The 221,837-nt window shown below is 62.5% G+C and carries 218 protein-coding genes and 3 pseudogenes (1 of these 221 running past the window's edge); 121 read left to right on the forward strand and 100 right to left on the reverse strand.

Translation table 11 applies throughout. From position 1 onward, the window contains the following. Positions 1–111: 111 nt before the first annotated feature. The 3 genes from ACODR6_RS06195 to asnB are packed head-to-tail and all read right to left on the reverse strand — an operon-like array spanning position 112 to position 3,790. Positions 112–1,704, reverse strand: coding sequence for a hypothetical protein (locus ACODR6_RS06195; protein ID WP_489021556.1), 1,593 nt, complete (start codon positions 1,702–1,704; stop codon positions 112–114). A gap of 17 nt (positions 1,705–1,721) precedes the next feature. Next, positions 1,722–1,922, reverse strand: a complete 201-nt coding sequence (locus tag ACODR6_RS06200) for a hypothetical protein (RefSeq protein ID WP_489021558.1) — start codon at positions 1,920–1,922, stop codon at positions 1,722–1,724. Beyond that, positions 1,922–3,790: an asparagine synthase (glutamine-hydrolyzing) gene (gene asnB / locus ACODR6_RS06205; RefSeq protein WP_489021560.1), complete on the reverse strand. Its 1,869-nt coding sequence runs from the start codon at positions 3,788–3,790 to the stop codon at positions 1,922–1,924. The genes ACODR6_RS06200 and asnB overlap by 1 nt, the downstream gene beginning before the upstream one ends. Here asnB and ACODR6_RS06210 point away from each other — a divergent pair. The 10 genes and pseudogenes from ACODR6_RS06210 to ACODR6_RS06255 all read left to right on the forward strand — a co-directional run bounded on the left by ACODR6_RS06210 (position 3,783) and on the right by ACODR6_RS06255 (position 15,189). Continuing rightward, a complete protein-coding gene (locus tag ACODR6_RS06210; RefSeq protein ID WP_489021562.1) occupies positions 3,783–4,853 on the forward strand; it encodes a hypothetical protein in 1,071 nt (356 codons plus the stop codon). The two genes, asnB and ACODR6_RS06210, sit on opposite strands and share 8 nt — an antisense overlap. A gap of 693 nt (positions 4,854–5,546) precedes the next feature. Next, a complete protein-coding gene (locus ACODR6_RS06215) occupies positions 5,547–6,539 on the forward strand; it encodes an MsnO8 family LLM class oxidoreductase (protein WP_489021564.1) in 993 nt (330 codons plus the stop codon). Between the two features lie 21 nt (positions 6,540–6,560). Further along, entirely contained in the window at positions 6,561–7,910 is a 1,350-nt protein-coding gene (locus tag ACODR6_RS06220) for an LLM class flavin-dependent oxidoreductase (protein ID WP_489021566.1), read from the forward strand. Between the two features lie 17 nt (positions 7,911–7,927). After that, on the forward strand, positions 7,928–9,127 hold the full coding sequence (locus ACODR6_RS06225; RefSeq protein WP_489021568.1) for a M20 aminoacylase family protein: 1,200 nt from the start codon (positions 7,928–7,930) through the stop codon (positions 9,125–9,127). A 7-nt stretch (positions 9,128–9,134) separates the two neighbouring features. Further along, positions 9,135–9,680: a GNAT family N-acetyltransferase gene (locus tag ACODR6_RS06230; RefSeq protein ID WP_112711304.1), complete on the forward strand. Its 546-nt coding sequence runs from the start codon at positions 9,135–9,137 to the stop codon at positions 9,678–9,680. 19 nt (positions 9,681–9,699) lie between these two features. Next, positions 9,700–11,471, forward strand: a pseudogene (locus ACODR6_RS06235) (amino acid ABC transporter permease/ATP-binding protein). An 89-nt stretch (positions 11,472–11,560) separates the two neighbouring features. Beyond that, entirely contained in the window at positions 11,561–12,505 is a 945-nt protein-coding gene (locus ACODR6_RS06240) for an ABC transporter substrate-binding protein (protein WP_489021571.1), read from the forward strand. Positions 12,506–12,616: 111 nt separating this feature from the next. Then, positions 12,617–13,507: an ABC transporter substrate-binding protein gene (locus ACODR6_RS06245; RefSeq protein WP_489022203.1), complete on the forward strand. Its 891-nt coding sequence runs from the start codon at positions 12,617–12,619 to the stop codon at positions 13,505–13,507. A gap of 9 nt (positions 13,508–13,516) precedes the next feature. Continuing rightward, entirely contained in the window at positions 13,517–14,590 is a 1,074-nt protein-coding gene (locus tag ACODR6_RS06250) for an LLM class flavin-dependent oxidoreductase (RefSeq protein WP_489021573.1), read from the forward strand. A 2-nt stretch (positions 14,591–14,592) separates the two neighbouring features. After that, on the forward strand, positions 14,593–15,189 hold the full coding sequence (locus tag ACODR6_RS06255; RefSeq protein WP_489021575.1) for a 2-hydroxychromene-2-carboxylate isomerase: 597 nt from the start codon (positions 14,593–14,595) through the stop codon (positions 15,187–15,189). Between the two features lie 109 nt (positions 15,190–15,298). Here ACODR6_RS06255 and ACODR6_RS06260 read toward each other — a convergent pair whose 3' ends face one another. The 3 genes from ACODR6_RS06260 to ACODR6_RS06270 are packed head-to-tail and all read right to left on the reverse strand — an operon-like array spanning position 15,299 to position 17,754. After that, positions 15,299–15,790, reverse strand: coding sequence for an Lrp/AsnC family transcriptional regulator (locus tag ACODR6_RS06260; protein ID WP_489021577.1), 492 nt, complete (start codon positions 15,788–15,790; stop codon positions 15,299–15,301). Positions 15,791–15,793: 3 nt separating this feature from the next. After that, entirely contained in the window at positions 15,794–16,864 is a 1,071-nt protein-coding gene (locus ACODR6_RS06265; RefSeq protein WP_489021579.1) for an LLM class flavin-dependent oxidoreductase, read from the reverse strand. A 44-nt stretch (positions 16,865–16,908) separates the two neighbouring features. Then, the gene (locus tag ACODR6_RS06270; protein WP_489021581.1) at positions 16,909–17,754 is read right to left on the reverse strand and encodes an NADPH-dependent oxidoreductase; all 846 of its coding nucleotides are present in this window, start codon (positions 17,752–17,754) and stop codon (positions 16,909–16,911) included. Positions 17,755–17,926: 172 nt separating this feature from the next. Here ACODR6_RS06270 and ACODR6_RS06275 point away from each other — a divergent pair, with 172 nt between their 5' ends. From ACODR6_RS06275 to ACODR6_RS06295, 5 genes are read left to right on the forward strand one after another with little or no spacing between them, the layout of a single operon-like run. Then, positions 17,927–19,279 (forward strand): LLM class flavin-dependent oxidoreductase, encoded by a 1,353-nt coding sequence (locus tag ACODR6_RS06275; RefSeq protein WP_489021583.1) that lies wholly within the window; start codon positions 17,927–17,929, stop codon positions 19,277–19,279. Positions 19,280–19,286: 7 nt separating this feature from the next. Further along, a complete protein-coding gene (locus tag ACODR6_RS06280) occupies positions 19,287–20,123 on the forward strand; it encodes an ABC transporter ATP-binding protein (RefSeq protein ID WP_489021585.1) in 837 nt (278 codons plus the stop codon). A gap of 18 nt (positions 20,124–20,141) precedes the next feature. After that, positions 20,142–21,218 (forward strand): ABC transporter substrate-binding protein, encoded by a 1,077-nt coding sequence (locus ACODR6_RS06285; RefSeq protein ID WP_489021587.1) that lies wholly within the window; start codon positions 20,142–20,144, stop codon positions 21,216–21,218. A 36-nt stretch (positions 21,219–21,254) separates the two neighbouring features. After that, the gene (locus tag ACODR6_RS06290; RefSeq protein WP_489021589.1) at positions 21,255–22,079 is read left to right on the forward strand and encodes an ABC transporter permease; all 825 of its coding nucleotides are present in this window, start codon (positions 21,255–21,257) and stop codon (positions 22,077–22,079) included. Positions 22,080–22,082: 3 nt separating this feature from the next. Continuing rightward, complete coding sequence (locus tag ACODR6_RS06295) at positions 22,083–22,847, forward strand: ABC transporter permease (RefSeq protein ID WP_203430488.1); 765 nt, start codon at positions 22,083–22,085, stop codon at positions 22,845–22,847. A gap of 59 nt (positions 22,848–22,906) precedes the next feature. Here ACODR6_RS06295 and ACODR6_RS06300 read toward each other — a convergent pair whose 3' ends face one another. Next, entirely contained in the window at positions 22,907–23,470 is a 564-nt protein-coding gene (locus ACODR6_RS06300) for a TetR/AcrR family transcriptional regulator (protein WP_489021591.1), read from the reverse strand. Positions 23,471–23,582: 112 nt separating this feature from the next. Between ACODR6_RS06300 and ACODR6_RS06305 the strand changes: the two genes are divergently transcribed. Next, on the forward strand, positions 23,583–24,989 hold the full coding sequence (locus tag ACODR6_RS06305; protein ID WP_489021593.1) for an amidase: 1,407 nt from the start codon (positions 23,583–23,585) through the stop codon (positions 24,987–24,989). Positions 24,990–25,226: 237 nt separating this feature from the next. Next, a complete protein-coding gene (locus ACODR6_RS06310; protein ID WP_489021595.1) occupies positions 25,227–26,234 on the forward strand; it encodes an alpha/beta fold hydrolase in 1,008 nt (335 codons plus the stop codon). A gap of 108 nt (positions 26,235–26,342) precedes the next feature. Here ACODR6_RS06310 and ACODR6_RS06315 read toward each other — a convergent pair whose 3' ends face one another. The 12 genes from ACODR6_RS06315 to ACODR6_RS06370 all read right to left on the reverse strand — a co-directional run bounded on the left by ACODR6_RS06315 (position 26,343) and on the right by ACODR6_RS06370 (position 36,153). After that, positions 26,343–26,510 carry a tautomerase family protein gene (locus tag ACODR6_RS06315; protein WP_489022205.1) on the reverse strand — a complete coding sequence of 56 codons (168 nt, stop codon included), beginning with the start codon at positions 26,508–26,510 and terminating at the stop codon, positions 26,343–26,345. Then, positions 26,500–26,829 (reverse strand): DUF4381 domain-containing protein, encoded by a 330-nt coding sequence (locus tag ACODR6_RS06320; RefSeq protein ID WP_489021597.1) that lies wholly within the window; start codon positions 26,827–26,829, stop codon positions 26,500–26,502. Before ACODR6_RS06320 ends, ACODR6_RS06315 begins: the two co-directional genes overlap by 11 nt. Then, positions 26,829–27,782 (reverse strand): DUF58 domain-containing protein, encoded by a 954-nt coding sequence (locus ACODR6_RS06325; protein ID WP_489021599.1) that lies wholly within the window; start codon positions 27,780–27,782, stop codon positions 26,829–26,831. The genes ACODR6_RS06320 and ACODR6_RS06325 overlap by 1 nt, the downstream gene beginning before the upstream one ends. Beyond that, positions 27,779–28,756, reverse strand: a complete 978-nt coding sequence (locus ACODR6_RS06330; protein WP_489021601.1) for an AAA family ATPase — start codon at positions 28,754–28,756, stop codon at positions 27,779–27,781. Before ACODR6_RS06330 ends, ACODR6_RS06325 begins: the two co-directional genes overlap by 4 nt. 65 nt (positions 28,757–28,821) lie before the next feature. Then, on the reverse strand, positions 28,822–30,456 hold the full coding sequence (locus ACODR6_RS06335; RefSeq protein WP_489021603.1) for an arylsulfatase: 1,635 nt from the start codon (positions 30,454–30,456) through the stop codon (positions 28,822–28,824). Positions 30,457–30,727: 271 nt separating this feature from the next. Beyond that, a complete protein-coding gene (locus ACODR6_RS06340; RefSeq protein WP_489021605.1) occupies positions 30,728–31,555 on the reverse strand; it encodes a shikimate dehydrogenase family protein in 828 nt (275 codons plus the stop codon). Beyond that, the gene (locus ACODR6_RS06345; protein ID WP_489021607.1) at positions 31,552–32,634 is read right to left on the reverse strand and encodes a Gfo/Idh/MocA family protein; all 1,083 of its coding nucleotides are present in this window, start codon (positions 32,632–32,634) and stop codon (positions 31,552–31,554) included. Before ACODR6_RS06345 ends, ACODR6_RS06340 begins: the two co-directional genes overlap by 4 nt. A 15-nt stretch (positions 32,635–32,649) precedes the next feature. Continuing rightward, positions 32,650–33,426: an amino acid ABC transporter ATP-binding protein gene (locus ACODR6_RS06350; protein WP_489021609.1), complete on the reverse strand. Its 777-nt coding sequence runs from the start codon at positions 33,424–33,426 to the stop codon at positions 32,650–32,652. Between the two features lie 31 nt (positions 33,427–33,457). Beyond that, positions 33,458–34,102: an amino acid ABC transporter permease gene (locus ACODR6_RS06355; RefSeq protein ID WP_489021611.1), complete on the reverse strand. Its 645-nt coding sequence runs from the start codon at positions 34,100–34,102 to the stop codon at positions 33,458–33,460. A gap of 10 nt (positions 34,103–34,112) precedes the next feature. Beyond that, positions 34,113–34,781: an amino acid ABC transporter permease gene (locus ACODR6_RS06360; protein ID WP_489021613.1), complete on the reverse strand. Its 669-nt coding sequence runs from the start codon at positions 34,779–34,781 to the stop codon at positions 34,113–34,115. After that, complete coding sequence (gene aroQ / locus ACODR6_RS06365; RefSeq protein WP_489021615.1) at positions 34,778–35,227, reverse strand: type II 3-dehydroquinate dehydratase; 450 nt, start codon at positions 35,225–35,227, stop codon at positions 34,778–34,780. The genes ACODR6_RS06360 and aroQ overlap by 4 nt, the downstream gene beginning before the upstream one ends. 95 nt (positions 35,228–35,322) lie before the next feature. Further along, positions 35,323–36,153: a transporter substrate-binding domain-containing protein gene (locus tag ACODR6_RS06370; RefSeq protein ID WP_489021617.1), complete on the reverse strand. Its 831-nt coding sequence runs from the start codon at positions 36,151–36,153 to the stop codon at positions 35,323–35,325. A 239-nt stretch (positions 36,154–36,392) separates the two neighbouring features. Here ACODR6_RS06370 and ACODR6_RS06375 point away from each other — a divergent pair, with 239 nt between their 5' ends. Next, positions 36,393–38,279, forward strand: a complete 1,887-nt coding sequence (locus tag ACODR6_RS06375; RefSeq protein ID WP_489021619.1) for a bifunctional sugar phosphate isomerase/epimerase/4-hydroxyphenylpyruvate dioxygenase family protein — start codon at positions 36,393–36,395, stop codon at positions 38,277–38,279. Here the strand turns inward: ACODR6_RS06375 and ACODR6_RS06380 are convergent. The 3 genes from ACODR6_RS06380 to ACODR6_RS06390 form a co-directional block, all read right to left on the reverse strand. Then, on the reverse strand, positions 38,276–38,950 hold the full coding sequence (locus ACODR6_RS06380; protein WP_489021621.1) for a GntR family transcriptional regulator: 675 nt from the start codon (positions 38,948–38,950) through the stop codon (positions 38,276–38,278). The genes ACODR6_RS06375 and ACODR6_RS06380 overlap by 4 nt on opposite strands. A 46-nt stretch (positions 38,951–38,996) precedes the next feature. After that, entirely contained in the window at positions 38,997–39,692 is a 696-nt protein-coding gene (locus tag ACODR6_RS06385) for a GntR family transcriptional regulator (RefSeq protein WP_489021623.1), read from the reverse strand. Between the two features lie 288 nt (positions 39,693–39,980). Next, a complete protein-coding gene (locus ACODR6_RS06390; protein WP_489021625.1) occupies positions 39,981–41,000 on the reverse strand; it encodes a LacI family DNA-binding transcriptional regulator in 1,020 nt (339 codons plus the stop codon). Between the two features lie 133 nt (positions 41,001–41,133). Between ACODR6_RS06390 and ACODR6_RS06395 the strand changes: the two genes are divergently transcribed. The 6 genes from ACODR6_RS06395 (at position 41,134) to ACODR6_RS06420 (ending at position 48,812) form a co-directional block, all read left to right on the forward strand. Then, the gene (locus tag ACODR6_RS06395) at positions 41,134–43,455 is read left to right on the forward strand and encodes a family 78 glycoside hydrolase catalytic domain (protein ID WP_489021627.1); all 2,322 of its coding nucleotides are present in this window, start codon (positions 41,134–41,136) and stop codon (positions 43,453–43,455) included. A 67-nt stretch (positions 43,456–43,522) separates the two neighbouring features. Then, positions 43,523–44,797: an ABC transporter substrate-binding protein gene (locus tag ACODR6_RS06400; protein ID WP_489021629.1), complete on the forward strand. Its 1,275-nt coding sequence runs from the start codon at positions 43,523–43,525 to the stop codon at positions 44,795–44,797. Positions 44,798–44,863: 66 nt separating this feature from the next. Continuing rightward, on the forward strand, positions 44,864–45,727 hold the full coding sequence (locus tag ACODR6_RS06405) for a carbohydrate ABC transporter permease (RefSeq protein WP_112719968.1): 864 nt from the start codon (positions 44,864–44,866) through the stop codon (positions 45,725–45,727). A 32-nt stretch (positions 45,728–45,759) separates the two neighbouring features. After that, positions 45,760–46,548, forward strand: a complete 789-nt coding sequence (locus ACODR6_RS06410; RefSeq protein ID WP_489022207.1) for a carbohydrate ABC transporter permease — start codon at positions 45,760–45,762, stop codon at positions 46,546–46,548. A gap of 3 nt (positions 46,549–46,551) precedes the next feature. Continuing rightward, entirely contained in the window at positions 46,552–47,532 is a 981-nt protein-coding gene (locus ACODR6_RS06415) for an ABC transporter ATP-binding protein (protein WP_489021632.1), read from the forward strand. A 311-nt stretch (positions 47,533–47,843) separates the two neighbouring features. Continuing rightward, complete coding sequence (locus ACODR6_RS06420; protein WP_413710160.1) at positions 47,844–48,812, forward strand: MBL fold metallo-hydrolase; 969 nt, start codon at positions 47,844–47,846, stop codon at positions 48,810–48,812. A 57-nt stretch (positions 48,813–48,869) separates the two neighbouring features. Here ACODR6_RS06420 and ACODR6_RS06425 read toward each other — a convergent pair whose 3' ends face one another. The 5 genes and pseudogenes from ACODR6_RS06425 to ACODR6_RS06445 all read right to left on the reverse strand — a co-directional run bounded on the left by ACODR6_RS06425 (position 48,870) and on the right by ACODR6_RS06445 (position 53,197). Continuing rightward, a complete protein-coding gene (locus ACODR6_RS06425; RefSeq protein WP_489021635.1) occupies positions 48,870–49,502 on the reverse strand; it encodes a CatB-related O-acetyltransferase in 633 nt (210 codons plus the stop codon). Positions 49,503–49,546: 44 nt separating this feature from the next. Beyond that, positions 49,547–51,391, reverse strand: coding sequence for a PAS domain-containing protein (locus ACODR6_RS06430; protein WP_489022209.1), 1,845 nt, complete (start codon positions 51,389–51,391; stop codon positions 49,547–49,549). Between the two features lie 150 nt (positions 51,392–51,541). Then, positions 51,542–52,150, reverse strand: a pseudogene (locus ACODR6_RS06435) (PAS domain-containing protein); the annotation flags it as partial. A gap of 186 nt (positions 52,151–52,336) precedes the next feature. Further along, a complete protein-coding gene (locus tag ACODR6_RS06440; RefSeq protein WP_489021637.1) occupies positions 52,337–52,600 on the reverse strand; it encodes a hypothetical protein in 264 nt (87 codons plus the stop codon). A gap of 153 nt (positions 52,601–52,753) precedes the next feature. Then, on the reverse strand, positions 52,754–53,197 hold the full coding sequence (locus ACODR6_RS06445) for an EF-hand domain-containing protein (protein ID WP_489021639.1): 444 nt from the start codon (positions 53,195–53,197) through the stop codon (positions 52,754–52,756). A 232-nt stretch (positions 53,198–53,429) separates the two neighbouring features. Between ACODR6_RS06445 and ACODR6_RS06450 the strand changes: the two genes are divergently transcribed. Together ACODR6_RS06450 and ACODR6_RS06455 are read left to right on the forward strand one after the other, a co-directional pair. After that, complete coding sequence (locus ACODR6_RS06450; RefSeq protein WP_112719975.1) at positions 53,430–54,173, forward strand: SDR family oxidoreductase; 744 nt, start codon at positions 53,430–53,432, stop codon at positions 54,171–54,173. Positions 54,174–54,263: 90 nt separating this feature from the next. Continuing rightward, on the forward strand, positions 54,264–54,704 hold the full coding sequence (locus ACODR6_RS06455; RefSeq protein ID WP_112719976.1) for a hypothetical protein: 441 nt from the start codon (positions 54,264–54,266) through the stop codon (positions 54,702–54,704). Between the two features lie 53 nt (positions 54,705–54,757). On the opposite strand, the gene ACODR6_RS06460 is transcribed toward ACODR6_RS06455, so the two are convergent. Then, on the reverse strand, positions 54,758–55,513 hold the full coding sequence (locus ACODR6_RS06460) for an SDR family oxidoreductase (protein ID WP_489021642.1): 756 nt from the start codon (positions 55,511–55,513) through the stop codon (positions 54,758–54,760). A 230-nt stretch (positions 55,514–55,743) separates the two neighbouring features. Between ACODR6_RS06460 and ACODR6_RS06465 the strand changes: the two genes are divergently transcribed. Next, positions 55,744–56,382 carry a response regulator transcription factor gene (locus tag ACODR6_RS06465; RefSeq protein ID WP_489021644.1) on the forward strand — a complete coding sequence of 213 codons (639 nt, stop codon included), beginning with the start codon at positions 55,744–55,746 and terminating at the stop codon, positions 56,380–56,382. A gap of 373 nt (positions 56,383–56,755) precedes the next feature. Beyond that, a complete protein-coding gene (locus tag ACODR6_RS06470; RefSeq protein WP_489021646.1) occupies positions 56,756–57,520 on the forward strand; it encodes an SDR family oxidoreductase in 765 nt (254 codons plus the stop codon). 145 nt (positions 57,521–57,665) lie between these two features. Here the strand turns inward: ACODR6_RS06470 and ACODR6_RS06475 are convergent, their stop codons facing one another. Beyond that, the gene (locus ACODR6_RS06475; protein ID WP_489021648.1) at positions 57,666–58,634 is read right to left on the reverse strand and encodes an alpha/beta fold hydrolase; all 969 of its coding nucleotides are present in this window, start codon (positions 58,632–58,634) and stop codon (positions 57,666–57,668) included. Positions 58,635–58,950: 316 nt separating this feature from the next. Between ACODR6_RS06475 and ACODR6_RS06480 the strand changes: the two genes are divergently transcribed. Further along, a complete protein-coding gene (locus tag ACODR6_RS06480) occupies positions 58,951–59,667 on the forward strand; it encodes a winged helix-turn-helix domain-containing protein (protein WP_489021650.1) in 717 nt (238 codons plus the stop codon). Positions 59,668–59,690: 23 nt separating this feature from the next. Here the strand turns inward: ACODR6_RS06480 and ACODR6_RS06485 are convergent, their stop codons facing one another. From ACODR6_RS06485 to ACODR6_RS06495, 3 genes are all read right to left on the reverse strand, one after another. Further along, positions 59,691–60,068, reverse strand: coding sequence for a cupin domain-containing protein (locus tag ACODR6_RS06485; RefSeq protein WP_165402766.1), 378 nt, complete (start codon positions 60,066–60,068; stop codon positions 59,691–59,693). 168 nt (positions 60,069–60,236) lie between these two features. Next, positions 60,237–60,608, reverse strand: a complete 372-nt coding sequence (locus tag ACODR6_RS06490; RefSeq protein WP_489021652.1) for a response regulator transcription factor — start codon at positions 60,606–60,608, stop codon at positions 60,237–60,239. 46 nt (positions 60,609–60,654) lie between these two features. Next, positions 60,655–61,293: a response regulator gene (locus tag ACODR6_RS06495; protein WP_112719984.1), complete on the reverse strand. Its 639-nt coding sequence runs from the start codon at positions 61,291–61,293 to the stop codon at positions 60,655–60,657. 492 nt (positions 61,294–61,785) lie between these two features. Between ACODR6_RS06495 and ACODR6_RS06500 the strand changes: the two genes are divergently transcribed. Both ACODR6_RS06500 and ACODR6_RS06505 read left to right on the forward strand, forming a co-directional pair. Next, a complete protein-coding gene (locus tag ACODR6_RS06500) occupies positions 61,786–63,252 on the forward strand; it encodes a cyclic nucleotide-binding domain-containing protein (RefSeq protein ID WP_489021655.1) in 1,467 nt (488 codons plus the stop codon). Positions 63,253–63,287: 35 nt separating this feature from the next. Continuing rightward, entirely contained in the window at positions 63,288–64,175 is an 888-nt protein-coding gene (locus tag ACODR6_RS06505; protein ID WP_489021657.1) for a LysR family transcriptional regulator, read from the forward strand. Between the two features lie 52 nt (positions 64,176–64,227). On the opposite strand, the gene ACODR6_RS06510 is transcribed toward ACODR6_RS06505, so the two are convergent. Next, positions 64,228–64,866: a hypothetical protein gene (locus tag ACODR6_RS06510; protein WP_489021659.1), complete on the reverse strand. Its 639-nt coding sequence runs from the start codon at positions 64,864–64,866 to the stop codon at positions 64,228–64,230. 129 nt (positions 64,867–64,995) lie between these two features. Then, the gene (locus tag ACODR6_RS06515) at positions 64,996–65,178 is read right to left on the reverse strand and encodes a hypothetical protein (RefSeq protein WP_489021661.1); all 183 of its coding nucleotides are present in this window, start codon (positions 65,176–65,178) and stop codon (positions 64,996–64,998) included. Positions 65,179–65,373: 195 nt separating this feature from the next. Here ACODR6_RS06515 and ACODR6_RS06520 point away from each other — a divergent pair, with 195 nt between their 5' ends. The 8 genes from ACODR6_RS06520 to ACODR6_RS06555 all read left to right on the forward strand — a co-directional run bounded on the left by ACODR6_RS06520 (position 65,374) and on the right by ACODR6_RS06555 (position 74,836). Beyond that, positions 65,374–65,853, forward strand: coding sequence for a carboxymuconolactone decarboxylase family protein (locus ACODR6_RS06520; RefSeq protein WP_130284112.1), 480 nt, complete (start codon positions 65,374–65,376; stop codon positions 65,851–65,853). A 259-nt stretch (positions 65,854–66,112) separates the two neighbouring features. Next, positions 66,113–67,246 (forward strand): hypothetical protein, encoded by a 1,134-nt coding sequence (locus ACODR6_RS06525; RefSeq protein WP_489021663.1) that lies wholly within the window; start codon positions 66,113–66,115, stop codon positions 67,244–67,246. 429 nt (positions 67,247–67,675) lie between these two features. Continuing rightward, positions 67,676–68,803, forward strand: coding sequence for an ABC transporter substrate-binding protein (locus ACODR6_RS06530; RefSeq protein ID WP_130281755.1), 1,128 nt, complete (start codon positions 67,676–67,678; stop codon positions 68,801–68,803). A 74-nt stretch (positions 68,804–68,877) separates the two neighbouring features. Next, positions 68,878–70,623 carry an ABC transporter permease gene (locus ACODR6_RS06535; protein ID WP_489021666.1) on the forward strand — a complete coding sequence of 582 codons (1,746 nt, stop codon included), beginning with the start codon at positions 68,878–68,880 and terminating at the stop codon, positions 70,621–70,623. A 1-nt stretch (position 70,624) separates the two neighbouring features. Further along, positions 70,625–71,719 (forward strand): ABC transporter ATP-binding protein, encoded by a 1,095-nt coding sequence (locus ACODR6_RS06540; RefSeq protein WP_130281753.1) that lies wholly within the window; start codon positions 70,625–70,627, stop codon positions 71,717–71,719. 91 nt (positions 71,720–71,810) lie between these two features. Continuing rightward, a complete protein-coding gene (locus ACODR6_RS06545) occupies positions 71,811–72,965 on the forward strand; it encodes a mandelate racemase/muconate lactonizing enzyme family protein (RefSeq protein ID WP_203430500.1) in 1,155 nt (384 codons plus the stop codon). A 138-nt stretch (positions 72,966–73,103) separates the two neighbouring features. Then, on the forward strand, positions 73,104–73,982 hold the full coding sequence (locus tag ACODR6_RS06550; protein ID WP_489021669.1) for an alpha/beta hydrolase: 879 nt from the start codon (positions 73,104–73,106) through the stop codon (positions 73,980–73,982). Positions 73,983–73,987: 5 nt separating this feature from the next. Continuing rightward, positions 73,988–74,836 (forward strand): IclR family transcriptional regulator, encoded by an 849-nt coding sequence (locus ACODR6_RS06555; RefSeq protein WP_489022212.1) that lies wholly within the window; start codon positions 73,988–73,990, stop codon positions 74,834–74,836. A 9-nt stretch (positions 74,837–74,845) separates the two neighbouring features. On the opposite strand, the gene ACODR6_RS06560 is transcribed toward ACODR6_RS06555, so the two are convergent. Beyond that, positions 74,846–77,029 carry a DUF1217 domain-containing protein gene (locus ACODR6_RS06560; RefSeq protein WP_489022214.1) on the reverse strand — a complete coding sequence of 728 codons (2,184 nt, stop codon included), beginning with the start codon at positions 77,027–77,029 and terminating at the stop codon, positions 74,846–74,848. Between the two features lie 197 nt (positions 77,030–77,226). Next, positions 77,227–77,874: a TetR/AcrR family transcriptional regulator gene (locus ACODR6_RS06565; protein ID WP_489021671.1), complete on the reverse strand. Its 648-nt coding sequence runs from the start codon at positions 77,872–77,874 to the stop codon at positions 77,227–77,229. Positions 77,875–78,396: 522 nt separating this feature from the next. On the opposite strand from ACODR6_RS06565, the gene ACODR6_RS06570 reads away from it, so the two are divergent. The 8 genes from ACODR6_RS06570 to ACODR6_RS06605 all read left to right on the forward strand — a co-directional run bounded on the left by ACODR6_RS06570 (position 78,397) and on the right by ACODR6_RS06605 (position 85,628). Next, positions 78,397–79,689, forward strand: coding sequence for a flagellar hook protein FlgE (locus ACODR6_RS06570; RefSeq protein ID WP_112711286.1), 1,293 nt, complete (start codon positions 78,397–78,399; stop codon positions 79,687–79,689). A gap of 12 nt (positions 79,690–79,701) precedes the next feature. Then, positions 79,702–81,162 carry a flagellar hook-associated protein FlgK gene (gene flgK, locus ACODR6_RS06575; protein WP_489021674.1) on the forward strand — a complete coding sequence of 487 codons (1,461 nt, stop codon included), beginning with the start codon at positions 79,702–79,704 and terminating at the stop codon, positions 81,160–81,162. A gap of 5 nt (positions 81,163–81,167) precedes the next feature. After that, positions 81,168–82,214, forward strand: a complete 1,047-nt coding sequence (locus ACODR6_RS06580) for a flagellar hook-associated family protein (RefSeq protein ID WP_489021676.1) — start codon at positions 81,168–81,170, stop codon at positions 82,212–82,214. 9 nt (positions 82,215–82,223) lie between these two features. After that, complete coding sequence (locus tag ACODR6_RS06585; protein ID WP_489021678.1) at positions 82,224–82,607, forward strand: hypothetical protein; 384 nt, start codon at positions 82,224–82,226, stop codon at positions 82,605–82,607. Positions 82,608–82,841: 234 nt separating this feature from the next. Next, positions 82,842–83,696 carry a DUF6502 family protein gene (locus tag ACODR6_RS06590; RefSeq protein WP_489021680.1) on the forward strand — a complete coding sequence of 285 codons (855 nt, stop codon included), beginning with the start codon at positions 82,842–82,844 and terminating at the stop codon, positions 83,694–83,696. Continuing rightward, complete coding sequence (locus ACODR6_RS06595; protein ID WP_489021681.1) at positions 83,693–84,868, forward strand: DUF5666 domain-containing protein; 1,176 nt, start codon at positions 83,693–83,695, stop codon at positions 84,866–84,868. The genes ACODR6_RS06590 and ACODR6_RS06595 overlap by 4 nt, the downstream gene beginning before the upstream one ends. A gap of 191 nt (positions 84,869–85,059) precedes the next feature. Then, positions 85,060–85,371: an ArsR/SmtB family transcription factor gene (locus ACODR6_RS06600; RefSeq protein ID WP_489021683.1), complete on the forward strand. Its 312-nt coding sequence runs from the start codon at positions 85,060–85,062 to the stop codon at positions 85,369–85,371. Between the two features lie 8 nt (positions 85,372–85,379). Beyond that, positions 85,380–85,628 (forward strand): hypothetical protein, encoded by a 249-nt coding sequence (locus ACODR6_RS06605; RefSeq protein ID WP_112711280.1) that lies wholly within the window; start codon positions 85,380–85,382, stop codon positions 85,626–85,628. A gap of 49 nt (positions 85,629–85,677) precedes the next feature. Here ACODR6_RS06605 and ACODR6_RS06610 read toward each other — a convergent pair whose 3' ends face one another. Then, complete coding sequence (locus tag ACODR6_RS06610; RefSeq protein WP_489021686.1) at positions 85,678–86,595, reverse strand: aldo/keto reductase; 918 nt, start codon at positions 86,593–86,595, stop codon at positions 85,678–85,680. A gap of 382 nt (positions 86,596–86,977) precedes the next feature. Between ACODR6_RS06610 and ACODR6_RS06615 the strand changes: the two genes are divergently transcribed. Further along, positions 86,978–87,355 (forward strand): RT0821/Lpp0805 family surface protein, encoded by a 378-nt coding sequence (locus tag ACODR6_RS06615; protein ID WP_130281731.1) that lies wholly within the window; start codon positions 86,978–86,980, stop codon positions 87,353–87,355. Between the two features lie 27 nt (positions 87,356–87,382). Here the strand turns inward: ACODR6_RS06615 and ACODR6_RS06620 are convergent, their stop codons facing one another. Beyond that, on the reverse strand, positions 87,383–88,690 hold the full coding sequence (locus tag ACODR6_RS06620) for an MFS transporter (RefSeq protein WP_489022216.1): 1,308 nt from the start codon (positions 88,688–88,690) through the stop codon (positions 87,383–87,385). A 192-nt stretch (positions 88,691–88,882) separates the two neighbouring features. On the opposite strand from ACODR6_RS06620, the gene ACODR6_RS06625 reads away from it, so the two are divergent. Further along, on the forward strand, positions 88,883–89,782 hold the full coding sequence (locus ACODR6_RS06625; protein ID WP_489021688.1) for a LysR family transcriptional regulator: 900 nt from the start codon (positions 88,883–88,885) through the stop codon (positions 89,780–89,782). An 8-nt stretch (positions 89,783–89,790) separates the two neighbouring features. Here ACODR6_RS06625 and ACODR6_RS06630 read toward each other — a convergent pair whose 3' ends face one another. Then, the gene (locus tag ACODR6_RS06630; protein ID WP_489021690.1) at positions 89,791–90,639 is read right to left on the reverse strand and encodes an alpha/beta fold hydrolase; all 849 of its coding nucleotides are present in this window, start codon (positions 90,637–90,639) and stop codon (positions 89,791–89,793) included. Positions 90,640–90,841: 202 nt separating this feature from the next. Between ACODR6_RS06630 and ACODR6_RS06635 the strand changes: the two genes are divergently transcribed. Then, on the forward strand, positions 90,842–91,738 hold the full coding sequence (locus tag ACODR6_RS06635) for a LysR substrate-binding domain-containing protein (protein WP_130281726.1): 897 nt from the start codon (positions 90,842–90,844) through the stop codon (positions 91,736–91,738). Positions 91,739–91,883: 145 nt separating this feature from the next. Further along, a complete protein-coding gene (locus tag ACODR6_RS06640; protein ID WP_489021692.1) occupies positions 91,884–92,081 on the forward strand; it encodes a hypothetical protein in 198 nt (65 codons plus the stop codon). Positions 92,082–92,262: 181 nt separating this feature from the next. Here the strand turns inward: ACODR6_RS06640 and ACODR6_RS06645 are convergent, their stop codons facing one another. From ACODR6_RS06645 to ACODR6_RS06655, 3 genes are read right to left on the reverse strand one after another with little or no spacing between them, the layout of a single operon-like run. Beyond that, the gene (locus tag ACODR6_RS06645; protein ID WP_489021694.1) at positions 92,263–93,039 is read right to left on the reverse strand and encodes a MetQ/NlpA family ABC transporter substrate-binding protein; all 777 of its coding nucleotides are present in this window, start codon (positions 93,037–93,039) and stop codon (positions 92,263–92,265) included. A 38-nt stretch (positions 93,040–93,077) separates the two neighbouring features. Beyond that, positions 93,078–93,746 carry a methionine ABC transporter permease gene (locus ACODR6_RS06650; protein ID WP_489021696.1) on the reverse strand — a complete coding sequence of 223 codons (669 nt, stop codon included), beginning with the start codon at positions 93,744–93,746 and terminating at the stop codon, positions 93,078–93,080. Continuing rightward, complete coding sequence (locus ACODR6_RS06655) at positions 93,736–94,767, reverse strand: methionine ABC transporter ATP-binding protein (RefSeq protein ID WP_489022218.1); 1,032 nt, start codon at positions 94,765–94,767, stop codon at positions 93,736–93,738. The genes ACODR6_RS06650 and ACODR6_RS06655 overlap by 11 nt, the downstream gene beginning before the upstream one ends. A 402-nt stretch (positions 94,768–95,169) precedes the next feature. Here ACODR6_RS06655 and ACODR6_RS06660 point away from each other — a divergent pair, with 402 nt between their 5' ends. The 5 genes from ACODR6_RS06660 (at position 95,170) to ssuD (ending at position 99,613) form a co-directional block, all read left to right on the forward strand. Further along, on the forward strand, positions 95,170–95,523 hold the full coding sequence (locus ACODR6_RS06660) for a RidA family protein (RefSeq protein WP_489021698.1): 354 nt from the start codon (positions 95,170–95,172) through the stop codon (positions 95,521–95,523). A 198-nt stretch (positions 95,524–95,721) separates the two neighbouring features. After that, positions 95,722–96,729, forward strand: a complete 1,008-nt coding sequence (locus tag ACODR6_RS06665; RefSeq protein WP_489021700.1) for a taurine ABC transporter substrate-binding protein — start codon at positions 95,722–95,724, stop codon at positions 96,727–96,729. A 59-nt stretch (positions 96,730–96,788) separates the two neighbouring features. After that, on the forward strand, positions 96,789–97,577 hold the full coding sequence (locus ACODR6_RS06670; protein WP_489021702.1) for a taurine ABC transporter ATP-binding protein: 789 nt from the start codon (positions 96,789–96,791) through the stop codon (positions 97,575–97,577). Positions 97,578–97,604: 27 nt separating this feature from the next. Beyond that, complete coding sequence (locus ACODR6_RS06675; RefSeq protein WP_489021704.1) at positions 97,605–98,444, forward strand: ABC transporter permease subunit; 840 nt, start codon at positions 97,605–97,607, stop codon at positions 98,442–98,444. Between the two features lie 17 nt (positions 98,445–98,461). Further along, positions 98,462–99,613 carry an FMNH2-dependent alkanesulfonate monooxygenase gene (gene ssuD, locus ACODR6_RS06680; RefSeq protein ID WP_489021706.1) on the forward strand — a complete coding sequence of 384 codons (1,152 nt, stop codon included), beginning with the start codon at positions 98,462–98,464 and terminating at the stop codon, positions 99,611–99,613. 16 nt (positions 99,614–99,629) lie between these two features. Here ssuD and ACODR6_RS06685 read toward each other — a convergent pair whose 3' ends face one another. From ACODR6_RS06685 to ACODR6_RS06700, 4 genes are all read right to left on the reverse strand, one after another. Then, positions 99,630–100,868 carry an amidohydrolase family protein gene (locus ACODR6_RS06685; RefSeq protein WP_489021708.1) on the reverse strand — a complete coding sequence of 413 codons (1,239 nt, stop codon included), beginning with the start codon at positions 100,866–100,868 and terminating at the stop codon, positions 99,630–99,632. Positions 100,869–100,870: 2 nt separating this feature from the next. Continuing rightward, entirely contained in the window at positions 100,871–102,442 is a 1,572-nt protein-coding gene (locus ACODR6_RS06690; RefSeq protein ID WP_489021710.1) for a gamma-glutamyltransferase family protein, read from the reverse strand. Continuing rightward, positions 102,439–103,641: an amidohydrolase family protein gene (locus ACODR6_RS06695; protein ID WP_489021712.1), complete on the reverse strand. Its 1,203-nt coding sequence runs from the start codon at positions 103,639–103,641 to the stop codon at positions 102,439–102,441. Before ACODR6_RS06695 ends, ACODR6_RS06690 begins: the two co-directional genes overlap by 4 nt. A gap of 218 nt (positions 103,642–103,859) precedes the next feature. Further along, on the reverse strand, positions 103,860–104,552 hold the full coding sequence (locus ACODR6_RS06700) for a GntR family transcriptional regulator (protein ID WP_489021714.1): 693 nt from the start codon (positions 104,550–104,552) through the stop codon (positions 103,860–103,862). A 148-nt stretch (positions 104,553–104,700) separates the two neighbouring features. On the opposite strand from ACODR6_RS06700, the gene ACODR6_RS06705 reads away from it, so the two are divergent. Further along, the gene (locus ACODR6_RS06705; protein ID WP_112711261.1) at positions 104,701–105,150 is read left to right on the forward strand and encodes an SRPBCC family protein; all 450 of its coding nucleotides are present in this window, start codon (positions 104,701–104,703) and stop codon (positions 105,148–105,150) included. Positions 105,151–105,192: 42 nt separating this feature from the next. Next, complete coding sequence (locus ACODR6_RS06710; RefSeq protein WP_489021716.1) at positions 105,193–106,245, forward strand: adenylate/guanylate cyclase domain-containing protein; 1,053 nt, start codon at positions 105,193–105,195, stop codon at positions 106,243–106,245. A 58-nt stretch (positions 106,246–106,303) separates the two neighbouring features. On the opposite strand, the gene ACODR6_RS06715 is transcribed toward ACODR6_RS06710, so the two are convergent. After that, positions 106,304–108,865: a GcvT family protein gene (locus tag ACODR6_RS06715; protein ID WP_489021718.1), complete on the reverse strand. Its 2,562-nt coding sequence runs from the start codon at positions 108,863–108,865 to the stop codon at positions 106,304–106,306. Positions 108,866–109,111: 246 nt separating this feature from the next. Here ACODR6_RS06715 and ACODR6_RS06720 point away from each other — a divergent pair, with 246 nt between their 5' ends. From ACODR6_RS06720 to ACODR6_RS06735, 4 genes are all read left to right on the forward strand, one after another. Next, positions 109,112–110,299, forward strand: coding sequence for an acetyl-CoA C-acyltransferase (locus ACODR6_RS06720; protein WP_489021720.1), 1,188 nt, complete (start codon positions 109,112–109,114; stop codon positions 110,297–110,299). 11 nt (positions 110,300–110,310) lie between these two features. Then, a complete protein-coding gene (locus tag ACODR6_RS06725) occupies positions 110,311–111,438 on the forward strand; it encodes an acyl-CoA dehydrogenase family protein (RefSeq protein ID WP_489021722.1) in 1,128 nt (375 codons plus the stop codon). A 100-nt stretch (positions 111,439–111,538) separates the two neighbouring features. After that, positions 111,539–112,228 (forward strand): FCD domain-containing protein, encoded by a 690-nt coding sequence (locus ACODR6_RS06730; protein WP_130281696.1) that lies wholly within the window; start codon positions 111,539–111,541, stop codon positions 112,226–112,228. A gap of 96 nt (positions 112,229–112,324) precedes the next feature. Continuing rightward, positions 112,325–113,395: an isocitrate/isopropylmalate dehydrogenase family protein gene (locus tag ACODR6_RS06735; protein WP_489021725.1), complete on the forward strand. Its 1,071-nt coding sequence runs from the start codon at positions 112,325–112,327 to the stop codon at positions 113,393–113,395. A gap of 3 nt (positions 113,396–113,398) precedes the next feature. Here ACODR6_RS06735 and ACODR6_RS06740 read toward each other — a convergent pair whose 3' ends face one another. From ACODR6_RS06740 to ACODR6_RS06785, 10 genes are all read right to left on the reverse strand, one after another. Beyond that, the gene (locus tag ACODR6_RS06740) at positions 113,399–113,950 is read right to left on the reverse strand and encodes a chromate transporter (protein ID WP_203430526.1); all 552 of its coding nucleotides are present in this window, start codon (positions 113,948–113,950) and stop codon (positions 113,399–113,401) included. Beyond that, positions 113,951–114,511: a chromate transporter gene (locus ACODR6_RS06745; protein ID WP_203430527.1), complete on the reverse strand. Its 561-nt coding sequence runs from the start codon at positions 114,509–114,511 to the stop codon at positions 113,951–113,953. It abuts the gene before it with no gap. Positions 114,512–114,598: 87 nt separating this feature from the next. Beyond that, the gene (locus tag ACODR6_RS06750; RefSeq protein WP_199628321.1) at positions 114,599–115,354 is read right to left on the reverse strand and encodes a 3-oxoacyl-ACP reductase FabG; all 756 of its coding nucleotides are present in this window, start codon (positions 115,352–115,354) and stop codon (positions 114,599–114,601) included. A gap of 12 nt (positions 115,355–115,366) precedes the next feature. After that, on the reverse strand, positions 115,367–116,737 hold the full coding sequence (locus ACODR6_RS06755) for an MmgE/PrpD family protein (RefSeq protein WP_489021728.1): 1,371 nt from the start codon (positions 116,735–116,737) through the stop codon (positions 115,367–115,369). Further along, positions 116,734–118,230 carry a tripartite tricarboxylate transporter permease gene (locus tag ACODR6_RS06760; RefSeq protein ID WP_203430530.1) on the reverse strand — a complete coding sequence of 499 codons (1,497 nt, stop codon included), beginning with the start codon at positions 118,228–118,230 and terminating at the stop codon, positions 116,734–116,736. Before ACODR6_RS06760 ends, ACODR6_RS06755 begins: the two co-directional genes overlap by 4 nt. Further along, entirely contained in the window at positions 118,230–118,727 is a 498-nt protein-coding gene (locus tag ACODR6_RS06765; RefSeq protein ID WP_203430531.1) for a tripartite tricarboxylate transporter TctB family protein, read from the reverse strand. Before ACODR6_RS06765 ends, ACODR6_RS06760 begins: the two co-directional genes overlap by 1 nt. A 71-nt stretch (positions 118,728–118,798) precedes the next feature. Continuing rightward, positions 118,799–119,767, reverse strand: coding sequence for a tripartite tricarboxylate transporter substrate binding protein (locus ACODR6_RS06770; RefSeq protein ID WP_489021731.1), 969 nt, complete (start codon positions 119,765–119,767; stop codon positions 118,799–118,801). Positions 119,768–119,825: 58 nt separating this feature from the next. Next, a complete protein-coding gene (locus ACODR6_RS06775; RefSeq protein WP_489021733.1) occupies positions 119,826–121,259 on the reverse strand; it encodes an MmgE/PrpD family protein in 1,434 nt (477 codons plus the stop codon). 18 nt (positions 121,260–121,277) lie between these two features. After that, the gene (locus tag ACODR6_RS06780) at positions 121,278–121,949 is read right to left on the reverse strand and encodes an FCD domain-containing protein (protein ID WP_449098305.1); all 672 of its coding nucleotides are present in this window, start codon (positions 121,947–121,949) and stop codon (positions 121,278–121,280) included. Positions 121,950–122,099: 150 nt separating this feature from the next. Then, positions 122,100–122,738: an IMPACT family protein gene (locus ACODR6_RS06785; protein WP_489021735.1), complete on the reverse strand. Its 639-nt coding sequence runs from the start codon at positions 122,736–122,738 to the stop codon at positions 122,100–122,102. Positions 122,739–122,831: 93 nt separating this feature from the next. On the opposite strand from ACODR6_RS06785, the gene ACODR6_RS06790 reads away from it, so the two are divergent. From ACODR6_RS06790 to nadC, 4 genes are all read left to right on the forward strand, one after another. Continuing rightward, positions 122,832–123,728: an NUDIX hydrolase gene (locus tag ACODR6_RS06790; protein ID WP_489021737.1), complete on the forward strand. Its 897-nt coding sequence runs from the start codon at positions 122,832–122,834 to the stop codon at positions 123,726–123,728. Positions 123,729–123,795: 67 nt separating this feature from the next. Further along, positions 123,796–124,767: a quinolinate synthase NadA gene (gene nadA, locus ACODR6_RS06795; RefSeq protein WP_489021739.1), complete on the forward strand. Its 972-nt coding sequence runs from the start codon at positions 123,796–123,798 to the stop codon at positions 124,765–124,767. After that, positions 124,764–126,302: an L-aspartate oxidase gene (locus ACODR6_RS06800; protein ID WP_489021741.1), complete on the forward strand. Its 1,539-nt coding sequence runs from the start codon at positions 124,764–124,766 to the stop codon at positions 126,300–126,302. The genes nadA and ACODR6_RS06800 overlap by 4 nt, the downstream gene beginning before the upstream one ends. 1 nt (position 126,303) lies before the next feature. Next, on the forward strand, positions 126,304–127,161 hold the full coding sequence (gene nadC / locus ACODR6_RS06805) for a carboxylating nicotinate-nucleotide diphosphorylase (protein ID WP_489021743.1): 858 nt from the start codon (positions 126,304–126,306) through the stop codon (positions 127,159–127,161). 1 nt (position 127,162) lies between these two features. On the opposite strand, the gene ACODR6_RS06810 is transcribed toward nadC, so the two are convergent. Genes ACODR6_RS06810 through ACODR6_RS06820 form a run of 3 tightly spaced genes read right to left on the reverse strand, consistent with a single transcriptional unit; the run spans position 127,163 to position 130,419 of the window. Then, positions 127,163–127,801 (reverse strand): Isoquinoline 1-oxidoreductase subunit, encoded by a 639-nt coding sequence (locus ACODR6_RS06810; RefSeq protein WP_489021745.1) that lies wholly within the window; start codon positions 127,799–127,801, stop codon positions 127,163–127,165. 1 nt (position 127,802) lies between these two features. Beyond that, on the reverse strand, positions 127,803–129,959 hold the full coding sequence (locus ACODR6_RS06815; protein WP_489021747.1) for a xanthine dehydrogenase family protein molybdopterin-binding subunit: 2,157 nt from the start codon (positions 129,957–129,959) through the stop codon (positions 127,803–127,805). A gap of 4 nt (positions 129,960–129,963) precedes the next feature. Then, positions 129,964–130,419, reverse strand: coding sequence for a (2Fe-2S)-binding protein (locus tag ACODR6_RS06820; RefSeq protein ID WP_489021749.1), 456 nt, complete (start codon positions 130,417–130,419; stop codon positions 129,964–129,966). Positions 130,420–130,701: 282 nt separating this feature from the next. Between ACODR6_RS06820 and ACODR6_RS06825 the strand changes: the two genes are divergently transcribed. The 8 genes from ACODR6_RS06825 (at position 130,702) to ACODR6_RS06860 (ending at position 136,125) form a co-directional block, all read left to right on the forward strand. Then, on the forward strand, positions 130,702–131,544 hold the full coding sequence (locus ACODR6_RS06825; RefSeq protein ID WP_489021751.1) for an alpha/beta fold hydrolase: 843 nt from the start codon (positions 130,702–130,704) through the stop codon (positions 131,542–131,544). 202 nt (positions 131,545–131,746) lie between these two features. Continuing rightward, complete coding sequence (locus ACODR6_RS06830; protein ID WP_489021753.1) at positions 131,747–131,899, forward strand: hypothetical protein; 153 nt, start codon at positions 131,747–131,749, stop codon at positions 131,897–131,899. Positions 131,900–131,930: 31 nt separating this feature from the next. Then, positions 131,931–132,164, forward strand: coding sequence for a 30S ribosomal protein S21 (gene rpsU / locus ACODR6_RS06835; RefSeq protein ID WP_112711239.1), 234 nt, complete (start codon positions 131,931–131,933; stop codon positions 132,162–132,164). Positions 132,165–132,220: 56 nt separating this feature from the next. Further along, positions 132,221–132,415, forward strand: coding sequence for a hypothetical protein (locus ACODR6_RS06840; protein ID WP_112711238.1), 195 nt, complete (start codon positions 132,221–132,223; stop codon positions 132,413–132,415). Between the two features lie 158 nt (positions 132,416–132,573). Further along, positions 132,574–132,720 (forward strand): DUF1127 domain-containing protein, encoded by a 147-nt coding sequence (locus ACODR6_RS06845; RefSeq protein ID WP_112711237.1) that lies wholly within the window; start codon positions 132,574–132,576, stop codon positions 132,718–132,720. A gap of 229 nt (positions 132,721–132,949) precedes the next feature. Next, positions 132,950–133,972, forward strand: coding sequence for an LLM class flavin-dependent oxidoreductase (locus ACODR6_RS06850; RefSeq protein ID WP_489021757.1), 1,023 nt, complete (start codon positions 132,950–132,952; stop codon positions 133,970–133,972). Between the two features lie 117 nt (positions 133,973–134,089). Beyond that, entirely contained in the window at positions 134,090–135,493 is a 1,404-nt protein-coding gene (locus tag ACODR6_RS06855) for an aminotransferase-like domain-containing protein (RefSeq protein WP_489022220.1), read from the forward strand. 239 nt (positions 135,494–135,732) lie between these two features. After that, the gene (locus ACODR6_RS06860; RefSeq protein WP_203430548.1) at positions 135,733–136,125 is read left to right on the forward strand and encodes a DUF983 domain-containing protein; all 393 of its coding nucleotides are present in this window, start codon (positions 135,733–135,735) and stop codon (positions 136,123–136,125) included. A 77-nt stretch (positions 136,126–136,202) separates the two neighbouring features. Here ACODR6_RS06860 and ACODR6_RS06865 read toward each other — a convergent pair whose 3' ends face one another. Both ACODR6_RS06865 and ACODR6_RS06870 read right to left on the reverse strand, forming a co-directional pair. Next, positions 136,203–137,348, reverse strand: a complete 1,146-nt coding sequence (locus ACODR6_RS06865) for a M24 family metallopeptidase (protein WP_246777616.1) — start codon at positions 137,346–137,348, stop codon at positions 136,203–136,205. Between the two features lie 127 nt (positions 137,349–137,475). Next, the gene (locus ACODR6_RS06870; protein WP_489021760.1) at positions 137,476–138,003 is read right to left on the reverse strand and encodes a PAS domain-containing protein; all 528 of its coding nucleotides are present in this window, start codon (positions 138,001–138,003) and stop codon (positions 137,476–137,478) included. 187 nt (positions 138,004–138,190) lie between these two features. Between ACODR6_RS06870 and ACODR6_RS06875 the strand changes: the two genes are divergently transcribed. The 5 genes from ACODR6_RS06875 to ACODR6_RS06895 all read left to right on the forward strand — a co-directional run bounded on the left by ACODR6_RS06875 (position 138,191) and on the right by ACODR6_RS06895 (position 143,182). Further along, the gene (locus ACODR6_RS06875) at positions 138,191–138,595 is read left to right on the forward strand and encodes a carboxymuconolactone decarboxylase family protein (RefSeq protein WP_489021762.1); all 405 of its coding nucleotides are present in this window, start codon (positions 138,191–138,193) and stop codon (positions 138,593–138,595) included. Positions 138,596–138,758: 163 nt separating this feature from the next. Continuing rightward, positions 138,759–139,910, forward strand: a complete 1,152-nt coding sequence (locus ACODR6_RS06880; RefSeq protein ID WP_199628296.1) for a vWA domain-containing protein — start codon at positions 138,759–138,761, stop codon at positions 139,908–139,910. A gap of 177 nt (positions 139,911–140,087) precedes the next feature. Continuing rightward, positions 140,088–140,984: a fructose bisphosphate aldolase gene (locus ACODR6_RS06885; RefSeq protein ID WP_112711225.1), complete on the forward strand. Its 897-nt coding sequence runs from the start codon at positions 140,088–140,090 to the stop codon at positions 140,982–140,984. 124 nt (positions 140,985–141,108) lie between these two features. After that, positions 141,109–141,777 carry a response regulator gene (locus tag ACODR6_RS06890; RefSeq protein ID WP_203430551.1) on the forward strand — a complete coding sequence of 223 codons (669 nt, stop codon included), beginning with the start codon at positions 141,109–141,111 and terminating at the stop codon, positions 141,775–141,777. 1 nt (position 141,778) lies between these two features. Beyond that, positions 141,779–143,182: a sensor histidine kinase gene (locus tag ACODR6_RS06895; RefSeq protein ID WP_489021765.1), complete on the forward strand. Its 1,404-nt coding sequence runs from the start codon at positions 141,779–141,781 to the stop codon at positions 143,180–143,182. A gap of 60 nt (positions 143,183–143,242) precedes the next feature. On the opposite strand, the gene ACODR6_RS06900 is transcribed toward ACODR6_RS06895, so the two are convergent. The 3 genes from ACODR6_RS06900 to ACODR6_RS06910 all read right to left on the reverse strand — a co-directional run bounded on the left by ACODR6_RS06900 (position 143,243) and on the right by ACODR6_RS06910 (position 146,059). Then, positions 143,243–144,124, reverse strand: coding sequence for an ABC transporter permease (locus ACODR6_RS06900; RefSeq protein WP_112711222.1), 882 nt, complete (start codon positions 144,122–144,124; stop codon positions 143,243–143,245). 11 nt (positions 144,125–144,135) lie between these two features. Beyond that, a complete protein-coding gene (locus ACODR6_RS06905; protein ID WP_112711221.1) occupies positions 144,136–144,954 on the reverse strand; it encodes an ABC transporter ATP-binding protein in 819 nt (272 codons plus the stop codon). A 91-nt stretch (positions 144,955–145,045) separates the two neighbouring features. Beyond that, positions 145,046–146,059 carry an ABC transporter substrate-binding protein gene (locus tag ACODR6_RS06910; RefSeq protein WP_112711220.1) on the reverse strand — a complete coding sequence of 338 codons (1,014 nt, stop codon included), beginning with the start codon at positions 146,057–146,059 and terminating at the stop codon, positions 145,046–145,048. A gap of 303 nt (positions 146,060–146,362) precedes the next feature. On the opposite strand from ACODR6_RS06910, the gene ACODR6_RS06915 reads away from it, so the two are divergent. Genes ACODR6_RS06915 through ACODR6_RS06935 form a run of 5 tightly spaced genes read left to right on the forward strand, consistent with a single transcriptional unit; the run spans position 146,363 to position 151,422 of the window. Continuing rightward, positions 146,363–147,943, forward strand: a complete 1,581-nt coding sequence (locus ACODR6_RS06915; RefSeq protein WP_112711219.1) for an ABC transporter substrate-binding protein — start codon at positions 146,363–146,365, stop codon at positions 147,941–147,943. Further along, the gene (locus tag ACODR6_RS06920) at positions 147,944–149,026 is read left to right on the forward strand and encodes an ABC transporter permease (protein WP_489021769.1); all 1,083 of its coding nucleotides are present in this window, start codon (positions 147,944–147,946) and stop codon (positions 149,024–149,026) included. Beyond that, positions 149,023–149,880, forward strand: a complete 858-nt coding sequence (locus ACODR6_RS06925) for an ABC transporter permease (RefSeq protein WP_489021771.1) — start codon at positions 149,023–149,025, stop codon at positions 149,878–149,880. Before ACODR6_RS06920 ends, ACODR6_RS06925 begins: the two co-directional genes overlap by 4 nt. Continuing rightward, positions 149,873–150,697 carry an ATP-binding cassette domain-containing protein gene (locus ACODR6_RS06930; protein WP_489021773.1) on the forward strand — a complete coding sequence of 275 codons (825 nt, stop codon included), beginning with the start codon at positions 149,873–149,875 and terminating at the stop codon, positions 150,695–150,697. The genes ACODR6_RS06925 and ACODR6_RS06930 overlap by 8 nt, the downstream gene beginning before the upstream one ends. After that, positions 150,694–151,422, forward strand: a complete 729-nt coding sequence (locus tag ACODR6_RS06935; protein WP_489021775.1) for an ABC transporter ATP-binding protein — start codon at positions 150,694–150,696, stop codon at positions 151,420–151,422. Before ACODR6_RS06930 ends, ACODR6_RS06935 begins: the two co-directional genes overlap by 4 nt. Before the next feature lie 57 nt (positions 151,423–151,479). Here ACODR6_RS06935 and putA read toward each other — a convergent pair whose 3' ends face one another. Next, positions 151,480–155,181 (reverse strand): trifunctional transcriptional regulator/proline dehydrogenase/L-glutamate gamma-semialdehyde dehydrogenase, encoded by a 3,702-nt coding sequence (gene putA / locus ACODR6_RS06940; RefSeq protein WP_489021777.1) that lies wholly within the window; start codon positions 155,179–155,181, stop codon positions 151,480–151,482. A gap of 175 nt (positions 155,182–155,356) precedes the next feature. Here putA and ACODR6_RS06945 point away from each other — a divergent pair, with 175 nt between their 5' ends. Continuing rightward, positions 155,357–155,842, forward strand: a complete 486-nt coding sequence (locus tag ACODR6_RS06945; protein ID WP_112711213.1) for an Lrp/AsnC family transcriptional regulator — start codon at positions 155,357–155,359, stop codon at positions 155,840–155,842. 58 nt (positions 155,843–155,900) lie between these two features. Here the strand turns inward: ACODR6_RS06945 and ACODR6_RS06950 are convergent, their stop codons facing one another. Next, entirely contained in the window at positions 155,901–156,818 is a 918-nt protein-coding gene (locus tag ACODR6_RS06950) for a bestrophin family protein (protein ID WP_489021780.1), read from the reverse strand. 289 nt (positions 156,819–157,107) lie between these two features. Between ACODR6_RS06950 and msrB the strand changes: the two genes are divergently transcribed. The 3 genes from msrB (at position 157,108) to ACODR6_RS06965 (ending at position 161,508) form a co-directional block, all read left to right on the forward strand. After that, positions 157,108–157,596 carry a peptide-methionine (R)-S-oxide reductase MsrB gene (gene msrB, locus ACODR6_RS06955; protein WP_489021782.1) on the forward strand — a complete coding sequence of 163 codons (489 nt, stop codon included), beginning with the start codon at positions 157,108–157,110 and terminating at the stop codon, positions 157,594–157,596. A gap of 18 nt (positions 157,597–157,614) precedes the next feature. Next, positions 157,615–159,441 (forward strand): cytochrome c biogenesis protein DipZ, encoded by a 1,827-nt coding sequence (locus ACODR6_RS06960; protein WP_489021784.1) that lies wholly within the window; start codon positions 157,615–157,617, stop codon positions 159,439–159,441. Positions 159,442–159,528: 87 nt separating this feature from the next. Beyond that, positions 159,529–161,508, forward strand: coding sequence for an ABC transporter ATP-binding protein/permease (locus ACODR6_RS06965; protein ID WP_489021786.1), 1,980 nt, complete (start codon positions 159,529–159,531; stop codon positions 161,506–161,508). Between the two features lie 18 nt (positions 161,509–161,526). On the opposite strand, the gene ACODR6_RS06970 is transcribed toward ACODR6_RS06965, so the two are convergent. Beyond that, positions 161,527–161,997 carry a hypothetical protein gene (locus tag ACODR6_RS06970; RefSeq protein ID WP_199628267.1) on the reverse strand — a complete coding sequence of 157 codons (471 nt, stop codon included), beginning with the start codon at positions 161,995–161,997 and terminating at the stop codon, positions 161,527–161,529. A 124-nt stretch (positions 161,998–162,121) separates the two neighbouring features. Between ACODR6_RS06970 and ACODR6_RS06975 the strand changes: the two genes are divergently transcribed. Next, entirely contained in the window at positions 162,122–163,303 is a 1,182-nt protein-coding gene (locus tag ACODR6_RS06975; RefSeq protein WP_489021789.1) for an adenylate/guanylate cyclase domain-containing protein, read from the forward strand. 115 nt (positions 163,304–163,418) lie between these two features. Then, positions 163,419–163,799: a response regulator gene (locus tag ACODR6_RS06980; RefSeq protein ID WP_112711193.1), complete on the forward strand. Its 381-nt coding sequence runs from the start codon at positions 163,419–163,421 to the stop codon at positions 163,797–163,799. Between the two features lie 3 nt (positions 163,800–163,802). Here ACODR6_RS06980 and ACODR6_RS06985 read toward each other — a convergent pair whose 3' ends face one another. Further along, a complete protein-coding gene (locus ACODR6_RS06985; RefSeq protein WP_489021792.1) occupies positions 163,803–164,684 on the reverse strand; it encodes a LysR family transcriptional regulator in 882 nt (293 codons plus the stop codon). 109 nt (positions 164,685–164,793) lie between these two features. Between ACODR6_RS06985 and ACODR6_RS06990 the strand changes: the two genes are divergently transcribed. Further along, entirely contained in the window at positions 164,794–165,015 is a 222-nt protein-coding gene (locus ACODR6_RS06990) for a hypothetical protein (RefSeq protein ID WP_489021794.1), read from the forward strand. Positions 165,016–165,044: 29 nt separating this feature from the next. Here the strand turns inward: ACODR6_RS06990 and ACODR6_RS06995 are convergent, their stop codons facing one another. From ACODR6_RS06995 to ACODR6_RS07015, 5 genes are all read right to left on the reverse strand, one after another. Beyond that, positions 165,045–165,602, reverse strand: a complete 558-nt coding sequence (locus tag ACODR6_RS06995; RefSeq protein WP_130281580.1) for a DUF2076 domain-containing protein — start codon at positions 165,600–165,602, stop codon at positions 165,045–165,047. Between the two features lie 291 nt (positions 165,603–165,893). Next, positions 165,894–166,457, reverse strand: coding sequence for a hypothetical protein (locus ACODR6_RS07000; RefSeq protein WP_489021796.1), 564 nt, complete (start codon positions 166,455–166,457; stop codon positions 165,894–165,896). 109 nt (positions 166,458–166,566) lie between these two features. Next, positions 166,567–166,887 carry a hypothetical protein gene (locus ACODR6_RS07005; RefSeq protein ID WP_489021798.1) on the reverse strand — a complete coding sequence of 107 codons (321 nt, stop codon included), beginning with the start codon at positions 166,885–166,887 and terminating at the stop codon, positions 166,567–166,569. Then, positions 166,884–167,315, reverse strand: a complete 432-nt coding sequence (locus ACODR6_RS07010) for a hypothetical protein (protein ID WP_489021800.1) — start codon at positions 167,313–167,315, stop codon at positions 166,884–166,886. Before ACODR6_RS07010 ends, ACODR6_RS07005 begins: the two co-directional genes overlap by 4 nt. An 88-nt stretch (positions 167,316–167,403) precedes the next feature. Further along, positions 167,404–168,399 (reverse strand): type I glyceraldehyde-3-phosphate dehydrogenase, encoded by a 996-nt coding sequence (locus tag ACODR6_RS07015; protein WP_489021802.1) that lies wholly within the window; start codon positions 168,397–168,399, stop codon positions 167,404–167,406. A gap of 251 nt (positions 168,400–168,650) precedes the next feature. Between ACODR6_RS07015 and ACODR6_RS07020 the strand changes: the two genes are divergently transcribed. Continuing rightward, on the forward strand, positions 168,651–169,115 hold the full coding sequence (locus tag ACODR6_RS07020; RefSeq protein WP_203430584.1) for a hypothetical protein: 465 nt from the start codon (positions 168,651–168,653) through the stop codon (positions 169,113–169,115). 8 nt (positions 169,116–169,123) lie between these two features. Here ACODR6_RS07020 and ACODR6_RS07025 read toward each other — a convergent pair whose 3' ends face one another. From ACODR6_RS07025 to ACODR6_RS07035, 3 genes are all read right to left on the reverse strand, one after another. Next, positions 169,124–169,747 carry a response regulator gene (locus ACODR6_RS07025; protein WP_112711184.1) on the reverse strand — a complete coding sequence of 208 codons (624 nt, stop codon included), beginning with the start codon at positions 169,745–169,747 and terminating at the stop codon, positions 169,124–169,126. Next, entirely contained in the window at positions 169,744–171,138 is a 1,395-nt protein-coding gene (locus ACODR6_RS07030) for a sensor histidine kinase (RefSeq protein WP_489022222.1), read from the reverse strand. Before ACODR6_RS07030 ends, ACODR6_RS07025 begins: the two co-directional genes overlap by 4 nt. Positions 171,139–171,221: 83 nt before the next feature. Beyond that, positions 171,222–171,401: a hypothetical protein gene (locus ACODR6_RS07035; RefSeq protein ID WP_203430586.1), complete on the reverse strand. Its 180-nt coding sequence runs from the start codon at positions 171,399–171,401 to the stop codon at positions 171,222–171,224. 172 nt (positions 171,402–171,573) lie between these two features. Between ACODR6_RS07035 and ACODR6_RS07040 the strand changes: the two genes are divergently transcribed. From ACODR6_RS07040 to ACODR6_RS07065, 6 genes are all read left to right on the forward strand, one after another. Continuing rightward, a complete protein-coding gene (locus ACODR6_RS07040; RefSeq protein WP_489021805.1) occupies positions 171,574–171,972 on the forward strand; it encodes a DUF1236 domain-containing protein in 399 nt (132 codons plus the stop codon). Positions 171,973–172,083: 111 nt separating this feature from the next. Next, a complete protein-coding gene (locus ACODR6_RS07045; protein WP_489021807.1) occupies positions 172,084–172,947 on the forward strand; it encodes a DUF1236 domain-containing protein in 864 nt (287 codons plus the stop codon). Positions 172,948–172,998: 51 nt separating this feature from the next. Further along, positions 172,999–173,163, forward strand: a complete 165-nt coding sequence (locus tag ACODR6_RS07050) for a hypothetical protein (protein WP_165402705.1) — start codon at positions 172,999–173,001, stop codon at positions 173,161–173,163. Further along, positions 173,160–173,765 carry a BA14K family protein gene (locus ACODR6_RS07055; protein WP_489021810.1) on the forward strand — a complete coding sequence of 202 codons (606 nt, stop codon included), beginning with the start codon at positions 173,160–173,162 and terminating at the stop codon, positions 173,763–173,765. The genes ACODR6_RS07050 and ACODR6_RS07055 overlap by 4 nt, the downstream gene beginning before the upstream one ends. Before the next feature lie 75 nt (positions 173,766–173,840). Continuing rightward, positions 173,841–174,164, forward strand: a complete 324-nt coding sequence (locus ACODR6_RS07060) for a hypothetical protein (protein WP_489021812.1) — start codon at positions 173,841–173,843, stop codon at positions 174,162–174,164. Between the two features lie 489 nt (positions 174,165–174,653). Continuing rightward, a complete protein-coding gene (locus ACODR6_RS07065; RefSeq protein ID WP_489021814.1) occupies positions 174,654–175,055 on the forward strand; it encodes a YbaN family protein in 402 nt (133 codons plus the stop codon). On the opposite strand, the gene ACODR6_RS07070 is transcribed toward ACODR6_RS07065, so the two are convergent. Then, entirely contained in the window at positions 175,056–175,364 is a 309-nt protein-coding gene (locus tag ACODR6_RS07070; RefSeq protein WP_489021816.1) for a BA14K family protein, read from the reverse strand. Between the two features lie 145 nt (positions 175,365–175,509). Between ACODR6_RS07070 and ACODR6_RS07075 the strand changes: the two genes are divergently transcribed. After that, the gene (locus ACODR6_RS07075) at positions 175,510–176,469 is read left to right on the forward strand and encodes a GGDEF domain-containing protein (RefSeq protein WP_489021818.1); all 960 of its coding nucleotides are present in this window, start codon (positions 175,510–175,512) and stop codon (positions 176,467–176,469) included. A gap of 56 nt (positions 176,470–176,525) precedes the next feature. On the opposite strand, the gene ACODR6_RS07080 is transcribed toward ACODR6_RS07075, so the two are convergent. The 3 genes from ACODR6_RS07080 to ACODR6_RS07090 form a co-directional block, all read right to left on the reverse strand. Then, complete coding sequence (locus tag ACODR6_RS07080; protein ID WP_199628252.1) at positions 176,526–176,759, reverse strand: hypothetical protein; 234 nt, start codon at positions 176,757–176,759, stop codon at positions 176,526–176,528. Between the two features lie 179 nt (positions 176,760–176,938). After that, positions 176,939–177,115, reverse strand: coding sequence for a hypothetical protein (locus ACODR6_RS07085; RefSeq protein WP_162708575.1), 177 nt, complete (start codon positions 177,113–177,115; stop codon positions 176,939–176,941). Between the two features lie 118 nt (positions 177,116–177,233). Next, entirely contained in the window at positions 177,234–177,398 is a 165-nt protein-coding gene (locus ACODR6_RS07090) for a hypothetical protein (protein WP_489021821.1), read from the reverse strand. Positions 177,399–177,438: 40 nt separating this feature from the next. Between ACODR6_RS07090 and ACODR6_RS07095 the strand changes: the two genes are divergently transcribed. The 3 genes from ACODR6_RS07095 to ACODR6_RS07105 all read left to right on the forward strand — a co-directional run bounded on the left by ACODR6_RS07095 (position 177,439) and on the right by ACODR6_RS07105 (position 179,920). Continuing rightward, positions 177,439–177,606 carry a hypothetical protein gene (locus ACODR6_RS07095; RefSeq protein WP_199628391.1) on the forward strand — a complete coding sequence of 56 codons (168 nt, stop codon included), beginning with the start codon at positions 177,439–177,441 and terminating at the stop codon, positions 177,604–177,606. 376 nt (positions 177,607–177,982) lie between these two features. Further along, on the forward strand, positions 177,983–178,333 hold the full coding sequence (locus ACODR6_RS07100) for a hypothetical protein (protein WP_413712342.1): 351 nt from the start codon (positions 177,983–177,985) through the stop codon (positions 178,331–178,333). Further along, positions 178,334–179,920: a methyl-accepting chemotaxis protein gene (locus ACODR6_RS07105; protein WP_489021824.1), complete on the forward strand. Its 1,587-nt coding sequence runs from the start codon at positions 178,334–178,336 to the stop codon at positions 179,918–179,920. 66 nt (positions 179,921–179,986) lie between these two features. Here the strand turns inward: ACODR6_RS07105 and ACODR6_RS07110 are convergent, their stop codons facing one another. After that, complete coding sequence (locus ACODR6_RS07110) at positions 179,987–180,334, reverse strand: hypothetical protein (RefSeq protein ID WP_489021826.1); 348 nt, start codon at positions 180,332–180,334, stop codon at positions 179,987–179,989. A gap of 38 nt (positions 180,335–180,372) precedes the next feature. After that, positions 180,373–181,008 carry a helix-turn-helix domain-containing protein gene (locus ACODR6_RS07115; protein WP_130281548.1) on the reverse strand — a complete coding sequence of 212 codons (636 nt, stop codon included), beginning with the start codon at positions 181,006–181,008 and terminating at the stop codon, positions 180,373–180,375. A 158-nt stretch (positions 181,009–181,166) separates the two neighbouring features. On the opposite strand from ACODR6_RS07115, the gene ACODR6_RS07120 reads away from it, so the two are divergent. After that, positions 181,167–182,114: a hypothetical protein gene (locus ACODR6_RS07120; protein WP_489021828.1), complete on the forward strand. Its 948-nt coding sequence runs from the start codon at positions 181,167–181,169 to the stop codon at positions 182,112–182,114. 3 nt (positions 182,115–182,117) lie between these two features. Here ACODR6_RS07120 and ACODR6_RS07125 read toward each other — a convergent pair whose 3' ends face one another. The 3 genes from ACODR6_RS07125 to ACODR6_RS07135 all read right to left on the reverse strand — a co-directional run bounded on the left by ACODR6_RS07125 (position 182,118) and on the right by ACODR6_RS07135 (position 185,812). Next, positions 182,118–183,863 (reverse strand): hypothetical protein, encoded by a 1,746-nt coding sequence (locus ACODR6_RS07125; protein WP_489021830.1) that lies wholly within the window; start codon positions 183,861–183,863, stop codon positions 182,118–182,120. Between the two features lie 103 nt (positions 183,864–183,966). Then, positions 183,967–184,626, reverse strand: coding sequence for a response regulator transcription factor (locus ACODR6_RS07130; protein ID WP_489021832.1), 660 nt, complete (start codon positions 184,624–184,626; stop codon positions 183,967–183,969). Then, the gene (locus tag ACODR6_RS07135) at positions 184,592–185,812 is read right to left on the reverse strand and encodes a PAS domain-containing sensor histidine kinase (protein ID WP_489021834.1); all 1,221 of its coding nucleotides are present in this window, start codon (positions 185,810–185,812) and stop codon (positions 184,592–184,594) included. Before ACODR6_RS07135 ends, ACODR6_RS07130 begins: the two co-directional genes overlap by 35 nt. Positions 185,813–186,066: 254 nt before the next feature. Between ACODR6_RS07135 and ACODR6_RS07140 the strand changes: the two genes are divergently transcribed. The 5 genes from ACODR6_RS07140 to arcC all read left to right on the forward strand — a co-directional run bounded on the left by ACODR6_RS07140 (position 186,067) and on the right by arcC (position 190,061). Continuing rightward, entirely contained in the window at positions 186,067–186,429 is a 363-nt protein-coding gene (locus ACODR6_RS07140; RefSeq protein ID WP_489021836.1) for a hypothetical protein, read from the forward strand. A gap of 82 nt (positions 186,430–186,511) precedes the next feature. Continuing rightward, positions 186,512–186,718 (forward strand): hypothetical protein, encoded by a 207-nt coding sequence (locus ACODR6_RS07145; protein WP_112711167.1) that lies wholly within the window; start codon positions 186,512–186,514, stop codon positions 186,716–186,718. A 130-nt stretch (positions 186,719–186,848) separates the two neighbouring features. After that, positions 186,849–188,075 carry an arginine deiminase gene (arcA, locus tag ACODR6_RS07150; protein ID WP_112711166.1) on the forward strand — a complete coding sequence of 409 codons (1,227 nt, stop codon included), beginning with the start codon at positions 186,849–186,851 and terminating at the stop codon, positions 188,073–188,075. A 40-nt stretch (positions 188,076–188,115) separates the two neighbouring features. Next, positions 188,116–189,120, forward strand: a complete 1,005-nt coding sequence (locus ACODR6_RS07155; protein ID WP_112711165.1) for an ornithine carbamoyltransferase — start codon at positions 188,116–188,118, stop codon at positions 189,118–189,120. Positions 189,121–189,122: 2 nt separating this feature from the next. Next, positions 189,123–190,061 carry a carbamate kinase gene (arcC, locus tag ACODR6_RS07160; RefSeq protein ID WP_489021839.1) on the forward strand — a complete coding sequence of 313 codons (939 nt, stop codon included), beginning with the start codon at positions 189,123–189,125 and terminating at the stop codon, positions 190,059–190,061. Between the two features lie 16 nt (positions 190,062–190,077). Here the strand turns inward: arcC and ACODR6_RS07165 are convergent. Further along, positions 190,078–191,438: pseudogene (locus ACODR6_RS07165) on the reverse strand (amino acid permease). A 171-nt stretch (positions 191,439–191,609) separates the two neighbouring features. On the opposite strand from ACODR6_RS07165, the gene ACODR6_RS07170 reads away from it, so the two are divergent. The 6 genes from ACODR6_RS07170 (at position 191,610) to ACODR6_RS07195 (ending at position 199,954) form a co-directional block, all read left to right on the forward strand. After that, a complete protein-coding gene (locus ACODR6_RS07170) occupies positions 191,610–192,533 on the forward strand; it encodes a cation diffusion facilitator family transporter (RefSeq protein WP_112711162.1) in 924 nt (307 codons plus the stop codon). 116 nt (positions 192,534–192,649) lie between these two features. Continuing rightward, complete coding sequence (locus ACODR6_RS07175; protein ID WP_489021841.1) at positions 192,650–194,911, forward strand: Orn/Lys/Arg family decarboxylase; 2,262 nt, start codon at positions 192,650–192,652, stop codon at positions 194,909–194,911. Next, positions 194,908–197,271, forward strand: a complete 2,364-nt coding sequence (speC, locus tag ACODR6_RS07180; protein WP_489021843.1) for an ornithine decarboxylase — start codon at positions 194,908–194,910, stop codon at positions 197,269–197,271. Before ACODR6_RS07175 ends, speC begins: the two co-directional genes overlap by 4 nt. Before the next feature lie 21 nt (positions 197,272–197,292). Then, positions 197,293–198,654 (forward strand): putrescine-ornithine antiporter, encoded by a 1,362-nt coding sequence (potE, locus tag ACODR6_RS07185; protein ID WP_489021845.1) that lies wholly within the window; start codon positions 197,293–197,295, stop codon positions 198,652–198,654. A 14-nt stretch (positions 198,655–198,668) separates the two neighbouring features. Next, complete coding sequence (locus ACODR6_RS07190; RefSeq protein ID WP_489021847.1) at positions 198,669–199,595, forward strand: amino acid ABC transporter substrate-binding protein; 927 nt, start codon at positions 198,669–198,671, stop codon at positions 199,593–199,595. Positions 199,596–199,717: 122 nt separating this feature from the next. After that, positions 199,718–199,954 carry a hypothetical protein gene (locus ACODR6_RS07195; protein ID WP_112711157.1) on the forward strand — a complete coding sequence of 79 codons (237 nt, stop codon included), beginning with the start codon at positions 199,718–199,720 and terminating at the stop codon, positions 199,952–199,954. A gap of 2 nt (positions 199,955–199,956) precedes the next feature. On the opposite strand, the gene ACODR6_RS07200 is transcribed toward ACODR6_RS07195, so the two are convergent. The 5 genes from ACODR6_RS07200 to ACODR6_RS07220 form a co-directional block, all read right to left on the reverse strand. Then, a complete protein-coding gene (locus ACODR6_RS07200; RefSeq protein WP_413712354.1) occupies positions 199,957–201,105 on the reverse strand; it encodes an AI-2E family transporter in 1,149 nt (382 codons plus the stop codon). A 30-nt stretch (positions 201,106–201,135) separates the two neighbouring features. Beyond that, positions 201,136–201,978, reverse strand: coding sequence for a polyphosphate kinase 2 (ppk2, locus tag ACODR6_RS07205; RefSeq protein ID WP_489021850.1), 843 nt, complete (start codon positions 201,976–201,978; stop codon positions 201,136–201,138). 20 nt (positions 201,979–201,998) lie between these two features. Continuing rightward, entirely contained in the window at positions 201,999–203,717 is a 1,719-nt protein-coding gene (locus ACODR6_RS07210; protein WP_489021852.1) for a SulP family inorganic anion transporter, read from the reverse strand. 69 nt (positions 203,718–203,786) lie between these two features. Continuing rightward, positions 203,787–204,944, reverse strand: a complete 1,158-nt coding sequence (locus ACODR6_RS07215; RefSeq protein ID WP_130281516.1) for an HlyD family secretion protein — start codon at positions 204,942–204,944, stop codon at positions 203,787–203,789. After that, a complete protein-coding gene (locus ACODR6_RS07220) occupies positions 204,944–205,285 on the reverse strand; it encodes a DUF3302 domain-containing protein (RefSeq protein ID WP_112711152.1) in 342 nt (113 codons plus the stop codon). The genes ACODR6_RS07215 and ACODR6_RS07220 overlap by 1 nt, the downstream gene beginning before the upstream one ends. Before the next feature lie 309 nt (positions 205,286–205,594). On the opposite strand from ACODR6_RS07220, the gene ACODR6_RS07225 reads away from it, so the two are divergent. Genes ACODR6_RS07225 through ACODR6_RS07235 form a run of 3 tightly spaced genes read left to right on the forward strand, consistent with a single transcriptional unit; the run spans position 205,595 to position 208,287 of the window. Continuing rightward, positions 205,595–205,909: a hypothetical protein gene (locus tag ACODR6_RS07225; protein ID WP_489021855.1), complete on the forward strand. Its 315-nt coding sequence runs from the start codon at positions 205,595–205,597 to the stop codon at positions 205,907–205,909. 42 nt (positions 205,910–205,951) lie between these two features. Continuing rightward, a complete protein-coding gene (locus ACODR6_RS07230) occupies positions 205,952–207,322 on the forward strand; it encodes a DUF3300 domain-containing protein (protein WP_489021857.1) in 1,371 nt (456 codons plus the stop codon). A gap of 26 nt (positions 207,323–207,348) precedes the next feature. Continuing rightward, on the forward strand, positions 207,349–208,287 hold the full coding sequence (locus tag ACODR6_RS07235) for a DUF2950 family protein (protein WP_489021859.1): 939 nt from the start codon (positions 207,349–207,351) through the stop codon (positions 208,285–208,287). Here ACODR6_RS07235 and ACODR6_RS07240 read toward each other — a convergent pair. Then, positions 208,277–208,783: a CYTH domain-containing protein gene (locus ACODR6_RS07240; protein WP_489021861.1), complete on the reverse strand. Its 507-nt coding sequence runs from the start codon at positions 208,781–208,783 to the stop codon at positions 208,277–208,279. The genes ACODR6_RS07235 and ACODR6_RS07240 overlap by 11 nt on opposite strands. 27 nt (positions 208,784–208,810) lie before the next feature. Further along, positions 208,811–209,281, reverse strand: a complete 471-nt coding sequence (locus tag ACODR6_RS07245; protein ID WP_199628230.1) for a hypothetical protein — start codon at positions 209,279–209,281, stop codon at positions 208,811–208,813. A gap of 229 nt (positions 209,282–209,510) precedes the next feature. Between ACODR6_RS07245 and ACODR6_RS07250 the strand changes: the two genes are divergently transcribed. Further along, positions 209,511–211,292: a hypothetical protein gene (locus ACODR6_RS07250; protein WP_489021864.1), complete on the forward strand. Its 1,782-nt coding sequence runs from the start codon at positions 209,511–209,513 to the stop codon at positions 211,290–211,292. Positions 211,293–211,310: 18 nt separating this feature from the next. Here the strand turns inward: ACODR6_RS07250 and ACODR6_RS07255 are convergent, their stop codons facing one another. The 4 genes from ACODR6_RS07255 to ACODR6_RS07270 form a co-directional block, all read right to left on the reverse strand. Beyond that, positions 211,311–211,892 (reverse strand): OmpA family protein, encoded by a 582-nt coding sequence (locus ACODR6_RS07255; protein WP_199628228.1) that lies wholly within the window; start codon positions 211,890–211,892, stop codon positions 211,311–211,313. A 4-nt stretch (positions 211,893–211,896) separates the two neighbouring features. Further along, positions 211,897–212,319, reverse strand: a complete 423-nt coding sequence (locus ACODR6_RS07260) for a cysteine rich repeat-containing protein (protein WP_203430611.1) — start codon at positions 212,317–212,319, stop codon at positions 211,897–211,899. 100 nt (positions 212,320–212,419) lie between these two features. Further along, a complete protein-coding gene (locus ACODR6_RS07265; protein WP_489021867.1) occupies positions 212,420–214,363 on the reverse strand; it encodes a mechanosensitive ion channel family protein in 1,944 nt (647 codons plus the stop codon). A gap of 10 nt (positions 214,364–214,373) precedes the next feature. Beyond that, positions 214,374–215,588, reverse strand: coding sequence for an alpha/beta hydrolase (locus tag ACODR6_RS07270; RefSeq protein WP_449098219.1), 1,215 nt, complete (start codon positions 215,586–215,588; stop codon positions 214,374–214,376). A 405-nt stretch (positions 215,589–215,993) separates the two neighbouring features. On the opposite strand from ACODR6_RS07270, the gene ACODR6_RS07275 reads away from it, so the two are divergent. From ACODR6_RS07275 to ACODR6_RS07285, 3 genes are all read left to right on the forward strand, one after another. Further along, on the forward strand, positions 215,994–216,794 hold the full coding sequence (locus tag ACODR6_RS07275) for a cysteine rich repeat-containing protein (RefSeq protein WP_489021870.1): 801 nt from the start codon (positions 215,994–215,996) through the stop codon (positions 216,792–216,794). Between the two features lie 207 nt (positions 216,795–217,001). Then, entirely contained in the window at positions 217,002–217,790 is a 789-nt protein-coding gene (locus ACODR6_RS07280) for a DUF2092 domain-containing protein (RefSeq protein ID WP_489021872.1), read from the forward strand. After that, a complete protein-coding gene (locus ACODR6_RS07285) occupies positions 217,787–218,116 on the forward strand; it encodes a hypothetical protein (protein ID WP_112711140.1) in 330 nt (109 codons plus the stop codon). The genes ACODR6_RS07280 and ACODR6_RS07285 overlap by 4 nt, the downstream gene beginning before the upstream one ends. Positions 218,117–218,125: 9 nt before the next feature. Here ACODR6_RS07285 and ACODR6_RS07290 read toward each other — a convergent pair whose 3' ends face one another. Both ACODR6_RS07290 and ACODR6_RS07295 read right to left on the reverse strand, forming a co-directional pair. Continuing rightward, positions 218,126–221,278, reverse strand: a complete 3,153-nt coding sequence (locus tag ACODR6_RS07290) for an efflux RND transporter permease subunit (RefSeq protein ID WP_489021874.1) — start codon at positions 221,276–221,278, stop codon at positions 218,126–218,128. Positions 221,279–221,318: 40 nt separating this feature from the next. Further along, positions 221,319–221,837, reverse strand: partial view of an efflux RND transporter periplasmic adaptor subunit gene (locus tag ACODR6_RS07295; RefSeq protein WP_489021876.1) — the 3' end only. Its footprint extends 684 nt past the window's final position; 519 of the gene's 1,203 nt are visible here — the last part of the coding sequence; its start codon lies beyond the right edge, outside the window; its stop codon occupies positions 221,319–221,321.

Consider the following 221,837-nt stretch of genomic DNA (forward strand, 5'->3'; position numbering starts at 1 on the left):
CTCTCGATGGGCCAGAGCTTACTTCAAAATGGATTATTTCAACGGGGCAAGGTCACGATCACCGCGATTTCGATGAGCCGGTCGCCCGCGTTGCTGGATTACCTGAGGTGTTCACACCTGAGCGTAATCTTCCCTTTCAGTTAGAACATCTGAGGAAATCGCGACTTGCCAGAGACGCTTGCTCGCTTCAGTCAGTTCTAAGAATTGAAGCCCTAAGGTAGCAAGATCCTTGTCGAGCAAGCCTCCTGTCTTATCGAAGCGTTTGCGCCTGTTTTCGTTCGCCTGAAGACCAACGATGGCGTCGGCGCAGACGGACGCGGACAGTTCCAACAGGAAAGCGAGTTGTAAGGGCCGCCTCGCACTTTCGCGAAGAAAATTGCGAATAGCCAATATTCCGGGCGCTGGAATATTGGCATTGCTTGGATGAGTGCTGTGCTCGAACGCTTGAACGAAGTCGCCAAGAACGAGAGCTTCATCCTGTGAGACAGCATTAGCCAAACCACGCGTTGTCAATTGAAGCAAGAAGTCGGGGGTGAAGGCCTCAACAAGCGCCTCTCTGATTCGAGCCAGCCGGTCTGAGGATTCGCCGAGTATCCGCACCAATCGTTCGATGACACTCGCTGAACTACCGGGCTGCGCTAATCCTTGCAGATTGCTGCCGCCACCCATCATCATCGAACTCATCGATGCACTTGCAGTGAGCGCCGGCGGCGCACGATAAGTCGCAATGTCAGTGGTTTGGTCCAATTCCAAGAGTTCATCCAGTGAGCCTATCAGAAATGCGACGGTCGTGGCGCCGAGCGTCAAGCTTGAGATCAGTGCGTCACGAGTTACTGTCTCGTCGCCCGCGAAGAGATCCTCAAAATCATCTGCATGAGTCTGGTCGACGTCGTAGCCAATATGATCCTTCCATCCTTTAAAGAATCCATCGAGGCCATAATGCTCTTCGAGTCTGTCATATAGTGCGAAAGCATTCTCGCGAAACGAGGCGGTATACTCTTGAAAATATGCTGAGATCGCGTGCGCCAGCCAGTTGTCTTCCGCGATCGTTGCCATGTGCTGATCGAAAGCGGTGCCGGATGGCAACGGAAGTAGATCCTTTATCCAGGCGGCTTTAACGCCAAAACGGGGATGGTCTGGGAAATAGTAGATTTCGCAATGCGAATACTCTTCTAGAGCGCTCTTGAGAAACGTCTCCCGAATGTGAGGACTTGGACTGTAAACGGCACCCCGCGCTGCTGTTGGCCCAGCAGACCTTGAGAGGTGATAGGTTCGGAGCGCCCATCCAAAAACCTGCAATAGCGAGAGTTCGCAATTGCGTAGCCTTTCCCAGAACTGGTGCGCGTAATAGACCCCGTACCAATGCGCGGCAGCAGCCCCCACAATATGGCGGACCTCAGTCAACGTGTAGCATTCGCGACTTCCGTCGAATGTCACGCCGCCTTGAAGAAGAAGGAGTTGAGCAAGTTTTCTGCTCGTCGCGGCGGTGAAATCAGCCTGCTGAAGTTGGGCCTTTCCAGCAAGGAATGCGAGGAAATGCGGATCGCTGTCAATCTCTTGTTTGGGCACCTCAATTTCCCAGATTGAGTGCCGCAGCTTAACGTGCTGATCATTCCTCAGGATCTGAACCGAAGGCCGCAGAAAACCGCCGCTGCCCGTCCAGAATCCGGCGGGCAAGCCAATTGAAGCCGAATGGAGTTCCATGGATGGGTCTCCATATATTAACGCACGATGACATCGCTTGCTGAGTAGACGATCCGGGCGTTGGTTCCTTCGGGGAGCTCGAGCAGTTCCATGAGTTTCATGATTCTTTCCGGCCTGTTCACATGGTCTGCGGCGAGACCGGTGATCGTCACGGTGGGCGTGTCCTTTGCTATGCCAGGGCCTTCGAAAGATATCTGGACCTTCTTCTCGTCGCTCATTAGGGCCTCCCTACGCCGGGTTGAGTTTCTGCGTCCGACAACCATAATTGCGCGAAACGGTGAAGGCTGGCAAGTACAATTGCAATCTGTGGCGAGTTTTTTATTATCCAGAGCGCATCGTTCGAAGAAAGTGCCGAATTTATTAGTGTACCTACGATCTCACTTCTTCGGATTTCTGACCAATTGTCCAGGACATATGCGCAGAATTCGCGTCCGATGTCTGCGGCAGGTGCTGGAAATGACTGCTTCGCCCGGGTGACCATTGTTGGTCCGAGGAAACGCTTGGCACCTGCGCGGAAGGCTGCCTTTTCGACGGGGTCGTCATCGGTTTTTCCCGTAGCGTGGTGAGCTAATGCGATGTCAATGAGCCGGCTGGAAAGCAGTGGGACGCGCGACTCGACGCCATGGGCCATCCCCAATCGATCTTCCTGATCCAAATGTCGGCGGAGTGCGCTATTCATTGCAAGCTGTGTCGCGGAGCGACTGTGCGACGTCGATGCGTTACATCTGATCTGATCGGCGATATAGATTACATCCTTCTCACGTGTTAAGAAGTCAGTCAGTACGTCGCCGCCCCAGAGCGGGGTGACAGTGTATTCACCGTTGGCAATATGGCCGACTCCTGTCCTGAGCAGTTTGTTACGGAACGCACTCGCCACGCGCTGCGGTGAACGTTTCCAAATGTTGAAACTGAGAGCTTCCTCGTTCCTGTATCCGCACCAAAGCTCGTCGTTGCCTTGACCCGTCAAGACCACTCTGAAACCATCGGACGCAACTCTTTCGTAGAGTGCCCAGACCGGTAAATAAACAAGATCCAGCGGCGGCTCCTCGAGCGCCATAACAATCTTGTCCCAGGTTCGCAAAGAAGCGTCGGAGGCGGATAATTCTACAAGCTTCAGATCGATCCCGAGGCTATCGCATGTTGATTGGGCTTGAGTGGCTTCGTCCACTCCCGAGCCTCCGGCATAGCGAATTGAATAGGCAACCACCTGACTCGCCGAATTGGCGGTGGCTATCGCCGCTACAGTAGAACTGTCGATCCCACCTGACAGGAACACCGCAATCGGCAGCGTTCCGATGACACGTTCGCGAATAGACGTTTCAAGGGCATGCGCGAGCATGTCGGGAAGGCATTCGACACGGTTGTCGTCTGGCGACCAGTAGCTCGTTACACGCAGATTGCCCGGTGTGGCGGTTAGGTAATGAGCAGGCGGTAAAACGCTGATTTCCTCGAAGAGTGTTTCATCCCGTGGTCCCCAAGGCCCGAATACAAGATCGAAGCAAAGGCGGTCGAAATTTAGCTTGAGGAGATGCGGGAGTGCACGTCGTAATCCCTTTATCTCCGATGATAGGTATAGGTTGCCTGTATGCCGCTGGTAATACATAGGTTTGGCACCGACCCTGTCACGCGCGACCGTTAATCTGCAATGGGCCTTGTCGTATATGGCGATCGCAAACTCCCCATCGAGCTTGGGCCACAGATCGTTTCCGAGACGACAATAGGCGGGGCCAATGACATCGCCGTCGAATAGAATTCGATCGGTAAGGCCGAATTCATTGGCTATGGCTCGCGCGTTATAAATCTCGCCATTGAAGGCAATAATCAGGTTCCCATAATGCAGTGGCTGGTTGGAGCGGTCGCTAAAGTCTTGGATGGAGAGCTTCGTGTGGGAAACTGCGCAATGCTGATCCGACCATGTTCCTACCGCATCGGGACCGCGATGCCCAATTGCCTCGGCCATGAGTTTGTGGGCGTGATCTATTCGTCCGCCCTGAGAAAAGATTACGTTCAGTCCGCACATGTAACCGACAGTAGTTAGGTCCTTCGCCTTATGGTAGAAGAAAGATGGAGGGCTGAAAATGAGCATCTTTCAGGAAGCGATTGGGGAATTACACGGTTTTGAATCCGGGTCACCCTTTGACGCGGCATGCTTGTATCGCTTTCAAAGTCAACGCGCGGCCGAGACCGGCTCTTTGTCGGGGGCAATCCTTAATGGCGCGGGCACCATCTCTTCAGCAGATGTTAATGCGATCTTGCGTTATCAAGCGCTTTGGCACGGCCAAGCGGAAGTGAAGCTCACCCCGATCGCCGTCTCAGCTCGCAACGGGGTCTTTTCGCGTCACGACGATGCGCTTTACTATAAGCGCAATTTCAGGGACGTGAGAGGCGTTCTGCCGGATAGCGATCTTCTCGATGTAACAAAGCTCCGGCAGTTATTCGATGAGCGGCTACCCATCCTCGCCTCTGTTTTCGTGCCCAACGCCCTATCGTGGCTGATCTCGTGTCTCGGTCGAATGGAAGTCGCTGCAATCAACGAATACATGTGCCATGAAGCCGGACATTGCATCGGTGTGCCGATTGGCGACAAACATCAAGGTGGATTTTTTCGGGCCGCCGGGAGATTGCTTTGGCCACTAATCTTTGCGGAGGAGTATCGCGCCGACATCAACGCATGGGGGCTCGCGGTCTCCGGATTGGATAGGCGTGTTGCCGGGGGCGTCGTAGCCTATACTCTGCTGCACCGATTTGGCTTGGCTGCTCTAAATTTGACGCGAGGGCGCCCCGGTGTTGGTTTCGTCCCTTTCCTACATTTTGCCGGCTTGGTTGATGCTGGTTTCATGAAGATGGTTCGCTACTCGGATGAGATGCGATTTGACTTTGTGTCATACGATCTAGACCAACTGCTCAACGTGGCGATGAAATCGGTAGAGATTGTCGACAACGAGATTAATTCCCAAGAGCGAGTCGACGATCCCGACGTTGGACGAGAGACAATGCTTGAGTTCTCCATTGCACGCCTTGGCAGATCCGACTTGGCGAGCGTTTTCGCTGAGGTTCTAGGAACAAAGCGCCCCGCCAAAGCGGACGAAAGCGAATGCGGCAGCGCGTTCGAATCCTGCTCTAAACCACCCACAAATCATTCATGTTGATCGTTTCGATATTTCGGACTGGACCAATCGCAGGAATCGCTGGTTGCGTGCCCCCGCAACCAAATCACCCCAGAATCCTATCGATGGCGCAAAAGCTTCGCTTTCCCCGGCGATGACACCGAAACCAACGATCCCGACACACATGAAAGCCCGCCATCAGGCGGGTTTTTGCGTTTCTGGGCTGGAGATAAACCGCACCCTCACTCCTCCCGAAACGCACGGCTCAACTGATCCGTCAATGGCTTCGTCAAAAACGACAGCGCCGTCCGCAGACTGTTTGCCGGCATTGTGCTGGTGTGCCTTGGCATCAGACTTTTGCTATCGGAGCGGCCCTTCACCATCCCTATCAAGATAGAGCCCAGTTCTTCGGCTGCCGCTAGAGGTCCGTGATCAGTTGACGGCGGATGACGTGAAGTGCCCCATGGGCGTCTACGCTATCTACAGCCACGCAGTGGATTGCGCGGAGCCTCGGTAGAGGTTCGCCGGTGACCGGCCCCGACTTCGGTCGATCCCTATGGCCCACATCTCGATGACCCGTCGCGAGCTGTTCGTCCTGCTGAACGGTATCGTCATCCAACCCCCGCAGCACGGTGGTTTTTTCCCCTTGTTCGACTCCAAAGAGAAAGCGGTTCCTTACTGTGTAATTTGTCTACTGATTTTATAGACAATATAGAAATATGGCGAGGCACCGTGATGACCTATCTTCTCAGCTTGCTCGACAAGGCCCCGATCGAAGCGGGCGTGAGCGTGACGGAAGCGCTTGCTGCGGCCGTGAAGCTCGCCATCGCGGCGGAGGAGCTCGGCTACCACCGATTCTGGGTCGCCGAACATCATAGCATGACTAACCTCGCAAGTTCCGCACCAGAGGTGCTGATCTCCTATCTTCTGGCGCGTACGCGCTCGATCCGTATCGGCTCGGGCGGGGTAATGCTGCAGCACTATAGCGCCTACAAGGTCGCCGAGACTTTCAACGTCCTGTCGTCGCTCGCGCCGGGCAGGGTCGATCTTGGCGTCGGCAAGGCGCCGGGCGGCTTTCCCTATTCGACGCGCGCCTTGCAGGTCGCGGTCGATCCTGCGTTGAAGCCGGGCTTTGCCGAACAGCTCTCCGAGCTGAATGCCTACCTTTCGTTCGAACCGCGCGACGACCAGGCGGTAGCAACGCCTATCCCACCGGTCAAGCCCGAGCGCTTCCTGCTCGGTGCCAGCGTCGATAGCGCTCTGCTTGCCGCGGAGAAGGGGTGGCGGCTGGTCTTTGCCGGACACCTGAATGGCGATCCCGAAAATCTCCGCAAGACCTTCGATGCCTACGCGCAGGCGACCGGCGGCGATGTTCCGATCCTGGCGCTTGCAGCTTTCGCCGCCGAAAGCGCGGAACAGGCGAGAGCCCGCGTCGGCGATCTGCGCATCGTGAAGGTGTTCCTGCCGAACGGCCAGACGGTGAATGTCGGCAATGAAGAGCAGGCGGCCGAATATGCCCGGCAGGCCGGTGTTGCCGACTATCGCGCAGAGGAAAAGATCCCGAGCGTTCTCCATGGCACCGCGCGTCAGGTGCGGGATGCGCTCGACGACCTTCACGCGCGCTACGGCGTCCAGGAATTCGTGCTCGACACGCCGGCCCTGACGCCGGGCGAGCGCCTCGCCTCCATCGAGCTGCTGGCAAAAGAACGCCTTTCACTCGCTGCCTAATTCCCACTCCGGAGACAGATCATGGCTCAGAAACACGTTACTTTCGGCATCATGCTGCAGGGCCCGGGCGGCCACATGAACGCCTGGAAGCATCCGAGCGGTCCTGCGGACGCCTCGACCAACCTCCAGTTCTTCGTTGATACCGCCCGCAAGGCCGAGGATGTCGGCATCGCTTTCGCGTTCGTTGCCGACGGCCTCTACATCAACGAGCAATCGATTCCGCATTTTCTCAACCGCTTCGAGCCGCTGACGATCCTCTCGGCACTGGCCGCCTCGACATCGAAGATCGGTCTGGTGGGCACGGTATCGACTTCCTACAGCGACCCCTTCACCATCGCCCGGCAGTTCGCGTCGCTCGACCTGATCAGTGGCGGTCGCGCCGGCTGGAACGCCGTCACCTCGCCTCTGGAGGGATCCGGGCGCAACTACGGGCGCGAGCATCCCGAACATGAGCTGCGATACGAGATCGCCGAGGAATATATCGACGCGGCCAAGGGTCTCTGGGATTCCTGGGATGACGACGCCTTCATCCGAGATCGCGACAGCGGGCAATATGCCGACTTCGACAAGATGCACCGGCTCGATCACAAGGGGCGGTTCTTCCGGATCGAAGGGCCGCTCAATATCCGCCGTTCGAAACAGGGCCAGCCCGTGGTCTTCCAGGCGGGCGCCTCGGATTCCGGCATCAAGCTCGCCGGCAAGCATGCCGATGCCGTCTTCACCAATGGCGGTCCGATCGAGGATGCGAAGACCTTCTACAAGCAACTGAAGCAGAGCGCGGTCGCCCAGGGCCGCAGTGCCAGAGACATCGGCGTCTATCCAGGCATCGGCCCGATCGTCGGTGCGACGGGGGAGGAGGCGGAAGCCAAGTATCAGGCGATCCGCGGCCTCGTTACCATCGAGGAGGCCTTGCGCTATCTCGGCCGCTTCTTCGATCACCATGATTTCAGCATCTATCCGCTGGATGAGCAATTTCCCGAACTCGGCGATATCGGCCGCAACAATTTCCGCGCCACGACCGACCGGATCAAGAAGACGGCGCGCGAGAAGGGGCTGACCTTGCGCGAAGTTGCGCTCGATGCAGCCACGCCGCGCACAGCGTTCATCGGCACGGCCGATCAAATCGCGGACGAGATCATCCGCTGGATCGATGGCGAAGCCGCCGACGGCTTCATTCTCGGTTTTCCGGTGATTGCCGAAGGCTTCGACGACTTCGCGCATCACGTTCTGCCCATCCTGCAGCGCCGCGGCTATTTCGATCCCAAGCTGAAAGGCGAAACGCTTCGCGATCATCTGGGGCTGCCCTTCCGCACCAGCCGCTACGCCGAACGCGCCGACGATTCCGACCAGCGAAAGGCCGCCAGCGCCTGAGCGCTGGGGGATGCCCGATGAACGCAAGAGTTAAAACACCCCTAGGCCATGACCGCGTCGAGCAGGGGATTGCCTCATTCCTCGACGAATTCATCGCTCTGCGCCACGATCTTCACCAATATCCGGAGCTTGCGTTTCGCGAGCATCGCACCAGCAAGCTCATCGCCTCGCGTCTCGCCTCGTGGGGCTATCAGGTCGAGCACGGCATTGCCGGGACCGGCATCGTCGCGACCTTGACGAAGGGAAACGGCAACAAGAGAGTCGCCATTCGCGCCGACATGGATGCGCTGCCGATCGAGGAGGCGACCGGCCTTGCCTATTCCAGCAGCAACCCCGGCGTCATGCATGCCTGCGGACATGACGGGCACACGACCATCCTGCTTGCAGCGGCGCGCTATCTCGCCGAGAGCGGACGTTTCGATGGAACGCTTCGGCTGATCTTCCAGCCGGCCGAGGAGATCGGCGCAGGCGCGCGCAAGATGATTGCGGAGGGGCTGTTCGATCGCTTTCCTGTCGACGCAGTCTTCGGGCTCCACAATTGGCCCGGCGTGCCCTCCGGGCATTTCGGCTTCGTCGCGAGTGCGGCCATGGCCTCGGTCGACCAGGCGGTGATCAGGATCGTCGGCAAGGGCGGCCATGGTGCCGAGCCGCATCGCGGGGTCGATCCGGTGCTGGCATCCGCCTCATTCATCACCGCGCTGCAGAGCGTCGTCTCCCGCAATGTCGATCCGCAGGAGATGGCCGTTGTCACCGTGGGCTCGATCCACGGCGGGTCCGCCTCGAATGTCATCCCCGAAAGCGTCGAGCTGAAACTCACCATGCGTGCCTATAGCGAGAGAGTTCGCGAAAAGCTTGAGACCCGCATTCCGGCCTTGGCCCGCGCACAGGCCGAAAGCTTCGGCGCGGTGGCCGAGGTCGACTACCGGCGCGGGTTTCCGGCACTGATCAACCATGCCGACGAAACGGCATTTGCGAAAAGTGTAGCGATCAATGCATTCGATCGCAGCGTCACCGAAGACGATTTCCGTCCGCGGACGGCGAGTGAAGACTTCGCCTTCATGCTGCAGGAGACGCCGGGAAGCTATCTCTTCGTCGGCAACGGCGACAGCGCGCCGCTGCACAGCGCTCACTACGATTTCAATGACGCCATCATAGCGCCTGCGGCCCGCTACTGGGTGCAGCTCGCCGAAACCTTCCTCTCCGAAGACAACGGGTAACGACGACATGAGCGATACGTTTCTCTACACATCACCGCTTGATCCGCAGGCAAAGCCGCTGATCGACGAACTCATTCATGAGTATGACAGCCGCTACGGCAGCTATTTCGATGAGAAGGGCGCGGCAGCCGAGCTCAACCGCTATCCCCCCGAAGCCTTCGCCGCGCCGGACGGCAACTTCGTGCTGTTGATCCGCGATGGCGTGACGATCGGCGGTGGCGCCTTCAAGCGCTATGACGAGAGGACCGCCGAGTTCAAGCGCATCTGGACCCGCTCCGACCTGCGACGTCAGGGACTGGCGCGAAAGGTTCTCGTCGAGCTTGAGGCGCAAGCGGCCCGCCAGGGCTATCAGCGCGTCTATCTGACGACCGGGTTCCGGCAGCCGGAGGCCGTCGGCCTCTATCTGAGCAACGGATACACCGCGCTCTTCGACATCAATGTCGACCCTGAATTCTACAAGACGCTGCCGTTCGAAAAGACCATCGCGGCCGGTGCTTTCGCGCCGGCGGCAGACATCGACGCAACGCCGCTTCGAGCGGTCGCCAATCTTTGATTTGGGAAGGAACAGGGGCATGGCGCTGACCAGCGAATTTGCGGCTATCGCAAAACACGAGCACAGAGCGGCGGAGACCTCCGATTTCACGCGCTACAAGATTGTTCCGGCACGCCACCCGGCGCGCCTTGCGGGCACGATCTTTGCCGCCGCGGTCATTGCGAGCATCATCTATTCGACGTCCACGAACCCGCGCTGGGGCTGGAATGTGTTTGCCGAGTGGTTCTTCGCGGAGCCGGTGCTGGCCGGCCTTGGGCGAACCCTGCTTCTGACAGCACTCGCCACCGTCTCCGGCTCGATCCTCGGAACCGCGCTGGCACTTGCCCGTGTTTCCCGCTCACCGCTGCTGTCGGGTCTCTCCTGGGGCTATATCTGGCTGCTCCGTTCGATCCCGGTCATCGTGCTGCTGCTCGTTCTCAACAATCTCGGCTATCTCTATGAAACGATCACGATCGGCATCCCCTTCACCGATACGGTCTTTGCTAGCTATCCGACGACGCAGCTTCTGACGCCGTTTGCGGCAGCCTTTCTTGGTCTGACGCTCAATCAGTCGGCCTTCTTCGCCGAGATCGTTCGCGGCGGTATCCTCTCCGTGGACCAGGGGCAGCTTGAGGCGGCCGCCTCGCTCGGCCTCTCGCATCGCCGCCAGGCGTTCCGCATCATCCTGCCGCAGGCCATGCGCTCGATCCTGCCGACAGGGTTCAACGAGGTGATCGGTCTCGCGAAGGCGACCTCGATGGTCTACGTTCTGGCCCTGCCGGAGCTCTTCTACACCGTGCAGGTCATCTATCGCCGCAATCTGGAAGTCATTCCGCTGCTGATGGTCGCGACCGCCTGGTATCTCGTCATCATGACCGTGCTGTCGATCGCGCAGCACTATATCGAGCGGCATTATTCGAAGGGTGCCTTGCGCAATCCGAAACCCTTGCCGTTCCAGGCCTTCTTCGCACGCTTTGCCCGCCAGCCTGCCGCGACTGAGTTTGCGCCTGAAACCGCGGTCGCGCATAGGGGATTCGCCGATGCCGCGGTTCTGCGCGCCGGTGGAGCCATCAGCATCCAAGGAATTTCGAAAAGCTTTGGCTCGCTGAAGGTGCTCGATGGCATCGATCTCAATCTGCCCGCCGGCAGCGTGACCGCCATCCTCGGCCCCTCGGGTTCCGGCAAGTCGACGCTGCTGCGCTCAATCAATCATCTGGAGCGCGTCGACGCATCGCCGTCGATGGCGAGCTCGTCGGCTACGAGCAGAAGGGCAATCTGCTCTATGAGCTCAAGGAGAACGAAATCCTGAAGCGGCGCGCCGATATCGGCATGGTGTTCCAGAGCTTCAATCTCTTTCCGCATCTGACCGTGCTCGAAAACCTGATCGAGGCGCCGATCCAGGTGCGCGGCGCAAAACGCGAGGAAGCGGTCCAGCTGGCGCAGGAGCTGCTCGCCAGGGTCGGGCTCGGCGACAAGATCAATGCCTATCCCCGCCAGCTTTCCGGCGGCCAGCAGCAGCGCGTGGCAATTGCCCGGGCGCTGGCACTCCGTCCCAAGGTTCTCCTGTTCGACGAGCCGACATCGGCGCTTGATCCCGAGCTCGTCGGCGAAGTGCTCGATGTCATCAAGGAACTCGCGCTGACAGGGACGACGCTTGTCGTCGTCACCCACGAGATCGGCTTTGCCCGCGAGATCGCCGATACTGTGGTCTTCATGGACGGCGGCAAGATCCTGGAGTCCGGCCCGCCATCGAAGATCTTCACCCGGGCCGACCATTCCCGCACCAGAGAGTTTCTCGCCAAGGTGCTCTGAACTTTCCGCAGAAAACGAAATTCCGGCCGCGACGGGCGTCCGGATCGCATGCCAGCAGCCACAATTTAAAGAAGAAATGGAGTAGGGCAATGACATTCAGAAATAGCGCAATCCAGCTGCTCGCCAGCGCCGTAGCGGTGGCAACCATTGGGATCGGCTCCGCGCAGGCTGCCGAGAAGTTCAACTTGAGCCCGGATACCTCGAACCGGATCCGCGCCGAGAAGGATGAAGCGGCGATCAAGGCAATCTCTCCGTCCTTCAAGTTCGTCCAGAAGGGCAAGTTCACCGTCGCCATCAACCCCTGGGATCCGCCGGTCGCCACCTACGCAACGGATGCAAAGACCGTTGTCGGTACCGATCCCGAGATCGCGCAGCTGCTCGCCGACTCTTTCGGCCTCGAGCTCGATCTCGTTCCGGTCGCCTGGGAAGACTGGCCGCTCGGTGTCTCCTCCGGCAAGTACGATGCGGTCATTTCCAACGTCACCGTGACGGAGGAGCGCAAGGAGAAGTTCGATTTCTCCACCTATCGCAATGACGTGCTCGGCTTCTACGTGAAGGCCGACAGCAAGATCACCGCGATCAAGGAGCCGAAGGACGTCGCCGGGCTGACGGTCATCACGGGCGCCGGTACCAATCAGGAAAAGATCATCCTCGAATGGGACCGCGAGAATGTCGCCGCCGGTCTGAAGCCGATCGAGGTGCAGTATTACGATGACCGGGCCGCGGCCGATCTGGCAATCCAGTCCGGCCGTGCCGATGTCGAATTCAATCCGAATGCCACGCTCGCCTACAGCGCCTCGATCAAGGGCTCGACCAAGCTCGTCGGCACCGTCAGCGGCGGCTGGCCGATTGCGGCCGAGATCGCAGTCACGACCAAAAAGGGCGCCGGACTTGCCGACGCGGTCACTCTCGCTCTCAACGACCTCATCAAGAATGGCAAGTATGGCGAAGTGCTGAAGCGCTGGAACCTGACGTCCGAGGCGACGGCAGAATCGAAGACCAACCCGCCGGGACTGCCGAAGAGCGGTTCCTAAGGCTGGCCGTGCGGGCCGGCGCGAGGGATGCGAGCCGGTCCGCACCGTTCATTTCAGGAGATTAAAATGATGTCTTTTGCTTCCTGGCGTCCGGCGCTGTTCTTGAGCGCGATGATGCTGGCTGCCTCCGGCACTGCGCATGCCGTCGATGAGTTCGATCTGAGCCCCGAGCAACCCGCTCGTGTCCATGCGGTGAAGAACGAAGCGGCGATCGCCTCGATCCCGAAGAGCTTTGCCTTCGTCACGCCGGGCAAGTTTACCGTGGCGATCAGCCCCGGCGGGCCACCGCTTGCAACCTATGCTACCGACGCGAAGACGGTCGTCGGCGCCGATCCCGAATATGCCAATGCGATTGCAGAGAGCCTCGGGCTGGAGCTGGAGATCGTGCCGGTCGCCTGGATCGACTGGCCGCTCGGTCTCGTCTCGGGCAAGTATGACGCCGTCATCTCCAATGTCGGCGTCACCGAGGAGCGCAAGCAGAAGTTCGACTTCTCGACCTATCGCAAGGGCCTGCATGGCTTCTTCGTGAAGGGTGACAGCGCGATCGCCTCCGTCAAGGAACCGAAGGATGCGGCGGGTCTGCGCATCATCGTCGGTGCGGGGACCAACCAGGAGCGGATCCTGCTGAAATGGAGCGATGAGGACGTTGCCGCCGGCCTGAAGCCGATCGAGCTTCAATATTTCGACGACGAGGCAGCGAGCCTGCTGGCGCTGCAATCCGGCCGAGCCGACGTCATTGTTCAGCCGCATGCGCAGCTCGTCTTCATCGCCGCCCGCGACAAGAACATCAAGCGCGTGGGAACGCTGAGCGCCGGCTGGCCAGATCGCTCCGACGTCGCAATCACCACGCGCAAGGGCAGCGGCATTGCCGACACGCTGACGATCGCCACCAACGGCCTGATCAGGGACGGCACCTACGCCAAAATCCTCGATCACTGGCATCTGTCGGAGGAAGCCTTGCCAGCTTCGGAGACGAATCCGCCCGGCCTGCCGAAATTTTGAGTTCCAGAGATGACCAGTCATTCCATTGCGATCAAACATGTCGGGTTCCTGACGCCCGGAAACTATCCCGAAGACGATCCTCATCGCGGGCTCGAAGAAACGCTCCAGCTCCTGAAACATGGCGAAGCGCTTGGCTTCAACAGTGCCTGGGTCAGGCAGCGGCATCTGGAACCGGGCATTTCCTCGGCCACCGCCTTTCTGGCGGCCGCCACCCAGCGGACCGAGAGGATCGAGCTCGGCACGGCGGTCATTCCGATCGGCTACGAAAGCCCCTATCGGCTGGCCGAGGATCTCTCGACAGTCGACGTGCTCTCCCAGGGGCGGCTCAATGTCGGGCTGAGCGCGGGACGGCCGCTCCATGCCGATCTGATCGGGCCGCTCGCTTTTGATAGCGACTGGGAGAGCCATGACTTCTCGCATGCTCGCGTTATCAGGTTCGCCGACAATCTGAAGGGACACTATCTCGGCGACGAGGAGACGCGGATCAAGACGCCCTTCGGCCCGCAGCGTCCGCGGCTCAATCCCCATGCCAAGGGCCTGATCGACCGCATCTGGTATGGAGGAGGCTCCCTGCGCTCTGCAGCTTGGGCCGGACAGAACGGCTTCAATCTCCTGATCGGCAACGTGACGACGGGGGAGGAGACAGACGAGTTCTTCGTCGCCCAGGGACGCCAGCTCGAGCGCTACAGAAATTCCGGTGGCGCCGGGCGCCGGGTGGCGCTCGGAAGGGTCATCGTTCCCTTCGACAGTGCCAGCCTGGCAACGCGCAAGCGCTACGCTGCCTATGCCGCCGGCCGTCACGAACGCACACTTGCGCCGCAGGGCGAGCGCCGCACCCTCTTTGCTCGCGACCTCGTTGGAACCGCTGACGAAATCCTGGAGACGCTATACGCCGATCCGATCCTGCCCCATGTCGAGGAATTCCGTCTGGAGCTTCCCTATGAATTCATCGACGAGGATTACCGCCAGATTCTACACGACTTCGTGACGCTGATCGGTCCCGAACTCGGTTGGCGCCCCGCTACGCTTCAGCCATTATCGCCGCGCGTCGGCGACGTGAGATCTTTGAAATCAGGATATTAGCAATGACGAAGTCCCTCGAATATTTCTTCTCTATCGGTTCTCCCTGGTCCTATATCGGCCTCGACGCCTTCGTCGATCTCGCCAAGCGGCACGAAGTGGAAATAGAGCCTTTCCTGACCACCGTGATCGAGGAGAACGGTGGCATCTTCTCGCGCAATCGGCCGGAAATCCGCCGGGCCTACTGGATGAGAGACCTGAAACGCTGGGCGAAGGTGCGCGGCAAGGAAATCTGGCTCGACAAGCGCCCGGAACTCGGTGACCCGACGCCCGCCTCCTTTCTGGTGATCGCAGCCTATCTCGACGGCAAGGACTGGGTTGGTATCACTCGCGCGTTGCAGACCGCCTATTGGGCGGACGCACGTGATATCGGCAAACCCGAGGTGCGGGCCGAGGTCGTAACCCGAGCCGGTTTCGACGGCGAGGCACTTCTCAAGCGCCAGGGCGACGACGACGTTCAGAAGAAGTGGAGCCGTGACCGCGAACGCGCCCGCAACAGCGGCGTCTTCGGTTTCCCGACATTCATCTATGACGGGGAAACCTATTGGGGTCAGGACAATCTCCCCTTCCTTGAGCGGCACTTCGATGGTGACCGGCCCTGAGGCTCATGTGAAAGGGCACGCAGCGTCTCGCTCCTTCCTTACCCCGAGGCAAGGCCGTCATTGCGCCGGTGGCGGCCGCCGAACGTCACAATGTCGCGTCCAATCTCGGCTAGCTTGCGCGTGCCGCCTTGGGATTGTTGATCGGCAGATAGGATAAGGGAAGCTCGGTCGTGAACTTCAGCTCCTGCATGGCAAAGCGCGAGTTGACGTCGCCGATCTCGATCTTCGCCACCAACCGCTTGTAGAACGCGTCATATGCTGCCACGTCGGGCACCACGACCCGCATCAGATAGTCGACGTCGCCGCTCATGCGGTAGAACTCGACCACTTCGGCAAAGCTTGTCACTACCTCGGAAAACCGGCGCAGCCATTCCGGCGAATGCGCCTTGACCCGGATGGACACGAAGACGGTGACGGCGGCGTTGATTTTCGCCGCGTCGAGCAGGGCGACCCGCCGGCGGATGACCTTTTCTTCCTCCAGCTTCTGAACCCTTCGCCAGCAGGGCGTGTTCGAAATGCCGACTGTCTTGGCAAGCTCCGGACCGGGGATGTCGGCGTCGCTCTGCAGCTGCGCCAGGATTTTGCGATCGACCCGATCCATCTCTCAACCCCTCAGGAGCGGCAGAAGCTTGTCTCCCTGCCGTTTGATCTCGGCAAGGTAGGGCGTATCCGAGAGCACGAAATGCGTGATGCCGAGGTCGCGGTATTTGCGCAGCGACGAGGCGACATCTTCGGCCGAGCCGACCAGCCATGTCGTTCCCGCGCCGCCGCCGCCGAATTTTCCGGGAGCGGTATAGAGGTTGTCGTCGAGCACATCGCCGCGCTCGTGCAGTTCCAGGAGGCGGCGTTGGCCGACGGCGACAGAGCCACGGTGGTCCTGCCAGCTGCCACCGTGATTTGCCGCCATGGCGGCAACCTTCTTTTCGGCATCCGCCCAGGCTTCCTCGCGCGTATCCCGCACGAGCGTGGTGATCCTCAGGCCAAACTCCAGCGGTGCAAGATCGCGGTCGAGATCGCGGCTCAGCCGCTTCAGCCTGTCGATGCGTTCCCTGACGCCATCGAGCGGTTCGCCCCAGAAGAGCTGCACATCCGCTTCGGTCGCGGCGACCTTTTCGGCCGCCTCCGAGGCGCCGCCGAAATAGAGCTTGGGGTGGCGGCGGTTGCCATTTCCGGCGATGCGCGGCTGGACGGTCGAGCCCTCCAGCCGGAAATGCTCGCCCGCCGAGGTCACGTTTTCTTCCGTCCAGAGGCGGCGCACGAGGCGCATGAATTCCTTCGTGCGCGCATAGCGATGAGCCTGATCGCCCTCGCTGTCGCCATAGGCGGCAAGATTGTCCTGCCCGGAGACGATATTGACGCGGACGCGGCCGCCGCTCAGGTGATCGAGCGTCGCCGCGGCAGAGGCGAAGTTCGCCGGGCGCCAATAGCCGGGACGGATGGCGATCAATGGCTCGAAGGTCTTGGTGCGCGCTGTCAGCGCCGTGGCAACGGTGAATGTATCCGGCCGTCCCCAGCCGGTCCCGATCAGGGCGCCCTTCCAGCCGTGATCCTCGAGCGCCTGCGCATGTTCCGTCAGCGTCTCCAGGCTGTTGTGATCGATGGTGGTGCTGTCGCCGCGGTGACCGGCCTTGATGTCGTTCGGGATGTGCCAGAGAAATTCGGAGCTGTTGGTCATGCCTGTGCCTGCTGATCGATTTGCTGAATGAAAGGGCAGGGCGCTTACTTGAGCGCGAAGCCGAGCTTTCGGATGACGCCCTTCAGAACGTGACGGCCTTTCAGGGCTGCGACGGTGCCGATGCGGTTGCTGACCTGTTCGGTCCAGTCGATCCGCGGCATTGCCTGTTCCGCCTGGAAGGTTCCAAGCGCACGGTTATAGGCGTCGAGAGCAGGCCGGTGTGCACCGGGATCGTAGCGATCGCGATGGAGGATCGCTGCCTGGCCAAGCCGCGGCTTCACATCTGCGGGCCTGCCCTGATCGGGATAACCCACCGTCAGGCCGAAGACAGGGAACACGCCTTCGGGCAGCCCGAGCTCGCGCGCCACGGTTTCCGGGTCGTTGCGGATGGCGCCGATATAGCAGGTGCCGAGGCCTAGGGATTCGAGCGCCACGACGGCATTCTGCGCAGCAAGAGCGGCATCGATGACACCGAGCAGGAAACTCTCGATATAATCGAGACCTTCGGCCGTACCGCCCCGCGTCTCAGCGATGTCACGCGGGCGGGCGAGATCGGCGAGCCAGACCAGAAGAAGCGGCGCCCCGGCAATCTGGCGCTGGTTGCCGGCAACGGCATTCAGGCGATCCCTGATCTCCCTGTCTTCGACGGCGATCACGCTCCAGGCCTGGAGGTTCGATGAACTCGGCGCCGATTGAGCCGCGGCGACGGCAAGTTCGATCACATGCGCGGGCACGGATTGCGGGAGATAATCGCGGACGCTGCGGTGCAACAGGATTGCCTCGAGCGCCTCGTTCCATTGTCCGGACAGCGCCCTATTGCTGCGATACCGGCTCTTTACGAGCGCGGCCAGTCTGTCTTCCTGTGGCGCGATGGGCGCTGACAACGTCATTCATGTCTCCTTGGGCGCGATGCGGACCGCACCGGTGAGCCGAAAACATGCCTGCTCGCGCGCAGCCTTTCCAATTACAAAAGTTCCTTCAGCGGCTTCGAAATAGAATATAATTTCTATAGATATTATTTTTTTAATCCTAGCCTGACTGCTCCTTCGAACGGAGCTCGAAATGGCTGAACGATCGCAACTCAGGCTCGGGGCCTTTCTCTACCCGACCGGACATCACATCGCCGCCTGGCGTCATCCGGATGCGCAGGCCGATGCCGGCTCCAACTTCGCCCATTACGTGGAATTGGCGCAGCTCGCCGAGCGCGGCAAGTTCGACCTGATCTTCATGGCCGATGGCGTCGGGACGCGGGGCACCGATATCGAGGCCTTGAGCCGCACCGCGACGCGCTATGTCGCGCAGTTCGAGCCGATCACCCTGCTGTCAGCGCTGGCGGCGGTCACCCGCAATATCGGCTTCGTCGCGACCGCCTCGACATCCTATAACGAGCCCTATCATATCGCCCGCAAATTCGCCTCGCTCGACCATATCAGCGGCGGCCGGGCAGGGTGGAACCTCGTCACCTCGTCCAGCGAGCACGAAGCGCACAATTTCGGCCGCGACGAGCATTATGCCCATGGCGAGCGCTACGAGCGCGCCGAGGAATTCGCCGATGTCGTGACCGGGCTGTGGGATACCTGGGAAGAGGGCGCCTTCCCGCGCGACAAGCAGAGCGGTCTCTATTTCGATCCTGACAAGCAGCATGTCCTCAATCACAAGGGCAAGTTCTTCAAGGTTCGCGGGCCGCTGAACGTTGCCCGTTCGCCCCAGGGACATCCTGTGCTCGTTCAGGCGGGCTCTTCGGAGCCCGGCAAGGAGCTTGCGGCGCGCACCGCAGAAGTGGTCTTTACCGCCCACCAGACATTCGAGGATGCCCGCACCTTCTACGCCGATCTCAAGGGGCGCCTGCGCAAATACGGCCGCCACGCCGATGATCTGAAGGTCATGCCCGGCATCTTTCCCGTCGTCGGCCGTACGATCGCCGAGGCGGAAGAGAAGTTCGAACAGATCCAGGAGCTGATCCATCCGGTCGTCGGCCTGGCTTTGCTGAGCGGCATGACCGGCGGCGTCGATCTCTCCGCCTATCCTCTCGACGGGCCGGTTCCTGCGCTGCCGGAGACCAATGCCAGCAAGAGCCGCCAGCGCCTGCTGCTCGATCTCGCCCATCGTGAGAACCTGACGATCCGCCAGCTTTATCTCAGGATCGCCGGGGCGCGCGGTCACCGGCAGATCGTCGGCACGCCGGCGCAGATCGCCGACGAGATGCAGCACTGGTTTACGGGCGGAGCCGCCGATGGCTTCAACATCATGCCCCCGCATCTGCCCGTCGGTCTTCGCGATTTCGTCGATCTCGTGCTGCCTGAGCTGCGCCACCGCGGCCTGTTCCGCAACGAATATGAAGGCACGACGCTGCGCCAGAATCTGGGGCTGCGCACACCGCAGCATCCGGCATCCGCCCCTCTTGCCGCCGAGTAGGATCACCATGAGCATCGCCCATCTCCAGGCCGACCACATCACCCGCCGCTTCAAGATCGGCAACGATACGCTGACTGCCCTCGACGATGTCAGCGTCGATGTCGCCAAGGGCGAATTCGTCACCATCGTCGGTGCCAGCGGCTGCGGAAAATCGACCCTGCTGCGGCTGCTTGCCGGTCTCGATGTCACCACCGCCGGGCGCATCCGCCACGGTGGCGCCGAGGTGCACGAGCCGAGCCTCGACCGCGGCATCGTCTTCCAGGAGCCGCGGCTGTTCCCCTGGCTGACGGTCGAGCAGAATGTCGCCCTCGGTCTCCTGAACACCAGGCTGCCGAAGGCCCGCAAGGCCGAGCTGGTGCGCGAGCATCTCGAGCTCGTCGGTCTTGGCGGCTTTGCCACGGTCTATCCGCATCAGCTTTCCGGCGGCATGGCGCAGCGCGCCGGCATCGCGCGCGGGCTGGTCAGCCGTCCGAATGTGCTGCTGCTCGACGAACCCTTCGGCGCGCTCGACGCGATCACCAAGGCGCGCCTGCAGGACGAGCTTCAGGACATCTGGGCCAAGGAAGGCATCACCATGGTGCTCGTTACCCACGATGTCGAAGAGGCGGTCTATCTCGGCGACAGGGTGGTGGTGATGTCGCCACGCCCCGGCCGGGTGCGCGAGATCATTCCGGTTACGATCGACCGCCCGCGCCGGCGCACGTCGGCGGAGATCGCCGCAGTGCGCGACCGCGTTCTCAACAGCCTGCATGCCACCGGCGAAGTTGCCGCTCCTGCAGCCCCGCGCCCGCTGCGCGCGCCCGAACAGGATCGCCCGCGGCCGGCGATCGCCATTGCACGATAAGCATCAACGGAGACCATCATGAAACGCATCACCTTTACCCGCCTGGCCGCCGGCCTCGCCATTCTGCTTGCGGCGACGGCAACATCGGCACGCGCCGAGGATCAGCTCGTCATCCATGTCGGCTATGCCGCCATCGGCATCGACAACCGGCCCTATTCGGAAGGCACCTCGGCCGCGACCGCGAGGGCCGGTGAATTCCTGGAGAAGGAATTTGCCAATGATCCCAACATCAGGATCGAGTGGACCTTTTTCAAGGGCGCCGGTCCAGCCGTCAACGAGGGCTTCGCCAACGATCAGCTCGACTTCGCCTATCAGGGCGACCTGCCGGCGCTGATTGGCCGCGCCACCGGGCTGAAGACCAAGTACCTGCTGGCAAGCGGCGCCCGCAAGCCGCTCTATCTCGCCGTTGCCAAGGATTCCGGCATCAAGTCGATCGAGGATCTGAAGGGACGCAAGATCGCCCTGCAGCGCGGTACCAACGGCCACCTGGCGGCGATCAAGATCCTGGAAGCGCATGGCCTGACCGAACGCGACGTCCAGGTCGTCAATCTCGATAGTGCCGGCACCGTTGCAGCTTTGACCAGCAAGGATATCGATGCCGCCTTTGGCGATACGCAGCTGATCAATCTCGCCGCCAAGGGTGCGGCCGACGTCATCTACACGACCAAGGGCGACGATCCGCGCTTCGGCCGCAACGCTGGCATCATCGGCCGCGAAGCCTTCATCGATGCCCATCCCGAAATCACCCAGCGTGTCGTCGACGCCTTCGTCAAGGCCGCAAAGTGGTCGTCCGACGAGCCCAACCGCGCGGCGCTCTTCGAGCTCTGGCACAAGTCCGGCACGGCAATCCCGATCCTCGAGGAGTACTTCAAGGGCGATACGCTGGCCTACCGCAATTCGCCGCTGATCGATGATCTCCTAGTGTCGCAGTACACGGAGCAGGCGGCCAAGAGCAAGGAATTCGGGCTGATCCGCCGCGATGTCGATCTCAAGGGCTGGTTCGAACCGAAATATCTCGACAACGCGATCGCGCGTCTCGGCTTCAAGAACTTCTGGCAGGCCTATGGCGCCGACGGCAAGCCCGTCGCGTCGTGATCTCGCTGACCGAACAGCCTGAGTGAAAGACCTGGCATGGCAATCGATATCGAGTTCGAAGGACAGGCGCGGCGGCGCAACTGGTTGCAGCATCCGGCCATTCGCCGGATCCGCCGGGGAGAGGCATTCCTCTTCCCGGTCGGTCTGATCGCCCTCTGGTGGATCGCTTCGGCGCGCGGCTGGCTGCCGGAACAGATCCTGCCCGCGCCCGCCTATGTCGTCGCGACCGGGCGGGACATGATCTCGACCGGCGAATTGTTCTACCATGCCGGCGTCAGCCTGCGCCGCGTCGTCTTCGGATTCGCGATAGGGGCCTCTCTGGGCATGGTGCTTGGAATTGCCATGGGCCTCTCCCGGCGCTTCGAGGATTATGTCAAACCGGTCTTCCTTGCTTTTGCACAGATCCCGACGCTCGGCTGGATCCCGCTTCTGATGCTGCTCGTCGGTATCGAGGAAACGCTGAAGATCATCATCATCGCCAAGGGCGCTCTGGTGCCGGTAACACTGAACACCTTCTCGGGCATTCGCAGCGTTCCGGCCAAATATCTTGAGGTCGGGCGGGCACTGCGCTTCAGCCGCTGGCAGACGCTGCGGCTGATCATCCTCCCAAGCGCCGTGCCGTCGATCTTTACCGGTATCCGCTACGGCCTGACGCATGCCTGGACGTCGCTTGTCGGCGTCGAGCTCCTGGCCTCGTCGGAGGGGCTCGGATACCTGCTTGTCTGGGGCCGCCAGATGTTCTGGCTGGATACCGTCATCATCGCCATGGTCGTCATCGGCATTATCGGTTTCGCCATGGATCGCGGACTGGAAGCATCCGAGGTGCTGATCCGGCGCTGGAAGCGGCAGGCGGAGGACTGAGAGATGGAAGAGACTTCAAACTTCGTCCGCATCCGCCGGGGATTGACGCTGCCGCTTCTGCTTCTTCTCGCATGGGAGGCCTCGAGCCGCTTCGGTCTGGTCGATATCCGCTTCCTGCCGCCGATCGAGGACGTCATCCTGACGGCCAAGCAGGAGATCATCGACAACGGCCTGGTGGGCCAACTCGGCTCGAGCCTGCTGCGCAATGTCGCCGGCTTCCTGATCGGCGCCGTCCTCGGCATCAGCTTCGGCACGCTTCTCGCCGTCGTCAACATCGCCGACCGGCTGATCATGCCGACCTTCAACGGCATCAAGCAAATCTCGCTGCTTGCTTGGATCCCGCTGATCTCCGTCTGGTTCGGCTTCGGCGAGCAGGCGAAGATCGTCTTCGTGGCACTCGCCGCCTTCATCCCGATTGCGCTCAACACGCATGACGGCATCAAGGATGCGCCGCGCGAACTGGTCGAGGTTGGCCGTGCGCTGCGCTTCAATTCCTGGCAGCGCATCAGCCGAATCTATCTCCCGGTCGCCCTGCCGTCGATCGCGACCGGCATTCATCTCGGCCTGATCTATTCCTGGCTCGCAACCGTCGGCGCCGAATACTTCCTCGCTGTCGGCCCCGGTATCGGCGGCCTCGTCATCGCCGGCCGCGAACGCTTCGACATGGCCCTCGTCATGGTCGGCGTCATCATCCTCGGTATCGTCGGCTTTGCGTTCAATCGGCTGGCGGGGGCTGCAGAACGGCGTCTGCTGCGGTGGCGGGAGTGATGAAAGCAGCCGGTTGAAAGCGGCGTTGATCGCTACGGTCGGCCGCGGCCCGCGCCTATTCAGACCGGCAGAAGGCCCGCGGCCCGGTAGCTGTCGATCAGCGTGTCGTAAAGGGAGATATCGGCGCGGCTTCTCGCCATGAGCTGTGCGCCCGCCACTGCCGCAAACACCGCTTTGGCGCGCGCCTCACTTGCTTCTTCATCGACGGCACCAGACGCGAGCAGTGCCTTTTTCAGCCAGGCGACGTTGACGTCTGCGAAGACCTGCACCTCTTCCTTCACCTGGTCCGGCAGGTCATCGTATTCTGCTCCCATGAAACTGCACAGACACATGCGGTTTTCGTTTTCGAGGGCTCGCCGGAAAGTCACCGGGAAAAAGCGCAGGCGCTCGGCCGGGTCGGGATTTTCATCCCAGATCTTTTCGAGATCGGCAGCCGCATCTTCCCAATATCGTTTGGCGACTGCGGTGGCGAGTTCGGCCTTGCTTGGAAAATGATAATAGAGGCTGGCGGCCTTGATGCCGACTTCGGCGGCCAGATCGCGCATGCTGAGGCCGCCGTATCCATGGGCCTGAGCCGCCTTCTTGGCCGCCTCCATGATGTCTTCACGCGCATTCGTACCCATTTTCACGGCCTTTCTGGTCACGCCCAGTTAATCGAAAAAAGGGGGTTGACCAAGGAAAACTTTGCTTCTATCCGTATCTAACTAACGTTAGTTAGTCAAATGGAGCAGGAAGATGCAACAGGAAAAACTCTATTATACCGACGCCACCAAACTGGCCGACTTGATCCGCACCAAGCAAGTCTCGCCTGTCGAAGTCGTCAAGGCGCATCTCGATCGCATCGAGGCCGTCAATCCCAAGATCAATGCCATCGTCACGATGGCCGACGGTGCGCTCGAGGCTGCAAAGAAGGCTGAGGCCGCGGTCATGTCAGGCGAAAAGCTCGGCGCGCTGCATGGCGTGCCGTTCACCGTCAAGGACAGCATCGATACCGCTGGCGTTCTGACGCAGCGCGGTTCGCCGATCTTCAAGGGACGTGTGCCCGACACCGACGCTACCGCCGTTGCCCGCGTCAAGGCTGCCGGAGGTATCCTGATCGCCAAGACCAATCCGCCCGAGTTCGCCACCTCGATCGAGACCGACAACCTTCTGACCGGCCAGACCAACAACCCCTGGAATCTCGACTACACGCCCGGTGGTTCGAGTGGCGGCGAGTCGGCCGCGGTCGCAGCCGGCATGTCCCCGCTCGGTATCGGCAGCGATCTGTCGATCTCGACCCGTGGCCCGGCTGCCCACACAGGCATTGTCGGCCTTAAGGCAACGCATGGCCGCGTGCCTTTGACCGGGCACTGGCCGCGTGCCCCGCGCCGCCTCTGGCACATTGGCCCGATGGCACGCAGCGTGCGCGACGTGGCGCTGGCCTATTCGATCATCGCCGGTCCTGATGGTGCCGACGGCTTCTCCACCGTCCCGCCGACTGTCGATCTCGGCGCGCTGCAGATCCGTCCGCTGCGCGTAGGCTGGATCGCCGACAACGGCTTCTTCGGGCCGATCGACCCCGAGGTCGCCGCAACGGTAAAGGCCGCGGCGCTGGCGCTGGCTGCCGCCGGGGCCGAGGTCGAGGAGGTCGATCTGCCGCTTCTGCGCGACACCGATACCGTCACCGTCCTGTGGCAGCTTCATCAGATGGAAGCCGCTCCCGGCTTTGCTGAAGCCGTTGCCGGTCACGAGGATCTGGTGTTCCGCCATGCCAAGCTGGTCCTCGATGGCGCCGACACGCCGATCAAGGACTTCGTCGCCCATGAGCAGACGGTAGAGCGCCTGCGCGACGAATTCGCTGGCTACTTCCAGCGCCATGACGTGCTGCTTGCGCCTGTCACGCCGTTCCCGGCGACAAAACACGGCCTGGACGATGTGACCGTGGACGGAAAGGCCTGGTCGCCATTCCAGGTCATGAACGGAACCTCACCCTTCAGCCTGACCGGTCTGCCGGCGATGACCCTGCGGTTTGGTACCAGCAGCAGTGGCCTGCCGATCGGCGTTCAGCTGTCGTCCGCCTGGTACGCAGAGTCGACAATGTTCGATGCGGCCGCGCGCCTGGAGGCGGTAAGCCAGGTTCGCAACCTCTATCCGTCTCTCTGACATCAAGGCACCCGGGAGCCTGCTTCCGGGTGCTTCACGTCTCGCGCGGCCCTGCGCGAAGAACAAGAACAACATCTCCCTCGTGCTTCCGGCCCGAGCTGTTGTCCAGGAAACCTGGCAGCTTCAGGCGCGGCAACCGGCACCTCCCGAGCGGTGCGGCCATTCAATGCACCGCCGTCTCTTCATGAAAGCCAGAATCCAAATTCACCCTGCTATCCCCCTCAGGAGATCCGACAGATGACTGGAAAGACAGACCTCGACCGCCGCACCGTACTGCGCGCCATTACCGCTGCCTCGGGCATCGCGCTCACCGCGGCAGTATCGGCAAAGCCGGCCTCGGCGCAGACGGCTACGACGCAAGGCGCAACCGGTCCCTCCGACTTCGAGCCGGTCGAGGTCGAAACCAAGGACAACACCACTTTCTTGAGGCGCTACGGCAGTGGATCGCCCGTGCTTCTGGTCCATGGTTTCCCGCGATCCAGCCTGATGTGGCGCTTCGTGGCGCCGCTGCTTGCCAAAAATCACACCGTTATCGCCGTCGATCTTCGCGGCTATGGGCAAAGCGGCATTCCGGCATCGACAGACGATCATTTCGCCTATTCGAAGCGGGCGATGGCAGGCGAACTCGTGGAAGTCATGGACAAGCTCGGCTTCTCGAAATTCGACGTCGTCGGCCATGATCGCGGTGCGCGCGTCTCCTATCGCATGGCGCTCGATCATCCCGAAAAGGTCCAGCGCCTGGCCGTGCTCGACGCGATCCCGATTTCGGAGGGATGGGGTCATGCCGACGCAAGATTTGCGCTCGCATACTGGCCCTGGACCCTTCTTGCCCAGAAGGCGCCTCTGCCGGAGCGATATCTCGCAGGTGATCCCGACGCGATCTTCGACAACACGTTCGGCGCCGGCTCGTTCGGTTCGGACGTCAGAGCAGAATATACCGCGACCTATCACGATAAGGCACGCATCCATGCCGTATGCGAGGAATTCCGTGCCGCTGCCTCGATCGATATCGAGCATGACAAAAAGGATCAGGCGGCGTCTCACCGTATTTCCTGTCCGGTTCTGCACCTGTGGGGCTCCGGTGGGCCTCTCGATAGCTTCTATGCAAAGGACGGAGGCCCTCTCGCCATCTGGCGCAAGTGGGCGGACAGCGTCGAAGGTCAGGCAATGAAGGGCGGCCATTTCTTCCCGGAGGAAAATCCCGATGAGACGGCGCAGCTGCTGATCAAATTCCTCGCTGCCTGATCAAAGCGGGTGGGCCGGCTGTGTCGCAGCTGGCTCTCGAATGTTGGCTAAACATTCAGCCCGGCTGGCGGCGGGGCCGGCGTCGATCGATTTTCGGGCGGCCATCGTTCAGGCGTATTGGGCAATCCCGTTGCCGAAGGACCAGTTTTCCTTCCTGACCTCGACAAGGTTGATCACGAGGTCTTCACGGCGAAGGCCGACGCGCGCGTTGAGGCCGTCGGCGAGCGCCTTGTAGAAGGCCTGCTTGGCTTCGACAGTGCGGCCTTCATTCAACATGTGCACGGGGCCAAGCTGCCAGCGCCGTGCGCTTCAAAACCTCCGCAAGCTGATGGAGAGCCTCAGCGTGTTTTTCCGGCGTCTGCAAAAGCCGCTCGATGTCGCCGAGCATTCGCAACGCCTCCCGGCGATAGGCATTGCGCCGATATCTCCGCCACGTCTTGAGCGCCCAGACCAAGAGCGCCAACCCCAACAATCCGGCAAGCACCGCCCAGCCCCAGGTCTGCGGCATCCACGAAACCGGCGGCGGCACGGCGATATCGTGGAGCGAGCGCAGCGCCGTTTCGGTCATCGGATCGAGTTTTGCCGCGGGCTCCATCAGCGCCTCCGCTGCCGCCAGGCCGATTGTTCCAGCAGGCGGCGAAGCTGCGGTGCCGTCTCCTCTGCCGCCGAGACCGGCAGCATCGGCAGGCCGAGCTCCTTCTGCCAGGCGCGCAATTCCCGGCCGCGCCTGCGGGCAAAGCTGTCGATGGCGCTGCGGGTGGGGCCGCGGCCAAGCGCAAGTTCGGCCTGCAGCGCCCCGCCGCTGACGACGATCTCACCGCCTTTGGGAAGCTCAAGAAGGAAGGGATCGTAGATGAGCAGGCAGATGACATCATTGTTGGCGGAGAGCCGCAGCAGCAGCTCCCGCGTCGTCTCGTCGTGTCCATTCAGGTCGCTGGCGATGATGATGAGATGATCGTGATGCGCGATGCTGGCCGTCCGTGAGAGCACATCGTTCAGCGCGGCGGGCGAGACCGGACCGGCATAGGCGGCCGAGAGTGCTGCATTCTTTTCGGCAATCCGGTCGGCCAGCGCGATGACGGCATTGCGGCTGCGATGCGGGCGGATCTCGCTGATGCCGGTATCATCAAACACGTAACCGCCGACGCGGTCGCCGGAGCCGAGGATGCGCCAGGCGCAGAGCATCGCCGCTTCGGCTGCGGTCACCGATTTCATCGAGAGGCGGCTGCCGAAGAACATGTTGATGCGCTGATCGACGAGGAGCAAAGCCGGACGCTCCTTTTCCTCGCCGTAGATGCGCACCACCGGCCGGCTGGTTCTGGCCGTCACTCGCCAGTCGATCGAGCGGATGTCGTCGCCCGGCAAATATTCGCGGAGCTCCTCGAAGATCAGTCCGCGACCGCGCAGCGATGACTGCATGCGTCCCGCAAGCTGCTGATGGCTTCTGGCTTTCTGCACGAATGAGAGATCGCGGGCGCGGGCTTCGAGCGCCACCAGATGTTCGGTCGTGGCATAGATGCCATCGCTATCCGCGCTCGTGGTTTTCATGAGACCGCGACCAATTCAGTGATCCGGTCGATCACCTGATCGGCGCCGGTATTCGAAGCGTGTGCGTCATAGGAGAGGATGAGGCGATGCCGGAAGACGTCGTTGACGACGGCCTTGACGTCATCGGGCGTCACATAATTTCGGCCCTTCAGCCAGGCGTAGGAGCGGGAGACCTTGTCGAGGCCGATCACGCCGCGCGGGCTGACGCCGACCTGCAGCAGCTTGGCGAGATCCTTGTCGTAGCGGTCAGGATAGCGGGTCGCGAAAACCAGCGCGACGATGTATTTCTCGACCGGCTCGGACACAGTGACGGCGCCGATCGCCTTGCGGGCATCGAAGATCGCCTGCGGGTCGAGCCGCTCAGCTGCCGGATGCTGCGCATTGCCATGCGCTGCGTTCTCCTCGTCGCGATTGAGACGCATGATCGCTGCTTCCGATTTCTCGTCGGGATAACCGACCTCGACATGCATCAGGAAGCGGTCGAGCTGGGCTTCGGGCAGCGGGTAGGTGCCTTCCTGTTCGATCGGGTTCTGCGTTGCCATCACCATGAAGAGATCGGGCAGCCGATAGCTCTTGCCGCCGACAGTCACCTGCCGCTCTTCCATCGCCTCCAGCAGCGCCGATTGCACCTTGGCCGGGGCGCGGTTGATTTCGTCGGCGAGGATAAGATTGGCGAAGATCGGCCCCTGCTGGAACTTGAACTCCCCCTTGCCGCCCTCGGAGAAGTAGACTTCCGAGCCGGTAATATCGGCAGGCAGAAGATCGGGCGTGAACTGAACGCGCGACAGTTCGGAATCGAGGTTCTTCGCGAGGCTCTTGATGGCGCGTGTCTTGGCGAGGCCGGGCAACCCCTCGACAAGCAGATGTCCGTTGGCCAGCAGCCCGAGCAGCAGCCTTTCGACCATGGCGTCCTGGCCGATGATGGATTGGCCGATGCGCTGGCCGAGCGCGAGAATACCGTCACGTGCCGTCATGTCCGCTCCGCGATCTCACGGGGTGCCGGGCGCGATAGCCGCGCCCGGTCATCTTGTGCCGGTGACTACTTGGCTCCCGGCTGGTCGAGCGAGCTCATCAGCGCGGCGATCATCTGGTCGACGCTGAAGCTTGCCGGCCGTTGGCTCGGTGGGTAATCGCGGAACGTCTGCAGGAACGGAGCGACCTTGTAGACGCCATACTGGACGATATAGGCGTTCTTCGTCATCCAGTCGTAATACTGATCCGACACGACATCTGCGCGTTCGTAGGGGTCCATCCGCAGGTTGAAGATCTTCGGCACGCGCAGGCAGGTGAACGGGTTCGCCCAGACGACGAAGCCGCCCGGCTGGCGCTGTTCGCAGAAGACGATCTTCCAGTTGTCGTAGCGATAGGCGACGAGTTCGCCGTCGTCGTTGAAGTAGAAGAACTCGTCACGCGCCGACTTCGGCTGTTGTCCCGTCAGGTAGGGGAGCTGGTTGTACCCGTCGAGGTGCACCTTGAACTGGTTGCCGCTGATCGAGGTGCCTTTCGCAAGCTTATCCTTGATGTCGCCGTCGCCCGCGGCAGCGAGCAGGGTCGGGAACCAGTCGAGCCCGGACATCATCTCGTTCGAGACTTCGCCGGCCTTGATCTTGCCTGGCCAGCGGATAATGGCGGGAACGCGGAATGCGCCTTCCCAGTTCGTATCCTTCTCGCTGCGGAAAGCGGTCGTCGCCGCGTCGGGCCATGAGAACTGGTTGGGGCCGTTATCGGTCGTGTAGACGACGATCGTGTTGTCGGCGACATTGAGATCATCAAGCGCCTTCAACAGCTTGCCGACGTCGCCGTCATGCTCGACCATGCCGTCGGCATAGTCGTTGCCCGGCATGCCGCTTTGCCCCTTCATCGATTCCCGCACGTGGGTGAAGACATGCATGCGGGTGGTGTTCAGCCAGGTGAAGAAGGGCTTGCCGGCCTTGACCTGCCTGTCCATGAAATCGATCGCCGCCGAGGTCGTCTCGTCGTCGATGGTTTCCATGCGCTTGGTGTTGAGCGCGCCGGTATCCTCGATCTTGCCGTCGGCGGAGGCCTTAAGCACGCCGCGCGGCGAGTTGGTGCGCACGAATTCCTGGTCGTCCTTCGGATAGTAGGGCCGCTCCGGCTCTTCCTCGGCATTCAGGTGGTAGAGGTTGCCGTAGAATTCGTCGAAGCCGTGCTTGGTCGGCAGATATTCGTCGCGGTCGCCGAGATGGTTCTTGCCGAACTGCCCGGTCGCATAGCCGAGCGGCTTCAGCGCCTGGGCGATGGTGATGTCGCGGGCCTGCAGCCCGACGGTCGCGCCGGGGATGCCGACCTTGCAAAGGCCGGTGCGCAGGCAGACCTGACCGGTGATGAAGGTCGAACGCCCCGCCGTGCACGAGTTCTCGGCATAATAATCCGTGAACATCATGCCTTCCTTGGCGATGCGGTCGATATTAGGCGTGCGGTAGCCCACCAGGCCGAAGGAATAGGCGCTGATATTGGTCTGGCCGATATCGTCGCCGAAGATGACGAGAATATTGGGTTTCGACGTGTCCTGAGAGGCGGCCGGTTCAGTGGCCGCGGGTGCGGCCGGGGCGGCCTGCTGGGCTCTCGCCGGCGACAGGAAGGTCGTCGATGTCAGCGTCATCGCGACAGCGACCGTCGCCGAGAACAGCTTCTTGGGAAAGGAGTTCGTCATGACGCTCTCCCCACGGATGGATCGTTCAGCATTGCGGTCTCCCTTGTGCCGGCAGGCGCTCCCGCCAGTTCTCGATCGTCGTCAGCCGACGCGGTTGGGAGCCTTGTTCTTTATGCAGGCGGGCGGAAGTACGTAACGGTAAATGCCGCCGTAACCGGAGCGTAAACAGGCGTGTAAGCTACGGTTGCGGAGTCAAAAGGGCTGGCTTGGTGCGTGGGCTTCAGTCTCTTGCAATACGGCAGGAGCAGCTGCCATTCTGATGGTCCAGACCTCAAATCCTCGCCACCGCGCGCAATTCTTCGGCCGTCGTGGAGGGAAAGCCGAAGAATTCCAGGTAGGCCGGGATCTGCTCGAAGAGCATGTCGGTGCCGACCTGGAAGGCGCAGCCCCGGTCGCGTGCAGCGGCGAGAAAGGGCGTGATCTCGGTCTTCATGACGACTTCGCCGACGAAGGTCTTGGCCGACAGGCGGGAGACGTCGACGGGGAGGGGATCTCCCTTGCGCATCCCGAGCGGCGTCGCGTTGACGACGATGCCGAAACCCTCGGGGTCGGCGGAACCCGATGTCACGACGGTCTGCGGATAGTGCGTGTTTAGGCGGCTGCGCAAGCCAGCCAGCACCGTCTCATTGGCGTCGTGGAGCGCGATATGGCGCACGCCTGCAGCCGCAAGCGAGGCGGCGATCGCCGAGCCGACGCCGCCGGCGCCGATGATCAGCACGTCGGCTCCCCTGACGGTCTGTCCCTTGCGCAGCAGTCCGCGAACGAAGCCCTCGCCATCGAACATGTCGCCGATCAGCTGCCCGTCCGCGCCGAGCTTCACCGCGTTACAGGATCCGGCGACCTTTGCATTCGTCGAGATCTTGTCGAGCAGGCCCATCGTGGTGATCTTGTGCGGCATGGTGACGAGCGCGCCGTGGGTATTGGAGAGCCGGAAGACGAGCTTCAGGAAGGCCGGGTAGTCCTCAGCCTTGCAGCCCATCGGCACGACGACGGCGTCGATGCCGTGCTTTTCGAAATAGGGATTGTAGATCAGCGGCGCCTTGAAGGTTTCCGTCGGGTAGCCGAGATGGGCAATCAATCGGGTCGTGCCGCTGATCATGACAGTCGCTCCACGTGCTGCGCCTCGGCCCTGAGGTGGACGGTCTTGCCTGAACGGGCGGATGACTTGATCGCCTCGATGACGCGCAGCGTTTCGAGACCCTCCCGTCCGCTGACAAGTGGGCTCGCATTGCCGCAGATGACATCGCAGAAATGATTGAGCTGCAGGGCGAGCGGCTCGGCCGTATCGAAGGGCAGGCGCTCCTTGACAAGGCGCTCCAGCCAATTGGGTGCCGAAGGGCTGGTCCAGAGCGTCAGCTGCGGGGCGGACAGCGAACCAGCGGTGCCGCCGATCTGGTAGCAGAGCTGGTCCTGGCGGGGGTAGGACGGGTTTTCGCCCGATGTCATTTCCCAGCTCCAGGGCGATGCCGCGGCATCGCAGGCGTTGAGCGTGGCGAGCACGCCGCTCCTGAAGCGCATCAGAACGACGGCCGTATCCTCGACAGAAAAGTTTCGTGCGGCGCTGGATTGCATCGCATGCACGCTTTCGACTTCTCCGAGGAGGTATCTGAAGAGATCGACGTCGTGGATGAGGTTGATGAGGACAGGGCCGCCGCCGGCCTCGCGGCGCCATTGAATGCCGAAATAATGGTCGGGCTTGGCGACCCAGAAGGTGCCCTGCGCGGTCAGAATCTTGCCCAGCCGGCCGGCCTCCAGCGCGGCTTTCGCAGCTTGGATCATCGGGTTGTGGCGGCGGTGATGGCCGATGAGGAGCGGCACGCCCGCGGCTTCGGCAGAGGTGACCAGGATCTCTGCCTCGGCCGCGTTGTCGGCGATGGGCTTTTCCACCAGGGCAGGGAGGCCCGCGCGCACAGCTTCAAGGGCGTTTACGACATGCAGCTGGTTCGGCGTTGCGATGATGACACCGTCGAGCGGGCAGCTGGCTAGGGCCGCAGCCAGCGAGGAAAACCAGGGTACCTTCTTTTCAGCCGCGAGCTCCCGGGCGGCATCCGACGGGTCGATGATCGCCGCAAGCGCCGTGCGCTGTTCTGCCGATATCGCCTCGATGTGACGCTTGCCGATCAGGCCCGCGCCCATGACGGCGATCTTCAAGCTGGCTGTCTGCTGATGCGTCGCCATTCGACTTGCCCGGACCTAGTTCCGCAGGATTTCGCCGAGGAACTTGCGGGTTCGCTCGTGGCGCGGATTGGTGAAGAATTCGGCCGGATGCGCTTCCTCGACGATCTCACCGCTCGCCATGAAGATCACCCGGTCGGCGACCTGGCGGGCGAAGCCCATTTCATGGGTGACGCAGATCATCGTCATCCCCTCTTCAGCGAGGCTGATCATCGTATCGAGCACTTCCTTGACCATCTCGGGGTCTAGTGCCGAGGTCGGCTCGTCGAACAGCATGATCCTCGGTCGCATGCAGAGCGCCCGGGCAATCGCCACGCGCTGCTGCTGGCCGCCTGACAGCTGGATCGGATATTTCTCGGCCTGCTCGAGGATCTTCACCCGGGCGAGCAGCGAGCGGGCCCGTTCCGCCGCCTCGGTCTTGCTGATGCCAAGCGCGCGCATCGGTGCCAGCATGCAGTTTTCGAGCACGGTCAGATGCGGGAACAGATTGAACTGCTGGAAAACCATGCCGACTTCGCGGCGGATCGCATCGATCGCCTTGGCCTGATTGCCGAGAAGGATGCCGCCGACGCGGATTTCGCCCTTCTCGTAGCTTTCCAGGTAATTGATGCAGCGGATCAGCGTGGATTTGCCGCTGCCCGACGGGCCGCAGAGCACGATCCGCTCGCCCTTGCGAACCGACATGTTGATATCGTGCAGCGCCTGGAAGGCACCGTACCACTTCTCGACATGGCTCATCGTGATGACGGCTTCGCCGGTGATCGGGCTCTGGACGGAGGCGGTTGCTGTGGTCATCTTATCGTTTCCATCGATCTCTGTGGCTGCCTCACCGCGCATGGGCGGCGTTGAAGCGCCGCTCCAGGTGCGCGCCGATGATCGTCAGCGGGCAGCACATCAGGAAATAAAGGGCGCCGACGATGCCGAAGACCGTCAGCGGCTGGAAGATCTGGTTGGAGATGATGTTGCCGGCGCGCGTCAGCTCGGTGAAGCCGACGATCGAGGCGAGCGATGTGCCCTTGATGAGCTGGACGAGGAAGCCGATCGTCGCCGGCAACGAGATGCGGATTGCTTGCGGCAGGATCACATCCTTCATGCGCGACACATATTTGAGGCTGAGCGCTTTCGCCGCCTCGGTCTGGCCGCGCGGAACGGCCTCGATGGAGCCGCGCCAGATCTCACCGAGATAGGCGCTGGCATGCAGTGTCAGGCCGATCGCGACGGCAACCCAGGCGTCGAGCTTCAGCCCGATCAGCGCCAGTCCGTAATAGGTGACGAAGAGCTGCATCAAGAGCGGCGTGCCCTGGAAAATGCCGATATAGATGGCCGTGATCCGCTCCAGGAGCGGAATGCCGGACGTTCGCGCCAGCGCCACGCCGAGCCCGGCGAGGCAGCCGCAGACGAAACCGACCGCCGACAGAAGCACCGTCCATTTCAGGCCGATCAGAAGGAAGACGAATTCTTCGCTGCCCATGATTGCCTCCTCACTTGATCGGATAGGTGAAATAGCGGGCCGAGAAGAGCGCGAAGAGGCGCATCATCAGCCAGGATATGACGAGGTAGAAGATCGTCACCGTGAAATAGACCTCGAAGCTGCGGAAGCTTTCGGATTCAATGCGCTGCGACACCGATGTCAGCTCGTAGGCGGAGATCGCCGAGGCGATGCTCGTCGACAACGTCAGAAGCACGAACTGGCTGGTCAGCGATGGATAGATCGCTCTGAGCGCCGGCTTCAGGATGATCAGCCGGAAGACCTGCACCTTGTGGAGGCCGAGCGCCAGGCCCGCTTCCATCTGCCCCTTCGGAATGGACTGGACGCCGCCCCGGATGATCTCGATCGCATAGGCGCCGCCATTGATGCCGAGCGCGATGATCGCTGTCGGCGTCGGGTTGAGCCGGATGCCGATCAGCGGCAGGGCGAAGAACAGGAAGAAGATCTGCACCAGGAAGGGCGTATTGCGGATCAGCTCGACGAAACAGATTATCAGCCAGCGCACCGCCTTGATCGGTGAGTCGCGCAGGGCAACGCCGCCGATACCGATGACGATCGCCAGCAGCATGCCGCAGATCGCCAGGAGGAATGTTCCGAGCACGCCCATGAGAAGGCTCGGGAGCCCATCGATCACAGGCGTGAAATCCAGCTGATAGTTCATGCTTTCGTTGCCCCCACCATGCCCGCCATCGCCTCGATGGCGAGTTCGTAGCCGCGCGCACCGAAGCCGATCATGATGGCCGTGGCGATGCGCGAGACGAGGGATTTATGATAGATCTCCTCGCGGGCGTGGACATTGGAAATGTGCAGCTCGATCTTCGGCGGATCGAAGGTCTTGAGGGCGTCGAGAAGCGCAATCGAGGTGAAGGTATAGGCGGCGGGGTTGATGATGATGCCGCAGGCCTCTTTGCGGGCCTGATGAATGCTCTCTACCAGCTCGCCCTCGAAATTCGTCTGACGGAAATCGATCTCGAAGCCGAGGCTTCTGGCCTTGGAGAGACACATCTGCCGGATGTCGGCGAGCGTCGTCGAACCGTAGATGCTGGGCTCGCGCTCGCCGAGCAGGTTGAGGTTCGGTCCGTTGAGGACGAAGATGGTCTTGGTCATGGCGCGCATCTCAAACGGGGTCAATTTCGGGCACGGGGCCGGGTGGACGGGCATCGCGATGCCCGCCTTGGATTTGGATTTCTGTGAGCGACTGCTCAGCCCGCGGTGAACGGGATGCCGTCGAGCTTTTCCGGGAATTCCGGAACCGGTACCTTCATCCACTTGTCGTAGATGGTCTTCAGCTCGCCATTGCCCTTGATCTTGTCGATGAAGGTGTTGAGCGCGGCGTTCAGTTCCTTCTCGCCGAGACGGGTGCAGGCGCCGTTATAAAGCTTCTGGAACTCGAGCTTGTTTTCGAATTCGCCGGGACGGGCCTTCTCGACACGGTCCATGTAGAAGATGTTGCCGCCGAGCGCATCGACCTGACCGGAAACGAGAGCCTGGACGCTGGCCGCGTCGCCGTCGAAGCGGCGGATGGTGGCGGTGGACGGCGCGTTCTTGGTGACCTGCGTATCCTGCGCGGCGCCCTTGGCGACGGAGATGGTCAGGTTGGCCATGTCCTCATTGGTCTTGATCGACTTGTTCTTCGGCCCGATGAGCACGATGGCATTGGCATTGTAGGGCTTCGAGAACTGCACGGCCTTGGCGCGATCCGGCAGCATGGCCATGGTCGCGAACAAAACATCGACGCGGCCGGTCGTCAGCGCCGGAATGCGGTTGTTGACTTCGAGCGGCACGAACTCGACTTCGACGCCCAGTTCCTTGGCGAAAAGCGCGCCCATATCGGCGTCGAAACCATCCTGCTTGCCGGCCGAGGTGACGAAGCCCCATGGCGGGTTGTCGCCCTGGATGCCGACGATCAGCTTGCCGCGGGCCTTGATTTCCTCGGGCGTAACAGCAGCGGCGGGCTGCGCGAGCCCGATGGCGGCAACGACAGCCACAGCGCCGAGCATCGCATTGCGACGGGTCAGCATCGATTTGAACATTGTTTTCCTCCTCCGTTGGGCGGCCGGTCCGGCCTCCACAGTCATCCTCTCCCGACCGTGTGCCAGCATAATTGCCAGAGAGCCGTTCTTAGATCAACATATTTTTCTCAAAATCTATGATGAAAACGAATTTCCCAATTGAATTGAAATTCTACCGGTATTCTGCATAATGCCCGCAGCGAGAATGCCGAGGCCGTGGCTTTGCCATCAGCGTCAGGCGAAATCGGGAGGAGCCGGACATGAAGACTTCGATTGCGACCGTCAGCATCAGCGGAGAACTGCCGGAGAAGCTCGAGGCGATCGCGAGAGCAGGGTTTGACGGGGTGGAGATCTTCGAGAATGACTTCCTGGCCTTCGACCGAAGCCCGGCCGAGGTTGGAAAGATGGCACGGGACCTCGGGCTGGCGATCACGCTGTTCCAGCCGTTCCGCGATTTCGAGGGGATGCCGGAGCCGCTGCGCGGCCGCACCTTCGATCGTGCCGAGCGGAAATTCGACGTCATGCAGGAGCTTGGGACAGATCTCGTTCTCGTCTGTTCGAATGTCTCGTCGGTGGCGCTCGGCGGGATCGATCGCGCTGCCGCCGACTTCCACGAACTTGGCGAGCGCGCCGCGCGCCGGGGGCTGCGGGTCGGCTATGAGGCCCTGGCATGGGGGTGCTTCATCAATGATCATCGCGATGCCTGGGAAATCGTGCGCCGCGCCAATCATCCGAATGTCGGCCTGATCCTCGACAGTTTTCATTCGCTGTCGCGCAAGATCGACGTCAATTCGATCCGCTCCATCCCGCCGGAGAAGATCTTTATCGTCCAGCTCGCCGATGCACCGCTGATCGATATGGACCTGCTCTATTGGAGCAGGCATTTCCGCAATATGCCGGGCGAGGGCGATCTGCCGGTTGCCGAGTTTACCGAGGCCGTGGCTTCGACCGGCTATGACGGCTATTACTCGCTGGAGATCTTCAACGACCAGTTCCGGGGCGGCTCGACACGCGAGATTGCCGCCGATGGCCATCGCTCGCTGATCTATCTCGGCGACCAGGTGGGCCGCAGGACGAAGACGGGCATCGGGCTCGACATGCCGCCGCGGGCTGCCGCCCAAGGTGTCGGCTTCGTGGAGTTCGCCACCGACGAGGATGAAGCCGTCGAGCTTGAGGGTCTGCTCAAGACGCTCGGCTTTCGCAAGGCGGCCGTCCACAAATCCAAGAATGTCAGCCTCTATCAGCAGGGCGACATTCGCATTCTCGTCAATGCCGATCCGGCAGGCTTTGCGAGCGCCGCTTATGCGGTTCACGGCACCTTTGCCTATGCGATGGCACTTGCCGTCGACGATGCGGCGGAAGCCTACAAGCGGGCATTGGCGCTGGATGCAGAGCCGTTCCAGCAGGCGGTGGCCGAGGGCGAGCTTGAAATTCCCGCCATCCGCGGCGTCGGCGGCGGCGTGATCTACCTGATCGACCACAAGAGCCCGCTCGGCCACTTCTCGGAGATCGATTTCGAGCCTGTGCAAGCCGATAAAGCCTCTGACGCAGGCCTGCTGCGCATCGATCATATTGCCCAGACCGTCGGCTATGACGAAATGCTGACCTGGCTGCTGTTCTACACCTCGATCTTCGAGACCAGGAAGACGCCCGTCGTCGATATCATCGATCCCGGCGGCGTCGTGCGCAGCCAGGTTATCGAGAATGCCGACGGTTCGCTTCGCATCACCATGAACGGTGCCGAAAACCGCCGGACGCTCGCCGGTCACTTCATCGCCGAGAAATTCGGAGCCGGAATCCAGCATCTGGCCTTTTCGACGAGCGATATATTCGCCACCGCGAAGGCGTTGCGCGAAAAAGGCTTCAAGGCGCTTCACATCTCACCGAACTACTATGACGACGCCGAAGCGCGGTTCGGCCTCGATCCTGATCTCAGCGAGAGGCTCAAGGCAGAAAACATTCTCTATGACCGCGACGAGGAGGGCGAGTATTTCCAGCTCTATAGCGGCACATACGGCGAAGGCTTCTTCTTCGAGATCGTCGAGCGGCGCGGTTATCGCGGCTACGGCGCGCCGAATGCCATCTTCCGGATCGCGGCTCTGAAGAAGCAGATGCGGCCCGATGGTATCCCGAAGGATGCGCTCTAGGCGAGCCGGCCGCTTTTCAGGACGTGATCGACGCCGCTCTGGACGTGGCTGACGACGACAGCCTGAGCACCGGTGACATCGCGCTTCAGCGCCAGCTGGAAGAGCAGCTTGTGATCATCGACCACCGCCTGGCCGCGGAAGCTGCGGGCCAGCATATGATAGCGCAGGAAGCGGTCGAAAACTGAGGACAGCATGGCCATCAGCGTCACGGAATCGCAGGCCGAGACGATCGCCTGGTGGAACTCCCAGTCGTAGCGCACCCAGTCGACGGTTCGTGAGGCATCTCCTGACAGCAGCTTCTTCTCGGCTGCCGCCAGCTTGTGATGCGCCGCGACGATCCGGCCTTCCCATTCCAGATTGCCCGCCGCAAACGAAAGCGCGATCGCGTGTGTCTCCAGCACGCTGCGCAAATCCGCAAGCTCCGCCAGTTCCTTGCGCGAGGCAGGGCTGACCTCGAAGCCGCGCTGCCCCTCTGCCAGTACCAGATTTTCCGTTGTCAGCCGGCTGAGGATTTCGCGCAGCGAGGAGACGCTGATCGAATAGCGCTCCTTGGCCTGCTCCAGCTTGATTTTCGCGCCGGGCGCCAATGTGCCCGAGATGATGTCTTCTCGGATTTTTCGGAAGACGACATCGCTGACGGTCTCGGATGTCTCGTTGGTCGGCTTCAGCATGGCATGTCCTGATCGGCTCTGAAGGGCAGGTGATCGCGGGTGTTGATCAAAGCCGTCGTTTCGCCAGTGCGTGTTCGACGCCACCCTGGATATGGCGCTGCAGGATTGCCTTGGCCGTCGCGCTGTCGCGGGCAAGTGCTGCCTCCAGAAGCTGCCGGTGCTCCGTCTCCGCCACGTTGCCGCGATAGGAAAGGGCGACCATCTGATAGCGAAGATATTTGTCGAAAACCGCCGAATGCATGTCCATCAGCAGACGCGAGCCGCAGGCCGAGATCAGCGCCTGATGAAATTCCCAGTCATAGCGCTTCCAGTCTTCGGCCTTGCTGGTATCGCCGGTGGCCATGACCTCTTCCATGCGGGCGAGCTTGTAGTGGGCGGCCATCAGCGTCGCTTCCCACTCCACATCGCCGCGCTCAAAGGACTGTTCGAGCGCGTGCTCCTCGAGCAGCAGCCGGAGTGCCGCGATCTCCCGCAAGTCAGCCTCCGAAACCGGCGCCACATCGAAACCGCGCTGCCCCTCGGCGATCACCAGCCCCTCGGAGGTCAGCCGGTTCAGGATTTCGCGCAGCGTGCTGACGCTGGTGTCGTAGGCGGCTTTGAGATTTTCGAGTTTCAGCTTCTGCCCGGGAGCCAGGCGCCCGAAGATGATATCGGCCTTGATCTGCCGATAGCTGCTCTCCGCAACGGTTTCGCTAGACGGCGTCTGCAGCAAGGTGATCTCCGATATTTCGTGTTTTGTCATAGGCATATCGACGAGTGGAGCCGATGGCAATACGGAGGTGCACCTGAGCACTAGTTGTGACCAATGGCTCTCGGAGGTTTTTCGAGCATCAATAGTCGCGTTGAAGCCTTGCGCTAACAATTATTTGGACATGGAGAACGTGCTGGGTTCGAGTCCTGAAGCGAAGGCAATATTTGCAGGTCGCTACGCGATTATGTGCCCGCAGCCAGAGTTCACGGAAAGACAGATCACGAGCCGCTAGGGGACTTCGCTCCGTATGGGCGGCACGGCGACGGACTTACATTCAAGCTAAAGGCTGCCGCGTGTCGTAACGCGGGGCTCAATAAGGCGATGTTCTGCAACATTCCGGCCATTGATCCGGCTGAGCAGCATTTCCGCTGCTGTGCGGCCGAGCTCGGCAGGGTTCTGGTCGATGCTGTCGAGGCCGACGAGGGGGATCGCTGCGACGGGGGAATTGTCGTAGCCGATGATCGCAAGATCTTCCGGCACCCGAATACCGCGCATGCGCGCCATGTTGACGAGCGGTACCGCATCGAGATCCGACCAGACGAAAACGGCGCGTGGCCGGTCCGGCATATTCAGGAATGCTTCCATTTCCGCATTACGGTCGGAGGAAACTGGAGGCAGGCGGATAATACGATCCTGCAGCTCGAGGCGCCTTGCTGCTTCAAGATAGCCGCGTTCGCGCTGTATGGCGACGACCGTCGGTGGCGAATCCATGAGCTCGTAGCCGAGCATGGCGATATCGCGGTATCCCTTCGCAAAGGCCGCCTCCACAGCGATGAATGCCCCCCTGCGGTCATCCGAATTGACGGAATCGTATGTCTGCGCCTCGCTTTCATGGTGCGCGATGACGACGATGGGGATCTGCCTGGCGTAGCGATCCAGGACTTTCCCCGATATCCGTGGCGCAATGATCAGGACGCCATCCATCCGGTTGTCGATCATCGACTCGATCATGGAAGTCTCGATGGAACTGGCGGAATGCCCGATCCCGATCATTGATTTGTAACCGCCTCCAAGCAGTGCGGCGTTGGCACTCTCCACCACGCCGGCCAGGAAGGGGTTGCTGAGCTCGATCACCAGAACGCCCACCGTACTGGTCTGGCCGCGCATCGCGCGTGCGGCGACGGACGGGCGGTAATTCAGTTTCTCGATCGATGTCTCGACCTTCTGCCGCAAGCTTTCGCTGACGCCATAGGCGTTACGCAAAACCTTGGAGACCGCGGCCACCGAAACCCCGGCATCAACCGCCACATCACGGATGGTGATGCGATCCTTCGGTTTGTTAACGTCCTGAAAATCCATGCAGAAATGCTCTCTCTCCGGTGTCGCCGGCGATTATAGGGAAAAAGCCCTTGCCACGCAATTCGATTTGTAGAATGATATACATAGAACGATATACGCACCGTGTGGGAGCGCGGTTGGAGGAGAGGTATCAATGAATATCGTGACGCAAGGCACTGCCGTGTCCGCTTCAAACCACGTCTGGTCCGGCGCATCGATGATTGCGCCATCCTGCGACGCCGGTCAGGGAAAGGCGGGCAGCTTCGTCTCCGCAACCTTCAGTATCGCCACCCTTCCGCGTACTGCTACGCTGCGCATATCGGCGCTCGGCCTCTACCGTGCCTTCATCAACGGCAAGCGGGTCGGTATCGACCTGCTCACGCCCGGCTGGACCTGCTATGACGACCGTATCGCTTACCAGACCTATGAAGTGTCCGATCTTTTGGTCGTCGGCGAAAACCGGATCGAGATCTGGCTTGGCGATGGCTGGTACCGCAGCCAGCTGATGTGGGCCTCCAACCCGATCGTCAATTGCTGGGGAGACCGGGTAGGGGCGCTTGCAGACCTTCGAAGTGGCGACGCCCTCCTTCTGCAGACGGACGCCAGCTGGCAAAGCGGCTTCACGCCTGTCCTTCGCAATGGCATCTATTTCGGTGAGGACTACGATGCGCGGATCGAGCTACGCGATATTGGCGGCGTCGAAATCCTGCCGGTCGACGAGACAAAACTTGTTCCGCACGAAACGGATGCGGTCCGTGAGCTCGCCGCCCGCCCGCCGCTTGACAGCTGGGTGGAGGCCGATGGCCGGACAGTCTATGACTTCGGCCAGAATGCCGGAGCCTATATCCGCATACGCGTGCAAGGCGAAGCCGGTGCGCAGATCCGTGTCGAGCATTCAGAAGTGCTCGGTCCCGACCGTCACTTCGACAATCGGAACTATCGCAGCGCCCGCGCCGAGCTTGTCTATACATTGAGCGGTGACGGAGAAGAATCCTATGCGCCGCTGTTCACCTTCATGGGCTTCCGCTACGCGCGCCTCAGCCTGACGGGACGCGTCGAGGTGCTGGCGATCGAGATGGTGCCGATTTCCTCGGTGCCTGTGGCAGCCGGCGGCTTCACCTGCGGGGTCGATGCGGTCAATCGGCTGGTCGAGAACACGATCTGGTCGCAGCGTTCCAATTTCATCGAGATTCCTACCGATTGCCCTCAACGCGATGAACGGCTTGGCTGGACTGGCGATGCACAGGTGTTCGCCGGAACCGCCTGCTGGCTTGCCGACAGCCAGTCCTTCCTGCGCAAGTATCTTCGCGATGTGATGCATGATCAGCGTCCAAATGGCGCCGTTCCGCACTTCTCCCCCGATCCGACGCGTCTTCACCCGATCACGGATCGCGGCGACTGGGCCGGCTCCACCGGCTGGGGGGATGCGATCGTCATCATTCCGTGGCAGCTCTATCTGCACTACGGCGACAAGGCTGCCCTGGAGGAATGCTTCCCGGCGATGCTGCGGTGGCTCGACTATCTCTGGAATATTTCTGACGGACCGGTCATTCGTCCACCTGCTGTGTGGGGCGAGCATGGATTTACCTTCGGCGACTGGCTGCAGCCGGTTGGCGATAACCGCAAGCCGCGGCCGACCGTCGCCGACGATTGCGCAGCGACGCTCTATCACTTCATCTCGACCGAGATCGCGGCGCGGATTGCCCGTGTCATCGGCGAGAATAGTGAAGCGGAGCGGCTGGCGTCGCGGGCTGCCGAGATCAGGCAAGCTTTCAAGCACGAATTCTTCTCGCCATCGGGACGGATCGCCCACAATGATCAGACGTCGTGGGCGTTGGCGTTTCTCTATGGCCTGGTGCCGGCCGAATATGAGGGGGCTGGTCGCGCCTACTTCCGCAAGGTCGCTGAAGAGACCGATGGTGTCATCGGTACTGGCTTCATCGGCACGCCGGCGCTGCTGCCCGCGCTTACACGCCTCGGTATGCTCGACCTTGCTGAAAAGATGTTTCTCAATCGCAACGTTCCGGGCTGGCTCTACCAGGTCGAGCGCGGCGCGACGACGATCTGGGAGCGCTGGGACGCGCTTGCCGAGGACGGCACGATCTATGATCCCGATATGAACAGCTACAATCACTATGCCTATGGCGCCGTATGCCAGTGGTTGTTCGAGGATGTCGCCGGCATCAAGCCGAGGGAAGAGAACCCGGCATTTCACGAGATACTGTTCGATCCGGCGATTTTGCCGGCGCTGTCACCGGTCTCGGCCTGGCACGACACGGCCCTTGGCCGGGTGGAGGTGCAGTGGAGCCTCGAGGCAGGGCAGGTGACCTGCAACCTCGCTCTACCGGCCGGCATGACCGCGCGAATGGATGCGACAGCGAAGCGCCGCGCACTGCGCATTGACGGACAGGCCGTCGCCCAGGGAACCTCGGCAACCATCGCCGCCGGCCGGCACGTCATCGAGTTTGCGATCTGACATCGGGTTTGGCCTTGCCACAACCAAAAGCGGAAATCATCCTGGTCTTCAAGAGGAGGAATTGACCATGAGAATGACGAGATACGGCATTGTTGCCGCAAGCATGCTGGGCTTGTCCGCCGGCGCCGCATGGGCCGACGTCACGCTCGGCATTATGATCGACACAAATCCCGAGTCGATCGCTTCCTTCGACGCCGTCTCAAAGGCCTATAGTGAAAAGCACCCGGAGGTCACCTTCGACGTCGAGCAGAGAGCCGGCGGATCGGAAGGTGACAATATCGTCAAGACGCGGCTGGCAACCGGCGAGATGCCCGATATTTTTCAATACAATAGCGGCTCGCTGTTCCAGGCGTTGAAGCCGGAGCAGACGATCGCCGACCTATCGGATCTTCCTTCCGCAGCCGGCATATTGGATACGTTCAAGAAGGTCGTCAGCGCCTCCGATGGTCATGTTCGCGGCATTCCGTTCGGGCCGGCCATGGGCGGCGGCATCTTCTACAACAGGAAAATCTATGCCGAGCTTGGCCTTCAGCCGCCGAAGACCTGGGCCGATTTCATCGCCAACAATCAGAAGATCAAGGCGGCCGGCAAGGTTGCGCTGGCGCAGACTTACGGCACGACGTGGACGTCGCAGATCTTCGTGCTGGCAGATTTCTTCAATGTTCAATCCGAGGTTCCGAATTTCGCGACGGACTATACGGCGAACAAGGTGAAGTACGCGACCACGCCGGCCGCACTGCGTGGCTTTGAGCATGTAGAAGAAGTCGCCAAGGCCGGCTTCTTTAATGAGGACTTCGGCGCTGCGACCTTCGACGACGGCATGCGTATGGTATCGACCGGCGAAGCCGCACATTACCCGAGCCTCACCTTCGGCATCGGCAATATCCAGCAGAATTTCCCCGACAACCTGCAGGATGTCGGCTTCTTCGCCGTGCCGGGCAACGATGCAGCCAAGAACGGACTGACCATCTGGATGCCGGCGGCGCTCTATCTCTCGGCAAAGGCAGAACATCTCGAAGAGGCAAAGAAGTTTCTCGATTTCGTCGCCTCGAAGGAAGGCTGCGAGCTGATGGCCAAGGCCGTGCCGTCCGGTCCCTATCTGATCAAGGGCTGCGAACTGCCGAAGGACGTGCCGCAGGCAGTCAGCGATATGCTGCCCTATTTCGAAACCGAGGGCCGCGCGGGTCCGGCGCTCGAGTTCCTTTCGCCGGTAAAGGGCCCGGCGCTCGAACAGATCGCGGTCGAGGTCGGTACCGGAATTCGCTCGGCCAAGGATGCCGCCGCGCTTTATGACCAGGACGTGGAAAAGCAGGCAAAGCAACTCGGCCTGCCGAACTGGTAACGGCTGTAGCCCGCATCCCGCATGGCTTTCGCCGCGGGATGCGGGCCAGATGTTCAAGGAGCCGCCATGGTCGCGCGAAAATCCCCTTATCCGTACTGGTTCGTTCTGCCTGCGGCGGTTGTGTTCACCACGCTCTTTCTGGCGCCCACGATCGCATCCTTCTGGTTCAGCCTGACGCGCTGGGATCTCTTCACCACGCAGTTCATCGGCCTGGAGAATTACAAGCAGTTCTTCCGCGAGCCTTTCCTGATCAAGGGACTGATCAACACGGTCATCTATGCCGTGACGACATCCGCGGCCAAGACCGTGCTCGGCCTGTTGCTTGCCGTGCTGCTGACGTCGGGAATTTGGGCGCAGGGCGCGCTGCGGACGATCATCTTCTTTCCCGTTCTCGTCTCGACCATTGGCGTCGGCATCACCTTTTCCGTTCTGATGCATCCGACCCGCGGCCTGATCAATGTCGCGCTGGCGACGCTCGGCATCCACGGCCCAGGCTGGCTGACGGATCCGGCGCTTGCGCTCTATTCCATCGTCGTCGTCGACGTCTGGAAGGGAGTGGGCCTCGCGACGGTCATCTACATCGCCGGTCTGGCATCTATAAGCCCCGATTATTACGAGGCGGCGCGGATTGACGGCGCGACACGCCGGCAGATGTTCTTCCGTGTCACCGTCCCTCTCTCCAAACCTGCAACAGTGACGGTAGTGACCCTTTCGCTGATCGGCGGTCTGCGCAGTTTCGATTTGATATGGGCGATGACCAAGGGTGGCCCCGGCTTTTCTTCCGACGTTCTGGCAAGCGTCATCTACAAACAGTATCAGGCCGGCTTCTACGGACTCTCGACCGCGGGCAATGTCATCCTTTTCCTCCTGATCGGCCTGATCGTCCTGCCGCTCACTGCCTGGTTCAACCGTAAGGAGATCGACCTGTGACGCGGCGCCAGCTCTATACCGGGATAGTGGCGATGCTCGCCTGCGGCGTGATCTTCGTCATGCCTTTCCTCTTCGTCTTCCTTACCGCCGCCAAGACGCGGCAGGAGGCCCAGGCGCTGACCTTCACGTGGCCCAGCGAATGGCAGCTGTGGCAAAACTTCATGGATGTGATCGAAGCCCGGAACTACATGCTCTTCCTGGCCTATTTCAACTCCACGGTGATCACCGTGGTCGCGGTGACGCTGCTCGTTCTTTTCGGAGCCATGGTCGGTTATGTCGTCCAGCGGCGTCCCTCGCGCTGGAACACGCTGATCTATGGCTTCGTTCTGGCAGGTCTGATGATCCCGCCCGCCGTCGTTCCGACGATCTGGGTGCTGCAGTCGCTCGGTCTCTTCAAGACCATATCCGGCATGATCCTCATCCAGATCGCCTACGGGCTATCGTTCACGATCCTGCTGTTTCGAAGCTTTATCGCCGCCATTCCGCGCGATCTCGATGAAGTGGCAATCGTTGATGGTGCCAAGCCGCTGCAGATTTTCTTCCGTGTTGTTCTGCCGCTGCTGAAGCCGGTCACGGTCACGGTCATCGTTGTCCAGTCGATTGCGATCTTCAACGATTTCACCAACCCGCTCTATTATCTTCCCGGCCGCGAAAACGTCACCGTGCAGCTCACCCTCTATAATTTTCAGGGGCAGTTTCAGACACAGTTCAATCTGCTGTTCATGAACATCCTGCTGGTGACCATTCCGCCACTCATCGTCTTCATCTTCTTCAACCGGCAGATCGTGGCAGGCATGACGGCCGGCGCCGTGAAAGGGTAATTCATGACAAGTGTCGTCCTTCAGGATGTCCGCAAGAGCTTCGGCAGCCTTGATGTCATCAAGGGCATCGATCTCACGATCGAGGCCGGTGAGTTCTGCGTCTTTGTCGGGCCGTCCGGCTGCGGAAAGTCGACGCTGCTGCGCATGATCTCCGGCCTGGAGACCTCGACGTCGGGAAAGATGTTCATCGACGGCAAGGATGTGACTGCGGCCGAACCATCCGAGCGCGGCATCGCGATGGTGTTTCAGTCCTATGCGCTCTATCCGCATCTTACCGTGGCCGAGAACATCGGCTTTGGCCTGTCGCTTGCCCGGCGCCCCAAGGCGGAAATCGCGGAGAAGGTCAAGCAGACGGCGGAGACGCTGCAGCTGGCACATCTGCTCGATCGCAAGCCGAAGGCGCTTTCCGGCGGGCAGCGTCAGCGCGTCGCCATCGGGCGTGCGATCATTCGCAACCCGAAGGTTTTCCTGTTCGACGAACCGCTGTCGAACCTTGATGCATCGTTGCGCTCGCAGATGCGCATCGAGCTGACCGAACTTCACGCCAAGCTCGGCGCCACCATGATCTACGTCACCCACGATCAGGTCGAGGCGATGACCATGGCCGACAAGATCGTCGTCCTCAATGGCGGAAAGATCGAACAGGTCGGCTCGCCGATGACCCTCTACAACCAACCGGCCACGCCCTTCGTCGCCGGCTTCATCGGCTCTCCTAAGACGAACCTCTTCGAAGGCGAGACCGCTGCGCAGGAGGGATGTACGATCTACGGCATCCGCCCTGAGCATCTGACGTTGTCGGCGACCGACGGCAAATGGAAAGGCGCGGTTCGCTATGTCGAACGGCTCGGCGCCGACGCGATCGTCTACCTCGATGTCCCCGGCTTGCCGTCACTGGTGGTTCGCACGGATGGGGATCGCAGGCTGGAAATCGGCGAGAAGCTCTTCGCATCACCGGTCGCTGGTAAAGAGGTCAGATTTCAGTAGCGGTCGACGCCTGCCTGAAAGCAGGATCTTTCCATCGCTGAATTTTCGCGCGCAGTCCGTCTGAAGCAGTCACGCACTAGAAGGCGGCATGGATTTGCATGGGCGGCGCCCCTCTGCACAGGCCGCCGCCGCATCCCGCACCCCCAAACCTACGTTTGGATTACCGGCGCCCCGGGCCACCGGTAGAACTGTTGCGGGCCGTCACCCGAGCGCCGTTGCGCACAAGCGCTGGTGCAAACTCAAAATTCCGTTGTGGCATAGGTCATATGGAGAGGTGGCCGGCTGGTGTCCAAACAACATAGGAGTGCGTCATGCCGCAGTCAGATACGAAAACCCGTCCGCCGGGTGCCAAGCAGCTGAAAGTTCCCTCGGAAAACGCCTTTCATCCCGGCCGCAATGGTGCCGGTGAGCTGGTGCCGTCGCGTTATGCGGTGAAGGTCGGCGATATCGATGTGATGGTCATCAGCGATGGGGTGCTGCCGCTGCCGACCTCGATGCTGGGTCACAATATCGATCCGGCGGTACGGGCGGATTGGATGGTAAACCAGTTCCTGCCGACGGATGCGTTCGACTGGCCGCTCAATGCGGTGGTCGTGCGCAGCGGCGAGCAGACTATTCTTCTCGATGCCGGACTGGGCCTTGATCCCGACCTGCATCTACCGCGCGCCGGCCAGCTGGTGAAGCGGCTGGAGGCGGCCGGGATCGATCTCGGGTCGGTGACCGATATCGTGCTCACCCATCTGCATATGGACCATATCGGCGGGCTCGTCGTTGAAGGCGTCAAGGAGCGGCTTCGTCCCGACCTGCGCATTCATGCTGCCGCCGCCGAGGCGAAATTCTGGGAGGCGCCGGACTTCTCCCACACCCATATGCCCGACGGCTTCCCGGATGCGCTGAGGGCGACCGCCAAGAAGTTCCTGGCGGAATATGCCGATCATCTGCGTCTTTTCGACGAAGAGCACGAGGTCGCTCCCGGCGTCGTTGCCCGCCGCACCGGTGGCCATACGCCGGGCCATAGCGTCATCCGTATCGCCTCCGGCGACGAGCGGCTGACATTTGCCGGCGATGCCGTCTTCACCGTCGGCTTCGACCAGCCGGACTGGTTCAACGGCTTCGAGCATGATCCGGAAGAGGCGGCGCGCGTGCGCGTCGAGCTATTGAAGGAGCTTGCGGCAACCGGCGAGTTGCTGGTCGCGACGCACCTGCCGTTCCCGTCCGTTGGCCGCGTGGCTGTCGCGGGAGACGCTTTCCGCTGGGTACCTGTGATCTGGGATTACTGATCGCCGGAACGGATGCTGCGAGGTCTGGCGTGTTGCCAGACCTCGCGTTGCGTCAAGCTAAGCCTTTTTGAGCGCTGCCAGATCGCCGCTTTCGAGTGCGGGCAGGTTGGCTTCGATCTTCTCTATCGGCCAGTCCCACCAGGCAAGATCCAGCAAATCACGAATCGTCTCGTCGTTGTAGCGCATGCGGATGATCGCTGCCGGATTGCCGCCAACCACCGCATAGGCCGGGACATTGCGCGTGACCACGGATGAGGCGGCGATGATGGCGCCCGGGCCGATCTGAACGCCCGGCATGATCACCGCGTCATGGCCGATCCAGACGTCGTTTCCGACGATGGTGTCCTTCACGGGAAGATCCGGATAGCCAAAGGTTTCCGGCTTGAAGATGCGGAACGGGTAGGTCGTGATGCCCGCCATCGGATGATTGGCGGAGCTCGTCATGAAATAGCTGCCGCGGGCGATCTGCACGAACTTGCCGATGACAAGACGTTCTCGGCTTTCGGCGAAGAGATAGGGCGCAAGGATCTCGGCGGTTTCCGCCAGTTTCCCGTAATGCGTGAAGTAGCTGTAATCGCCGATCTCGATGCGCGGATGGTCGATGACATTCTTCAGATAGATCGTGGTTCGCGACACTCTTCCATCGGGATGAGTGACCGGGAAGATCAGCGTAGGGTCGAGAAGAGGCATGAGCGGTGTTTTCCGAACGAGCGAAATTTCAAAAGCCGGCCGGTTCATGTCTCGGCGGGCAGCGTGAAGATGAACGTGGCGCCGAGCGGTTCGTTGTTCTCGACCCAGAGCTGGCCGGTATGGGATTCGACGATCGAGCGGCAGATCGAGAGCCCCATGCCCATTCCCCGTTCCTTCGTGGTGAAGAACGGCTCGAAGATCTTGTCGGGGAACTGGATGCCGTAGCCCCGATCGTCCACCTCGATGCGGACCATGTCCTGCGTTGAGCTGACGCGAATGCGCAGCACCTTTTCGGAATAGGCAGAGGCCATCGCATCGATGCCGTTGCGCATGAGATTGAAGAGAACCTGCTGGATCTGGATCCGGTCGAAAGGTGCCGGCCGCAATCCGGGCTCACACTGGATGTCGATCCGGACGCCGCGCCGTCTCGCCTCTTCGGCGATGAGATTGCGCGCCTCGAAGACGACATCGGCAATCGCCGTATAGTTCCGCTGGTCGGTGGATTGCCTGAACAGAGCACGGATGCGGCTGACGACATCGGCCGCCGAGTTCGCGCTTTGAATGATGCGTTCCAGCGATTTCTGGGCGCGCTCGAGATTGGGCGGATCGGCGTTCAGCCAGCGCTGGCAGGCCGCCGAAGAGTTGATCGCGGCCGACAGTGGCTGGTTGACCTCATGGGCGATCGAGGCCGAGAGCTCGGCAAGGCTGGCGGCCTGGCTAGCATGAGCGAGGTGACGCTGGGCAAGGAGAAGGTTTTCCTGGGCGCGGACCTCAGCATCGATATCGAGGCAGATGACATTCCACTGGATGATCTGTCCTTCGGTATTGCGCATCGGCGCCGCGCGGGTCTCGACCCAGCGGTATTCACCATCGAACCGGCGAAGCCGGTGCCTGTTCGCGTAGGGGGCGCCGGTTGCCAGAGAATGCCCATAGCGCTCCTTGACGCTTGCCAGATCCTCGCGGTGAACGCCGGCATCCAGCGTTTCGGCCAATCGGGACTTGTCCTTGCCGTCGAGTTCCTCGAGATCATAGCCAAGGAATTCCCGCAATTGCCGGCTGCGGAACATCGGCTCGCCGTCGGGAGCCGCGCAGTCGATCATCGCCGGCAGGGTTTCGACGAGCTGCCAGAGGAAGCGCTCCCGTTCCTGCAAAGCCTCCTGCGCCATGATCAGGTCATGGATGTCCGAGCTTACGCCGTACCACTGGATGATGCCGCCGCTCTCGTCCCGCAGGGGTTCGGCTCTCGTCTCCGTCCAGCGGTAGCTGCCGTCGGCGCGCAGCTGGCGGTATCGCTGCCGGTAGGGCGCGCCGGTCTCGAATGATATCTGGATCGCCTGGCGGGCGGTTTCGCGATCGTCGGGATGGATGACGCTCAGCGATGGTGATCCGTCGGTTGCGGTAATGTCCTCCAGCGTCGCGCCCGTTACTTCGGTAAAGCGCCGGTTCACATAGGTCGGCGTGCCATCGGGCATCGTGCTCCAGATGAGCGCGGGAACGGTATCGATCAATTGCTGCAGCAGGCGCTCGCGTTCGAGAAGCGCGGCCTCCGTCTTCTTGTAGACGTCTATATCCAATGTCGTGCCGTACCAGCCGGTAATCCGGCCCTGGCTGTCGCGTGTCGGGCGCGCCGCTGCCCGGTGCCAGACATAGGCGCCGGTGGCGCGCAGGATCCGGTATTCGAAATTCCAATGTTCGCCGGTTCGCAAGGCGTGGCGCAGGGAATCTCCGACGCGCTTTCGATCGTCCGGATGGGTGCCGCGCTGCCAGCCCTGTTCTCCGCCCTCCAGGAAGGCTTTGCCATCCAGCAACAGGTTCAGGTCCTCGAGAACCATCGCGATCGAGGTCTGCGCCGTCGGCGTGGCATAGGTGAACTGCCCCGAGGCATCCATCGCCCAAGCGCCGCCGTAGAGGCTCTCGATGGTGCGCGCGGCCTTGACGGCTTCGGTGGTCTCGCCGAGAAAATCCGCCGTCGTCCAGTGTTCTCCCTGCCGGGCGATGGCGGGTTCGACCGTGATGCTGGCGCCATTCTCCGGTTCGACCCGAAAATCGACCCAGCGATAGCTGCCGTCCGGCTGAAGCTGACGGTAACTGCTGACCTGGGGAACGCCATGGAAGAATGCCCTTGCGGTCGCCTGCTCGACCGTCGGGCGATCGTGGGGATGGACCGTCGCCATGTCGGAGAAAGCTTCTGGCTGGTTGAGTTCGGTGGGGGGCAGCTCCGCCATCGACGGCCGGGGTTCGGCGATCGGGATGATCTCGGCATCGATCACCGTGCCATACCAGCCTGTGATCGCTCCGGCGCTGTCAAAGAGCGGCTGCCCGGTGCTGCGCGCCCATCCATAGCCTCCGGTCGCCCGCAGCATCCGGTGCAGGACGCTGTATTGCTCCCCGGTCTGCAGGCAACGCCGCCACATCGCGGCCGCTTCGTCATAGTCCTCCGGATGGATGGCGCGCTTCCAGCCGAAGCTGTCTTCGTTCGAGGCGGCGTTGATATCGTCAAGGGTCAGGCCGAGGAATGTCAGCGCGGCCGGTGTCACGTAGATGAAGGCGCCGTCGGCGTCCGTCGCCCAGGCGTTGCCGACGATGCGCTCGACGGCTTTTGCCGCCTGCAGGGCATCAAGGTCGATCAGAACAGTCGTACCCATCATGCGGGCGGTACCAGACAAACCTGCGGGAATTGCCGAAGAACTGGCATCATCATAATTGACCGCCCCAACCGAGCAATGAGGCGGGCGATCTGCCGCCGGCCCCCGGCTAAATCTCTCTGCTATTCGTCGTCAAATTAGCATGGCTTGGCTCGAAACGGCGACATCCAATCTGAGCTGCATCGCGTATCAGCCGGGCGAACGGATCAGGCTGATGTAGGCGCTCATCATGTCTTCCGCTTCAGTGTCGCCCCAGAGGACGTCGATGACCTTGAACAGGCCGGACCCGTCTGCTGATGGGAACATGACGCGCTGACCGATATCGGGAACCGCAGACCAGATCCGCGTCAGAAACAGCTTGCCATCCAGGAGGAACTGCAGTCTGAACTGCGGCATCCGGTGCGGACCGGCAGCTTGCTCTCGCCTGTAGGTTTCGGAAGACGCGAGGGCCACCGTTGCTTGCCTCTGTACAGCCTGAGGTTTCTGGCCGCGGAACTCGACCTGCGCTCACTTTGCAGCACGAAGCCACCATGCGCATCCTATACAAGGGTTTCATGCGCAGGAGAGGCTGCTCAAGAAAGCAGCCCCTTTTTGCGGCTGCGCAGATCAAGCGCGGGTCGGCGGTCTGAAGCGAATGGCGTCAGCTTGCGCCTGGTCGAGGTGACCGATGCCAAGCGGCAGTACCTTTTTCAGCCCTTCGATGACCTCGGATTTGTCGAGCGTCCCTTTGCCGGTCGGGTCGAATTTCGCCCAGCGTTCCTCGGTCGAAACCGGATCGAATATTCTCTTGTCCATGTCGGCAAGGCGCTTCTGCGCCGCCATGTATTCATCCTTGCTGACCATTCCGTCGTCGTTGACGTCGGCATCGTCGATCAGCTGCTGCGCGGTCCGGTCGTAGAGATCGGCCAGCAGTTCCTCGTCGGATTTGACGGCGGGTGCTTTCGGAGGATTGACGGGTTTGAAGTCGATCTTCTCGTCAGCGATCGAGGGGGCCTTGTGCCCCTTCGGCATAAAGAGGCTGAAGATAAGGCTTTCGGAGCCTACGCGCATTGTGTCGATCCTTGGTTGGCGTGGTGGGACGCGGCACAACCTGAAAAGCGCGGCTTGCTTCAACCTTGCTGAAAACGTGTATTCAGGCCTTGCGTTACAACTGTAACGCAATTGCTCCGGAGGGCGTTGCAGACCCATTCCGCATTGCCGGGAACACCTCTTGTTCCCGGCAATGGGCTAATCCGCTGGCGCTTCGGCATCTATCTCTGGCCCGATATCAAGGAGATAGACGATGAAAATGCTTCAGGACAAAGTGGCGGTCATTACCGGCGGAAACAGCGGTATCGGCAAGGAAACGGCAAAGCTCTTCGCCCGCCAGGGCGCAAAGGTGGTGATCACCGGCCGGCGGCAGGATGTCGTCGATGCGGCGATCGAAGAGATCGGAAACGGTGCTATCGGCATTTGCGGCGATGTCGCCAGCATCGAGCACCATCGCCGGCTGGCGAACGAGGTTAGCGAACGGTTCGGGGCTGTCGATATCTATATGGCGAATGCCGGTGTCATCAATCTCTCCTCGTCCTCGGTGGTGACGGAAGAGGAGTATGACCGCCATTTCGCGGTCAACACGCGCGGCGTCTTCTTCGGCGTGCAGACCATGGCGCCGATCATCCGGGATGGCGGCAGCATCATCGTCACCAGCTCGCTCGCGGCGACGAAGGTTCTGCCGCAGCATACCGTCTATGCCGGATCGAAGGCGGCGCTGGCGGCATTCGCCAAGAACTGGGCTCTCGAATTCAGGGAGCGTAAGATCCGCGTGAATATCCTGACACCCGGGCCGGTCGAAACGGAGATCCTCGGCAAACTCGGCGTCAGCGAGGCGGACCGTCCGGGCTTCGAGCGCCAGATGGCGGGTCTCATTCCGGCCGGACGAATGGGGGCACCGGGAGAGCTGGCGCATGCGGCGCTGTTTCTGGCGACCGGATCCTTCGTCAACGGGTTGGAACTCTTCGTCGATGGCGGGATGTCGCTCACCTGACCAGAGGCCGAAATCCCAAACCTTCGTTTGGGCAGTCTCTACGGTCGCCCGGTGTTAGCCTTCTGCTTTATCGAAAGCAGGAGGCAAGAAATGAAAGCGCTCAAATACGCCGTCTTCGTCATGGTCTGGTTCAATGTTCTCCTGGCCGGGTGGCTGGCGGTCTACATGCTCTATGATCCCGAGGGATGGTACTATTTCGTGCCCGGCGTCACGGATACGGGCTTCTTCAACCAGCATTTCATCCGCGACATCGGCATTATCCAGGGCTTTATCGCCCTTGCTTTCGCGGTCGGCTGGTTTCGCGAGGAGCGGCGTATCGAGCTCTGGGCGGCGGCGACGCTGTGGCTGATGGCGCATGCCTTCTTCCACCTCTGGGAAGTCGCGGCCGGCATATGCTCGTCCTCGGTCCTTCTTCGCGACTTTCCGGCCGTCAGCATGCCGGCGCTGTTCGGGATCGCCGCAACGGTATGGGCCTGCAGGCAAAGATTTCGCACCGGCTATGCCGATGGCGAGGCCCGAGTTTCGATCTAGTCCCTGAAACAGCAAGGCGGCGCCCCAAGCGCCGCCTTCATTGCGTCACGCTGTCAGGCTGCAGCCATGCTTCTCGAGAGCCAGTCGTGAAACGACAGTTTGCCCGATAGCATCTGGTTGACCGGCAGCATGCCATCCCGCGACAGCTCCACACCGAAATACAGAGGTGTGGGCGCCAGGCTGACAGGCCGCGCATCTTCCGTCGCCGTTAGCAATTCCCGAGCCAGATCAGCAAGATCGATTGCTTCCGGCCCGCCAAGCTCGACGATGCCGTTGTGAGGCTCGCCGCCGGCGAGCTTGGCGATCCAGCTTGCGGCCTCATCGGCGGAAACCGGGCGGACGACGAGTGAAGGCAATGCCAGTACACCGTCGACCGCATAGTCGTTGACGATCCCGCTAAAGAACTCGAAGAACTGCGTCGATCGGACGATCGTGTAGGGTAGCCCCGATGAGCGGATCAGGTTTTCCTGCACCAGCTTTGCGCGGAAATAGTCGTTCTCTACAAGCCTGTCAGTGCCGACGGCCGAGAGAGCCATGTAGTGCCTGATGCCTGAGGAGCGCGCCGCAGCGAGGATGTTTCTGCTGGCCTGCCGGAAGAAGTCGAGGGCGTTTCCCTGGCCGAAAGAACCGGAATTGGTGACGTCGATCACGATATCGGCGCCAGCGAGCGCCGCTGTCAGGCCTTCGCCGGTATAGGCATTGCCGCCGGTTTTCGTCGATGCGGCCACGACATCGAACCCGTCGCGCTCCAGGCCGCGGACGATCTTGGAGCCCATGGCGCCGCTGGCGCCAATCACCGTTGCTCTCATTTCCATCTCCATCCATCTGATATCGATGGATGATAGGCATTTGGTGCCGGTGTTCGACTAAACGAAGTGTTGGGTTGACCTGATCTTGCTGCCCGCCAACCTAAACCAAGGTTTACCCTCACGGCGCATCGCTTCAGTGGTACAAAACCGGCGGCGACATTCGACGCCACCCTGGGCCAGCAAAACCCGGTGCGGAGGATGTTTCCGAACCAGGCAACCGGGGTCGTGTCATGCAAAACGTCCAATCCAGCGCAGAGCTCTCCGCCGAGCCGATCGTCTATGTCGTCGACGATGACGAAGACATGCGGGAATCCCTTCTCGATCTTTTCCTGGTCACCAAGAAGCGGGCCAGCGCCTTTTCGAACGGTCCGGAATTCCTGGAGATGGCCGATATCAGTGCGCCGGGCTGCCTCGTCGTCGATCTCAGGATGCCCGGCGGAACCGGCCTCGATCTGCAGCAGCATCTCTCGCTGGCGGGAAGCCGTTTGCCGGTGATCTTTCTGACAGGGCATGCCGATGTCGCGGCGAGCGTGAAGGCAATGAAGGCGGGCGCCACGGATTTCATCACCAAGCCTTTCGCCTCCCAGGACCTGCTCGATGCGGTGGATCATGCGATCCGCCTGGATTCCGAACGGCGCAAGATGGATGCGGAATACGGGCGCATCCGGGCACTCGCCGACACCCTGACCCCGCGCGAGAAGGAAGTGATGTCGGCGGTGGTCAGCGGTCTGATGAACAAGCAGGTCGCCTATGAGCTCGGCATCAGCGAGATGACGGTGAAGCTTCATCGCATGAGCCTGATGCGCAAGATGCAGAGCCGTTCGCTTGCGGATCTCGTTCGAAAGGCCGAACAGCTTCAGCGCGGCTGAAGCCTGCGGCATCCCGAAAGGGAACCGCCCCCGGGAGGGGAAGGGGCGGTTCCAGAGGGGATGGCTGGGGGGTGGGGAAGGGTACCCCAGGTCGAGGACTGCCATCCACGAGCAGGGCGGGAGGGAACGGCCACCCTGGATCAGCAGCGGCTTGCTGATCCATTTCAGAATATGTGAATGGACCGGTTCACGTAAGTAAACCTTGGTTGGGGCGGGGCCGATGCCGGGTGGCGCTGCGCCCAACCAACGTTTGTCTATGCCGCCACCGGCAATTCCATAGGCTTGTCCGAGGTCAGGAAAGGACCTCACGCGGGCCGGCCGGCGCAGCTGCGCCGTCGCGCCTTTCTCAAGAATTCTTCAAAAGGAGCGAGTCATGAAGATCGTCGTTATTGGCGGAACCGGGCTGATCGGTTCGAAATTGGTCAAGCGGCTTCAGGCCAAGGGGCACGAAGTCATCGCGGCTTCGCCGTCGTCGGGCGTCAATACCATCACCGGTGAGGGGCTTGCTGAGGCGTTTGCGGGTGCGCAGGTCGTCGTCGACCTCGCCAACTCGCCGTCTTTCGAGGACAAGGCGGTCATGGAGTTCTTCCAGACATCGGGGCGCAACCTCATGGCGGCCGAGACGGCAGCCGGCGTCAAGCATCACCTGGCGCTGTCCGTGGTCGGCACCGACCGGCTTCCCGAAAGCGGCTATCTGCGCGCAAAGCTGGCGCAGGAGAAGATCATCAAGGAATCCGGCATTCCCTACACCCTGGTCCATTCGACGCAGTTTTTCGAGTTCATGTTCGGCATTGCCCAGTCTGGTGCGCAGGGCGATAAAGTCCATCTTTCGCCGGCCATGATGCAGCCGATCTTCTCGGAAGACGTCGCCGACGCGCTCGTCGATTTCGTTCTCGGCGTGCCGCTCAACAAGACGGTGGAGATTGCCGGCCCCGAGAAGATCCGCATGGCCGATGCCGTCGGCAAATATCTTCGTCAGATCGGTGATGCCCGCGAGATCGTCGTCGACCGCCAGACGCGCTATTTCGGCGCGATGCTTGACGACAGCAGCCTGGTGCCCGCCTCCGCCGCCTGGCTCGGCAAGGTTTCGTATTCCGAATGGGTGAAGACCGCGACGCCGCCGCCGCGGGCGCACTGAGCATCCTCCGGAGGCTCGCGCCTCCGGCATTTCCCGCATTCAACGAAAAGCATCCGGTTCAGCGCCTTGCCGAGCCGGATGCTTTTTCATTGGCGATGTATGCACTTGCGGAAGGAGGGGCGCCGGCGGCAGCGCCCCCTGCCGATCATCCGTTGATGAAGCTCAGGATGTCGGCATTGACGATATCGGCATGGGTCGTCGCCATGCCGTGTGGCAGGCCCTTGTAGATCTTCAGCGTCGCCCTCTTCAGAAGCTTCGAAGACAGGACGGCGGAATCCGCCACCGGTACGATCTGGTCGTCTTCGCCGTGGAGCACAAGTGCCGGTACGTCGATGACCTTAAGGTCCTCGGTGAAGTCGGTCTCGGAAAAGGCCTTGATCCCGAGATAGTGGGCGTTGATGCCGCCCGCCATGCCCTGGCGCCACCAGTTGCGAACGGTCGATTCCTGCAACGTCGCGCCCGGGCGATTAAAGCCGTAGAACGGGCCGCTCGGGAAGTCGGTGTAGAACTGGCTTCTGTTGGCCGCCAGCGTCGCCCGCAGCCCGTCGAAGACCTCGATCGGAATGCCGCCGGGATTGGCGGGGGTCTTCAGCATGAGCGGCGGAACCGCACCGATGAGCACGAGCTTGGAGACGCGGCCCTTGCCGTGGCGGGCGACATAGCGCGTCGCCTCGCCGCCGCCGGTCGAGTGGCCGACGTGAACGGCGTTGCGCAGATCGAGATGGTTTGCGACGGCTGCGGCATCGGCCGCATAATGGTCCATGTCATGGCCGCCGCTGACCTGCGCCGAGCGGCCGTGGCCGCGGCGATCATGGGCGACGACGCGGAAGCCCTTGTCGAGGAAGAAGATCATCTGCGCGTCCCAGTCGTCGCTGCTCAGCGGCCAACCGTGATGGAAGACGATCGGCTGCGCATCCTTTGGACCCCAGTCCTTGTAGAAGATCTCGGTCTCGTCGGCCGATGTCACGTAGTTGCCGCCCGAGCGCTCGGCTGCAACCTTGCCCTTCTTCGCGGCCTCAGCGGGTTGTGCCGTCAGGGTTGCCGCTGCCGCGGCGAGCCCCAACGTGCCCGTCATGATATTCCGGCGCGTCGATGTGATGGAATGAGCATCCATGCTTGTCTCCTAATCAATGAATCGTTGAGATCAAGCCGGTCGACAATAATAATTGCTATTACGATCAGTAATCCGGCAATTTTATTTACGATCTATATTATTGCTTATGAACTATACATTGGTTTTGTTGCCGGCAGTTTGTAGCGCATGCGGCGGCGGAGTGGCGCGGCGACGGGCTTTCCGGATGGTAACGGCATGCCGCTCTTGCGAAAACCTATACTGAAGTTAGTGCCGAATACTCGGAAAAACTGGCGGTTATTATTGGCCCAACTTGGCCACCCGCCTATACCTCCGTTGCAACCCGACGGAGAATGCGATGAAGCACGTTGTAGTGCTTGATACCGATGCCACCGCACGCCTTGGCCTCAGCGGCTATCTGGTTGAGGCCGCTTTTCAAGTGAGCGAAGCCGCGTCGTTCCAGGAGCTGCAGCGACTCCTGCCAGGCATCGAACCCGATCTCCTCGTCATCGACGTCAAAGCCGATGACGACTTCGAGATGGTGAGACGGCTGGCGGCCCGCGTGGCAGCGCCGATCGTTATCCTCAGCGGCAGCCGCATAGAGGAAGACGACAAGGTGCGCGGGCTGGAGGCGGGGGCGGCGGATTACATCACCAAGCCGCTCGCGCATCGGGAGTTCGTGGCCCGTCTCCGGGCCGCGATGCGCGAGAAGCCGCTGCCGCGCATGGATCGCGATATGCGATCCTACTCCTTCGCGGGATGCACGCTTTGGGTACGCCAGAGGAACCTCTGCCGGCCCGGCGCCGCCGATGTGAAATTGACGGTGGCGGAGTTCAATCTGCTTGTGGCTTTTCTGCGGGCGCCCCGGAAGGTGCTTTCGCGAGAGCAGTTGCTGGCAGCCAGCCGGGTCAACTCGGAGGAAATCTTCGACAGAAGCCTGGATGCATTGATCCTGCGGCTGAGGCGGAAAGTCGAGCTCGATCCCGCGAACCCGCAGCTGATCAAGACCGCGCGCGGAGCGGGCTACAGGTTCGAGAGCGACGTGATCTTGGACGATCGGCCGCGCCGCCGCTAGCGCGGCAGCGCAGCCCATCGTTGCTATTGCTTGATGTCGGTAACCAGCTGCGTCTCGTCCGTATCGACGACGAAGACAGCCAGCAGCTGCGCCGGCTCGGTATCGCTCGCATTGGCGCTGACACCATGTTTGTCGCCCGGCAGCTCCGAGAAGTTCTCACCCTTGTGATAGACCTTCTCAGGGTCGTCATTCACCTTGCTGCGGATCGCGCCTTCGAGCACGGTCGCATAGATGAAGGCGGAATGGGGGTGGATGTGGGCCGCCGAAGAGCCGCCGGGGCCATATTCCACCAGCACGCCGCGCATGCTCTTGCCGGGTACGTTGGGAAGCGGATGGTCGAAGACAACGGAGATCTTTGCCTTTTTCGTCGTGTCGGCAGCGTTGGTGATCTGCGCTGGCATGATGGCAGCGGCCAAGATCAAGAGGGCTCGGGTGAACATGCTGAACTCCTTTCAGGGTGTAGCGAAGCGCGGCACGCCGATGGCGGCCGCGTTACTCCCGGGATTTAGGCATGAGGTGCTGCGTTGAGCATCTATACGTGCGTTCGGCTTGACGGGCCGGTTGGCGGTTCAGCCGCAATTCGACTTCGAGATGAATTCGAGCAGGCTGGCGGAATCGATCGGCTTTTCAATAAAGCCCGCTGCTCCGCAGGATTGAGCCATTCTCCGCGTATAGCTGTCGGCAAAGGAAGTCATGATGCAGACCGGCGGCCCACCCATGGCGACGATCTTGCGCAGCAGATCCATGCCGTTCGTGCCCGGCATTTTCAGATCCGCGAGAACGCATTGTACGCGCGCGATGTCGCCGGAGGCGAGGAACGCATCAGCCGATCCGTGGACGACGCTGTCGATACCCATCGCATCGAAGAAGTCGCGCAACGATTCCCGAAGGAAATGGTCGTCATCGACGATAGCGACTGTGGTGTGGGGTTTGGGCTGCATCGAACCTCAGATCAGGTGATACAAGGGCTTCATGGGAACGCTCAGGTCAGTGAAGAAGTTCGAACTGGCGGACAAGTTCGGCGAGTGACCCGGCCTTCATCTTTCTCATCATGCTGCCTCTGTGGAGTTTGACCATGATCTCGCTTATCCCGAGCTCGAAAGCGATCTGCTTGTTCATAAGCCCGCTTGTGACAAGTCCCATGACCTGCGTCTCACGCGGGGTGAGGCTCGATGCCCGGTCGCGCACGGTCTGGCGTTTCAGCCGCGCTTGCTGCCGACCGGCGTCGATCGCGAAGGCCGATTGGATGGCTTCCAGCAGTTCCTCGGTCCTCAGCGGCTTTTGAAGGAAGTCTATGGCGCCAGCCTTCATCGCGTGAACGCTGGTGGCAACGTCGCCATGCGCCGTCATGAAGACGATGGGGACCTGGTATCCCTTGGCCTCGAGCTCGCTCTGGAACTCGATGCCGTTGGCGCCGGGCAGCCTGACGTCCAGAAGAATGCAGCCGCCAAGGTCTTGCGGCGCGCGGGCGAAGAAGTCCGCGCCGCTCTCGAAGGCATCGGCCGGCATGTCCAGCGATTGAAACAGGTCCAGCAAGGAAAGCCGCAATTGTTCATCGTCCTCGACGATGTGAACGATCTGCCGAGGCGGCAACACAGGCTCGGCACTTCTGGCAGCGGCTGCCATTGTCAGGTCCTCCAACCGAATAAGGTGGCCAGTTCACCATTCATCCTAATAGGTTCCGCGCCCCAGACAAGTAAACTAACGTTTGCTATCTCATTGCAATTCAACAGGGAAATGCGTCTTTCACAGGCGAACGCACGGGCCTTCCGGCGCGCCACCGCAGGCAACGGCAATCGACCGGCATGACAGAAACCTTACTGCGGCCTTTCGGCAAAGGCGCTGCCGGGCTTCATCAGAATTTCCCGAAGTTATAACGCCTTCGATGCCCCGGACACAGCGGGAAATCCTCCATCAGGCCCGCAAAGACGTTGCATTTGTCATTCTCGGGCATAAGGGCGCGCGTCGAAATCGATGATGATGGACGGCAGCGCTGCTCATGGAAACCTACCAACAGGTTTAGTAGGCGCCCGTAAACTCCACTGATATTTTCGCGGGCGCCCGCCTGATGTCTGCAGGCTTGCGAGCGGGCAATCCCAATTCTGCAGCGAGAACCTAATGCCGCAACAGACATTCTTGATGTTCGTTCTGATCAATCTTCTGGGTGTGGCGGGGATCGTCATATGGCATCTCCAGGGACGTTCGAGGCCGACGGCGCGCCTCATCGTGCAGATCATCTTCTTCCTGGCGATGACCGCTGCCGTGACGTTTGCCGGATTGAATCCTTTCCGCTTCGATGCCCCGCATCTCGATGGTCTCGGCAGTCTGGTCGTCGCCGCAAAGATCCTCTGGTGGACGCACCTCTCCTGGGCGACGATCGGATTTGTGCGCATCTACATCGTGCTCGACGGCCGCCCGCGCGAGGCGCGCCTGCTGCAGGATCTGATCGTCGCGATCGTCTATCTCGGCGTGCTGCTGTCGATCATGGCCTTTGTCTTCGGTGTCCCGATCGGAACGCTGCTGGCAACCTCCGGCCTCATTGCCGTCATCCTCGGTCTGGCGTTGCAGAATACGCTCGGTGACGTCTTCTCGGGCATCGCGCTCACGCTCGGACGGCCCTACGCCATCGGCGACTGGATCGTGCTTGGCGATGGCACCGAGGGCCGGGTCGTCGCCAGCAACTGGCGCTCGACCTATCTGCTGACCTTCGCCCACAATCTGGTCGTCCTGCCGAACAGCGTGCTCGCCAGGCAGTCGCTGACCAATGTCAGCAAGCCGGATGAAAATCATCAGCTCATGGTGGCGGTCCGGGTTCTGCCGACGCGCCGGCCGCGATTTGTCGCCGATGTGATGCGCGATGTTCTCGGAAGCTGCAATTGCATTCTCCACGAGCCCGCACCGGCCGCCATCGTCGGCAGCATCAGTGCCGCGGCGATCGAGGTGGAGCTTTATTTCCAGGTTGCCGGACCGATGCAGCGAGGTGCTGCACGCAGCGAGGTGATCGATCTGATCTACCGCCATTGCGCCGCCAACGGCCTCTCCCTGGCAGCACCCTTGGGGACGGCATTGCTGGGTGGAGAGCAGATTGCCGCGCTGCCGGAAACCTCCTTCGACATCCTGCTCAGTTCCAATCCCCAGTTCTCCGAATTGAATGCCGAGGAGCGCGAGGCCCTGGCGGCGCTGGCGGTCAGAAGGAGTTTTGCGGCCGGCGAGATCGTCGTGGAACAGGGCGGCATCGCCACCGGGCTGATGGTGGTCCGCACCGGCATCCTCGCCTTCACGCATCACGGCGAGGATGCCCTGCGCCTTGCGCCCGGCGATTGTTTTGGCGCGTTGGATGTCATCACCAGCAGGCCGGAAGCCTGTGCCGTCAAGGCACTGACGCGGGCGAGCGTCTACGAAATCCCGAAAGCTGCCTTCGAAGCCCTGATGGGCGAGCGGCCGGAACTGGCGATGAGCCTTTCAAAACGTCTGGCGCAGAAATCTCCGGCAGCGGCCGAACACAAGGATGCGCCCGCAGCGAAAGCACATGGCAGGACAGACCTCGTCCATGCCATAAGGGCGATGTTCCACACCGCACAGTGAGCCGCATAGCGCGGTCATGAGAGTCACAGCTGAAGATGCAAAGCCTGCTGAATGAAACCGCCGGACTGGTAGCCTTTGTTCGAACGGTGAGGGCAGGGTCCTTCAGCGCTGCCGCAAAAAGCCTGGGCACCACGCCGTCCTCGGTTTCGAAGAGCGTGTCCCGGCTGGAACAGCTGCTTGGTGCCAGCCTCTTCAGGCGCTCGACGCGGCTATTGGCGATGACGCCGGAAGGCGAGGCTTTCTACGAAAGGATCTCGCCACTTCTCGAGGGCATCGACGCTGCCGCCGACGCCACACGATCGCACCTGGAGCCGGCCGGGCATCTGCGTGTCAGCCTGCCGAGTGAACTCGGCCGGATGATCCTGCAGCGCGTCGTCGAGGAGTTCATGCCGCGATATCCGGAAATCTCGCTGGAAGTCGGGATGACCGACAGGGCCGTCGATCTTCTGCGCGAAAATTACGACGTAGCCTTCCGGGTTGGCGGTACCGCTCAATCCGGCCTGATGTGCCGGACGCTGGCGCATCTCGACATGGCGATCGTCGCATCGCCTGCCTTTCTCGCCCGTCATCGGAAGATGAGCGCGCCGGGCGATCTGCGCGAGCTGCCATTCGTGCGCTACGTCATTGCTGGCGTGCCCTATCCGATCCCGCTGCCTGACGGGAGCGAGCTTGTGCCGCAGGGGAGATTGGATCTCGATTCTGCAACCGCCATTCGCGATGCCGCGGTTTCAGGGGTAGGCGCCGCCTATTTGATCAAACGCATCGTCCAGGACGATATCGATCGCGGCCTGCTTGTCGAACCCTTGCCCGGTATACCGCTCGGCACCGTTCCGCTTCAGGCGATCCATGCGTCGGGCAAGATGCCCAGCCTTCGCCTGCAGGTCTTTACCGATTTCATTGCGTCGATCATGGCCGGATCCTGAACAGGGTGGCCGCGAAAGAGGGGAAATTCCGCCCCTCTTTCGATCCCCTGTCTCAGACATCGGCGGACATTTTGCCCGGCCAGGTGAAGTAGTAGTAATCGCCGCCGACCTTCTCGAAATAGGCATTCCCGCCCGTCTTGGCGTCGATATAGGAACCGTCAGCCGACTTGGCGAAGCTGCCGTCGCTCTCGCGCTTCAGGTGATCCTGAAGAAACGTGTTCCAGGCCTCGCTATCGCCAGTCTCGATCTTCCCTGCGGATTTGCCGCCGGCGGGGTCGTAGGCGGTGACGGTTTCGCCGGTCGCCGGATTGGTCACCTTCAGCGTTCCGTCCTTCATCGCCTGCATCATCCCCTGGAGATTGACGTAGCTCATCGGGTTGCCGGCTGCGCCATCGAGCTTGTCCTTCAAGGCGTTCATGAAGGTCTTCGAGCCTATGAAGCCATCAGGCACGCGCACGGCGCCGTCCTGCCCGTCAGCGTTGCTCAGATTGTGCAAAGCCTGCAGCAGCACCGAAAGCGACCCGCCATCCAGCCCCGTCGAACTGTGGTCGAGATCGATGCCGCCGAGCAGGCGCGAGATAGGGCTTGCCATGGATGAGGCGTTCGAGCTGCTGTTGCCATCTTTGAGAATGCCGAGCGCCAGGTTTGCGCTGTAGCTGCGTGCGAGTGAGAGTGAGAGTGCTGAGATCATCGGAATCTTCCTGTCTGACGTTGCTCGTAGCCGATGCGTTTTTTCAGCATCGCCACGACGATCGAAATGGATTTGCCGGCGGCATAAAATGACGGCCACAACCAGCTCTCATGGCTGAAGCGGCGGTCCTCAAAACCGGCCGCGCAAGCCGAAGAGAATTGCCTGCGCAACCCAAGCGCTAGGCATGGCGGCTTGCTTGAGGCTTGCGATAAACGATGTCCTGAACGGTCTGGCTGCGCCCGAACGGGCTAAAAATATGATAACTATTTCAATGAAATGGATATCGAATTCTGCGGCATTCTGCTGCGGCATACATGGGCTCTCGTTACAACTTCAATACGATTAAGCTGCCGGACGGTGGGGTGCGGTGGATGCCATCAAGTCCTTCGGCCCCTAACAGATGTATAGCTGGTCACGCCTCGCCCGCTCGATCACCATCGATCCGTTCCACGAGGCGGATTTCGCATCCGCCCGGCGATTTCAATCCTCAGAAACGGATGAAAACTCATGACACAGCGACTGAATTTCGCTCAACTCTCCCCCGAGCTCTTCAAGGGCCTGATGACGCTCAGCAACGATGCCAAGAAGGGTGCGATCGAACAGTCCATCCTCGATCTGGTCGACATTCGCGCCTCCCAGATCAACGGCTGCGCCTTCTGCCTCGACATGCATTCGAAGGAAGCGACGATCCACGGCGAGCGCCCGCTGCGCCTCTACCACATCGCCGCCTGGCGAGAATCGACGCTGTTCAGCCCGCGCGAGCGCGCCGCTCTCGCCTGGACCGAAGCCGTCACCAAGCTCCCCGAAGGCGGCGTCCCTGACGAACTCTACGAAAAGGTGCGAGGTCAGCTCTCCGAAAAGGAAATCTCCGACCTGACCTTCCAGATCATGGCCATCAATGCCTGGAACCGCGCCAGCATCGCCTTCAAGGCCGTCCCCGGCTCCGCCGACAAGGCCTTCGGTCTCGACAAGGCCGGATTGGAGTAAGGCGTGATGCGGCGGGCGATGCAGTAGGGGCATCGCCCGCTGAATCTGTGTAGATCATTCATGCCTTTGCCGGGCCCAATCTCTCCAGTTCCACACTGCCCGTAGATGTATTATCCAAGGCGAATATTTTTCTCGCATTCCCGTAATTCTAGAATTTCATTGGCATGCCGTCATTTCGGCTTCGCCGTCCTCAGCGGGGCGTGGCCTTTCAATTTCATTTCAAGTCGGGGGTTTGAAGGTGTTTGCAGGCTTTCCTCTTTTGCTCAGTCGAATGCTGCCGGCGGCCGGTGCTGCCGGTTTGCTGGTCTTTGCGTCGGTTCCGGCGCAGGCGCATGTGAAATGGTTCGCGCCCTATATCGTCGGAGCGCCGCCCGAGCCGGTCATGTCGACGCTTGCCAATACGTGGTTCTGGGTCGGGATCGGCCTCGTGCTGGTGTTTTTCGGGCTGGCGCGGGCGGTCGAGCGCAGTGCCTGTGGAGACCGGGCGCTCGATATGCTCGACTGGGCCGCGGCGCCGCTCTGGCGCAGGCTGGATGATTATATCCGGGCGATCGTCGGGGCGTTTTTCGTGGCGATCTTCGCGGTCGGTGGCGTCTATCTGACGCCCGATCTGAAGACGCCGACGGAATGGGTGTCCTGGCTTCAGCTGGTGATCGCTGGCATGATCTTTTCGCGCCGGACGATGCCGGTCGCCGGTATCGGGATCATCGCCCTCTGGATCCTGGCGTTGCGCGACTACGACCTCTTCCACCTTTTCGACTATCTGGCGCTCGGCCTCGGCGTCGCCGTCTATCTGATCCTGGAGCCATCAAAGCGCGAGAACTGGCGCGCGCATCGCCTTGAAGCGCTTCGCTGGGGGCTGGCGATTGCGCTGATGTGGTCGAGCCTGGAGAAATTCGCCTATCCGAGCTGGTTCTATCCGCTGGTCGTCGAGAAACCGTTCCTGACATTCGGCCTGCCGCGCGATGTCTTCATCCCGATGGCCGGTGTCACGGAATTCACGCTCGGCCTCGGTCTGGTCTGGACGCCGCTGATCCGCCGGCTTTCGGCGATCGCGCTGTTCGTCATTTTCACATCCGCGGTATGGCCCTTCGGCCGCGTCGATCTGATCGGCCACGGACTGATCATGGCGATCCTGCTGGCCGTTGCCGCCGACCGCAGCCGCGAGACGCATTTCCTGCCGGTCTTCAAGCAGACGTTCCGCAGCATTCCAGCCGGCATCCTCGCCGCCTTCGTGCTCTACGGCTCGGCCTATTGGGGCCCGCATGTGGCCTTCTACGGCCCGGAAGGCTATGTCGGCGCGGATATCACCGAGAAGGCGACGCATTCTCACAGCCCCGAATATCAGCACGGTCCGCAAAGCGGCGATATCGGCGCGCCGCCGGACAAGTGATGCGGGCCACTTTGAACGCTCCTCAATCCCTTGCATAGGCGTTCCCTCAGAAGCTCTCCGGCCAGCCCGCCGGGGAGCTTTTTGCGTTCGTTCCGGCGTGAAAGTGCGGTGGTGCGTGCCGCCAATCCGGACTGCGGCGATCGGGCGCAAGGCCTGATGACCCGCTGCACATAAAAATTTCCGTCTTTGCCGCTCACAAAAAAGCCAATGGCATCATTGGCTTCGATCGTTTTAGTGTAATTTGTCATCTAGTGATAAATTATTTTGTTTATTGACAAATTAAAACGCCAGGAGCTTTATCCCGTCAGGCTCTGAGGACTGGAGCATGGGCGCTGCCTTCTGGCGTTCCTGTGCAAGTTCATCAGCCTTTCTCAGGGAGATGGATCCACGGCAGTGGGTCCCGAGGTTCATTCATCGGGAGGTGAGACAGTGCTACTCAGAAATATTCTGTTCGGAATTTCAGTTTCGGCGGCTTCGGTCGCGATCGGCCTGACGGCCGCGCAGGCGCAGACCCTGCCGGACTACTATCCGAGCTCCTACAACCAGATCGTCGAGGCTTCGAAGGCTGAAGGTTCGCTGCTGGTGCAGTCGAATGTCGGGCAGCCGAACTGGAAGCCGATCCTCGAAGCCTTCGCCAAGGAATATCCGTGGATCAAGGTGCAGACGCTGGATCTCAGCGGCACCGAAGTGTTCGAGCGCTATTATGCCGAACAGGCCGCCGGCTCCAGCGAAGCCGATATCATTCTCGCAGCATCGGGCGCCGCCTGGGCCGATTTCATCGCCAAGGGTAATGTCGTGCCCTACGAGTCGCCGGAAGCCTCGAAGGTTCCGGACTGGTCGAAGCCGGTTCCCGGCGTCTACACGATCTCGGTCGATCCCTCGGTCATCGTCTATAACAAGCGTGTCCTGAAGGAATCCGAATATCCGACGTCGATCAGCGATCTGGCCAAGCTGGTCCAGGCCAATCCCGGCAAGTTCACCAAGCGCCTGGCAACGATCGAGCCCTTCGGCTCCTCGGCCAAAGAATCGCAGGAAACGCACTACCTGCACCATGTCGGCCTCGACAAGGCGCTTGCCAACTTCTCGATCCTCGGTCCAGTTGCCGATCTTCAGCGTTCGGGCGGCCCGGTCTTCGAAAAGATCCTGACGGGTGAATATGTCGCCGGCTGGGACCTGTCGGCCGTCCAGCTCGTGCCCTTCCTGCGCGATCCGGCGCGCGCCAGCATCATCGGCTTTGCCCTTCCGAAGGACGGTCTGGTGATGTCGACCCGCTACTACTCGATCGCCAAGACGACGAAGCATCCGAATGCCGCCAAGCTGCTGGTTGACTTCATCATCTCCAAGAAGGGCCAGGAAGCCGTCAGCGCCGGCGGTCTGATCCCCTACCGCTCCGGCATCGACATCCCGGCAGGCGTCTACGACTTCACCTATGACAAGATCGTCAAGGAAGTCGGCGAGCAGAACATCGTCCAGACCTCGCTCGACAAGAACCTCATCACCGCACCGCCGGAATATCTCGAAAAGGTCAACGCCGCTTTCGGGATCAAGAAGAAGTAACTCGGCAAAGCGCCGACTGCATCTCCAATATGGAGGCCGGCTCCGCCCGGCCTCCTGTTTGAAGGAATGAGGAAGTGACCTTAGCCACTGAACACGATGCGGCAGCCGGCCCGGCCATTGGCGGCGGTTCGCGTCTCCTGCGAAGAATACTGAACGAGCGATCGCTGATCATAAAGATCATCTGGGCAGCCCTGCTGTTCGTGCTCTTGGTCTCGCCGATGATCCCGATCATCTACCAGGGCTTCCTGGACAAGGCGCTCTATGAAGAGGGCGCGAACTACACCCTCAAGAATTTCACCGATCTGTTCGGCGATCCCGAATTTGCCGATGCCATGCTGAACACGCTCTACATCGCGGTGCTGGGCACGTTGTTCTCGACCTCGATCGGTTTCCTTGCGGCGCTCTTCCTCGACAGGTTCGCCCTGCCGTTCCAGCGTACGCTCCGGCTCCTCTTCCTGTCGCCGATGTTCCTCTCGTCGCTGATCCTCGCATTCGCTTGGTCGATGATGTACAGCCCGACCGGTTTCATCGCGCTGGCACTGCAGGATGCGACCGGCCTTGGATTGCCGAACCTGAATTCGCTCGGTGGCATCACTCTGCTCGCCGGCGTGTCGGCCGCACCGATCAGCTACATCTATTTCTCCTCGGCGATGATGAACATCCCGAACACGCTGGAGCTCGCCGCCCGCGCCGCTGGCGCAACGCCCCTCCAGGCGATCCGCAGCGTCGTCGTGCCGCTGCTGATGCCGTCGCTGCTCTACTGCCTGATGCTCAACTTCGTCCTGAAGCTCGACCTGCTCGCCGTTCCGCTGGTTCTTGGCGTGCCCGCCCGCATCGAGGTGCTCTCTACCTATCTCTACGACAAGGGCCTGACATCGGCCCGGGTGGATTACGGCCTCGTCAGCGCCGCCGCCATCGTCATGCTGCTTCTGGTGCAGTTCTTCGTCTACGCGCAGAAATTCATCCTCGGCGATACCCGCAAGTACAACACGATCGGCGGCAAGGCCGGGCGCCAGACGCTGATCCCGATGGGCATGTGGGGATGGGTCATTGCCGCGGTGATGTTCGTCTACTGCATGCTGACGGCGATCCTGCCTTGCATGTTCCTGATCCTCAGATCCTTCACCTCGTTCCTGTCGCCCTACATGCCGATCAGCGAGGTGCTGACGCTCGACAATTTCCGGCTGGTCTTCGGCTATCAGGACTATATCAACAGCATCTACAACACGCTGATCATCGCCATCGGCGGCGGCGCTCTTGCCGTGCTGATCACCTTCATCAGCACCATCGTCGCCTACCGCTCGCCGAACCTGCTGCGCTCGTTCACCGAGCAGACGGCCTTCATTCCGAAGGCGATCCCCGGTCTCGTCGTCGGTATCGGCATCTTCTACGCCACTGTGATCATTCCCGGCAGCGGCTTCCTGCGCGGCAGCCTGCTGATCCTGGTGATCGCCTATGTGATCCGCTATTTCCCGACGGGCTTCGCATCGGTCTCGCCGGCCTTCCAGCAGATCTCCACCGATCTCGAAAAAGCCGTCCGTGTCTCCGGCGGTTCGGAATGGCGCTCCTATGTCGCCGTCACCTTCCCGCTGCTGCGGCCGGCGCTGTTTTCCTGCTTCCTGCTCTACTTCGTGCAGTTCTTCAAGGAATACGCCGCGGCATCCTTCCTGTTCGGACCGAACACCGCCGTCATCGGCACGACGATGCTGCAGCTCAACGTGATGGGCAATTACGGGCCGGTCGCCGCGCTTTCGGCAATTACGCTGGCGCTGACGCTGCCGATCGCGATCCTCATCCACTACAAGAAAAGAGAGGCCTGACATGAGCGTGGCTGTAAAACTGCAAGGCATTCGAAAAAGCTACGGCGCGCTCGAAATCCTCAAAGGGCTCGACCTCGACATTGCCGACGGCTCGTTCACCTCTCTGCTCGGCCCGAGCGGCTGCGGCAAGACGACCCTGCTCAACATGATCGGCGGTCTCGACCAGCCGACAAGCGGCGATATCCGCATCTACTCCGATGAGGTGTTCTCCAGGTCGAAGCTGATCAACGTGCCGATCGAGAAGCGCAATATCGGCTTCGTCTTCCAGAACTACGCGCTCTGGCCGCATATGACGGTGCTGCAGAATGTGGGTTTCTCGCTGAAGCTCAGGGGCATCGCCAAGGCCGAGCGCGAGAAGCGCTCGCGTGAAATGCTCGAACGCCTCGAGCTGGCGCATCTGGCCGACCGCTATCCGTACCAGCTGTCGGGTGGGCAGCAGCAGCGCGTGGCGATCGCCCGCGCGCTGGTCTATCAGCCCCGCCTTCTGCTGCTCGACGAGCCGCTGTCGAACCTCGATGCGCAGCTGCGCGAGCGGGCGCGGTCCTGGCTCAAGGATATCCACCAGTCCTTCAAGCTGACGACCATCCTCGTCACCCATGACCAGGTCGAGGCACTGTCGCTCAGCGATCAGGTCGTGCTGCTCAACAATGGCGGCATCGAGCAGAAGGGCAGCGCCACCGAGATCTACAGCCGGCCGGCAACGGTCTATGTCGCCGATTTCGTCGGCGGTTCCAACATCATCGGCGGCAAGCTCTCGGGCCTTTCCGGCCGGGACGAGGCCGCGGTCGCGACCGTTACCACGCCCGACGGGACGGCGATCACCGCGCGTTCCCACGCGGAGCTGACGGTCGGCATGCAGGCGAGCATCGCCGTGCGGCCGCAGAAGGTCATCCTCTCGACGAGCAAGGATGCCGGTGCGCGGGCAGGTTCGGTGATCGGCTTTGCGCCGCGCACGGTTCTCTATCACGGCGGCCAGTACGAGGTGATCGGCGACACGCCTTTCGGGCACCTGCGCGTGCTCTCGGAACATGAGCCTGCAGCGGACACGGCCTACGCCCTGCTTCCGACCGAAGACTGCCTCTGCGTCCCGGCCTGAAGGCCGGACGCCGCTTACAATTTCCCGACCGGCTTCGCAGTTCACCCGGCTGCCCAAGCCAGTCCAGCATGCAATTCAGATGGAGCAAATAATGAGCAATTCTGCCGTTACGGAAACGCAAAAAGCCAATGACCTGATCCAGTCCGCGCGTGGCGAGATCAAGATCACCAACGCGACTGTCGCCTGCTATTCCTGGCCGCGCGTCCAGCCGATCACCAACGGCCTGCATACCTATGTGAACGTCAATATCGCGATCACCAAGATCGAAACCGATATCGGCGTCACCGGCTACGGCATCGGCCGCGACAATGTCGGCGAGAACGCCATGCGCAAGCAGTTCCTCGCCAAGATGATCGGCAAGGACCCGACGATGACCGAGGCGGTCTGGAAGGAATTCTGGATCCCGAAGCTCTACGGTCGCCGCGGCCAGGAAACCAAGGCGCTGTCGTCGATCGACATGGCGCTCTGGGACATCAAGGGCAAGCTTGCCGGCCTGCCGATCTGGCGTCTGCTCGGTGGTTACCGTAACCGTATCCCGACCTATGTGGCCGGCGGCTACTACAGCAAGGGCAAGGGCACGCGCGACCTGCAGGCGGAGATGGAGGGCCACGTCAAGAACAACGCCCGCGCCGTCAAGATGAAGATCGGTGCCGTCGAGATCGCCGAGGATGTCGAGCGCATCAAGGCCGTTCGCGAAGTGCTCGGTCCCGATATCAAGCTGATGATTGATGCCAACTGCGCCTATTCCTATTCGGACGCGATCCGCATCGCCAAGCGCGTCGAGGAATATGACATCTACTGGTTCGAGGAAGCCGTTCAGCCTGATGACTACGAAGGCTTCATCAAGCTTTCGCGCGCCACCTCCATTCCGCTCGCGACCGGCGAAAACGAATATACCAAGCATGGCTTCCGCGACCTGATCGCCACGCAGGCGATCGCCTTCCTGCAGCCGGATGCCCGCTACATGGGCGGCGTTACCGAGTTCATGAAGGTCGCCGGCATGGCGCAGGCCCACGGCCTCAACATCTGCCCGCATGGCGACCAGCAGGCGCATATCCAGCTGCTCGGCGCCATCCCGAACGGCCATATGCTCGAATTCGGTGCCAAGGAACTGAACCCGATGGCGGGCCAGGTCTACAAGTACACGCCGGATCTGAACGAAGACGGCACCGTGACCATTCCTGACGTACCCGGCATGGCGAGCGATCCGAACGAGGCCGCGCTCGAAAAGTACCGGGTCGCCTGACGCAATTGTGGCGGGGCGCCCGAGGCCTATGCGGTCTTCGCCGGGCGTCCCGCTATAATCTCTTGATTCGGAACGGCTTGCCGGATCCGGACAAAAAGACTTTCGATTGGGACAGCCTGCCAGATAAGGGAACTTTGGTTGAAAAACGAAACAACGGAAAAGATCGTTTACGTGAAGACGGAGGACGGCCTCACGCTTGAGGGCCTGATGCTGCAGCCTTTGGGGCAGCCGACGCCCGCCGAAACGGTCATCTGGTTTCACGGCCTGCACCAGAAGTTCTCGGAAGCCGAATATGTCAATATCGGCAGGCAGCTCGCTGCCCGCGGCTTCCGTTTCATCACGGCGAACCTCCGCAGCCACGATTTTGGCACCTGGTTCCGCACCGACAAGGGCGCCTATCTCGGCGGCAGTGCCTGGGAGCTGTTCAGCGAATCCCCGCTCGACATCGCCGCATGGATCGACTTCGCGACGAAGGATCCGGGCCGCGTCGTGCTCGCCGGGCATGGTCTTGGCGGAGCGAAGGTCGTTTACTATCAGGCCGAGCGCCGCGATCCGCGGCTGGCGGGCTTGATCATCGCCTCGTCTGGTTCGCTGTTTCGCGAAAAGATGCGCCAGGACCTGCATCCCGTGGCAGCGAAGATGATCGCGGAAGGGCGGGAAAAGGAACTGCTGCCCTGGGGTACGCGCGGCGACCGCCAGGTCGCGACGATCAGTGCCGAATCTTACATGGATCTGGACCGTATCCACGAGTCGCTCTACGGCTATCAGAGCGTTCCGCCGGCGCTGGCGCGCATCACATGCCCGATCCTTGCCTGGTACGGCTCGAAGGAAAAGCTCGCCAACAAGGACATCGACGACTTCCTGGCCCGCGTGCGCCGCACGGCCACGGCATCGTCCCTGGTGAAGACGAGGAAGATTGCAGGGGTTGAATTTTTCTACACCGGAAGTGAAAAGGTAATAGCCGGCGAAATAGAACGCTGGTGCGAACAGTTACGGACACTCCAGGCGGCCGTTTGATTGATATGAAGGAAGCTTCCAACCGTCCCGGACGCAAGCCCACCCGTGAGGTCCTGCCGGTCACCCGCACGCTGGACCGCGGGCTTTCCGTGCTGCAGATTCTGGCCAAGGCGCCCGGCCTCAGCCTCTCGGAACTGTCGCGCGAGCTTGATCTTTCGCCGAGCACAGTGTCGCGCCTGCTGGCGACGCTTTCGGAGCGCGGCTTCGTCGCGCAGGAAAACGGCACCTTCAAGATCGGCCTTGGCGCCTTCGAGGTCGGGCTCGCCTTCTCCAAGCACATGCGTATCGATCAGGTCGCAGGCCCGATCGTCCAGAGACTGGTCCACGAGATCGGCGATACCGTCAGCCTCTGCATTCTGGAAGGCAAGGAGGTCATCTATGTCGACCAATATGAGGGACGCGGCACCGCGAGAACGGTGATGCGGATCGGTTCCCGCCAGCCGCTCTATTGCACGGCGGCCGGCAAGGTGATGCTCGCATGGCTCTGGGAAGAGCGGGTCCGCGATCTCCTCGGCGATGGCGCGCTTGTCCGCTACACGGAACATACGCTGACAACGACCGACCAGGTACTGCACGAGCTCGAAAACGTACGCAAGCGCGGCTACGCGACCGACCTGCAGGAGCTCGAAAATGGCGTCTGCTGCGTCGCCGCTCCCATTCGCGGGCGCTCGGGAGAGGTCATCGGCGCGATTTCCGCCTCGGCGATCGAACTGCGCATGACGCCCGATCGCATCGCCTTTCTCGGACCGGAGCTTGCCCAGGTCGCGAACGACATTTCCCACCGGCTCGGCTGGCGCTCCCCCGATCAGGGCAATCGCGGCCACTCGGAATTCAACGATATCTTCAGCGACTGAAGCCTTCGGCTATCCCGTCTTCAGCTGCGCCATTGCGAGCAGCGTATCGGCGCTGATCGACGCCGAACCGGTCAATATGGACAGTGCGGGTGACGAGGCGTTCGTCCCATTGGCGACGTCGTACATGGCGGTAAAGCGCTTGATCAGGTCCTGGACCTTGTCGGGGTCGGAGAGGTCCTTCAGGTCGATGAAATTCTCGACCATCTCAGCCTGTTTATCGACATCCATGTTGGACACGTAGCTCGAGAGATTGAAGCTCGTCGTGAAGAATTCGAAGAGGGCGCTGTCGCCGAGGATGTCGTAGGCGCTGGAAATATCGGGCGCCTTGCGCTCGAAATAGAGGGCAAGCCGGACGCCGGTATTGCTGTCGCCCTGATCGGATTCCAGCGTCTGCTGCAGATAGAAATCGACGGTCTCAAGGACGTCTCCGCGTTGCTGGACGGTTCCCGTCGGGTCGTCCGACAGATTGCCGTCGCTGTCGAAATTGAAGGCGCCGACGAGTTCGGCGTAGCGGTAATCGTCGAGGCCGTTGATGTAGCTGTTTTCGTCGTCGAGGTCCGACGCAAACATCTTCTTGAGCTCGTCGTCGCTGACCTCGTCGGGGTCAAGCCCCTTGGCCTTCAGCGCGAAGGAGACGAGGCGGTCGTCGGCAAGGAATTCGCTCGATGTCTTGATCGTCGCCATCTGCTCGCGAAAATAGCTGATCTCCGTGTCGGCGGCATCGGAGGCATCCGTCTGTTCGGTTCCGGTGAGATAGCGGATGGCGTCCTGTTTGTAATAGGCGGCGAAGTCGTCGATCACGGAAGACGACATCGCCTGCAGGGGAACCGTGACGTCACCCTCGCTGTCGAAATTGAAGGCATCGCGGAATGCCTCGAAACGATCGTCGTGCAGGCGGTTCACATAGCTCTTGTCGTCGGTCGGATCGCTTTCCAGGATCTTCCGCAACTCGGCCTTGGAGACGGTCGAGGGATCGATGCCGAAGGCGGTCAGCGCGATGGCCGAGAGTTCGGGAAGCCCGTCATTGTCCTCGTCGTCATCGCTGGCATTGGTCTTCAGGAAGTCGTCGATCGACGTGACGCTGGCGATGCGGGTCTTGTAATTCTCGATCGCATCGTCGCTGCTGGCAGCGGCGATCACGGATTGATAGCCGGTCGTGAAGGCCGAGGTCGTCGAAGCGGTCTGGTCGGCGGTCTGGGCGCTGACGCCATCGGCGAGATTGCCGCTCTCATCGAAATTGAAGGCGTCGTGCAGCGCGGAGAGACCGATCGCGGTCGCAACCGAGGCGCTCTTCAGCGACGCGGAGATGAAGTTGTCGTTGTCGGAATCGGCAAGGCCATAGGCGGTGCGCAGGTAGCTCACCAGCTTGTCGTCGCTCATCAGCTGGCTGACCGAGGTGATACTGCCGATGACCGAGGCGAAATAGGTGGAATAGGCGTCGCCCGTCTCCGAGGAAGCGAAGGTCGAGCTGCCGACAGCGTAGGCGCTGGAGACCAGAGCGGTTTGGCTCTCGGATTGTGCCTCGCCATCGACCGAGCCGTCGCTGTTGAAGTTGAAGGCCTTCGCCAGGTTGAGATAGACGTCGTCGCCGAGCTGGTTGACGAAGCTGTCGGGGTCATCAGGGTCGCTGGTCAGCACGTTCCTGAGAAAACTGGTGGAGGTATATTCGGTGCTGAGGCCGAAGGCCTTGAGCGTGAAGTTGGTGAGCCTGGTATTCGAGAGGAGGTCGTCGACCGAGGTGATCGAGCCGATCTTCTCCTGGAAGTAATCGGTCTCCTCGCTGATCGCATCGGTCTCGGCGCCGAAGGAGGCCTCGTAGGCGTCGAGCAGCGTATCCCGCTGGGTGCTGGATTGGGCGGTGGCGGTCTCGCCGGAGAATTTGAAGGCGGCGGCGAATTCGGCATATCGGCTATCGCTCAGGCTGTTGGCGAAGCTCGAGGAATCGCTGAGATCGCTCTCCAGGACCTTCTTCATGAAGGCCTTGGCATAGGTCATGTCCTCCAGACCGTAAGCCTTCATCGCATAGGAATAGAGCTTGTAGTCGTCCATGAACTCATCGACCGTGGTGACCTTGGTGATGTGCTCCTTGTAGTAGTCGGTATCGCGCGCCACCGCGCCCTGCGAGGCGACGTTTCTGAGGCTGGTGGTCAGGTTGCCGGCGATGGCGAGATAGCTGACATAGGTGGAGACCATGGACTGCTCCTTGGCGCAGGCGCGCGGATCGGCGTTCGCGGCCAGCGGAGGGCGGCCACGTCGGGGTGCTTTGGATGTGTGGAGATCGGCGCCCGTCATGGCGCGGACAATGCGAGTCATCCCGCGCCGGTTCTTAATTAAAGAACTATATGGTTCTGTATTTTATGTCAACGCCATGGCGCTGATATGCCTGGATGCTACCTGGCGTCGACGCCGGCGCAGAAGACGGCGATGCAGCGGCGCAGATGCGCCAGACGCTCCTCGCGGCCCTGCCATGCCTGGGCGCGGCCTTCCGGCGGGCCCATGCCGCCGAAGATCATGTCCATCAGCATGCGTGCGCCGCTCGCGCTATCCTCGAGACGGATGCGCCCTTCGGCGCGGCGCTCGTCCAGCCATGCCGAGAGCTCGCGGCGGGAGGCGAGAACGCCTTCGCGGTGCAGGATCTCGATCAGTTCGGGGAATTGCGGCGCTTCGCGAAAGACGAGCTGCAGCAGACCGGCGCGGTCGGCGTCGGTCTCCTCGTCGATATCGATCATGAAGATCTGCTCGAGCGACTGGGCGATGCTTATCGCTTCTGCCTCGCGCGGCAGGTCTAGCATCATGCGGCGGTGCGCACCGACGACGGCGGCAAAGAGCTCTTCCTTACTTTCGAACAGCTTGTAGAGCGTCTGCTTGGAAACGCCGGCTTCGGTGGCGACGACTGCCGTGGTGCTGGCGGCGTAGCCGTTCCTGACGAAGATGCGGCGGGCGTTCTCGACGATATTGGCGCGCTTGTCGTCGTCGCTCGAAACCTTGGGCCTGCCGCGCTTGCGCGGTGCCTCGTCCTCATTCCCGCCGGCCGTCATCAATGCACGCAAGTCCCATTGGCGAAGCGCCGGGCGAGGCCGGCAAAACTGAAGATCGGCGCCCGGCGCAGAAAATTCAGTTGCCCTCTGACCGAATCAGAATTAGAGAACTGATTAGTTCTGTAATGCGTTGTTCGACTAACTTGCCCCCTGAGGAGCGCATATGACAGCCGTTCGCAGCACCAAACCGATGTGACGCTTTCCCGCGCCGTCTGCCGTTCGAAGCAGAAAGCGCCGTTGTGTCCAATAAACCGTCTCCCGGCGAAAATGCAACCGCCGCGGAGAGCGAGACCCCATATCTCGATTTCGAGACCCTTGAATGCGCTGCCGTCCCGCAAGGGCGGTCTCCAAACGCGCGGATGATCCGCTGCGACCTTCGCCATCAGGCGGCATTCCAACACGATCAGCCTCTTTGCGGTTGCCGGTGCCCGGCCGCCCGTGAGCCTTCGTGCGCGCTTTTCAGGCGCTGAATGCCGTCTTGTCCGGGGCATGTCCAGAAAATCCAAGAACAGGGATCAGATCATGAGCATCTTCGGCAGCATGAAAACCGCAGTTTCCGGCATGAACGCACAGGCAAACCGCCTGAGCACGGTGTCCGACAATATCGCCAATGCCAATACCGTCGGCTACAAGTCGGTATCAACCTCCTTCTCCTCGCTGGTCCTGCCGTCCTCGTCGGGCAATTACAATTCCGGCGGCGTGCAGACCTCGGTGCGCCAGGCGATCTCGCAGCAGGGCGATATTTCCTACACGACCTCAGCCTATGATCTGGCCATTTCAGGCGACGGCTTCTTCATCGTCGAGAGCCCCGACGGCACGCCGGTTCTGACGCGTGCCGGCGACTTCTCGGTCGACAGCAGCGGGAATCTGGTCAACAGCGCCGGTTTCACGCTGATGGGATACTCCTACGATTCCGGTGCGCCGGCCGTCGTCGTCAACGGTTTCGATGGTCTCGTTCCGGTCAATGTCTCGCAGTCGGGCCTCAGTGCCATCGCCTCGACCAGCGCCTCTTTCAGCGGCAACCTGAATTCCGCTGCCGAAGTGGTCAGCGATACGACAACGTTGCCGAGCGCCAATTCCGCCTCGGTGACCGATGACACAAAGAAGATGTCGCTGGTCGCCTATGACAGCCTCGGCGCCACGGTCCAGTACGACTATTACTTCACCAAGACGGGCGTGACGACTGACGCCAACGGCGCCGTCACCGGCAGTACCTGGGAAGTCGCCGTCTATCGCAACGGCGATGCCGCAACCGGGAGCACGACGTCCTTCCCTTATTCGTCGGATGCCGTCAGCACCGCGACGCTGAGCTTCGATGCGGATGGCAAGCTCACTTCGGCAACCGATACCGACATCGTCGATCCCACCACCGGCAAGACGATCACCATGGACTATTCCGGCTTCACCCAGCTGTCGTCGGATTTCTCGGCGACCGGCTCCGCCGATGGTCAGGCGGCAAGCGCCGTCAGCTCGGTCTCGATCAGCACTGCCGGCGTCGTCTCGGTGTCCTATGCCAACGGCACCAGCAAGGCGCTCTACCAGATCCCGCTCGCGACCGTTGCCAGCCCCGACAACCTGACGCTCCTCAGCGGCAACGTCTATTCGGCGAACGGCATGTCCGGCGTCACCGTCACCGGTTTCCCGCAGTCGAACGGACTGGGCTCGATCCAGTCCGGCGCGCTTGAGAGCTCGAATGTCGATCTCGCCGGTGAGCTGACCGAGATGATCGAGGCGCAGCGCAGCTACACCGCCAATTCCAAGGTCTTCCAGACGGGCTCCGACATCATGGACGTCCTGGTCAACCTTAAGCGCTAAGGGAGCTGGCCGATGACCCTTTCCTCCGCGCTGAACAGCGTCCAGAGCATCTTCAACACCACGGCGAAGCAGAGCAGCATCGTCTCGACCAACATCGCCAATGTCGGCAATTCCGACTATGTGCGCCGCCAGGCATCGGTCACCACTTCGCTTGCCGGAGCCCAGGTCGTCACCATCAGCCGGGCGCAGGAAGATGCGCTGCTGACGCAATATCTGCAGTCGAACTCGAAGGACAGCGCCCAGCAGACGCTGCTCAGCGGTCTGGAAAGCCTGAAGTCGCTGGTCGGCGGCAACGACTACGAGACGTCGCCGAGCACCTATCTCAGCGCCTTCCAGCAGGCGATGCAGACCTTTGCCACGTCGCCGAGCAGCTCCATCACGGCACAGTCGGCCGTGACGGCGGCGCAGGATCTGGCGAACTCGCTGAACACGGCAAGCGACGGCGTGCAGTCCGTCCGCGCCGATGCGGATGCCGAGATCGCCTCACAGGTCGATACGCTGAACAGCCTGCTGTCGCAGTTCGAGACCGCCAACAATGCGGTCAAGGCCGCGACCGCCACCGGGACCGATACGTCTTCGGCGCTCGATGAGCGCGAGAAGCTGCTGAAGCAGATCTCCTCGATCGTCGGCGTCACCTCGGTGACCCGCAGCAACAACGACATGGCGCTCTATACGTCCGACGGCACGGTGCTGTTCGAGACGATCCCGCGCAGCGTCATCTTCTCGCCGACCTCTACCTATGTGGCGGGAACCGAGGGGAATGCCGTCTATATCGACGGCGTGGCGCTGACGGCGGGCGAGGGGTCGACCACCGATGCCAATGGCAGCCTGCAGGCTCTGCTACAGCTCCGCGACGAGGTGGCGCCGACCTTCCAGGCGCAGCTCGACGAGATCGCCAAATCGCTGGTGCAGATCTTTTCGGAAAGCGACGGCACATCGAGTGCGCCGGGTCTCTTCACCTGGACGACGTCATCGGGCGCAGCAGGCGGCACACCGTCGGCAAGCGACGATACGACCGGGATCGCCGCGACGATTTCGATCAACACCGCCGTCATCACCAGCCAGGGCGGCGATGCGATGAAGCTGCGCGACGGCAATATCAGCGGCATCACCGACCTCAATAGCTCCGACGACGCAGGCTTCACCGACAATCTCGACAGCCTATACCAGGCGCTATCGGCGAAGCGGGACTTCTCCTCCGACGCCGGGCTCTCCACCAGCCAGAGCCTGATGGACTATGCCAGCGCCTCGATCGGCTGGCTGGAAGAATATCGCAGCGGCGCGACGACCGCTTCGGAGAATACCACGGCGGCGCTATCGCGCTCCGACGAGGCCTATTCGAACGAGACGGGCGTCAATCTGGACGAGGAGCTGACGCTGCTCCTCGACATCGAACAATCCTACAAGGCGGCGACCAAGATCCTGAACGTCATCGACGAGATGCTTCAGTCGCTGCTCGACATTGCGAGCTGATCACCATGAAAGCATCCTTCGTCTCTTCATCCGCCATGCAAAGCACGCTCAGGCTGACGATCAGCCAGTCGCAGACCAAACTGCTGCAGGCCTCGACGGAAGCGGCAACTGGCGTCTACAGCGATATCGGCGTGTCGCTCGGGTCGGGCGCTGCCAAGTCCGTCAACCTGACCAATGCTATCAGCCTCACCGATGCGCTGACGGCGAGCAACTCGATCGTCGGGCTGCGCATGGACGCGTCACAGACGGCGCTCTCCAGCCTCAAGGATGCCGGCGATACGCTGGTCTCGAACCTGACGGCGCTGCAGGCCGGGCAAGATTCCACCAGCGTCGCGGTCGCCCTGCAGGCGGCCAACGATACGCTGTCGCAGCTGATCTCGACGGCCAATACCTCCGTCAACGGCGAGTTCGTCTTCGCCGGGACGAATATCGACGAAACGCCGCTGACCGACCAGTCGGCAACGGTGACGGCGGCGATCACTTCAGCGCTCAGTGACTATGCCACGAGCCTCGGCAAGCCGGTCAACGAGCTCTCCGGCGACGAGATCACCAGCTTCATCACCGGCACGATCGAGCCGATGTTCTCCGAAAGCGCCTGGACCGATCCGGCGAATGGCTGGTCGACGGCGTCGAGCAACAGCATGACGAGCCGCATCAGCGAGAACGAGACGATCTCGTCTTCGACCAGCGCCAACTCGGAGGGAATGCGCTACCTGGCGCTCGCCTCAGTCGTCATTTCCTCGCTGTTTGGCCAGGATCTCGGCGCCGACGCCAAGAGTGCAGTGGCCTCCAAGGCGATCAGCTACGCCTCGCAGGCGACCAGCGGGATCGTCACGCAACAGAGCCAGCTCGGCCTGTCGCAGGAGCGGCTGGAGAAGGCGAACGACGCGCTCGATGTGCGCTCGACGCTCTATCAGGGCAACCTCGTCGATCTGCAGGGCGTCGATGTCTATGAGGCCTCGACCCTCGTCAATCAGCTGCAGACGCAGCTGGAGACCGCCTATACGCTGGTCTCCAAGCTGCAGCAGCTGAGCCTCGTCAACTATCTCTGAGAGGCGCTGATGAGCCTGCCGAAACCCCGAACCTCGATCCTGGACGCGGCACGCTCGATGACGTCGCGCCAGGCCTATATGACCGAACTCTCCTTCCAGCTCGCCTCCAATATCGTCGATACCATCCCCGTCATCGGTACCAAGCGCGACGCAAAGCAGGAGCGGGCCTGGCCGCGTTCCGGCATCTTCACCGACGATGGCGTCGAGATGGCGGAGACGCCGCAGGAGATCTTCGACCTCTGCGAATTGCTGGCCGAGAACATCCAGCTCGGCCAGACCTTCGATGTCTTCCAGGTTTTCCACAAGATCGCGCGGCTCGACCGGCTGATCGACTGGAGCGGCGAGGGGCTGCAGGGCGGCGGCGGCAGCACCGAAAATAGCACCGTTCACTGATGGCGGCGCGCCTGTTATGTCCTTGTTTCAGCAAGAGATGATATCCGGCGCGTCGGCTGAAGGCCGGCCGGAGGGGTGTCTTAGCGGTGCGTCCCTCCGGCCGGTTATGGCCTTATTGGCAGCCTTTCCGGCCAGGGCCGGGGCGTTGCGGCAGCGCATGGTTTCGCTTACGGCATATCGATGGCCGTCAGCCCGTTACAGTGGTCGGCGGCCTTGCTAGACCGGGTATATCCGATGCCGACGCCGCGCGCGAAACGTCCGTTCTCCGAGGAGAACCTGCAGGCCATGCTGATCCGCGTGCTCCGGCCGCTGGTCAAGCTCGCGCTGTCGTCCGGGCTCGGCTTTCCGGCTTTTTCGGCGGTGCTGAGAAGGCTTTACATCGAAGTGGCGGAGAATGACTTTGCGCTTGCCAACAAGCAGCAGACGGATAGCCGCATCTCGCTTCTGACCGGCATCCACCGCAAGGATGTCAGCCGCCTGCGCGGTGAGCAGCTCTCCGAGGCGGCGCTGCCGCCGGCCGTCTCGCAGACCGGCCGTGTCATTGCCCGCTGGCTCGCCGACCCGACCTATTGCGACGAAAACGGCAAGCCGCTGCCGCTGCCGCGTACCGCGCCCGACGATGCCCCATCCTTCGAACGGCTCGTCACCGAGGTGACGCGTGACGTCCACCCGCGCGCCGTGCTCGACGAATGGCTCGACCGCGGCACCGCACTAATCGACGCCGAGGGCCGGGTGACGCTCGATGTCGCCTCCGTGGTGCCGAGCGCTGCCGACGATGCCCGCCGCCACTATTTCACCCGCAACCTGCATGACCACGCGCTTGCGGCCGTCACCAACGTCCTGAGCGACAGCCCGCCGCATCTGGAGCGCGCTGTTCACTACGACCGGATTTCGCCGGAGCTTGCCGCGCGACTCGACGGTATGGCGCGGGAAGAGACGATGGCGATGCTCCTGAAACTCAACAAGATCGCTCACCAGCTGGTACAGCAGGATCCGGGTGGCGACGGCCGCTGGATCACCGGCGTCTACGTGATGAACGAGACCGTCGCGCCTGATGCCTCCACCGGAGCCGGGGAGGGCAAGCCATGACGCCTCCCATGCTTTCCAGACGTCAGCTCCTGCTCGGCAGCGTCGCGCTGCAGCTCTTCGGTGCCCTGCCTGCCGACGCCCGTGGCAAGAGCGGCGGCAGCAATAGCGGTAACGGCGACCATGGGATCGGCGGCTCCGGACTTTCCGTTCATGGCGGTGAGAACGAGGACCACGGCATCGGCGGCACGGGCATCGTCGGCACGATCCAGGGCTTCGGCTCGATCATCGTCAACGACGTCCACATCCCCTTTACCCGCAGGACGCCCGTCACGATCGACGGCAAGCGGGTTTCGACACGGGAGATGCAGATCGGCCATGTCGTGCGCGTCCTCCTCGACGGACGCCGGGCACGGCGGATCAGCATCACCAGCGAGGTACAGGGCCGCATCGACCGGATCGGCTCCAGGAGCCTATCGATCCTGCATCAGCGGGTTGCGACCGACGGGCTCGACACGGGTTCGCTGAAGGTCGGCGATGTCGTTGCGGTCTTCGGCATCCGCAAGCCTGACGGCAAGATCGTCGCGCGGCGGATCGAGCCGCGCCCGGCGGGCTCCGGACAGCATGTACGCGGTGTCGCCGAGCCGAGAGGCGCCGGCGTTGCGATCGGCGGTCTTTCACTCGGGCCGCGCTACTTCGGGATTGTTGGCCGTGCGGCCCTGGTGCGCTTCCAGACTATAGCCGGCTTGACGGCTGTCTCGACGGTCGCCGTCGAGCCTCTTGTCCCCGGGCTGAAACGCGGCATCGTCAATGTCGAGACCTATGGCCGGCAGGGCAGCAGTTCGCTCGTGCTCGGGATCGGCCGTTTCCCGCCGCGAGGGCCGATGCGCTTCGGTCCCGGTGGTCATGCCTTTGCCGATATCGCCGTGCGCGATGGCGGGCGGCTGATGGATCCCCGCAACGGCATGCGGACGGATTTCGGTCCCTCCGGAGGTCCGGGTCCGAATGGTCAACCCGGTGGTCCGCCGCCTGACGGGCGTCCCTTCGACGGTTCGCAGTTCAATGGTCCTGGTTTCGGACCTGGACCCGGTAGCGGCCCACCGCCTGGTGGTCCGCCTCCGGGTGGCCCCCCGCCGGGTGGTGTCGGTCATCCCCCGGGCGGTTTTGGCGGACCCGGTGGCTTCGGCGGGCCGGGCGGTCCGCCGTCAGGCCCCCCTGGACCAGCGCCTGATTGAGACGCTTGCGGAAGCGTCTGCTAATTGACATATGGGAAAAATTCCCATTTATTAGAGATGCGATTCTGAAATGCTTGCTTTGCCGCGGCAGCAGTCGCCGGCCGTCCACCTGCGCAACCCCAAGCTGGTAGACGGCCGCCCCGTTTTTTCATGCGTTTGTTTCAATCAACCGTTGACGGATGCGATTGCCGATGGCCGATCGAGAAATGATCCAGGCGTATGCCATGCGTTTGCTGGCAATGGGTAACCCCAAGCGACTGGAAATCCTGGCGATCCTCAACGAAGAAGAGATGAGTGTCTGCGATCTGGCGGAACAGCTCGGCATGGGCCAGTCGTCGCTGTCGCAGCATCTGGACCGGTTGCGGCAGGCCGATCTCGTCACCACACGCCGCGAAGGACAGCTGATCTTCTACCGCTCGGCCCGTCCCTGCCTTCTGGAATTGCTCAAGAATTTGTCCCGGCAGTTTTCCGCCCCGCGCACAGCGCCGGCCGTTCGACGATAGGATCCATCATGCTGAGATTAGACGAGCAGCTTTACGGACAATATGACGAGATCCCGCCAGCGGTGGTCACCACCTGGGAGAACCGCGAGGCGATCCTGCAGATGATGCGGGACGCGGCGGGTCTCAGCCAGCGGCTGCAGCGGCTCTGGGAGCGCAGCGGCTCCGTCGGCCGCCTCTCACAGGATCATACCGACGAGATGGCGTTGCTGCTCGCCCGGCTCGGCGATCTCGGCAGCGCCCTGCAGCGGCTGGATTGATTGCAGCGATGCCCCGCAAAGGGCATCGCTGACACGGGATCACCCGATCTTACGGCACCTTGTTGCCGGCAGCGCGGAACAGGCGGTACCATTCTTCGCGGGTCAGATCGACATCCGAACCTGCAACGCTTTCGCGAACGCGCGCGGCCTTGGTGGTGCCGAGCACGACCTGGATATTGGCCGGATGACGGGTGATCCAGGCGACCGCGATGCCGGTCGGCGTCACGCCGTATTTGGCGGCCAGCTCGTCGAGCACGTCGTTGAGCTCGGCAAAGTCCTTGCGATCGCCGATAAAGACGCCCTTCTGGAAGGGCGACCATGCCTGCAGCATCATGCCGTTGAGGCGGGAATAATCGAGAAGGCCGACATCGCGCGAGATCGACTGGTCGAGACCGACCATGTTGGCGGCGACGCCCTGGGCGATCAGATTGGCATGGGTGATGCTGAGCTGGACCTGGTTGAACAGCAGCGGCTGCGTGACCGCAGTCTTCAGGAGCTCGATCTGGCCCGGCGTGTGGTTGGAAACGCCGAAATGCTTCACCTTGCCGGCCTTGTGCAGCGTCTCGAAGGCATCGGCCACTTCTTCCGGCTCGACCAGCGTATCCGGGCGGTGGAGCAGCAGCACGTCGAGATAATCGGTCTTCAGCGCGGCAAGCGAGCCGTCGACCGACTGCAGGATATGTTCGCGCGAAAAGTCGAACCAGCCGCGGCGGATGCCGACCTTGCTCTGGATGCTGATCCGCGAACGATCGGCCGCCGACAGTTTCACGGCCTCGCCGAAGCGCTTCTCGCAGCGGTGGCGCTCGCCGCCGTAGATATCGGCATGGTCGATGACGGTGACACCAGCCTCGACCGCGGCATCGAACAGCCCGCGAATCTCCGCATCGGTCATCTCGGCGATGCGCATCAGGCCGAGGATGACGCTGGAAACGCTGAGCGACGTGTTCTTGACAGTATAGGTTTTCATGAAATCTGGACCTCGTTGAGCATAGAGGGAACGACCGCAATTTATCGCGGCCAAAAACGAAAACTCTCCTCCGTCAGGACTGCCTCCCACAAGCGTCCTGACAAACGGCCGCTCCTGAAGCGCGCCCGCGACGTAGATAGCACCTCTGGCGGCGCGATCGAATCTTTTTATCGGGATGCCGAAGGGGAGGTTGCTGCGATCGCCAACGCCGATCGGGGAATTCGGCGCCACTACAAGCACTTGAAGAACTGCTCCCGCCATATTGACCTGCGGTAGCAGCAGACATTAAGACCATACTAACCATGGCGGCATGGGATCGACGAAGTGGCCCGCTTCTGAACACATTGCTGTGTCAGAGGCACTTTTGAAACTGGATGACTCCATGACAGAAAAGCCGATTGCGCCGCTCCTTGCCTGCCTGATGCTCCTGCTGCCGCTGGCAGCGTGTTCGCATACCGAGCCGCTGGAAACAGTGGCGGTCACGTCTTCCGTGCCGAAGCCGGCTCCGATGACGGATCAGTCGGTTATCGCCGATGCTGTCGGCAATGCGCCAGTCGGTGCGAGTACCCTGGCCTGGGCCAATCCTTCGACGGGCAGTGCCGGTGTTATCGAAAAGATCGACGCTGCAGGCGATGGTCCGGACGGATGCCGGCGGTTCGTGACGAGCAGCCAAAGCCTGGAAGGCACGACGCGATTCGACGGTGTTGCCTGCCCCGCCGATGGTTCCTGGAAGGTAACTGGGGCGCCGGGATTGCACTGATCCCCGACGCCGCCGCTCCGGCGCTGTTTACGCTTTCCCCGCCACTTCATACCGTCCACGGCTGAGGCTCACCAGACTTGCCACGGCAGCGCAGGCGCTGGCCGTGAGGATTGCCGTTTCGAGCGCAATCGATATCGGCAGCAGCGTGAAGATGATCGACATCGAAATCCCGCCCAAAGTCTGACCGAGAAGCCGTGCCGTGCCCTGCATGGCGCCAGCCGCGCCGCTCCGGGCCTTCGGTGCCGACAACAGCAGGATCCGGTTGTTCGGGGTCTGAAACAATCCGAAGCCGAAGCCGGAAATCACAGTGCCCGTGAGGAACGCGATGGCATGCGGGTCCGATGGCGCAAAGCCGATGATCAGAAGACCGAGCGCCAGAAGAGCGCCGCCGGTGGCGCAGAGCCAGGCCGTCTTGACTCGGTTGGCGAGGCGGCCGGAAATCGGCGCAATGATGGCGGTCGCGATCGGCCAGGGCATCATGTAGAGGCCGGCGAGAACCGGGGACATCCGATAGCTGTGCTGCAGGTAGAAGGGCAGGGCGATGTAGCTCAGCATCTGACCGCTAAAACAGCAGACCGAGGCGATGACGGCAACGCGAAAGGCCGGTTCCGCCAGAAGATCGGTCGGGATGATCGGCGTGCGGCTTCCGCGTTCGAGACGCAGCAGGGCGGCAAGGCAGGCGAGTGCGGCGGCGATCAGGGCAATGCCGGTAACCGGCGCGGTGGCGATCCGTTCGGTGCCGCAGAAGAACAGGATGAACATCAGTGTGTTCAGGAGCAGCGCCCTGGTGTTCAGCGGGCGATCGGCGCGCTCCATCTTCCCAAGCAGCCGCCCACCGATCAGCACGATGGCGCCGAGCGGCAGGTTGACGGCAAAGAGCCACGGCCATTGGGTCACAGAGAGGATCGCACCGGCAATGCCGGGGCCGGCAGCCGCCGAGATGGCGATAACCATGGCGTTGACGCCGATGATCGGCCCAAGCGCTCGCTCGGGCACGACGGCGCGCAGGTTCATCATCGCAAGCGCCATGATCGCGCCGCCGCCGAGGCCCTGCGCGAAGCGGGCAACGACCAGAACGGGCAGATTGCCGGCAAGGGCGCAGGCCGCCGAGGCTGCGGTAAACAGCGCGACACCGGCAAGGAAGACCCGTCGGGCGCCGTAGATTTCTCCGAGCGCCTCGCAGGGCAGAATGGCGACAAGCACGGCCAGCTGATAGGCCGAAACGACCCAGACGGTGCTGCCGGCATCGGCCTTCATCGACAGCGCGATCGACGGCAGGGCGACATTAGCGATTGCGCCGTCGAGGACGACGAGAACGATGGTCGACAGGATCAGCGCGACGGCAATCCGGCTGCGCGCCGACTTCAGGCCGGGCTCATCGGCGACGGGCATTGTTGAAGCGAGGGACATCAGGACACTCCCTTTGGTTTCCATGCCCGATAGCTACGCTCTGCGGACGAGTTGCGCCAGACGCAACGAAGTAAAAGTACCGTTGCATCAAACGCCATTCATCAATATCGTCCAGCCATGACGGAAGTCGATCTCAATCTGCTGGTCGCCCTGGATGCCCTGCTGCAGGAGCAGAGCGTCTCGGCCGCCGCACGCCGGATGAACCTCAGCACCTCCGCAATGAGCAGAACGCTGTCGCGCCTGCGAACCGCGCTGCGCGATCCGATCCTGGTGCCCGCCGGTCGCGGCATGGTCGCCACCCCGCATGCTCTCGCCATCGCCGCAGACGTCCACGCGCTGAAAGAGGCTGTAGTCAGAGTGTTGAGCCCGGCGGCAACGCTTGATATCCGCGAGATCAGCCGCGACTTCACCATCCGCGCCAACGAGGCCTTCGTGCTTCTCTACGCCGCGACCTTGAGCGCTGCCGTCGCCGGTGCTGCGCCGGGCATCCGCCTTCGCTTCGCGCCGCGATCGGACAAGGACGTGCACCCCCTGCGAGAGGCGGCCGTCGATCTCGATATAGGGGTCTTGCCCGCCGACGCCGGCGAGCTGCGCTGCCAGACGCTGTTTGAGGACCGCTATGTCGGTGTTGCCAGACACGGCCACCCCATTCTTGACGCGGGCAAGCTGACTGTCGGCGCCTATGCCGCCTGCGGCCATGTCGTCTTCTCCCCCCAGGCCGATTTTGCCAGTCCTGTCGACAGGGCCTTGGCAGAGCTTGGCGCCCACCGCGAGGTCAAGCTGATCGTCCCGAGCTTTCCGGCGGTGATCGCGGTCGCCTCGACATCGGATCTGATCGGTTCGATCCCAAAGTCCTACCTGAGATCGGCAGCTGCCGACCAGATCGCGACCTTCGACCTGCCTTTTGCCATGCCGGGTTTCGATATCGTGCAGGCGTGGCATCCGCGGATGGATGCCGATCCCGTCCATCGCTGGCTGCGGGCGCTGATCTTCGAGACATTTCGCTCGATAGGCTGATCGCCCGGTCAGGGCGTCGATGCGTTCGTCGCGCTCGCGCCGTCTCCATCCACGAAGTCTTCGACCGCTTTGATATACTGGTCGGGGTCCTGGTAGATCGCCAAATGGCTGACATCCTTGAGGATGACGAGCTTGGCGCCCGGGATGGCCGAGGCGATGTAGCGGGAATGTTCCGGCAGGATGAACTCGTCATGATCGCCGACGACGATCTCGGTTGGCACGGTGATCTTGCCGAGGTCGGCGGCGGTGTAATTGGGCTCGGTGGCCCAGAGCTTTTGGATCGCCGCCTTGAAATTCGAGAAGTCGTCCGGCGTCGGCGACAGGCGCTTGTATTCCGTTTCGTCGCGCGCGCCGGCGGCGGTCAGCGCCGTCATGTCGGGGTCGTCGTTCAGGCCGTCGGGCGTGACATTGGCCGCGTGGGCGAAGAGTTTCGCCAGGTGGTCCGGATGGTTCATGGCGATGTCGAGGCCGATGATCGCGCCGTCGCTCCATCCCACCAGCGAGACCTTCGGCTCCTTCAGCTTGGCGAGCAGGGCCACATAGTCTTCGGCCATCATATGATAGGTATAGGGCGCATCGGTGCGCGTCGAACGCCCGTGGCCTCTGCTGTCGGCGACGATGACTTCATGATGCTCAGAAAGCCGCGGCACTTCGAAGCCCCAGACATCCCCGGTTCCCATGCCGCCGTGCACCAGGAGGATCGGATTGCCCCGGCCCTTGCCGTAGATCGCATAATACATGCGAATGCCGTTCACATCCGTCAGGCCGCTCTCGTCGGCGACGGGCATCGGCGGAGGAGGGGTGAAGACCTGCCACTTTTCGGCAGCATGTGTCCCCTGGACCGATGCAAGATGCATCAAAACGGCTGCTAATTTTGACAATGCGTGTCGAAGCATGACAGGTATCCGCAAAAGCGAGGTTTTTATTAACCTACTGCAATCTCCATGCCACGGGCGAGCCCCCGCCGCATCATCTATCGCTGATGACTAAGACATTCCGATGCGTTACCGGAGTGCCGTTCTAGGAATTATCGCATCGCGCGACGCACAGGAGGCAGCAATGCCGGCAAACGACCTGAACGACATCCGGTATTTCACCGCTGTCGTCGCACATGGCGGCTACGCGGCGGCAAGCCGCAATCTTGGTATTCCGCGCTCGAAGCTCAGCGTCCGAGTCCAGAAGCTCGAGGACGAGCTGAGCACCCGCCTGATCGAGCGATCGACGCGCAATTTTCGGGTCACCGAGATCGGACGGGACTTTTACGAGCGCTGCGTGGCGATCCTTCAGGCCGCCGAGGATGCGCGAAATGCGGTGATCAGCGCGCAGGAGCGCCCGAGGGGTCTGATCCGGCTCGGATGCCCGATGCCTTTCGTCGATCTCGTCGTGACCCGCACCATCCAGAATTTTCTGAGCCGCTATCCTGAGGTCTCCGTCCAAGTCGTCGGTGTCGAGCACAACAGTGACCTTGTCGGCGAAGGCATCGATCTCGAAATCCGCTCAAGCCGTGAACGCGAAACGCAGTCGAGCGTCGTCATGCGGCGGCTGGCCAAGGCGTCGTCGGTCTTGGTCGCCAGCCCGGCCTTTATCGAGGAGGCGGGCGCGATCACCTCGATCGCGCAGCTCGAAGACCTTCCGCTGCTGACGGCGACAAGCCTCTACGACGAAGATACCTGGCAGATGACGGGTCCGAACAAGGAGGTTGCGATCGTCAAGAAGCGGGCGCGTCTCGCCTGTCGCAGCATTCCGGCGGTGCTCGCCGCGCTGCGCTCGGGCCTCGGCATCGCCATGCTGCCGGAGATAACCTGCCGTGACGATCTGGCGGCTGGCCGTCTTGTCCGCATCCTGCCGGACTGGAGCCCGGCGGATGAGGAAGTCTATCTCGCCTTTGCAACGCGCAAGGGCAACTCTCCCGCGGTTCGCGCGCTCATCGACTTCTTCGTAGAGAATGCCGAATAGGGAACACCCGGCTTCAGGCTTAAGCCGAAGGACCAAGGTGATATTGGCGGCATTTGGATAGATAGTGACAGTGCAATGCGTGTCGCTTCCGCCTGGCGCGGAGCGCTCCGGCGCCTTGAGTGCAGCGTTTGGTGGCGAGTACCCGATGACATCAGAGCCCAGTGGTATCAAGGATCACATCCTGAAAACGATCGACACGATGGAGACCCTTGGGTCATCGCAGGATTTCGGTACCCGCAGGAAGTTCAACAGGATGATCGGCGATCAATATGAGGCGCTGATCGCGCTCAGCGCCTCCGAACTGCGCGAGATGGCCGGCGATCCCTCGCCGGATGATTTGTGAGGCATGTCATGAGACGGCTCATCGTATCGGAAGCCCTGACGACCCTGATCGTGCTGACGCTGCTCATCGGCTTCGTGCTCTACGACCATTCCGAGCCCGGCGGCTTCCTGTCGATTCGGTGAAAGCAAAAACGGCCCGGCAAGGCCGGACCGTTTCATGTCTTCGCGAGATCGCACAGGTCTTACCAGGACGCGATCAGCGCGCCCTTGAACTGTTCGTTGATGAACTTGCGGATGCTTTCGTCGTGGTAGGATTCGACGAGCGTCTTGGCCCAGGCGGCGTCCTTGTCGGCGGCGCGCACGACGATGACGTTGGCGTAGGGCGACTTTTCGCCTTCGATGGCGATCGCGTCGGTCTTCGGGTGCAGGCCGGCTTCCATCGCGTAGTTGGTGTTGATGACGGCAGCGTCGACGTCATCGAGCGAGCGCGGCAGCTGGGCGGCGTCGATTTCGGCGAAGTCGATCTTCTTCGGGTTCTCGACGATATCGGCAACAGTGACCTTGATGCCCGGGTTTTCCTTGAACTTGATCAGGCCCTTGCTGGCGAGAACCAGAAGCGCGCGGCCGCCGTTGGTCGGGTCGTTCGGGATGGCGACGGTGGCGCCTTCCTTCAGTTCGTCGAGGTTCTTCACCTTCTTGGAATAGACGCCCATCGGGGTGGTGATCGTCGTGCCGATGCTGACGAGATCGAACTTGCGGTCGGCGATCTGGTTGTCGAGATAGGGCTGGTGCTGGAACGAGTTGGCCTGGATGTCGCCGTCGGCAAGCGCCTGGTTCGGGACGACATAGTCGGAGAACTCGACGATCTCGATGTTGAGGCCCTTGGTCTTGGCGACTTCGGCGACCTTTTCCATGATCTGGGCGTGCTCGCCCGGCGTCACGCCGACCTTGATGTCTTCGGCAAGTGCCGAACCGGCGGCAAAGGCCGCGATCGCAGCTGCGATGATGAACTTCTTCATGGATGTCTCCTTGGTATGTTTATCGGGTATGCGAATAATCAGTTCTTGCGGTTGCGCTTGTCGAAGCGCCGGGCAAGGCCGTCGCCGGCGCTCTGGACCACCTGCACCAGCACGATCAGCACGACGACGACGATCACCATCATCTCGGGATTGAAGCGCTGGTAGCCGAAGCGGATGCCGAGGTCTCCAAGCCCGCCGCCGCCGACGGCGCCGACCATGGCGGAGTAGCCGATCAGGCTGACGATGGTCATCGTCAGCGCCATCAGGATGCTGGGTCGCGCTTCCGCAAGCAGCACCTTGAAGACGATCTGCAAGGGTGTGGCGCCCATCGCGCGGGCCGCTTCGATCAGGCCCTTGTCGATCTCGCGGATCGCGGATTCGACCAGGCGGGCGAAGAACGGGATGGTGGCGATGGTCAGCGGCACGATCGCCGCCCAGGTGCCGATCGAGGTCCCGGTGAGCAGCCGCGTCAGCGGCACGATGGCCACGACGAGGATGATGAAGGGCGTCGAGCGCGCCGCGTTGACGATGAGGCCAAGCACGCGGTTGGTCGCGGGCGCCGGGAACAGTTCGCCCTTGCCCGATGTGGCGAGGAAAACGCCGATCGGCAGGCCGATGATCGACCCGACGATGCCGGCGACGAAGACCATCTGCAGGGTCTGCATCAGCGCCTTGGAGAGCAGGCTGAAGATCATATCAGGCGACATAGCCGAGCACCTCCGTCTTGAGGCCCGTTTCAGTATAGAACCTGTTGGCGCGCGCGACGACATCCGGATTAGCCGAATAGGAAACGACCAGCGAGCCGAAGGGCTCGCCGGAGATTTCCTCGATCGCTCCCGCGAGAATATTGACGTCGGAGCCGAGCTCGGCGACCAGCCTGCCGGTCAGCGGCTTGAAGGCGGTGTCGCCGAAGAAGACGAGGCGCACCAGCACCCGGTCGCCCGCCGAAGGCTGCGGCTTGATCGTCGAGCGCAGCCATTGCGGCAGCTTCAGCGCCGAAGCGAGCAGCGTGCGCGTCGTCTCGTGCTGCGGGTTGGTATAGACGTCGAAAGTGCGGCCCGACTCGACGATCCGCCCGGCATCGATGACGGCCACATGGCTGGCGATGGTCTTCACCACTTCCATCTCGTGGGTGATCAAGAGGACGGTCAGGCCAAATTCGGCATTGATCCGCTTGAGGAGCTCGAGGATCGACTGCGTCGTTTCCGGATCGAGCGCCGAGGTCGCCTCGTCCGAGAGCAGCAGCTTCGGATCGGTGGCCAGCGCGCGGGCGATGCCGACGCGCTGCTTCTGGCCGCCCGAAAGTTCCGAGGGGTAGCTGCCTGCCTTGTCGCCGAGGCCGACGAGATCGAGCAGCGGGCCGACCTTGGCGCGGATCGCCTGCTTGTCGACGCCTGCGATCTCCAACGGCAGCGCCACATTGTCGAAGGCGGTGCGCGAAGAGAGAAGGTTGAAATGCTGGAAGATCATGCCGATCTGGCGGCGGAGCCCCCGCAGACCATCTTCGCCGAGCGCCCCGACATCGACGCCATCGACAAGCACCTTGCCGGATGTCGCGGTCTCCAGGCCGTTGACCATGCGGATCAGCGTCGACTTGCCGGCGCCCGACCGGCCGATAATGCCGGTGATGGCGCCGCGCGCGACGGTGAGATCGACATGTTCGACAGCGGTGAACCCGCCTTCGCCTGCCGGTCCGTAGCGCTTCCCGGCGCCTTCGAAGGCGACCATCGGCACCGGATGATCGGTGCCTGCAAAATTGCCCTGGGAACGACCGGTTGATGCGGCGCCGGCAGCCAGTTCGTGGCCCGCGTGCTCAGTTGTCATGCTATGCTCTCGGAGGTTGGTCTTCAGAAACTCGCGGTTCTATAACCGCTCATGCGCACATTAGCCAATCAGGCTGCACATTCGAAGACAATCACGGTTCCGGCGCATAACAACAGGCTTTCAGTGTAGGCGGCTGGAGAGGCAAGGCGCCTCTCTTCAATGAGGGGACTTATGCCGCGGCGGGGCGGCGCTGAACAGGGATGAAATTTCACGAGGGCGGCAAAGCAGGAAAAATATTCCCGCCTTGTGACAAGCGGGCGGCTTGTGCCAAATCCTGCGCGAAGGCTGTTCTGAAGAGAGAAGGGTATGTTGATGATCGAAAGAATTGGTTTGGCGGCGCGCTGGAGCGACGCGGTCGTTGTCGGAAATCTGATTTTCCTCGCGGGCCATACGGCCGAGGAAACCCGTGGCCAGTCCGTCAAGGTGCAGACCGCCGAGGTGCTGGCAAGCATGGACGACACGCTGGCGCAGGCGGGCGTCACCAAGAACAATCTGGTCAGCGTCACCATCTACCTTGCCGACATTGCGGGCTTCGACGAGATGAACGAAGCCTGGGATGAGTGGGTTGCCGAAGGTCATGCGCCGGCGCGCGCAACCGTCGAGGCACGGCTTGCCCATGCGGACATGCTCGTCGAAATGACCGCGATCGCCGCCAAGTGATCGGTGCCGGAGCGTCCATGAAGCGCTCCGGCAGACCGCCTTGCCGCAATGTCAGCGCTAAGCTTGATGCTTTCCCGGAATGACTCTTTTCCGAAGGCCGCCTGTTTTTAGAAAATATAATCTATAATATAAATAGACATTATGGAAATCTCATTGGGACGTCACCGCAGGGGCTGACGAAAACATTGAGGTGACACCATGGGTATCAAGACATTGCTCGGGACGATCGGTCTCGTTGCGTCATTCATCACTGCCGCACATGCTGATGAAGCAAAGAAGGTCGTTATCGCCTATCAGACCGGCGCCGTGCCCTATCTGGTCGGCATTGCAAACGGCGATCTTGCCAAGCAGACCGGCTGGGATATCGAATTCCGCCGCTTCAATTCCGGCGCCGATATCTTCGCGGCGATCGCTTCCGGCGACGTGCAGCTCGGCGATGTCGGTTCGAGCCCCTATGCGGCTTCGGTCAGCAAGGATCTCGACGTCAAGGGCATCTACATCACTGCCGGAGCAGGCGACAGCGAAGCGCTGGTCGTGCGCCCCGATATCAAGTCCGCAGCCGATCTGAAGGGCAAGAAGTTCTCGGCCGCGCCTGTTTCCACCGACCATTACCAGCTTCTCGCCTATCTGAAGCAGGAAGGTCTCACCGAAAAGGACGCGCAGGTCATCGCCATGCCGCAGCCGCAGATCGTTGCCGCCTGGAAGCGCGGCGATATCGACGGCGCCTTCGTCTGGGATCCGGCGCTGAGCGAACTGAAGAAGGACGGCAAGGTTCTGGTGACCTCGGGGGAAGTCTCGAAGCGCGGCGCGCCTGTTTTCAGCGCGCTGGTGGTGACCGGCGACTTCGCTAAAAATAATGCCGAGTTCCTGACGAAATATGTCGGCCTGATCGACAAGTACTATGTCGATTTCGCCAAGAACCCCGGCAACTGGACTGCATCCTCCGACAACATCAAGGCGATCGCCAAGCTGCAGGGCGGTACGCCTGAGGAAAATGCCGGCTGGCTGAACACGACCGTCGTCGTTCCGCTGCAGGAGCAGGTAACGGCCGCTTGGCTGGGCGAAGGCGACAAGGGCAGCGTCGCCAAGACCCTGAAGGATACCGCCGGCTTCCTGAAGGAGCAGAAGAAGATCACTGCGGTCAAGGACAGCTACGCGAGCTTCGTCGATCCGCAGTTTGCTGCCGCAGCCCTCGCTTCGAACTGAACGTCTGACGAAATGGCGGCCCGACCCGGCCGCCATTTCACATTTACGGAAGACACGACATGCTTGAAGTCCGACACGCCACCGTGAAATTCGATGCCGCCGACGGAAGCTCCGTCCATGCGCTCGACAACGTCTCCTTCGACATTCCGCCGGCCTCGATCGTCGTCGCGCTCGGCGCTTCGGGCTGCGGAAAATCGACCTTGCTGAATGCCATCGCCGGCTTCCAGCCGTTGACCGAAGGCGAGATCCTGATCGACGGCGTGGCGGCTTCGCGGCCGGGCGGTGATCGCGGTGTCGTCTTCCAGAAGGATACGCTGCTTCCCTGGTCGAGCGTTCTCGACAATGTCGCGCTCGGCTTGCGTTATCAGGGCGTCGGTAAAAGGGAACGGCACCAGAAGGCGCGCGAGCTTCTAAAGCTTGTCGGGCTTTCCGATTTCGAGAGCAAGCCTCCCTATGAACTCTCCGGTGGCATGCGCCAGCGCGTCGGCATCGCCCGCGCCTTGGCGACGGATCCGAAAGTGCTGCTGATGGACGAGCCATTCGGTGCCCTCGACAGCCTGACGCGCGAAACCATGCAGCAGCTGCTCGCCTCCGTTTGGGCCGAGACGAAGAAGCAGGTGTTCTTCATCACTCACTCGATCGAAGAGGCACTGACGCTCGGCACCCATATCCTCGTCATGTCGCCGCGGCCGGGCAGGGTGGTTGCACGATACGAGGCGGATTTCGTGCGGGAATTCGCGCGCACGGGGGAAATCGGGCCGATCCTGGCAAATCCAGATTTCGTCGCTCTCAGAGAAGAGATCCGCTCGATCATTCACAAGCCCGCGCATGACCGCCGGGCCGCCTGACGCGGCACACAAAGCAAGGATTCGACTATGAGCGTATTGGCAGAACCAGCCACAGCAGCCCGCGCGACCTCGCCCGAGCGCAGGCCACGCGTCCGCAAACCGGCGACGGGCACCTTCGCGATCAGTGCCGCGACCCTGGTGGCACTCCTCTTAGGATGGGTGATCGCGACGCGGTACCATCTCGCCTCCCCACTCTTCCTTCCCTCACCGGGCGAAGTGCTCGTCCAGTTTCAGGCGATCGCCGCTGATGGATATGCCAACGGGACGCTTACCGAACATATTCTGGCGAGCCTAGGGCGCATCAGCGTGGCGCTCGCCTTCGGCATCGGCCTCGGCGTGCCGATCGGCCTGATCATGGGGCTGAATCGCTGGGCGAAGGGCGTGCTGAGCGTGCCGATCGACATCTACTGGGGTCTGCCGCCGCTTGCCTATCTGCCGCTGCTGATCATCTGGCTCGGCATCGGCGAGTCCTCGAAGATCCTGCTCCTCAGCCTTTCTGCCTTCGCACCGATCTGCTATGCCGCGCAAGCCGGCGTCCGCTCCGTACCGCAGGAGCGCATCAATGCCGCCCAGTCGCTGGGTGCCAACAGCCTGCAGCTCTTCACGACGATCGTGCTGCCGTCCGCGCTGCCTGAGATCCTGACGGGTCTGCGCATCGCGATCGGCGCAACGCTCTCGACGCTGGTGGCCGCCGAGCTCATCGCCGCCCAATCGGGTGTTGGCTACATGATCATGTCCGCCTCCAATTTCCTGGCAACGGATGTCGTCTTCGTCGGCCTGATTGTCATCGCCATCTTCGCTTTCGCCTTCACCGCTGCGATGCGCTTCCTCGAAAAACAGCTCGTGCCCTGGAAGGGCAAACTCTGAGATCCGGATCCGACCCCATGACCGCACATGCAAATCCCCCGCTGAACTTCTTCTGGTACCTGCCGACCCATGGCGATGGTCCCTACCTCGGAAGCGACGAACGCCATCGTCCGCCGACCTTCGGCTATATGCGCGATATCGCCCAGGCAGCCGACCGGCTCGGCTTCGAGGGCGTGCTGCTTCCGACCGGCACCTATTGCGAGGATGCCTGGATCACCGCCGCCTCGCTTGTGCCGCTGACGGAACGGCTTCGCTTCCTCGTCGCGCTCCGTCCCGGCAGCGCAACGCCTGCCATGTTCGCGCGTCATGCGGCTGCACTCGACCGCATCTCCGGCGGCAGGGCGCTGTTCAATGTGGTGACGGGCGCCGATCCTGCCGATCTCGCCGGAGACGGCAACAAGCTCGGCCATGGCGAGCGCTATGAGCAGACCGACGAGTTCCTGACCATCTGGCGCCGGATTCTTTCCGGTGAAAATCCGGATTTCGAGGGCAAGTATCTTTCCTCGCACGGGCGCGGACTTTCGTTTCCGCCGGTGCAGGCTCCGCATCCGCCGATCTGGTTCGGTGGCTCCTCGGATGCCGGTATCGCCGTCGCTGCAAAGCATGCCGACGTCTATCTGAGCTGGGGAGAGCCGCCCGCTCTGCTGGCCGAGAAGATCACCCGGGTCAAGGAGCGTGCCCTTGCCGAGGGACGCAAGATCCGCTTCGGCCTGCGCATCCATTTCATCGTCCGCGAAACCGAGGACAAGGCCTGGGCCGCTGCCGACGAACTGATCAGCCGCGTCACCGACGAACAGATCGCCGAGGCGCAGAACGAATTCCTCAACGTATCGCAGTCGGTCGGCCAGAAGCGGATGTCGGCGCTGCATCAGGGGAGCCGCGACAAGCTTGTCATCGCGCCGAACCTGTGGGCCGGTCATGGCCTCGTACGCGGCGGCGCCGGGACGGCGCTGGTCGGGAGCCCGGAAAATATCGCGGCGCGCCTGCGCGAATATCAGGAGATCGGCGTAGAGACCATCATCGGTTCGGGCTATCCGCATCTCGAAGAGGCATTCCATGTCGCCGAGCTGCTCTTCCCGCTGATCGGCAAATCCGGCGAGAAATCCTACGGCATCGGCAAGGATAACCAGACCTTCGAGAGCGGATTGAAATCGAAGCGGACGGCGTGAGGCGCTCCTGTTCCGGTCAGCGAGGCCGGAACAGCTTCGGCCTCTGCGCCTCGAACGTCTTGCGCCCGCCTTTGCATCCGAAGATGACGCGGGCGTTTTCGCGGATGGCCTGTTCGCGGTCACCGCAGTCGATGAGGATGATGTCGGCGGGTTCGCCGACGGCGATCTTTTGTATCTTTCCCAGGATCTCTGCTGCGGAGCGCTCGATCATGTCGAAGGCGGGCTGCATATCCTGGCGGCGTGAGAGCTGCGCGACATTGGCATAGAGGTTTGCCATGCGGATCAGCGAGGCGTCGCCGTAAGGCGTGAAGGGATTGAGGATGTTGTTGCTGGCGATCGACGTCAGCACGCCCTCCGAAGCCAGGAGATGCGCAGGGGCGACGCCGCGCGGTACCAGCCGGTCGAAGCTGCGGCCGTTGAGGAAGAGGTCCGTCGACGGCAGCACGGTGATGGCGATGCCTGCGGCTTTCAGTTTCTGGGCCACGGCGCGCAACTCGTCGGGCGCGAGCGCCGACAGGCTGGTCATGTGCCCGAGCGAGACGCGGCCCTGATAACCGCGCCTCAGCGTCTCCTCGATGACTTCGGGCAGGTTGCTCTTTTCCGGCGACAGGTCGAAATCGAGGTGGAAATCCACGGGAACACCGTGCTTTTCGGCCAGATCGAAGATCATGCGGATTTGGCCGCGCGGGTCGGGATCGATATAGGGCGCGCCGCCGATGAGGTCGGCGCCATCCGCCAGCGCCTGATCCAGCATCGCGAAGGTCTCGGGTTCATTGGTCAGGCCGTCCTGCGCGAAGGCGCAGATCTCGATGTCGACCGCGAAGGCATAGTCACTGCGGATGCGTTTGATTGCTGCGAAGGAGCGCATGCCGGCGCGGGGATCGATCTCGACGAAGGTTCGCATCCGCATTGTGCCGCTGACGATTGCTTTCTCGACGACGCGGGCGGCGCGGGCATAGACATCGGCCTCCGTGAAGCCTGCCTTGGCGACGGCGGTCTCGCGGACGGCTTCGGCAAGCGTGCCCTCGCAGATGCTGCAGCGGTCGAGGATGCAGGCCTTGTCGAGATGGATATGGCTGTCGGTGAAGCCGCAGCTCGCAAAGGCGCCCTCGGCATCGATGGTTTCGACGGCTTCGCAAACGAGGTTCGATCCGATCGCGGCGATCATCCCGCCTGATATGCCGATATCGACAGGGTTATCGGCGTCTTCGAGGCTGGCATTGCGGATGAGGAGATCGAAGAGCGGCGTCGCCATGGTCAGATACCGATCGCCCCGCCGTCGCTGCGCGGATCATGCGCGCCGGCGATCGTCTCGCCGATGCGGATGATGCCTGCCTGTCCGCCCAGCTGGCTGAAGGCATCGATACTGCTCACCTCGTGGCCCATGGCCTGCAATTCCTCGAAGACATCAGCCCCGGCATTGGCCTCGATCTTCAGCGTGTCCCGGGCATCGGAGAAGGTGCGCCCGAGCAGGAAGCGGGGCTGAGACAGGGCCGCCAGCGGGTCGAGCCCGTGGTCGATCAGCAGCGACAACAGCAGCGACAGTGTCTGCGGTTGGCCGTCGGCGCCTTGTGTGCCGTAGAGGAGGTGCGGGCGCCCGTTCTTCAGCGCCAGGCCGGGGTTCAGGGTGTAGAAGGGCCGCTTGCCGGGCGTCAGCCGATTGGGGCTCGCGGGATCGAGGCTGAAGGCGGCGCCGCGGTTCTGCCAGAGGATGCCGGTATCCCCGGCCACGACGCCGCTGCCCCAGTCGAAATAGATACTCTGGAGCATGGAGACGCTGCGCCCTTCGCTGTCGGTGGCGGCGAGGAACGCGGTATCGCCGTGCTTGTAGGGCTGCGGCCAGGACATCGCCTTCTGTCGGTCGATCGCGGCGGCCTTGGCTGCCAGGCGGGTGCCATCCAGCAGGGTCTCGCAATCGACTTCGGCGAAATCCGGATCGGCGATCCCGGCGCGATCGAGGAAGGCCTGTTTCACCGCTTCGACGAGCCGGTGGTAGAAGGCGGCGCTGTCCGGCTCGAGCGCTGCCATGTTAAACTGGCTGAGAACCCCCATGATGCCGAGCGTGCTGACGCCTTGGGTCGGCGGCGGGGGCGCCAGCAGGGTCAGGCCGCGATAATCGAGCGACAGGGGTTCGGCGGTACGGGTCTTGGTTCTCGCCAGGTCCTCTGCGGTCAAAGGTGAACCGGCCGAAGCCAGCCCGGCGGCAATCCGGGCGGCAAGCTCGCCCTCGTAGAACTCGCGCGGGCCATGGTCGGCAATGGCGCGCAATGTCTTCGCCAGTGCAGGCTGGCGCTGTGTGCCATCGGCGGCGAAAGTCGCCGCAAAGCCCGGCCAGTCCGGGATTTCCTTTTCCCGGAACCGGTACCAGAAGCTCTGCGACGGGCTGACGGGGAAACCGTTTTCAGCCAGCGCGAGCGCGTCCTCCAGCAGGGTGGCGAGTTTTTCCTTGCCATTCCAGCTTTCCGCCGAATGAGCAAGCAGCGTGCCCCAGCTGTCGACGAGGCACGCCGTCGTGAGCGCCGACATCGGTCCGCGAAGCGGGATTGCCGGGATCTCGGGCAGAGTCATGGCCGCCTGGCCGATGCCGAGGAAGGCTGTGGCTGCACCGGAACGATCGGCGACCAGCCAGATCGCATCGCCGCCGAGCCCGCAGAAATGCGGATAGACGACAGAGAGCGCCGCACCGGCCGCGATCACCGCCTCGATGGCGTTGCCGCCGCGACGGAGGACTTTGGCACCGGCCTCCGCCGCAAGCCAATGCGGCGCCGTCACCATGGCGCTCGTGGACGCGGCATCGCTGCCTGATGTCTGGCGGCTTGCCATCGTCATCTGCGGATCACCACGCCGTCTTCGGCAACCAGCTTGCCGGACTTGAAGACCTTGCGGCCCTTCGGCACGCTGACGACGGCCTGCGGGATATGCTCGGCCTGCAAGGTCACGAAGTCTGCCTTGCTGCCGAGTTGAAGGCCGTAGCCTTCCAGCCGCAGCGCCTTGGCGCCTGCCGCGGTCACGACGTCGAAGGCGGCGGCCAGCTCGTCATCGGTATAGAAGCCGGAGCGGTAACCGATGATCTCAGCCCGGCGCAGCATGTCGCCATCGCCGTAGGGCCACCAGGAGTCGCGGATATTGTCGCTGCCGCTGAAGACGGTCACGCCGGCCTTGCGCAGCAAGGCGACCGGAGGAAAATTGTGATTGCCGGGCGCATTGGTCATGATCGAAACGCCGCTCGCGGCGATCAGGTCGGCTGCCTTCCTTGCCGCATCCGGAGGCAGGTCGCCCAGCCCGTAGGCATGGCTGACGGTGACGTGGCCGGACATGCCGAGCGCCGCAGTCCGCGCGCAGATCTCCTCGATGGTGAAGAGACCGAGCGTGCCGGCATCATGCAGATGGATATCGACATCGACGCCGTGCTTTTCGGCAACGCCGAAGACGATATCGAGATGGCGCGTGACATCGCGGTCGAAGCTCGCCGGATCGAGGCCGCCGACGAGGTCTGCGCCGAGCGCGATGGCCTGGTCGAGGAGTTCGGGTGTGCCGGGGCTTTTCAGGATGCCGCTCTGCGGGAAGGCGACGAGCTGGATATCGATCACATCGCGGTAGTCCTCGCGGACCTTCAGGATGGTCTCGAGAGACGTCAGGCCGACCGACCCGTCGACCATGACATGGCTGCGCATGGCCGTTGCGCCATTGGCCATACAGAGATCGAGCTGGTTGCGGGCGCGCTCGTCCATAGGCGCGGCCTGAGCCATATTCTGCGCCTGGAACGCGACGCGCTCATGGACGTCGAAGCCATTGGTGCAGGGCTTATGCGGGATCCAGGCGTCGCCATAGAAGCTGGTGTCGAGATGGATATGGCCCTCGACGAAACCGGGCACGACCAGCATGCCCCCGAGATCGACGGTGCTGCCCGCGCCACCTGCAGCGCTTGCCGGTGAAATCGCGGCGATCCTCCCGCCGGAAACGCCGATATCCGCCAACGATCCATCGGCGAGGCGCGCATTGGTAAAGACGGTCTCGATCTCGGCCATCTCATTCTCCTTGTTGTTCTGCCGCCGGGCGCCTGACACTCACTCGGAATATGACGTGCAAGAGCAATGCCAGTTGGCGGCCTATGGGATGAAATATCTGCCGGGCACGGATCGCAGGGCTTGGAGACCCGCTTGACCGGCACGGTTTCGCGAGTGCTCATATATCATGTCTACATAAAAGGCAAAATCATGTATACATGATTGAAAAATAGGCGGCGCTATCGGGCGCTGCTGTAGCGCGAGAGGATGCTGCCGAGATCGGGTGCAGTCTCCGTCTCCTCGGTGATCAGCGCGCGTGTCTCTACCGACACGAGATGCTCGTCCATCAAACGTTCGGCCGCAGCGGCATCCTGCGCTTTCAGGGCGGCGATCAGGGCGGAATGCTCGCTGATGGCGCATTCGCTGGAATGCGGGCGGCTATACATCGCGAGGATCAGCGAGCAGCGTGACACAAGCTCGAAAAGGTAGCGCTCCAACAGCGTATTGCCGGAGAGTGTCGCGAGCTTCAGGTGAAACTCGCCGGCAAGCCGGGTGGAAAGCCGCGCATCGCCCTTGGCATGCGCCGCCTCTTCCTCTTTCACGTGATTTTTCAGAGCCTTCTCGATCTCGGGTGACCAGCGCTTCATCACGCTTCTCATGGCCTCGCGTTCCAGCGAACGGCGCACGGCAAAGACATCGCGGGCCTCTTCCAGGCTCGGGCGCGCCACGGTCGCGGTGCGCTTGTGATAGGTATCGACGAGGCCCTGGGTCTGCAGCTTGGCGAGCACGGCGCGCACCAGCGTCCGGCTCATCGAGAAGTGCCGGCCGATCTCGTCTTCGGGCAGCTTGGTGCCGGCCTTCAGTGCCTGTTCAATGATGGCGCGCCGCAGGGCGAGGGTGGCGGCTTCGACGCGATCGGAATTCGAGGACATTGCGGATCCTGAGAAGTGATTTTCTGTATACGTTATCCGGCGTTCCCGCATACGGCAACCGGCGGCAGCCGCGCGCTGCCAGGGCCACCCCTTGAGCAGTTGTGATGCGAAACCTAGATCATCAGCAGAGAAGGTCAGGGGGAGAGCCATGCCTGATACAATGGTCGTCAAACGGGAAACCCATGTAGCCGCGCCGCCTGCGGCGGTCTTTGCGCTGTTGACCGATCCCGACAAGATCCTGCGCTGGATGGGAACCGAGGCCCATGTCGAGGCCGAGCCCGGTGGTCTCTATCTCGTCAATGTCACCGGCGCCCGCTTCGCCCGGGGCACGTTCCGCGAAGTGATCCCCGTCCATCGCATCGCCTACAGTTTCGGCTGGGATGGCAGCGAGATCGTGCCGCCGGGGTCGAGCCTGGTTGAGATCGATCTCATCGAGAAGCCGGATGGCACATTGCTGCGGCTGACGCATACCGGCCTGCCGACGCCGGAACAATGCGCCGGTCATGCCGAGGGCTGGGCGCATTATCTCGATCGTCTCGCCACCGTCGTCGCGGGCAAAGATCCGGGACCGGATTCGAATGCCGGCCGCACCGGCTGAAGCTTGGATGACAGGGGCTAGCGGCCATGGCATCATCGCCGCATGAACATGCCTCCCTCCCTTGCCTGGCTGGTCGATGAGGCGAGCCATACGGCAACCCCGGAACTGTTTCTCGGTGAACTCGGCCGGATGCTGCTGGCCGAAGGCATTCCCGTCGCCCGCATCGCGCTGACGCTTGCCGTGCCGCATCCGATCATCGCCCAGCGAACCTGGCTCTGGCGCGCCGTGGGTAGCGAGGTGATCGAAGCGCTCGGATTCGGCGTTTCGGCGCAGGCCGGGCGCGAATGGCTGGCCGAGATCGGCAATACCAGGGAAGGGCTCGGCAGTGAGGCAAGCGGCGTGCGCTTCCTCGGCTTTGCGGGCAGCCGGCCCTTCAGTGCGGAACAGCAGGCGCTGATCGACGATGCGGCTCGGTTTGCCAAGGCGCCGCTGGCTGCAATTTCGGCGCGGCTGGCGGGTGCGGCTTTGCTCGAAGCCTATCTCGGCAGGCGCAGTGCCGCCCGCGTCGGCGCCGGTGCGCTGAAACGCGGCACTGGCGAGACCATCCGGGCTGCTCTGCTTTGCGCCGATCTTCGCGATTTCACCGCCATGTCGGAAAGTGCTCCGGCGGAAACGGTCATTGCCGCGCTCGATGCCTGGTTCGAGCGGGTGACCGGCGCCGTCAATGTCTTCGGCGGCGAGGTGCTGAAATTCATCGGCGACGGCGTGCTGGCGATCTTTCCGGTGACGGGGACGGCGCATGATGCCTGCGCGGCCGCCATCCGCGCCGCCAACGCGGCGAAGGCCGGCATGAAGTACCTGAATGCCACGCGAGAAGGCGATGGCCTTCCCTCATTGCCGTTCGGCATGGCGCTGCATTTCGGCGAAATCTTCTGGGGCAATGTCGGCGCTGCCGACCGGCTGGATTTCACCGCGATCGGCCCCGCCGTCAATCTCGTCAGCCGTCTCGAAGGTCTCTGCAAACCGCTAGGACATACGGCTCTTGTCTCTGGCGCCCTGGCAGCGGAGGTGCGGGAAGGGCTCGTGGATCTCGGCAGTCATTCCCTTCGCGGCATTGCCGAGCCGTGCCCGGTCTTTGCGCTCGGCGGCGAATGAAATGAAAAAGCCGCCGCGTGTTCATCGCGGCGGCTTTCGAAGCTGACCCGGCGCTCTCTTAGCTGCGCGGGTTGATGTTTTCAGGGTCGTAGAGCGGCTTGTAGCCGACGGCTGCGACTTCGACCGGATAGGTCTCGGCGAAATACTCGATGTTGAGCTTGCGGCCGACCTGGCAGTAATCCCAGGGCAGGTAGGCGAGCGCGATGTTCTTGCCGAGCGTCGGGCCGAAGGCAACCGAGGTCGTGTAGGAGCGGCGGCCGAGCTCGTCGATCAGCACCTTGCCGGTTTCCGGATCCATGACCGGCATGGAACCGACGGGGTAGCGCTTGACGCCCGACTTGTCGGTATTCTCGGTCATGACGAGGGTGCAGAGCATTGCCGGCTGGTGGTCGCGCGCCTTGTATTCCAGGTGCTTGGCCTTGCCGCGGAAGTCGGATTCCTTGACCTTCGGACGGGCCAGATCGGCTTCCAGCAGATTGTACTGGGTGAGCAGATCACCGTTCTGCAGGCGCAGGCTCTTTTCCATGCGGCGCGAGTTCGCGTAGGTCTCGACGCCGAACGGCATGACGCCGGTCGAGCGCAGCGCATCCCAGACGGCGAGGCCGTCTTCGTATTTCATGTGCAGTTCCCAGCCCTGCTCGCCGACATAGGAGATGCGGAAGGCGGTAACCGGCTTGCCGCCGATCTCGATTGGCTTGATCGCCGCGAAGGCGAAGTTTTCGGCATCGAGGCCCGAGGGATCGGCAACCACCTTCTTCAGCGTGTCGCGGGCGTTCGGTCCCCAGATGCCGATGGTGATGTACTTCTCGGAGACGTCGGTGATGGTGACGTCGAGGCCGCGATCCTCAGCAACGCGCTTCATGTAATGGAAGTCGCGCGGGCCTGCGTCAGCGCCATTGATGAGGCGGCAGCGGTCGGCCATGCGGATGACGGTGAAGTCGGCGCGCACCATGCCCTCGTCGTCGAGGAAGTGGGTGTAGATGCCCTTGCCGATGTTGCCGTCGCCGCCGATCTTTGCGGCGCAGAGCCATTCGAGCAGGTCGACATGATCAGGACCTTCGATATCGACCATGTGGAAATGGCTGAGATTGACGATGCCGCAATCCTCGCTCATCGCCAGATGTTCGGCATTCGAGACGCGCCAGAAGTGGCGGTTGTCCCATTCGTTCTCGCGAACCGGCACGCGGTCGGCATATTTCTCCAGCAGATGCTCGTTGGCGGCGTAGCCATGCGCACGCTCCCAGCCGCCGAGCTCCATGAAGTAGCCGCCGAGTTCCTTCTCGCGCTCGTAGAAGGGCGAGCGCTTGGCATTTCGGCCCGATGCATAGGGTTCGCGGGTGTGAACGGCCGGGAAGTAGATCTTCTGGGCGGCTTCGTAGCAGCGTCCCTCGATGAACTCTTCGGTCAGCTGGTGCGGATAGAAGCGGGCGTAATCGATCGAGTTGTGGTCGATCTCGGTGCGGCCGTCGGTCATCCAGTCGGCGATCAGCTTGCCGTAACCCGGGCCGTCCTTGACCCAGATGGCGACGCAGTACCAGAGACCGCGAACCTTTTGGCTTTCGCCGCAGGAGGCGCCGCCGCCGGCGGAGACCTGCAGCAGGCCGTTGAAGGAGTGGCCTTCGTTATAGCCGAGTTCGCCAAGGATCGGTGTCAGTTCCATGGCGCGCTCGAGCGGCTCGATGATCTGTTCCATCTCGAGGTCGCGCTGCGACGGCGAAAGGCGTGCTTCGTGCTTTTCGAGCAGATCGCGCGGATGGCACATGCGCGGATTGGTGGTTTCGTAATAGCCCCACTCGATCTGGCCGCCTTCGGTGGTGGCCGGATCGCCGGTATCGCGCATATAGGCGGAGTTACCCTGGTCGCGCAGCAGCGGGAAGCCGATTTCCTTGCCGGTGCCCTCGAATTCGTTATAGGGGCCGAAGAATGTCAGCGGGTGATCGACCGGCATGACCGGCAGGTCTTCGCCGACCATTTCGGCGATCAGGCGGCCCCAGAGGCCGGCGCAGACGATGACGTGATCGGCCATGATCGTGCCGCGATGGGTGACGACGCCCTTGATGCGGCCGCCCTCAACGATCAGCGACTTCGCCGGCGTGTTGCCGAACATCTTGAGCTTGCCGGACTTTTCGGCAGCGTCGACGAGCTTGCCGGCAACCGTCTGCGAGCGCGGAATGACGAGGCCGGCGTCGGGGTCGAACATGCCGCCCTGAACCTGGTCTTCCTCGATCAGCGGGAACATTTCTTTGATCTCTGAGGGCGAGACGTAGCGGGCGTTGGTGCCGAAGGCCTTGGCGGAGCTGAGCTTGCGCTTGATCTCTTCCATCCAGGTGTCGTCGCCGGTGCGGGCAACTTCCAGGCCGCCGATGCGGGCGTAGTGGCCCATCTTCTCGTAGAAATCGATCGAATATTGCGTGGTCCAGACGCTGAGATAGTCGTGGCTGGTGGTGTAACAGAAGTCGGAGGCGTGTGCCGTCGATCCGATATCCGTCGGGATGCCCGATTTGTCGATGCCGACAATGTCGTCCCAGCCACGCTCGATCAGGTGATGAGCGATCGAGGCGCCGACGATGCCGCCGAGACCGATGATTACGACTTTAGCCTTGCTTGGAAATTCCGCCATCACTTGAACCCTTGAACCTTGGTGCGCCGAATCTAATACAGGCCGAAACGGCACTACAGTCGATCCACGACAATAAGATGTAGCGATCCGCCAAGGGGCTTGTCTATTCGAGACGCGAAGCCGCTGGCTTTTTTGCGACATCTGCATGCAGCCATGGCATTTGAGAGGAACAGCGGTATGTTTGTAACAGGATCGCGGGAGACATCGCGCATCCATCCATGAGCCAGGCAGGGAGGAGCCAATCTCATGACATCAGACGATCCGGTGGTGATCGCCGGCATGGCGCGCACGCCGATGGGCGGCTTTCAGGGCGACTTCAAGGATGTGGCGGCGACCGATCTCGGTTCGGCGGCAATCCGGGCGGCGATCGAGCGCAGCGGACTTTCTGCAGAGATGATCGGCGAGGTGCTGATGGGATGCGTGCTGCCGGCAGGGCAGGGGCAGGCCCCGGCCCGCCAGGCGGCACTCGGCGCCGGATTGCCCTATGACTGTGGTGCCGCGACCATCAACAAGGTCTGCGGCTCCGGCATGAAGGCGGCGATGATCGGCCACGACGAGATTGTCTCCGGCAGCCAGTCGGTGGTCGTCGCCGGGGGCATGGAGAGCATGACCAACGCGCCCTACCTCCTGAAGCGCGCCAGAAGCGGTTACCGGATGGGCCATGGCGCCATCCACGACCATATGTTTCTCGATGGCCTGGAGGATGCCTATGACAAGGGCCGCTCGATGGGCACGTTCGCGGAAGAATGCGCCGAAGCCTACCAGTTCACCCGTGACACTCAGGACCATTATGCCATTACTTCGCTCGACAAGGCAAAACGCGCCGTCGACGGTGGGCTCTTCGATGCCGAAACGGTGACGGTCCAGGTGCAATCCGGAAAGACCAGCCGCGAGATCAGCCGGGACGAGCAGCCCGGCAAGGCGGATCCGGCCCGCATTCCCTCGCTGAAACCAGCGTTTCGCGATGGCGGTACGGTGACGGCCGCAAGTTCGGCCTCGATTTCCGACGGTGCGGCGGCGCTCGTCATGATCAGGCGTTCGGAGGCGGAGCGGCGCGGTTTGACGCCGATTGCCGCCATCACCGGCCATGCGACGCATTCGCAGGCACCCAATCTGTTCACGACGGCGCCTGTCGGCGCGCTGCGCAAGCTTTCGGAAAAGACCGGCTGGGCGCTCGGCGATGTCGACCTCTTCGAGATCAACGAGGCCTTCGCCGTCGTGCCGATGGCGGCGATGCACGATCTCGGGCTCCCGGCGGAGAAGATCAATATCCACGGCGGCGCCTGCGCGCTCGGCCACCCGATCGGCGCTTCGGGCGCCCGCATCATCGTGACGTTGCTCTCGGCCATGCAGCGCTATGGTTTGAAGCGCGGCATGGCTTCGCTCTGCCTTGGCGGCGGCGAGGCGACGGCCATGGCTTTCGAGCGGATCTGAGGGAGAGGCATATGCGGCTCGACGAAACGCAGATCCAGATCCGCGACATGGCCCGCGCCTTTGCGCAAGAGCGCTTGGCGCCGGGTGCCTCCCGCCGCGACAAGGAGCACAGTTTTCCGCGCGAGGAATTGCGGGAGATGGGCGAGCTTGGCCTGCTCGGCATGCTGGTTCCGGAGGCATATGGCGGCTCGGAGACCGGCGCGATCGCCTATGCGCTGGCGATCGAGGAGATCGCCGCGGGCGACGGCGCCTGCTCGACGATCATGAGCGTCCACAGTTCGGTCGGCTGCGTGCCGATCCTGCGCTTTGGCAGCGACGAGCAGAAGCAGCGTTTCCTGCCGAAGCTTGCATCGGGCGAATGGATCGGCGGCTTTGCTCTGACTGAGCCGCAGGCCGGCTCGGATGCCTCGAACCTGAAGACAATAGCGGAGCGGGATGGCGGCGACTATGTCATCACTGGCGCCAAGCAGTTCATCACGTCTGGCAAGAACGGCGACGTCATCATCGTTTTCGCGGTGACCGAGCCGGCGGCCGGAAAGAAGGGCATCACCGCCTTCATCGTGCCCACGGATACGCCGGGCTACGAAGTGGTTCGCGTCGAGGACAAGCTCGGGCTGCACGCATCCGATACCTGCCAGATCGCCTTCAACGGCATGCGCATCCCGGCATCCCAGCGGTTAGGCGAGGAGGGTGACGGCTACAGGATTGCGCTCGCCAATCTCGAAGGCGGCCGTATCGGCATTGCCGCGCAGGCGGTCGGCATGGCGCGGGCGGCATTCGAGGCGGCACGCGATTATGCCCGTGCGCGAACCGCCTTCGGCAAGGCGATCGCCGAGCATCAGGCGATCTCCTTCCGGCTTGCCGAAATGGCGACGAAGATCGAGGCTGCGCGCCAGCTCGTCCTGCATGCGGCGGCTTTGAAAGAGGCCGGCGAGCCGTGCCTCTCCGAGGCGTCGATGGCGAAGCTCTTTGCATCGGAGATGGCCGAAGCGGTCTGTTCCGCGGCGCTGCAGATCCATGGCGGCTACGGCTACATGTCCGATTATCCGGTGGAGCGCATCTACCGCGATGTCCGCATCTGCCAGATCTATGAGGGGACCAGCGACGTACAGAAGATGGTGATTGCGCGGAACCTTTGAGGCTCAAATGCCGATTTGGGGTTGCACTTTGCCGCGAGTGTGGAAATGACTGCACGCTAATATGTTGCTTTGATCCCGGAACCAGGCGGACCGTTTGCCAATGTCAGATTCCACCCAGAACCTCTCTGCCATCGACATCCTGCGGACCCGTTCGCTTGCCAATGTCGTGCAGGCCGAGATCGAGCGGATGATCATCGACGGCGAGCTGAAGCCGAACGAGCGGGTCAACGAAAACGGCCTGTCGCAGCGCCTCGGCGTCAGCCGCGGACCGATCCGGGAGGCCTGCAGTGCGCTCGCCGCCATGGGGCTGATCGAGATTATCCCGAACCGCGGCTTCTTCATCCGGGCGCTCAGCACCGACGAGGCGCTGGATCTGTCGGAGGCCCGCGCAGGCGTCTTCGGCTGCATGGCGATGATGCTTGCCGAGCGGATCACCGATGCGGAGCTTGCGGTGCTCCGCGGCCTGATCGACAAGATGGAAGAGATCGTCGCGCTCGGCGACCTCCATATCTATTATCCCGTCAACCTCGAGTTCCACAAGCAGATCGCCAGCATGGCAGGGAACCTGCGGCTGGCCGCTACCTATCAGAGCTTCGTGCGCGAGCTGCATATCCAGCGCTACCGCGCTCTCTCCGGCCCCGACATGCTGCATGTCTCGAACGAGGAGCACCGGGCGATCGTCGATGCGCTGGCCGCCCGCGATCCGGTTCGGGCGCTGATGACGGCGCGCACCCATATCCTCAACGGTATCATCCGCGCCAGGAACGCCGGCGAAGCGCGCAAGGGCTGAATAGCCCTGCGTCAGTACCCGAGTGTTCGTCCTGAAAATTGTTGACAATCTACAATTTGAAACGCAAGGTCGCCCCGGCAACGAGGGAGGCATTGCATGGAAAGTCATCTGGTCATCGGTATTCTCAATGGAGACGATATCGGCCACGAAATCGTGCCGGCGGCGGTGGATGTCGTGAAGGCGGCGGCAGAAAAGACCGGACTGAAGATCGACTGGCGGCCGATGTCGATCGGGCGGACGGCGCTCGATACGCATGGCTCGACCTTCCCCGAGGGGACGATGGAGACGCTCGCCAGGATGGATGGCTTCATCCTGGGGCCGATCGGCCATCAGGCCTATCCGAAAGTGCCGGGCGCCATCAATCCGCATCCGATCATGCGCAAGGGTTTCAATCTCTTCGCCAATGTCCGCCCCACGAAGTCTTTTCCCGGGCTCGGCGCCATCTATGACGATATCGATCTGGTGATCGTCCGCGAGAATAACGAGGGCTTCCAGCCGGACCGGAATGTCGTGGCCGGTTCCGGCGAATTCCGCCCGACGGAGGAGATGACGATTTCGGTGCGCGTCATCACCCGGCTTGGCTCCTCGCGCGTGGCGCGAGCCGCCTTCGAAATCGCCCGTCAGCGCAAGAAGCGGTTGACGGTCGTGCACAAGAACACCGTCTTCAAGCTTGGCTGCGGCATGTTCGTCGAGGAATGCCATAGGGTTGCCAAGGAATTTCCTGATGTGACGGTCGATGAGGTCATCGTCGATACCATGGCGATGCGCCTGATCCGCGATCCGCAGAGCTTCGACGTCATCGTCACCACCAATATGTTCGGCGATATCCTGACCGATGAAGCGGCGGGTCTGGTCGGCGGTCTCGGCATGGCGCCCGGCCTCTGCATCGGCGAGGGCAATCTCGCGATGGCGCAGGCAACGCATGGCTCGGCACCCGACATCGCCGGCAAGGGCATCGCCAATCCCTTCGCGATGATCGAGTCCGCGAGGATGATGATCGAGTGGCTGGGGCATAATCGCGGCATCCCGCAGGCGGTCGAGGCAGGGGCGATCATGGAAAGGGCGATTGCCAGAGCGCTCGCCAATCCCGAGACCCGCACGCGCGACATCCGCGGTACTGCCGGCACGGACGGGATGACGCGCGGCATCATCGCGGCACTCGGCTAGCGGTCAGAAACCGGTCAGCTGCGGCCAGTAATGGGCAAGGGCCGCAGCCGTTCCGCCAAGCGCGAGAACGGCGACCACCGGCATTTTCGGTTTCCAGTAGAGCAGGCCGCAGGAGAGTGCGGCAATGACAAGCGCCAGCGCGCCGCCTTCGGCCACCCTAAACAGCGAGATGACACCGGCGATGATCAGGCCGGTGCCGATCGGCGCCAGCCCCTCGCGCATAGCGCGGTGCCACTCCTTGTCACGATGGGTATTGGTCAGCCGGAAGACGGCGTAGCAGAGCAGCGACGAGGGCAGGAACAGCGCCAGCGAAGCGATCAGCGCGCCGAGCCAGCCGGAGACCTTCCAGCCGATCACGGTGGCGAGCATCGTGCCCGGGCCGGGCGCTGCCCGCGACACGCCGAAAAGATGCAGAAATTCCGCCTGCGTCAGCCAGCCATGCACAGTGACCGTCTCGTTCTGCAGCCCGGCGATGATCGCCGCGCCACCGCCGATCGAGGTCAGCGAGAACGGGATGAAGACGAGGGCGAGGCCGATGAGGGGATTGTCGCGCATCTACTGCCTCTTCCAGGCCAGCGCGATGCTGAAGGGCGCAATGGCGAAAACGACGGGGATCAGCGGCCATTCGAGCACGCCGACCAGAAAGGCCGTCAGCGCGATGACGATGGCGGCCGGCGGAAAACGGATCGCCCGGCGGCTTCCCTGGATGCAGGTCAACAGCAGAAGGCCGATCGCGGCGAAGGCGATGCCGTTGAAGACGACGGGTAGCAGTTCGTAACCCGCCAGCAGATCGAAGAGCTTGTAGAGGCCGATCACCGCGAAGAACGGGCCGACGAGAAAGCCGGTGAAACAGGCGATGGAGCCCAGCGGGCCGCGGAGCTGTTCGCCGAGGCAGATGACGAGATTGACGACATTGGCGCCGGGCAGCATCTGCGAGATCGCCAGGCTGGTCGAGAAATCCTCGTCGCTGACGAGCTCCTTGCGCAGGACGAATTCCTGGTAGAGCCATCCGGAAAGACCGCCGCCGAAGCTCAATATCCCGACCTTGAAGCAGAGAAGGAAAAGGGCGGCGAGGCTCGGCCGGTCCGCCGGCCGCAGGGATTCCGGTACAGACATCCTACGGGTCCATCATGCGCTTGAGCCCCGGCGGCGATGCGCCGGGGAACGTTGTTCAGACTGTTTCCGCGAGTCGCGGGCGATCGGTCAAGGCAGGAAGGCGCCGCCGTTGATATGCAGCGTCTGGCCGGTGGTGAAACGCGCCTGCATGCTGGCGAGATAGGCAACGGCTGCCGCCACCTCTTCCGGCGTGCCGCGCCGTCCGACCAGCGTGCGCGTCGTCTTGTGATGGGCCGGATCGCCCGCCTTGGTGTGCTCGCGATTGGTCTCGATCATCCCCGGCGAGACAAGGTTGACGGTGATGCCGTCAGGGCTGAGTTCCTGAGCCAACGCCTTGGTCATGCCATCGAGACCGGCCTTCGCCGAGACGACGTGGACGCGGTTGACCGCACCGGTATAAGCGGTGAGGCCGCCGATATTGATGATCGCGCCGCTGCCGCCCGCCCGCAGATGCGGGATCGCCGCCCGGCTCATCAGGAAGGCGCCGTCGAGCGTCACGCTGATCACGTCCCGCCAATCCTTGTAGGACAGTTCCTCGACCGGCGCTTCGCGGCGGATCGCGGCATTGTTGACGAGAATGTCCAAGCGGCCGAGCGCCGAGGCGGCTTCGGAGACCAGCCTTGCGGCATCCGCCTCGCTCGCGACATCGCCCATCAGCACCTTGGCCTTGACGCCGAAAGCCTCGACCTCGCGCGCGACCGCTTCCGCGGCCTCCCTGTCGGAGCGGGCGACGATGGCGATCGAGGCGCCGGCCTCGGCGAGCGCCAGTGCGATGGCGCGGCCGATATTGCGGGAGGCGCCGGTCACCAGTGCGGCGCGGCCCTTGAGACCGAGATCAGTCATGATGCCCTCCGTTCACAGCCGCGCTACCGACAGATCGACAGCGCCGCCATCGGCGATGCGGCCGAGTGCCGAACGAAGTGCATCGATCCGCTCGCCGGTCAAGCCGCCGAAGGCGAGGTTCGCCTCGAACTTCGCCTGCAATTCGGCATCCGGCAACGGCTCATGCGCGCCGCCGCGCATATGCGGCTGGCGGAACTCGCGGATGCTGCCGTCCTTCAGGACGGCCTTGACGTGGCCGGTATAGCCGCGCGGATAGGGATCGTTGGGGTCGATCTCGTAGGAAACCTTGGCGGCAAGCGCGCGCAGGGCGGGATCCTTGACGCGTTCGTCGGTGAACTGCCCGAGCCCGGCCTGGCCATCCGTGAAGCCGACGGCGATGCAATAGGGCGTCGAGAACTTGCCGGCATAGCCGTTCGGCGGCTGATGTTTCTTGGCAAGCGGCTCCCAGAGGCGATGGACGGTGCCTTCGCCGACATTGCAAGTGATCGAGACGATATCGTCGGCGGCAACGCCTGATTTGGCGAGCTTGATGGCGCAGTCGATGAAGGGCTGGGTCATCGTTCCGCAGGCATAGGGCTTGAAGGCCAGCGTCTCCAGCACCCAGCTCTCGCCGAGACCATCGAGGAGCGGCGCAAAATCGGGCGTCTTCGACGGAGCGAAGGCTTTGTACATGCCATTGGTGCCGTCGAAGACGGTGAGCGGTCCGGTAAAGCCGCCTTCGGCGAGCAGTGCGGCGCGCAGACCCGCCTGGGCGGCGGCACCCGCATGAAGGCGTTTCGTCGAGCTGCCGTCGGCGAGATATTCGATGATCCCGGATGCGAGGCTGCCGGAGATGCCGAGCGCCCGGGCAATGGTTTCCGCATCCTGTCCAAGCGCGGCGCCGACGGCTGCTGCCGCTGCCGGTGCGCCGAAGATCGCCGTCGGATGGAAGCTTGCCTTGTGGGTCGCCTGCGGCGCCACGAGGCTCATGCGGCACATGAGTTCGGTGCCGACGGCAATGCCGCGCATCACCGCTTCGCCGTCGAGCTTGCGCTGTTCTGCGATCGCCAGCACGGCCGAGACGATGACCGCACCCGCGTGGATCGGCCCGCCTTCGAACGTGTCGTCATAGTCCTCGCCATGGGCGGCGGTGCCGTTGACCAGGGCCGCATCGTAGAGGCCGAGCTTTCGGGCATGGCCGAAGGCGGTGCAATCGCCTTCATCCGCAGCGCTGCCGAGGGCCGCCTTGACGTAATCGGTATCACGGGCGGCGACTGCGAGCGCGACGATATCGAAGATCAGCTGGCGGCAGGTGGTGCGCGCTGCTGCCGGGGGCACTGCACTCGCGGCAAATGCCGCGAGCGTGGTTGCGACCGGTGCCGGTTTCGAGACGGCAACATTCATGAATGAGCTTCCTTCAGCTTGGCCTTGCGCGCGTCGCGAACTTCGCGGGCGAGGGAGAAGACGATAAAGATGAGGGCGAGCGTCAGCAGGCCCAGCGCGATCGGATCCTGCAGGAAGATCATCAGGTCGCCGCCGGACAGAACCAGCGAGCGCCGGTAGCTGGATTCGACCATGTGGCCGAGGACGACGCCGAGGATCATCGGCAGAACCGGGAAGCGCGTCAGGCGCATCAGGTAGCCCACCAGGCCGAGCCCGAGGGCGATGCCGAGGTCGAAGAGGCTGTTGTTCAGCGTGTAGATGCCGGACAGGATCAGCGCGAAGATGAAGCCGGAGCGGTACTGCCGCGGACGGTTCACCAGCCAGATGCAGGCGGGCAGGATGATGATGCCGATGCCGATCTGGGCGATGATGGCGATGAACGAGCCGACATAGATGCTGTCGATGACCTGGGCGCTCTGTTCGAACAGGCGCGGTCCCGGGATCAGGCCGTGCATCAGCAGGCCGCCGAGCAGAACCGCCGTGGAGTTCGAGCTCGGAATGCCGAAGCTGAGCAGCGGGATCATCGCCGTGCTTGCCACGGTGTTGTTGGCTGCTTCAGGAGCGGCGACGCCTTCTTCGGAACCCTTGCCGAAGAGCTGCGGGGTCTTCGACCAGCGGCGGGCTTCGTTATAGGACATGAAGGCTGCGATCGAGCCGCCGCCGCCGGGCGTCAGGCCCTCGAACAGGCCGAGGATGCAGCCGATGAACTGCGAGCGCTTCAGCTTGTTCATCATCGACAGGCTCGGCAGCTTGATGCGGATGCTGGCATTGAGCCGGCTCATGCCTGCCGAACCGGACTGGCTCATCAGCTCGGTCAGCGCGAAGAGGCCGACCATGACGAGAACCGGCTCGATACCGCCGAGAAGATCCGGGATATCGAAGGTGAAGCGGGTGACGCCCGAGATCGGGTCGGTGCCGACGGTGGAAAGCATCAGGCCGATCGTCGCGGCCGCCAGTCCCTTGATCAGCGAGCCGCCGCTCATCGAGGCGATGACGCTGAGGCCGAGGATGCCGAGGCCGAAATAGGATGCGGGCGTGAAGGCGAGCGCCAGCCACGAAAGCGGCTCGGTCAGAAGAACCAGCATTGCCAGGCCGAACAGCGAGCCGACGACGCCGGACATCAGCGAGATGCCGAGCGCTTCGCCGGCGCGACCCTGGCGGTTCATCTCGTAGCCGTCGATGACGGTCGCGGCGGACGAATTGGTGCCGGGGGTGCGGATCAGGATCGCCGGGATCGAGCCGCCGTATTCGGCGCCGATATAGACGCAGGCCAGCAGCGCGATCGCCTGTGCCGGGTCCATCGTGTAGGTGAACGGCAGAACGAGCGCCATGGTGATCGAAGCGGAAATGCCGGGAAGGGCGCCGCCGAGAATGCCCCAGGTGAGGCCGGCGATGGCGACGAAGAAGATCGGCGTTTCAGTCAAGAGATGGATGATGTCCCAGAAGGTCGCCATCAGAATAGTCCTTGGAAGAGCGAGCCCATCGGCTGGTTGACGCCGAGTAGCTTCACGAAGATGGCCCAATAGAGAATGCCGCCGCCGATCGCGGCCGCCGGGATGACCCAGGTGCGCGGCGATCCCTCGTAAAGGGCGATGCCGGCGATCAGCAGGGCTGTCGCAATCGGATAGCCGACGAAGGGCAGCAGGGCGACGTAAGCGGCGCCGAAGAGCAGGAAACCGATGGCGCGCGGAAGCTTGGCGTTTTCATCCGCCTCTTCGTCGTCGGCATTGCCCGGTGCAGCCGCGGCCGTTGCCGGCTTCATGCGAGCCGAAAGCAGCGTGCGGACGATCAGGCAGACGGCGAGAATGGCGAGGATGGCAGCCAGAACCTTCGGCAGGCCGCCGGCACCGATCTCGTCGGAGAGCGTGCTGTCGGCGATCTGCGTGGTCCAGGTGTAATAGGTGCCGGCGACGGCCAGAAGCACGACGCCGCTGAGAAGATCTTTGTTCATGAGATTATCCTCATGGAGAAGCAGGGGGCTCCGGAACCGCGGGCCGCGCGGTTCCGGCATGTCGCGGCCGGTTACTTGATCGCGCCGGTCGATTTCAGGAAGTCTTCGGTGGTGGTTGCGAAGGTGTTGACGAAATCGGGATATTCCTTGTGGCCGATCGGCTTGGCGACGAGCACTTCTTCGGAATAGGCCTTCTTGTAATCCGGGTCTTCGAGCAGCTTCTTGACGGCTTCGTCCCAGATCGCAGCAGTCTCATCCGGAATGCCCTTCGGGCCCGCGAGGCCGCGGAACTTCACGAGCGAGACGTCGTAGCCGAGTTCCTTGACTGTCGGGACATCAGGCTTGTCGGCGATGCGCTCCGGATTGAAGGTCGCGAGAAGCACGATCTTGCCGGCGTCGAGCTGCGAGCGCAGTTCCTGGATTTCGCCGATGCCGATGTCGAGCGTGCCGTTCAGCACATTGAGCATCATGTCGCCGCCGCCTTCATGGGTGACGATCGCCGGCGTGACGCCCGCGGCGCGCTTCAGCTGTTCGGCAGCCTGGCGTTCCAGCGAGGCCGGGTTCGCAGCGCCCCAGCGGCCACGCTCGTTCTTGGCGTGATCGATGACATCCTTCAGCGACTTGTTGGGGCCGTCGGCGCGGGTGAAGATCACTTCGCTGTCGAGGAAGAAGTTCACGAGCGGCTGCATGTCCTTGTAGGTCGACTGCGGCTTGCTCATCAGCGAGGTGTAGATATAGGTCGGCGTCGTCGCGTAGAAGACGCTGCCATCGGCAGGGGCCGCGGCGACACGCGCCATGGCCTTTGCGCCGCTGCCGCCCTGGACGTTTTCGACGACGAAGGTGGCGTTGATGTACTTGCCGAGATATTTCGACATCTCGCGAAGGAAGACGTCGCTGCCGCCGCCCGGGCTCGAATGCGTCACCAGGGTGACGACCTTGACCGGATAGGCCGCCGGCTCTGCGAGAGCCGGCGTTGCGGACAGCAGTGCCAGAGCGGCAAGCCCGGAAACTGCTGTTCCAATCATCTTGATCATGCTCATTTCTCTCTCCCACTAGTTCACCGCCTCTCCCAGGGCGGTGTTGCCTCAAAAAATCAGATCATTCCGCAGCAAGGCCCCCGGCGGCTGCGCTGTCACCGCTGATCAGCGCCATCAGGCGCTTGATGTCGGCGCCCTTGTCGATGCCGCGGACCAGGCGGAGCAGTTCGGCCTGGTTGCTCTCGCTGATGACGCCCTCGGCGCACATCAGGAACTTGGCGTCCAGATCGGTATCGTTGATCGGGTTGGACGGGCCGCCGCGATAGCGCTCGTCTGCCCATTGCACGAGAGTGCGGCCGTCCTTGGTGGCGACCTCGATGCGCGAGCGGATCTTGTCGTAGCCCTGCGCGTCGATCTCAAGATCGTTGATGACTTCTGTGCGCGCCTGCAGATCCTGCATCGCCTCTCCGGCGACGAAGGCATCCTCGAACTCATGATGGCTGGCGCGGCGGCAAAGCGCGATCATGGCGAGCAGCGCCGGCATCGAGAACTTCGCCTGCAGATGGTTCCTGGCGATCGGATAGCGGATCGGCTCGATGATGTTCTTGCCGGCGAAGAAGCGGATGCGGTCGATCTCTCCCGGCTTCAGGTCGTGATCGAGCACCAGCTTCAGCATCGCGTCCATCGACTGATGGGTGAGGATGCCCGACGGATAGGGCTTGATGCTGACGCCGGGGCTGACGATCGTCAGCGGCGACGCAAAGCCCTGCTTGGCCTTTTCTTCGTCGAAGCCTTCGCCCATGACCGAGAAGAAGCCCCAGGTGCCGTCAAGTGCCGCCGGATCGGCTTCGAAGCCGCGGGCGGCGAGAAGCGCGGCAGTGATGCCGTTTTCGCAGGCACGGCCGACATGCAGCGGCTTGGTCATCGTGCCGAAATTGACGCGGATGCCGGCGGCGAAGCTGGCGGCGAGGCCGAGCGTATGGGCGAGCTGCGCGCCCTTGAGACCGAGCAGCTTGGCGGCAGCAGCAGCGGCGCCGAAGGTGCCGACGGTGCCGCTCGTGTGGTGGCCGCGGCGGTAGTGGCGCGGCTTCATCCATTCGGAAATCTTGCACTCGACCTCGAAGCCGACCTGGAAGGCCAGCATGATGTCGCGGCCGTCGACATTGCCAAGCTCGCTGGCAACGATCAGCGCAGCCGTCAGCGGCGGCACGGAAGGATGGGTCAGCAGGCCGTAAACATGGGCCGGATCATGCGAAACCTGCGTGTCGTCCCAGTCATGCGCGTGACCCGACGTGCCCCAGACGCGACCGGCGATCGCGGCCGGAACCTTCTTCGTGCCCGCGCCCGGCAGTGAAGCATCGCCGCGGCCGCCCTGGGCCAGCGCGTCCTCGATCAGGATACGGACGGAGGATTCCTGGCTGCCTGCGAGATAGAGGCCAACCGTATCGACCATGCAGCGGCGGCCGATGGCAAGGGCTTCCTCGGGCAGGTCGGCATAGGTCGTCTGCTCGATGAAACGGATGGCCTGAGCCGTGATGTCGGATATGCTGGTCACGCGTGGTGTCTCCCTGTTTTACTTATGTGTCGCGACCGTCGCCATCAGCCGGAGCCGGGCGGAGTCGACATGTCTGGTATGAGCCGCCAGCGCCCTTTGCGGGTCGCGGGCGATCACCGCCGTCGCCATCTCGTGATGTTCGAGATGCGAGGCATGCAAGGAATCGCCGAGCATCAGGTTGCGGGCGCGGTAGAGCCGCAGCTGCTTGACAAGGCCGAGATATTGCTGGGCAAGCGTCGGGTTTCCGGCGTTGCGGACGATGAATTCGTGGAAGGCGAAATTGAGCTTCACATAGGCTTCGAAATCGTCGGCCGCGACCGCCTTGTCCATGTCGGCGATGAAGGTCTTGACCCGGCCGATGCCTTCGTCGGTGATGCGCTCGGCCAGCAGCTTTCCGGCAAGGCCGAACAGTGCGGCACGGACTTCATAGACGTCGCAGGCCTGCTCGGCGCTGAGTTCGCGGACGAAGAAACCGCGGTTCGGCACCTGCTCGACGAGGCCGGAAGAATCCATCGAGCGCAGTGCCTCGCGGATCGGGCCGCGGCTGATGCCGAAGCGCAGCGCCAGTTCCTTCTCGTTGATCCGGTCGCCGGGACCGAACTCACCGCTCAGGATGACGCGCTCGATCTCCTGCTCCAGCACCATGGGCAGGGACTGCGACCGCAAGATCTCGACAGCGCTCAGAACCATTCAACTCTCCTCTTGAGGCAAGACTTCACATGCAGAATGTAAATTGTCAACAATTTAATGTTGATCAAATCGGCGGCCTGTGGATGGGTCGTGGTAGTGCAGCCAGGGAGGAGGGATGGAAATAAGGGTGCGGCAGAGCCGCGCTCGCCGCTACTCGGCGGCGTTACCGTCGAGCTTCAGTGTGGAGCGTCCGCGGGTCATATTGGTGATCAGCAGAGCGGCGTCTTCGGCGTGCTTCTCGATGATATCGAGCGTCAGCCAGCAGCCTTCGTGGTCGAACTGCTCGGCCATGACGCGGGCCATGCCTGCCGATGTCAGCTTGGCGCGGACGATCTCCAGATCCTGAAAGCTCAGGTGAACGGTCCCGCCGATGGAGGCGACGGTTTCCTCAAGCTCGGCCTCGCGCAGGCAGGCGGCCGCCGTGCCGCCATAGGCGCGAACCAGGCCGCCCGCGCCGAGCAGCACGCCACCGAACCAGCGGGTGACGATGACGAGTGTCTTGTCGAGCTGGCGACCTTCCATGGCCTGGAAGATCGGCTTTCCAGCGGTGCCCGAGGGCTCGCCGTCATCGCTGAAGCGATAGATGTTGCCGACGCGCCAGGCGTAGCAATTGTGATTGGCGGAAGGGTCGGAGTGCTCCGCGAGTGCCGTCTTTACCGCCGCTTCGCTGTCGACAGGAACGGCGATCGCCAGAAACCGGCTCTTCTTGACCGTCTGCTCAAGGCTGATCTGGTTTTTAAGGACGAACATCTGCGGCGGCGGACCCGGCTGGTTGGTGTGATGCCTCATAGCGCAAAGCCGCGGCCGCCTCCAGCGCCTGTTGGCGAAGTGGCGCGGCTGTGCCAAAAGGATCGAAGTGCCGGATAGCTGAGGGGAATCAACGTGACGATCGGGCTTGCCCATGCCGAACTCATGGCTGTCGTGACGGCCGTGACCGGTGACGAGCCGCGCGTCATGACCGTCCGCTCCGGCGAAGCGCTGCCCTCCGGCCCCTTCGAGCTCGGGCATCGTACGCTGCAGAGCGGGCTGCGCGAATGGATCCGGGAGCAGACGGGCCATCCGATCGGCTACCTCGAGCAGCTCTATACATTCGCCGACCGCGACCGGAACAACGACATCCTGGGCGGCCGGACCATCTCGATCAGCTATCTCGGTCTGGTGCGCGAACAGGAGGCGCCGGGCGCGGGGCGGCCTGCCTGGCATGGATGGTACGAGTACCTGCCCTGGGAGGATCATCGTCAGGGCGCTCCCGAGGTGCTGGGCGAGGTCATCGAGAAGCTGCGGCTGTGGGCCGATGCCGATCCGGCGAGGCGTCGCGAGCGCCACAAGCGCGCCGACTTCACCTTCGGTCTCGATGGTGGCGGCTGGAACGAGGATCTGACGCTGCAGCGCTATGAGATGCTCTACGAAGCAAGACTGGTGGCCGAGGCCGGTGGCGGCGACAATTTCGGTCGCCCGATGTTTGCCGATCACCGGCGCATCCTGGCGACCGGTGTTGCCCGCCTGCGCGCCAAGATCAAATATCGCCCTGTCGTTTTCGAGCTGATGCCGGAGAGCTTCACGCTGCTGCAGCTGCAGCGCGCCGTCGAGGCGCTGGCGGGGCTCGGATTGCACAAGCAGAATTTCCGCCGTCTGATCGAACAGCAGGAGCTGGTCGAGGAAACCGGCGGCGTGACCAGCGAGACCGGCGGGCGGCCCGCCAAGCTCTTCCGCTTCCGCGAAACCGTGGTCGAAGAGCGCGCCCTCTCCGGATCGAAACTGCCTCTCTCCCGCAATTGACATATGCTCAATGTGAGAATATCTATTTGCTCCGTAAATGCTCAAATTGAGCATAAAGGAGACCGCCATGAACCGCCCCGTATCAGCTGCGTCCCTCTATGATCGCGTCAGCCGCGTCATCCCCAAGGCCGAATGGATGTCGTTCGAAGACGATGTCGACGCCATCCTCGAACTGAAGCGCAAGCGCAACGCCGTCATCCTGGCGCATAACTACCAGACGCCGGAAATCTTCCACGGCGTCGCCGATATCGTCGGCGACAGCTTGGCGCTGGCGCGCAAGGCGATCGATGTCGATGCCGACGTGATCGTGCTTGCCGGGGTGCATTTCATGGCCGAGACGGCGAAGCTCCTCAATCCCGCCAAGACGGTGCTGATCCCCGATATGGGCGCCGGCTGTTCGCTGGCGGACTCGATCACGCCTGAGGATGTCGCGCTTCTGCGCCAGGCGCATCCGGGCGTCCCCGTCATTACCTATGTGAACACTTCGGCGGCGGTGAAGGCCGCTTCCGATATCTGCTGCACCTCGGGCAATGCCAAGCAGGTGGTGGAATCTCTTGGCGTGCCGAGGGTGCTGATGATCCCGGACGAGTATCTGGCCCGCAACGTTGCGCGCGAGACCAATGTCGAGATCATCGCCTGGCACGGCCATTGCGAGGTCCACGAGCTGTTTTCGGCGGATGACGTCAGGCAGCTGCGGGAAAACCATCCGGGTGTAACCGTTCTCGCCCATCCCGAATGCCCGCCGGATGTCGTCGCGGAAGCGGATTTCGCCGGGTCGACGGCTGTCATGTCGGACTATGTCGGCGCGAGGAAGCCGGCGCGCGTCGTGCTGCTCACCGAATGCTCGATGAGCGACAACGTCGCCGTCCATCACCCGGATGTCGAGTTCATCCGCCCCTGCAATCTCTGCCCGCATATGAAGCGGATCACGCTCTCCAACATCCGCACGGCGCTGGAAGAAAACCGCCACGAAGTCACCGTTGACGAGAGCGTGGCGGCTGCCGCCCGTCTCGCCGTTGAGAGGATGCTGGCGATATGAGCGAGATCCTCACTCACCTGGCTGGACGTCCGGTCATTGTCGGCAGCGGGCTTGCCGGCCTGATCGCGGCGCTGACGCTCTCCCCCGCGCCCTCCGTCGTCGTTACCCGCAGCGCGCTTGGCGCCGAGACTTCGAGCGCCTGGGCGCAGGGCGGCATCGCCGCGGCGCTGGGTACCGATGACAACGTCGACCTGCATCTTGCCGATACGCTCGCCGCGGGCGACGGCCTCTGTGATGCCGGAGCGGCCGAAAGCATCGTCGCCGACGCGGCCGGTACGATCGCTGCGCTGCAACGCTTCGGTGTCCGGTTCGATCATGATGGAGCAGGCGCCCTGGCGCTCGGCCTGGAAGCAGCGCATTCGCGCCGCCGTATCGTTCATGCGGAAGGCGATGGCTCGGGTGCGGCGATTATCCGGGCGCTTGCCGCTGCGGCGCTCGCCGATCCCGCGATCAAGGTCATCGAGGGCGCCGAGGCGCGGCGGCTGATCATGGCGGATGGCGCGGTCTGCGGCCTGCTTTGCGCCGGTGCGGGCGGCGATTTCGTGTTGCCGACTTCGCGGGTGCTGCTGGCGACTGGGGGCATTGGCGGTCTCTATGAGGCGACGACCAACCCGGCCGGCAATTTCGGTCAGGGCATTGCGCTTGCGGCCCGCGCCGGCGCCGCGCTCGCCGATATGGAATTCGTGCAGTTTCATCCGACCGCGCTCGACAGCCGCCGCCGGCCGCTGGCGCTGGTCAGCGAAGCCGTGCGCGGCGAGGGCGCCGAGCTGATCAACGAACGGGGCGAGCGGTTCATGGCCGATGTCGCAGGCGCCGAGCTTGCGCCGCGCGATATCGTCGCTCGAGCCATCAGCGCCGAGATCGCCCGCGGCGGCCGCGTCTTCCTTGATGCCCGCCGCGCTCTCGGCACCGGCTTTGCTTCCCGCTTCCCGGTAATTGCCGAGCTCTGCCAGGAGGCGGGCGTCGATCCCGGCCTGCAGCCGATCCCCGTGCGCCCGGCGGTGCACTATCATATGGGCGGCGTTGCCACCGATCTCGACGGCCGCAGCAGCGTTCCGGGCCTGTGGGTCGCGGGCGAGGCGGCATCGACCGGCCTGCACGGCGCCAATCGCCTAGCAAGTAACTCGCTGCTCGAAGCCGCCGTCATGGGCATGCGGGCGGCCCGCAGCATCGCGGGATCCGATCCCGGCAGCACCCTCGCGCCGATCCCCGCCATGCCGGGACCGTCGAGCACCGCGCTCGTCCGCCCAATCGTCTCGCGCCATCTCGGCGTGCTCCGCAATGCCGGAGCGATGCATGGCGCGATCGCCGCCCTTCTGCCTCTGGCGGAAGAGGCGGGGCCGGCTTCGGATCCAGCCGTCGTCGCGCTGGCGATCGCGGTCTTCGCAAGCCTGCGCAACGAGTCGCGCGGCGCGCATGCGCGGACTGATTTCCCGCTCAAACATCCGGCCGCCAGACGGCGGACGATGACGTTGGCGCAGGTTCTGGAAAGCGCCCACGCCGCCACATCCCAGGATTTTGCAAGGAGTGCCTGACATGACCCCTGTTTCCCTGCCGCGCGTCATCGTCGAGCCGATCGTGCGCAATGCGCTTGCCGAGGATCTCGGGCTTGCCGGAGATATCACCTCGGCCGCCGTCATCCCGGGCGATCATCGCTCGACCGTCGTCATGGCCGCGCGGCAACCCGGCGTGATTGCCGGTCTCGATGCGGCCGAACTCGCCTTCCAGCTCGTGGATCCCGCCATCACCATGACCAGGCATATCAGCGATGGCGCTGCCGTCGAGGCCGGAGGGGTGGTCGCGACGATCAAGGGCCCATCGCGGGCGCTGCTGACCGGCGAGCGCACCGCCCTCAACTTTCTCAGCCATCTCTCGGGCATTGCCACCGTCACCGCATCGATTGCGCGCGCGATTGCCGGAACCAATGCGTCGGTCGCCTGCACGCGCAAGACCACGCCGGGGCTTCGGGCACTGGAGAAATACGCCGTCCGCGCCGGCGGCGGCATGAACCATCGTTTCGCCCTGCACGACGCGATCCTGATCAAGGACAACCACATCGCTATCGCCGGTGGCACGCGCGAGGCGCTGCGCCGCGCCAAGGCGGCGGCGGGTCACATGGTCAAGATCGAGATCGAGGTCGATACGCTCAGCCAGCTGCGCGAGGTGATGGAGGAGGGCGTCGATGCCGTGCTCCTCGACAATATGGGGCCGGAACAGCTGCGCGAAGCCGTCGGCATCGTGGGTGGGCGGGCGATCACGGAAGCCTCCGGCCGCATAACGCCGGAGACGGCCGCCGCCATCGCCGCATCTGGCGTCGATCTCATCTCCGTCGGCTGGATCACCCACAGCGCCCCGATCCTCGATATCGGCCTGGATTTCCGCTCGGAAGCCTAAGCTAAGACGGACACTCGGCGCCGGTATCCACCCAGGCGGCGATCAGCGCCGCAAAAGCTTCCTGTGATCCCGGAGGGGCGGTGCGGCCATCGCCCGGATGCCAGGCCCAGCCGACGAGATGATCCTCGCCCATGTGCCGGATCAGATCAGCATGCGAGCGGTTGCCGTTACGGCTGGTATCCTTCACCTGCTCGCAGATCTGGCCGACGGTCAGGCCCTGCCAAGCCATGCTGGCGGGCGCTAGCTGCCAATGAGCATTGCCGGGGATCGATTTCAGCTTGCTTCCGACGATCGGGCGGTTCTCCGCGCCATGGCAGGTGGTGCACGCAAGCCCTGCGGGGCCATGCGAGGTCTTTGCGGCGATCATCAGCGGCACATGCGGATGCATGTCCTCGCCCTGCGTCGGGCTGCGGGTTGCCGGATGGCAGTTGATACAGCGCGGATGGGTCATCACCCGGCTCGCCTCCTCGAAGATCGCCTTGGATCGCGCGGCCTTGTCGGGGATCGTTTCGAAATCGGCGACGGTCTTCAGCGCCCCGTTCGTTGCCGTCTCGGCGTAGGTTTTAATGGCGCCGGTTCCGGCCAGTGTGGTGCCGAAGGCGATGAGGGCGGCGAATGACAAGGTGGTCAGCGGTCTCATCTCACACCCTCCTCAATCCGCCCTGGTCGATCGGCAGCGAGCGCAGCCGTTTCCCGGTGGCGGCAAAGATCGCGTTGAAGAGCGAAGGCGCGACCCCTGGCGTGCCGACTTCGCCGATGCCACCCGGAGTTTCCGAACTCGGGACGATATGCACCTCGATCTTCGGCGTCTCGTGGATGCGCAGCACGGGAGAGTCGTCGAAATTGCCCTCGACGACGGCACCATTCAGAACCGTGATGCGGCCGTAGAGTGCCGCGCTCAGCCCATAGACGATACCGCTCTGGATCTGCGCTTCGACGGTATCCGGATTGATCACCTGGCCGCAATCGACGGCGCAGATGATGCGCTCGGTCTTGAACGCGCCGTCGTCGGCGACGCTGACTTCCGAGATCATCGCCGAGAAGCTGCCGAAATCTTCCGAGAGCGCGATGCCGCGGCCTTTTCCCTTGGGTGGTGCGTTGGTCCAGCCCGCCTTTTCGGCCGCTAGATTGAGCGCTGCAAGCAGGCGCGGCTTATGCCCGAGCAGGCGCCGGCGGTATTCCAGCGGGTCGATCCCGGCGATATGGGCGAGTTCATCGATGCCGCCTTCGATCGGCGGGATGTTGCGCGTCGCGCCGACGCCTCGCCAGTTCCCGGTCAGCATGCCATCCGGTGCCTCGTGGCGCGCGAAGTCGGTATATTTGTTCGGAATGGCATAGGGCGTTTCCGCGCCGCCCATCTGGTCGAGGTCGATCCCGTCGCGGGTGAAGGCCGGAAGCCAGCGGGCCATGACGGAGGGACCGATGACGCGATGGCGCCAGGAGACCGGCATGCCGTCCGGCCCGAGCGTGGCGGTGACCTTGCTGTAATTGAGATACCGGTAGCAGTCGTGGCGGATATCTTCCTCCCGGCTCCATGTGACCTTCACCGGGCCGTCGACCTGCTTGGCGATCTTGGCAGCAAGAATGACGCCATCGACATCCAGCCGGCGGCCGAAACCGCCGCCGAGCAGATGATTGTGAACGACGACCTTCTCCACCGGCAGGCCGGTGACCTCGGCTACCGCCTGTCGCGTACGCCCCATCACTTGCGTCCCGACCCAGACCTCGCAGCCATCCTTGCGGACATCGAGCGTGCAGTTCATCGGTTCCATCGCCGTATGCGTCAGGATCGGCAGCCGGTAGATGAATTCGTGCACCGGACCATGCTCGGCTTCCGCCTTGGCGACATCGCCTTCCTTGATATGGGCAAGCGCTTCGCCGGAGATCGCGGCATCCATCCGCTGTTCCAGATCGGCGAGAGACACGCTGGCGCTTGGCCCTGCATCCCACTCAATCGACAAGGCGGCAAGGCCCTTGCGCGCCGCGCCGGTATTGTCGGCGATCACCGCGACGGCCTCTTCGGTGCGCACCACCTGCTTCACGCCTTTGACGGCAAGTGTCGGCGCATCGTCTACGCTCTTGAGCTTGCCGTTGAAGTGCGGACAGATGGCGATTGCCGCATAGGAGACGCCATCCGGCCTGGCGTCGATGCCGAATTTCGCGGTGCCGTTGATCTTCTCCGGGCTGTCGAGGCGGCGTACCGCCTTGCCGATGACAGTGAAGCTAGAGGCCGGTTTGAGCGGCACATCCTGCGGCACCGGTTGCAAGGCAGAATCGCCAATCAGGTCGCCATAAGGGACGCTGCGGCCGGTCGCTTTGTGCAGGACTTGCCCATTTCTGGCTTCGCAGCTTTCCGGATCGACACCCCAGCCGCTGGCGGCGGCATTGACCAGCATGATGCGGGCCGTAGCACCCGCCTTGCGCATCTGATCGTAGACCGCGCGGACCGCCAGCGAGCCGCCGGTGATCTGGTCGCCGAGAAGCGGGTTCGCGTATTTCTCGGGATCCGCCGGTGCATGCTCGAGAACGGTCTGGTCGAGGCTCACTTCGAGCTCTTCGGCGAGCAGCATGGCGACCGCCGTATAGATGCCCTGACCCATCTCGACCGAAGGCATGATCAGCGCGATCTTGCCTTCCGCCGGGATACGGATGAAGGCGTTCGGCTGCAGCGGCAACGGCGGCGCGTCGGCTGCGAGCGAAGGCCTGACGCCGATCAGCAGGCCCGATGCCGTCAGCGAGGCGCCGATCAGGAAATGGCGGCGCGAGAGAGCGGGATTGATCTTGTCGAGGAGAGACATCGCATCACGCCTCCGCCGCCAGCTTGATCGCCGCGCGGATGCGCGGATAGGTGCCGCATCGACAGATATTGCCGGCCATGACGGCGTCTATATCGTCATCGGTCGGCTTCGGATTGGCGGCAAGCAGCGCCGTTGCCGACATGATCTGCCCGGACTGACAGTAGCCGCATTGCACGACATCGATATCGAGCCAGGCTTTCTGGATCCGGGCGCCAGCCTCGGTGCCGCCGATCGCCTCGATCGTCGTCACCTGCTTGCTGGCAGCCTCCGCCACCGGCATGACGCAGGAGCGCATCGGCACGCCATCCACATGAACGGTGCAGGCGCCACACATGGCGATGCCGCAGCCGAACTTCGTGCCGGTCAGGCCTATCGTGTCACGCAGAACCCATAAAAGCGGAATGTCACCATCGACATCAACGGCATATGTCTTGCCGTTGACCATAAGATCGTAGGTCATGTGAGCTTCGGCTGAAAGCCGCCCCCAACGAACATTCAGTGACGCGAAAGGTAGAGGAGGGGCGCTTGTACGGCAAGTAATCGAGATGGGCTAATCCGGATGGTGCAGGTCTGCGACCGTACCAGCAATGGCTGCAGTGGGCATCTTGATCTCCTGAGGTCCATCACTAAAGATGCCGCGCGCTGACCCGGCGACACGAGCCGTCTTTTTCCGGTCAGCCCGCCTATCCGCTTGGCTTGCCCTTTAAACAATTCAACCCCAAACGATAAGAGGACGACCAATATGACCGAGCATTTCGTCACCACCAAAGATGGCGTGCAGATCTTCTACAAGGACTGGGGCCCGAAGGACGCCCAGCCGATCATGTTCCATCACGGCTGGCCGCTTTCGGCCGATGACTGGGACAATCAGATGCTGTTCTTCGTGCAGCGCGGCTACCGCGTCATCGCCCATGACCGCCGCGGCCATGGCCGCTCTTCGCAGGTGAGCGAAGGTCATGACATGGATCATTACGCCGCTGACGCCTCTGCCGTCGTCGAGCATCTCGATCTCAAGAACTCCGTCCATATCGGCCATTCCACCGGGGGTGGGCAGGTTGCGCGCTATGTCGCCAAGTTCGGCGAGCCGCAGGGCCGCGTTGCCAAGGCCGTGCTGGTCAGCGCCGTTCCGCCGCTGATGCTGAAGACCCCGGCCAATCCGGGCGGTCTGCCGCTCGAAGTCTTCGACGGCCTGCGCAAGGCACTTGCCGATAACCGCGCGCAGTTCTTCCTCGATGTCCCGACCGGCCCGTTCTACGGCTATAACCGTTCGGGTGCCGCGATCTCCGAAGGCGTGATCCGCAACTGGTGGCGCCAGGGCATGATGGGCAGCGCCAAGGCTCACTACGAGGGCATCAAGGCTTTCTCGGAAACCGACCAGACCGAAGACCTGAAGAATATTTCGGTACCGACGCTGGTGCTGCATGGCGACGACGACCAGATCGTGCCGATCGGCGCTTCCGCGCATGAATCGATCAAGCTTCTGAAGAACGGTACGCTGAAGGTCTACGAGGGCTATCCGCACGGCATGCTGACTACCCATGCAGACGTTCTGAACGCCGACCTGCTCGCCTTCATCAAGGGCTGATCGCATCCGGTCCAAACCTCCGTCGCGGCCCGGGCTGCGGCGGAGGTTCATCGAGCGCGCCTTGCAAACTGGCGCCCGTCTCCCTATCTTTTCGTCATCACTCACATACTAACCCAAGGCATCGCCGGCGCTTAGCGCCGGCCGCCTGGCGTTTTGCGCCGGCTGGTGCCGGATGCCGCCCTCAGGCGGCCAAGGATGACATTTGAACAAGACGAATACCGCGATTGCGCCTGCCGCGGCAGCGCCGCGCGAGCGCGACGAGGCCGTGAAGCGGCCCGACAAGAACTGGAAGCCCTATCCCTGCCTGCTGACGCGCCGGGAGCTGAAGGCGATCATCGCCAGGCAGCTGGGCTGAGACATCAACCGCCAACGATAAGGAGAACACCATGCAGGTCATTGTCAGAGACAACAATGTGGAACAGGCAATCCGCGTCCTCAAGAAAAAGATGCAGAAGGAAGGCCTGTTTCGCGAGATGAAGGAACGCCGCGCCTACGAGAAGCCGTCCGAACGGCGGGTGCGCGAGCGGGCGCAGGCCGTCGCCCGCGTGCGCAAGGCGGCGAGGAAGAAGCTGCAGCGCGAAGGGCTGTTGCCCACGAAGCGCCGCGCTTCGGCACGGTAACGATCCAGGGGCCGCCGGCAGATGCGCCGGCGGCCGGGACATGAAAGGGTTGTGCGATGGAAGAACTGTTCAGCATGAATGTCTCGGATGAGAGGCTCGAGGACTGCCGCGAGGTGGTGGAGCCGGATCTCCAGGATTTGATCCGCTCGACGATTGCCTCCGGCTTTAGCGCCGAAGAGGTGCTGATCGCGATCAGCGAGCTCGTTGCCGAGGACTTCGCCCTCGTGGTGAAGACGCCGAGTGTCCATTAGTTGCCCGCCATATGGGCAAGCTATGCAATTTACGCATTGCTGATTGGATGTCTTTGCGCTGCAAATCGGAGGCGGCTCATATTATATACATCTCATCGAAGCGAACGGAGCGCCGATTGGGGCAGCAGGGTTCGCAAAGCCCAAGGAAGGGGACTAAGATGAACATTGCACGCTCTTTCAATAACTGGCGCAAGTACCGTCAGACCGTCGCTGAACTCGGCCGCATGTCGAACCGCGAACTCAGCGACCTCGGCATCGGCCGCAGCGAGATCCAGTCGGTCGCACGCGCTGCTTCCGGCCGCTAAACGGCCGGCGAAAGCCGAATAAAATCCCATACGAAACGCCGGTTCATGCGAGCCGGCGTTTTTGTTTTGGGCGCATGGGAGCGTCCCGCTTGGCGCATAGCGGGACTGCGCTGCAAGCAACACGCATTTTCCGGTGCCGTGGCGACACTCTGTTCAATCCGCCGCGGCTATACCGGGCGGCGCTCCCGTGCGAAGAAGCCGGCAACGAAACATTGCAATTGGTGACACCATGAAAAAGATTGGCTTTCTCTCCTTCGGCCACTGGTCGCCCTCTCCGCAATCGCAGACCCGCTCGGCCGGCGATACGCTGCTGCAGTCGATCGATCTCGCCGTTGCCGCTGAAGAGCTCGGCGCCGATGGCGCCTATTTCCGTGTCCATCACTTCGCGCGCCAGCTGGCTTCGCCTTTCCCGCTGCTCGCAGCCGTCGGCGCCAGGACGAAGAGCATCGAGATCGGCACGGCCGTTATCGACATGCGCTATGAGAACCCGCTCTATATGGCGGAAGATGCCGGTTCGGCCGATCTGATCGCCGGCGGTCGCCTGCAGCTCGGCATCAGCCGCGGTTCGCCGGAGCAGGTGATCGATGGCTATCGCTATTTCGGCTACGCGCCCGCCGAGGGCGAGAGCGACGCCGATATGGGCCGCCGCCATACCGAAGTCTTCCTCGATGTGCTCAGGGGCGAAGGCTTTGCCGAGCCCAATCCGCGGCCGATGTTTCCGAACCCGCCCGGCAAGCTGCGCCTCGAGCCGCATTCGGAAGGTCTGCGCGAGCGCATCTGGTGGGGATCGAGCTCGAATGCGACCTCCGTCTGGGCAGCCAAGCTCGGCATGAACCTGCAGAGCTCGACGCTGAAGACAGATGAGAGCGGCAAGCCCTTCCATGTCCAGCAGGCCGAGCAGATCCGCATCTATCGCGAGGCCTGGAAGGAAGCCGGTCACGCACGCGAGCCGCGCGTCTCCGTCAGCCGCAGCATCTTCGCGCTGATGAACGATACGGACCGCGCCTATTTCGGCGCAAGCGGCCAGAGTCAGGACCAGATCGGCTATATCGACCCGCAGACCCAGGCAATCTTCGGCCGCTCCTATGCCGCAGAGCCCGACAAGCTGATCGAACAGCTGCGCAAGGACGAGGCGATCGCCGAGGCCGACACGCTGCTGCTCACCGTCCCGAACCAGCTCGGCGTCGCCTACAACGCGCATGTGATCGAGAGCATCCTGAAGCATGTCGCGCCGGCGCTCGGCTGGCGGTAATCGGGAAATCGTGCGCGGCCGATGTTGCGACAATGTTTCTGCGTGACATCGGGCGGTGCAACAATATACAGTCAATGCAGAACGGATTTTCCGTTCAATCACGCATTGATGGACTCTATGAAAGACTGGCATCCCGACCTCAGCCGTTCCTCTAGCCCTCGCTATATGGCGATCGCCGATCTGATCGAGATGGATCTGCGTAGCGGCGTGCTTGCGGTCGGCGACCGGCTGCCGCCGCAGCGTGAGCTTGCGCGCAGGCTCAATATCGATTTCACCACGGTCGCTCGCGGCTACGTCGAGGCGCAGAAGCGCGGGCTGGTCGGCTCGCATGTCGGGCGCGGCACCTTCATCACCGGCGGTCAGGACAAGGAGCGCCGCGGCTTTGCGTCCGACGCAGCGCCCGATCCGCGCCGTGCTTCCGTCGTCGACTTCTCGATGAACCTGCCGCCCGAGCCCGATGATCCCGAGCTGCTCGACCGCATGCGCGAGGGCATGTCGGCGGTTGCCACCAATCTCATTCCGTTGCTGCGCTATCAGGGCTTCGGCGGTTCCGGCATGGACAAGGAGGCGGCTGCCGCCTGGCTCAGCCGCCGTGGCCTCGTGCCATCGCAGGAGCGCATCTTCGTCACCCCCGGCGCACACCCGGCGCTGCTGGCGATCTTCGGCCTGCTGGCGCGGCCGGGCGATACGGTTCTCTCCGAAAACATCACCTATCCCGGCATGCGCTCGATCGCGGCACAGCTGCGGCTCAATCTTTCCGGCCTGCCGATGGACGACGAGGGCATTCTGCCGGATGCGCTGGCGGATGCCTGCGAGCGGCTGAAGCCGAAGGCGCTCTATCTCAATCCGACGCTGCAAAACCCGCTGACGCTGACCATTCCGGAGCGCCGGCGCGAGGAAATCGCGGCCGTTGCCCGCAGATACCATGTGCCGATCGTCGAGGATGACGCCTATGGCTTCATTCCGCTGCATGGCCCGCCGCCGCTCGCGGCCATCGCGCCCGACCTGACCTGGCATATCGGCGGACTGGCGAAATGCATCGGCGCCGGGCTGCGGCTTGCCTTCGTCGTGGCGCCCGATACCAAGGCGATCTGGCCCTTCGTCAGCGCTATGCGCACCAACAATGTCATGGCTTCGCCGCTCAATTTGGCGCTGGCAACGCGCTGGATCGAGGATGGCACGGCCGACACCATCCTCCGCTTCATCCGCGCCGAGGCCGCCGCCCGTCAGCAGATGGTGGCCGGCATCCTGCCGGAGGGAAGCTACAGGGCCGATCCGATCAGCTTCAATATCTGGCTGCCGCTGACCAATGGCTGGACCCGCTCGACCTTCGGCAGCCATATGCGCAGTTCCGGCATCGGCGTCGTCGCCAGCGATGTCTTTACTGTCGATGGTGCAGCCGCCGAAGCCGTTCGCGTCTGCGTCGGCGGTCCGATCAGCCGCGAGAGGCTGCGTGGCGCGCTGGATTTCATGGCGCATGCGCTCGAAGGGCCGCCTGAGATGGCCGCGTCCTTCTTCTGACGCTTCATTTGATCGACTTTGATGAAAGCGGGCCGTCGTGCCCGCTTTTTGCGTTTGCCGGCGCTATCGTTAAGCGCTGGGGACGCGCGGAAGGGCTCCATTAATCCTCTTCCCACAATCCTGCGGCATTGTGACTAATAGACTAGCAATCCGCGTTCAATGTAATTACATTGTATGCATACATTTAGAGGCATTGAATGCATTTAAGGATGCCTCGCAACCCGAAAAGCGAGACTGCCGTGAATACCGATTATCCTCCTCTCCCTCCCATGCAGACCGGCGTGCGCGGCCGTTGTCCGCGTTGCGGGCAGGGGCATATGTTCAATGGCTTCCTGACGCTGAAAACCGAATGCGAGGCCTGCGGCCTGGACTATTCCTTCGCCGACCCGGCGGACGGCCCGGCCTTCTTCGTCATCTGCTTTGCCTGCGTGCCAAGCGTGCTGCTCGGCGTCTGGCTCGAAGTCGCCTTCTCGGCGCCGCTTTGGGTTCAGTTCCTGGTGACCGGTCCGTTCATGGCGCTCACCTGCATTCCGCCGCTGAGGCCCCTGAAGGGGTGGCTGGTCGCCAGCCAGTATTTCTACAAGGCCGAAGAGGGCAAGCTTGCCCGAAGAGAAGCGCATCCGGCTGGCTGATACAGGCTTTGCCAAATGAAAACGGCCTGCGCGGGTATCCCGTGCAGGCCGTTTTGCATTTGCTGCTTCGTCTGCGATCAGACCGAGACAGGGTCCTTCGCCGGCTGCGTGAACCAGTTGGCGCCGGTTTCGCTCATGTAGATATGGTCTTCGAGGCGAACGCCGAACTGGCCGGGGAAGACCACCATCGGTTCGTTCGAGAAGCACATGCCCGCTGCAAGCGGCGTCTTGTTGCCGCGCACGATGAAGGGACCTTCGTGGATTTCCAGGCCAAGGCCGTGGCCGGCGCGATGCGGCAGGCCGGGCAGGCGATAGTCCGGGCCGAGGCCGTGGCTGCCAAAGGTTTCGCGGGCGGCGGCATCGAGCGTTTCGCACGCGGCGCCGAGCTTGGCGGCATCGAACACGGCCTGCTGCCCCGCGCGCTCGATCGTCCAGGCGCGCTCGAATTCGGCATTGCCGCCATCAAGCATATAGGTGCGCGTCAAATCCGAGTGATAGCCGTCAAGACGGCAGCCGGTATCGACCAGAATGACATCGCCCTTCTGCAGGATCTGCTCGCCATCGGCGCCATGCGGCAGCGCCGTGGCACCGCCGAAGGAGACGATGCAGAAGCTCGAGCCGTTATCGGCTCCGGCGGCGCGATGCTGCTGGTCGATATAGCGGATCACTTCGGAAGCGGCGATGCCCGGCTGCAGCATGCCGCGCACCTTGGCGTGGATGTCGAGCGTGAGGCCCATTGCGTACTTGATCAGGGCGATTTCGGCCGGCGACTTGATGAGACGAAGGCCGTTGATGAGCGGGCCGCCGTCGACGAGGCGGGCCGGATCCATGACCTTCGAGAAGGCGTGGTAGAAGGCAAGCGGCAGCGCATCGTCGAGTGCAAGCAGGCCCTTGTCGCCCGCGAGCGCGGCAACGAGGGCAGCCGGGCTTTCCTCTTCCTGCCATACGGCGATCTCGCCCGGCAGGTGCGGCAGGGTCTCGACGCGGCTGAGTTCGAAGCCCGGAACGATATAGGTGAGCTTGTCGTCCGTGACGACGGCGCCGAGCAGGCGCTCGCTCAGGTGCCAGACGAGGCCGGTGAAATAGCGCAGGCTCTCTGTCGGGCCGAGCAGGGTGGCGGCGATGCCCTGTTCGCGCATGCGGCGGCGCAGGCTTTCAAGGCGCTCGGCGCGCTCGGTTTCGGTAATGGCGGCGACCGGGTGGTTCCATCCCTGCTGCATCATGATGCTTATCCATTCTCATTCGAACCGCCGGCGACACCCGCCGGCGCAGGGCCGAAGAGATGCATCCGATTGCCATTGAAGGAAAGTGGTATTTTTCGCCTGTCGCGCGATCAGCTCCAGCGCCGGCTCAGTGCATGGCTTCCGTCGCCCGCAGCGGGTGCCCGAATTCTCTGAGCGCCAGCTCCAGATGGCGCACCATATCCCATTGGCCGCATTGGCGGGCCAGGTGATAGGCCTGCAGGCAGTGCCAGAAGAGGCTGTCCTGCGGCGCGCGCTCATCCGCCTTCGGGCAGACGATACCGGCATAATGCGACGGCGTACCGGCTGCGTCACGGAAGCAGCGGCCGAAGGCCGAGACACTTGCGCGCGTGCCGTCGGGGCGCAGGATGTCGTAGTCCTGCTGATAGGCCGCGCCGGTAACGATCGCCTCGTGGATTGCCTGCGCGATGCGCGGCTTGTCGGCCGCATCGATGCGGTCGAGGAAGTGAATGATCGGCTGTCCCGACTGGGCGACCTCGGCATCGAAACCGAAGAGGGCCGCCAATGTCGTATCGGCATAGACGGTGTCGGTGCCGAGATCCCAGGTGAAGACGCCAGCCTCCGCCAAATCGGCGGCAGAACCGATATCCGCTGATCCGCTTTGGGTGAGGGACATTTGCGCTCTCTAAATTAGATTCGTTCTGATTTTCAGTGTCATATGCACACCGATAGAAGTATCGCAAGATTTCGGGATGGCCGGTTCGTCAGGTGAGCCCCAAGGCGGGCGAAGAATTCGCGCCGCACGGCTGCATGCCGCGGAAAATCATGTAGGCTCACGGTTCTTGATCACGAAAGGAACCGCAATGGCCACCGTCAAGCTCCTCACCGATGCCGAAGTCGAAGCAATTCCCGCTGCCAAGGCGGTGTTCGACGATATCAGAGCCACCCGCAAGTCAGATTTCGTCAACAACTTCTGGCGCGGCCTCGCCAACGATCCCGCCCTTCTGAAGCGGACCTGGGAAGGGGTGAAGACGGTAATGTCGGCGGAAGGCGTGCTCGACCCGCTGACGCGTGAGATGATCTACATCGCCGTCTCGACGGCAAACAGCTGCTCCTACTGCGTCCACTCGCATACTGCAGCGGCAAAGGCGCGGGGGATGACCGAGGCCCAGCATGCCGAACTGCTCTCGGTGATCGCGCTTGCGGGGCAGAACAACCACCTGCTGACGGCCATGCAGATTCCCATCGATGATGCGTTTCTTATCTAGGCGGCGTGGCGCCCTCTGGACGGTCCGCACTGCCTTTACCAACTGGAAAGCATTGTAATTCTTAAGGATATTTCCGAAATCTCCGTCCGTCTCCCGTCAATTGAAGGCCGATCTTAATTAGCGGCGGGAGATGCTGGCCGAAACAAAAGCGGCGGGGGCCAGGATGTTCAAGCGTAGAATTCGTGCATTCGTCAGTGATATCGGCGGCAATTTCGGGATCATGACGGCGGTGCTGATGCCGGTTCTGATCGGATCGGCTGGCGTCGCCGTCGATTTCTCCAATATGCTGCTGACGAAGCAGAACCTGCAGAACTACGCCGATGGCGCGGCACTCGCGGCCTCTTCGGCGCTGGCATCGAACGGCATTACCGAGGCGCAGGCGAAATCGCTGGCGACGGACTATCTGAAGGGCCAGATGACCGGCGAGGGCCTGACTGTCTCGCCGCAGATCACCGTCTCGACGGTCACCGGCGTCAACAACAGCAAAACCTATACCGTCGATCTTGCCTTCGATCTTTCCATGGCGCTGTCGCCGATGATGAGTGTCTTCAACCAGCAGACTGCGAAGATCTCCATCAGCAGCCGGTCCACATCGTCGCGCGGCGCAAGCAATTCGCTGTCGATGTATCTGGTTCTCGACCGCTCCGGCTCGATGCAGACTAGCACCACGTCGATCAAGTCGACGACGCAGCCCTGTCACTATTACTACATGCCGAATGCCAGCACGATCAAAGACGGCGGCAGCAAGACGCCCTGCTACTATCAGCGCATCGAGGCGCTGAAGCTCGCGGCAGACACGCTGTTCAGCACCTTTGCGACCGCCGACCCGAGCGCTGGCCTGATCCGCACCGGCGCCGTGTCCTACAATTCCGCAAAGCAGACGGAGACGCCGCTCGCCTGGGGCTGGTCGGCAACCGACAATTATATCGACGCGCTGACCCCGACCGGAGGCACGAGCTCGACGGGCGCCTTCAAGGTGGCGCTCGATGCGCTGAACTCGACCAGTGAAGACACGATCCACAAGAACAAGAACGGCCTGACGCCGAACAAGGCGATCGTCTTCATGACCGACGGCGAAAACTCCTCGTCGTCCGACGACACGACGACGCTGACCCATTGCGCCACGGCAAAGAGCAAGGGGATCACTGTTTATACGGTTGCCTTCAGCGCCTCCGACCAGGGTAAGAACCTGCTGTCGAAATGTGCGACATCTGCGGCGACTTTCTTCTACGCCGAGAACGCTACCGACCTGACGGCCGCCTTCAAAACCATCGGCCAGGTGGCCGCAACAGGTCTGCCACGCCTGACACAATAATTTGCTCCATACGCCCGTCTTGAGCCGGGCTCGGCCTGCTCCATTTTTAGCTCCGGCCGCCTTCGCAAGAAGGTGGCCGTTTGTGCAGGAATGTGAGACGTTGCTTTTGCGCCGGGCGGCTGCCCGGTTCGATGCCGTCTTCTGAAACGCGCGAGTTGCAGCGCAATGGGGAAAATAATGGCTGATGCAAAAATGATGTCTCAGATGGCTGACAAAGCGGGTTTCATCGCAGCGCTCGACCAGAGCGGCGGCTCGACGCCGGGGGCTTTGCGCCTCTACGGCATCGCCGATAGCGATTACAGCGGCGAAGACGAAATGTTCCGGCTGATGCACGAGATGCGCGTGCGCATCATGACGGCGCCGGCATTTTCCGGCGACAAGGTGATCGGCGCGATCCTCTTCGAAAAGACCATGGATGGCGAGGCCAAGGGTAAGCCTGTGCCGACATTCCTCTGGGAAGAGCGCGGTGTCGTGCCGTTCCTGAAGGTCGACAAGGGACTGGCGGCTGAGGTCAATGGCGTCCAGGTGCTGAAGCCGATGCCGGAGCTCGACGGGCTGCTGGAGCGGGCGGTCAAGAAGGGCATCTTCGGCACCAAGATGCGCTCGGTCATCGCTGAAGCGAACCGGGCGGGCATTGCCGCCGTCGTGCATCAGCAGTTCACGGTCGGTCAGCGCATCCTCGAGCACGGTCTCGTGCCGATCATCGAGCCTGAAGTCTCGATCAAGAGCCCGACCAAGCGCGAGGCGGAGGTAATCCTGCGCGAGGAAATCCTGCGCGAGCTCGATGCGCTTCCGTCCGGCAAGAAGGTGATGCTGAAGCTTACGCTTCCGAGTGTCGCCGATTTCTATAAGCCGCTCAGCGACCACAAGTCGGTCATCCGCGTCGTGGCGCTCTCCGGCGGCTACACGCGCGCCGATGCCTGCGACAAGCTCAGCCATAATCACGGCATGATCGCCAGCTTCTCACGCGCGTTGACCGAAGACCTGCGGGTGACGATGGCGGATGCTGAATTCGACACCAGCCTCGGCAAGACGATCGACGAGATCTATACCGCGAGTACGACAAAGTCCTGAGCGGGTAGCGAGGTCAGCGGGCTCCTTCCGGGAGCCCGCATCCCCTGCGAAAACGCGAGCTTTTCTCCCGCGCAGCAAGGCCGGACGCTTTCTTTCCGGCTCCCGGAAATGATATAGCTAGCGCATGAAAATCCTCATCGTCGAAGACAACAGAGAGCTGGCCGACTGGCTCGCAAAGGCTCTCCGCCAGGCGCAATATGCAGTCGACATAGCCTTCGATGGCGAGGATGCCGAATTGATGCTGAAAGTGGCGAGCTATTCGGCGGTGATCCTCGATCTCTCGATCCCGAAAATCGACGGCATGACGCTTCTGAAGCGGCTCCGGCAGAGCGGCGAGAGGGTTCCCGTCATCATCCTGACGGCCAATGCCAGCCTCGACGGCCGCGTCGCCGGCCTGGATGGCGGTGCCGACGATTATCTCGCCAAGCCCTTCGAGATTGCCGAGCTGGAGGCGCGCATCAGGGCGATCGTCCGGCGCGGGCAGGATCGTGCGGCGCCCGAGGTGGTGGTCGGCGATCTCACCTTTGCAGGCGCGACGCGGCAATTTTCTATCAATGGCGAGCCGCTCGCCCTGACGCCTAGGGAACATGCGGTTCTCGAGCATCTGATCACCCGGGTCGGAACGACGGTGTCGAAGGCGGCGCTGTCGGAAAGCGTCTTCGGTTTCGATGATGAGGCGGACCCGAGCGCCATCGAGATCTACGTCCACCGGCTGCGGAAGAAACTTGAGACGAGCTCTGCCCAGATCGCGACGCTGCGCGGGCTTGGATATCTGCTGCGGGACGCGTCCTAGGATGAGCCGTCTGCGGAGTGTGTTGGCGGGTGTCTGGAGCTTGCGGCAAAGCCTGCGAGCCCAGCTGCTGGCCTGGGTCGTGCTGACGCTCGTCGGGGCGATCTGCTTCAATCTCTATGACAGCTATCGGACGGCCGACCAGACGGCGAAGCTGGTCTCTGACCGCACGCTGCTGAGTTCGGCGCGGGTGATCGCGGAAGCGGTTCGGGTTGATGAGGGCGGCAATATCGAGGCGGATATTCCGCCTGCAGCGCTCGAGATGTTCGATACCGGCTATGGCGATCAGGTCTTCTATCAGGTGATCACCGCCTGGGGAAACCTGGTCAGCGGCTTTCCCGATCTGCCGCTGCCAACCGTCGATCGCACTGGGCAGGACGTGACGTTCCGCAACTCGACCGTTCGCGCCTTGACGCTCAATCACCCGGTCGTCGGCCTGCCTGACGATGGCGATATCTCGGTCACCGTGGCGATTACCCACAACAGCCAATATGCGCTGCGCCGGCGGCTGTGGCTCGACGATTTTAGCAAGCAGTTCATTCTCGTGCTGCTCGCGGGCGCGGTCACCATCATCGGCCTGCAGCGGGGGCTGGCACCGGCGCTGCGCCTGCGCGATGCCGTGCGTGCCCGCGGGCGTGAGCGGCTCGATCCGCTGTCGCCGGCCATGGTCCAGACCGAATTCCAGCCGCTGGTGCGGGCGCTCAACGATCACATGGAGCGCGTCCAGAACCAGATGGCGGCGCAGCGGCGGTTCGTGTCGAATGCTGCGCATCAGCTGAGGACGCCGCTGGCGCTGATGTCGACGCAGGCGAGCGTGGCAGCGCGCGAGACGGATGAGATGAAGCGCGACGAGGCGCTGCAGGCGTTGCGCAGCAGCACGCGTCATATGTCCCGTCTGGCAAGTCAGCTTCTGACGCTGTCGCGTGCCGAGCCCGGAAGCCGGAGGCCGCGCAGCGATACGATCGATCTATCCGCTGCAGCCCGCGATATCGTCGCGGCCCATGCCGAGCAGGCGCTGCAGCGCGATATCGATCTCGGCTTGGAGGTTTCAGGCCCCGTGCCGGTCGAAGGCGACGGCACGATGCTGCGGGAAATGCTCGTCAATCTCGTCGACAATGCGATCCGCTACACCCGCCGCGGCGGCCGGGTGACTATTTCGGTCCGCCGGGCAGGGGATCTTGCCGTTCTCGATGTCGAGGACAATGGTCCCGGCATTCCGGCCGATGAACGCGAACAGGTGTTCGAGCGCTTCTATCGGGTGCTCGGCACCGAAGGCGACGGCAGCGGCCTGGGACTGGCGATCGTCCGCGAAGTGGTCGACGGCGCCGGTGGCACGGTTGACCTTGCCGAGGCCGATGGCGGCGGTCTCGTCGTCAGCGTCCGGCTTCCGGTCGCGGCTGCGGGATAGGCATGAAAAAGGCCGGATCTCTCGATCCGGCCTTCCGAAGCCTTGGGAGGATGGCCTCTTTTATTGCACGTCCATCTGCTGCTGCGGCCGCCATTTGGCGAGGCGGTTCTCGATGATCGTCATGATGTATTCGGCAACGAGCGTCACCACCATGACCAGCAGGATCGCGGCGAACATGCCGGCGGCGTCGAAGGTGCCCTTGGCGATCGAGATCAGCTGACCGATGCCGAAGCGGGCGCCGACGAACTCGCCGACGATGGCGCCGATGATTGCAAAACCGAACGAGACGTGAAGGCTGGCGAAGATCCAGCTCATCGCCGAGGGAATGACGACGGTGCGCGTCACCTGCCAGTCGGAGGCGCCGAGAATGCGGGCATTGGCGATCATGTTGCGGTCGGCTTCGCGCACACCCTGGAAGGCGTTGGCGAAGACCACGAAGAATACCATGATGAAGGCAAGCGCCACCTTGGAAGGAAGGCCGAGACCCATGATCATGATGAAGATCGGCGCGAGAACGACGCGCGGGATCGAGTTGATCGCCTTGATGTAGACCGAGAAGATATCCGAGAGGAAACGGTTGCGGCCAAGGCCGATGCCGACGAAGACGCCGGTGATCGAGCCGGCGAAGAAGCCGATCAGCGCCTCTTCCATGGTGACCCACAGATTGTACCAGAGCGAGCCTTCGGTCGTGCCCTCGGTCGCCCATTCGTAGAGGCGCTCGATGACGCCGCTCGGGCTCGAATAGAAGAACGGATCGATCCACTGCATGTTGGAGGACAGCTCCCACATGCCGATGACGAAGACGAGGATGGCGATCTGCCAGAAGCGGACAAGCGCGGTGCGACGCTTCATCGCCTTCATCGCGGATGCCTCGATTTCCGCATCCGAAGTGCCCGGGCGAAACAGCGCAGCCGAGCCTGCGCCCATTGTCGTATCAGTCATTGTCCCCTCCCTCAGGCCGCTTCGCTTGCGCGGCGGTAGCTGGTTTCCACCTCTTCGCGCAGGTCGTCCCAGATGGTCTTGCAATAGTCGATGAAGTTCTGCTCGTAGCGGATCTCGGACACGACGCGCGGCCGCGGCAGATCGATCGTGTAGACCGATTTCACCGTCGCCGGGCCTGCCGTCAGCACATAGACCTTGTCGGCGAGTGCCACGGCTTCCTCGAGGTCGTGGGTGACGAAGATCACCGAAGCCTTGCGCTCGGCCCAGAGCTTCAGCAGCTCTTCATGCATGACGGTGCGGGTCTGCACGTCGAGCGCCGAGAACGGCTCGTCCATCAGCAGGATTTCCGGTTCGTTGATGAAGGTCTGCGCCAGCGAGACGCGCTTGCGCATGCCGCCCGAAAGCTGGTGCGGATAGTGATGCAGGAATTTCGACAGGCCGACGCGGGCCAACCAGTCCTTGGCGCTCTTTTCGGCTTCCGCCTTCGACTTGCCGCGAAACAGCGGCCCGGCCATCACGTTGTCGATGACGTTCTTCCAGGGGAAGAGCGCATCGGTCTGGAATGCGAAGCCGACGCGGCGGTCGATGCCGGTGATCGGGCCGCCCATCAGGCGAACTTCTCCGGCGCTCGGCCGGGCAAGCCCGGTCACGAGGTTGAGCGTCGTCGACTTGCCGCATCCCGTCGGGCCGACGACGGCAACGAACTCGCCGCGTTCGACGGTCATGTTGAAGTCGCGGAGAGCGGTGAGGGACTTGCCGGTCGGCGAGACAAAGCGGCGGCTGACGTTGATCAGCTCCACCGCAGGCGTCTTCATGTTTTCCTGCTGCATGGCGATACCTATGCGTGCCTCTGCGGGCGTGCACGCAGTGCCCATAGCGCGCTGCGCTCCCGCCATCCGGCGGGAGCCGTCGCGACAGAAGTTACTTCGCGTTCTTGACGAACTCGGTCGTGTAGGTCTTGGAGAGGTCGATCTGCTTGCCCTTCACGTTCTTCGAGAACTCGGACAGCACGGCCAGAACCGTCTTCGGGCCATCTTCCGGCATCACGCCATCCGGCGTGAACATGCCTTTGCCTTCTTCAAGCGCCTTGATGTACCCATCCTTGTCGCCGACGTAGAAATCCTTCGGCATCTTGTCGGCGATTTCGGCCGCAGAATGCGTGTTGATGAACTTCAGTGTCTTCACGAAGGCGTTGGCGAGCTTCTGGGTTTCTTCCTTGTGCTCGTCCACCCAGGAGCTTTCGAGATAGAGCGAGGCTGCCGGATAGGTGCCGCCGAGCGCCTGGCGGGTCGCATCGACCGTGCGCATGTCGACGAGAACCTTGGCTTCGCCGGTCTTCAGCATGCGCGAGATGGTGGGCTCGGTGGTCATGCCCGCCTGGATCTGGTCCTGCTGCATGGCGGCGATGAAGGTGCCGCCGGCGCCGACCGGAACCGTCACGACGTCGCCCGGCTGCAGGCCGGCCTTGGAAGCCATGAAGAGGGTGAGGAAATTGGTCGAGGAGCCGAGGCCGGTGACGCCGAGGCTCTTGCCCTTGAAGTCGGCCGGCGACTTGATTTCGGGATGCTTGGTGGAAACGAGTTCCACTTCGCCCGGCGCCTGGCTGAACTGGACGATGGATTCGACGAACTTGCCCTTGGCCTGCAGGTCTACGCAGTGATCGTAGAAGCCGACGACGCCCTGAACGGCGCCAGCCAGCAGCTGGTTTTCGGCATCGACGCCTGCGGCTTCGTTCAGAAGCTCGACATCCAGCCCTTCATCCTTGAAGTAGCCGAGGCTCTCGGCAAGCTTGGCGGGCAGATAGATCTGCTTCTCGTAGCCACCGACCATGATGGTGATCTTATCGGCAGCATGTGCGGCGGATGCGCCAAGCGATGCGGCGGTGACGACGGCAGAAAGGGCGATTCCATTGAATAGATTGCGTGTGAAACGCATGAAGGTCTCCTCCGGGATAAAATGGGCGCATCGCATTTCGCCACGAACATTGTGCCTCCTCCACGATGCGGCCTTGTAGGTATCCGGTCGAAGCTTTCAACCAGCTTTCAGTTGCAGAACCCGTTTGGCTGTTTCTGTGGAGCGCCGGATTTCGGCTTTCTCAGGGAATTTTTTTCTCACTTCACCGTGATAATCGCAACGATCGGGCCTGATGAAAGGTGAGGCTGCGCAGTAAGTTGCACTTGTTAGCGTGCGGCGCTCTGCCGGGTCCAACGCGCATATAAATATAATCAGGAGACGAAAATGTTGCTGCAATCTTGGCGGGGAGCGCTTCTTGGCGCCGCATTCAGCCTTGCGCTCGGCCCGCTTGCCGCTCACGCCGAAACCCCGAACGACACGCTCGTCGTCGCGCAGTCGATCGATGACGCGACGAGCTTCGATCCGGCCGAAGGTTTCGAGCTGACGACGGTGCAGTCCTTCAACAACCTCTACCAGCGTCTCGTGCAGTCCAACCGCGACGATGGCACGAAGATCGAGCCGGCGCTCGCGGCCTCCTGGGAAGCCGGCAGCGATGGCAAGAGCCTGACCTTTGCGCTCGCCGATGCAAAATTCGCCTCCGGCAATCCGGTTCGTCCTGAAGATGTGGTCTTCTCGCTGACGCGCGCCGTCAAGCTCAACAAGTCTCCGGCCTTCATCCTCAACGAACTCGGCTGGAAGCCCGAGACCGTCGACAGCGCCGTCACCAAGGTGGACGACAAGCATGTGAAGCTCACCTGGAGCGCCGATGTCGGTGCCGGTTTTGCGCTCTCGCTGCTGACCGCCCCGATTGCCTCCGTCGTCGACGAACAGACGGTGTCTGCCAACGTCAAGGATAACGACTTCGGCAATGGCTGGCTGAAGACCAACTCGGCCGGCAGCGGCGCCTTCTCGATCGCTGCCTACACGCCGCATGAAGCCCTCGTGCTGCAGGCGAATGCCAATTCGTCGGACAAGCCGAAGCTCGAAAACGTCATCATCCGCAACGTGCCTGACGTCGGTGCGCGCCGTCTGCTCGTCGAGCAGGGTGATGCCGATATCGCGCGTGGTCTCTCTGCGGACCAGATCGAAGCGTTGAAGGACAAGAGCGGCATCAAGGTTCTCTCTGTTCCTTCCGCCCGCACCGACTATATCCTGCTCAACACCAAGGCGAACCCGACGCTCGGCAATCCGGCCTTCTGGGAAGCGGCACGCTATCTCGTCGACTATGACGGCATCGCCAAGAACCTCCTGCGCGGCCAGAGCAGCGTCCACCAGTCCTTCCTTCCGGTCGGCTTTCCGGGCGCCCTGACGGACACGCCGTTCAAGCTCGATCCTGAGAAGGCGAAGAAGATCCTGGCCGACGCCGGCATCAAGACGCCGTTCAAGATCGAATTCATCGTCTTCAACGATCAGCCCTATCTCTCGATCGCGCAGTCGCTTCAGTCGACCTTTGCGCAAGCCGGTATCACGCTCGACATCCAGCCGGGCGTGGCGAGCGACATCTATGCCCGTGGCCGCTCCGGCAAGTTCGAGATGACGCTGCGCTACTGGATCCCGGATTATTTCGATCCGCATTCCAACGCCAGCGCCTTCGCGATCAACAAGGACAACTCGACCAACACGGCGGCGAAATATGCCGGCTGGGTTATCCCGGAACTGACGGACGAGACGCTCTCTGCCGTCAAGGAACAGGATCCGGCCAAGCGCATCGCGCTCTATCAGGATCTGCAGAAGAAGATCCAGGCGAGCTCGCCCTTCATCTTTACGCTTCAAGGCAACGATCCGGTCGTGCTAAGCGACAAGGTGAAGAACTATGCGCAAGGTCTGAACGCAGACCAGGTCTATTACGACAAGGTAGAAAAATAAGTGCCGCAAACGGCAACGAACAATAGTGCCGGCATGACCGACTCCCGTCAGCGAAACAGCTGGCGGGAGTTGTCTTTCATGTGGCCTCTTTTCAAGTGGTTCTGGTCATTCGCGCTGACCCTGTTCGGCCTGGCGCTGGTGACGTTCGCGATGACGCGGCTTTCGCCGATCGACCCGGCGCTGCAGCTCGTCGGCGATCACGCAAGCAAGTCGACATACGAGCAGGCGCGCGTCGAGCTCGGGCTCGACCAGCCGCTGCCGCTGCAGTTCCTGCGTTATGTCGAGACTGCGCTGTCGGGCAATTTCGGGCAGTCGATCTCCACGGGCCAACCCGTCGCCAAGGATATCGCTCGCACTTTTCCCGCAACCATCGAGCTCGCCACCGCAGCGATCGTCATCGGCGCGATCGTCGGTCTGTCGCTCGGCATCGCCGCCGCGATGCGGCAGGGGACATGGGTGGATAGCCTGGCGCGCTTCGTTTCGCTCTTCGGCTATTCCGTACCGATTTTCTGGCTCGGGCTGCTGATGCTGCTCCTGTTCTATGCCCGGCTGCATTGGGCGCCGGGACCCGGCCGGGCCGACGTCGTCTTTCAATTCACGGTCAAGCCAGTCACCGGCTTTGCGCTGATCGATACTTGGATGTCGGGCAAGGCGGGCGCCTTCCGCGATGCGCTGGCGCATCTCGTGCTGCCTGCGACGGTGCTTGCCTTCCATGCGCTTGCCGCCATTTCGCGCCTGACGCGCGCGGCCGTGCTCACCGAGCTCGGCCAGGAATATGTGACGACGGCGCGTGCCAAGGGCGCGAGCCTGCGCCGCATCGTCTTCGTCCATATCCTCCCCAATATTTCAGGGACGCTGCTGACGGTGATCGCGCTTTCCTATGCCAGCCTTCTCGAAGGCGCGGTGCTGACCGAAACCGTCTTTGCCTGGCCAGGCATCGGCCGCTATCTGACGACGGCGATGTTTTCCGGCGACATGCCGGCCATTCTCGGCGCCACGCTGATCGTCGGCGCCTCCTTCGTGCTGCTCAACGCGCTGACCGATCTCGGCGTCGCACGGCTGGAAGCGGGGAAGAAACGATGAGCGAGACCGTTCAGCCGCCGCTCGGCGGATCCGTCTTTCTGCAACGTCTCCTGCGCTCGCCTGCCGCTGCCGTGGGATGCGTGGTCGTTACCGTCATCCTCGCGCTGGCGCTCTTCGCGCCCTGGATCGCGCCCTACGATCCGAACTTGCAGGAAACGGCCAATCGGCTGATGCCGCCGGATGCGGCCCATTGGCTGGGCACCGACGGTTTCGGCCGGGATATTCTCTCACGCATCATCTACGGCGCGCGCCCGACGCTGCTGCTCGTCCTCGTCGTCGTGCTGCTGATGGCGCCGCTTGGGATACTCGTCGGCATTCTCGCGGGCTTCTTCGGCGGCATCATCGAGCGCGTGCTGATGCGGCTGACCGATATCGTCATGTCCTTCCCGCGCCTGTTGCTTGCCTTTGCCTTCGTCGCGATCATGGGGCCTGGGCTGATCAACGGGGCGCTGGCTCTCGCGCTGACGAGCTGGCCCGCCTATGCGCGCCAGGCTCGGGTCGAGACGGCAGCGCTGAGACGCAGCGACTATCTGGCCGCCGCCGAAATGGTCGGCATTCGCGGCATCAGGCTGCTCTGGGGGCATATCCTGCCGCTCGTGCTGCCTTCGGCGATCATCCGCCTGGCGCTCGATCTCTCGGGCATCATCCTTGCCGCCGCGGGCCTCGGCTTCCTTGGCCTCGGCGTGCGTCCGCCGACGGCGGAATGGGGCTCGATGGTTTCGGAGGGCACGCAGGTGATCTTCGACCAGTGGTGGGTGGCCGCCGTTCCCGGCATCGCCATCCTGATCACGTCCTTTGCTTTCAATTTGCTGGCCGACGGCCTGCGTGACATTCTGGATCCCCGCCATGACTGATCCCTTGCTTCAGGTCGAGGATCTCTCGATCTCCTTTCCATCGGCGAACGGACCGGTGCGGATCGTCGATGGCGTATCCTTTTCGGTCGGCCGCGAGGTGGTGGCCCTCGTCGGAGAATCCGGCTCCGGCAAGTCGATGACCGGTCGCGCCATCATGGGCCTGCTGCCGTCACGGGCACAGGTCGCGGCCGCGCGCCTTTCCTTCGACGGGCAGAATCTGACGGCCCTCCCCGAAAAGGGCTGGAACAGCCTGCGCGGCAGCGGCATGGGCCTGATCCTGCAGGATCCGAAATACTCGCTCAACCCGGCACACAGGATTGGACGTCAGGTGGAGGAGGCCCTGCTTCTTCACACCAAGCTCTCGGCCGCCGAGCGCCGGGAGCGGGCGCTCGACATGCTCGACAAGGTCGGCCTGCCGGATGTCAGCCGCATCTATTCCAGCTATCCGGCGGCGCTGTCCGGTGGCATGGGGCAGCGTGTGATGATCGCTGCGATGCTGATCAACCGCCCGAAGCTCCTGATCGCCGACGAGCCGACGTCGGCGCTTGATCGCGGGCTGCAGGATCAGATCCTCACACTGCTGCGCTCGCTGAGCGAGGAGCTTGGCATGGGATTGCTGCTGATCAGCCACGACCTGCAGCAGGTGTCGCGCTACGCCGATCGTGTGATGGTGATGCGCCGCGGGAAGATCGACGAACAGATGGTGTCGGCCGATCTCGCAAATGCCAAGTCGGACTATACGCGTGCCCTCTGGGCCGCCCGTCCGTCGGCCGCGACTTACGGAACGAGATTGCCGGTCTATGGAGAGCAGCCATGAGCGCGCTGTCCGTCTCCAATCTCTCCGTCACCTTTCAGGGGCGCGACAAGGGCTTCACCGCGGTGCGGGATGTCAGCTTCGATGTCGGTGCGGGCGAGACCTTCGGGCTGATCGGTCCATCGGGTTGCGGCAAGACGACAGTGCTTCGTGCCATCGCCGGTCTCAACACCAACTGGCAGGGCTCGATTGCCGTTTCCGGTGAGCCGCTACAGCCGGGACGGAAGATCACCGGAGCGCTACGCGCCAGCATCCAGATGGTGTTTCAGGATCCCTATTCCTCGCTCCATCCACGCCATCGCATCTCCCGCATTCTCGGTGAGCCGCTGTCGCTGCGTGGCGAACGCGATGTGGAGGGTCAGGTGCGGACCGCGCTTGAGCGGGTCGGTCTTCCGGCAACTGTTACCGGCCGCTATCCGCATCAGCTTTCCGGCGGTCAGCGCCAGCGCGTGGCAATCGCCCGGGCACTGCTTCTGAAGCCGAAGCTGCTGCTGCTCGACGAGCCGACTTCGGCGCTCGACGTTTCCGTACAGGCCGGAATTCTCAATCTGCTGAACGATCTCAAGGCATCCGAAGGCATGACATTCGTCCTCGTCAGCCACGATCCCGGCGTTGTCGCGCATATGTGCGACCGCGCCGTCATCATGGATGCCGGGCGTATTGCCCGCTCGATGGACCGGGCGCAGATCGCCGCATCCTGGAGCGATGCTGCGGCGGTTGCCGGGTAGTTTTCAATATGGATCGCGCCGGGGCGACTAGCCGCCCCGGCGCCATTGTGCTCACGATCAGCCGATCGTCATCAGGCTGGCATTGCCGCCGGCCGCAGCCGTGTTGATCGATGTCGAGACTTCCTCGATCAGCCAGTTCAGGCAATAGGCCTCGATATCGCTCTCGATCTCCGCCGTCGTTGCCGACTGCACTAGAACCAGAGGACCGTCGAGCGCGGCGATCGCCTTGTTGACCTTGAGGATCCGCTCGGCATCGCCTTCGACGAGAGCCGAGGCGAAGGGGCCATCCTTATTCCAGTCCGAGGTCCATGTGATGCGATGCGCGACGCTGCCCGGCAGGTCTTTCAGCACTTGGCGAAGGCCGGAAGCCTCGTCGATGACGAGCTGGTTGCCGGTCGCGAGACCCGCGGCGATCTGCCGGTAAAGCCCGCGTTCGCTGGACGGTGCGAGAAGCACGCGGCCGCGCGGATGGAGGGCGTAGAGATTGCGCTCGCCGACCGGGCCGACGAGCTCCTTCTGCAGGCCGACGGCCGAGAGGCTGCCGAGTTCGCGGGCGGCCTCGGCGTCGTCGGTCTTGCCCTTGCCCGAAAGCCAGACGGCAAAATCGGCAAGCGCCGGGTCTGTGTGGACCGAGCTGTGCTGCGGCGGCACCGGCGCCTTCTGCACGAGGCGGCCGATATAAAGCGGACCACCCGCCTTCGGACCCGTGCCGGAAAGGCCGCGGCCGCCGAAGGGCTGAACGCCGACGACGGCGCCGATGATGTTGCGGTTCACATAGAGATTGCCAGCCTGCACCCGGCTCGTCACATGCGCGATCGTCTCGTCGAGGCGCGTATGCAGGCCGAAGGTCAGGCCATAGCCGGAGCCGTTGATATCGTCGATGAGACGATCGAGATCGGCGCGGCGATAGCGGATGATGTGAAGCACTGGCCCGAACACTTCCTTCTCGAGATCGGAGAGCTTCTTCAGTTCGATGATCGTCGGCGGCACGAAGGTGCCGAGGTTGGCCGTCTCGGGAAGCGGCAGCTGCTCGACCTTGCAGCCGAGCGCCTTCATCTTCTCGATATGGCCGTCGATACCGGCCTTCGCCGTCGCTGTGATGACTGGGCCAACATCGACGCTCAACCGGTCGGTGCGGCCGATCGACAGCTCCTGCAATGCGCCCTTCAGCATGGTGAGCGTGCGGTCGGCAATATCGTCCTGCAGGCAGAGGACGCGAAGCGCCGAGCAGCGCTGTCCGGCGCTGTCAAAGGCCGAGGCGATAACGTCGCCGACGACCTGCTCGGCGAGAGCCGAGGAATCGACGATCATGCCGTTCTGGCCACCGGTTTCGGCAATCAGCGGGATCGGCTTGCCCGAGTTCGAAAGCCGGTTTGCGAGCTGCGCCTGGATGAGGCGGGCAACGCCGGTGGAGCCGGTGAACATGACACCAGCCGTTTCCGGTGCGTCGATCAGCGCGGCACCGAGCGGGCCGTCGCCGGGCGTGAACTGCAGGGCATGACGGGGGATGCCTGCTTCGTGCAGGATCTTGACGCTTTCGAAAGCGACGATCGGCGTCACGCCGGCCGGCTTTGCGATGACCGAATTACCCGCGACGAGCGCCGCGGCGACCTGGCCGGTGAAGATCGCCAGCGGGAAGTTCCACGGGCTGATGCAGACGATCGGGCCGAGCGGGGCGTGCGAGGGGCCGAGCGTGCGGCGGGCCTGCTCGGCGTAATAGCGAAGGAAGTCGATCGCTTCGCGCACTTCGCCGATCGAATTCGCCGCCGACTTGCCGGCTTCCCGCATGATGACGCCCATCAGCGTTTCGATGCGCGACTGCATGATATCGGCTGCGCGATCGAGGCAGGCTGCGCGATCGGCCGGAGAGACCTGGGCCCATTCGGTGGCGCCGATCGCCGCCAGTTTGGCGATCTTCGCAACGGCTGCCGGTTCGACCTCGGTCACCTCGCCGACGGCATCGCCGTGATCGGCGGGGTTCAGGATCGGGCGCGTCACACCCTGCGTGTCGCCGTCCGCCAGAAGCGGCAAGGCATGCCAGGTCATCGTGACAGTCTTCGACAGGTTGCCGCCCAGGCGCGCCAGTTCCGCCTCGTTCGCCAGGTCGATACCGCCGGAATTGCGACGTTCCGCGCCGTAGAGATTGTCGGGCAGGGAGATCAGATCATGCGGCTTGCCGGGCGGCGTCATCGCCTCGACGAGGTCGACCGGATCCGCCGTCAGGTCGTCGACGGAGACCTTCGGGTCGGAAATACGGTTGACGAAGGAGGAGTTTGCGCCGTTTTCGAGAAGGCGGCGGACCAGATAGGCGAGCAGCGTTTCATGGGTGCCGACAGGTGCATAGATGCGGCAGGGGCGGTCGAGCTTGTCCTTGCCGACGACTTCGTCGTAGAGCGGCTCGCCCATGCCGTGCAGGCATTGGAACTCGTACTTGCCGACCTGGAAATCATTGCCGGCCAGATGATAGATCGTCGCCAGAGTCTGGGCGTTATGCGTCGCAAATTGCGGGAAGACCGCATCGGTGGCCGCAAGCAGCTTGCGGGCGCAGGCGACATAGGCGACGTCGGTGTGGATCTTGCGCGTATAGACCGGGAAATCCGAGAGGCCATCGAGCTGCGAGCGCTTGATTTCGGCATCCCAATAGGCGCCCTTCACCAGGCGCACCATCATCCGGCGGCCGGAGCGGCGCGACAGGTCGATGATATAGTCGATCACGAACGGGCAGCGCTTGCCATATCCCTGGACGACGAAGCCAAGGCCGTTCCAGCCCTTCAGCGCCGGATCGAAGCTGAGCTCTTCCAGGAGATCGAGCGAGAGCTCCAGGCGGTCGGCTTCTTCGGCGTCGATATTCAGGCCGATATCGTAGGTGCGGGCGAGCAGCGCCAGCTTCTGGACGCGGGGAAGCAGTTCTTCCATGACACGCTTCGACTGTGCGCGCACATAGCGCGGATGCAGCGCCGAGAGCTTGATGGAGATGCCGGGGCCTTCATAGATACCGCGGCCGGCGGCGGCCTTGCCGATGGCGTTGATGGCGTTCTCATAGTCGCGATAGTAGCGATCGGCGTCCTTTGCGGTGGTCGCGGCTTCGCCCAGCATGTCGTAGGAATAGCGGAAGCCGCGGGCTTCCAGCGGGCGGGCGCGCTTCAGTGCCTCGTCGATGGTCTCGCCGGTGACGAACTGTTCGCCCATCATACGCATCGCCATGTCGACGCCGCGGCGGATTACCGGTTCGCCGCAGCGGGCGATCAGACGGGTGAGCGCCGCCGCCAGGCTGCGGTCATTGACCGTGGAGGTCAGCTTGCCGGTGACGACGAGGCCCCAGGTCGCGGCATTGACGAACAGCGAGCGACCGCCGCCGACGTGGGACTTCCAGTCGCCTTCGGAAATCTTGTCGCGGATCAGCGCATCGCGGGTAGCCGTGTCGGGGATGCGCAGCAGCGCTTCGGCAAGGCACATGAGGGCGACGCCCTCCTGGCTCGATAGTGAATATTCCTGAACCAGTCCTTCGACGCCGGTGCCCTTATGCTTGGCGCGCAGCGCCTCGATCAGCTTGCGCGCCGTGCCGCGGATCGTCGTCTTCAGATCGTCGGGAACCTTGGCGGCCGCGACCAGCGGCGGCAGGCACTCGGTCTCAGGACGCCGGTAGGCCGCGGTGATCGCCTTGCGAAGCTCCGACTGCTCGCGGATCGGCGGGGCAAACTGGGCAAAGGGCGAATTCGGGTTCGATCCGGAGGCGTTGTCGGCGACGTCTTTGAGCATGGAAGGTCCTAGCGGCGAAGGTTGTTGAACGTCCAAAAGCCGGCGCCTTCGGGCTTCTCCAAAGCCCTCTGTCACCAGCAAGCGCAGCATAACATGGCCGCTTCAGGTCGATCTAACTTGCTTTCGGCATCATCCAGTGGCAATCGTCTATTCTAGTCCCATTCGAGAAGGCGTCATGACTAGAGAAGCGGCAAATTTTAGTGAACTTGACCAGTTCGACAAGAAGATACTGGAGGCCCTCTCGGAAGACGGCCGAATGTCCATCACGGACCTTGCTGCCCGCGTCGGCCTGTCGAATACACCCTGCCAGATTCGCTTCAAGCGCTTGCTGGCGGAAGGCTATATCGAAGGTTTCAGGGCGGTGCTCAATCCTGCCAAGATGGAACTCGATCACGTCGCCTTTGTCGAGGTCAAACTCTCGAATACCACCGAAGGCGCGCTGAAGAGCTTCAACGATGCGGTCAAGAAGATCAAGGAGGTCGAGCAGTGCCACATGATCGCAGGCCGCTTCGACTATCTGCTGAAGGTCCGCACCCGCGACATCGCCAAATACCGCCGTGTCCTCGGCGAAAAGATCTCGACGCTGCCGCATGTCGCGAGCACCTCGACCAACCCGGCCATGGAAACCGTCAAGGACGGCTGGGACCAAACTCACCTGTGATCGGCTCTGCGGGCTGCCTGCCAGCAACCGGCGGCAGATTGCGCGGGACCCCTAGCCTTCAAAGCAGGATCGAGTTTACCGGCTTCGGCAGTTCTGGCAGGTCCTTTTCGCCGAGTGCTTCGCGCAGCGAAAGCTCGATGGCCTTGGCGATTGCGGCGATCGGCAGGTCGTTCGGCAGGGTGCCGAAGGGCTCTTCGAGCTCTTCGCTCAGCGCATCCAAGCCAAAGAACGTGTAGGCGACGACGCCGGCGGCGAGGGGGGTGACGTAGCCGAGCACGTCGGCGAAGCCGAAGGGCAGCATGAAGCAGAAGAGATAGGCTGTGCGGTGGAGCAGCAGCATGTAGCCGAAGGGCACCGGCGTGTTGCGCAGCCGCTCGCAGGCGGTCAGCACACCGTTCATTTCGCTGACGGTGCGGTCGAGCAGCGTGAATTCGATATCGCTGATCCGCCCAGCGTGGCGCTCGGCGGCGAGCAGGCCGCCCATCAGTCGCAGCAGATAATCCGGCTTATTCCGCTGCTTGCTAAGTTCTGCGGCCTCTTCGGCGGTCAGCCGTTTAGAGCTTGCCGGTTCCGCGCTGGTACGCAGGTGGCGCACGAGCTCTGCGGCGAATTCGATGTTGAGGTTGAGAAGATGCTGGCGCAGCTTGCTGCCGGTCTTGCTTCCGGCGAGCAGCAGGCTCTGCCTTGCGAAATCGCGGCTGACGGCAAGGAGGTGGCCCCAGAGCTTGCGGGCCTCCCACCAGCGGTCGTAGCAGGCGCTGTTGCGAAAGCCGAGAAACACCGACAGCGAAATGCCGATCAGCGCGAAGGGGGCGCCGATCACCGATGGAATGATGCCCGGGTCGTTGTTGTGCCCCCAGACGATCACCGCCGACAGCAGCATGACCGCCAGGACCTGCGGATAGATGCGCTCGATCACCGATCCCCGGAAGATGAAGAACAGGACGAGGAAACTTGGCTTGTCACGAACAATCATCGGCGGATCGGGTCCAACGCGGGGTCTGGTGATTTCCCCTACGACGCGGTTTTCCGTCTCGCAAGGGACAAAAGGGCGCGGCCGGGCGACTGCTCGCGCTTCGAAAAACATGCGCAGGCGCCGTTGGTTCACATTTTGGTGTGATCACCGCGACGTGTGTAACAAACGGCAGGCTTCTCACGTAGATGCAGGCAGCGCTATATTCAGGAAAATATAGCGTGATGGAATAAGAACGCCCTCCAGCGTGTCTTATGTCTCGTTTGGCAGACCAGGTGAGGAGACTGAAACCATGGTCAGAAGACGTCATGTCCTTTTTGGCGCCGGGCTTGGTGCCCTTGCGCTCCGCTTCGGCTTTTCGGCCCGGCCGGCCGAAGCCGCCCAAGATTTTCCGCTGACCCATACGGATGCGGAGTGGCAGAAGCTGCTCACTGCCGACCAGTATCAGGTCCTCCGCAAGGAGGGGACGGAATATCCGTTCACCAGCCCGCTTCTCAACGAGCATGGCAAAGGCAAGTTCGCCTGCGCCGGCTGCGATCAGAATGCGTTCGCGTCGGATACGAAATTCGAGAGCGGAACCGGCTGGCCGAGCTTCTGGGCGCCGCTCGACGGCGCGGTCGGCACGACGAGAGACAGCTCGATGGGCATGGTCCGCACCGAGGTTCATTGCAGCCGCTGCGGCGGCCATCTCGGCCATGTCTTCGAAGACGGACCGAAGCCGACCGGGCTGCGCTACTGCATGAATGGCGTCGCTATGACATTCCATAGGGCTTCGGCCTGATCGACCAGAGACAGTTCCATGATCCTTTTCGTCCTTGCCTATCTCGGCGGCGTGCTGACGATCGTCAGCCCCTGCATTTTGCCCGTGCTTCCCTTCGTCTTCGCCCGCGCCGGGCAGTCCTTCATGCGCAGTACCCTGCCGATGCTCATCGGGATGGCGGCGACTTTCGCGGCGGTCGCCACACTTGCCGCCCTCGGAGGCGGCTGGGCGGTGCAGGCGAACGAGTATGGCCGCTATGCCGCGCTGGCCCTGCTTGCCGTCTTCGGCATCATCCTGTTGTTTCCCGCTTTGTCGGATCATCTGACGCGGCCGCTGGTTTCGCTCGGCGCGCGTCTGTCGCAGTCCGCCGACAAGGGAGCCCGCGCCGGCGGCTCCAGCGTCGTCGCCTCGCTGCTTCTCGGCGTTGCCACAGGCCTGCTCTGGGCGCCCTGTGCGGGACCGGTTCTCGGCCTCATCCTGACCGGGGCGGCGCTTCAAGGGGCCAGCGTCGGCACCACGCTTCTGCTGCTTGCCTATGCGCTCGGCGCTGCGACCTCGCTTGCGCTGGCGCTCCTTGTCGGCGGCAAGGTCTATCAGACGATGAAGCGGTCGCTCGGCGTCGGCGAATGGCTGCGCCGCGGGGTCGGTGTGGCGGTTCTCGTTGCCGTCGCCGCAATCGGCCTCGGCCTCGATACCGGCTTCCTGACACAGGCGTCGGTTGCCAGCACCGCATCGCTGGAGCAGGGACTGATCGACAAGTTGCAGCCGCAGAAACCGTCGTCCGTCGTGATGAACGGCAATGATGGCGGCGCGATGATGATGAGTGGCGGCAGCAACCAGATGATGATGAGCGGCGCCAACACGATGATGCAGGCAAAGCCGCAAGCAGCCGCGGACACATTGCCGGTCGAAGGCAAGATGCCGCCGCTCGACGGTGCCATCCAATGGCTGAACTCGCCGCCGCTTTCGGCCGAAGCGCTGAAGGGCAAGGTGGTGCTCGTCGATTTCTGGACCTATTCCTGCATCAACTGCATCCGCGCCATTCCCTATGTCAAAGCCTGGGCGGAAAAGTACAAGGATCAGGGGCTGGTGGTGATCGGCGTTCATGCGCCGGAATTCGCCTTCGAGAAGAATGTCGACAACGTCAAGAAGGCGATCGGCGATCTCGGCATTGCCTACCCCGTTGCCATCGACAACGACTATGCCATCTGGCGCGCCTTCGACAATCAATACTGGCCGGCGCATTACTTCATCGATGCCGAAGGCCGCATACGCCATCACCATTTCGGCGAGGGCGAATATGATCAGTCCGAGCGGGTGATCCAAGAGCTGCTCGCCGAGGCCGGAAAGCAGAATGTCGCGGGCGGCATCGTCGATGTGAAGGCGACCGGCACGGAGGCGGCCTCGAACCAGAACGACGTGCAGTCTCCCGAAACTTATGTCGGCTGGCAGCGTTCCGAGAACTTCGTCGACACCAAGGGTACCGTCAACGATGCGCCGCATGTCTATAGCGCCGCGGAGCCGAAGCTCAACGAATGGGGCCTGACGGGCAACTGGACGGTCGGGCCTGAAAATGCCGGGCTCAACGACAAGGATGGCAGCATCTATTACCGCTTCCATGCCCGCGACCTGCATCTCGTTCTCGGTCCGAATGCGGACGGAAAGCCGATCCGCTTCAAGGTCACGGTCGATGGCAAGCCTCCGGGGGATAGCCACGGCGTCGATACCGATGCCGACGGCAACGGCACGGTGACCGGCCAAAGGCTCTACCAGCTGGTGCGCGAGGCCGGCCCGGTCGGCGACCACACGTTCGAGATCCATTTCCTCGATCCCGGCGTGCAGGCCTACGCCTTCACCTTCGGTTGAGGGGATCGCCACGCGCATTGGACGTCTTGCCGCAACGCGCCGCAAGGCGTCCATGAAACCTTTTGATTTTTGCGCCGTTGTCGGCTCATGGCCGAAGCTCAATTGAAACCGAAATCGGTCGATGGCACCAAACCGGAAGGTGCCGCGAAGTCGCACCAAGGGGAGGGATCGACTGTTGAGGCCCCTCCGCCGCCGGATATTGCCGAACCCGATCCGGGCCTGACGCCGGAAGAAGCCGAGCATGCGCGCAAGCGATATTTGCTGCGGCGCTTCTGGATCAGCGCGCGCGGCTATTGGAGCCGTCATGGCGACAGCTTCGCCTGGCCCTGCACGCTCGGGCTGCTGGCGATGATCGTCCTCAATGTCGGCTTCCAATACGGCATCAATCTCTGGAACCGGAAGATCTTCGACGCCATCGAGCGGCATGATGCCGGCACGGTGTATTATCTGAGCGCAGTGTTCCTGCCGCTGGTGCTCGGAAGCGTGGCGCTCGTCACCGCACAGGTGCTGGTCAGGATGATGATCCAGCGGCGCTGGCGCTCGTGGCTAACGAAGGCGGTCATCCAGCGCTGGCTGGCCAATGGCCGCTATTATCAGCTGAACCTGATCGGTGGGGACCACGCCAACCCCGAGGCCCGTATCTCCGAAGACCTCCGGATCGCCACGGAATCGCCGGTCGATTTCATCGCCGGTGTCATCGTCGCCTTCCTGTCGGCCTCCACCTTCATCGTCGTCCTCTGGACGATCGGCGGTGCTCTGACCTTGCCGGTCGGCGGCTCGATGATCACCATTCCGGGTTTTCTGGTGGTTGCCGCCGTCCTCTATGCGGGGATTACCTCGACCTCGATCGCTTTCATCGGCCGCAACTTCGTCGCGGTCTCCGAGGTCAAGAACCAGACCGAGGCCGAGTTCCGCTATACGCTGACGCATGTGCGCGAAAACGGCGAGAGCATTGCGCTGCTCGGCGGCGAGGAGGAGGAGCGCAACGACGTCGACCGGACATTTGGCAAGGTTATCCGGCAATGGGCGCTGCTGGCCGGCCAGCATATGCGCACGACGCTGGTCTCGCAGGGATCGAGCCTGATCGCGCCCGTCGTGCCGATCCTGCTCTGCGCGCCGAAATTTCTCGAAGGCGCCATGACGCTCGGCGAGGTCATGCAGGCCGCTTCCGCCTTCACCATCGTCCAGGCGGCCTTCGGCTGGCTGGTCGACAACTATCCGCGCCTTGCCGACTGGAATGCCAGCGCGCGCCGTATCGCTTCGCTGATGATGTCGCTCGACGGGCTCGAGCGCGCCGAACACAATGACTCTCTCGGCCGTATCCAGCACGGCGAGACGGAAGGCGAGGCGATGCTGAGCCTCAACGATCTCTCGGTGTCGCTCGATGACGGCACTTCGGTCGTCAAGGAAACGCAGGTCGATATCGAACCCGGCGAGCGTGTGCTCGTCTCCGGTGAATCCGGCACGGGCAAGAGCACACTGGTGCGCGCCATTGCCGGTCTCTGGCCCTGGGGCCAGGGCAGCGTCAATTTCCGGGCCGGCAGCCGGCTCTTCATGCTGCCGCAGCGCCCCTACATCCCCTCGGGCACGCTGCGCCGGGCAACGGCCTATCCGCGTGCTGCTGACGACTGGAGCGAAGAGGAGATCAAGGGAGCGCTGAAAGCCGTGGGGCTGGATTATCTGAGCGCCAGGATAGAGGCGGAGGCGCCGTGGGACCAGACCCTCTCTGGCGGCGAGAAACAGCGCCTCGCTTTCGCCCGCCTGCTTCTCCACGATCCCGATATCATTGTGCTCGACGAGGCAACCTCGGCGCTCGATGAGAAGAGCCAGGACCAGATGATGCAGACGATCATCCGCGAACTGCCGAAGGTCACCATCGTCAGCGTCGCCCACCGGGCCGAGCTCGAAGCGTTCCACAGCCGCAAGATCACCCTGGAACGCCGCGACGGCGGAGCAAAGCTCGTCAGCGATATCGATCTCATCCCGCGAAAGCGGAAGTCGAAATCGCTCTTGCGGCGCATGGTGCCGCGGCACTCACGGTCGAAGCGCGGCGCTACCGGAAAATGAAGCGAGGAAAGACCGCCATCACCTGTTATCTCCGGCAAAATCGACCGATGAGATCTCTACCGACCAGTCGAGGTCGGCAGGCGACAGGTTGAGTGTGTCGAGGCCGCGATAGTGGTTCAGTGCGAAGCAGGTGCCGTAGACGGCCTTGGGCTCGATGATCTTGTAGCTCGTCAGGTAGTCGGCATAGGCCTCGACGCTGTAGCCAGGGCGTTTGGCGATGAGGCGGAAGCGGACGGCGTCCACCTGGCGGTCGGAGCCGTTGGTGATCTCGACGAAGACCGGCTTGGCGGGATCGGTGCAGCCTTGGGTTCCGGTGCTGGTGGCGGTCACCAGGCTTGCGGAGGTGTTGCGGCCGGACTGCTGGTAGTAGAGATAGGCTCCGATGCAGGCCACCGTGGCGATGATGATGGCGAGTGCCACGAGCGCGGGCCGGGGGAAGAGGAAGAAGAACACCACAAAAATCGCTATCGCGACTATCAGCAAGATCATCGGCCGTTCTCCCTTTCCCGTTGAGCTAATGCACGCACCCTGCTTATGCAAGGCAGGGCGGTGGCGTGTGGTTTCGGGCGGATGGCAATTATGCGATATCATCGCGTGACGACGGAGGGATTCGATGAACGGTTTGGCCGACCTGATTGCCTGGATTATCGCGCAGGGACTTGCCGCCGATGATATCGATGCCTTGCTCGAAGGCCTTTCGCTGCGCCTGACTGAACAGGGATTTCCGCTGCTGCGCGCCTCGATCGCCATGCCGTCCATCGATCCGAAGCATCGCGGCCTCTCGGTTGCCTGGTACCGGGACACGGGGATCTCCAAGGAGGCGCAGGAGCATGGCGAAGAGGGTGAGGCGCTGTTCCGGCGCTCGCCGATTTCCTATCTGCTGCAGAACCAGCTGGAATTCATGCGCTGGAGCCTTCCGGCCAATGCCGAGACGCCGCCATTTCCGGTTCTGACAGATCTCAGCGATCTCGGTGCCACCGATTTCGTCATCAAGATCACGCCCTTTCCTGGTGATACCGCTCTGGCAGGCGCCAGCTTCTCGATCGCCACCGATCAGCTGGGCGGCTTTACGGAGAGCCAGCTTGCCGGTTTCGAGGGCGTCATGCCCGCGCTGGCGCTCGCCTGCTGCCGGATCGCCATGACCCGCGTGGCGAAGGACGTGCTCGCCGTCTATACCGGCGAGCGGACGAGCGAGCTGATCCTGACCGGGCAGATCCAGCGCGGCGATGGCGCGTCGATATATGCCGCGATCCTGTTTGCCGACCTCAAGGACTTCACGTCGCTTAACGAAAAGCATGAGCCGCACGATATCGTCGACTGGCTGAACGAGCATTTCGACGCGATCGGCAAGCCGGTTGTCGAGGAAGGTGGCGAGATCCTGAAATTCATGGGCGACAGCCTGCTGGCGATCTTCCCGGTGCAGGCTGCCGATACGGCGCAGGCCTGCCGTCTGGCGCTGTCGGCCGCGCAGAGGGCGCTCGCCATGAACGATGCGCTCAATCAGGGCAGGCGGGAGCGTGGCGAGCCCGAGATCCTCGTCGATATCGTGCTGCATCTCGGCGAGATCTTCTACGGCAATGTCGGCACTGATCGGCGCCTCGATTTCACCGTCATCGGCCGGGCCGTCAACGAGGCGTCGCGGATGGAAAAGCTCGCCGATGCGCTGGAAACCAACCTGCTGGCCTCGGCGCAATTTGCGGCCCAGACCGGCGGCGCCTTCCGGGCGGCGGGACATTTCAAGCTCCGGGGCGTCGAGGAGCCGGCCGAGATCTATGCCTGGGCGGGCGCGGTGTGACCGCCTGCGGTTTGTTCGGATTTTGTTAAACATAAACTAAAATCTTAATCATCGGCCGCGCTCCGATCCGCATTTCCGTGCGTTCCTCCATCATGCGACAACGGAGGGAAACCGGATGGCAGTCGTGATGATCGTGGAAGATGAAGCCCTGATCCGCTTTGCACTGGCCGATGAACTGATCGCCTGCGGGCATATGGTGATCGAGTGCTGCAATGTGCTGGAGGCGCTTGCGGTTCTCGGCAAAGACGGCGAGGTCGATGCCGTAGTCACTGACGTCGATATGCCCGGCGGGTTGAGCGGGCTGGATCTCAGCCGGCTGCTCGCGGCCACAAGGCCGTCGCTGCCGCTCTGGGTCACCTCGGGCCGGGAGGTCGATATCTCCGCTTTGGGTCCGGCAGCGGCTTTCCTGTCGAAGCCTTATGACATGAGGGCGCTCGCCTGCGAAATCGCGCGGCGGGAGGCGATGTCCGCCGAGCGCTCGGCCTCCTTCGGCTGAGCCTCAGGGGCTGGTCAGGTACTCCACCAGCTTGCGGGCATGGACGGGCAGGGCGGCGAAGCTGCGGGCGCAGATCAGCAGATGGCGAAGCGCCCAGGCATCGGTGAGTGGGATCACGCCGAGTGCCATCTCGGCCTGATAGCGCCGCGCATAGACGTCTGGAACGATGGCGAGGCCGACGCCGCTGCTGGCCATGGCGCAGATGTCCTCGAAACTGTCGAGCCGCACGCGAATCTTGAACTGTCGGCCCTCGCGGGCGGCATGCGCAGACAGGTGCCCCTGCAGCGCGCTGTCCGCCGGGAGACCGACGAAGGGTTCGCTGAGGATATCGCGGAACGCCACCGATCCCGCCGCGACCAGTGGATGGTCCAGCGCGGCCACGAGGACGAGGCGGTCGATCTCGAAGGGGCGGGTTTCGAGCGATCCTGTCTCGCTCGTATCTGCGGCAATGCCGAGATCGGCGAGGCCGCCTGCGACTGCCGCGACGACATCCGGGCTCTGCTTTTCCTGCAGGTCGATATCGATCGTCGGGTGATCGGCCAGGAAGCGGCGCAGCACGGCCGGAAGATGCGCCATGGCGGCGCGGCCGGAAAACAGCCGGACCTGGCCGCGCAATCCTCCCGCATAGAGCTGCAGATCGCCGCGCATCTGCTCCATCTGCCCGAGCACGATGCGGGCGTGATGGGTGAGCGCTTCTCCCGCCGGCGTCGGCCGGACGCCGCGTGCCTCGCGCTCCAGCAGCGGGATGCCGCTCATCTCCTCCATGCCGCGGATGCGGGCGCTCGCCGAAGGCAGCGCCATGCCCGATCTCTCGGCGCCCTGTGTGATGCTCTGGGCTTCGACGACATGCAGGAAGAGACGAAGGTCGGTCAGATCGAAGCGCATAGTCCCTCCCGCGTCAGGCCTTCGGATTTTCCGAAGCCTTGCCTTGCATCTTCCGCATTGTGCGAAATCGCCGGCTGCCGATCATGCTTGATATGGTCTTGGAGCCGGATTGGATATGGACGCTTCAGAAAAAATCTTGCGTGCCTTCGCTTTTCGCCTGGCACTTCTCGTGCTGGCCGTCACCGTGGCAAGGGGCCTGCCTGACAACCGGGCAGACGACGCTCTGGCGGGATCGATTGCGGTCGCCAATCTTACGCCCGAATGTGGATCAGCCCCGCCGCAGGGCGGCGAGGCTGATCCAGACATAGGCGATATGTATCTGCATGACTGAGGCGCGGCTGATCGCATCCTCAGGCGGTATCATTCCTCGTCGCCGAACATGTCCATCTCTTCCTCGGGGGCTTCCTCCTGAGGTTCGGCGGCCTGCGCCTCGTTGCCGCCCATCATGCCCATGACGGCATTGGTCAGCAGCATGCCGCCGGCGACACCCATTGCCGTCTGCGCGGCACCGGCCAGGAAGCCGCCACCGGCGCGGGGCGCCATCGGAGCGGCATGACCGTATCCCTGGTTCGGAGCGCCACCCCAGGGAGAGGCGGGAGCGGCATCGTATCTCTGCGGGCGGGCGACCGCGCGCTGCGGCGGGTTGCTGCTGCCGAACATCGATGCGAAGAAGCCGCCGCGCTGCGGCTGCGCACTGGCGCTCAACATCTCCAGTTCCTCGATGCGGCGCTGGGCCGCCTCAAGCGCCTGTTCCTGCACGACGATCGTCTGCGCCATGTAATAGGGCGCGCCGGGCTGCTGGGTGATGCGGTCGTTGATGAACTGTTCGGATCGCGTGTCGCGCGGCGCCGATTGCCGCTCGACATTGGCGAGCTTGGTGAAAAGGCTGTCGATGGCCTGCTGATCGTTGCGATCCATGCATGTCTCGTTGGCGGTGGTATCCGCGGTGGTCAAATCAGGGTTTAGTTGGTTGCGCACAGCGCAAATGCCGGCCGGGCCGGTGCAGCCGGGTTCTCAGGCGAGAAAACCGGCGGAGCCCATTTGCGGGCGGCCCGTGTTTCGGGCAGGGCGTAGCGCGAGAGTTGATTTCCGGAAGTGGAAAGTCGTGTGATGGTCCTCATACCTGCATGTACGAAGCAGGAGGCCAATAGCTTCCATCACAAAGATTTTATTCCGGCGCCGTCAAAACGCCGGATCTGACGGCAGCGGTCAGTTCTCGATCTGCTGCTCGGCGACGACGCTGGCGACCACTTCGTCGGCGCCATTCGGATAGGTCGGCAGGTCGAGCGTCACGGCTTCCTTGAAACCCTCGCGTTCGATCGAGAAGAACTTGCGCACCCGCACTTCGCCATTCTGCTGGCCCGAGGCGGTGGCGCTTTTCGCCGCGATGAGATTGCGTTCGAATTGCGCGGCGTCAACCCCGGCAAAGGCCATGGTGCAGCTTTCGACCGGCTTCTCGCCGACGGTCGCCTTGGCGATGACGATCGCTTCGAACGGCTTGTCGCCACCCGTCTGGGTGATCCAGCCGTCGAAGGCGGTCGGCTCATCGAGCGGCAGGATGCCGAGGGTCATGTCCTGCGACAGCGCTCCCCACCCGCTTTCCTTCGCAAGTGCCGCCGTGCGGTCATAACGCGGCCCTTCGTTCATGCACTTCTCGGCGAAATCGGCAAAGGGCGAGGGTGCCGCCGCCTCTTGGGCAGACGCGGAGCCCGCGGCGGCCAGAGCTGCGACTACGAGCGCGGTTATCTTCAGGGTCGTCGTGGATTTGCTCATCGAATGTCCAGTTCCGCGCAGTCGTGCTCCGTGAACCTACCAGATAGGCGATGCCGCAAGAAAACGCCACAGCAGGTCATGGCCCTCATCCGGAAACGGCGATCGAATGTCAATCCGGAGAGCCGCCCTCGATGTTCGGATCGTAATCGCCAAGCGCCTTCTGGACGGTCTTGTTCCGGGCATAGCGGTGCTTTAGTCGGGCCAGCTCCGCGTCGCTTCCGCTGCACAGCGTGCGCAGCTGCTGATCGATTTCCGCCTGCCGTTCTTCGTCGGGCGAGGCTTCGCCACGGAAATGGTCGCAATCATCGCGGCGGCTGATGAAGGCCCTGACGTCGTCGGGCAGGGTGGCGTCATCTGCGAGACATGGCGCGGCGAGGCAGAACTGGACCAGGGCCAAGCCGGCATATGTCAGCCGCCGCCCGGCCATCATTCGATTTGCATGTCGAGTTGCTGGGCAATCTCTTCATAGTGGCGGGACGACGCGGTATTGCCCTCTTTGGCATAGTGGGCGCCGACTGCTCGCGCTGCATTTGCTGCAGCACGGAAGGCGTCAAGACGATCCTGCGGCTCAAGCTCGGCATTGCCGCCGATATCGCCGTTGCTGAAGCGGCCGACGCGGTAGCCTTCATTGTCGATCACGCCGATCACAGGCACGCCGTTCTGCATTTCGCCGTAGAAAGCCGGACCGGCCTGGTTGCCGTCGCGGCGTCGCAGCATGCCGAGGCCGGAGGCTTTGTTGCCGGGGCACGCACCGCTCCAATAGGTCGGGCCTGCGGTCAGCGAGATGGGAGAAACGAATTCGCAATGGCTGGCCGGATCCTTGGACCAGGTCGAACCGGACGGCGCGTCCTGCGCCATGAGCGACGGTGTCCATAACAGGGAGGCGACTGTCGCGAGGGCTGATAGCGCGATGAATGCGTTTCGATGCAGCAAAGCTATCGTCCCCTCAGGAATTGGCCATCAGCGATGCGACATCGATCATCCGGTTGGCAAAGCCCCATTCGTTGTCGTACCAGCCGAACACGCGCAGCAAGCCACCGGCAGATACCGAGAGTTCCGGGCCTGACACCACCAGGGATTCCGGCCGGGCGCGCAGGTCTACGGATACGAGCGGCTTTTCGATCCAGCCGATGACGGGCGATGCGGCGATCGCGCTTTTCAGCTTATCGCGTGCTTCCGAGAGAGACGGCGCTTTCTCCAGCGATACCGTCAGGTCGATCGCCGAAACGCTGGCGGTCGGAACGCGAATGGCGCGGGCCTCGATCTTTCCCGCAAGCGACGGCAGGACCTTGCCGACCAGCTTGTGGGCGCTGGTGCTGGTCGGAACCATCGAGAGGGCGGCGGCGCGGCTGCGGGCAAAATCATCGCGGGGCTGGTCGACGGTCGGCTGGCTGCCTGTATAGCAGTGAACCGTCGTCATCTGCCCGCCGATAATACCGAAGAGGTCATCGACCGTTTTCAGGAGCGGCGCCAGCGCATTGGTGGTGCAGGACGCGTTGGATATGATCTTGTGGCCGGCGATCATCTGTTCGTTGGCGCCAAGCACGACAGTCACGTCGGCCGATTCAGCCGGACCCGAAATCAGTACGCGCTTCGCCCCGGCTTCCAGCGCCCGGGAGACATAATCGCGGGTATAGGGCTGGCCGGTGCATTCGAGGAAAATATCGACGCCGGAGAGATCGAGGGCGCGAATGTCGCGCTCGTTGTGGAAGGGGATAGAGCGCGAGCCGATGCGCAATGCGCGGTCTTCGGCTGATACGTCTTCCGCCCAGGGACCGAAAACGCTGTCATACTGGAAGAGGTAGGCGCAGCTTTCCAGTGGCGCAATGTCGTTGACGAGCACGACCTCGATGTCGCGGCGCTCTTTCAGCAGGATACGGAGAACGGAGCGGCCGATACGGCCAAAGCCATTGATAGCGATTTTCGGCTTCTGTTTTGTCATCCGGCGGGCTCCCTGCGATCGTCTGATGAGGCCTATGACAAGCGCGGAGTATTCGCAATATCAAAGCGGTGGCTGCTGCTGCTTCCAAGCGCCGCGGGCGCTGAGGAAAGGTGCGCAATTGCGCCCGGCACGTCGGACCATGGTCCGTGTCCGACCCGGCACCATGGTCCCGGGACCTTGCTTTTCGCAGCCGGTAGCGATCTCATACGTCCTGTCTTGCGTAGAGGCTGCAAGAAGCAGAGACGGAAACCATGAGCCAGTCGAAACGACGCTTTCTGAAGATCATCGCCGGAGCCGGGCTGGCCGCAGCCTTTCTGCCGCTCGGTGGCGCACGTCGTCTGAGCCTCGATGCCTTCGCCAAGAGCGGCAACAATGGCAATGGCGGTGGCAATAACGGCAATGGTGGCGGGAACGGCGGCGGAAATGGAAATTCCGGCGGCGGCACCGGAAATGGCAATGGCAATAACGGGAATGGCAAGGGCAATGGCGGTCCGGCAAGCTCCGCCGAGCCTGCCGACACCGGGACGGCCTCTACGGGCACTGGCGTCCAGGCGACGCGCGGCGCGGATGGCACAATCCGGATCCGCCACCGCAACGGCATCACCGAGACGATCGTCTCGAACCGCTACGTGATGAAGGATGCGAAGGGCCGGACGATCAGCAACAGGCTGGCGACGCAGGCCGATGTTACGCGCCTGTCGCGTTATCTCCGCTAGGACCGATCCTAGGCCAGATCCCGCCATTTGATGGCGGCCTCGGTACGGTTGGTAACGCCGAGCTTCAGCAAGATTTGCGTCATGTGATGCTTGACGGTCTTTTCCTGCAGGTCGAGACGCAGGCCGATATGCTTGTTGGAGAGGCCTTCGGCGACGAGTTCCATCACCTCGAGCTCGCGCGGCGTGAGTGATGCCTTGGGCGAGGACTGAGCGCCCAGCGAGCGCTCCATCACCTTGGCGGACATCGCCGGAGAGACGAATTTCGAGCCTCGCACCACGGCCCGGATCGCTTCGGCAAGGCCGCGCGACCCGATCCCCTTCAGCACATATCCGGCTGCGCCGCGCTGCAGGGCTGCGGACAGTGTATCGACCTCCTCGGACGCGGTCAGCATTAGCACCCGTGTTTCCGGGCTTCGCGACAGAACCGAACTGATCGCCTCCAGGCCGCCGCCGGGCATGGAGACGTCGAGCAGCAGCACGCTGGGCCGGTCGGAGGCCGCAAGCCGGATCGCGTCGTCGCTGCTCGCACCTTCGCCGATCACCACGAAATCATCGACCTCCGAGAGGCTGCGGCTGACGCCTTCCCGAAACAGCGGGTGATCGTCCACGATGCCGATGGTGATCGCCGTCATTTTGCATCCTCCAGTTCCATCAGCTGAAGCGTCATCGACACCACCGTGCCGGCGCCGCTGGTCTTGATATCGAAGTCTCCGCCGAGACTGTCGACCCGTTCGCGAAGTCCCGCAAGCCCAAGACTTGTCGGCCGCACCTCGTTCGGATCGAAGCCATCGCCCTGGTCACGAACCTCGATCCTGACCTCGCCGTCGCGCACACGTGCCGTCACCGATTGCTCGATGCCGCCGCCATGGCGATAGGCATTGTTGAGCGCTTCCTGGACGAAGCGGTAGACGCAGATCTTCACCGCGGCCGAGAGGTCCGAGCGATCATCCTCGACGCTGCGCAAGACCGTGCTTGCCGTCCTCGTCTCATGGGCGGAGACCACCCGCTCGATGATCTCTCCGAATGAGGCGCCCTCGATCTCCGGCAGGACGAGGCCCCGGCAGATCGTACGGATTTCCCGCATCGCCTCGGCAAGGCTCGAGCGGATCCACGACAGCTCCTTTTCCCGCATGTCGGGGCTTGTTTTGGCATCGACCAGCATCTCGCTGTCGAGCCGCAGCGAGGCATAGGCGATATGCTGGGCAGGTCCATCATGAAGGTCGGCGCCGACGCTGCGAAGATAGGTTTCGTTGAGAGCGGCGGCCCGCAGCGAGGACCGTTGCAGGCGCCGCTGCAGGGCAAGTTTTTCGGCAAGCAGGGACGAGAGTTCCGTCACCTTGTCGCGGAGATCGCTGCGTTGCGCCTCGATCAGCCGGCTGCCGCGGAAAACCAGAGCCGAAAGCGCCAGAAAGAAGATCGCCGTCAGTCCGGCGACAGAGGCCCAGCTCCAAAGTCTTGCGCGGGCAATGCTGTCGGCAAGCCCCTCAGCCGTCTCGTAGAACTCGACGACGGCGACCGGCTGGCCGGACCATGGCTGCAGCACCGGATTGTAGATTTCCATCAGCGGCTTGCCGAGCTGCCTCTCCTTCTCGCTCTCCGGATCGCTGGCGACCTCGTATCGCGCGACGAGCGCGCCTGAAAAGGCTTGGCGAAGCTTGTCGCTGACCGGGAATTTCCGGCCGATCAGCTCCTGTTCGTTGGAGTAGAGGATGGTGCCGTCGCTTCTCCAGAGCTTGAACGAGACGAGGCGCTTGCCGAGTGCGCCCTGCGACAGCGTCTCGTTGAGCGCCTGGGCGCTTCCTTCGTCGAGAAGGGTTTCCGTCTGCATATCGGGAAGCAGCGGGGCGACGACGCTATCGACATAGAGCGCGGTCGCTGCGCCGGAATTATGGATCACCGCGTCCTCGATCAGCCGCGTCAGCAAAATGCCGATCAGGAGCATCGCCATGATCGAGACGACGCCCCCGGTTATGAAGAACTGGGAGGCCAAGGAGCGGGCATTCCAACGGCTGAGCCAATGCATCTGCGACCTGTCGACTGCGTGTCCGACAGACATGGTACTACCCTAGAGGAATTCCAGATAGCTGCGTGACATCCCGGCGGCGCCTAGTTCGGGACATCGCGTGTATCGATGACATCCGCGCCGGCAACGCTCTTGGTGATCTGCGTATCGCCCGACATCGCCGCGCCGAAGAAATAGAGGACGCCGCATAGGAAGACGACCAGTGCGACGACCGACGCATTGATCGCAACCGGGCCGGCGGAAGGTCTATGGATGCTGCTCATGACTGGGCTCCTTTGGTCCCTGTAGCAACGAGCCGAAATGGCCGCAGTTCCAGACCCCCGACCATGGTCCGGGGTGCCCCGGACTGAGGTCCGATGCCCGGAACAGGCGGCGTCTCCGATCGTTGGGTAGGCAGCGGTCATTAAGGCCGCCTAGCGACAAAAGGAGGAGAAAATGCTCTCCAAGCCTATGGTAGGCGTGGCTGCGGCCGCGACCCTGATGTCGGGCGTTGCACTCGCCCAGTCTTCCACCGTCAATGGCGCTGCAGGTGGTGCCGTGACCGGCGCGATCGTCGGCGGTCCCGTCGGTGCTGCCGTCGGTGGCGTGACGGGTGCCGTTGTCGGCACGGTCATCGATCCGCCGCCGCAGAAGGTGGTTACCTATGTCCGTGAAGCGCCGGCACCTTCGGCCCGCGTCGTGGTCAAGGAAAAGATCGTCGTCGGCCAGCCGCTTCCGGAGACCGTCGTCGTCACGCCGGTTCCTGAAAATCCGAAGTATGCCTTTGCGGTCGTGAACGATGAGCGCGTCATCGTCGAGCCGTCGTCCCGCAAGGTGATCCAGGTCATCAACTGACCGGATCCCGGACGCGGCCGAGGTCGCGTCCTCCATTCCTAAACACGAAACGAAATCCAGCCGCACATCGTGAGGCACGGCCTCGTGCGGCCCGAACTCAGAGAGATTGTCATGAAAACCAAGACCCTTGCCGTCCTGATGACGGCCCTGTCGATCGGTGTATCGCCCGTCGGCATCATGTCCGCCTCAGCCCAGGATGCTCCGATCATCAAGAAGAAGGGGGCAGCCCAGACCGATCAGTCCGGTGGCGCCACTCAGCAGCAGCCCGATGCCGGTGGCGGCGCTCAGGGCTCGCAGCCCGGTGCCGGTGCAGCAACCGGCGGCGAGCAGACACAGCAGCCGGCCGCGGGATCGGATGGTTCCACATCGACTGACGGTGCTGGCGGCAAGGCGCAGGTTCAGCCCGGCACCTCGACAGAAGGCGGCACGGCGCCGGCCCAATCCGGCAGTGAGACGAAGCCGGACGCTTCAGGCAATGGTGCCGCGCAGGGTGGCGGCATGAAGCCCAGCGGCACCTCGGGCACTGACGGCTCCAAGCCATCGACCGAACCCCAGAAATCCGGTTCGCAGGAGAGTGGCACGTCATCCGAGACCCAAAAGTCCGGCAGCGATGCGCAGAAATCCGGTGATGCCACGAAGCCGTCCGGCTCGACCGAGACGCAGACCAACAGCAAGACCAATGTCGAAAACAATACGACCGTCAACAAAACGACCAACGTCAACATCTCGGTCGAACAGCAGACGGAAATCCGGGCGGTCGTGAAGGAAGTGCATGTCGAACCGGTTCGTGAAGTGAACTTCACGGTCTCGGTCGGTACCGCGATCCCGAAGAAGATCCGGCTGGAGCCGCTGCCGCCGCGGATCGTCAAGATCGTACCGCAGTACGAAACCTACCGCTTCTTCATCCTGGCCGATGGACGGATCGTCATCGTCGATCCGACGGCCTACACGATTGTCTACATCATCACGGCCTGACGGCCTGAACCGGTGGCGTTCGCGCCGCCGGTTTTTCTTATGGAGAGACGGATGATCTACGGGGAACCAAAATCGGCAAGCGCCGTTCTTCCGATCGTCGCCATCCTGATGGCGATGGCCGGCTGCATCCTCGTTCTGCTTTCGAATGTCGATCGCGGCGATGAGAAGCAGGGCAGGGTATTCGTTCCGGTCGAACAGCGGGAGCTTGGCAAATGAACGCGGTCGCATCACTGACATTCGGTATCGTGACATCGGTCGCCGGCTGTATCGCGGCTGCATCCGTGGCTTCGATTGTCATGGCGGAATCGGAGACGCATCGGCTCGCCGATCTCTCGGCGCCGGATCTTTGGACGACGAGCCCGGTTCGCGTCGATCCTGGCAAGCAGAATTACCAGCGCGTTGCACCCGTCTATTCGAGCTATGTCACCGATGCGCCGAAGATCAGCGTCGCGTCGCGCGAGCCGGATCCCGCGCCGGTGGTGGCTGCCGCAGCGGAGCCGGCTTTGCCGGCAGAGCACCTCAACTGGTGCTCGCAGCGCTACCGTTCCTACGATCCCGCGACCAACAGCTACCGCGCCTTCAGCGGCGAGAGGCGCAGTTGCACCTCGCCCTATTCGGAGCAGGCTGGCAGCGGAGAGGCTGTGACGCAGACTGCCGCGACAGCCAGCCCCAGCGCTGTCGACAGCAGGGCGGCTGCGTCCTGGTGCGCGGCGCGCTACCAGTCTTACCGCGCGGAAGACAACAGCTACCAGCCTTTTGACGGGCCGCGCCGGCAATGTCAGCCGCCGTCTCAGGATGTCGTGACCGCGATAAATTGACCCGCATCAGACTTTGTGCCGTGGTGCCCATCGGGTCCGGCGAATACATCTGTGGCCCAACCACGGGAGTAGCAGATGTCGATTCCGGTCATTACCGCTATCCAGGCCGCCAGCGAAAGCGTGCCTTTGCTGACGCCAGCTGACAAGCGCATGCTGGTTGCGCATATCCACCGCTATCTGGAAGACTACCGCCGCGACGTGCTGGGCGATCTGCCCGACCGCCGCTGTGGCTGGATGCTGCGCCTCATCGAAGCTGTGTCCTCCAAGGCCCGCGGCATCGTCGAGGCTGATGCCAAGGAATTCCGATCGATCATGGTGGAATTCGAGAAACTGCTCGTCGTGCTCGACGATCTCAGGCTGTCGCACAAATGGTCCGAGCAGCCGGTCGTCCTGCACTAGTGCCGGCAAAAAAATAGGGCCATCCGTGGATGGCCCAAATGGGAGAGTTCGAAAACCTCCAGAGGGAACCGCCGACGAAGGCCGGGAGGAGTGGCCTTGATGCTTGTCGGCGAGTTCATAATCGCCGTTCAGCCACTCTTTTGAAAACATCCAGGCTCCAATAACCGGCGCTTATTGAGCATTTTCTGTTATGAGATCGACTGCCAACGAAACCGCATTCTCCGGGGACTCCCGCCTGACCAAAATTGGTAGCATCAAGCGCTTGCAAAGCCGCTGCATCGGCATAGAGTAAGCCTATGAAATCGCTTCGCAGGTGACCACGGATGTACTGGCACCGGCTGACGGCGATGATGGGAGGTCGGTGCGAGAATTCGCCCGGCCTTTTCCCTTTTAGGGCTGCTGCGTCCGGCGCGCCCCTTTACAATCATCCCGAATTTCCCGACGAAGGCATCGGCACCCGGATCGAGGGTGCGCTGGAGTGCCTGCAATTTGCCCGATGATCAAAGTCCGACTGCCGCGCCGCGGCGCAATCCGGTTGTCAAAGCCGCCTATATCGGGCTTGGCCTGGTAATGGTGGCGCTCGGCATTATCGGCGCGTTCCTGCCGTTGATGCCGACGACGATCTTCCTGATCATTGCCGCCTGGTGCTTCGCCCGGTCTTCGCCGAGGCTCGAGGCAAAGCTGATCAACAGCCGGTTCGGCGCGCCCCTCAGGGACTGGCGCGACAGCGGCGCGATTTCACACTCGTCGAAGCTTCTCGCTGTTTTGGGTATGGCCTCGGGCTATGCGATCTTCTTCGCTACGTCGCACCCGTCGCCGATCCCTGCTGTCGCAGTCGGGCTTGCGCTGCTCGCCTGCGCCGCATTCGTTCTGTCCCGGCCGCGGCCGTGATCAGCCTGGCGAGCGGCAGGTTACGTCCTTGCCCTGCGGACCCTTATAGGTGTTGTCAGTCGGGTTATAGGATGGGAAGCGCTGCGCGCACCATTTGATATGCGCGATCTCGGCGGGAGAGAGCAGCCAACTCTCGGGCTCCGCCGCCTTGCTTGTCCCTGAGGAGTAAGCCGCTACCGCGGCGTTGTTGTCGGAACTGCCTGCCGTTGCCGGAGGAGAAATCCTGAAAGCAAAGGCGGAAGGCGCGCCCGACAGGGCAATGACCGCAGTCACGGCGCATGCTGTCAGAATTTTCCTTGCCGGCTTCATTTGCCACTCCATTCACCTATCGCAAATGAACGGAGAGGCTGGCGATTTTGTTCCAGCCACGATCGCGTGAGCGCTGCCGAGGGATAACGGGGCGTCAATGAATCTGTGCCAGGCTGTGCCAGACAATTGCGGATAGAGGAATGTGATGCTGCTGTCGTCCCTGGTGAAGAAGATCGGAAGCCGCTCGGACGATCGCAACATCAACAGGCTGGAACTGGCCAACGACGTCCATCACCTCAAGCAGGTCTTCGACCGCTGCTCGAAGGCCGCCCGCATCGGCGTATGGGAATGCAATCTCGCCGATGAGCGTCTCTCTTGGACCGACATGGTCTACGAACTCTTCGATATCGAACCCGGCACGCCGCTCGTGCGAAGCGAGATCGTCGCCATGTATTCGCCCGCCGCTCTTCTTGAGCTTCAGAGACTGCGCCGCGATGCGATCGAGCAGCAGGGCGGCTTCTCGCTCGATGCGGAGATCGTCACTCGCAAGGGTAACCGCCGCTGGATCAGGATTACCGCGACCGTCGAATGCGAGGACGGCCGTCCCGTCCGCGTCTCGGGCTTGAAGCAGGATGTAACGGCAGAGGTGATGCTGCTCGAAGAAATCCGCCGCCGCGCGGATTTCGACCACCTGACCGGGCTCGCGAACCGGTTCCGCTTTCATGAACGCCTCGGCGGTCTCTGCGCCTCGGAAACAGGCTGCGCGCTGCTGCTCGTCGATCTCGACGGTTTCAAGCGCGTCAATGATATCCTCGGCCATCAGACGGGCGATGTCTGCCTGGTCGAAACGGCAAACCGGCTGAGCGCCGCGGCGGAGAACGCCGACCTGGTATCGCGGGTCGGCGGCGACGAGTTCGCCGTCATCTACAACGGCGCCTCCGTCCACCAGATCGAAGCTGCCGCGGCACGCATCGTTGCCGCCCTGCAATGGGATGCCGGCGACGGCATCATGCTCGGAGCATCCGTCGGTATCGCCTGGGCGAGCCCCGGATCAACGTCGGCTTCTCTCTACGAAGAGGCGGACAAGGCCATGTATCGCGCAAAGACCTCCGGCCGAAACCGCTTCGTCGCCCATCGCCTGGCGGGCGATCTCGACGCGGCGTAAACCCGGTCCTGTTCCAAGGAAGAAATTCTAGACAATTGCCGAGAGGGCAGCGCCGCTCAGGCGGTGCGCTTTGCGGTGATCATGCCCCAGGCGAGGCGCAGCTTTTGCAGGCGGGATGCCGTGCGCTCATGGACGGGGGTGCTTATGCCGTTGCGGAAATCCGCCAGGGCCTGCGCCTGTAATCTCGTTCTCGCCGGCTGTCCGGCGTGTTCGTCGATGGCGCGGCCATCCTTGGCGTCGATGACTGCCCAGCTTCCGTTCTCGAGATGTTGAACCTGATATCTCTGCATACGCCACCCACCCTATTGCTCTCCAAGAGAACGGGCTCCGGCAGCAAAAATCAATCCGTCTTGTCAGAATGTGCTGATATACTTTCGAACAGTGGTGAATGGCTGATTATCTTTCTGCCCCCACCGTTCATACATTAGCGAGAGTAGGCGCTTGTACGCCTGGCCAGCCTCCGGCGCGATCAAGCGGCCAGGGCGTCCTCGTCCTCGGCGAGATAATCCAGGAGGTCGTAGAGAACCTCGGTCTCGCTATCGTTGTCGGGTCTGCGTGTCGGCGGGACGTTCTTGACCGGGGCCTTCGGCCGCTGGCGGAACGTCGGTCTTGGAACACGCACGCTGTTTGCGCGTCTGTTTGCCATCTTTTCCTCACTCGCAACAAAAAAGAGGATCACTAGCTCTCTGGCATTATCCAACCACAAAGGGCCCGATGTGTCGCGTGACGCCGGCGTGACAGGGCTTCTCCGGCTGTTGTGAAGCTTAAGTCAGCTGTTTCAAGGCGCGCAGCAGGGCTTCGGTTCTCTCGCTGGAGGTGAGCGCCAGGGATTGGTGCTCGGCGAGTTCCCGCAGTCCGGCGAGCACTTCGGCTTCCTTCCAGCCGCTATCGACGGCGTGGTCCACCAGTTCGCGGAATGCAAGCTGCAAGGCATCCTGGCATCGGATCGGTCGGTCAGGATCGTCTTCGGTGACAAACGGCCTGGAAATATCGCTCAAAGGCGGCGCCGGCTACCGGTCGTCGGCTTCAATCGGGGCGATCGCCATGAAACACAACACGACGGCGAGGGCCAAAACTGCAGAGATTGCGGACAAGGTTATCATCGTCACGTCCTCGCAAATATTGGATGAAGATTAGCGTGAACTGATTTGCGCGAATTGGCAACCGGGGCCGGCTGATTGAGGCGGATCGCAGACCAGGGACGAGTTGTGCAAGTGCGCGAGGCAGGCGGCGGGACGATAGTCGTATTCAGCCGGTGGGTTTAGCAGATGCGCCCGAAAGCACGTATAGCGATAGTATTGTTGATGTAACCGCGGCTGATGCCTCGCAATACTTGCAAGTAGCGTAAACGCTAAATTAATACTACCTTATTTAGAATAATTGTCGTGAATGGTTGTGGTTCGGCAGCATTCCGGCCGGCGTTTTTGGCCATGTCGATCCACACCTTCACTCCGCCATTTGCAACCCCGCAGGCGGCACCGGCCAGCAATCAGATACGATCATCCGAACCAAGATGCCAACGCCAACCCTCTCGAACGCGCGCTATCACGATGCCTCGCTCGGCCGACGAGGATTGCTTGCGGTTTGCGTCTATGGGGCGATTTTCCTGGCGTTGCTGGCATTTGCCCTGGCGACGCCGCGCGGTGAATTCGTGCTCGTCGTCGGCAAGCCCGGACAGTCCGAAGGTCAGGTCGTCGAGCTGATCGGCAGGGCAGGCGGGTCTTTCGTCGCGCCGGGACGTTTCGGCTGGATTGCCGTTGCGCATTCGAGCGCCCCGGATTTCGTTCGCAAACTGAGCGCCGCCGGTGCCTTTCTCGTTCTCAATCACGCCCTTGCCGTGGGCTGCCTCCAAAAGGATACCTGAATGAACTCGCTTCATGCCTTCCGGCTGCGTGTCTCGCCCGTCATTTTCGGGCTCCTCTGGATCAATGCCGGCATTGCCATTCTGGTGCCGGTGCTGCGCGGCAATGGTTTCGACTGGACGGCTTTCATCGTCTGCGCTGCAGTCTTGGCGATGACTTCGGTCTGCTGGTTGCAGGATCGCACCGGGCCGGTGACGCGGCTCGTGACGTCCATGGCTCACGCCGTCAATGTGGCGATGATCGTCTATGCCTTCGAGGGTTCGATCCTCCAGTCGGACATACATATGTATTTCTTCGCCGTTCTGGCGATCTGCGCGGCCTGGCTCGATTGGCGCGCTGTCGTCGCCTTTGGCGGCATCACCATCGTTCACCACACGCTGCTCTATCTGGTTGCCCCCGCGCTGGTCTTCCCGGGAGCCTCCGATTTCGGCCGCGTACTGCTGCATGCGGCGATCGTCGCCATTCAGTCGGCGGCGCTGATCTCGCTGACGAGCTCGATCTCCAACGCATTCGTCTCCGCCGAGGGAGCGCTCGACGCCGCCAACAACGCCAGCACCAGCGAACGCGAGACGCGCGAGCGCGCCCAGGCCGCTGACCGGCTGGCCGATGCGGAGCGCGCCGAGCGCGAGGCGGAAAAGCGGATCGCCGCCGAAGAAACGGATCACGCCATCCGCGTCCTCAGAGGCGCGCTCGAAAAGCTGTCGGACGGATATCTGGGAACCCGTATCGATGGCCGTTTTGCCGGAGAGCTCGACAATCTCAGGCTCTCGTTCAATCAATCGGCCAACAATCTCGAAGCCGTCATTACTCAGGCAAGTCAGGTCACACAACGGGTTCGCCGCGAAGCCGGTGATCTCAACGCCGCGGCGGGCGAACTCTCCGAGCGTTCGGAGCGCCAGGCAGGCTCGATTGCGGGCGCGACGAATGCAGTTGCCCATGTCCGCAGCACCGTAGGCCAGACGGGAACGGTCGCCGAGAAGGTCGGCGGTCTCGTCAGCCACGCCAAGGAAGCGGCCGAGCGCTCGGCGGGCATCGTCACCAGCGCCGTCGGCGCCATGGACCGCATCGAGAAGAGCTCCGAAGAAATCGGCCAGATCATCGGCGTCATCGACGAAATTGCATTCCAGACCAACCTTCTGGCGCTCAATGCCGGTGTCGAGGCCGCCCGTGCGGGCGAGGCTGGCAAGGGCTTCGCGGTCGTTGCCCAGGAGGTGCGGGAATTGGCGCAGCGTTCCGCAAACGCCGCCAAGGAGATCAAGCAGCTGATCACCGCTTCGGGCGATCACGTGAAGCAGGGTGTCGCGCTGGTCGACCAGACCGGCGACGCCCTCGGCCATATCGCGACCGAGGTTGCCGAGATCAGCAGGCACATCGAGACGATCATTTCAGGCGCGCGGGAGCAGGCAGCCGGGCTCGCCGAGCTCGATACGATCATCGTGCAGATCGATAGCCTGACGGCGCAGAACACAACGATGGTGCAGCAATCGCTCAGCGCTACCGACGCACTGGCCCACGAGGCGACGATCCTCGAAGGTTTGATGTCCGGCTTCTCCGGCGAACAGGGTCAGGCCAAGCGCAAGGCGGCCTGATGGTCACGTGATAGCAAAACAGGAAAGCCCGCCTCTGGCGGGCTTTTGTCATTCGGCGCTCTACGCCTATTGCTTCAGATCAAAGGCCTGGCCGTCAGCGCGAAGTTCCGCCAGCGTCTTGCCGACACAGGTGCCGGCCGCATTGCTGCCGATCGCCTTGGCCTCGCCGCCAAGGGTGATTGTGCCGCCGATCCGCTCGGAGGCGACATAGGTCGCGACGCCGTCCTTGGAGACGCGCGATATGTAGAAGGCATGATAGGTGTCGTTCTGCTTGCATTGGATCAGCACGGGGAATTTTCCGAAGGGATTGTCCTCGGCCTGCGCCGTCGAGATCGGCAGGACGGCGAGTGCAAGAAGGCCGGCGAACAGCGTGCAGGCCGATTGGCGGAAGAGATGGCGGGATGCGGGCGTCATAGGTAATCCCCTTCTTCAAATGCCCCAGATACGGCGAGCTAGACCGTCAAGGCGATGAGCGCATCCCGGTCCAGAAGACGGACGATGCGTTGCAGTTTGCCGTTCAGGCAAAGGACATGCTTTTCACGGAGCTTCGTGAAACAGCGGGCGACGGTCTCCACCGTCAGGCCGAGATAATCGGCGATATCGCTGCGCGACATCATCATGTCGAATTCGCGGGCGCCCGGATGGCGCTCGGCCATTTCGAAGACGAAGGCCGCGACCCGCTTCAGCGCGCTCTGTTCGGTGATGACCAGCTGCTTGTGCTGCGCCTTGGCAAGATTGGTCAGCGCGATATGCAGCAGGTCGATGGGCGCGGCGGTATTCTGGCTGGCGCGAAAGGGGCGTATCGACGTCTCGCACACGGCCTCTGCGAAATCTGTCCTGACATTGCCGGTTTCGAGGCCGAACCATTCGCCCTTGCCGCAGAAGGACAGGATGTAGCGCTGGCCGCTCGGCGTCAGGCGATAGATCCTGACGGCGCCGGTTTCGACCTGATAGATCGCGCGGGCGTGCTCGCCTTCGCTATAGATCGTTTCGTCGGGCTTCAGCCGGATCGGCTGGTCTCTCGCTGGCGCAGGCGGATAGTGCCGCCCGCCCGCTGCATAGTCTCCGATCGTCTGGTCATGAAGCATGGCATCACCCCCATCTCGACCCGCAGAATAGGGAAAGGCGGCTCGCTCCGGTATTCGAGAAACCCTTACGTATTGCTACGGAAGCCCGGAATGCGCGGTGGGTGTATAAGGCCATGCCCCCTTGATGAAGGCGATACGGAGATATGGCGGAGATCTCGATGTCATCTGTAGACGGAGGGGAAGACCGCGCACCCGGGAACCCCGAAGGCATCCGTGCGCAGCTTGAGCGGATCCTCGCGAGCCCGGAATTCCATGCGCCCGAGCGCGGGCGGCGCTTCCTGCAATACATCGTTGAGGAAACGCTGGAAGGGCGCAGCGCCCAGCTGAAAGCCTATACGATCGCGCAGGCGGTGTTCGGACGCAACGCATCCTTCGATGCGCAGAGCGATCCCGTGGTCCGCATCGAGGCGGGGCGCATCCGCCGCGCGCTGGAGCGCTACTATCTCGTCTGTGGCAGCCAGGACCCGATCCGGGTCACCATCCCCAAGGGCAGCTATTCGCCGCAGTTCTCAGGCAATGACGACAATATGATGAGCTTGCCGGGCAGCTCGAAGGCGCAGAGCCATGATGGCGAGCCTCCGCTCCGCTTGCGCCATTTGCTGCTGCCGATCGGCGTACCGGCATTCTTCGGCGTGATGGCCGTTCTGGCGCTCATCCGCCCGCTCGAGGCCTATCTCTCTCCACCGAAGACCTCGCCGTTCTCGACCGCATCGACGACGGCTGCCAGTATCCGGATTGCCGTCGAGCCCTTCGATGCGCTGGGTGGCACGGCGCGCGGCGAGGACTTGGCGAAGGGCCTGACCGATCAGGTGATCGCCAGGCTGACGAAGGTTACCGATATCGTGGTGCTTGCGCCCGGCCGCGCGGGTCAGGACGGCGGCGGGCTGCTCCTCAGCCTGCAAGGCGGGGCGCTTGTCGAGGGCACGGTCCTGCGGCTGCATGTGCGGCTGATCAATGCCGCCGATGGTGCGGTGATATGGGCCAATCAATATGACCGGAATCTCGATGGTCAGGCGATCCTCGACATCGAGGATGACATCGCGGCCGATATCGTCACGGAGATTTCCGGCAGCGGCAAGCTCAACGGTCTGCGCCCGCAGTCGTGAGTGCTATTGCGAGGGTATCGCTGCCGGATCGACACCTGCCGCGCGTAGGCCGCTGAAGAACCGTTCCCGGTCTTCCGGCCGCTGCAGGCGAAGCGAAATTTCACCGTCGATGTTGCGCATCAGCCCCGGTGCGTGGAGGGTCAGCCAATCGGTCTCCTGCCGCGCTTCGTCCGTCTTTCCCGCGGCGCCGAGAATGGAGAGCAGCACGAGATGGTGCATGGGATTGGCTTCGAGATCGGACTTGCGCGACCACTGCTCGGCATCGGCGACATCGCCCTTCATCAGCTGGCAGAGCGCCATGCCGGCCTCGTAATAGCCTTTCGAACCGATGCCCCGGTTGAGCGCGATCGACAGCAGTTCGCAGCCGGTCTGCCACTTGCCGGACATCGCCAAGCGGATGCCATATTCGCCGGCGACTTCGACATCGTCGGGGTTTGCCGCATAGGCTGCAGTTCCGGCTTGCAGCGCCCTGTCGACATCCCCGCGGAAGAAGCTCACCATCATCAGCGCCTGCAGCGTACGCGGGCTTGACGGGGCCAGCACGGCAGCGCGGTTCACCGCATTGCTTGCCATCCGCAAGGCATCCGGCGAGGCCGGGGTGCCGAGCTTGTAGCGAAGCCGGATTTCGTCGAGATAGATCATCGAGAGCTGCGCCCAGGACGTGGCATTGTCCTGATAGCGCTGGGTCGCATTCTGCAGGCAGTTGCGTGCAACGCTGTGGCTGGTGGCGGTGACATTTTGCCGGTAGCTGTAATAGGCGAGCGTGCAGGCATAGGTGCTCTGGTCGCCTCTCTGCGCGGTCGGGGCCATGCCCTCGGCGTTGAAAGGCTCGGCGATCGCGCCGGCAATCTGTTGCGCGATCTGGCCCTGCACCGCGAGCTTGTTCTGGACGCCGAGATTGGCATCGAAATTGTTGGCCCAGATGACCGCGCCATCCTGTTGGCGCACGAGCCGGACCGCGGCGCGCAATCTGTTTCCATCCAGTTGGACATTGCCCTGGAGCGTGAAATCGGCACCGGCGATACTGTCGTCACGCAGCGTATCCGCCACGACCACGATGCCGCGGGACCGTGCCAGCTGGCCGATGACGTCGTCCCTGAGGCCACGGGCGATATCGGAGCGCGTGTCGTCGCGGTCGGCCTCGGCAAAGAGTTCGACCATCACCTTCGGGCTTGCGGTGGCGGCCTGTGCATTCGGCCGTGCGGGCAGAAGAAATGCGAGCACGCCGGCGAAAAGCACCAGCAGCGCCGCGACGCATACTCCGAGATGAATAAGAGTGAGCTTTACCGGATGCGTGCTGCCGGAAACCGGCTTCTCGCGGCTCTCGTGTTGAGGCGGCGGCGCCCGTTCGGGCTGCTTGACCGGCAGCGGCGCCGGAGTGCTCGTGGCATATTCGAAATGCGGGACATATCCGCCTTTGGGGACGGTGACGATCACGCTGTCCGACCGTCCGGCCACCAGATAGTAGCGCTCGAGCGCCTTGCGGATCCGGCCGGCCTCGATGCGCACGACAGGATCGTTCTGCGGGTCGAACGAGGCTTCCCGGTCGAAGACCACATTGGCGATGGTGAACGCCTTGAGAAATTCCGACCGTCCGGCCAGCGTCTCGTTGACGACGAATTCCAGAAAGCTTCGCCCGCGCTTGGCCGCGTGGAACTCCTCGCTGGCGAGAATTCGTTCGACCTGCTCGCAGATTTCGTCAGCCGTCGGCCCAAGACGGCTAAAGGCAGTCGCTCTTGCACTCGTCATGATCGCCCCTACAACACAAGATCATGCAATTACTTAAGCATTGTCTAAGGCATCATATCGCACATGCCGCTGGTTGCAAGATTTGCTTTCGGAGTTGCTTGCGCTAGTTCGGCCAGCCGTTGGCTGGCGTCGCCTTGCGGCCTTCGAGGGGATAGGCGGCCACGCCGGTCGCGATGACCATGCGCATCAGTTCCGCCAGATTGCGCGCGCCCATCTTGGCCATGACATTGGCGCGATGGACCTCGACGGTGCGGGCACTGATGCCGAGATGATAGGCGATCATCTTGTTCTGCAGACCATCCAGCACGCCGACGAGAACCTGATGCTCGCGGGTGGTCAGTTGCGCCAGCGTGGCGGTGACGCTGTCGGGTCCCTGCGTTGCGCGGCTTGGACGTGCCTGTCCGGTTGCCGCATGAATGGCTGCTATCAGCGCCTCTTCCTTCACCGGCTTTTCGAGGAAGTCGACAGCGCCCGCCTTCATTGCCTGAACGGCGGCTGCAATGTCGCCCTGCCCGGTGATGACGATTGTGGGGATGTCCATGCGGTACTGATGCAGCTGGCCGATCAGCTCGATGCCATCCATGCCGGGCATGCGTAGATCCGTCACCAGGCAGCTCCTGCCGGAGAGGGGCAGCAGGTCGAGAAAGGCACGCGCGCAACTATGCGTACGCACCGCAAAGCCGGCGGAAACAAGCATGAAGGTCATGGACCGCCTGAGTGCCTCCTCGTCATCGACGAGATGGATCGTAAGGTCGTTTGCCATTCTGGCCGATCTCCACGATGGGTAGCGAGAAGGAAAGTACCGAGCCGCCCTGCAATCCCCGCCGGGCGGTAATTCGCCCGCCATGGGCCTCGATGATCCGCTTGGAAAGCGCCAGCCCCATGCCGAGGCCGCGCGGCTTGCTGCTCACGAAAGGATGAAACAGCGTTGTTTCGATTTCGGCCGCGATGCCGCAGCCGTTGTCCGAGACCTCGACGACGAGACGCGTGCGATCGCTGGTCCGTGTCGTCACGGTAATCTCGGGCTCCTGAACTCCGTCGGCAGCTTCCGCGGCATTGCGCAACAGGTTCGTCAGCACCTGGGTGATCTGCACGCGGTCGGCAATGACGGCGTCACTCTTTGCATCGAGCTGGAAATCGACCCGGAGATCCTTCCGCGCCAGGCCGCTAAGGGCAAGTGCTGCGGCTTCGCGGATCAGCGCATGCATGGATTCCAACCGCTTCTCACCGGCGCCGCGGCCAGCGAATTCGCGGATGCTTTGCACGATCGTTCCGGCCCAGAGCGCATGCTGGGTGATTTCGGACAAGGCTTCCCTGAGTGCCGCGAATTCGCAGCCGTTGTCGCTCACCAGATGCCCGCACCCCTGCGAATAGGCGAGGATCGAGGAGAGCGGCTGCGAGAGCTCATGGGCAAGCGCCGGCGTCATGTCGCCGAGCGCAACCGTTCGCGCGAGGCGTGCCATTTCGCTCTGAAGCTCGCGAACCTGCTGCAACGTCTCATGCTCGGTACGGAAGTCCTCGAGGATTGCGGCCGCAAAGCCCTGTTCGCGAACGATCGTCAAGGCGGCAGGAAACCGCGCGCCGTCCTTGGTGCTTGCAATACCGGCGCGCATGGCGCCTTGGCTTGCCCAGCGGGCCTTGAGCCGGACGCCCGGCGTCGATGACCAGACGAAGTCGATCTTCTGGCCGATCAGTTCATCTTCCTGGTAACCGAGCAGGGCGATTGCGGCGGCATTGCAGGCGGAGATCCGATGGCAGGATGTGATGACGAAGACGGCGTCGGGAACATGGCCGTATAGACTTCTCAGCCAATCCGCAGACGGGCCGCCAGGGGGCGGGCGGTCCATCTGCTTCTGGGCGAGCGTCTCCGCAAACAGAGGCTTCCTCGATAGGTGAGGGGCGACGGACCCGCGATCGGCAATGTCCAATGCCTTCGTGCTGGTCGCCATGATATTCCCCTCGCCCTACGATTTGGGACAGGTGTCCCGGCCGCTCTCCCATTCAACGATGGCGCGAGACTACTCTTCTTCTCTGACGGATAGATGTAGCATCGCGTAGCCTCTATTGGTCTTACCCTGCGGGCCTTTCAGGCATGAAAGCGGCCCTCGTCCAGCCTCTCAACCATTGATCCGGCTCAATGCCTTTGCCCCTTTGCTCCGTTACTCTGGGCTGCATGGGTTCACGCCACCTGAGGAGCAGGAACATGAGGAAGTTTGCCCTTGCCATCGCCATTTTGAGTGCGGCGTCGATCGTCGTGCCCGCCGCCGCGCAGCAGACCTCGACACAGACCCGCAAGGAATACCGGCGGATGAACTGGGGAGACAATCTGCCGGCGTCGATCAAGACTTTTCACAACAAGCGCTTCACCGTCGTCAGCTATCGCATGCAGGAGGAGACAGGCCACCATCCGTCGCCGGGCAGTGCGGAGCAGGTGGCGCAGATCCGCTCGGCGATCCGGTCCAACAAGTGGCTCGTCGAGCAGCTGAAGGCGAAGAAGGTGTCGCCCAGCCAGATTCTCTGGGCATGGCGTGCCCGTAACGGCAACATGGTTTTCTACATCGATTGAGCGATTGCCGTCCGGCAACGGGGTAGGCGGAAACAACGGCCTCCGTCCGGTCGACACGCATACATCGTCGGGAGGGTCGGTGATGTGGCGGTTGGTCGTCGAAGCTCCGTTCGAAGAGGATATCGAGCTTGCCGTCCTCGATGACGACGGCATTCACGCTCTGGTCTTTCCCTGCCAGCGGCTGCCCGGCGGCTGGGCGAATGCGCTGACGGGCGAGATCCTCGATGTCCACCCGACGCACTGGCGCACCTGGCAGCTTCGCCGCGCCGATACGTCCGAACTGCACTGAGGACTGTCAGGATCAGCAAAAGCCGGTCTGGCTTGTCCGCGATCAATGACCGTGGTGCCCGGCAAAAATAGACTGACGGCAAGAAACCGGCGGCGCGGCCGCCATCCCGATGGCTGGAAGGAGGACCCGCATGCGTGGTTTCGGTGTTCATTCTGAGGTGGGAAAGCTCAGAACCGTCATGGTCTGCAGACCATCGCTCGCACATCAACGGCTGACGCCGGCAAATTGCCATGACCTGCTCTTCGACGATGTGCTCTGGGTGCACGAGGCTCAGAAGGACCACTATGACATGGTCCTGAAGATGCAGGAGCGCGGTGTCGAGGTTCTCGAACTCCATGACCTGCTCGCGCAGACGCTTGCCAACGAGCAGGCACGCGCCTTCGTGCTGGACCGTCGCATCACGCCGAATGTCATCGGTTCGCAGGTCGCCGAGGCGATGCGGCCCTGGCTGGACGAAATGCCGGCCACCCAGCTCGCCGCCGTCATGATCGGCGGCATCGCGATCTCCGATCTTCCCGATGTGAAGGCGAAAGCCCTGATGCTCAGCGCATTGCCGGCGAGCGATTTCGTCATCCCGCCGATCCCGAACACGCTGTTCCAGCGCGATCCCTCCTGCTGGATCTACGGCGGCGTCACCTGCAATCCGATGTTCTGGCCGGCGCGCCGCGCCGAGACCTTGCTGCAGCGGGTGATCTACAAGTTCCATCCCTTCTTCAAGGGCGCCAATTTCCAGATCTGGTGGGGGGATTCGGACGATCAGTTTGCCAATGCCTCGCTCGAAGGCGGCGATGTGATGCCGATCGGCAATGGCACCGTGCTGATCGGCATGGGTGAGCGCACCACCTATCAGGCCGTCGGCCAGGTGGCGCAGGCGCTGTTCCGCAGCAAGGCCGCCAAGCGCGTCATCGGCTGCCTGATGCCGAAAAGCCGCGCGGCGATGCATCTCGATACGGTCTTCAGCTTCTGCGACCGCGATGTCGTCACGCTCTTTGCCGAGGTCGTCGATCAGATCCGCTGCTACAGCATGTATCCAAAGGGCGACGACGGCACTTTCGAGATCCGCCCCGAAAACCGGCCGATGCTGGAGGTCGTCGCCGAGGTGCTTGAGGTGCCGAAGCTGCGCGTCGTCGAGACGGGTGGCAATTCCTATCAGGCCGAGCGCGAGCAATGGGACGACGGCAACAATGTCGTCGCCCTCGAGCCCGGCGTCGTCGTCGCCTATGACCGCAACACCTACACCAACACGCTTCTGCGCAAGGCCGGTGTCGAGGTCATCACCATACGCGGCGCCGAACTCGGGCGCGGCCGTGGCGGCGGGCATTGCATGACATGCCCGATCTGGCGCGACCCGGCCTAATGACCCTCTTCATCCACGAACAGACCGACGGAGCAAGACCATGAGCTTCAATCTGCGTAATCGTTCGCTTCTGACCGTGCAGGATTATACCTCGCGGGAATTCCGCTATCTTCTCGATCTCGCCCGGGATCTGAAGCGGGCGAAATATGCCCGGACCGAGCAGCAGCACCTGAAGGGCAAGGAGATCTGCCTGATCTTCGAGAAGACCTCGACGCGGACGCGATGCGCCTTCGAGGTGGCCTGCTCCGATCAGGGTGCGAATGTCACCTATCTCGACCCGTCCGGCTCGCAGATCGGCCACAAGGAATCCTTCAAGGACACGGCGCGCGTTCTTGGCCGCATGTATGACGCGATCGAATATCGCGGCGCGGCGCAGCATGGCGTCGAGACGCTGGCACGCTATGCCGGCGTGCCCGTCTACAACGGCCTGACGGATGAGTATCATCCGACGCAGATGCTCGCCGACGTCATGACCATGCGCGAACATAGCGACAAGCCGATCGCCGATATCAAATATGCCTATGTCGGCGATACCCGCTCGAATATGGGGCATTCGCTGCTGATCGTCGGCTGCCTGCTCGGCATGGATGTGCGCATCTGCGGGCCGAGGTCGCTGTGGCCGTCGGAGGAATATATGAAGATCGCCAAGGATCTTCAGCAGGCCTCGGGCGCCAAGCTGCTGGTCACCGAAGATCCCAAGGAGGCCGTCAAAGGCGTGGATTTCATCCATACCGACGTCTGGGTATCGATGGGTGAGCCGAAGGAGGTCTGGCGCGAACGCATCAAGCTGTTGACGCCCTATCAGGTCAACACGGATCTGATGAAGGCGTCCGGTAATTCGCAGACCAAGTTCATGCATTGCCTGCCGGCATTCCACGATACCGAAACCACGCTCGGCAAGCAGATCGCCGAGGATTACGGCATGACCAACGGGGTTGAAGTCACCAACGATGTCTTCGAGTCCGAGGCGAACGTTGCCTTCGAGCAGGCGGAGAACCGCCTGCACACGATCAAGGCGCTGCTCGTCGCGACCCTGGGGGATTGAGCATGCGTGTCGTCATAGCACTCGGCGGCAATGCGCTTCTCCGGCGCGGGGAAGCCATGACCGCGGACACCCAGCGGCGCAACGCCCGCGTCGCGGCTCAGGCCATCGCGCCGCTCGCCGCCGAACATGAGGTGGTGATCACCCACGGGAATGGCCCGCAGGTGGGGCTGCTCGCCCTGCAGGGGGCGGCCTACAAGCCGGAGGAAGCCTATCCGCTCGACGTTCTCGGCGCCGAGACCGAGGGTATGATCGGCTATATGCTGGAGCAGGAGCTCGGCAATCTCCTTCCCTTCGAGCAGCCGCTTGCAACGCTGCTGACGATGGTCGAGGTGGACGCCGGCGATCCCGGCTTCCAGAACCCGACAAAGTTCGTGGGGCCGGTCTATGACAAGGGCGAGGCGGACCGCATCCGTGGGGAGAAGGGCTGGGTCTTCAAGCAGGATGGCGACAAATGGCGGCGGGTCGTCGCCTCGCCGGCGCCGAAGCGCATCTTCGAGATCCGGCCGATCCGCTGGCTTCTGGAGCAACGCACGATCGTCATCTGCGCCGGAGGCGGCGGTATTCCGACGATGTACGAGAAGGGCGCCGATCGCAAACTGATCGGCGTCGAGGCCGTCATCGACAAGGATCTCTGCTCCGAGCTTCTGGCGCGCGAGCTGCGCGCCGATCTCCTGGTCATGGCAACCGATGCCGAAGCCGTCTGTATCGATTGGGGCAAGCCCTCGCAGAAGGCGATCCACCGGGTGCGCCCCGATGATCTCGAGCAGTTTTCCTTCCCTGCCGGTTCCATGGGGCCGAAGGTGGAGGCCGCCAGTCACTTTGCCCGCACCAGCGGCAAAACGGCCGCCATCGGATCGCTGGCTGATATCGCCGGGATGGTGCGCGGCGATCGCGGAACGATCATCAATACGCGCTTTGCCGGTCTGACCTGGCACGGCTGATAGCGTCAGCGAGAAACTATCCGGAAACGGCGGGGTGCGTTGCTGCACCTGGCGCCGTTTTCGTTTGGCTGACGGTTTCGCGGCCATTGCGCCGTTGCCAGACATAGACGGGGATGCCGAGCATCAAGAGGACGAGGCCGTAGAGCACCGGCTCGGCGCCCGAGCCATAGAGCGTGAAAATCGCGAAGATGAAGGCGATCAGCTCGATCACCGTGACGCGCGGCATTCGCCCCTGTGTCGCGCCGGCCACGAGGCTGCCGGCAAGGGCACAGAAAGCATAGGGAACGACGGCGGCCATGGTGCTCAAGCCGACCATCAGCTTGTAGGCGGCCGCAAAGCCCTCGGAGCCGATCGCCTGAACCAACACCAGGATCGTAGCCAGGGAGGCCGAGACCATCATGCCCCAGGCGGGAACGCCACGGGAGGAGAGCCGCGAGAAGAGCGGCGGGAACAGGCCATCGCGGGCGGCGGCCATCGGAACCTGGCCCATCAGCAGCGTCCAGCCGTTCAGCGCCCCGATCGACGAGAGCAGGACCGCAAGCGAAATCGCCAGTTCACCCGGGCGGCCCCACATGATGCCGGCTGCCTGCGAGAATGGCGCGACGGAGTGGATGAGCTGTTCGCGCGGCACCAGCCCCATCACCACGATCGTGCCGAGCACATAGAGAATGGCGGCGATGGAGATGCCGAGTACGGTCGAGCGCGGAATGGTCCGCTCGGCATTCTGGACGTCGCCGGCAGGAACGGTCGCCGATTCCAGGCCGAGATAGGCAAACATCGTCAGCGGCGCGAGGGTCGCGATCGACTGCAGCAGTGGTTGGCCGCTCGGATTGAAGTCGGCGAAATGCGAGGTGTCGATGAAGAGGAGGCCGATGATGGCGACGGCGCCGAAGGGCAGCAGCTTGGCATAGGTCGTCACCTGGGCGAAGAGACCGGCGGCGTGAACGCCGCGCAGATTGACGAGCACGATCGTCCAGATCACCCCGAGCGTTAGGATCGTCCCCGTCACGCGATTGCCGAGCGCCGGGAAGAGATCGATGATGACGCCGGTAAAGGCAATCGCGATGACCGGCAACGACGTCCAGATGGAGATCCAGTAGCCCCAGGCGATCAGGAAACCGGCGAAGTCGCCATAGGCGAGCCTCGTATAGGCGTAGGGTCCGCCAACCGCCGGAACGAGGCTCGCCAGGCGCGCGCAAACGTCAGGCCGAGGCAGATGGCGCCGGCGCCCATGATGATCCAGACAAGGATGGCGAGATTGCCGTAGGGGGCGACTGCGGCCGGCGAGAGATAGAAGCCGGAGCCCACCATGTTGCCGACGACGATCGCGGTGCAGGCGGCGAGTCCGAGGCTTTTGCCGTCAGATGAGCTGGTCATGCCGTCCCTCCCGAGCTCCGCTTGAGCTGATGGCCCAAGGGGTTTTGCCTTCGAGGCGCGATTGTCGTTGCAAAAATTGGCGCCCGCAATTCGGATCAATGCGTAGTCGCCGCGGGCGGGCTAGCCTCTATAGTAAGCGCAACAGTGATCTGGTCCGGAGGACTGAAGGGGATGGGCGAGCAGGGGTTTCTCAGAATTTCGATCGCGGCCACCGTCGTCGTCGCCACGCTCGGCGTGGTCTTCGGCATTCTCTCAGGATCGTTCTCGATCGCCTTCGATGGTGTCTATTCGCTGGCCGACGCGGCGATGACCGGACTGGCGCTCTGGGTCTCCAGCCTGATCATCGACTCGACGAAGAGCGACGCCCGCTCCGGCCGTATCCGCAACCGCTTCACCATGGGTTTCTGGCATCTGGAGCCGATCGTGCTCATGCTGAACGGCTGCCTGCTGATGACGGTCGGTGTCTACGCGCTGATCAGCGCCATTATCAGCATCCTGAACGGCGGGCACGAGCTGCATTTCGGCATGGCGGTCTTCTATTCCGCCTCGACAGTGGTCGTCTGCGCCATCATGGCGTTTTCAGGCATCAGGCTGAACCGGCGCATCAAATCCGATTTCGTTTCGCTCGACATCAAGGCCTGGATCATGTCGGGCGGCATCGCTCTTGCGCTCTTGATCGCGTTCCTCGCCGGCATGGCGGTGCAGGCGACGTCGATTGCCTGGATTGCCGCCTATCTGGATCCGGCCGTGCTCGCACTCGTCTGCCTCGTCATGATCCCGCTTCCGATCGGCACGGTCCGGCGGGCACTGACCGAAATCCTGCTGATCGCTCCGGTCGACCTGAAAGACCATGTCGATCGGGTGGCTTCCGAGATCGTGCAGCGGCTCGGCTTCCTTTCCCATCGCGCCTATGTCGCGCGCGTCGGGCGGGCGACGCAGATCGAGCTCTATTTCATCGTGCCCGAAGGCCTGCCTGCCAGAACGATCGAGCAGTGGGATGCGCTGCGCGACGAGATCGGCGATGCGATCGGCGATGAAAGCGCCAATCGCTGGCTGACGATTGCCTTTACCGCCGATACGGAATGGGCCGAATAGAGCCGCCGGCCTCTTTCGGTTGCGTCTTGATTGCAATCAACGACGCTCATGCCCCCGGTGTGTACGATCTCCTCCCATGGCGAAATAGCTCAGCCGTCCAGGCTTTGGAGGGGCGCATGGAATTCCAACAGGCATTTCCGGTAGCCGTTATCGACGAGGACTTTGACGGCAAGAGCGCGGCCGGGCGCGGCATGCGCGATCTCGCAGCGGCGATCGAGCGGGAGGGGTTCCGCATCGTCTCGGGCATTTCCTACGACGATGCCCGCCGCCTCGTGCATGTGTTCAATACCGAATCCTGCTGGCTCGTCTCCGTTGATGGTGCCGAGGACCGGACGACGCGCTGGCGGGTGCTGGAGGAGGTTCTGAGCGCCAAGCGCCGGAAGAACGACAGGCTGCCGATCTTCCTGTTCGGTGACGACACGACGGCCGAGGACGTTCCGACGGCGGTGCTCAGGCACGCCAATGCCTTCATGCGGCTTTTCGAGGATTCCGCGGAGTTCATGGCCCGCGCCATCGTGCAGGCGGCACGCACCTATCTCGACCGGCTGCCGCCGCCGATGTTCAAGGCGCTGATGGAATACACGCTCGAGGGCGCCTATTCCTGGCATACGCCCGGCCACGGCGGCGGCGTTGCCTTCCGCAAGAGCCCGGTCGGGCAGCTCTTCTATTCCTTCTTCGGCGAGAACACCCTGCGATCCGATATTTCGGTCTCAGTCGGCAGTGTCGGCTCGCTGCTCGATCATGTCGGTCCGATCGCGGAGGGCGAGCGGAATGCGGCACGCATCTTCGGCACCGACGAAACGCTCTTCGTCGTCGGCGGCACATCGACGGCAAACAAGATCGTCTGGCATGGCATGGTCGGCCGCGGCGATCTCGTGCTCTGCGACCGCAATTGCCACAAGTCGATCCTGCATTCGCTGATCATGACCGGCGCGACGCCGATCTATCTGACGCCGTCGCGCAACGGCCTCGGCATCATCGGGCCGATTTCCAAGGATCAGTTCACCCCCGAAGCCATCGCCCGCAAGATCGCGGCCAGCCCCTTCGCCGGTCAGACGAGCGGCAAGGTGCGGCTGATGGTCATCACCAACTCGACCTATGACGGGCTCTGCTACAATGTCGATGCTATCAAGGAGTCGCTCGGGGATGCGGTCGAGGTGCTGCATTTCGACGAGGCCTGGTATGCCTATGCGAATTTCCACGAGTTCTACGACGGCTTCCACGGCATCTCGTCGACGCAGCCGGCCCGCTCGAAGAGCGCCATCACCTTTGCCACGCATTCGACCCACAAGCTGCTGGCGGCGCTTTCGCAGGCCTCGATGATCCATATCCAGCATGCCGAGAACAAGCGTCTCGACGTGACGCGCTTCAACGAAGCCTTCATGATGCATACCTCGACCTCGCCGCAATACGGCATCATCGCCTCCTGCGACGTCGCCGCCGCAATGATGGAGCAGCCGGCGGGCCGGGCGCTGGTGCAGGAGACGATCGACGAGGCGATCAGCTTCCGCCGCGCCATGCATTCGGTGAGGACGCAGACGGCGGGAGGCTGGTGGTTCAAGGTCTGGGAACCGACCGTTGCCGAACATACGCCGAGCGACAATCACGCCGAATGGGTGCTGAGGCCCGGAGAAGCCTGGCATGGGTTTGCAGGGCTCGCCGAAAACCATGTGATGGTCGATCCGATCAAGGTCACCATCCTGTCGCCCGGCCTTTCCGCCAGCGGTGCCATGCAGGAACACGGCATACCGGCCGCCGTCGTCACCAAGTTCCTTTCGTCCCGCCGGATCGAGATCGAGAAGACCGGCCTCTATTCCTTCCTTGTGCTGTTCTCGATGGGGATCACGAAGGGCAAGTGGAGCACGCTCGTCACCGAGCTCATCAATTTCAAGGATCTCTACGACGCCAATGCACCGCTGACGCGGGCGCTGCCGGCGCTCGCCGCCGCCCATCCGGAAGCCTATGGCAAGATGGGCCTCAGGGATCTCTGCGAGCAGATCCATGCGGTCTATCGCAAGGACGACGTGCCGAAGGCGCAGCGCGAGATGTATACGGTGCTGCCCGATATGGCGCTGAGGCCCGCCGATGCCTATGACCGGCTCGTCAAGGGCAAGATCGAGAGCGTCGAGATCGACGATCTCATGAACCGCATGCTTGCGGTGATGATCGTTCCCTATCCGCCCCGCATTCCGCTGATCATGCCCGGCGAGCGCATCACGCCGGCGACCAAGTCGATCCAGGATTACCTGCTCTATGCGCGTGAATTCGACCGCAAGTTCCCGGGCTTCGAGACCGATATCCACGGCCTGCGCTTTGCGCCTGCCGATGGTGGCCGGCGCTATCTCGTAGACTGCATTGCAGAAGGACCGGAACAATGATCCCGCGCGATGTGAAATCTCCGACCGTCGCCATCCCCTTCAACAAGATGCTGAAGGTGGTGATCGTCGCCGATGGCGGCAATCCGCAGGTCCAGGAGCTGGTCGCGCAGATAGCGGCCGAGAATTTCGAGGTGGAGCTGCGCGACGACTATTCCGCCGATGTTTCCGAGGATGCCTCGGTGGGTGCCTATGTAGGCTCGGTGGAAGGCGGAAGGCTGCCCGAAGCGCGGCGCTTCCTGCGCTCCGTCAGGGAGATCGGCTTCCGCACGCCGATCTGGGCAATGGCCGATACGCTGACGATCTCGGATATGGATGTCGTCGAAATGGCGGGCGAGGTCGATGGCTTCGTCTATCTCGGCCAGCAGACGCCAACCTTCTATGCCAAGCAGGTCATCTCAAGCCTCTACAACTACGGCAAGTCGCTGCTGCCGCCGTTCTTCGGCGGCATGATGGCCTATGACGGCGAGGCGAATATCGCCTTCGATTGCCCCGGCCATCAGGGCGGGCAGTTCTACCGGAAATCACCGGCCGGACAGCTGTTCTTCAAATATTTCGGCGAAAGCATCTTCCGCAACGATCTCTGCAATGCTGACGTCGATCTCGGCGATCTCCTGATCCATGAGGGGCCGGCGGCCGAAGCGCAGAAGCAGGCGGCCCGCATCTTCGGCGCCGACCGCACCTATTTCATTCTGAACGGGACCAGCACCTCCAACAAGGTCGTCGCCAATGCCGTGCTGCGGCCGGGCGATCTCGTGCTGTTCGACCGCAACAATCACAAGTCGCTGCATCAGGGCGCGCTGGTACAGGCCGGTGCCATTCCGGTCTATCTGCCCACGGCGCGCAATTCCTTCGGCATGATCGGCGCCGTCGACTGGGAGGCCTGGGATGAGGGCGCTCTGCGGCAACGGATCGAAGCGCATCCGCTGGTGCAGGACAAGAGCCGCGCCCGCGCCGACCGGCCGTTCCGGCTCGCCTGCATCCAGCTCTGCACCTATGACGGCACGATCTACAACGTGCGCCAGGTGATGGAGAAGATCGGCCACCTCTGCGATTACGTTCTCTGGGACGAGGCCTGGATCGGCTACAACGCCTTCCATCCGCTGTTCGAGGGACATAGCCCAATGCGGCTGACGGACCTTCGGCCCGATATGCCCGGCCTGTTTTCGACCCAGTCGGTGCACAAGCAGGGAGCGGGCTTTTCGCAGGCCTCGCAGATCCACAAGCGGGACGAACATATCAGCGGCCAGCGCCGGTTCGTCGAGCACAAGCGGTTCAACGAATCCCTGCTGATGAACGTCTCGACTTCACCCTTCTATCCGCTCTTCGCCTCGCTCGACGTCAATGCCAAGGTGCACGAGGGCAAGGCCGGCGAAATGCTGTGGGATCGCTGCATCGAACTCGGTATCGAGGCCCGCAAGAAGCTGCGCGGCTTCGTCCATCACTACGAGACGAAGGCCGGCGACGCCGAGGAGCAATGGTTCTTCGATCCCTTCGTACCGGACAAGGTGTCGATATCGGGCTCGAAGCACACCAGCGACCTCGCAGAAACGCGATGGGAGGATATCCCGACCGATGTGCTGAAGCGCGAACAGCAATGCTGGCGCTTCGATCCGGAGGCGAAATGGCATGGCTATTCCGGCTATGCGCCCGGCTATACGATGGTCGATCCGAACAAGCTGGCGCTGCTCACGCCGGGGATCGATCGCAAGACCGGTGAATATCGCGATTTCGGCATTCCGGCGACGGTCGTTGCCAATTACCTGCGCGAACAGCGGGTGGTGGCGGAAAAATGCGATCTGAACAGCCTGCTCTTCCTGATGACGCCCGCCGAGGACGAGAGCAAGCTGAACACGCTGATCGCCAAGCTGGTGAAGTTCAAGAACCTCTGGGACCGCGATGCGCCGCTGCAGGAGGTGTTGCCGACGGTATTCGCCGCCAATCGCGAGCGCTACAAGGGCTACACAGTCCGCCAGGTGTGCAAGGAGATGCACTCCTTCTACCGCCAGGCCGGCGTCAAGCAATTGCAGCGGCTCTGCTTCCGCTCCGAGAGCTTTCCGGAGCCGGCATTCCCGCCCAAGCTCGCCTACGAGGCGCTTGTCGCCAACAATGTCGATTATGTACCGCTGACAGAGGCCGCCGGGCGCATCTCGGCGACGCTGGCGCTGATCTATCCGCCGGGTATCGGCGTCATCGTGCCCGGCGAGCGCTGGGACGAGCGGGCGCGCCCGATGCGCGACTATTTCCTGGCCTTCGAAGAATCCTTCAACCGTTTTCCCGGCTTCAACTACGAGGTCCAGGGTGTGTTCCAGGAGCGGGTCGACGGACGGATCAAATTCTACACCTATGTCGTGCGCGAATAGCGGGGACGGGAGGATGTCATCATGACCGACAACACAATGCATCTTGCAGCCGAAACGACGGCCAAGAAGAAGATGAATCTTGTGCAGCTGACCTTCATCGTTGCCGTCAACATGATGGGATCAGGCATCATCATGCTGCCGGCCAACATGGCACAGGTCGGCGCGATCTCCCTGCTTTCCTGGCTGGTAACGGCCGTCGGCTCGATGGCGATCGCCTATGGCTTCGCGCAGGCGGGGCTGTTCAACCAGCGGCCGGGCGGCATGTCCGCCTATGCGGAGGATGCCTACGGGAAGGACGGCTATTTCATGGTCTTCTTCTTGTATTTCCTGTCGCTTGCCGTCGGCAATGTTGCCATCGGCATCTCGGCGGTCGGCTATCTTGCCGGCTTCTTCCCGGTGCTGACCTCGACACCCGTCATGACCTGCCTGGCACTGATCGTGCTTCTTTGGCTGACAACGGCCGCGAATTTCGGCGGGCCGCGCATTACCGGGCGCATCGGCTCGGTCACGGTCTGGGGCGTCATCATTCCGGTCGGGCTGTTGTCGATCATCGGTTGGCTGTGGTTCAGCTCGACCACATTCGCCGCCGCCTGGAACCCGAAGGGGCTGAGCATCGCGCAGGGCATGGGGTCGAGCATCTCGCTGACGCTCTGGGCCTTCCTCGGCATGGAGTCGGCCGCGCAGAACTCGGATGCCGTCGAAAATCCCAAACGGGACGTGCCGCTGGCCTGCATGTTCGGCACGCTCGGGGCCGCCGTCATCTACATCCTGTCGACGACGGTGATCCAGGGCATCGTTCCGAATGCGGATCTCGCAAGCTCGACAGGTCCGTTCGCGCTCGCCTATGCCACGATGTTCAACCCGACGATCGGCTCGATCATCATGGCGCTCGCCGTGCTCGCCTGCCTCGGGTCGCTGCTCGGCTGGCAGTTTACGATCGCGCAGACGGCGCGTACGGCGGCCGAAGAGCGGATGTTTCCGTCGATCTTCAAGCGGGTCAACGAGATGGGGGCTCCGGTCCCGGGCATGATCGTGCTTGGTATCGTTCAGACCGGCCTTGCCTTGATGACCATATCGCCGACGCTGAGCGAGCAGTTCTCGGCGCTCGTCAATCTCGCGGTGGTCACCAATGTGCTGCCCTACATCATTTCGCTTTCGGCCCTGTTCGTGACGATGAGGGCCGCGGGTGTGCCGCAGTCGAAATTCCGACTGAATGCGACGGTTGTGATCATCGGCATGGCCTATAGCGTCTTTGCGATCTACGCCTCCGGCAAGGATGCGGTGCTCGGCGGCATGATCGTCACAGGTATCGGCTTCATCATCTACGGCCTGATTGCCCCGCGTTTCGCCACCGGCGCGAACCGCGTCCCGGCCGGCCAATAGCGGGAGGACCAGACATGTCAGGACAGAATCCCCGTTGGGCGCTTGCCGCCATCGCCTTGGCAGCGGCTGCCGCCGCGCTGGCGATTGCCGTTCCGGCTTCGGCCCAGACGCTCGACCGCGTCAAGTCGAGCGGCGCGCTCAAGCTCGGCTACGACCCGGATGCCAGGCCCTTCTCTTTCGACGGCGGGCAGGGGAAACCGGATGGCTATGCCGTTACGCTCTGCAACAAGATCGCCGACAGCCTGAAGACGCAGCTGCAGCTTGAGAAGCTCGACGTCGAATGGGTCTCGCTTGCCGGCGACGCGAAGATGCAGGCGATCCAGAGCGGTGCTGCCGATATCGTCTGCGCCGCCGAGCCGGTGACGCTGACGCGGCGGCAGGTGGTTTCCTTTTCACTGCCGATCTTCCCGAGCGGTACGGGCGCGCTGCTGAGCGCCAGTTCGCCGTTGGCGCTTCGCGAGGTGCTGCAATACGGGCAACCCTCCGACCGGCCGGTCTGGCGCGGATCTCCGGCGCGAACGATCCTCGAGCACAAGACCTTCTCCTCGATTGCCGGCAGTACCAGCGAGAGCTGGCTTTCGGAGAGGATCAAGACCTTCCAGCTCGCGGCGACGGCGACAGCGGTCGCCAACTATCAGGAGGGGATCACGCGCGTGCTGGACGGTAGCTCGGCTGTTCTCTTCGGCGATATGCCGCTCCTGATGGATGCGGCGGCCCGCAGCGACAATTCAGGCAACTTGATCGTCATCCAGCGCTATTTCACCTTCGAACCGCTCGGCCTCGAGCTGGCGCGGGGTGACGAAGATTTCCGCGCTGCCGTCGACCGGGCGCTGAGCCAGACCTATGCCGCACAGGATTTCCCGGCGCTCTTCACCATCTGGTTCGGGCCGCCGGATATTGCAACCGTGACATTCTTCCAGCAGACGGCTTTGCCCGAATAGGGATATGTCTTTGACCTCTTCGGTCCCGGATCGATACATTTTTGTGATCGCGGGGAACGATCTGATGCCTTGTTGGCTTCGTATTAGATGCACGGGGAGTGCGTTGAACGCGGAGCTGATCCATGAGCCGAGAACGCGGCCGCAGAAAACTGATGCTACGACTGCCCGACATCCGTCATCTCTTGGCGGGTGTCAGCAGCGAGGCGCTCGGGGAGATGTTCGAAGCCTATGATCTGGCTGTCGATGCGCTCGACCGCTTCCGCAATCAGTGGCCAAGGGAAGAGAAGCTCGTGACCGAATACGAGCAGATATGCCGCGAAATCGAGCAGGAGATCGTCGTCTACTGTACTGAGCGCTGAACCTAGAGGTTCCGCTCCAGCTGCCCATGCAAGCCGACGACCGGATCCGTGGCCGCATTCTCCGGCGCTGCCGGTGGCCAGGCCCAGGCGCGCAGCAGCTCATAGAAGACGCTGAGGATGACCGGTCCGAGGAACAACCCCAGAAGGCCATGCGAGAGCGTGCCGCCGATGACGCCGATCAGGATGACGGGCATCGGCGTCGAGAGACCGCGCGACATCAGGATCGGCTTCAGCACATTATCGACGAGGGTGATCGGCACCGCGACGCAGGTGAAAACGAGCGCCAGCCCCGCCGGCCAGGAAAACCAGGCCCAGATGATCAATGGCAGGATCACCAGCCCCGGCCCGATCTGCATGACGCAGAACATGAAGACCAGGAAGGTCAGCGCGCCGCGGGCGGGAACGCCGAAGATCACGAAGCAGAGGCCGCACAGCAGGGTCTGCAGGAAGGCAACGCCGATGACGCCGCGCGAGACATTGCGCACGGTATTCCCGGCCAGCCGGGCAAATCCCACACCCTTTTCGCCGGCGACCCGGTTTGCAAGCACCTGAACGGCCGAGGCGAGACGCGCCGAGCGCGTCAGGAACAGCCCGGACAGCATGATCGAGACGACGAAGCTCAGGACGCCGCCGCCGATCGAGGCGAGCTTGGTGACGACAACACCCATCACCTCGCGGATCGGCGCCTGGAACTTGATGATGGTAGAGGCGAGATCGCCGGAGACCTGGTTCCAGAACTCATGCAGCCGTTCGCCGACGAGGGGCCATGCCTTGATGGCTTCAGGGGCGGCAGGCAGGGTGAAGTTGCCGGACCATAGCTTGCCGATCAGGCCCTGCACCGTGTCGGCGAAATTCACGGCGACGAGCGCCAGCGGCGCGATGATCAATACGAGGCAACCGATGACGATGACGATCGCGGCGATGACCGGCCGGTTGCCGATCAGCCGCGACACTGTGGCGAATAATGGATAGAGCGCGACCGCCAGGATGGCCGACCAGATCACGATCAGCAAGAACGGCGCGATGAGCACCATCGTCCAATAGGCAAAGAGCGCGATGATGCCCAGCCGGACGATATCGCTCACTCTGGCCTCGATCGAGATCTGGCCTGAATCGGCTCGTGGAGCCGTGTTCTCGGTTATCTGCTCCATCCTGGTATCCGCCTATCCCCGGCCGGCTGCTTAAGCCGTCGTATCGGGCACGACATGGCGGACGCTGCGGTCTTCCATGAAGTCGGACGGACGCTTCTGCCGCTTGCCGAGATCGGGCTCGTCGAACTTCAGCCGCTCATAGGGGATAGACTGCAGAATATGCGAGATGCAGTTGATGCGCGCCCGCTTCTTGTCGTCGGAAGGCACGATCCACCAGGGTGCATGATTGGTATCGGTCATCCGCAGCATTTCATCATAGGCGCGTGTGTAGTCCCACCAGCGCTGATAGGATTCGACATCCATCGGGCTCAGCTTCCACTGCCGCATCGGATCGTCGATCCGGCGGCGGAAGCGGCGTTCCTGCTCTTCCTCGCTGACCGTCAGGAAATACTTGAGCAGGATGACCCCGCTTTCGACGATCGCGGCTTCGAAACGCGGTGCGAGCTCGAGGAAGCGTTGCGCCTTCTTGTCGCTGCAAAAACCCATGACCCGATCGACGCCGGCGCGGTTGTACCAGCTGCGGTCGAAGATCACGATCTCGCCGGCAGCCGGCAGATGGGCGATGTAGCGCTGCATGTAGATCTGCGATTTCTCGCGCTCGGTCGGTGCCGGCAGTGCCGTGACGCGGAAGACGCGCGGGCTGACCTTCTCGGTGATCCGCTTGATCATCCCGCCTTTTCCGGCGGCGTCGCGCCCTTCGAACACGATGACGATCCGGGCGCCGGATTTCTTCACCCAGGCCTGCAGATGCGCAAGCTCCACCTGCAGACGGACGATTTCCTTGTCGTAGTCCCAGGCCTTCTTTTTCTTCTTCGCCTTGGTCTTGGGCGTTGCGTCGCCATTGGCCTCGGCTGGTTCGTAGTTCTCTTCCATGGCTCTCCCTCCTGGCGTGTTTAAGGTGCGTTATGCGCGACTGCGGCCGGGCCGATCTGGTCGATGTCGCCGATCAGCGTCCGCAGGGCTTCTTCCCTGCCATTGAAAAGGTTCTCGGCACCGATCGCCTTGATCACCCCGGCGCGCTCCAGGATCGGCCGGCTGTCCTCGCTGAGATCGGCGATGGCGAAGGTGATGTTCCGCTTCTGGAGAAGCTCCGCCACGGCCTCCAGAGCGGTGGCGCCGGTGCTGTCGATCTGGCTGATCGCGCTGGCATCGAGCACCAGGCACCTGGTCTCCGGCGGAAGCTCCTTGATGACGGAGGTCAGCCGGATGCGGACATAGTCGGCGTTGTAGAAAAGGATACTCCCCTGCACCGCGAAGACGGCCGCGCCCTCGACAGGGCGGGCTTCCGGATAGCGCTTGAGATCGAAGAAGCCGTGCCGGCCCTCGATGCGGCCGAGCAGGCCGTCGCGCGGAAACATGGTCTGGCGCAGCAGATAGACGAAGGTGGCGCCGACGGCGACGACGACACCGTTCAGCACGCCGAAGCTGATCGCGCCCCACATGGCGATCAGCGCGAAGACGAACTCCATGCGGCTGATGCGCCAGATCTTCTTGAGCTCGTCGATATCGATGAGGCTGATCGCCGCCGTCGCCAGAATGGCGGCGAGCGCCGGGATCGGCAGGATGCGAAGGGCGCCGTGCAGGAAGACGAGTGCGGCAATCAGCGTAGCCGCGGAGACCAGGCCGGAGAGTTGCGAAACGCCGCCCGTCGACAGGTTGATCGCGGTACGGGAGTCCGAGACGCTGACCGGGAAAGAGCCGAAGAGGCCCGGCGCGATATTGGCGGCGCCGATGCCGATCAGTTCCTGGTTGGCGTCGACCTCCTCGCCGGTGCGCGATCCGAAGCTGCGGGCGGCGACGATGCCGGCGCCGAAGCTGACGAGAAAGATCGCGGCAGAACCGAGGATGATCTTGTCGAGCGGCATATGCTGGAAGGCGGGGATCGAGAAGGCGGGCAGCCCGCTCGGCAGGTCGCCGACGACGGCGATGCCCCGGCCCTGGAAATCGAAAAGCGCCGACAGGATGACGGATATCACCACGACCAGAACCGGGCCGGGAACGCGCCATCGGAAGGCCTTGACGATCCACAGCAGCGCAAACATCGCGAGCCCGAGCAGCAGCGAGGGCCAATGGATCCCGGCAACCTTCGCCGCGATCTCCAGCAACGGCGCAATCAATCCCTCCGATTCGATCTTCACGCCGGTGAAGCGGCCGATCTGCCCGACGAGGATCGAGAGCGAAACACCGGCAAAGAAGCCGACGAGAATGGGGCGCGAAAGGAAGCTTGCGAGAATGCCGAGCCGCAACAGCTTGGCGGCGATGCAGCAGATGCCGACTCCGAGCGCGAGTGCTGCGGCGATCGCCACACGGTCGACCTCAGCTCCGGCCGGGGCCGCCGCGACGATCGTTCCCATCGCGGCGGCAAGCACGGTCATGGTCGCGGCATCGGGTCCGACGATGAGCAGGCGAGAGGGACCGAAGATCGCATAGGCAATCGGTGCGACGATGCTGGCATAGATCCCGGTCTCGGGTGGCAGGCCGGCGATTGCGGGGTAGGCGATGGCGCTCGGCAGGCCGACGGCGGCGATCGACAGACCGGCCGGGATATCACTGCGCAACCAGTCCTTGTTGAAGCCGGTCAGGCCTCGCAACATCGGTAGACTGCCTATCACCGCCTGCTCCTATCGTTTCACTGCATCTCCGTTGTCTGCGGCCCGCCCAAGCGCGAGCCGCCTTTTGCATCAATGTTCGAGGAACACGTAGTTCATCCAGGCGCTCATCCGCAGCAGAACCTTGCGGAGGATGGCGACGTGGTGCCAATAGTGCGTGTAGACGGCGACATCGGCGACGACGCCGCCAGGTAGCTGATATTGATCGGTATTTTCCAGGATCTCGATGCGTGCCAGCGTCTGGCCGGGCGCGACGCGTTCGGGCGCCTGCGGGTCGATCAGCGCGCCGCTCGGTTGCAATTGTCCCTGCGCCATGACGTCGATGACTTCCTGGACGCGCGCCTTGAAGATCTTGCCGGGCACGGCCTTGAACGACACCTCGGCATCATCGCCGACGCGCACGCGTTGCAGCGAGTTCTGGATGAAGGCTGCGGCAAGCATCCGGTCTTCGCTGTTGATGAACACCATGACCGGGCGAAGCGGCAGCGGATTGGCCATCATGCCCGGACGCAGAAAGACTTGGGTGACATAGCCATCCGTCGGTGCGCGCACCGTGGTCTGATCGAGCTCGTACTCGGCATTGTTGAGTTCCGCCTGAAGCCGGGCGACGGTCGGGTTCGTTCCGTCGATTTCTGCTTCATAGGCGAGCTTTGCCTGGGCGGCCTGGGCGCGGGCGGTGTCGACGGCTGCTTCTGCCGTCAGATAGATGCCACGGCGGTTTTCGACTTCGAGTTCGGAGTAAACCGCGCCGCGGCCGCTCGACTTCGAATTCTCGTTGGACTGCTGGAACTTCTCGAAGGCCTGCAACGACCGGTCGCGAGAGGCTTCGGCGCCGGTGACGGCCGCGTTCGCGGCGTCGAGTGCGGCCTTCAGCTGCAGAACGGTCTGTTTGGCTTCGGCAAGCGATGCCTTCTTCTGGTCGACGGCGAACTGATAGGGCCGCGGATCGATGCGGAAGAGGACATCGCCCTTCTTCAACGGTACGTTCGGCGTCACGGGAACCTCGACGACCTGGCCGCCGACGACGGGAATGACCGGGGCCGAGGTGAAGTAGATGCGCCCGTCACTCGAATAGGGGTGGTTATAGCTCATCAGCAGCAACAAGCCGGAGATCAGGAACACGCCGCCGAGAACAGCGGTCGAGAGCGTCCACTGGTTTACCGGGATGCGGAAGATCTTGAAGATCGTCCAGCAGATCGCGGCATAGGTCAGGATGAGGAGCAGATCCATCAGGCATTCTCCCTCTGCGGCGTCTGTCCCTCGAGCTCGGCGATGCGAGCATGCAGACGGGCGATTTCGGCATTTGCCTCGGCCTCGGCCGACAGCTTTCCATCCTGGCGGATGCCCCAGCCGCGATCCTCGCGATAGAGCGTTGCCCATATGAAGAGGAACGGCCAGATGGCGTGCAGCGTGAAGAGGCTCACCCAGCCGGCGACATGGATTGCATCCTGATGCGGATGATTGCGCGATTTGGCGATGAGATGCGGAATGTCATGGATCGCGATCACCGCATAGAAAAGGGTGATGACCACGAAGACCAGGACCCCCAGGGCAAAATAGTCGAGAAACACGGCTCCTCCCTCCGGCTGGTCTGAACGAGCCGTTTTGATCGCTATTCGACAGGCGGATGTTAGACCCGTTTTGCCGGTGAGGCCTGTAGCATCGCGTAATCTCTATCGGCGCGATCAGGACGGGCGGACAGGCGAGAGCAGTCCCGGCTGCAGGGGCGAGCGGGGACGGCGCGCTTCTCCGCCGACTAGGATTGAATTCAAAGGCTTTTTCGAAACGAGCCGCCGTAAGATCACGTATTTTACGTCTGCGGCAGAGCCGGTTGCTATATATTTCTCATGTCTGCTTGGCGCAGTTCGGCGGGGGCGGAGATGGTGTCGGGAGAGGGTGGTTCTGCATATTTGTCGGCGCTGGAGGCGGCAGAGGTTTACTTCCCCGACCAGAAGCGGCTCGTGCAGCGGCTTTTTTACGTGAACGAAGCCTTCCACAGCATGTGCGAGGATCTCGCGGCTGCGGCACAGGCCATGGCGACGACAGACCGGCTTCCCGAGACGCTCCGTGATGCACGGCAGCTGGAATATGCGGGTCTCGTCGATGCGCTGTTGAAAGAGATGGCCGAGGCCATCGCCCAGTCGAAGATCGTCGTCCTCCGGCAATCGCCGGAGAACGGCCGGAAATCGCCTTGAGCGTGCCTGCCATTCAATAAATCCAAGGGAGGTCTTTGAGCGATGAAAGCAATTTCCCGCAAACTGCTCAGCGGATTGTCCGTTCTCGCGATCATCGCGTTGCACCCAGCCATTCCCGCTTATGCGCAGGCTGCGAAGCCCGCCGCAGCACCGGCGCAGACGGCGACGGCCGAAGCCCCGGCGGCGCTGCTGACCGACGACCAGCTCGAAGTGCTGGTGGCGCGCATCGCCCTCTATCCCGATGAACTCGTCGCGGCCATATCATCCGCCTCGCTCTTCCCGCTGCAGATCATCGAGGCGCAACGCTTCCTCGACGCGAAAAAGAAGAATGCCGATCTCAAGCCGAAAAGCGATTGGGACGGCAGCGTCATCTCGCTCCTGAATTATCCCGAGATCGTCAAGATGATGAGCGACGATCTCGACTGGACCCAGTCGCTCGCCGATGCGCTAACGAACCAGCAGAAGGACGTGCTGATCGCCATCCAGCAGCTTCGCGACGAGGCGGTGGCGAAGAACATCATCAAGACCGATGACAAGGTGACGGTCGTTACCGAAAACGACAACATCATCATCCGCCCGACCAATCCGGAAAAGATCTACATTCCGCAATATCCGCCGGAAATGCTCTATGAGCCGGCCTATGTTTCGCAGCCCATTTCCTACTATCCCGAATATTACGACAACTATTACTACCCGGGAGCGCTCTTCTTCGCGGGCGCGGTTACGGGGCTCGCCTGGGCGGCGATCGTCAACTGGGATGACTGGGGCGTCTGGGGCGGCCGGTGGAACGGCGATGTCGATATCGATTGCAACAATTGCTTCAACGACCGGAACTTCAACGGAAAGCTGAAGTGGAACGACGTCGACTGGACGAAGGTCGATCGCAGCAAGCTGAATATCAACAGGGATCAGCTGGCGAAAATCGATCGCGGGGCCATCAAATCGGGTCTGCAGGGCGACAACCGCAACCAGCTGCGCAACCGCGCGTCCGATCTCAAGGCGAGCCAGCTGCCCGCCAACCGCGCCATGTCTGCCCGCGCAGACGACATCCGCAAGGGAACGGCGCAGGGGCTGAAGGACCGGCCGCAACCGAAGGCCGGCGCCGGCAACCGGCAGAACGCCGCGGCCCGGCCTGACAACCGCCCGCAGAACTCCGCCAACCGGCCAAACAAACCTGCGCAGAAGGCGGCGGCGAAGAGGCCGAACAAGCCGCAAATGGCGGCGCGGCCCGACAACCGCGCACGCCAGCAAAGCGCGCTCGGCAATGTCCAGTCCGGCCGGCGCGAGGCCGTCGCCTCCAAGCGTGGCGGACAGAGCATGGGCGGGCATCGCCCGCAATCGCGGCCTGCGCAGCACAGGCGTCCGCCTGCCCATCGCGGCGGTGGTGGTGGTGGCGGCGGCCGGCGCCGCTGAGACCCTTTCAACCCGGGAGTTACATCATGAAACGTCGTTCGACCGTAATTCCGCTCATCCTTGCGACGGCGCTGGGCGCACTGCCAGCCGCCCCCGCGCACGCGCAATCCAATAGCGATTTCGCCGAATACCGGGCAACATCGCCGCAACAGACCTTCGACACACCCGAGCTGGCGCTGGACCGGCTGAAGGCGGTGCTCGCCTCCAACAATATCGACGATCTCGCCAACTTGCTGGGCCTCAAGGCCGACAAGCTGCGTGCCAATAATGCGGCGATGATTGCCTATGGGCTGATCCGCGAAGGCGCCGAGCGGCAGGTTACGATGCGCGATTTCGAAGGCATGAAGGTCGTTACGATCGGCGACCGGCTCTGGCCGCTGCCGTTTCCGCTGACTGAGAACAAGGACGGCAAATGGGCTTTCGATACCAAGCGCGGCCTTGAGGAGATCGTCAATCGCCGTGTCGGCGAAAACGAGCTCGCGACCATCGATACGATGCGCGAATATGTGGCGGCCCAGTATCAATACGTCTCGGAGGACCGCGACGGCGACGGCATCCAGGAGTTTGCCCGCAAGCTGATCAGCAGCCCCGGCAAGCTCGACGGTCTCTATTGGGATCCGAATGTCTATCCCGAGGAAAGCCCGGCAAGTGCTCTCGTCGAGAACGCCGCCTTTGGCGCTGCCAAGCGCGGGGAGGGCTATTTCGGCTACCGCTACCGGATCCTGACGGGCCAGGGCGACAATGTGCTCGGCGGCAAGCAGAGCTATATCGTCAACGGCTATATGACCGGTGGCTTCGCGCTGATCGCCTGGCCGGTGAAGTACCGGGTGACGGGTGTCCAGACCTTCATGGTCAACGCGATGAACGTCATCTATCAGCGCGATCTCGGACCGAAGACCGATGAGCGGGCGGCGGCGATCAAGGATTTCAATCCGGACGCCAACTGGAGCGTCGTCAACGACTGATATCAGCGGCGGCGGCATGGCCCTGCGTTGGCGGAGGAATCCGCAGCGCAGCGGCCATGGCGCGGTTGGAATAGCGCTTCTTGCCCGTCACTTCGCGCCCCAGCCATTGCGGCAGATTGGGGCAATCTTCCTCACTCGCCATTTCGACTTCGGCAAGCGTCAGCCCCTTGTAGGCGCCGCCGAAGACATCGACATACCAATTCCTGCCGTCGTGCAGCACGTGGTAGCGGGTCTTCTCCAGCACATGACCGGTCTTACTGAGCAGATCGATCGCCTCGTCGACGGGGATCTCATATTCATATTCCTGCTTGGTGAAGCCGACGCTGCGGAACTTGATCGTCAGCAGCGCTGAAGTGCCGTCGATGAGACGGACGCGGACGGTCGTCTGGTCGCGGCGGGAGAGATAGACCTGCTGAAAGACATGCGGATCGGCGGCGCAGGAGCGCCAGCCGTCATTGCGGACCAGGAACTTTCGCTCGATCTCGGTCAGTTTCAACGTGCCAATCCTTCGTCGATGCCTGCCTCACTCCTCGACAGGCGGTTCCCAGGTGAGGAAGAAGCCTACGTCTCCCGGCATGCCGTCGGGAAAATTGATGATCATCGCTTTCAGGCCGTAGCCCTGCGGCTTGGCAACCTCTTCGAAGAGTTCGTGCAGTTCCTTGGCGCGGCCCTGCAGCGTCTTCTGCCAGCCGGGGAGGTTGTTGTTGATCGCCCGGCCGCTGTCGGTGCAGAAGGTCGATGGGAAGCTGTAGATCAGCGCCTCGTATTTGCCGTCCGCCGCTGCCTTCATCACCAACCGCTTGATGACAGCGCGCTCGGTTTCCCCGATATGCTTGCGGAAGAAATCCTCGACGAATTCGGCATGTTTCTTGGCTTCGCGCGCCTTGATCTTGTCGTTGCGCTCCATTTCCAGAAGCTGCAGTTCGAGCGCGCGTTTGCGCAGCTCCTCGGCGCTCGCCATGGGTTTGGATGTGGACGTTTCAGGTGCTGTCATCGCCATCTCCTCCAGAGTGTTGAGAAGATGATAAGGCGCGGGGAGAAGCGAGGGCAGTAAGATACTGTAGCCTACGTTTGAGCCGCGGAATTGCACCGCATGTGCCTACACATTCGGGTTATTAAGAGTAATCTGATTTAATATTTCTCCTGCGTTGCGGCGGCTGCAACTTGGGATTATCGTCGCGCATCAAGCTGCAAATTGTACGGAATCGGAGGCTGGGGAGCCGATGGCGAGTGCAAGTATTGACAGCGCTACCAGCAGTATCCCGGCCGAGGGTGAGGTACGGGAGCAGCTTGAGCGCATTTTGCTGAGCCCGGAATTCCGTCTTCCCGAGCGGACGAGACGGTTTCTCGAATTCGTCGTGGCCGAAACGCTGGCCGGGCGGCGCGACTATCTCAAGGCTTTCACCATCGCGCAGGCTGTCTTCGGCCGTGATGCGAATTTCGACGCGCAGCAGGACCCTTGCGTGCGCATCGAGGCCGGCCGGCTGAGGCGGGAGCTCGAGCATTATTACCTGACGGATGGCAGCGCCGATCGGGTGATCATCACCGTTCCCCGGGGTGGATATGCACCGGTCTTCGACGTCAGGCAGGAGGCTGCGGATGAGGATGCGGAGCCCGCCCGCGCGTCCTTCTCGGGAGATGATGGTCGGCAGGAAAAATGGGTCCGGCGCGGTCTCAGCAGCGGCATTGCCGATCAGAACTGGCCACTTGCCCGCTACTGGTTCGTCGCCGGAGGGGCGCTGCTGGTTCTCGTCGCCGCATCCGCCATGCTGCATGGCTGGGAATTCGGCGGCACCACGCCACCGGCGGCGGTGAACCACGCGACCATTCTGGTCGAGCCGTTCGAAAGCGCCTCGGAGGGTACGCTTGCCTCCGATATATCGCGGGGTATCACCGACGATGTCATCGAGAAGCTGGTTCCCTTCAACGATATCGTCGTCGTTGCCGCCTTGCCGAAAAGCAGGAGCGGTCAGGCCGCGCCCGAGCCGCTCTATGCGCTGCAGGGCAGCGTCCGGCTCGAGGGCAGCACGCTGCGCTCGACGGCGCGGCTGATGCGGCGCGCCGATGGGGCCGTCATCTGGGCGAATAACTACGATGCCGATATGAAGGTGCAGGGCATCCTGAAGACCCAGGCCAGCCTCGCCGACGATATCGTGACCGCGGTGGCGCGGCCCTTCGGGGTCATGTTCCAGACAAATGCCGCCAGCATTGCCGGAAGTACCGATGCGTTCTCCTGCACATTGTCCTATTACAGCTATCGCACTGAATTGACGCTTGCGGCCCATGACGCAACGAAAGCCTGCCTGCAGCAAGCCATCGAAAAGGCGCCGGAGAGCTCCAACGCGGCGGCGTTTCTGTCGCTCACCTATCTCGACGAGTTCCGCTTTCCCTACCAGCTGAACACCAAGCCGGATGCTGAGACGCTGAAGCTCGCCAAGGATCTCGCCCAACGCGCCGTGCAGCTGGACCCGAAGAATGCGCGTGCTCTCCAGGCGCTGATGCTTGCGGACTTCTTCGAAAACGACAACGCCGGCGCCATGCGGGCGGGGGCAGCCGCCTATGCCATCAATCCCAACGATACCGAGGTTGCCGGCGAATACGGCGTGCGCCTGTCGATGTCGGGAGAATGGGACAAGGGCTGCGCGCTGGTGTCGGAAGCCGTCAGCAAGAATGCCGGGCCGCGCGGCTATTACGAGGTCGGGATGGCGCTTTGCGCTTTCATGCGCGGCGATACGCAGGCGGCCGAACTCTGGTCGCGCATGTCCGATCTCGATTACAATCCAATGCACCGTCTGGTGCTGCTCGCCATTCTCGGCACGCTCGGAAAGAAGGATGAGGCGGCAACGCAGCTCACCTGGCTCAAGACCCGCTCGCCGGCTCTCATTCCAAACGTCAGGCGCGAGATCGGCCGGCGTCTGGCACGGCCCGAGGATCAGGAGCGCTTCTTTGCCGGCCTCGCGGCCGCCGGCCTGCCGCTGGACGACAGGCAGGTGACCGAGAAGTAGAGTTCTAGCGAGCCGTGATCAGGATTTGCTCTTGAAGACGCCGAGATTGATCAGCTGCACACGGCGGTTGTTCGATGCCGCGGTATCGCTGCCTTCGATCGGCAGGTACTCGCCGACGCCGATCGCATAGAGCCGCTGCGGATCGACCGCGAAGGTCGTCGAGAGTGCTTCCTTGATCGCCGCCGCCCGCTGCTCGCTGAGTTCGAGATTGTGCTTCTCATCGCCCGTCGAGCTCGCATGGCCGACCACGAGGAACTTGTAGGCCCACAGGTTCGGATGATGCAGGGCATCGGCGATCAGGCCGAGCGTGCGATAGGACTGCGGCTGGATGGCAACGGAGTCGTTCTCGAAATTGATCTCGACGACCATCTGCGGCAGCTTGGCGATCCGCTTCCAGTTCGGAAGCTCCGCCATCGGCTTGTGTCCGCCGTTGATCGCCTCCTGCCGCAGAATTTCGAGATCGATCGCCGGGGCGGCCGCGGTCAGTTTGCCGAGACCCTTGACGATCCGTTCCTGCGAGACCTCCTGTGCGGAGGCGGTGCCTGAGAGCAGCAGCCCGGCGGCGAAAAGCAGCATGGTTCTGGAAATGCTGTGTCTCATGGTTTTATCTCCAACCTGCATCGGTGATGACCTGATTGCATTCCTTGCTGACGCGCGGCTCCTTCTTCACCAGGCAGGCGAGCACGAAGCCATCGCCCTTGATGCCCGAGCAGCTCTTCGACATGTCGCGCTGGCAGACCTGCCGGTAGGCAGTCTGCGCGTGTTCGCGCTGGGTGATCGACTGGAAGACGGTCGCCAGCGACGCCTTGCAGGTCGGCGATACCTTGTCTGCATTCTGCTGCAGGCAATCGGCGATGCGTCCGCCGCCAAGGTTCAGCCCCTTGCAGAGTTTCTGGATGTCCTTGCCGCAATCATCGGCAAGCTTGGTCACGGCATCCGCGTAGCTCAGCGTCTGTGCTGAGACCGTTGCGGCAAAGATCATCGGCATGCAGGCAACTGCCGCCAATAACAATCGGCGTTTCAACATGTTGGTTCTCCCTCGCTCTGACTTCCGTCGCGGCGAAAGTCGCACGAAGCGGCGCTGCGGGGGACGTATAATACGGTAGCGAACAGCTGCGTTTACGGGCTCATTTCGCCGGGGTGGCCGCAGCCTGCTGGGCCCTGAGCGCCTGGGCGGCGGCTGCGCCTCCTCCCTTGTCGTCGCCGCCGACCTGCACCATCGGCTGGGCAAACGAGATGTCGTTGGCGAGGAAGACCTCGCGGATCTTGGCGTAGGCCTTGCGGCGGATATAGGTCTGCATGCCCGGTACCGTCGTCATCGCGAAGCTCAGGACGATGCCGTAATCGGCAAACTGTTCGACGCCCTTCATCTTCAACGGCTCGATGAAGAGCTTTCCGAGTTCGGGATCCTCCTTCAAGTCCGCGCCGACTTTCTTGGTGAGCTTGCGCGCCTTTTCGATATCGGTATCGAAGCCGACGGTGATCCTGAACTTGTCGATCACCCAGTCGCGGCTCATGTTTTCCACCGCACCGAGTTCGCCGAAGGGGACGGTGAAGACGGGCCCGCGGTGATGGCGCAGGCGCACCGAGCGCAGGCTGAAGCCTTCGACTGTTCCCTTGTAATCCTTGGCCTGGATATATTCGCCGACGCGGAAGGCATCGTCGAGCATGTAAAAGACGCCGCTGATGACATCCTTCACCAGCGTCTGCGAGCCGAAGCCGATGGCGACGCCGAAGATGCCGGCGCCGGCGATCAGTGGAGCGATCTGGACGCCCATCTGCGACAGCACGATGAGGCCGGCCATGACCGCGACGATGACTGCGAGCGCATTGCGGAAAATCGGCAGAAGAGTGCGGAAGCGTGCCCGCCGCGCCGCATCGGCCGGGGCGAGCGATGTCGTGTCGGTTGAGACACGGATCGTCCGGTCGATCCAGCCTCTGGCCAGCTGCCAGAGAAAATCGGCGACGACGATGATCAGGATGCTCTTCAATGCGCCATAGAACAGAGCGGCGAAGATCGGATCGCGGCGCCCCAGCGTATCGGGATTGAATTGCCAGACGAGCACGAGCCAGCCGACGGCGAGCGCAATGGCGATCGCGCGTGCGCCGCGCACGACGATGATGCCCTGAAGACTGCTGAGATCGCTGACGAAGGAACCGGCGATGCGGCCGACCGTGTTCAGCGCTGACGGCAGAGCAAGCGCATAGACGCCGATCCAGAAGAGGCCGCGCATGTTCACGCACCAGATCAGCCAGAGCAGCACGAGAAATGCGGCGAGCGCAGCCTTTCGCGAGAGGGTCTTGCCGGAGGTCGACCAGAGGGCTTCGATCGCCAGAAGCAGAACGACGGCCGAGAAGCAGTAGCTGATGGCATCGCTGACCGAGGCCGAGACGCCGAGCGGCTCGCCGAGCGCGGCGATCGAAATCGCAAGGCAGAGAACCCCGGCAATGAGCGTCAGCCGTCTGCGCAGGGCAGGCGTCGAGGCGGCCGCGGCAAGCAGAACGGCAACGACGCGGAAGACGACGAAGGCGGAGAGAAAGGCAAGCAGCGAAATGCGCGCCAGCGGCGGCCAGTCGACCGCAAAGAAGACGATCGCCATCGCCGCCGTGAAGATGCCGATCGGGATCAGCCGGCCAATCAGCGTTTCGCGACGGACGGCGAGTTTGCGGTAGACGCCTTCGGCGATCAGGCCAAGGCCGACGAGGCCGCCGAAGATGACGAAGACGGGGGCATAGCCGCGGCTCGTCGCATCCTGCCGGACACGGAGGATGGTAGCTCCGATCTCTGTCGGAATATTCGGGATTGCCGTCAGTATTTCATGGACGCGGCCACGTGCCGCGGCCTCCCATTTTGCCAAGGGGGAGCTTTCAGCCGCTGGCGCCGGCTTTGCTGCAGGGGGCGCCGCTGCGGCCCTGGTATCGAGCCAGGCCTTGATGTCGGGGTCCTGCAACAGGCGCACGAGGTCATCGATCTTCTGTTGTGAAGCGGTGGGCGAAGCAGGCGGAGGGGTTTGCGCCAAGGCGCCGAAGGCGAAGAAAAATGCGGCGGCGAGAGACAGAAACCATCTCATGATGACATCCCTACTGCGTCAGCGTCTGTGGTTCCAGATCGCCGCTCAGCGTCTGGTCGGCTGCCTTCTTCTTGGCGCGGTGCGGCTGGTCGACGATGATCGCGGGCGCTGCGACGGCCGTTGCAGCGACCGTGCCGATATTCGATACGGTGCCGCCGACCACAGCGGTGATGCCTTCGCCAAGCGACACGTTGGAATCCGTCAGCGTCTGTCCGGTCATCAGCCGCTGGCCGATGAGCTGGACGATCTCCGGGCTTTCCGCGAACTTGCCGTGATTGAGGCCGTCTCCGCTTTTCACCTTGGTCAGGTCGATGGCGGTAATTCCGGCTTCCTCAAGCTTCGAGCGGTATGGTTCCTCGGCCGGATTGATCGCGCCGAGACGGGAGACGCGGCCGGTTATGAAACTGGAGATGGCCAGCGCCTTATCGTCCTGCGAGACGAAGATCGTCAGCTTCGGACGCGGCGCGCCGCCCATCTCCACATATTGCTTGGCGAAAACCTGGATATCGATATCGGGGGAGGCGAGGATGACATTGTGGATCTTCGAATTCACATGGCCGTCGCGGATCCCCATCTGGCGCAGCGATTCCATCGCAAGCCAGGAGCCCATCGAATGGGCCATGACGGTGATGTCCTTCACATTCGGGTCTGCTGCCAGCGTGCGCAGCGCCTGCTCAAGGCCGGTGCGCGAATAGTTGGTGCTTTCCTTGTCGTATTGATAGGCCGTGATTTCGGCGCGCGAGGGCCAGGTGAAGAGCACCGGCACCGCATTCATCTTGCTGTCATGGACGATCTGCGCCAGCCGGAAGACGGAATCCTCATAGGTATTGTTGAAGCCGTGGATGAAGACCAGCGCATGGCCACCCTTCGTATGCTGGCTGAACCACGCCCGACCCTGGGCGATCGTATCGATCTGCGAGACATGGGTGACGGCAAACTCCGTTGCCGGATTGGGCGGCAGCCGCTTCGGCCATTCGACGGTACCCGCCTCGCGCTTCGCCGGGATCGAGACAGTGATCTGCGTCAGGTAGGGTTTCGGGCTGCGCTCGCCGTTGAAGAGCGTGGCGGGGTCGCCGGATGGCTGGCGTGTCGTCGCCACCAGCATCTCCACTTTGGATGGCACGGGAGCCACCGTCGAGGCCGCGACCGGCACCATGACGCCATCAGGATGCCCGCAACCCGTCAGCAACAGGAGAAGGAGAATAGGGGCAACGCGTTTTACCATCTGCACATTCCGGCTGCTGCTCGAAGGGATGTCCTGGAGGCGAACGCTAGCAGTTGGTGTCGGCTGGGGCCTGTAGCATCATGTAATATCTGTAAGGACGGCTGCCCCTTTTGACGTGGCCGGCGCTTCATATGGCGAGCTTTCCTGAGACCCGCCCCGGCCTTGCCTCCGGCGGCGGCCGGTATTTTTTGTCTTCAAGAAAACAAGCTGCCGATGAATATACGCCTTGTAATTGTCAGAAAAATTCACGCCTTCACAAGCTTTCCGATAGTATCCGTTTGTGCTAATTTAAAATAATCGAAGATAGACTTGAGGCGTGGCTTCTGGTTGTCCGGTCTGCGTTATTTCCTTGGCAGGCCACGTTTCTGCATATTCCGGAAAGTTCTTCCTTGGGGGGAGGTAACGATGGGAAAATTTGCGGCCTTTCGGGCGATAATTCTGTATGAAAAATCCGGTTTTCGGCCGGTGAGGCTGGCGGCCCTGGCGCTTGCGGGCGCCTTGTGCCTTCCAGTGATCGCCGCCCACGCGCAGCAGCCGACGGATGCGCAGCGGAACGCAATCCGCTCGGCCTGCCGGTCGGACTTTATCGCGCAATGCTCGGGTGTAACGCCCGGAGGCATGGAGGCGCTGAACTGTCTGCAGCAGCATGACGCGTCGCTTTCCAAAGCTTGCCGGGATGCGATCTCGGCGCTCGGCGGCAAGAAGAAATCGAGCGACGCTGCGCCGGCGCAGACACCCGCGGCTCAGCCAACGACCGCTGCAGCAGCGCCTGCCGCTCCGCCGAAACCAGCGGGACAGCCGACGGATGCGCAGCGGAATGCGATCAAATCGGCCTGCCGTTCGGATTTCATGGCGCAGTGCTCGGGCGTGACGCCGGGCGGATCGCAGGCGCTTGCCTGCCTTCAACAGCACAATGCGGCGCTCTCGCCATCCTGCCAGGCGGCGGTCGGCGCGCTCGGCGGTGGCGGATCGGCGCCCGCGGCCAATACCGCCAAGACGGCCGGTGGCGGCGCGCCCGCGGCGATGCCGATGGCGTCGTTTACACCGCGCGAAGAGTTGATCGTCATGCGCCGTACCTGCGGTCCGGATTTCCGGGCGTATTGCCGATCGGTGATGCTCGGCGGTGGCCGCGGGGTGAATTGCCTGCGCGAGAATTTTCAGCGCCTGTCGCCGACCTGCCAGCATGTGCTGACCAACGGTCTCTAGCTTCGGTGCCTAATGTCTCCATCCGCTTCGAGGGGAGGCGGAGCGGAGGTTCATCCCTGATCCATGATCCCCGCTAATCGCGCGGCGCGTTTCCGCCGCGCTTTCGCCTGCCGAAAATTCTGCATGCCGGAGCGCCACGGAAGGCATCTCCGATCCGCGCCGGCGGATACTCGATGAAACAACAAGACCCAAATGGAAGGCATTGCCATGTCATCGGTTTCTCCCATCGGAAAGCTTGCACGTCTCGTCGTCTATGGCTCGCTCGCGGCCTGCCTGATCCTGCCCAAAGCGGCGGCCGCGGATGATGCGGAGGCCATTCTAAAGGCCATGTCGGATTATCTCGCGGCGCAGAAGACGATGTCCTTCACCTATCAGTCGGCGGTCGAGGCCGTCACGCCCGACTTCGAGAAGCTGCAATTCGTCAGCTCCGGTACCGCCAGTTTGTCACGGCCGGACAAGCTGCGGGTAACGCGAACCGGCGGCTTTGCCGATGTCGATGTCAGTTTCGATGGTTCGACGCTGACGGTGCACGGCAAGAATCTCGATGCCTATGCGTCGATCGAGGCGAAGGGATCGGTGGATGAATTGCTCGACCGGCTGATCGGCGCGGGAATGGAGGCGCCCGGTGCCGATCTCCTGGCGGCAAATGCCTTCAACCTGCTGATGACGGATGTGACCTCGGCGAAGCATATTTCCAGCGCCTATGTCGGCGGAGTCGAGTGCGAATATCTGACCTTCCGCACGCCGGAGATCGACTGGCAGATCTGGATCCAGTCCGGCGACAAGCCGATCCCGCGCCGCTACGTCATCACCAGCAAGCATGTCGGCCAGGCGCCGCAATACACGCTTGAGATCAGCGATTTCAAGACCGGTTCGGAGGTCGCCAATGCCTCCTACAAGATCGAGATTCCAGCCAATGCCAAGAAGGTGGATCTGAGCGAGCTACAATCGCTCGACGAGCTGCCTGCGCCCACCCAGCCCGGAGAAGTCAAATGAGATACGTGAAGCCGTTCCTTCTCGCCGCGCTGAGCGGTGCCTTTCTCTTCGCCGAGGCTGACGTGAAACCGGATGGATGGATGCCTGTCTCGGTCGAGTTCGCGACACCCGCCGGAGCCGTGATCGGCCGGCCGCTGACGCCGCTCTCCTATGCCGGCGTTGCGCGGCGCACGACGCGCCGCACCGTCATGTGGACGACAACAACGATTGCGGTTCTTCCGGCTGGGTGCGTCTATGGCGCCTATTATGGTGGTTACTACTACCGCTGCGGCTCCGGCTATTACGCCAAGAGCGGCGGCGTCTATGTGCGCGTCGTCGTGCAATAGGGCCGGTAATCACTCTGCTGCCTGAGGCGCCGGGTTTGCCCGGCGCTTTCTGTATTCCTCGAACCGTTGCAGCACGACATAGAATGACGGCACGAAGAGGACGGCGAGGCAGGTCGAAGCGATCATGCCGCTGAAGACCGATATGCCGATCGACTTGCGGGCCGAAGCGCCGGCGCCGCTTGCCAGCACCAGCGGCACGACGCCGAGGATGAAGGCGAAGGATGTCATCAGGATCGGGCGGAAGCGCAGGCGGGCGGCCTCCACGGCAGCTTCCAGGATTTCCATGCCCTCCGCCCGCTTCTCGCGCGCATACTCGACGATGAGAATCGCATTCTTCGAGGCGAGCGCGATCAGCAGGATGAGGCCGATCTGGGTGTAGAGGTTGTTGGCGACGCCGGCAGCACTCAAGGCCCCGACGGTGCCGAGCAGCGCCAGCGGCACGGCAAGCAGGACGGCGAGCGGCAGGATCCAGCTTTCATATTGCCCGGCGAGCACGAAATAGACGAGCAGCATGGCGAGCCCGAAGACGAAATAGATCTGCGTGCCGACGGCCTTCTCCTGATAGGAGAGCGCCGTCCATTCGAAACCCGCTCCCGGCGGCAGGGTGCGATCGGCAATCTGTTCCATGACGTCGAGTGCCTGGCCGGAGCTGAAGCCAGCTGCAGAGCCGCCGACGATCGTTGCTGTCGGGTAGAGATTGTAGAGGCTGATCAGCGAGGGCCCCTGGACGCTCTTCACGTCGACGACGGTGCCGAGCGGCACCATCGTGCCGTCCCCGGCCTTGACGCTGAGATTGCGGATATCCTCTGGACGAATGCGGAATTCGGGCGCGGCCTGCGCGTAGACCTGGAAGGTGCGCCCGAACTTGTTGAACTGGGTGATGTAGCTCGAGCCGACATAGCCTGAGAGCGCCGAGAAAACCTGGCCGGTGGTGATCCCGAGCGTTTCCGCCTTGATGCGGTCGACCGAGACCGAAAGCTGCGGCACGCCGGCGCGAAACGAGGTGCTGAGCCGCTGCAGTGAGGATTGCGCATTGCCGTTCTTGACGATCGCATCGGCTGTGGCCTGCAGCAGTGGAAAGTCGAAATTGCCGTTGCGGATCTCGACCTGCATGGTGAAGCCATTGGCATTGCCGATGCCCTGGATCGGCGGCGGCACGACGACCAGCGTCTTCGCCTTCAGGACATCGGACAGCGCGCCGTTCAGGTGTTCGTAGATCGAGAAAAGGTCCTGGCCCTTTTCCTTGCCCCTGACATCCCAATCCTTGAGGACGACATAGGCCACACCGGCATTCGGCAGGCTGGCGCTGTTGTCGAGAATGGAGATGCCGCTGATAGTCAGCACCTGATCGACGCCCGGCGTCTGCTGCGCGATCTTGCCGACCTCGGCCATCACTTCGTCGGTGCGCTCCTTCGAGGCGCCATCGGGCAGCTGCGCGCTGATCAGCACGTAACCCTGGTCCTCAAGCGGCAGGAAAGCCGTCGGCAGCCGGGTGAGGCCCCAGATGGCGACGCCCATCAGGACGAGGGCGGCGAGAACGGCAAGGCCGCTGCGATGGACCATGCCGCCGATCAGCCGGGTATAGCCGTGTTCGGCCTTGTCATAGACCTTGTTGAAGCCGCGATAGAAGACATTGCGCTTTTCCGGCGGCACCGGCGGGCGCAGCCAGAGGGCGCACTGGGTCGGCTTCAGCGTCATGGCGTTGATGGCGCTGATCAGCGCCGTGGCGGCGATGACGAGGGCGAACTGCTTGTAGAGCTGACCGGTAAGGCCCGGAAGGAAGGCCGCGGGAATGAAGACCGCCATCAGCACCAGCGTGATGCCGATGACCGGGCCGAACAGCTCGTCCATCGCCTTCTCGGCTGCCTTCCGGCCGGACATGCCCTGCTCGATATGGCGCGCGACGCCCTCGACGATGACAATCGCGTCGTCGACGACGATGCCGATGGCCAGCACGATGGCGAAGAGGGTGGAGAGATTGACCGTGAAGCCGAGTGCAGCCATCGCCGCGAAGGCGCCGATGATGGTGACCGGAACCGTCGTCGCCGGAACCAGCATCGCCCGCCAGTCCTGCAGGAAGACGAGGATGACGATCAGCACGAGCACGCCGGCCTCGATCAGAGTCACATAGACTTCGTCGATTGAGGCGGTCACGAATTTCGTGGTGTCGAACGGGACGTCATAGGCAAGGCCCGGCGGAAAGCTCTTCGCGAGCTCGGCCATTTTGGCCGCGACGTCCTTGGCGACGGTGATCGCATTGGCTTCCGGCAGCTGAAAAACGCCGATGCCGGCGGCCGGCCGGCCGTTCTGCATGAAGGACTGGCTGTAGGTCTGGGCACCGAGCTCGACCCGGCCGATGTCGCGGACGCGGGTGATCCGCCCGCCATTCTGGTCGTCGACCTTGACGATGATGTTTTCGTAATCGGCGGCCTCGTTCAGCCGTCCGTTGACGTTCAATGTATATTGGAAATCCTGCCCCGCGGGCACCGGCGGAATGCCGATCTGGCCAGCCGTCACTTCCTGGCTCTGCTGCTGCACGACATTGATCACGTCTTGCGGCGTCATCCCCCGCGCTTTCAGGAGCTCGGGATTCATCCAAATGCGCATCGCATACTGGCCGGCGCCGAACACCGAGACATTGCCGACGCCGGGCAGGCGGGCGAGTTCGTTCTGCAGGTTGATGACGGCGTAGTTGGACAGGAACAGGCTGTCGTAACGGCTGTCAGGGGAGGTGAGGCTGACGAATTCGAGGATCGAGGTCGATTTCTTCTGCGTCGTGACGCCCTGCAGCTGAACGGCGTCGGGCAGCGATGACATGGCGATCGCCACGCGGTTCTGCACCAGAACCTGCGCCTGATCCGGATCGGTGCCGATGGCGAAGGTCACCGTCAGCGAGTAAGTGCCGTCGCTGGCGCTGGTCGACTGCATGTAGAGCATGTTCTGGACGCCGTTGACCTGCTGCTCGATCGGCAGCGCCACCGTATCGACCAACGTCTTGGCGCTGGCACCCGGATAGCGGGTCGTCACCTGCACGGTTGGCGGCACGACATTCGGATACTGCGCGACCGGTAGCTGGAAGAGCGCCACGGCGCCGATCAGCACGAAGACCAGCGCCAGGACATTGGCGAGGACCGGCCGCTCGATGAAGAAGCGAGAGATCATGCGCGCCTCCCGGGAATATCAGCCGAAGGAGGGCGGGGGCTCATTGGGCACCGGCCTGGGGCGCCGCTGCCCCGGAGGCGTCAGCCGTTGCCGGTATCTCCATCGTCGCCTTCTCGGGCGCCACCTTGTTGCCTGGAACGGCCTGCTGGAAACCCTCGGTGACGACCCAATCCTCGGCACTGAGCCCGGATTCGATGACGCGCAGGCGTCCCTCGCTTTGGCCTGTTTTGACGGGCCGCTGCTCGACGGTATCGTCCTTGCCGACGACGAGCACGTAGTTGCCCTGCTGGTTGATGCCGATCGCGTCGTCGCGCACCAGAAGCGCCTTGTCCTCATGCCCGACAGGTACGCGCACGCGCACGAACAGCCCGGGCAGCAGCGCCCGATCCTTGTTCTCGACGACGCCGCGAACGGCCAGTGTCCCGGTCGAGGCGTCAACCTGTGGGGCGGCATAATCGAGATGGCCCTTGAAGGGATAATCGGTCTCGCCCTGCAGGCCCATTTCGATCGGGATGTTGGGAAGATCTGTCTGCTTGAAGGTGTGGCCCTGCGCCGCAAG

The organism is Rhizobium sp. FG96, assembly GCF_057808655.1.

Excerpts from the sequence above, each read along its gene's own strand:
- ACODR6_RS06995 (WP_130281580.1), bottom strand. The coding sequence starts at position 165,602 with ATGGATCGCAACGATCAGCAGGCCATCGACAGCCTTTTCACCAAGCTC.
- aroQ (WP_489021615.1), bottom strand. The coding sequence starts at position 35,227 with ATGACCAAGACCATCTTCGTCCTCAACGGACCGAACCTCAACCTGCTC.
- ACODR6_RS06500 (WP_489021655.1), top strand. The coding sequence starts at position 61,786 with ATGCCGCAACAGACATTCTTGATGTTCGTTCTGATCAATCTTCTGGGT.
- ACODR6_RS06705 (WP_112711261.1), top strand. The coding sequence starts at position 104,701 with ATGCCTGATACAATGGTCGTCAAACGGGAAACCCATGTAGCCGCGCCG.
- ACODR6_RS07250 (WP_489021864.1), top strand. The coding sequence starts at position 209,511 with ATGGCGAGTGCAAGTATTGACAGCGCTACCAGCAGTATCCCGGCCGAG.
- ACODR6_RS06815 (WP_489021747.1), bottom strand. The coding sequence starts at position 129,959 with ATGTCTCTCCTCGACAAGATCAATCCCGCTCTCTCGCGCCGCCATTTC.
- ACODR6_RS06305 (WP_489021593.1), top strand. The coding sequence starts at position 23,583 with ATGCAACAGGAAAAACTCTATTATACCGACGCCACCAAACTGGCCGAC.
- ACODR6_RS06265 (WP_489021579.1), bottom strand. The coding sequence starts at position 16,864 with ATGACCAACAGCTCCGAATTTCTCTGGCACATCCCGAACGACATCAAG.
- rpsU (WP_112711239.1), top strand. The coding sequence starts at position 131,931 with ATGCAGGTCATTGTCAGAGACAACAATGTGGAACAGGCAATCCGCGTC.
- ACODR6_RS06560 (WP_489022214.1), bottom strand. The coding sequence starts at position 77,029 with ATGGTCTCCACCTATGTCAGCTATCTCGCCATCGCCGGCAACCTGACC.
- ACODR6_RS07125 (WP_489021830.1), bottom strand. The coding sequence starts at position 183,863 with ATGACGAGTGCAAGAGCGACTGCCTTTAGCCGTCTTGGGCCGACGGCT.
- ACODR6_RS06930 (WP_489021773.1), top strand. The coding sequence starts at position 149,873 with ATGACTGATCCCTTGCTTCAGGTCGAGGATCTCTCGATCTCCTTTCCA.
- ACODR6_RS06660 (WP_489021698.1), top strand. The coding sequence starts at position 95,170 with ATGTTGATGATCGAAAGAATTGGTTTGGCGGCGCGCTGGAGCGACGCG.
- nadC (WP_489021743.1), top strand. The coding sequence starts at position 126,304 with ATGACCCCTGTTTCCCTGCCGCGCGTCATCGTCGAGCCGATCGTGCGC.
- ACODR6_RS07255 (WP_199628228.1), bottom strand. The coding sequence starts at position 211,892 with ATGAGACACAGCATTTCCAGAACCATGCTGCTTTTCGCCGCCGGGCTG.
- ACODR6_RS06465 (WP_489021644.1), top strand. The coding sequence starts at position 55,744 with ATGCAAAACGTCCAATCCAGCGCAGAGCTCTCCGCCGAGCCGATCGTC.
- ACODR6_RS06870 (WP_489021760.1), bottom strand. The coding sequence starts at position 138,003 with ATGTCCCTCACCCAAAGCGGATCAGCGGATATCGGTTCTGCCGCCGAT.
- ACODR6_RS06470 (WP_489021646.1), top strand. The coding sequence starts at position 56,756 with ATGAAGATCGTCGTTATTGGCGGAACCGGGCTGATCGGTTCGAAATTG.
- ACODR6_RS07265 (WP_489021867.1), bottom strand. The coding sequence starts at position 214,363 with ATGAGATGGTTTCTGTCTCTCGCCGCCGCATTTTTCTTCGCCTTCGGC.
- ACODR6_RS06915 (WP_112711219.1), top strand. The coding sequence starts at position 146,363 with ATGTTGCTGCAATCTTGGCGGGGAGCGCTTCTTGGCGCCGCATTCAGC.
- ACODR6_RS06280 (WP_489021585.1), top strand. The coding sequence starts at position 19,287 with ATGAGCATCGCCCATCTCCAGGCCGACCACATCACCCGCCGCTTCAAG.
- ACODR6_RS06330 (WP_489021601.1), bottom strand. The coding sequence starts at position 28,756 with ATGACGGCACGTGACGGTATTCTCGCGCTCGGCCAGCGCATCGGCCAA.
- ACODR6_RS06580 (WP_489021676.1), top strand. The coding sequence starts at position 81,168 with ATGAAAGCATCCTTCGTCTCTTCATCCGCCATGCAAAGCACGCTCAGG.
- ACODR6_RS06475 (WP_489021648.1), bottom strand. The coding sequence starts at position 58,634 with ATGGATGCTCATTCCATCACATCGACGCGCCGGAATATCATGACGGGC.
- ACODR6_RS06570 (WP_112711286.1), top strand. The coding sequence starts at position 78,397 with ATGAGCATCTTCGGCAGCATGAAAACCGCAGTTTCCGGCATGAACGCA.
- ACODR6_RS06490 (WP_489021652.1), bottom strand. The coding sequence starts at position 60,608 with ATGCAGCCCAAACCCCACACCACAGTCGCTATCGTCGATGACGACCAT.
- ACODR6_RS06855 (WP_489022220.1), top strand. The coding sequence starts at position 134,090 with ATGAAAGACTGGCATCCCGACCTCAGCCGTTCCTCTAGCCCTCGCTAT.
- ACODR6_RS06285 (WP_489021587.1), top strand. The coding sequence starts at position 20,142 with ATGAAACGCATCACCTTTACCCGCCTGGCCGCCGGCCTCGCCATTCTG.
- ACODR6_RS06585 (WP_489021678.1), top strand. The coding sequence starts at position 82,224 with ATGAGCCTGCCGAAACCCCGAACCTCGATCCTGGACGCGGCACGCTCG.
- ACODR6_RS06640 (WP_489021692.1), top strand. The coding sequence starts at position 91,884 with ATGACATCAGAGCCCAGTGGTATCAAGGATCACATCCTGAAAACGATC.
- ACODR6_RS07140 (WP_489021836.1), top strand. The coding sequence starts at position 186,067 with ATGAGGAAGTTTGCCCTTGCCATCGCCATTTTGAGTGCGGCGTCGATC.
- ACODR6_RS06710 (WP_489021716.1), top strand. The coding sequence starts at position 105,193 with ATGAACATGCCTCCCTCCCTTGCCTGGCTGGTCGATGAGGCGAGCCAT.
- ACODR6_RS06325 (WP_489021599.1), bottom strand. The coding sequence starts at position 27,782 with ATGAAAACCACGAGCGCGGATAGCGATGGCATCTATGCCACGACCGAA.
- ACODR6_RS07105 (WP_489021824.1), top strand. The coding sequence starts at position 178,334 with ATGAACTCGCTTCATGCCTTCCGGCTGCGTGTCTCGCCCGTCATTTTC.
- ACODR6_RS06255 (WP_489021575.1), top strand. The coding sequence starts at position 14,593 with ATGACGAAGTCCCTCGAATATTTCTTCTCTATCGGTTCTCCCTGGTCC.
- ACODR6_RS06595 (WP_489021681.1), top strand. The coding sequence starts at position 83,693 with ATGACGCCTCCCATGCTTTCCAGACGTCAGCTCCTGCTCGGCAGCGTC.
- ACODR6_RS06545 (WP_203430500.1), top strand. The coding sequence starts at position 71,811 with ATGAGCAATTCTGCCGTTACGGAAACGCAAAAAGCCAATGACCTGATC.
- ACODR6_RS07040 (WP_489021805.1), top strand. The coding sequence starts at position 171,574 with ATGCTCTCCAAGCCTATGGTAGGCGTGGCTGCGGCCGCGACCCTGATG.
- ACODR6_RS06975 (WP_489021789.1), top strand. The coding sequence starts at position 162,122 with ATGAACGGTTTGGCCGACCTGATTGCCTGGATTATCGCGCAGGGACTT.
- ACODR6_RS06685 (WP_489021708.1), bottom strand. The coding sequence starts at position 100,868 with ATGGCGACGCCGCTCTTCGATCTCCTCATCCGCAATGCCAGCCTCGAA.
- ACODR6_RS06905 (WP_112711221.1), bottom strand. The coding sequence starts at position 144,954 with ATGCAGCAGGAAAACATGAAGACGCCTGCGGTGGAGCTGATCAACGTC.
- ACODR6_RS07260 (WP_203430611.1), bottom strand. The coding sequence starts at position 212,319 with ATGTTGAAACGCCGATTGTTATTGGCGGCAGTTGCCTGCATGCCGATG.
- ACODR6_RS07070 (WP_489021816.1), bottom strand. The coding sequence starts at position 175,364 with ATGAAGCCGGCAAGGAAAATTCTGACAGCATGCGCCGTGACTGCGGTC.
- ACODR6_RS06240 (WP_489021571.1), top strand. The coding sequence starts at position 11,561 with ATGACATTCAGAAATAGCGCAATCCAGCTGCTCGCCAGCGCCGTAGCG.
- ACODR6_RS07130 (WP_489021832.1), bottom strand. The coding sequence starts at position 184,626 with ATGGCAAACGACCTTACGATCCATCTCGTCGATGACGAGGAGGCACTC.
- ACODR6_RS06410 (WP_489022207.1), top strand. The coding sequence starts at position 45,760 with ATGCTCGCCTGCGGCGTGATCTTCGTCATGCCTTTCCTCTTCGTCTTC.
- ACODR6_RS06290 (WP_489021589.1), top strand. The coding sequence starts at position 21,255 with ATGGCAATCGATATCGAGTTCGAAGGACAGGCGCGGCGGCGCAACTGG.
- ACODR6_RS07045 (WP_489021807.1), top strand. The coding sequence starts at position 172,084 with ATGAAAACCAAGACCCTTGCCGTCCTGATGACGGCCCTGTCGATCGGT.
- ACODR6_RS06405 (WP_112719968.1), top strand. The coding sequence starts at position 44,864 with ATGGTCGCGCGAAAATCCCCTTATCCGTACTGGTTCGTTCTGCCTGCG.
- ACODR6_RS06965 (WP_489021786.1), top strand. The coding sequence starts at position 159,529 with ATGGCCGAAGCTCAATTGAAACCGAAATCGGTCGATGGCACCAAACCG.
- arcC (WP_489021839.1), top strand. The coding sequence starts at position 189,123 with ATGCGTGTCGTCATAGCACTCGGCGGCAATGCGCTTCTCCGGCGCGGG.
- ACODR6_RS06455 (WP_112719976.1), top strand. The coding sequence starts at position 54,264 with ATGAAAGCGCTCAAATACGCCGTCTTCGTCATGGTCTGGTTCAATGTT.
- ACODR6_RS06310 (WP_489021595.1), top strand. The coding sequence starts at position 25,227 with ATGACTGGAAAGACAGACCTCGACCGCCGCACCGTACTGCGCGCCATT.
- ACODR6_RS06220 (WP_489021566.1), top strand. The coding sequence starts at position 6,561 with ATGGCTCAGAAACACGTTACTTTCGGCATCATGCTGCAGGGCCCGGGC.
- ACODR6_RS06985 (WP_489021792.1), bottom strand. The coding sequence starts at position 164,684 with ATGCGCTTCGATCTGACCGACCTTCGTCTCTTCCTGCATGTCGTCGAA.
- ACODR6_RS06865 (WP_246777616.1), bottom strand. The coding sequence starts at position 137,348 with ATGATGCAGCAGGGATGGAACCACCCGGTCGCCGCCATTACCGAAACC.
- ACODR6_RS06720 (WP_489021720.1), top strand. The coding sequence starts at position 109,112 with ATGACATCAGACGATCCGGTGGTGATCGCCGGCATGGCGCGCACGCCG.
- ACODR6_RS06630 (WP_489021690.1), bottom strand. The coding sequence starts at position 90,639 with ATGCATCTTGCATCGGTCCAGGGGACACATGCTGCCGAAAAGTGGCAG.
- ACODR6_RS06885 (WP_112711225.1), top strand. The coding sequence starts at position 140,088 with ATGGCTGATGCAAAAATGATGTCTCAGATGGCTGACAAAGCGGGTTTC.
- ACODR6_RS06485 (WP_165402766.1), bottom strand. The coding sequence starts at position 60,068 with ATGCCAGCGCAGATCACCAACGCTGCCGACACGACGAAAAAGGCAAAG.
- ACODR6_RS07285 (WP_112711140.1), top strand. The coding sequence starts at position 217,787 with ATGAGATACGTGAAGCCGTTCCTTCTCGCCGCGCTGAGCGGTGCCTTT.
- ACODR6_RS06320 (WP_489021597.1), bottom strand. The coding sequence starts at position 26,829 with ATGGAGCCCGCGGCAAAACTCGATCCGATGACCGAAACGGCGCTGCGC.
- ACODR6_RS06745 (WP_203430527.1), bottom strand. The coding sequence starts at position 114,511 with ATGTCTGTACCGGAATCCCTGCGGCCGGCGGACCGGCCGAGCCTCGCC.
- ACODR6_RS06420 (WP_413710160.1), top strand. The coding sequence starts at position 47,844 with ATGCCGCAGTCAGATACGAAAACCCGTCCGCCGGGTGCCAAGCAGCTG.
- ACODR6_RS07290 (WP_489021874.1), bottom strand. The coding sequence starts at position 221,278 with ATGATCTCTCGCTTCTTCATCGAGCGGCCGGTCCTCGCCAATGTCCTG.
- ACODR6_RS06895 (WP_489021765.1), top strand. The coding sequence starts at position 141,779 with ATGAGCCGTCTGCGGAGTGTGTTGGCGGGTGTCTGGAGCTTGCGGCAA.
- ACODR6_RS06625 (WP_489021688.1), top strand. The coding sequence starts at position 88,883 with ATGACGGAAGTCGATCTCAATCTGCTGGTCGCCCTGGATGCCCTGCTG.
- ACODR6_RS06605 (WP_112711280.1), top strand. The coding sequence starts at position 85,380 with ATGCTGAGATTAGACGAGCAGCTTTACGGACAATATGACGAGATCCCG.
- ACODR6_RS07280 (WP_489021872.1), top strand. The coding sequence starts at position 217,002 with ATGTCATCGGTTTCTCCCATCGGAAAGCTTGCACGTCTCGTCGTCTAT.
- ACODR6_RS06355 (WP_489021611.1), bottom strand. The coding sequence starts at position 34,102 with ATGGGCAGCGAAGAATTCGTCTTCCTTCTGATCGGCCTGAAATGGACG.
- ACODR6_RS06770 (WP_489021731.1), bottom strand. The coding sequence starts at position 119,767 with ATGAGCATGATCAAGATGATTGGAACAGCAGTTTCCGGGCTTGCCGCT.
- ACODR6_RS06715 (WP_489021718.1), bottom strand. The coding sequence starts at position 108,865 with ATGGCGGAATTTCCAAGCAAGGCTAAAGTCGTAATCATCGGTCTCGGC.
- ACODR6_RS07200 (WP_413712354.1), bottom strand. The coding sequence starts at position 201,105 with ATGGAGCAGATAACCGAGAACACGGCTCCACGAGCCGATTCAGGCCAG.
- ACODR6_RS06785 (WP_489021735.1), bottom strand. The coding sequence starts at position 122,738 with ATGAGGCATCACACCAACCAGCCGGGTCCGCCGCCGCAGATGTTCGTC.
- ACODR6_RS07115 (WP_130281548.1), bottom strand. The coding sequence starts at position 181,008 with ATGCTTCATGACCAGACGATCGGAGACTATGCAGCGGGCGGGCGGCAC.
- ACODR6_RS07050 (WP_165402705.1), top strand. The coding sequence starts at position 172,999 with ATGATCTACGGGGAACCAAAATCGGCAAGCGCCGTTCTTCCGATCGTC.
- ACODR6_RS06610 (WP_489021686.1), bottom strand. The coding sequence starts at position 86,595 with ATGAAAACCTATACTGTCAAGAACACGTCGCTCAGCGTTTCCAGCGTC.
- ACODR6_RS07190 (WP_489021847.1), top strand. The coding sequence starts at position 198,669 with ATGTCAGGACAGAATCCCCGTTGGGCGCTTGCCGCCATCGCCTTGGCA.
- ACODR6_RS06600 (WP_489021683.1), top strand. The coding sequence starts at position 85,060 with ATGGCCGATCGAGAAATGATCCAGGCGTATGCCATGCGTTTGCTGGCA.
- ACODR6_RS06520 (WP_130284112.1), top strand. The coding sequence starts at position 65,374 with ATGACACAGCGACTGAATTTCGCTCAACTCTCCCCCGAGCTCTTCAAG.
- ACODR6_RS06735 (WP_489021725.1), top strand. The coding sequence starts at position 112,325 with ATGGAAAGTCATCTGGTCATCGGTATTCTCAATGGAGACGATATCGGC.
- ACODR6_RS07270 (WP_449098219.1), bottom strand. The coding sequence starts at position 215,588 with ATGGTAAAACGCGTTGCCCCTATTCTCCTTCTCCTGTTGCTGACGGGT.
- nadA (WP_489021739.1), top strand. The coding sequence starts at position 123,796 with ATGAACCGCCCCGTATCAGCTGCGTCCCTCTATGATCGCGTCAGCCGC.
- ACODR6_RS06935 (WP_489021775.1), top strand. The coding sequence starts at position 150,694 with ATGAGCGCGCTGTCCGTCTCCAATCTCTCCGTCACCTTTCAGGGGCGC.
- msrB (WP_489021782.1), top strand. The coding sequence starts at position 157,108 with ATGGTCAGAAGACGTCATGTCCTTTTTGGCGCCGGGCTTGGTGCCCTT.
- ACODR6_RS06250 (WP_489021573.1), top strand. The coding sequence starts at position 13,517 with ATGACCAGTCATTCCATTGCGATCAAACATGTCGGGTTCCTGACGCCC.
- ACODR6_RS06425 (WP_489021635.1), bottom strand. The coding sequence starts at position 49,502 with ATGCCTCTTCTCGACCCTACGCTGATCTTCCCGGTCACTCATCCCGAT.
- ACODR6_RS06350 (WP_489021609.1), bottom strand. The coding sequence starts at position 33,426 with ATGACCACAGCAACCGCCTCCGTCCAGAGCCCGATCACCGGCGAAGCC.
- ACODR6_RS06380 (WP_489021621.1), bottom strand. The coding sequence starts at position 38,950 with ATGCTGAAGCCGACCAACGAGACATCCGAGACCGTCAGCGATGTCGTC.
- ACODR6_RS06875 (WP_489021762.1), top strand. The coding sequence starts at position 138,191 with ATGGCCACCGTCAAGCTCCTCACCGATGCCGAAGTCGAAGCAATTCCC.
- ACODR6_RS07015 (WP_489021802.1), bottom strand. The coding sequence starts at position 168,399 with ATGACAAAACAGAAGCCGAAAATCGCTATCAATGGCTTTGGCCGTATC.
- potE (WP_489021845.1), top strand. The coding sequence starts at position 197,293 with ATGACCGACAACACAATGCATCTTGCAGCCGAAACGACGGCCAAGAAG.
- ACODR6_RS06635 (WP_130281726.1), top strand. The coding sequence starts at position 90,842 with ATGCCGGCAAACGACCTGAACGACATCCGGTATTTCACCGCTGTCGTC.
- ACODR6_RS06555 (WP_489022212.1), top strand. The coding sequence starts at position 73,988 with ATGAAGGAAGCTTCCAACCGTCCCGGACGCAAGCCCACCCGTGAGGTC.
- ACODR6_RS06505 (WP_489021657.1), top strand. The coding sequence starts at position 63,288 with ATGCAAAGCCTGCTGAATGAAACCGCCGGACTGGTAGCCTTTGTTCGA.
- ACODR6_RS06800 (WP_489021741.1), top strand. The coding sequence starts at position 124,764 with ATGAGCGAGATCCTCACTCACCTGGCTGGACGTCCGGTCATTGTCGGC.
- ACODR6_RS06725 (WP_489021722.1), top strand. The coding sequence starts at position 110,311 with ATGCGGCTCGACGAAACGCAGATCCAGATCCGCGACATGGCCCGCGCC.
- ACODR6_RS07030 (WP_489022222.1), bottom strand. The coding sequence starts at position 171,138 with ATGCATTGGCTCAGCCGTTGGAATGCCCGCTCCTTGGCCTCCCAGTTC.
- ACODR6_RS06810 (WP_489021745.1), bottom strand. The coding sequence starts at position 127,801 with ATGAGACCGCTGACCACCTTGTCATTCGCCGCCCTCATCGCCTTCGGC.
- ACODR6_RS06980 (WP_112711193.1), top strand. The coding sequence starts at position 163,419 with ATGGCAGTCGTGATGATCGTGGAAGATGAAGCCCTGATCCGCTTTGCA.
- ACODR6_RS06345 (WP_489021607.1), bottom strand. The coding sequence starts at position 32,634 with ATGGCGACGCATCAGCAGACAGCCAGCTTGAAGATCGCCGTCATGGGC.
- ACODR6_RS06645 (WP_489021694.1), bottom strand. The coding sequence starts at position 93,039 with ATGAAGAAGTTCATCATCGCAGCTGCGATCGCGGCCTTTGCCGCCGGT.
- ACODR6_RS06565 (WP_489021671.1), bottom strand. The coding sequence starts at position 77,874 with ATGACGGCCGGCGGGAATGAGGACGAGGCACCGCGCAAGCGCGGCAGG.
- ACODR6_RS07035 (WP_203430586.1), bottom strand. The coding sequence starts at position 171,401 with ATGAGCAGCATCCATAGACCTTCCGCCGGCCCGGTTGCGATCAATGCG.
- ACODR6_RS06760 (WP_203430530.1), bottom strand. The coding sequence starts at position 118,230 with ATGGCGACCTTCTGGGACATCATCCATCTCTTGACTGAAACGCCGATC.
- ACODR6_RS06700 (WP_489021714.1), bottom strand. The coding sequence starts at position 104,552 with ATGTCCTCGAATTCCGATCGCGTCGAAGCCGCCACCCTCGCCCTGCGG.
- ACODR6_RS06670 (WP_489021702.1), top strand. The coding sequence starts at position 96,789 with ATGCTTGAAGTCCGACACGCCACCGTGAAATTCGATGCCGCCGACGGA.
- ACODR6_RS06270 (WP_489021581.1), bottom strand. The coding sequence starts at position 17,754 with ATGACGTTGTCAGCGCCCATCGCGCCACAGGAAGACAGACTGGCCGCG.
- ACODR6_RS06910 (WP_112711220.1), bottom strand. The coding sequence starts at position 146,059 with ATGCGTTTCACACGCAATCTATTCAATGGAATCGCCCTTTCTGCCGTC.
- ACODR6_RS06845 (WP_112711237.1), top strand. The coding sequence starts at position 132,574 with ATGAACATTGCACGCTCTTTCAATAACTGGCGCAAGTACCGTCAGACC.
- ACODR6_RS06230 (WP_112711304.1), top strand. The coding sequence starts at position 9,135 with ATGAGCGATACGTTTCTCTACACATCACCGCTTGATCCGCAGGCAAAG.
- ACODR6_RS06370 (WP_489021617.1), bottom strand. The coding sequence starts at position 36,153 with ATGTTCAAATCGATGCTGACCCGTCGCAATGCGATGCTCGGCGCTGTG.
- ACODR6_RS07155 (WP_112711165.1), top strand. The coding sequence starts at position 188,116 with ATGAGCTTCAATCTGCGTAATCGTTCGCTTCTGACCGTGCAGGATTAT.
- ACODR6_RS06400 (WP_489021629.1), top strand. The coding sequence starts at position 43,523 with ATGAGAATGACGAGATACGGCATTGTTGCCGCAAGCATGCTGGGCTTG.
- ACODR6_RS06415 (WP_489021632.1), top strand. The coding sequence starts at position 46,552 with ATGACAAGTGTCGTCCTTCAGGATGTCCGCAAGAGCTTCGGCAGCCTT.
- ACODR6_RS06615 (WP_130281731.1), top strand. The coding sequence starts at position 86,978 with ATGACAGAAAAGCCGATTGCGCCGCTCCTTGCCTGCCTGATGCTCCTG.
- ACODR6_RS06275 (WP_489021583.1), top strand. The coding sequence starts at position 17,927 with ATGGCTGAACGATCGCAACTCAGGCTCGGGGCCTTTCTCTACCCGACC.
- ACODR6_RS06335 (WP_489021603.1), bottom strand. The coding sequence starts at position 30,456 with ATGACGAACTCCTTTCCCAAGAAGCTGTTCTCGGCGACGGTCGCTGTC.
- ACODR6_RS06340 (WP_489021605.1), bottom strand. The coding sequence starts at position 31,555 with ATGATCAGCGGCACGACCCGATTGATTGCCCATCTCGGCTACCCGACG.
- ACODR6_RS06675 (WP_489021704.1), top strand. The coding sequence starts at position 97,605 with ATGAGCGTATTGGCAGAACCAGCCACAGCAGCCCGCGCGACCTCGCCC.
- ACODR6_RS07175 (WP_489021841.1), top strand. The coding sequence starts at position 192,650 with ATGGAATTCCAACAGGCATTTCCGGTAGCCGTTATCGACGAGGACTTT.
- ACODR6_RS06395 (WP_489021627.1), top strand. The coding sequence starts at position 41,134 with ATGAATATCGTGACGCAAGGCACTGCCGTGTCCGCTTCAAACCACGTC.
- ACODR6_RS06375 (WP_489021619.1), top strand. The coding sequence starts at position 36,393 with ATGAAGACTTCGATTGCGACCGTCAGCATCAGCGGAGAACTGCCGGAG.
- ACODR6_RS07120 (WP_489021828.1), top strand. The coding sequence starts at position 181,167 with ATGTCATCTGTAGACGGAGGGGAAGACCGCGCACCCGGGAACCCCGAA.
- ACODR6_RS07075 (WP_489021818.1), top strand. The coding sequence starts at position 175,510 with ATGCTGCTGTCGTCCCTGGTGAAGAAGATCGGAAGCCGCTCGGACGAT.
- ACODR6_RS06430 (WP_489022209.1), bottom strand. The coding sequence starts at position 51,391 with ATGGATGCCTCGGGGCAGTTCACCTATGCCACGCCGACGGCGCAGACC.
- ACODR6_RS07135 (WP_489021834.1), bottom strand. The coding sequence starts at position 185,812 with ATGGCGACCAGCACGAAGGCATTGGACATTGCCGATCGCGGGTCCGTC.
- ACODR6_RS06820 (WP_489021749.1), bottom strand. The coding sequence starts at position 130,419 with ATGACCTACGATCTTATGGTCAACGGCAAGACATATGCCGTTGATGTC.
- ACODR6_RS06450 (WP_112719975.1), top strand. The coding sequence starts at position 53,430 with ATGAAAATGCTTCAGGACAAAGTGGCGGTCATTACCGGCGGAAACAGC.
- ACODR6_RS06510 (WP_489021659.1), bottom strand. The coding sequence starts at position 64,866 with ATGATCTCAGCACTCTCACTCTCACTCGCACGCAGCTACAGCGCAAAC.
- ACODR6_RS06850 (WP_489021757.1), top strand. The coding sequence starts at position 132,950 with ATGAAAAAGATTGGCTTTCTCTCCTTCGGCCACTGGTCGCCCTCTCCG.
- ACODR6_RS06385 (WP_489021623.1), bottom strand. The coding sequence starts at position 39,692 with ATGACAAAACACGAAATATCGGAGATCACCTTGCTGCAGACGCCGTCT.
- ACODR6_RS06360 (WP_489021613.1), bottom strand. The coding sequence starts at position 34,781 with ATGAACTATCAGCTGGATTTCACGCCTGTGATCGATGGGCTCCCGAGC.
- ACODR6_RS06650 (WP_489021696.1), bottom strand. The coding sequence starts at position 93,746 with ATGTCGCCTGATATGATCTTCAGCCTGCTCTCCAAGGCGCTGATGCAG.
- arcA (WP_112711166.1), top strand. The coding sequence starts at position 186,849 with ATGCGTGGTTTCGGTGTTCATTCTGAGGTGGGAAAGCTCAGAACCGTC.
- ACODR6_RS06840 (WP_112711238.1), top strand. The coding sequence starts at position 132,221 with ATGGAAGAACTGTTCAGCATGAATGTCTCGGATGAGAGGCTCGAGGAC.
- ACODR6_RS06315 (WP_489022205.1), bottom strand. The coding sequence starts at position 26,510 with ATGTTGAATGAAGGCCGCACTGTCGAAGCCAAGCAGGCCTTCTACAAG.
- ACODR6_RS07230 (WP_489021857.1), top strand. The coding sequence starts at position 205,952 with ATGAAAGCAATTTCCCGCAAACTGCTCAGCGGATTGTCCGTTCTCGCG.
- ACODR6_RS07055 (WP_489021810.1), top strand. The coding sequence starts at position 173,160 with ATGAACGCGGTCGCATCACTGACATTCGGTATCGTGACATCGGTCGCC.
- ACODR6_RS06445 (WP_489021639.1), bottom strand. The coding sequence starts at position 53,197 with ATGCGCGTAGGCTCCGAAAGCCTTATCTTCAGCCTCTTTATGCCGAAG.
- ACODR6_RS06665 (WP_489021700.1), top strand. The coding sequence starts at position 95,722 with ATGGGTATCAAGACATTGCTCGGGACGATCGGTCTCGTTGCGTCATTC.
- ACODR6_RS06925 (WP_489021771.1), top strand. The coding sequence starts at position 149,023 with ATGAGCGAGACCGTTCAGCCGCCGCTCGGCGGATCCGTCTTTCTGCAA.
- ACODR6_RS06515 (WP_489021661.1), bottom strand. The coding sequence starts at position 65,178 with ATGCCGCAGCAGAATGCCGCAGAATTCGATATCCATTTCATTGAAATA.
- ACODR6_RS06970 (WP_199628267.1), bottom strand. The coding sequence starts at position 161,997 with ATGATCTTGCTGATAGTCGCGATAGCGATTTTTGTGGTGTTCTTCTTC.
- ACODR6_RS06750 (WP_199628321.1), bottom strand. The coding sequence starts at position 115,354 with ATGACTGATCTCGGTCTCAAGGGCCGCGCCGCACTGGTGACCGGCGCC.
- speC (WP_489021843.1), top strand. The coding sequence starts at position 194,908 with ATGATCCCGCGCGATGTGAAATCTCCGACCGTCGCCATCCCCTTCAAC.
- ACODR6_RS06740 (WP_203430526.1), bottom strand. The coding sequence starts at position 113,950 with ATGCGCGACAATCCCCTCATCGGCCTCGCCCTCGTCTTCATCCCGTTC.
- ACODR6_RS07110 (WP_489021826.1), bottom strand. The coding sequence starts at position 180,334 with ATGACGCCCGCATCCCGCCATCTCTTCCGCCAATCGGCCTGCACGCTG.
- ACODR6_RS06195 (WP_489021556.1), bottom strand. The coding sequence starts at position 1,704 with ATGGAACTCCATTCGGCTTCAATTGGCTTGCCCGCCGGATTCTGGACG.
- ACODR6_RS07010 (WP_489021800.1), bottom strand. The coding sequence starts at position 167,315 with ATGGCGCAGGACGCGCCGTCCGGTTCGACCTGGTCCAAGGATCCGGCC.
- ACODR6_RS06755 (WP_489021728.1), bottom strand. The coding sequence starts at position 116,737 with ATGAATGTTGCCGTCTCGAAACCGGCACCGGTCGCAACCACGCTCGCG.
- ACODR6_RS07025 (WP_112711184.1), bottom strand. The coding sequence starts at position 169,747 with ATGACGGCGATCACCATCGGCATCGTGGACGATCACCCGCTGTTTCGG.
- ACODR6_RS07245 (WP_199628230.1), bottom strand. The coding sequence starts at position 209,281 with ATGACAGCACCTGAAACGTCCACATCCAAACCCATGGCGAGCGCCGAG.
- ACODR6_RS06245 (WP_489022203.1), top strand. The coding sequence starts at position 12,617 with ATGATGCTGGCTGCCTCCGGCACTGCGCATGCCGTCGATGAGTTCGAT.
- ACODR6_RS06495 (WP_112719984.1), bottom strand. The coding sequence starts at position 61,293 with ATGGCAGCCGCTGCCAGAAGTGCCGAGCCTGTGTTGCCGCCTCGGCAG.
- ACODR6_RS06225 (WP_489021568.1), top strand. The coding sequence starts at position 7,928 with ATGAACGCAAGAGTTAAAACACCCCTAGGCCATGACCGCGTCGAGCAG.
- ACODR6_RS06960 (WP_489021784.1), top strand. The coding sequence starts at position 157,615 with ATGATCCTTTTCGTCCTTGCCTATCTCGGCGGCGTGCTGACGATCGTC.
- ACODR6_RS06210 (WP_489021562.1), top strand. The coding sequence starts at position 3,783 with ATGAGCATCTTTCAGGAAGCGATTGGGGAATTACACGGTTTTGAATCC.
- ACODR6_RS06260 (WP_489021577.1), bottom strand. The coding sequence starts at position 15,790 with ATGGATCGGGTCGATCGCAAAATCCTGGCGCAGCTGCAGAGCGACGCC.
- ACODR6_RS06300 (WP_489021591.1), bottom strand. The coding sequence starts at position 23,470 with ATGGGTACGAATGCGCGTGAAGACATCATGGAGGCGGCCAAGAAGGCG.
- ACODR6_RS06825 (WP_489021751.1), top strand. The coding sequence starts at position 130,702 with ATGACCGAGCATTTCGTCACCACCAAAGATGGCGTGCAGATCTTCTAC.
- ppk2 (WP_489021850.1), bottom strand. The coding sequence starts at position 201,978 with ATGGAAGAGAACTACGAACCAGCCGAGGCCAATGGCGACGCAACGCCC.
- ACODR6_RS06880 (WP_199628296.1), top strand. The coding sequence starts at position 138,759 with ATGTTCAAGCGTAGAATTCGTGCATTCGTCAGTGATATCGGCGGCAAT.
- ACODR6_RS07225 (WP_489021855.1), top strand. The coding sequence starts at position 205,595 with ATGGTGTCGGGAGAGGGTGGTTCTGCATATTTGTCGGCGCTGGAGGCG.
- putA (WP_489021777.1), bottom strand. The coding sequence starts at position 155,181 with ATGCTCAAAGACGTCGCCGACAACGCCTCCGGATCGAACCCGAATTCG.
- ACODR6_RS06215 (WP_489021564.1), top strand. The coding sequence starts at position 5,547 with ATGACCTATCTTCTCAGCTTGCTCGACAAGGCCCCGATCGAAGCGGGC.
- ACODR6_RS07005 (WP_489021798.1), bottom strand. The coding sequence starts at position 166,887 with ATGATGGCCGGGCGGCGGCTGACATATGCCGGCTTGGCCCTGGTCCAG.
- flgK (WP_489021674.1), top strand. The coding sequence starts at position 79,702 with ATGACCCTTTCCTCCGCGCTGAACAGCGTCCAGAGCATCTTCAACACC.
- ACODR6_RS06200 (WP_489021558.1), bottom strand. The coding sequence starts at position 1,922 with ATGAGCGACGAGAAGAAGGTCCAGATATCTTTCGAAGGCCCTGGCATA.
- ACODR6_RS06590 (WP_489021680.1), top strand. The coding sequence starts at position 82,842 with ATGCCGACGCCGCGCGCGAAACGTCCGTTCTCCGAGGAGAACCTGCAG.
- ACODR6_RS07235 (WP_489021859.1), top strand. The coding sequence starts at position 207,349 with ATGAAACGTCGTTCGACCGTAATTCCGCTCATCCTTGCGACGGCGCTG.
- ACODR6_RS07085 (WP_162708575.1), bottom strand. The coding sequence starts at position 177,115 with ATGGCAAACAGACGCGCAAACAGCGTGCGTGTTCCAAGACCGACGTTC.
- ACODR6_RS06690 (WP_489021710.1), bottom strand. The coding sequence starts at position 102,442 with ATGACGATGGCAAGCCGCCAGACATCAGGCAGCGATGCCGCGTCCACG.
- ACODR6_RS07170 (WP_112711162.1), top strand. The coding sequence starts at position 191,610 with ATGGGCGAGCAGGGGTTTCTCAGAATTTCGATCGCGGCCACCGTCGTC.
- ACODR6_RS06765 (WP_203430531.1), bottom strand. The coding sequence starts at position 118,727 with ATGAACAAAGATCTTCTCAGCGGCGTCGTGCTTCTGGCCGTCGCCGGC.
- ACODR6_RS07195 (WP_112711157.1), top strand. The coding sequence starts at position 199,718 with ATGAGCCGAGAACGCGGCCGCAGAAAACTGATGCTACGACTGCCCGAC.
- ACODR6_RS06950 (WP_489021780.1), bottom strand. The coding sequence starts at position 156,818 with ATGATTGTTCGTGACAAGCCAAGTTTCCTCGTCCTGTTCTTCATCTTC.
- ACODR6_RS06540 (WP_130281753.1), top strand. The coding sequence starts at position 70,625 with ATGAGCGTGGCTGTAAAACTGCAAGGCATTCGAAAAAGCTACGGCGCG.
- ACODR6_RS07080 (WP_199628252.1), bottom strand. The coding sequence starts at position 176,759 with ATGCAGAGATATCAGGTTCAACATCTCGAGAACGGAAGCTGGGCAGTC.
- ACODR6_RS06730 (WP_130281696.1), top strand. The coding sequence starts at position 111,539 with ATGTCAGATTCCACCCAGAACCTCTCTGCCATCGACATCCTGCGGACC.
- ACODR6_RS06945 (WP_112711213.1), top strand. The coding sequence starts at position 155,357 with ATGACTAGAGAAGCGGCAAATTTTAGTGAACTTGACCAGTTCGACAAG.
- ACODR6_RS06780 (WP_449098305.1), bottom strand. The coding sequence starts at position 121,949 with ATGGTTCTGAGCGCTGTCGAGATCTTGCGGTCGCAGTCCCTGCCCATG.
- ACODR6_RS06480 (WP_489021650.1), top strand. The coding sequence starts at position 58,951 with ATGAAGCACGTTGTAGTGCTTGATACCGATGCCACCGCACGCCTTGGC.
- ACODR6_RS06460 (WP_489021642.1), bottom strand. The coding sequence starts at position 55,513 with ATGAGAGCAACGGTGATTGGCGCCAGCGGCGCCATGGGCTCCAAGATC.
- ACODR6_RS06390 (WP_489021625.1), bottom strand. The coding sequence starts at position 41,000 with ATGGATTTTCAGGACGTTAACAAACCGAAGGATCGCATCACCATCCGT.
- ACODR6_RS07215 (WP_130281516.1), bottom strand. The coding sequence starts at position 204,944 with ATGGATCTGCTCCTCATCCTGACCTATGCCGCGATCTGCTGGACGATC.
- ACODR6_RS07000 (WP_489021796.1), bottom strand. The coding sequence starts at position 166,457 with ATGAGCAAATCCACGACGACCCTGAAGATAACCGCGCTCGTAGTCGCA.
- ACODR6_RS06890 (WP_203430551.1), top strand. The coding sequence starts at position 141,109 with ATGAAAATCCTCATCGTCGAAGACAACAGAGAGCTGGCCGACTGGCTC.
- ACODR6_RS07145 (WP_112711167.1), top strand. The coding sequence starts at position 186,512 with ATGTGGCGGTTGGTCGTCGAAGCTCCGTTCGAAGAGGATATCGAGCTT.
- asnB (WP_489021560.1), bottom strand. The coding sequence starts at position 3,790 with ATGCTCATTTTCAGCCCTCCATCTTTCTTCTACCATAAGGCGAAGGAC.
- ACODR6_RS06655 (WP_489022218.1), bottom strand. The coding sequence starts at position 94,767 with ATGGTCGCCTTCGAAGGCGCCGGGAAGCGCTACGGACCGGCAGGCGAA.
- ACODR6_RS06695 (WP_489021712.1), bottom strand. The coding sequence starts at position 103,641 with ATGGCCGAGATCGAGACCGTCTTTACCAATGCGCGCCTCGCCGATGGA.
- ACODR6_RS07020 (WP_203430584.1), top strand. The coding sequence starts at position 168,651 with ATGAGCCAGTCGAAACGACGCTTTCTGAAGATCATCGCCGGAGCCGGG.
- ssuD (WP_489021706.1), top strand. The coding sequence starts at position 98,462 with ATGACCGCACATGCAAATCCCCCGCTGAACTTCTTCTGGTACCTGCCG.
- ACODR6_RS07275 (WP_489021870.1), top strand. The coding sequence starts at position 215,994 with ATGGGAAAATTTGCGGCCTTTCGGGCGATAATTCTGTATGAAAAATCC.
- ACODR6_RS06295 (WP_203430488.1), top strand. The coding sequence starts at position 22,083 with ATGGAAGAGACTTCAAACTTCGTCCGCATCCGCCGGGGATTGACGCTG.
- ACODR6_RS07100 (WP_413712342.1), top strand. The coding sequence starts at position 177,983 with ATGCCAACGCCAACCCTCTCGAACGCGCGCTATCACGATGCCTCGCTC.
- ACODR6_RS06900 (WP_112711222.1), bottom strand. The coding sequence starts at position 144,124 with ATGACTGATACGACAATGGGCGCAGGCTCGGCTGCGCTGTTTCGCCCG.
- ACODR6_RS07060 (WP_489021812.1), top strand. The coding sequence starts at position 173,841 with ATGTCGATTCCGGTCATTACCGCTATCCAGGCCGCCAGCGAAAGCGTG.